This window comes from Ferruginibacter sp. SUN106 (assembly GCF_050611765.1).
Classification (GTDB): Bacteria; Bacteroidota; Bacteroidia; order Chitinophagales; family Chitinophagaceae; genus Ferruginibacter.
This window is the reverse complement of the sequence record NZ_JBODJC010000007.1, coordinates 1-172,261: the sequence shown is the minus strand read 5'-3', so window position 1 is coordinate 172,261 and position 172,261 is coordinate 1. Positions and strand designations below refer to the sequence as shown.

The window sequence follows — 172,261 nt, the reverse complement described above, 5'->3', positions numbered from 1 at the left end:
GTAAAAGACCTCACCTGGCATTAAAAATGAAAACGCCAGATGAGATTTATCAAACAAAAACCCCGGCTACTTGAGGCAACCGGGATAATTTTAAAATCTGTCAACTTATTTAAGGACTATTCAGGATATTAAGATGCCGAAATGGATGGGTATCAAGCAACCGAGTTTCTCCATTACAATTATCCCCAGGTAAAAGTGCTTGCACTAAGTACAATGGATGCAGATGCTGCTATTATTAGGATGATCAAATGTGGTGCAAAGGGTTATTTACTTAAAGATGCAGACACTGAAGAACTTCGGTTGAGCTTTGATGAGGTATTAAGTAAGGGCTATTTTTATAATGAAACGATTACCAGGAAAGTAATGCAGTCTGTTTCCCAGCTTGCTGATTCAAAAAGTAATGCTGCTGTATTTGTAAACCTTACTGAACGGGAAACCGAATTTCTGAGATGGTGCTGCACCGAGCTGGCCTATAAAGAAATCGCAGATAAGATGTCGATCAGTGTGAGAACAGTAGAAGGCTACCGCGATGCGCTATGCGAAAAACTAGAATTAAAAACAAGGATCGGCCTTGCGCTGTATGCGATAAAGAACGGACTGGTCACTTTGTGATCTTTTCACTTGCTAATTTTTTATCGATAACCTTTCTATCCGATAGGGTCATTACAAATACTTCTTTTAGAACTAATTTTACTTCTTTTCGCATAACACTCTAATGATATAACCGAAAAGGCAACTATTACAGTATTGATATTTGAACACTAAAAGCGAGGAAAGCAAATTTATGCGTGTGTAAACGAATGGGGTATAACAAAATTTTTTGCAGAATTCCACAAGTCAAGGTCAACATAATATGCCGTTGCCTTATTAACCTACAAATTAGACAACTATTTTGTTCAGTGATCGCTTATGAAGCATGTGCATCCAATTATAAGAATTACAACCCCAAACATTATGCTATAGAACATCTTGCTGTTTTCATCAGTAATATTTTTCAAAATAACATCCTGTTTTTCCGCAATCTCCTGAAGCTGGTTTACAATTAATTGATTTTGACAACAGGTGCCATTATCAGGCACCATTTTCATATCTTGTTTTGGCGACAGGTCCGTAACGTTATCTTTGTCTCCTTCTACACCTACCTGGGCAATTATCAGTCTTAAGTAATCTGACATTATCATCCCTGCCTTTTTAGCCCTTTCATCCAAATCAGCCCTGGCCTCGGTCGTAATTTTTGCACTGATGGTTTTGAGCTTGTCCTTTTTAAAATTACTATCCATAATGACTCATTTTTTAAATTAAAATATCTCTTTGTGCTTGCAATAAACTGCCTTAGCTATTTTATTTATTTCTGTAATTTCTACCCCATTCCAAAAGCACCGTTTTTTCAAATCTGTATCCTTTAACTGATTTGCCAAATACTGGAATCTCTCCTTTTTTAGCCCTATTCCGTAACGTCTGAACGGACATAGATAATTCTACAGCAGCCTGTTTGATATTTAGAATATTATTTGTTGGTTGTACAATATCAGCGCTCATTTCATTGTCCACCAAATGCTTAGTGAGCACTAATAAATTGGGAAGTGTAAAATTGAATTTGAGTTCAAATAACGCATCAGCTATAGATATAGAAATATCTTTAATTGCCCTTTTTCCATGATCAACATAATTTGAAATTGAGATTTGATACTCAGTGCAGAAACTAATTACTGCTGCTAAGTTTTCAGCAGAATTTTTTAGCGCAAAGTTTTGGAAAAGTGATTCACCGTGCGTTACGCTTTTCAAAACGGTGACTTCGCCAACATTAGATTTTTTATGCGCCTTTTGCAGTTGACAGTTAATCATTGCCATTAAGTCTCTATTGTTTACTGGACAAATCATACACTCTTTGTTTAAAATATTTATAAATATGAAAATTCAGAATTATTGCAACCCTGGTAGATACTTTACCAACTCCATATTTTTTATCAACCAACGGACAATTGCTTCTTGGGTAGTACAATTGACCACATCTCGTCGCCTTCAACACGCTTACCTCTCGCTGGCATAATCATTACGCTATGAAACTGTAAGCAAGCTTTCATTATCTTTCTAATAAAGTAATAACCATGGTGTGAAAAACAACTGCTATTAGGTAGTAGGACCGAAAGCTCTTACTAAGTGTAAAATTGCAAGCATAAAATGGGGAATCCAACGTAAAAAGGAGGAAAAAAAGGAGGAAAATGACGCCTATTTTTTAAAGGTCTAATTCAGAAATTATATCTAATATCTTCGAATGTTTTTTAGTCATGTATGCCGGATCTTTCACATTCTCAAAAAACTTACGGTAGTTTTCCTTTACATATTTAACTAACAATTTGGAACCCTCCACTACAAAAAGTTTGAAGGCTATTTCATCAATTGTTTCGCTATAATAAAATTGCTCCTTTTTATAAATGAGATATAGCAAAGCAAACAACGATCTTTGGTCTTTCTTCCAAATGATTTTTAACTTAGGGTCTACATCATATTTTGAAAATGATTGCAAAAAGGTAGTAGTTTCTGCCACCATTTGTTGCTGCAGAAGCAAATTATACAGCTGATGTAACTTCTCTACAGGATAATTCCAGTAATAATATTCGTTAGGATTATAAGAATCGGACTTAGACATCAACCTTCTTTCGTATTGGATATAGCTTAATATTTCCTTTGCCTTATTTTGCGGTACAATAATCGGATTTAAGAATGTCAGATCAGTTATTTTTTGTTCAATTTCAGTCAAAAGCAATAATTTATTTTCTTTTAAACTGCCAAGTGCTTTTATAAACTTGTACAATATAGATCTCTCAATTATCGTCAATCTATCGAATACACTTTCATCAGCAAAAAAACTCGGGCATTTTTTATTTATCTCTTCAAATTTTGGGGTTAGGTATTCGTTTAACTTACTTGCCTGGGAAGGATCGGCTAAAAGAAATAGGTATTCAACAGTAAATAAATCTTCCTTTAAAATTTTGATAATGTCATTTTGATTTGCAGGCATCAAATCCTCTACAGTTTCATATACTATTTCTGTGAGTAATTTTTCTAAAGGAGGTTCGGTCATTTCAATGATTAAGGGCAAAATTTTTGAATTATTAAATGTACAATCTTCAAAAATAAACTGGCTTAAAAAATCGTAAAATAACTGGAATGTTATGTTTTGAAATATAGGAGTGTCCTACCCTTATTTGCGGGAATTTTGAAAAACTGTACCTTTTCTGTACCTTTGAAAAAATAAACCCCTTATTAATCAAGGGTTTAGTAGGTGTAGTGTGGCCTCGCCAGGAATCGAACCTGGATCTGGAGCTTCGGAAACTCTTATACTATCCATTGTACTACGAGGCCAATTTAGTTTATTGGTTAATTGGTTTACTTGTTTATCAGTAAGTCCTTCATTAACTAAAACCTTTTGCATTTATACAAATAAACCAATTAACTGATTAACGAGTTAACTTTTTACCTTCCAAACTTTACAATATTAGTTCCAAATATTTTAACGGCAATAGCAATTAATATTACACCGAAAAATTTTCTTATCACTACCATCCCATTAGGACCTAAAAATTTCTCTATCCACTTCAGCGATTTTAATACAATGTATATGATGACACAGTTAATTAAAATGCCCAGTAAAATATTGATGTCGTCATAGTTCGCTTTCAAACTCATTATGGTCGTAAGCGTTCCGCTTCCTGCAATCAGGGGAAAAGCAATTGGCACCACGCTACTGCTTTTAGCATTACCGGTATCAGGCTTAAAAAATTCCATACCCAAAACCATTTCTAACCCTAATATAAAAATTACAATACTACCAGCTACAGCAAAGCTCTTTACATCCAGCCCCAATATATTCAGAAACTGATTACCTACAAATAAAAACAAGATCATTAACCCTCCGCTTACCAATGTGGCCTGGGTGGATTTTATTTGTCCGCCCATTTTTGCCCTTAATGAAGCCAGTACAGGTACAGAACCTACCACATCTATTATAGCAAATAATGTAAATGTAACAGAAAGCAATTGCTTAAAACTGTATTCGCCCCATTGCATAATGAAGGTTTTTTGCAAAGATAAAGTTCTGCGGTGAGTGTTTAAAACATTTGTGCTGCCGTATTTACCGGTGGTTTTTTGCCTGAGAGATGAACCGGTGCTTAGAATTTATAAAGTCATTTTTCATCTGCAGTAAACATTCCCTGCAAATACAATCGCTGAATGCAGTGCTGATATATGCTCTTTCTTCGTCAGATAAAGACAGGCCATAGCATTGGCACTGGGTAATATTGCCCACTTTGCACTCAAAAACCTTGTTGCAACGTGGGCAATATTTATCTTCATGAACACTCATGGGTAATTTTTAAGAACCGCAACTCACACAACCATCTTCCATACTGCAGGTAGGCCCGTCAACCTGGGTTGCTTCTACAGTATCAACAATTGCTGCTGTATTATTTACAATTTCAGCGTTAGGCATTACGGGCACAATTTCTTCGCTGCCTTGTTTTTCCACTGTAAACTGAACCGCTTGCGTAGCTGCCTGTGAGCGCAGGTAATACATACCTGTTTTCAATCCTTTTTTCCAGGCGTAAAAATGCATGGAAGTTAACTTAGATGCAGAAGGGCTATCCACAAATAAATTCAGTGATTGCGACTGGCAGATGTAAGCACCTCTGTCGGCAGCCATATCAATGATATTACGTTGCTTTATTTCCCAAACTGTTTTGTACAACTCTTTTATATCAGCTGGTATTTCATTTATATTTTGAATAGAACCATTAGCAGCAATGATTTTATTTTTCATGCTGTTTGTCCACAAACCTAACTGCACTAAGTCTTTTAATAAATGTTTATTAACGATGATGAATTCCCCACTCAATACTCTTCTTGTATAAATATTAGAAGTGTATGGTTCAAAACATTCGTTGTTGCCAAATATTTGTGAAGTAGATGCTGTAGGCATTGGTGCTACCAATAATGAATTTCTTACACCATGTTCTTTCACTTCTGCTTTTAAAGCAGCCCAGTCCCAACGGTTGCTTGGTGTTACACCCCACATATCAAATTGAAAAATACCTTTTGAAACCGGGGAGCCTTCATATGTCTGGTAAGTACCTTCTTTTTTTGCAAGGTCTTTGCTCGCTGTCATAGCAGCAAAGTAGATGGTTTCAAAAATATTTTTGTTCAGAATTTTTGCCAGCTCACTTTCAAATGGCAAACGCAACATGATAAATACATCTGCCAAACCTTGCACACCCAATCCAACGGGGCGGTGTTTCATGTTAGAAGTTTTAGCTTCCGGTACCGGGTAATAATTATTATCAATAACTGCATTCAGGTTTTTTGTTACCTGGTAGGTTACTTCATATAATTTTTCATGATCAAACTTACCATCAATTACAAAGCGGGGCAATGCCAATGATGCCAGGTTACACACCGCCACTTCTTCAGGGCTGGTGTATTCCATAATTTCGGTACATAGGTTGCTGCTTTTTATAGTACCTAAATTCTGCTGATTACTTTTTCCGTTAGCAGCATCTTTATACAATAAATAAGGTGTGCCTGTTTCTATCTGTGATTCTAAAATTTTAAACCAAAGCTCCTGTGCCTTCACCGTTCTTCTTGCTTTGCCTGCAGCTTCGTAACCGGTATACAGTTTTTCAAATTCAGCGCCCCAGCATTCGCTTAAGCCTGGTGCTTCATTGGGACAAAATAAGCTCCACTCTTCATTGGCCTCTACTCTTTTCATAAACAGGTCACTCATCCACAAAGCAAAAAATAAATCTCTTGCTCTCATTTCTTCTTTACCATGATTTTTTCTCAGGTCTAAAAATTCAAACACATCAGCATGCCATGGTTCTAAATAAATTGCAAAAGCACCTTTGCGTTTTCCACCGCCCTGGTCTACATATCTTGCGGTGTCATTAAATACTCTTAACATCGGGATGATGCCATTGCTGGTACCATTAGTGCCGCCAATATAGCTACCGGTTGCTCTTATATTATGTATGGCCAAACCAATACCACCGGCACTTTGGGAAATTTTTGCTGTTTGTTTCAACGTATCATATATACCATCAATGCTGTCATCCTTCATGGTTAACAAAAAGCAAGAACTCATTTGTGGTTTTGGTGTACCTGCATTAAACAAAGTTGGCGTAGCATGTGTCATCCAGCGCTCACTCATTAAGTGATAGGTTTTAACCACATTCTCTATATCATTTTTATGAATACCCACAGCAACTCTCATGTACATATGTTGCGGACGCTCTACAATTTTACCATCAACTTTCAGCAGGTAAGATTTTTCTAAAGTTTTAAATCCAAAATAATCAAATGCAAAATCACGGTCGTAAATAATGGTGCTGTCCAGCAGGTCTGCATTGGCTTCAATAATTTCCATCACATCATCAGCTATCAGTGGTAATGCTTTGCCTGATTTTGAATCTATATAGTCATACAGTTTCCGCATGGTTACTGAAAAACTCTTCACTGTATTTTTATGTAAATTACTCACCGCAATCCTCGACGCTAATATTGCATAATCAGGATGTGTGATGGTTAAAGATGCTGCAGTTTCTGCTGCTAAATTATCCAGTTCTGTAGTGGGTACACCTTCGTAAATACCACCGATAGTTTTTTTAGCTACATCAATTGCATTTACCATCGGGCTAAGGCCGTACGATAATTTTTCTATTCTTGCGGTTACTTTATCAAATTTTACTGATTCTGTTTTGCCATTTCTCTTAATTACATGCATGTTAATGTCTCTATTTTTTTAATTAGTTAGTACTCGCTGTTATTTCGTGAGGCGTGAGTGGTGAATCGTGAGTGTAGAGTTTTATAGTAGTAATACTCTTCCTGTTCATCAGTGACCATTCACGTCTCACCATTGACGATTGACGTTTTAAAAATCTTCTTCTAAGGAAAACGACTGTGTTTCTTTAGTTCCCATCACCCCTGCCTTTTGATAATCGCCTACTCTTTTTTCAAAGAAATTGGTTTTGCCTTGTAAAGAGATCATCTCCATAAAATCAAATGGATTGGTGGTATTGAATACAGTGGCATACCCCAATTCACTCAACCACCTGTCGGCAACAAACTCAATATATTGTTGCATCAGTTCGGCGTTCATTCCTATTAATCCCACCGGCAATGCTTCGGTAATAAATTCTTTTTCTATAATTACCGCATCGGTAATTATTTTTTGTACTTGCTGTTCTGTCAACTGATTTTTCAGCATTTTATATAACAAACAGGCAAACTCACAATGCAAACCTTCATCACGGCTGATGAGTTCATTACTGAAAGTGAGACCCGGCATCAAGCCTCTTTTCTTTAACCAGAAAATGGAACAGAAGCTTCCGCTGAAAAATATACCTTCCACTGCAGCAAATGCAACCAATCTTTCTGCAAAAGTGCCGTTATCGATCCAGCGCAAAGCCCATTCAGCTTTTTTCTTCACGGCTGGTATAGTGTCAATAGCGTGAAATAATTTATGTTTTTCCTCTGCATTTTTAATGTAAGTATCAATCAGCAAAGCATAGGTTTCGCTGTGGATATTCTCCATCATGATCTGGAAACCATAAAAACACCTTGCTTCCGGCAACTGCACTTCACTCATAAAATTTACGGCAAGGTTTTCATTTACTATCCCGTCGCTGGCTGCAAAAAATGCCAGCACATGACTGATAAAATGACGTTCACCATCATTCAGGTTTTCCCAGTCTTTCATATCGCCACTCAAATCAATTTCTTCAGCTGTCCAAAAGCTGGCTTCGTGCCTTTTGTACTGCTCCCATATTTTGGGATAATTGATAGGCAGGATAACAAAGCGGTCTTTATTTTCTTTTAAAAGAATTTCGTCGGAATGCTGCATGATAAAAATTTGATATTCACTGCGTGAATGTTTGTTTGCCACGAATTGCACTAATTATCACTAATAAGAAATGTCAATCCGCAGGTTTTTGTTGCTGCTTATCCTAAAAACTCACTTTAGATGAAGGGTATAGTGCTGAAAGTATGACACCGGCAATAAAGCGGCTAAAAACTTGCAGTACCATTGCTTTTCACCCGAAAGCGGTTACTAGGTGCAGATTTCTGGCAGGTCTTCTGACTTACTCCGTTGTTTATTGCCTTCCCGTCAAATGTAACAGTGGCTTGAAGTTTAAACAATTTTAAGGAGCTTACAGCTACGGGGATAGTTCCTGTTTTTCACAGGATTCCCTTTTAATTCCATTTCAATTGTTATTAAAGCGAAAACCAAAAATCTGGTTGCAAAGTAAAGTAGAAAATTATTTTTGTGTTAATTTGTTATACACCTAATGTTAGAAACATTTTGGGAAAGTTGGAGAAGATTTTTTAAAGTTAAAAACCCCGGATGAAACACCTTGAAAAGGATGCCCATCCGGGGTTTTAAAACAGTCATTCAAAGGGAATTATCTTTAAGAGCTGAATCTTCCGCTGGTAGCGGCTTAATCCGGTATAACTATAAATTAAACGTTACCCCGCCATTAATTAAAAAAGGCATGGCATTATACCCCCTGATGTCGAAGAATTTTTTGTTGGTAATATTCTGCCCGTTGGCAAAGAATTTTACATTGCTGCTGTATTTATATTCTGCGTAAGCACTCAATATAAAATAACTATCCAGCAAGATGTCTTCTTTTCTGTATCCACCCACATCGTAACGGCTGCTTACCGATTTGCCGGTAATGCTGGCATAAATGGCTTTAGTAAACTGGTAGCCTATATTACAATTGAAATTATTTTTTGGGCGGCGTAGCAAATAACTGTAGGTGGTATCATGTGTATTTTTCCTGCTCTGTGTTTGTTCGTCGCCGGTAATTAAAGTGTAGTTAGCTGATACACTTAAATTTTTTACAGGTTCAACCGTAAGTTCTATTTCCACACCATCCACAATTTGTTTTACATAGTTGAAATACCTGGAATGATAATTATCATAATCAATACCATTATTTATATCTCTGTGAAAATATACTACACGGCTGTTGATCTTTTCGTTGGATTGCTGTACGCCAAATTCGTAGTTGGTGGATTTTTCAGGAGCCAGCTCCGGATTGCCACTAAACTTATCTAATAACTGGAAAATAGATGGCGCTTTAAATCCTGATGCAATACTTCCAAATACACGCCAGTTTTTATTGATAGAATATGAAGGATTGAAAGTATAGGTATTATTGGTTCCGTAGCGGGAGTGTTTATTGGTTCTTCCACCAACTTCTATATGTAATTTTTTATCAAGTGCAGTAAATAATAAAGAAGAATAGAAAGAGGTTTGATGCAATGCGCTATCAGCAAAATTGCTGCTGTAAGGGCCAAAACTACTCAGCGAATAATATTGCTGGTTCATATTGCCCCACCTGTAATCAACACCTGTAATAACAGTTAACCATTTTGTTGCAGTAACATTACCAAATAATTCTCCGTATTGTGTACGGCCTCCATAGCGGTTGCTTTCAAATTTTGTTCCAAAAGGGCGAACAAATAAACTGTCATTGCGATAAGTTCTTTTCAGCTCACCATACTGGTAGTTACCTGTAATATTTACGATCCCTTTTTTAAAATTTACACCAACGCCAGAGCTGAGGTTACTGTTCTTTATAGTGTAATCTTTTTCATCGGCAAAAACACCTGCATCAATATCTGCTTTATACTGGCTGTGCATGATAAATGTTTTTACCAGTAAAGACGGCACCACCTGGTACTGCACCGCAGCACTGATCACATTACCATCATAACCATCATTGTCAAAATTGTTTGCGCCTGTGCTATCGTATGCAGAAGAAAAACCATTGGTCTTTAATTTTGCAAAACGTGTGGTGTAAGTAAGTTTTCCTTCTTTACCATACAACTGCAGGTTATTCCGGGTGGTATTTTTATTGCCGAAGCCGGTAGTGGCTTTAATGTTGAAAGGTTTATTGATATCTTTTTTTACCGTGATGATATTCACCACGCCTGCAACGGCATCGCTGCCATATAAAGTAGACTGGGCGCCTTTGCACACTTCAATTCTTTCCACATCATTGATAGAAAAAAGATTCAGGTCAAATTCATTATTGATCATGGATGGATCGCTTACCGGAATGCCATCCAGTAAGATCAATGTTCTGCCCGATGAAGCACCTCTTAAAAAAATGGTTTGTACACTGCCCGGTGCATTGTAAGCGCCGTTAACAGTAATACCGGCTTGTTCATTTAAAATTTGTGCAACTGTTTTACCACTGCTTTTTTCAATTTGTTCTTTGGTAATTACGGTTACCACTTTACCTGTCTGCGATTGTTTTACAGGTGTTTTGGTAGCTGTTTCCACTACCACTTCATTTAAAAGTTTTGTACTGTCTTGAGCCTGTGCCGTACTGCTGATAATAACAGCAGCCGCAATAAAAAATTTTCTTTTCATTTTTTTGAAAAATTTTTTTGTTGTAACTGCTTCCGGAAAATTTGTGTTTGGTGCTGACACCAACCACGGGAAAGAAATATAAATGCCTTACAGCTTTTACACTCCATGCCTTTCACCCGAAAGCTTTGAATGATTGTTGACAGACGTGGCAGGTCTTCTGGCTTACTCCCTGTTTGTTGCCTTCCCGTCATTTAAACAGTGGCTTGAAGAACAAACAGTATACAGAGCTTACAGCTACGGGGATAGCTCCCGATTTTAACGGGATTCCCTTTTAATACCGATTTGACATCGGCAACCAAATCTGCCGCAAATGTAAGGCCTTTAATTTTTAGTTACCGTATAATTTTCTACCTGGTGTGGAGAAATAAAAAAAGCCAATCACTAAGGATTGACTGTAAAATATTAAGTGTACCAAACAACCGGCAAACCCTGTTGTTAACAGGTAACTGTAACCCGTAAAAAAGTAGCGGGAATTACAGTGCTGTTTGCAGCTGTGCTTTGGTTGCGGCTGTTAAATAATGTTTGCAGCTCCTGCTCCAGTTGCAAAGCATTGCCATTTTTTTCTGCAGCTTCAAAAGCATTCATGGTGGGTCCGTAATAGTTTTTAAAATTGTGCAGGAATTCCTGGGGCGCATACGATGCATTGAAAGTAAAAGTATCCCTTTCAAATAAAATATTTTCTTTGGGTATTCCAGCATTTACAAAACGCTCTGTTACATGCTCCTCTACTCCCCACAGCATCGGGCTGATAAAACCTTCCGGTGGCGGTGGTGTGTATGCAGAACTGATCTTTAATATTTGTGCTACTAGCGTTGGGTCGCCAGGTATCCAGTTACCCATCACAATGCGTCCACCCTTACGGGTTACACGAACCATTTCTTTAGCCACATCAAATGGTTTAGGTGCAAACATTGCACCAAAGATGCTCACTACCAGGTCGAAACTTTCGTCTTTCAGTTCATTCAGATCAGTGGCATCGCCTTCCTTAAAAATGCAATTAGCCAGGCCTTCTTTTTTAGAGCGGATGTTACCTGCTTCTACCAGGTTCCTGGCAATGTCAACTCCTAAAACATTGGCACCCAACTTTGCTTCAGGTATTGCAGTGGTGCCGTCGCCGCATCCAAGGTCCAGCACATCCATATCTTTTGTAATTCCCAGTTTAGATACCAGCAGGGTACCACTTTCCCTCATAGTTTCAGCAATACGGGTAAAATCACCCTTTTCCCACAATGTTTTGTTTGGATTCATTTGATTTAATTTAAAGGTTTACAATTCGATCCTGTTTAATAACAACATGATCAAGTACACCTCAAAACTATTTTTTTAACCGGATCCCTTTATTGCTGCAGCGTTCATTCTTTTTGCTGAAAAGTTCATATGGCCGGCTGCTGTTTAAACGCCAGGGGAGATATATTGAAACGCATTTTAAATGCACGACTGAAATGAGATAGATTTTCAAAGCCACTTTCAAATGCGGCTTCGCTGATCTGTTTATTTTTGTTACTTAACAGAAATTTTGCGTGCAGTAATCTTTTTTCCATCAGCCATTTACCGGGTGTGGTACAAAATATTTTTTGAAAGTCTCTCTTAAATGCTGAAAGGCTGCGATTGCTCAACAATGCATATTGTTCCAGCTTAAGGTTAAAACAATAATTATCATTCATCACTCTTTCCAACGACAAGGATTGCGGCTCATTAACTAATGAACAGAAATAAGAAAGTGCCTCTACATTAGCCGAATCACCTGCAATATTCAGGATAAGTTCCCTGAATTTCAATTCTAACAATGAGCTGTCAAGGTCTGTTGTACTGGAAAAATAAGCATACATAGAAGTGAAGAAGGACCGGAGCGTTTCACTTGCATTTAACCTGATGACCGGACTGTAAGCTTTATCTGTCTTCTTTACGAGTGGTATTGATTTGTTTTTAAGTGTATCACAAATAAATTCATCGGGTATAAAAAACAAGACAAGGCAAAAACCGATATCAAAAAACTGTTCCAGTATCCAGGCTCCTTTTCTAACCAGCACACAATCTCCGGCACTGATTTCGTAGGATCCCTGTGCAGTGTGCCATACTTTTTTACCTTCCAGTACATAAAAAATATAATTTTCATGGCTCCACAGATCAGCAAACTTATTTTGCATCAGCCTGGCTTCTGCAGGGCAGTTGAAAATAGTAATCAGTGATTCGCTACAGGTTAATTGCCTGCAATATTGCGGATAGGTTAATACTTTTTCCTGGAAATTAATCATAACCTTTTGTTAGCCTTGTAAAAGTAATACTTACAGGGAAGATTGGAAAATTGAAAACTTTGCTACCAGCATAAAATTTGTATACCTGGATAAGTTCATCAACCTACCCTGCATTGCGGTTATATAGTGACCGATATAGAACTTTTTAATTTCGTTACAACTCCCTTTTTAAATTCATTTGTTTAAATAAAACAATTTGTCAAGTCGCTACCTTTGCCAAACAAATAAAACAGTTTATGAAAGCATTTTTAGGAATGGGGCTTTTGGGTTCCAATTTTGTTAAAGCAATGCTCCGCAAAGGAGATAAGGTACAAGTTTGGAACAGGACAACATCAAAAGCAAAAGCACTTGAAGTAGATGGTGCAAAAGCATTTGATAATATTATTGATGCAGTGAAAGGAGTTGATGTTATTCACCTCACCCTTAAAGATGATGATACGGTAAATGAAATATTAGAAGCTGCAAGTACAGGGTTTAAACCCGGAGTAATGATCATTGACCATACAACCACATCAGCAAAAGGCGCTGTGGAAAGAACTGCAACCTGGAAAGCCAAAGGATTTACTTACCTGCATGCACCGGTTTTTATGGGACCATCAAATGCGCTGGAAAGTAGTGGATATATGTTGGTATCGGGCAACCAGGAAGTGATTGGCAGTGTAACGCCGGAATTATCAAAAATGACAGGTAAGCTACTGAATTTTGGCCCTGAGGAAGGTAAAGCATCGGGTATTAAACTGATAGGCAATCTTTTTCTTTTATCACTTACTGCCGGCTTATCTGATACACTTGCATTAGCCAAGGCACTGGATATTTCACCTGCTGATGTGGCTACACTGTTTGAGTCATGGAACCCGGGAGCAGGCATGCCTGCAAGATTCAATAAAATAATAGCTGGTGATTTCAGCAAGCCATCGTGGGAACTGAACATGGCTCGTAAAGATGCAGGCTTAATGATGAGCGCCGCAAATGAAGAAGGCATGACACTAACCTTAATACCAGCTATAGCTGCAGCAATGGATAGCTGGATAGCGAAAGGGCATGGCACCGATGACTGGAGCGTAATAGCAAAAGATAATTTATAACTGTGTGGGGCAAATGATTGCTTTGCTACTTTAATCGTAGCAGCAGGCCATGCTGATTGAAGAGGCTTGCAAATTTGTTGATCGATAAAAAAAGGTTCAGTTGGGCTACGCAAGAATGCAAAAAAATTTCTTGCTTCCTGGTATTCCCTGGCCAATTATTTTTTACCCCACCGCTTAAAACAAAGACCACTTTCCACCTGCAGCTATTTTCTTTGCGCCTGCAGGCCTTAGGTTATAAGTGAAAGTGGACAAAAAATATTGGGCCAGTACATCCCCCTTAGAAAAGAATGCTGTATTTTGATTGGGCGACATGTACACTTGTTTTCCCTGGTTCAAAATATCATTTGCACTTATCCGCAATACGGCTCTTTCATCTTTAAAGAAAGTGAAATTTACTGCAGCATTCCATAGGTATATCTTTTTCAATGCCGGATCTTCAAACATATCGTTCATGATTAAACGCAATCTTGTATCGAATATTACATGTTTTATATAACGGGCTATTACTTCTGTACCGATCGTTTGGCTAAATGTTTTGATATCTTCAAAACCAGCATTGCTATTCTTTACAAAGCGGTAACTAAAGGAGTACTCCTGGTTAAGCTCCAACTTATCATCCCAATTAAATCCAATGCCGCTCCAGAAATTACAATTCAACCTGTTTTGCAAACTTCGAACGCCATTAAAGTAAAAATAGTTTTGAACATATTCGGTCCAGGTACCAAAATTCCATGGGATCATAAAATTTGTTGCATTCCTTTTATTCTGGTTCAAACCAAAATTAGCAGCAACACGTTTATACCCATTTGCATTTACCGGATATACCGTTTGTATACCACCCTGATCTAAAGTAATGCTGTCTACTATCACATTTTTCGATTGCGAGGCTTCAAACCATGACCATACACCCAAAGTACTTTTAGGACTGTAAGCGTTCAATGTAATGCGTACCCTGTCTTGTAATGCCGGTTTAAGATCAGGATTGCCCAACCTTGTCATATAAGGGTTGCTATTGTTCAACACCGGTACCAGGTTAGTGTAATAAGGTAACACTACATCCCGGTTATACGAAAGCGATAATTTTTTATACACAAAATCAAACTGTGGCAGTACATTGCGCTGCTCCTGTTTAATTGACTGATTTAATGCGTATATATTGTTGTCAAATTTTTGCGATTGATAACGTATGCCTGGCCGGAAAGTAAAGTTTTTGTACCTGTATTCAATTCCCCCGGAAACGCTATACTTATTGCTTTCCCTGCTAAACCTGCTGCTGAGACCTTTGATAGGGTCAATTGTGTTATTTGCAAATGTGCCCACCCTGTCATCCAGTTTTTCATAATCGTAGCGTGCACCTAACCTGAAGAAAAAGTTTTTGATCAGGGGCTCGCTATAGTTGCCGGACAGGTTAGCCGTCCACGTTGGTACCCATTCATTACGCAATTGCTGGTAAGAGGTATCTTTGATAACGGGCTGCTGGTATGCAATATCAGCAGTAGTATAATCATCTCTGTCTCTTTCGCTATATCCCATGTAATGCGTAATATTCAATCGTCGCCCTTTTTTACTTTTAGATAGTTTGGTGAACATTATATTGTGACTATACATGTTAGTTTTCAGATCACCTGTACTATTTACAAAACCGTTGTTTAAGTGTCCCAGAAAATTATTGACGCCACTTCTGTCATCATTTCTTTCTGATGTGGTTCCGGATATTACATAGTTTAAGCCAATGATGAGGTTTACTGTAGAGTCGGGCTTTAAATTTGCGCCAGCTCCAAACACATGCGAATTACCGATCTCGGTATAGTGTTGTTTTGAAAAATTATTGATTACGGTATCTTCTTTATAGATATCAGTTCTGTTCTCAGTTTGTACATCCGTATGAACACGTCCATAAAAATATTGACCGTAGATAGATCGTTTTTTGTTGGGCGAGTGGTTGATGTTGATGCCAACACCATCACTTTTTGTGATACCGCCGTTACGTGATTCTCCTCCAAAATTGATATCATTGATACTGAATGAGGAACCGAAATTACTGGTATTGTTGTTATTGTTAGAGTTACCTCCCATCGTTTCTATCGAGCGGCTGATACCCATTGTTTGCCGCATATCTGTTACGGTAAAGCCGGGGCGGTTAAGGTTATTGGAATAGCCCATCACACTTACCTGCAGTGTATCCCTGAAAATATTTGCTATAGCCCCCATTTCATACCGGCCACCCTGCGGCCCGCCACCGCCACCAGCATAGGCTTTGCCGAACATGCTTTTCTTTATCCCTTTTTTTAATGTCAGATTGATCACCTTGCCTACGTTGTTCGCATTATCATCTCCATTACGCAACATCTCTTCTTTATCATCCGTTACCTGCACTTTATCAATCACCTGCGACGGTAAATTACGGGTAGCCATTTTGGGGTCATCACCAAAAAATGTTTTGCCATCAACCAATATCCTGTTTACAGGTTTGCCATTAACCATGATGTTTCCATCTTTATCTACCAGTACGCCAGGTAATTTTTTCAACAAATCTTCTACCAATGCATTGGGTAATGTTTTAAAAGCAGATGCATTAAATTCAACGGTATCCTTTTTAATTACAACGGGTGGCCGTTCCGAATATATAACCACTTCCTGCATTGCTACGGAAGCGGGCGATAGGTAAACATTGCCAAGATCTAAAACAGACTGATCGCTTTTAATGGTAAATTCTTTTCTGTACCCACTATAACCACTATACGAAACTACCACCCTGCAATTCACATCAAATGGTAACCCCGGAATTTTAAAATCACCGTCAGGGTTACTTAACCTGTAAGTAATGATGGCTGTATCAGCTGCTTTAAAAACAGTTACGGTAGCTAAACCCAGCGGTGTTTTTGCTGTACTGTCTATCAATTTTCCCTTGAGTGTTGCCTGCGGAAAGGCTGTTGTGCATATGGCTACGCACATAAAAAGCAATAAAATGTTTTTCATTTTTTAATTCACTTGTTTAATGGCTATATTAAAATTGCTATACTTTTTTCCTACATTTATTTCGACCGCCTTAAGCTGTCAGATTTCTACATACTGTATCTTTTAGCACTGCGGCAAAACTGCAAATGACGAACACAATTATAGAGACAAGACGATATGATATATGTTGCATAGTAATTCAGATAATTTATAAAACGGGTGGTAAGTGTGTTTTTTGTAAGCACTATCCCAGAATTGAAAAACAACTGCAAATCTGAAAATACAGGTGGAATTTTTAAAAGGTCATTCCATATTGTTTATAGATTAGAGAAGCAGGTAACATTTGTGAAGTACTGCAGCAGCTATAAAACTGCTTTTAAAAGTAATGGCTGATGGTTTCATATTGATTTTAAAGGGTTCGATTCCTGCTTAGTCGCCTTAACCGGATTTTTTGCAAGAAAATTTGATGCCCATTATAAATTTACAGCCAATCAATGATTTGCAAATTGGATGTGGTTCCATTGACGTTTTTAGAGCGAAAGTAAATTGGCAACAATATCAAAAACCATGTTGAAGAAGCTAAAAATGCTATTTAATCAAACTAAGTACAGACAATAGTTTCAGCAAAAAAAAGAAAAGGAAAGCTTTATCAACTTTCCTTTTTTGGGTTAGCGAGCTGGACGTTTTTCGAACCATTTTATAGATGATTTGAAAAGGCTTGCAAATTTTCTAAGTGAATAAAAATATTAAATCATAATCCTGATTAATTCGTGCCAGTTTTATATATTTCAAATACATAGCAAAGCCACGGAATCTTAACTTGGTATATTCCTTTAAAGTACCAGGGCCTGAGGCTGGGGGTAAAATACATATCTATACCGGGATATCTTTTAGAAATATACCGGTCCTTACTATCAAAAGTGACCAAATGATCTTTATCAACAGATTGAAATCCCAGTGCTTTAAATTCATCCAGCAAGCTATCGCACATTTGTTTTGTGTGTACGGTATGGGCTATACGCCATGTGGCCTGCGGATCTGCATACATGTACAACGTAGCTGCAGGAATGGTTAGTTCATTGCCCGATGTATCTTTTACACTGATGTGCATTGACGCATTAAACTCGCCTTTATATGCCTGCACAAAATCGGTAGTATGGTTTTTCATAAACAATTGCACGCATGGCAAATCAATGCAGTCTGCAAGTTTCACCAGTTCAGCAGCGCTCAGCATATCTTTCGTAGGGGCAAGCTGCTCCAAGGTTGATTTATCCTGCGCCTGGATGCTGTCGAGTTCATCGATACTTATCGCCCGTTTGTTCGCCGGGTTGGAGCAGGCCACCAATATAACAAGGGGTAAATAAAACATTCGATACATAGTTATTGTTTTACACGATAAAAAAGCATAGCAGCGGTAGTATCTGTTTTCAGGCTCAATACATCCACGTCTCTTTTTGTAGCATGGGTGGTTTCAATAAAATGATTGATGATAGTATCGCCTTTATCGCTCACAGCCACCAGGCGTACATAGTCCCAGCCATCCTTACCCGAAGCAGGTAGCAGCAGGTATTTTCCTGCATATCGGACAGTATCTTTCGAGGTACCCTCATCTACCTCATAATTAAAATTGCCATCACGCTTTAAACGAAAAGTTACCAATACATTGCCATTTTTCTGCGCCCATGTTCCAAGGTGCGAATCACCTTCATACATATCCGCACGCACAATATCTATATCCTGTATTTTTTCCCGTTTCCGGTCGAGCCAGTGCCTGAGCATAAGAAATGCAGCTACCGTAAGGAGTGAAAAAAGAAAATATTTAATGTTTCTTGTCATGATCTTATGTTAACTGCTGCTTTTAGCGACAAGATCAAAAAACGGGCAGTTAAATACTTCTTGGTAAGTATCGGTTTTACGGCTGCATGGTATACAAACAATTTACAGTCTTTTCTATTTTTTTAAATTAAAACCCTGCCGGCAAAAATTTTATTTATTGGATTGCCTGAACCCGATCTGGCTTCTTTGCTGAGTTGCTTCCCGGCGTTCAATATCACTACTATCAAATTCTTTTACATCGCTTAGAATTACTGTACTCAACATTTCGGGTGTACGGTCTTCTTTGCGCATTACTGCAAGCCGTAAGTTTTGATTCTTTACACATTCGGCTACTATCTGCCTTACTGTTCGTGCATTGCCAAAATTTGTGTCCCGGTTTTCGAACAAACACGTTAAATAATTTTTCAGATGTGCCGAGGCTTCCTCATCAGGCGATACACTTTCCTCTGTAAACAATGATGTGGCAATAGCCCACATTTCTTCCGGGGTGTAATCCATAAATTGAAAATACTTATCAAAACGGCTGTGCAATCCGGGGTTGCTGTCTATAAAATCCTTCATATTGTGTGGATAGCCAGCCACTATCACTCCTATCCTGCCACGATTATCTTCCATATATTTTAAAATGGTAGCAATGGCTTCGTTACCGAAATCATTTTCCGAAAGGCCTTTACCTGCAAGCGAATAGGCTTCGTCAATAAACAAAATACCTCCGAGTGCTTTGTCTAGTTTTTCTTTTGTTTTGGTTGCTGTTTGCCCTATGTAGCCTGCTACCAATGTTTCCCGATCCACTTCAACCAGGTGCCCCTTCTCCAAAATACCCATCCCAGTGTAAATGCGTGAAAGCAACCTTGCTACGGTAGTTTTACCCGTGCCGGGGTTACCAGTGAAAACTGAATGCAGGGAAAATTTATGGAGAAAATCTTTGCCGGTTTCCTGGTAAAATTTTACCAGCGTTACCATTTCGTTTACCTCATTTTTAATATTGGCAAGCCCCGTCATGGCATTGAGTTCTGCAAGGCTTTCGTTCAAAATGGCTTCAGGAGTTGGGGATGCGGTATCGTTCGGTACTGCAGGTGTAGATCTTGTTGCACCGGTATCCGGTTTGCATTTCAGCATTGTACCATTGCCTTCTTCCCATTTATCCCCCATCTGAAATGCCTGGCTGGCTACTAAAGTTTCCATGAAATAAACTTCCACGCTGTAATAATTATTTGCCCATAATCCGGGAGTTGCGCTACCCCATCCGCTGCTGGTAACATAAGTACGGTCTTGCGTATTTGGTTGCACATAAAGTAATTCTGTCGATTGGCCTTTGAACAACCCGGTGTTATCTAAATAATGAAAGAAAAATTCGGCATAAAAACCTTTTTCGGTTTTGCTTTTAAATTTTACTTCTGCACATACATAGCGGGTTTCGTCCCTTTTAAATATGCTATAGTTTTTTCTTTCTGCCTCTGCTTTTATTGTTGGCTCACTTTCAAATAATTTCATGGATTCAACGGCAATGTATCCGTTGCCTGCAAAAGCATCCGGCCCAAGGTCCTCCACATGAAAAACTGTTTCCGCTACCACCACATTGTCTATTACTACATTCCATGTAAAATCGCCTGTCCTCCAGTAATCTCCGGCTAAAGGAGTACCCCAGCTTTCCCGTATATAAACAATGTTTTCGGATTTACTTACCTGGCGGGCTTGTGGCCGGCTACACAACTTGGTGGGGTTAGAGCTTTTAGTAAAACATTCTAACGTGAGGTTAAGCTCCCAGTCTTCTTCATCAAACAGTTTATTAATAAAAGAAAATTCTACATAGAGATAAGTGAGTTCATAACGATCAAATACAGTCCGGTATTTTTTAGTACCATCGGCCATCCACTCGTTGCTGCCGTATACCTTTAAATCTTTTACAACAAATTTTGATTGCATTGCATTTTCCATAATAAAGCAGCTTATATTTTTTAAAATTTTTGCGCCATTGGATATATCAACAAAATACTCATCTCTCCTGTTATGGGTACAAATATATTGCGGTTAAATGACCGGATATCATCTTGCCTGTTTTTTGTTGCGCCATTTCCTGCAGTTTCAATATTCCCTGCTGTTGTTTATAGTTTTTTTGTACAAACCTATCCTTTAATAAATTTCGTTAATGAATCAACTCTTCTCTCAGTAGTCTTCATGCGATCCGGAACAACACCTCCGAGACGAACACTGTCAACAGGCCTGGGAATATTCTGACTTCCGGTAGCCGGTTTCATTTTAGCTGCACTCCTGGCACTATCAAGCTGTTTCGGAACAACCTGCGTTTCATTTTTAACCTGCTGCTGTTGTTTTTTCAACTCCGGACTATTCCCCTCCCTATGCTCAATTACATCAGTATTTTTGGTCTTTGCCTGCTGTGCTTTTATCCCTCCAAGAAGGAAAAGAAAATTTATCAATAAAAATGTTTTTTTCATATTGTCTTTTTTTTATGATTTTTAATCTGCCCCATGGAATTTCACATAAAAATTTTCATCGTAGCAGGAATGGAGACTCTCAAAAAACATTTATACTCCATTTCGGAACCGATAATTTCTAATTCATTATTAAAAAATTATTTTTATAAATTCCTGTTTAAATATTGACTCCTGAATTCAATAGTTTCATTAGCTGTTTTTGATATTACCGTGTCTTTATCTACGGATAGTTTGCCCAGCAACAATGTCACTTCTTTATTGTCGATCAGCCTCATTGCAAAAACAGCCGCTTTTCGTATTTCAACCGAAGCCAATGGATCAGAGATATAAGAAGAAATAATCGGTAGCAGCCGGTAAGCTCCCGTATTGCCATACACGAGTAATTGCTGCATCGTATCCGTGCTGTTCCGCATATGCTCAACAATAACATCCGTTAATTCATCTGCCTTTTGCTTATCTATGCTCCTTAAATTTTTCACCATTCCGCCCAAAGTAAGTTGCGCTGTGGTTATAATAAAGGGATTGCGTGTTTGGGAAAAAGCCAGTTCCTTAATGATGTCTGCTGCTTTACTGGTAGGTGTAGACGTAGTAGCCAGCACAGGCAGTAATTCAGTCATCACAGCTTCATCATTTGCCCGCTCTGCCACTACAGCCGCCAATTGGTCGATGGAAAAAGAAGTTTCAACTGCAGCCAGAGCATGACTTATAACCCTGAATACCTCCGAGCCCACTGCAGCATTCCTGAGCACTACTGTCATTTTAATGCAATCCTTTTCAGAAAGCCAGGCCAATGCCCTGAATTTTTTAACCAGGTCATTTTCATATTCCTTATCATGAAACTTCATTACTCCCAACTTTGCCATCAAGGTTGCAAAGTTGTCACCGTCAAGCGTATTTTTATAAGCCAGCCTGTTTATCTCTTCGTCTGAGACAGGGTCGCTTAATGCAACCGGTGCCTGGTATTTCCCGGAATGTTCAAGTTGTGCAAAAGCTGATATAATTCTTTGGCCAACGGTGCTTACTGATAAAAGTTTATACTCCATAGTGCTGCCGGAAGCAACTATGGTGTCCGCACCGAACAAAGTAACAAGTGATTCTGAAGTATGTATTCTCCGAACTGTGCCGGATGCGTCAGCAACGATAGTTGTTTTACTGTCGGGCAGTAACTTTTGCCCCTTTTTTGCTGATTTTATTTTTTCATACCCAATATTTTTTTTCGTGTATTCCACACTGTCTTTCCCCTGATGAACGACCTCATAATTTGCTTTAAATAAACCAACGGTATTCTCTTCCGTTACCTGCCAGCTTTTATTTTCTCCATGTAACAGTATAGCCTGCGTATTACTGAGTATATTTTTTACAATTCCTGCTGTTAAATAAGAAACGGCCGTATCTGTTTTAACGGACAATATATTACCTGCCATGGTCATATCCGCAAAAACAGGTATTGTCATTTCTTTCAGCATCATATCTGCATCAACCGGCAAAGCCCCGTTTTCAATTTTTACTTTAGGCAGTATTATTTCAAAACACACCTGCATCCCGTCACCCGCAGACCTGAGGATCGTTTTTTTTATATTACACTGAATATCCACTCTTATCGTTTGTACAGAGGGCCTGAAAAAAAAGGGTTGTGCCTTAACGGCAGAGTCGGTATTATAAAGCATTTGTATATCGCTGTACCCTGTTCCTTCACTGCTGTATGAATAGATGAATTGCTGACCGGGTTTGCCAGTATTGCTATACCCGGGCTTGCTTTTATAAAAGCTACCAATGCATACGGAAACTGACAAAAAAGAAACAACCATTATCCTGATGAAAACAGCATAAAACATAAACACCCTGGTTTACAGATTAGCCAATACATAATTACTGCCTCCATCCACAAAGGTGCCGGATGATTTAAATCCACCCCATGTAAAAAAATTAACCTGCCCTATACGATGGCAGGCATCCACTACCGGTACACAAACATCAGCATAACCATACAAGCGGCCGCTTAATACATTCAGGTCGTATCCCATATAATAATTATAGCCAACAACAACCTGGCTGGAGGTTTGGGACCAGATACCTACATAACTACTAAGCGGTACATTTCCTTTTATAAAAGTGAGTTCGCCTCCCACACCAAGTTTGGCAACTCCACCGATTGACACACCCGCCTCAATATACCCTTTCAGGTCTATTACCGGCCCGGCTTCCAGCGTTGCAACAGTGCGGTACACGCCGCCATTATAATTAATGCCCACTTCTCCTTTTATACCTATTTTACCGCTGAAGCCAATGCCGCAACAGATAGGCACATTTATCGGGAAAGATTTGTCAACTGACCGTGCATTGGATTTGCTGTATGTTTTCGACTGTGTAGCGGTTTCATTCATACTAAGGATAGTAATACCTGCTACAAGTATCTGTGCTTTAGCAGACATCTGTTTGGTGGAATCCGAAGGAGCATAAAATTCTACTCCTCCCGATAAAAGATCGAGCGAATTGCCAAAGAGGCCGCCATATACTTTAGCATTGGCACTCACTTTAAATTCTGACAAGCTTTTGCCGGGGCTTTCCGGGTTGAACGGACAAATTTTTGCATATCGCACAAGGCTTACTTCCACACCCGCTTTAAAAGTTGACATGATACCAAACGACCAGTCTTTTGTAGATGTTTCGTTGATCACTTTTAAAGCTGTTGCTGATGACGTATTATTACCAGTAGTTAAAGTTGTGTTTCTGTTGGGGTTGGTAACACCTGTAACAGCAAATCGTTTTGCTGTTTTAAGACCATTTGCATTGCCAGACGCCGATGCAGATAAAACCCCTGACCCATTAACCTCAAATTTTGTTCCTTCCAGTCTTTCTCTCTCTGCACTGTTATATTGCCCAAAAGGGTTTAATGTAAGGTTGCTTACCTGTTTGCTGGTAGCAGAAAGTGTTTTCAATTCACTTTCTGACTTTAAAGGACTGATGCTTTTCGACATTTCCGGAACTCTTCCATCCAGTTCGGAGGCTGGTGTAATTATATCTATTATTAACGCCGACTCCTTATTCCTGATGGAATAACCTTTGGCATTTTGTTCTTTCTCGATTTCATTCAATTTTTCAAAAACCACTTTAGCCTTTTCATTTTTATCGTTAACGGCAATAGTTTCTTCCGGGTCTATTTTTGTCCCTTTCTTATCAACCATTTCAAATGATCTGAAAGCAACAGGGGCTTTTTTTTCTACTTTACGCCTGGGGTCAGATTCCGGAATGACCACCTCCCTCAGATTCTCCCTGAGTACAGGATTTTGCCCTGCGGTTTGCTTTAGCCGGGAGTATGGGTCCTGTGCTGCTGCCTGGCGAATACTGATAAAACACACAAGCGGCAGAAACAATAAGAATATCTTTTTCATGATTTTTTATTTTATTTGATGACGAATAACATGTGGTAAGTTTACAGCACGCCATTAATGATCTTGCCGGCGTTAGTAATTTATTTTAATCCATCAACCGCTCAGTTCTGACCCGGGGGTTTGATTGCGACTGTGTCGGTTAGCGGCGGCACTTTGCTCCGGGCCGTATCACTGGCGGCATTATTTTTTTTATCCTTCCTCTTAAAAAAAGATTGCAATTTTTTTCCGGCTTTGTTTAATACCGTATCAGTAACATTGTCTGCCGGACTATTGATGGTTTTATCTACTACCTTGCTGGTGGAGCGGTCAACTGAATTGTCAACAGCTGTCTTTGCTTTTGTTTTGAGTATCTTCAATACCTGCGCCTGCACCATACTCACCGCTCCAACGGAGAAAAGGAGGATGAAAATTATTCTTTTCATAATTATAAAAATTTCTATTTAAAAAAATGAACCGTTTTTTATTTATATTCTCCATCGCATCAAACCGGCGTACTTGATCCGGTACTTTACCGGTATTCAATATGCTGTCCCCGGATCTTAATTTCAAAACAGGTATCCCTAACTATTTATCGCATTTACCAGTTTATCTATGCTCATCACGCCATAATTAAATTCATGCCCTGATCCATCCGAAAGGGTTATTATAACTTTTTTTGCCAGGAGGCTTTTTTTGGTATCAACACGAGCTATATCAGCTTTATTAATGGAAAAAACAATATCCTTATCTTCCTTGTCAAACGCAACATGATAAGAAGCAGGATTATATGCTGCATCATACAAAGTGCGGTACATTAATCGTTTGTTGGTAACAGCGAGTTTGCCGTTAAACTTCTTACCTGCCGATGGCGAATAAAAGATGGCCCAGGTATCGATTGCGGTTTCGCCCGGTTGTAACTCTATTTTGCTCATAAAATATTTTTGTAGTTATTTTATTGCACTGCAATCAATGCCCGTTCCGTAGCCGCTGGTGGCAACATTTACATTACGCACATAAGGGGCGCCGTATTTGCCTCCGCCAAGGTAATCTTTAGCAATACTTACATCACCAATAAAGCATTTTCCATCCCGCTTATAAATGGTATAAATATTCTCTGCCAGTAATTGATAAGTAGGAATATCCAAGTCGTTTTTTTGGATGATCCAACCTGCATTAGGGCTGTTGTTGGCTACAGCAAACTTTACCAGTACATCTCCTGAAGAATTTAGTTCTGCCTTTATCATAGCTTCCAATGCTGCAGGGTTAAGCGCTGCATCGGGTAATTTCCTGGAAGTTTTAGGCCAGTAGTCGGGCATAGCGTGCAACATGAATGCCGTTGTTTTTATAGCCTGGTGTACAGCCGTAAAATTCTTTTGTATAACAGCTACATCTCCAGAATTGAAATTGAAATGAAATGCGCCTTCAACACCAGGCCAATCACTTGAGTTAGGTAATCCTTTTCCCCAGCCATCTACCGGACGAAAATAAAATTGTAACTGAATGGTATAATCACCATCATTGGGAAATTTATTCTGGTCAATGATCTGGTACATTGGCCCGCCCGAAACGTGTAATGCATCAAAACCATATTCGTAATTCATACCGATACCTGTGCTGGCATTGGCAGGATCGGGTAACACGTCAAAATTAAAAGCTGTTTTTTTTATGTCTTCCGCTTTTAGCATTACCGAATTATGATTGACTTGAGCATATGTACCCTCAGTTCCATTTACAACCCCAAATGAAAGAATCAGGTAATAGTTTTTACCCATTGGCGTCAGCTTAAACGCTTCTTCTATAGTCTGGTTCTTCAACTCTAAACGGCCATAGATAAACCCACTTGATTTAAAATTTGTTTTTGCCCCCTCGTGGCTGTTACCAAAAGGTTTGTCAGAAAAATAAAAGCTGGCACCGGGAATAAGTTTTACATCTTCGTAAAGAAAATACTTTGAATTCACAGCGATGTTGTTGTCGTTTGCCATGGTTTTTGCATTTATAGTATTGTTTTCCTTGTTGTCTACAGCTGTAGTTGTTGTATCGGTCGCTTTACCGGTTTGGGTGTCTTTACCGGCAACTGTTTCTGTTTTTTCAGATTTACTTTTTACCTTATTTACTACTGTGTTCTTTACTTTATTGGATAAATTTCCGAACTGGGCATAACCGGCACTGGAAAACAGGAATAAAGCAATGGTTAATGAGCATAATTTGATTAGTTTCATTACTAATTATTTAAGGATGATTATTAAATAGTAAGAATAATTTTTGAACAAGGTGTTCATGTGTTTATAAGCTGTTCCATTAGTATGAGTTTTAGAAAGAGAAATAATCAATGTTAAAATAATAGCAGAATTTTGTCTTTCTAAAATCTAATCGCTTAAACGAAATATTTCCGGATATAAAGCTGTAAATGACAACAAATGGTTTTAAAAGGTCAAAAATGTTGTTTGTCGGAAAAAAGGGTAATTGGTCGTTTTATTGTTTATTAATGACTAACGATTATTTAACTTTGAGTTGAAGGTGTGATTTATTTTTAAAAGTTTTGATAGAGCAAAAAAACTAAAATTGATTAGCAGATGAACAGGCTGTTGCAATCCATTAATATCTTCCTTTATAACGATTTTGTTTTTTCTCCCCGCTACAAAGTGTTGCGCCATGTTGCATACTGGATTGTACACACGTTACTTTGGGCAGCTTTTTGGAAGGCACTTGGCGCCCCCGGCTCGTTTGGGAAGGAGGTCATCAATATGTTTATGTGGATACCAATTTTCATTTTATATGGCTACCCGATGGCTTACTGGGCAGTTCCGCACTTTTTGCTAAAAGGGAAAATACTCGAATTTTTGTTGTTAATACTTCTTTGGGGAATAGCCGGCCTATACCTGGACGTGTGGTACAAAGATTATATTGTAATACCGATACAGGAAATAATAGACCCGGAATATGTTTTGCCAAAGGGGCCACTGACCTGGTGCTATTTATGTATCACTACTTCAGCAGCAATCCCTATGGGCATAAAATTTTTTAAATACTGGGATTTTAAGCAAAAGGACTGGCTTAATGCACAGCAGGAGAAAGTTACTGCAGAGCTGCAATTATTAAAAGCTCAGGTGCACCCACACTTTTTATTTAACACCTTAAACAATATATATTCTTTTTCCTTAGAAAGCTCACCCAAAACCCCGGGATTGATTTTAAAATTGTCGAACCTTTTAAGTTACATGCTGTATGATTGCCGGGCAGCAGAAGTACGGCTTGCAAAAGAACTGGATATAATGAAAAATTATATCGAATTAGAACGGGAGCGATACGGTGATAAAATTGATATTTCCTGGAATGTAGACGGAGAGATACAGGACATTTTCATTGCTCCTTTATTGATGATCCCTTTTATAGAAAATGCGTTTAAACATGGCACTTCCGAACAAATAGAAAAATCCTGGTTAACAGTGGATATATCTCTAAGAGAAAATAAATTGAAGGCTAAGATCGCTAACAGTAAAAATGAGTTTGCTCCGCTCAGGAAAAATGGTATTGGTATTGAAAATGTAAAAAAACGGCTTGAGTTTATTTATCCTGGCCATCATGAACTTAAAATTAATGAGGATAGTAATTTTTATGTGGTCTCTCTTACCATACAATTAAGTACTAACCCGGCTGCCATTTATCAGCTGGAACAACCGGTAATTTCACAATCCCTGAAATATGAAGATTCGCTGCCTGCTTATAGATGATGAGCCACCTGCTTTAAAGATATTAGCAAGATATATCAACGATATAGCAGCTTTGGAAATCGTAGGACAATGTAATAATGCTATTGAAGCTATTGAAGTGTTGCGGCAGAAAAAAGTAGACGTTATTTTTCTTGATATAAAAATGCCCAGGGTCATTGGTACCGAATTCTTCAGAAACCTGTCGCATCCGCCCAAAGTAATTTTTGTAACCGCTTACAGAGAATATGCGGTAGATGGCTTTGAACTGGATGCGGTAGATTATTTAGTAAAACCTGTTTCTTTTGAACGATTTTTAAAAGCTGTAACTAAACTAAACCGCATCCTTGGTAGTGAAGTGACTACAACATCCATTGAACCCGTTCTTCCTGCAGAAGCTTTTGTTTACATGAAGATGGATAACGGCATGAATAAAATTTTTGTCAACGAAATAAAATATATTGAAAGTTGTAAGGACTTTGTAAAGATATTCCTGAATGATGGCAAAAAGCTTTTGGTAAAACAATCTATTTCAGCATTAGAAAATTTATTATCGGAGCATAAATTTTTGAGGGTTCACCGGTCCTACATTATTTCTTTAGATAAGGTTTCCGGTTATAGTAGTCTATCCATTAAGCTGAAAGATTCAGAGGTTCCGATAGGCCGCTTGTACAAACAAGTTGTGATGGGCAGATTGAATGAATAGTAAAGCAACCCTTTGCATTATCAACTATTCAGGTACAACCTTTAGCTAAGCAAACATTTTAAGTGATATGCTCTCATTACTTCAAGTAGTAATAAAATTTCTGCGTTTATCGGTGTTTCAACAATTTTTGTTGAGTTTTTTAATTCCTTGTTGCGGTATTATTTTCTTTCAATGGTTACCCGGTGCTATCCTGCTTTATTTTATGCTGGAGATGGTTAATTACTGGTTGTGCAACCTGGTATTACTTTTAGTGTTTGCAAAAGCACCTTCAAAAAAAGAACGCTGGCAAAATGCCGGCATCTTCAGCTTTTGGTTTTGGGTTTCCTTAATCGGCTTTTATTTATATGTAGCTTTTATGTCTGATCCCAAAAGCGCTTCCATGGCAACCAATATTACTTATGTACAAATGATAGGTGTTACCCTGATTTATTGGATTCAATTCGTTATTTTTTTAGCCACTGCCAAGCCCAAAAATAAAACAACACAGGATGTTATTATAAAAGAAGTATACTACCGGTTAATAGCTATTTATTTGACCCTCTTCTGTATTATAGGATATGTTTTTGTGTTTTGGTCGCAGACAGCCGTGGTGAATTACGCAATGGCCTTTGTACTCGTTTTTGCTAAGAGTTTGGCAGACCTGGTGCTGATTTTGATCCGCATGAGTAAAGAAGATCGAAAAATAAAATAGTTTTTGGCAAGAATAACATTAGCATTATCTGAAAGGATGTTTGATTTTTAAATGACGTTGCTGTGTAACGAGCAGCGGTACTTCAGGAAATTTTTATTGTGATAAGGCAGGTAGCCGGCTATATGCCGAAAAAGAAAAAGGAAAGTTTTATCAACTTTCCTTTTGTTTTGGTTACCCGACCTGGATTCGAACCAAGACAGGCAGAATCAGAATCTGCAGTACTACCATTATACTATCGGGCAATAAATGAATAACCTTATTTGAACTTGAGCAAAGTTACCTACTTTTTACCTTACTTATCAAAGGATACCCTGAAAATTTTATAGAAATTTTCAGGGTATCAAATACTTTAATACCAGATCAGTTTCGATGATTGATACTAAAATTCTTCTGCAATCATTTTTTTATTTACTGCTATACCCGCCGTGGTACCCATTGCTACTGCATTTGCAAGCGTTCGCATACGTGTTGCATTATCACCACAGGCAAAAACTCCGTTTACCGTGGTTTCCTGAAAGGCATCAGTTTTAATATAACCTTCGTCTGTTAATTCGCAGCCCATCGATTCAGGAATCGGGCAATGTTGCTCAAAAGGCTGCGGTGCATATATAGCTTTTACAGGAGTTTTTGTACCATCTTTAAAAAGGATATGTTGCAGGTATCCATTGCTATGCTCCAATCTTTCAATTTCTTTTGCTTCTGTTTTTATATGATGCTTTTCAAGTTTATCCTTTTGTTCAATTGTTAATACTGATGGCCCGTTTGTGTACAACGTTAAATCCTTTGTCCAGTTTGAAATCAATTTTATTAATTCATAACCATATTCTCCATTGCCCATGATACCGGTTTTTTCATTCCGTACTTCGTAGCCATGGCAGTAAGGACAATGTAATACCGAGATACCCCAACATGCTGCAAAGCCATCAATGCCGGGCAATATATCCCTGATGCCGGTTGCAAAAATTAACTTGCCGGCATAAAATCTTTCTCCTGATGCAACATGAATTTCAAAACCGTTTTCATTTTTTATTCCTTGTGTTGCCACTCCCTTAAAAAATTGTACGGTATCATATTTTTTCACTTGTTGTTTTGCAAGCGCTGCAATTGCGGCCGGGCTATTTCCATCCTGCGTGAGAAAGTTATGTGAGTAAGGTGTGGGTGCATTACAAGGTTTACCACTATCAATAATTAAAACCTGCCTTAATGCCCTGCCCAAAGCCATGGCTGCCGCAAGCCCGGCATAACTTCCTCCAACGATGATCACATCAAAATTTTTCTGTGCTGTCATTTTTTTAATTTATTATTTAGACCTGTTGATTTTAGTTGCAATCATTTTCATCACTGCATCAACAAACGGAACGCCTGCAAAAACTATCCAGGGTACTAATGAAATAGTAAGCAAAAAAGTTCTCTGGTACAATGGCAATACAGCTAATGGTTTGCCCAGCAGGTAAAAAAACAGCGTGACAGATGGATAGATCACGATCCATATTTTAAATGCGGCCATCAATTTCATTTTTGTTTTCATGTTCATCGCTTTGGTGAAGTAGTAATTTTTATCAGCACAAAAGTAATGTCAAGCATCATTTAGGTGATAGGATAATCATGTAGTTATACAGGACTAATGATAAATTATGTTGAGATGCCAGGAAGGGTTAGGTTGTATTCTTGTTGAAACCAGGCCGCCCGGTTTGCCAATACCCTGCTGTTTTGCAGATAAATACAGCCTGTTTGCATATCAGTTTCATAAAAGCCGAAATAATAAGAGACCTTCATGTTGTATTGTCAGATACTTTAAAGCATGAAAAAATCAGTTATTATTCTATTGCATGTAGGTTTTTGGACTTGTTACTTCATTTTAATAGCAATCATGTTGGCTGTTTACTATAGAAGCAGTCTCCATGTAATTAACCAAGGAGCCAGAATTCTGAATGCTTTAAAAAGCCTTTTACTTTTTGCCTTTATTCCATCACTTATTTCTTACTGGGCATATTATTTTATTTTGTTTCCCAGGTATCTTTTGCATAAAAGAGTCTTTCTTTCCATTATTCATGGTATTGCCATTTCTGCAGCAGCAGCTGTAACCGGGTATATCCTTATCAGGTATTCAATAGAATCGGGTTACATGACAGATATGGATGATGCCGGCAAACATGGCCGCTCCACTGCTGTTACTGTAATAGTTGCTATGACGCTTATTGGCCTGGTTACCGGCACAGTAGCATTGGTGATAAAAGGTTTTATTAACTGGTTCAATGAAAAAAAATTGAAAGAGGCTTTAAAAGAAAAGAATCATGAAATGGAAATGGCATTGGTAAAATCTAAAATTGATCCGCACCTTTTATTTAATACCATCAATAATATCGATGCATTGATTATAAAGGACGCCGTTGAAGCGTCTGACTATTTGAATAAGTTATCAGACATTATGCGGTTTATGTTATATGAAACAATGGCTGAAAAAATCCTGCTTTCGCAGGAAATTGAGTACATAGAAAAATATATCGCACTGCAAAAAATAAGAACAGCTAATGTAAACTATATACATTTTACTGTATCGGGAGATGTGGGCGATAAAACTATTGCCCCAATGATCTTTATACCATTTATTGAAAATGCTTTTAAGCATACCACCAATAAGAAACTTGAAAATGCTATCACTGTTAATATCCTTATCACTGATAAGAAAATAAAAATGGTATGTGAAAATAAATTTGATGCAAAGCCAAAGGTTCAGACCATGAACAGCGGTTTAGGTAATGAACTGATTGAAAAAAGACTGCAGCTTATTTATGCAGACAAACACCTTTTAGAAATAAACAAAAACAATGAACTGTACAGCGTTCACTTAACAATTAACAATGGATAAATATACCTGCATTATTATAGAAGACGAGCCCCTGGCGCTTGAAAAAACGAAAGACTTTGTAAACAAGGTTCCGTTTTTACATCTGAGTGCAACTTTTGATAACGCACTGAATGGGTTGACCTATTTAAACAACAACAAAGTAGATGTTCTTTTTTTGGATATCAATATGGATGAATTATCAGGCATTGAACTATTGGAAAGTTCTAAGATAACCAGCCAGGTGATTATTACAACGGCTTACCAGGAATATGCTTTAAAAGGTTACGAATTGCATATCACTGATTACCTGTTAAAGCCTTTTACTTTTAATCGCTTTTTGCAAGCTGTTAATAAAGCGCAGGAAAATTTAAATCAGCGAATTACTGAAAAGCAACTGGATTTTATTTTTGTAAAAACTGAAAACCGCCTTGAAAAAATCATGATCAGTGATATCCTGTACATAGAGGGTATGAGAGATTATCTACGCATTCATACTTCCAATAAAAAGATCATGACCTTACAAAGTTTTAATGAACTTGAACAACTGATTCCGGCTCACCTGGTATGCCGTGTACATAAGTCGTACATGGTTGCAGTTAACAAAATAGAATCGATAGAAAGGAGCAGGATAAAAATTGCTGATCAGATAATTCCCGTTTCAGAAACATACAAAGAAGCATTCCTTCAACTCATTAACAGCCGGGCATAATCTTCCTGAAATTTGGAAGATTAAAAACACCTGTTGGCAGACATACTCCCTCGCTTTGCATAGCTGAATTGCAGGCCCACACTCAGTCATATACTTTTGCTTTAATTAATCAAAACGAAAAAATTAAAACAAGAATTATGAAAAAAGTAGTACAAGCCGGGGTTATCACATGTATGATTTTCCTGTCGGCAACAGCAATCGGTCAAACTCAAACGGCAGCATTAAAAAAATCAGGTGACAGTAAAAAAACTGCAAAAACTTACCTGGACCTGATGATTAATGTAGTGAGCACAAATTTCAACTATGGTGATGCAAACAACAGCCTTGCAGATTATAAAAAATCGAATAATGGTATACAGGCCGGCGCATCCTTCCAGGCTGGTATTACACCGGGGTTTTCAATTGTGCCTGAACTATATTTTATAAGAAAGGGTGGTAAGTTAAAAGCTAACAATCCTTCAACCACCAGTGAGTCGGGCATTCGAATAAACACAATAGAATTACCAGTGCTGGCCCGTTTTCATTTTGGCAAATTCTATATGAATGCAGGGCCATCCATTGCTTACAATATTAGTGGAAGCAGGAAACTGGAAGATGTATCAACAAAACTTTCATTTACAAATTCAACCGATGGCTTTAAACGATTTGATGCCGGAGTGCAAATGGGTGGAGGTGTTGAGTTTCCGCTTAAACAAAGAATGATTGCATTAGACATCAGATACAATTATGGTGTAACCAATATTGCTTACAAAAGGGAAATCTACAACAGGGCTGTAATGGTTAGTGTACATTTTTCTAAACCCTGGAAGACAAATCCATTGGCAAGAAATAAAAACTAATAAGCATTTTAAAAATAAATCATGGCAGAATATAATCAACTTAAAAAAGAAAAGATCATTTACAGGATTGGTATCGTTCTGCTGTCAGTATGGTTTGGTGCCAGCGGATACCTGGAGATCACTAAAAACCCATTGGTTTGGGAAAGAACACTTCAGATGGGATACCCGGCTTATTTCATTACCAGTTTAGGTATTGCAAAAATTGCAGGGGTAATTGTTTTATTAATTCCCAATAAACCGGGCTGGTTAAAAGAATGGGTATTTGCTGCATTTTTCTTCGATGTGATCTTTGCTTTTATATCCGGTTATTCCTTTGCAGGTATTGCTGAATTGGTAAAGCCTGTTATCGCTTTCATTTTAATTCTCATCACTTATACTATGTTTCGCAAAATTAATCCTGCACTAAGGGTATCATTTAAATAGAAGTATTTATTTCCAAAATTATTGATGCTTATTTAAAAGAAAGAATTAAAACATAAAATCATTCCTTAAAAATTTTAAAATGAATACAAACAGCAATGCTGCAATCGCTATCAGCGTCTCAACAGAACGAGCGCTGATGCATTCATTACGCAAGACAGCACTGGTTGCAGGCGTATTATACCTGCTCACTTTTGTCTCCATTCCTACGCTGGCACTCTACCGTTCAATACATTCAGCCAACTATATTACCAGCTCCGGCCCCGACAGTGCAGCCATTATTGGTGGCCTGCTGGAGATCATTGTGGCACTTGCTGGTATCGGCACTGCAATCGCATTGTACCCGGTACTAAGGAAGCAGAGTGAAGGCCTTGCGCTGGGGCTTGTTGCCTCCCGAATCCTGGAAGCAGGTACCATGTTTGTTGGTGTAGCCTTTATTCTGTCAGTAGTAACCTTGAAGCAGTCAGGTGCCGGTACTGGCGCATTAACAACCAGCCATGCGCTTGTTACTTTGTATGACCGCATCTTCCTGCTTGGACAAAGTTTTATACCCGCCTTCAACGATTTGTTGTTGGGCGTATTACTTTACCAGTCACGCCTGGTGCCGAGGAGCCTTGCATTAATTGGAATGTTAGGAGCGGCGCCGCTAATCGTTGGTTACTTCGCAGTGTTGTATGGCGTCATCGGGCAACATGATCCGTTAGCCGGGCTGGCTGCATTGCTGGTAGCGTTATTTGAATTTTCGCTGGGCATCTATCTTGTCGTTAAAGGTTTCAGGCCTTCTGCAATCACTGCCGGTGTATGATACAAATGGAAGCGAATGATTGCCTGTATTTGACATCGGGCTATGCTTTGAGGAGCAGAAAGCCTGGGTACTTTTGTACCATACATTAATAATCAAAAAATCTGAAAAATCAACAATTGAAAGTCATCATTGCAGGTTTGAATCATTTTGATAAAACTGCAGCGTAATCCAATTGAACTGCCTGATTGTCCTGTCACTTGTATTCGCCTTTAAATAATTTTGTGGATCATTAAAAATTAAAATAAACTCAACATGAAAAAAGAAACGACCTTAAATTTTGCCAAAATAAGTAAAGAACAATTAAATGAATTAACAACAACAGTCAACGAAACTGTAGCGACAGATTTTGTTCCTGCAAAAATCTTTACTGTAGTTGATTTGTGGAATATTCAGCGCAAAAGTAAACCGAGAATAAACGGTAGGTATTTAGTTTAATTCTTATTACTTAGGCTGTACAAGTGAAAAGAAAAGAATTATTAAAAAAATAAACCGGGCATATAATGATAAAATCAAACTTCAAAAATTCTATGACAACATTTTTTTATTCTCTCGCTTTATTATTTTTTTCTTTTAGTGCCCAAGCACAGGAAAACAATCCTTTTACCGTTGGATTTGAAAAAAGTTCGCCATCAAAGATATTAGGTCAACAACGAAAAGTATGGATTCATATTCCTAACAGCAATGGAGGAAATACAAATACCGGTAAGGGGCATTATCCTGTAATTTATTTATTAGATGGAGATGCAAATTTCAATGATATCGTTAGTATGACTGAATTCATGAGTAACGCAGGGCTTTGTCCACCAATGATCGTAGTGGGAATTTTACATCCTGCCCGGATGACGGACCTGACTTTTGGTACAGATAAGGAGACGCCTGGCATTATTGGCAATGGCGAAAAATTTATGCTCTATGTAGAAAAGGAATTGATGCCATACATCGAATTAAATTACCCAACAGCTTCTTATAAGATCTTCATCGGCCATTCTGTTGGTGGCCTTACAGTTGTGAATACTTTAGTACATCAGCCCAATTTATTTAATGCCTATGTTTCGCTTGATGGCGCTTTGTGGTGGAACGATCAGCAAATTGTTAGGGAGGCAAAAATGACTTTAGCGAATACAAATTATAAAGGGAAAACTTTATTTATGGCATTGGCAAACCGAATGGAAAAGGGAGTGGACACAGTGGAAGTTCAAAAAGATACTACTGAGAGTACTGAGCTTATCCGCAGCAATCTGCAATTCATTAAAGCCATTTCCAAAAACAAAACAAATCAATTGCGTTTCAAACACGCCTTTTATGAAAATGACGATCACAGTTCCGTTCGGTTGATCGGTGAGTATGATGCCCTGCGCTTTATTTTTGATTATTATAAACTCAAAATTTATAATAGTGAATTAGAAGACCCCAATTTTAAGTTGGACTCGTTATTAACAACACACTATGATAATGTTTCTGATCAAATTGGTTATCTTATTAAACCAGGCGAAAGCCAGGTCAATAATCTTGCATACCATATGTTGAACCAAAAACAATTTATTAAAGCGGAAGCATTGTTTAAACTAAATATTACCAACTATCCCGAAACAGCTAATTGTCATGATGGATTAGGAGATTTGTACCTTGCAAAAGGTGATAAAGAAAAAGCTATAGCGTGTTTCAAAAAAACTTTGTCGTTACAGATTATTCCCGAGACAAAACAAAAACTTGAAACATTATTAAAGGAAAAGAAATAAGTATTGCTATAAATTGCCAATTCTAAAACATATTTATAAATCTGTTATTGTATGGTAAGCATAGCACAATGGGGACTTCTGATTTTACTCTCACTGTTTTTAATATTGCATTTCATCATTCTGCTAAAATTAATTCCTTACCATCTAGTTTGGGGTGGCAGATTAAAATCAGATAAAGAAATGTATAGATTTGAAATTTTCTCAATCCTCATAAACTCACTGTTCGTTATTGTAGTTTTAGTGCAAGCAGGCTTTTTGTCAATTGATATACCAGGGAAAATAATAACTTATGCCTTATGGCTCATGACGGGACTATTTTTATTGAACACATCAGGGAATGCAATTTCAAAAAATAAACTTGAAAAAAGGCTTTTTACTCCAGTTACAATATTGTTGGCTATATTTTCATTAACCATAGCATTGGCAACCTGATTTGAAAAGGCACTCCGCCAACATGAACTGTAAAAGACCGCAGCCATTTAATAACTCAATTTAATTTTCGTCAATTTTTGACATTCATTAATTTTAGCGAGAGGAAAACATGAAAAAAGAGAATAAAGAAAACTACAGGCAACTTTTAATCGACAAAATAGAAGGATTAGTTGAACAAAGAGAAGTAACTATTGGAACAATTAAAACCACCTACTTATTATGTGGAAATGGTAAACCAGTAATTTTCCTGCATGGAGCTGGTGCAGGTGCTGTTACCTGGTATCCATCAATTAATACTATCTCTGGAAATTTTCAGGTAATAGCACCAGATATAGTTGGATATGGAGAATCTGATAAACCAGATGCACCTTATAACAGACCATATTTTTCGAAGTGGCTCAAAGATTTCATGAAAGAATTAAAAATATCAAAGGCTGATATTGTCGGATTGTCTCAAGGTGGTGCCATTGCATTGCAGTTTGCCATAGACAATGCTGAAATGGTTAATAAACTTGTTTTAGTTGACTCTGCAGGTTTAGGTGCAAAAGTTTCTTTTTGGCCTTTAATTGGAACAATATGGATGAATAGTTTTCCATCATCAATGGCAAATCGTTTTAATTCGCATTATATACTTCATAAACCTATAAACAGAGACCCGAACCATAGTAGCTACTCAATAGCCGTTCTCAAATCTAAAGGAGGAAAAAATGCATTTAAGCAGGGGCGTGGAACCGCAGTATCTAAAATATCAGAAGAATTATTAAAGCAAATAAAAAATGAAACACTTATCATTTGGGGGAAAGATGATAAATTATTTTCTGTTGAATATGGTGAAGCAGCAGCTAAAATTATCCCAAATGCAAAGCTTCATTTAATTCAAGATGCCGGGCATTTACCATTAATGGATCAACCCGAAATTTTTAATAAAATTCTTGATGATTTTTTAAAAAGTGAATAAAAAAAAGAAATCTGTGGTGGTTTTAATTAATAAACAAATAAAACAATAAAAGTATGAACGATAAATATTTAATGCCGACGCAAGATGCAGGACGGGCTTTTGTGATGCGGCAAATTCAGGGAAGCATTATCATGCTGAATTTACTTCGCTTTCGTGAAGTAGCTGACTATTCAGCTACTCCTGAACTTATGCCTGAAGAACCGGTAAGCGGGGAAAGAGCTTATCAGATTTATATTGAACATACTTTACCTTTTTTGATTAAATCAGGTGGAGAAATTTTATTTATGGGTGAAGGCGGAGCCTTTTTAATTGGGCCGCCAAATGAGCGTTGGGATGCAGTTCTGCTAATCAGGCAAAGTAGTGTAAATAGCTTTCTTGCCTTTGAATCAAACCAGGAGTACATGAAAGGTATTGGGCATAGAACTGCCGCATTGGAAGATTCCCGTTTGTTACCATTGGTTGAAAGTAAAATGTAAAAAGAAATAGAATAGCGTTAAAGGAAGCAGATCATTATTGCAGGTAATAATGATCTGCAGGCACTATTATTTTTGCAGCTATTAATATGGTTTTATAACCTGCCCGGTATTGGCTCCGAAAACAGCTTTACGAAAACCATACTCCAATTGTTGCATGGTAACAGGAATATCTCCTGGGAAAAATGGAAAATACTGTGGTGAATTTTCAATAACTGTTGGGCTTACTGCATTGATACGAATGCCATTCTCTAATTCAATTGCAGCAGCCCGTACAAATGCTTCTACTGCCCCGTTTGCTGCCGATGCATTGGCAAAATTCAATTGTGGCTCATGTGTTAAAGCGCCGCTGATCAACGAAAAAGAACCTTTTGGATTAATGTAATGTTGACCGGTAAGTACCAGGTTGATCTGTCCCATTAATTTGCCTTCAATACCTTTCCTGAATTCTTTGTCTGTCATTTTTTTCCACGGACCTACAAAGGTTGGCCCTGCTGTGCAAATGAGTGCATCAAAAGCGCCTGCTTGTTTGTACATGTTCTCTATGGATGCTGCAGAAGTAATATCTACCTGTATATCTCCATCTTTAGAAGCCGCTTTTATTACTTCATGTTCTTTTTCAAAGGCATTGGCCAGGTGCTTTCCCATGGTGCCTGTTGCACCAACGATGATAATTTTCATTTGTATAAATTTTAAAAGTTTATTTATACAAAAGTAATTTCAACAGCAGGTTGCAGGATAGGACGAAAACTTAGTTATGCTGCATTTATACGTACTTATTCCTGAATGCTTCAGGTGAATAGCCGGTATGCTTTTTAAAGAACCTGATAAAATAAGAAACATCTTCATAGCCCAGTTGATCAGCTATATCTTTAATTTGATTAGGTGTTGCCAACAAGTATCTTTTTGCTTCCAGGATGATATGTTCATTTATTAATGCTGAAGATGTTTTGCCGATTGTTGCTTTGGTGATCTCATTAAGTTGGTATGGCGAAAGATTCATCAACTGAGTGTATTGAGCTACTTGTTTATGCGTAGTGATATGCAATTCTAAAAGCGCTGAAAACTCTTCCAGTCGTTCCTGTGCATAAGAATTAACCGTATTGGATATTATTTTGGGATGTTTACTTTGCCTTACCAGTTCGATAAAGAAAATATCCAGGTTTGCTTTGATGGCGTCCTGGTATCCTTCCTTTTTTTCCTTGTACTCCTCAAAAACATAGGCTAAAACGGAAAGTAATTTTTTAAATCTGCTCCTATCAGTTTTGCAAAAATTTTTGTTGCCGGCTTTTCTAAAACGATGAATAGCAGGTTGGGTAACCGGCTGATAAAATGCTGCACTAAATTCCAGTAAGTAGCCTGTACAATCTTTCCTCAGCATAAGCTGGTGCACCTGCCCCGGCCTTATGAAGAAGACTGCATTATCTGAAACAGCATGGTTTATAAAATCTATCTCATGAGTTCCTTTTCCCTTTTGTAAAACGAGCATGAAAAAAAAATCATGCCGGTGCAGTTCATGAAACAGGTCTTTTCCGCCCAGCAGCTCTTTAACATCACGTATGTTGAATTTTTCAACAGCAGCCTGTTCCTTTTCAGCAATATGTCTTACAGGAATTTTTTTCATTCGGATCTTATGAATGCGTGGTATTGCAGCGTAAAGAAACTGGTTAAAAAAATCACTGTAAATGTAGGATGTAAAATTCATTATTACCTACATCAAGCCAGAATTGTCATGTCAATTACAAAGTGATATTTTACATCCCCTTTTTCTAATTTTTCAAATGCTACATGAACTATTGCTGGTTGGTTATTTCACTTTCAGCATACTATTTCGTTTTTAATACTTCAAAAATTGCCTTCCTTCTTTAAAGAGAGAATAGGATTTACTTCTGAAAGTTCGAGAGATTTCACCATATCTTTTGTTGCTGATTTGTATTTTTTGAAATGAGGTGTTTCCCTGTGTGACAGGTAAGCGTTGCTATCGGCATAAACCTCTACAATCGTCAGTTTGTATGGAGCTGCCTTATCTTCATAAACAGTATAACTCAACACACCAACCTCAATCCGCACCGCAGCTTCCATTTGTTCTTGCAATAATTTCCGGTAATCTTTTATTACTGATGAATCGATGGTGATTCTTGCAATACGGATAATTTTATTATCCTGTGCAGCAACGTTATAATGGATTGCAGATAAGAGTGCCATAAAAATTAATTTTTTCATACTAACATGATTTATTATTACCGGTTAAATTTCACGAAAATATATTAATGCCATTAAAGGCATAGCAACCGTTATAAAATAATTGCTGATTATAATTACTTGTTATATTCCTCGTCCGTTACCGGCTCCATCCAATGCACCAGGCCTTTATCTGTGTTTATATTAATGGCCACATGAACCATTGGTGCGTCAGGCGATGCGCCGTGCCAGTGCTTAATTCCGGGAAGAACGTTTATTACTCCACCAGCAGCAATTTTTTGTATTGGCCCATCTTTTTGCTGGTAGTAACAAGTACCTTCTTTTACCATCAATATCTGATTAGACGGGTGTGTATGCCAATTGTTACGGCAACCTGCTTCAAAAGCAACATCGCTGATATTACAGTTAGTAACTGCATCTGCAGCAACCAGGTTTTTTACAAATGCTTTGCCAGTAAAATATTCCGAAGGTGCCTCTTTAAAGCCTTCATTTTTCAGATCTTTCATTTTATTTTTTAATTGGGTTTACTAATTCCTAAATTTTCATTTTTATGTAACGTTGGATTTTCTATAAGCGTTGCAATAAAAGCAGCAATACTTTTTCTCGAAACAGCACTTCCTGTTTCTGCTTCGCCTTTGTGTGTAATGGCATAGTCCACTTCATTGGCACTTGTAAACCAATCAGGCCTTAAGATAGTATAATCCAATTCTGAATTTTCTATTACGTCTGCCAATTTTCTATAAGGAATTAAAATTGATTTTAAAGGTATTTCATAAATACCAATTGAACTGATAGCGATGATTCTTTTTACGCCGCCTTCCTGCATGGCTTTCACAATATTCTTCGACATTGCTTCTAAATTACCTGCAAGGTTTACATACACAATGTGCTGCTCTGTTACAGCATTTTTTACATCGCTGAAATTCATTGCATCACCTTCAACAACAATACAATTTTCGGCTATACTTTTGTGAAGCCTGCTTTTATTTCTTACAAATAATGTAAGCTCTATATTTTTCAATCCTTTTATTGATTCAATCACATATTGGGCCAGACTGCCTGCAGCACCGATGATGATCACTTTTTTCATCTTGAGTTCATCTTGTTTTTCGAAAAAATTTATTTGGTTTGCGGAGCTAGATCGCCATACCAATAAGCGGATGTAACACCTCCGTCCATTAAAAAATCACTTCCCGTAATAAAGGCTCCATCTGCTCCCATCAATAAAGCTCCAACAGTTCCCACTTCATCGGGAGTACCTGCTCTGCCGGCAACAGATTTATTGATCATGTTTCGATATCCTTCTCCCCGTGGCCCATTCAATTCATCATTAGCAAGCGGAGTCATAATAATACCAGGGCTGATGGTATTGATTCTTGCACCACGCTTGCCCCAACGTACTGCTTCTGCCTTCACCCGTAATGAATTTCCTCTTTTTGATAATTGATAAGCGAACAATGAATTATCTACTGTATCAGATTGCAAAAAAGGAAGCAACAAAAGTTCTTCAGTGGGAGTAGTAGCAAGTGCTTTATCCTGTTCGGGTGTTAATGAGGGTAAACGATGTCCTGATTGTGAAGCGATCACAACCCCCGAACCTCCGCTTTCAATTACATTTCCAAATTCTTCCAATACCAATGCCGTGCCATACAGATCCACTTTAAATATCGTAGCCGGAGATGCTTGTGAAGGAGAAACCCCGGCAGCATGGATAAGCCCGGTTATTGCGCCAATTGCTACAGCAGTTTCAACAAGAGCGTGTACAGATTCACGTAATGAAACATCAACAATGGCTGTGCTTACTTCAAAACCTGCATCACTGAGTACTTTTGCGGCGGCATTGCTGTTTTCGTGGCGAAGGTCTGCCAGCAGAATATGCTTTCCCACTCCAACCCTTCGGGCAATGGCCTGGCCAATGGAGCCGGCACCAATAACTACAACAACTGATTGCTCTTTCATGATTATTTTTTATTTACCTACTATTTTTTGCAAATGTGCAGGATAACGGTGTCCCTGGATATTCGTTAATGCAAATGCATCGTCTATTGCTTTAACATCGCTTACTGATAAATCAATAGATGCCCCTCCGGTATTTTCTGTTAACCGGTTTAATTTTGTAGTACCGGGAATAGGAACGATCCATGGCTTTTGTGCCAGTAACCAACCCAGTGCAATTTGTGCCGGCGTTGCTTCTTTTTCTAAAGCGATGACACTTAATAAATCCACCAGCTTTTGATTGGCCTTCCTGTTTTCTTCAGTAAAACGGGGAACGATGTTTCTGAAATCGGTAGCATCAAACTTTGTATTTTCATTAATTGCCCCGGTTAAAAAACCTTTTCCCAATGGGCTGAAAGGCACAAAGCCAATTCCCAATTCCTCCAGCGTGGGTATAATTTCTTTTTCGGGTTCACGCCACCAGATGGAGTATTCACTTTGCAAAGCAGTTACAGGTTGTACAGCATGTGCTTTTCTAATAGATGTAACACCTGCTTCCGATAAACCAAAGTGTTTTACTTTTCCTTCTGCAATTAAATCTTTTACAGTTCCTGCCACATCTTCCATCGGCACATCCGGATCTACCCTGTGCTGATAGAACAAATCAATTACATCCGTTTTTAAACGTCGTAATGATTCTTCTGCTACGGCCCTGATACGTTCCGGACGACTGTCCTGCCCTTGCTTAGAATCACCATCTTTAAATCCGAATTTGGTGGCTATAACTATCTCCCTTCTAAAAGGAGCTACAGCCTCCCCTACCAATTCTTCATTTGCTGCGCCATAAGCTTCGGCTGTATCAAAAAAAGTAACGCCTTGTTCGTATGCCGCCCTGATTAATTTTATGGCTGCTTCTTTATCTGTTGCAGGGCCATAACCAAAGTTTAGTCCCATACAACCAAGCCCTAATGCAGATACTTCTAATCCGCTGTTTCCTAATATTCTCTTTTTCATTGTCAGTATTTTTAATTTTATGGATGCGATGTTGTCATCCTTTATTTTCTATTGCAAAGTTGAGCACAATAAATATAGATGATGTTATACAGATTACTGCTTTACTTACCATTATTACTGATGTGGCGCCGGTTATTTAAAAACTGCTGTTGGAATGTTTACTTTTGTTCTGTAAAAAATGCGTTATGGATGAAATAATAAAACTGGAAACGGTTGCAGCATACAATCAAATGCGTGGAGTAAAAACATTACATCCGCTGGTTACAATAATAGATTTGTCGAAGGCAGAACCGATGCCTGCTAAAACATTCAACTTTGGTTTGTATGAAGTGTATTTAAAAGAATTCAAATGTGGTGAGTTGAAATACGGACGCCATCATTACGATTACCAGGAAGGCACATTGGTATTTATTGCACCCGGACAAGTAATAGGTGTGGAGCCCGGGGTAAAAACATTTGAGCCGAAAGGTTGGGCATTGCTGTTTCATCCCGACCTTATAAAAGGCACTTTGTTAGGAAAGCACATCCAGGATTATTCTTTCTTTTCGTATGATGTAAACGAAGCATTACATCTTTCAGAAAAAGAAAGGCAGATTGTATTGGATTGTTTTGGTAAAATCCAATATGAATTGGAACAGTCTATTGATAAGCATAGCAAAACACTGATTGCATCAAACATCGAATTGTTTTTAAATTATTGTACCCGTTTTTACGACCGCCAGTTTATTACCAGGGATACTACGCACAAAGGAATTTTAGAAAAATTTGAAGAGCTGTTGAATGGTTATTATTCGTCTGATAAACCACAAAATTCCGGTTTGCCATCCGTTGCATATTGTGCAGACGAACTGCATTTGTCACCCAATTATTTTGGTGATCTGATAAAAAAAGAAACCGGGAGATCGGCCCAGGAATATATTCAAAACAAAGTGATGGCTATTGCCAAAGAAAGGATCTTTGATATCAATAAATCCATTAGCGAAGTGGCTTATGAATTAGGTTTTAAATATCCGCAACATTTTACACGGCTGTTTAAACAAAAAGTTGGTGTATCGCCAAATGAGTACAGAGCACTGAATTAAAAACTCCGGCTTTCAAAAAAAAATCTAAAACCATCTAATAAGTATCCGGGTTAATTTATCTGAATTTATTTATTCTTACTTCCTTAGTATTCGCTGATAAGGTTGCCGGATATTTTTTACGTGTATTCATTATTGTTGCATCGCTGATCTTTTTTCCGGCATAAAAAAGCAGCTACGTGTTAACGTAACTGCCTGATAATTAAGTGACCCCTCAGGGGCTCGAACCCTGGACCTACTGATTAAGAGTCAGTAGCTCTAACCAGCTGAGCTAAGGAGTCATCCTGTTAAGGACGTGCAATTTACAATCTTTTATTGTAAATTATTTCGCTTTAAGTAAAGCTTCTGCATTTTTTAAAAAATCTTCCTTGCATTCTGCCGAACAAAAGCCGTATAATTTTCCTTTATAGGTGGCAGTATCTGATACGCCTGCAGAGATGGGCATACCGCAAGACAGATCTTTTGGCGAAGCAAAAGCCAGTTTAACTAAATCATTTTTAGTAGTGTCTTTAACAGCCATTGGTTCCATTTTCTTTTCAGGAACTGTTGAGCTAGGTTGATTGCAACTATAGGCTGCTGCAATGATTAAGATGCCAATATATTTCTTCATTGTATTTTTTTTAATCCGGTGCAAAAATACAGGTTTATACTTTTGCTTGTAAAAGTATAAACCTGGCTATTAATATTGTATAGCTGATCAGAAAGAAAAACTGATATGCGCCATACCTTTTATTTTCATGTCGGTTTGCCCCGCAGAAAAATCCTGGTTCACGGGTAGTTGTACATTACCACCTACGGTAAAGTTTTTAAAACTCAGTTCCAGCCCGGCAGCAGCAGCCAATAAATGGCCTCCTGTTTGTGCTATACTTTGCTTATCTAAAGTATTGGCAGCGGTGGTTTCAAATAATACACCTGCATTGGGTATTACTGTAGTGCTGCCCTTATTAATTGAATAAGATAAAAACGAGTTAGCAGAAAATTTATTACCAAACACATATTTATCACTGTTGCCGGTGTTGATCTTATACGAAGCGCCGGTATTGATACCAATCCTGCTGATCTTTACATTGTATATTGCATTCAGCATAAAATCGGTACTGGCACTACCAGTTTGTGTATTGGCAATAGCAACAATTGCGGGATCGGTAGCATCAATATTAAATTTTCCGGTAGGCAATTTAATGCCGGCTCCAAACCACACCTGTTGAGCCACTGCACTGCCATTTGCTGAAGTGCCGTTTTTTTCAAACAGTTTATAATTAGCCATCACAGCAATATCACCAATGCCATTGTTGTTTACAACACCATCATCAGACACCTGGTGAATATAATTGTAAGGCAGTATAGCAAGCAGCTGCCATTTCTTTCCAATATTCCACCCGGCCCACAGCTCGGCAGTTTTATAATAATCTTTACTGAATTGGGAAGGAGCATCGGCCATTACGGTTTTAAAACTCCGGTACTGGTAACGCAGCCCTATAAACTTATGATTGAATTGAGGTAGTAAGCCGATATAATAATTACCTAATCCGCAGCCGCATATTTCGCAGGCTTTTGCAGTATTAAAAGAAAAAGAGAGTATGACTATCGCTAAAATTATTTTTTTCATTTTTTTTATTTGACAGATATATAAAATTGTGTTGCCATTACTGCAACTGCAGCAATAGTTATTGCAAGGAGCAATTGCACCATTAGCCTTACCTTTTTAAAACGCTTATCGTTTCCGGGTTTTTGCAAATAGCTGCTATCCTCCATGCGTTGTTTATTTTGTTGCATGGTAAATGAGTTGATGTGTAAATCAAAAAAGGTAATAAAACTATAGAAGATAATTAAGCCTGTGGCGGATGAAAGAAGGAATAAGCAATATCTTTAATGGGGTAATCCTTTTCTACAGGTACTGCCTTAAATGCTATTACCGAAAATATTGTTGTGGTACTATAGAAAAAAGATTTGGATGACAATACTTCAATCTTGTTGTCTGATTTTCTTTCCGGGTTTTGCTGATCCTGTTTTTCTTCCTGTTGCAGCTTTTTCATCATCTGGCACTTGCCATTACAATGCATTTTAGGCCGGGCTTTATTTTCGCAGTTTTTTGCAAAGGCGGCAGTATTGCTGTAATAATTAAGCATTACAAAACCGCCACTGAAAGTTTGGGCTGTAAATGCAATGATTAAAAATATGGCAGCTATTTGCTTAAACATGGGTACAAAGATAAATGATTTAGAAACTTAGTTTATGATGCTACTCATAAAGGCAGGTAGTTTTTTTACGACAGGTACGCATTTATTAGTTGCTTTCTGTATCTTCAAAGCATGACAGCAAAAACCAATAAGCTTAACCTTTTTGATTTTACCATGATTGTGGTAAGCCTTGTTATTGGCATGGGTATTTTTCGTACTCCTGCCAATGTAGCTAAGGCTTCGCCTGACACCTTTTTATTTTTTGCCGCATGGATTGCCGGTGGCGTGGTGGCATTGTGCGGAGCATTAACCTATGCCGAAATTGGCAGCCGGTTACCAGTGACCGGCGGCTATTATAAAGTTTTCTCTTATGCTTATCATCCGTCCGTTGCATTTGCTATAAACTGTGTAATATTAGTAAGCAATGCAGCTTCGCTTGCTGCAGTAGCATTAGTGGGTGGAGAATATATTACCGGTATTTTTATTCCGCTATCAAAAGATGCGGAATGGATAAAAGTTGCTGCTAATGCCAATTATATTCAAACCATTCACATTGTAATTGCTATTGCTGCTATCATAATTTTTTATGGCGTTAATTTAGCCGGGCTTAAAATGAGCGCTAAAACTCAAAATGTTTTAACAGTAATCAAGATCATTTTAATTCTGTTATTGATCACGCCATTATTTTTTGCAGATAACAGTGCTGTGCTGAACCAGGTTAAAGCAGCCACTATTTCCCCTACATTCAGGGAATATATTAAAGCATTCGGTATTGGGTTGGTGGCAGTAAGTTTTACGTACGGTGGTTACCAGCAAACCATAAATTTTGGTGCAGAAGTTGATAAGGCTGCAAAAAATGTTCCCCGGGGTATTTTCTTTGGCATCGCCATTATTGTAACCTTATACCTTACTATTAACTACGCTTATATTAAAGTAATTGGTTTTGATACTTTACATCAACCCGAAACAAAAAATATTGCAGCTATAATGGCATCAAAAATATTTGGCGTAAATGCTGAAAGGGTTTTATCAGGCTTTTTATTTTTAAGTGTGCTGGCCTATGTAAATGTATTATTGATGAGTAACCCCAGGGTGATGTATGCTATGAGTGAAGATAATATACTACCGCCAGTTTTTAAAAAACGTAATCCTAAAACAGATGTGCTTACTGTTTCACTTTCGGTATTTGCGGCTATTTGTATCATCATTATTTTTTGGGCAAAAGAGTTTGATAAGATATTAAGCTTCACTATTTTTTTAGATTGTTTTGGCATGATACTTTCCGCTGCCACTATTTTTATCTTAAGAAAGAAAACAAAGCATTTAGATGATACAGGTATTTACAAAATGAAATTATTCCCTGTACTTCCATTGATATTTATTGCAGCCTATGTTTTCGTTGCTATCAGTATAGCGCTGGAGCCCACCAAACCCGGCGAAACAAATGCTGCAGTTACAGGACTTATCGTGATGGCAGTATTTACCGGCTTGTATTTTTTACTGGCGCAATTGAAGAAAAATAAAAACTAACCTTGTCTTAAAAAATTTTCCATGGATATTTCCTACATCATCAACGAGCTGGCCGAAGACAGAGAAAATTATTTTAATGCTGTTTCTCCCCCAATAATACAAAGCAGCAATTTTGTTTTTAAAACAGTAGGTGAAATGCGCAGCGCTTTTGCAGATGAGTACAGCACGTATCTGTACAGCAGGGGCAGAAATCCGACAGTAGACATACTAAGAAAAAAACTAGCGGCATTGGATGGTGCTGAAGATTGCCTTGTTTTCAATAACGGTGCAGCAGCAACTTTTGCAGCAGTACTGGCCAATGTAAAAAGTGGCGATCATATTGTTTGTGTAGATAAGCCTTATACCTGGACGCAGAAACTCTGCAATGATATCCTGCCACGTTTTAACGTAAGTACTACTTACATTGATGGCACTGCTATTGAAAATTTTGAACGTGCCATTTTGCCTAATACAACATTAATTTATTTAGAAAGTCCTAACAGCTGGGATTATAAACTACAAGACCTGAAAGCCATTGCAGAATTGGCCAAAGCAGAAGGTATTGTAACCATCATTGATAACAGTTACTGTACGCCTATTTATCAACGGCCTATTGAATATGGTATTGATCTTGCCATGCAAACAGCCACTAAATATATTGGTGGCCACAGTGATACATTGGGTGGTGTACTCAGTGGTAAAAAAGAAATGATTGAAAGAATATTCAACAGTGAGTACATGAATATCGGCAGCGGTATACAACCTTTTAACGCCTGGTTATTAATAAGAGGATTGAGAACTTTACCGGCAAGGCTCGACCGCATTACTGCCTCCACAAATAAAGTTGTGGCTTATTTAAAAGCTCATCCTAAAGTAGAGAGTGTTATTTTTCCTTTTGATGAAAACTTTCCGCAGTACGAATTAGCCAAACAACAAATGAGTGGCGCCTGCGGCCTTATGACTTTTATTATTAAAGCCGATACGATCAACCAGATAGAAAAATTTTGCGAAGACCTTAAACATTTTTTTATGGCAGTAAGCTGGGGTGGCCACGAAAGCCTGATCATACCAAAATGTTCAGGTATTCAGCCGGCAGTTTTTGATACCAGCAACAGGGAACATCGTATGCTGCGTTTATATGTTGGCCTGGAGGATGCAGATTATTTAATTAAAGATCTTGACCAGGCTTTTGAGAAAATGTAAATTCAGTAAGCAAGCTGCTACAAATAAAAAGGGAGCTTTAATAGCTCCCTTTATTATATCCACTTAAATCAATAATTTATTGTTGTGTAAACAATTCATCCATTATCCTGTCGTTACCGCCACCGGCTGCAGCATTGTTGTAATGCGTGTAAATGTGGAAACTGGCTTTTTGTGTAGCAGTTGGCTTCACATAGTTGGTGATAAAAGTTTCTCTTGAAGAGCTGGCATCTAGCAAAGCCTGGCTATAACTTACTGTAATATTAGAGAAAGCAGCGTCAATGCCTGTTACCTGGTAATAATATCCCAAAGAACTCAATGCCGCAAACTCAAGACTTACTGTTTGTCCATCAACAGGTACTGCAAGTTTTGTAGTAGGTATAGCACTTGGCGTACCCCCCGCAGGCAATGCTGCCGGCGGGCCAGACCATGAAACTGAACCGGTGTAATTATAGCGTGTACCCACCACAGTGTATAAACCTGCAAGTGGGTTACCAATCAAATGAAAGTATGCAGTACCGGTTCCTGAAGCTGCTTTAGCATCTCCGGGTGCACCCACTGCGGTTACTATTGTTATTGGTAACATATAGTTTTTAGTAACGTCTATCACACTTGGGTTAAAGGTAATAGTAAATGGTTCTGATACGGTTTGCCTTGCCGGTATCTTTGCTGTTGCTGTAGTTAAAGTATAAGCATTAGCAGGAAGCAGCAAGTACTGAGGGCCGGTAGGATTGGCTGTATTATATTTAGCAACCGCCGCTGCATCCACACCTACAGTAATAGCTATATCCTTTTCTCCAACTACAGGCGTGGAATAATCGATCTGAAATTCTATCGGTTCGGCGGTAGAGGTAGGATCAGGGAAAATAAGTGCGCTGTTTGAATAATTAGCACCTGTTCCTCCGTAATCAATAATGCTGAATATTTTTTGCCCTCCCGTACCAATAGGTTCAGGTGTATCTACTTTTTCGCAGGCGCTGAAAAAAATTACGCATGCCAATAAAGCGAAGGCTGTTTTTTTTGATCTGATATAATTCATAATAAATGGTTGTGTGTAATCGAATAATTTTTAATTGTATCGTTTTAAAGAAGATTTACATTAAGGCTTATCCCACCAAACCCTGCTGTCCTGGTCATCTTTGCCCGAGTAAGGCATCTTGCTTACTGCATCATTAACCGAATTAGGATTATAAGCTCTTTCATTTACAGGATACACATATCTTCTTGGTATACCCTTACCCAGCGCTTCGGTAGTAGGTTGCAATTGAGGAATACCGGTTCTTTTCCATTCTGCCCATGATTGGCCTCCATCAGGATACAAAGCGATATAACGTTGCAATGCAATGCGATCAATCTTAGTTGCTGTTACTGCTTTGGATGTTGCAGGAATGGTATTGGCAGCATTTTGACCAACAGAAGTGGTAACACCTGAACCCAGATCATAATCGACTGTAGTAGAAGACATGTAACCTGCAGGTACGGTTAAGCCCCATTGTGCATATGACGCTGTAATAGCTGCTTCATAATTAGCACGTCCGCTTCCGCTGATCCAGCCTCTTTCAATAGCTTCTGCTTTTGCCAATAAAACTATAGAGGCAGGAATAATAACTATAGGTGAAGTTGCTGTTCTGAATGAAGCAGCGAGGTTTTTTGAATAACCGGGATTAGCTGTTCCAAAAGTACGGGCTGCATCATCAGTCATACCATAAGGAAATGCGGTTGAAGATGTACCGAAAGCTGCTTGCCTTGTATCTCCTAAACCAACGAGTATATCATAAAATGTTTTGCATTCGCCAAAATCCGACCTTCCGTCATACAAAGCAAAGTAGGGATTCTTTAAATTACCTCCTGCATAAGTAAGTTGAAAATTATCTGCATTATCTGTAATTCCTCCAGCTGTATTAGCACTTGCAAATTCTGTTGCTGCCACATCACCAGCATTAGGATATACTTTACTTAAGCGCAAAGCCATCAGCATACGTAATGAGTTGGCCGTTTTTTTCCATTTATCAATATCGCCACCAAAGATGATATCACCTTTTATTGCTGCACCATTTACATCAAACGAACTCACTGCACTTTTAAGATCAGTGAACATCTGCGTATAAATGTCTTTTTGTGCATCATATTTAGGCGTTACATTGCCGGTAACGTTAGCAATCAATGCTTCCGAATAAGGTACATCACCCCATCGGTCGGTAATCGTCCAGATAATATAAGACTTTAAAATTTTTGCAATAGCGATCTGATTTACATTAGAACCGGATTGCCCTGCAAATGCTGCCGTTGCCGGATCGGTATTTTTGTTAATGATAGTTTGGCAATCTGCCATCGGGCCGGAGTATAATCCAATGGTTGCACCGGTACCACTTTCATTGTATGCGGTCATGCTATATTCCACTTGTGGTATACCATATCTTCCCTTATCGCCATACTGTGTTTGAGTAGAGTACTGGCTATACAATGCACCAAAGTTGAAAAAATTATCTATTGCATTGATATGGCCTATCTGCGATTCTACAGTAGTTAAAAGTGCACCTGTTATAGGTTGCGTGGCACCGTTAGGATTGATGTTGGTGTTACCAAACTGATCAACCTTGTTGCAACTGGTAGCAATCATTGCGGTTGATAAACCAATCAGGGCAATGTTACGAAGCCGTTGTACATTTTTCATGTGTTTATATTTAATGTTTTAAGTCACATGGAATTCGCCGGTTAACATCTCAGTTATTATTAACTTTCCTGTTAAGGCTCATTTCATAATTATATTTTTATTTACTGATCGTTTTTAACTAAAACCCAACTTTTAAATTCACACCTAGTGATCTTGTACCAGGATACTGGCCATTTTCTCCGTAAGTATTACTGATCTCTGACGGATCGAATCCTTTTTGTTTAGCATAGATCAGCCAGGTATTATTAGAAACAATAGAGAAAGTAGCGTTCTTGATATATTTGCCCAATCCCATTTTTTCTACAGGTATTTTATACCCTATACTCACTTCTCTTAGTTTTACAAATGTGAGGTCGTAAATGCTGGCTTCATTGATCTGGTTGTTTACAAACTGATGATAGTAAGTAAAGGCATCTACATATTTATCCATTGGCTTTCCTGTTGCATCCACACCAAACACATGTACACCGCCGCCATTTTCAACAGCATCTCTTACAGAATTTCCTTTGTCGTTAAGTGTAGCTGTTTTTGCCATTAAACCTGATTGTGTACCCCAGAAGTCAGATAGTGAAAAGAATTTTCCTCCGTGAGAATAATCAATATTAAAGTTGATGAGGAAGTTATTAAATACAGTAAATGTATTCTGAACACCACCGGTGTAGTCAGGTAAAGCGCTGCCAAAATCAACATCAGCTTGTCTCAGGTATAATCCATTAGCATCAAGTTGAGGAACACCATTTATTTTTTTGATGCCTGTTCCAAACATTTCGCCCCATGGTTTGCCAGGTTCGTTAACAAGGTAAGCCGCATAGCTACCGGCGTAAGATCCTGTAGCAGCTGTAAGCCTTGGAATACCAGGATAAATAGATACCACTTCATTTTTGATCAGCCTGCCCCATGTTGCATTGATATCCCATTGAAAGTTTTTAGTCATTACAGGTTTAACATTAAAAGTAAGTTCAACACCTTTCTTTGCTATTTCGCCTGCATTCGTTACAAAACTGGTGTAACCACCGGTTTGTGAAGTGCTCACTGTTACAGGGAAGTTTTTGTTGGTCCTGTCCCAGTAGGTAGCACTGAAGCCGATCCTGTTTTTAAGGAATCTCAGATCTATACCAATTTCTTTTTCTGTATTTACCGCACCGGTTAATGATGGAGATACAATTGAGTTAGGTTCGCTCATTAAAATATTACCCAACCATTGTGTACCTAAAGTATAGTAAGTACCTAACCTGTAAATAGCAAGGTCTTCCACCACTTCACCCCATGAAGCTCTTAATTTTCCAAAACTCAGTATCTTTTTACTTTTGATCAGGTCGCTGAAAACAAAGGATGCACCAAATGATTTTGAATCGATATAAGGATTAGATGCCGGTTGTGTAGACAAATAATCTCTTCTGTAAGATCCTTCAAGGAATGCAAAGTTGCGGTAGCCAACATCTGCTCTTACAAACATGCCTCTTTGTGTGGATTGTTCTTTATAATCCTTGGCACCATCCCCACGTAATGCATTAGTGATCGGGTTTACAGAATTTTCTAAAGAATACAGATCAGGATAACTTAAGCCACCCATTGTATTGGCCTGAAATTGTTTCAGCTGTGTTTTAAGAATATCAACACCTGCATTAGCATTTAATGCAAATGCTTTTAACTTTTTAGTATATGTAGCCAGTAATTCATAGTTCTGGCGGTTGCTGAAACTGCTTGTAGTTCCATAAGCCGCTTTATTACTATTTAATTCGTATGGTGTTACTGATGTTTGTACACCACTGTTCTGCAATACATCTTTGTAAATACTTTCGCCAAAAGTGGTCAATTGGTTTTTGCGATAAGTAGCTTTTATCTTAAGGTCATTATTGAACTTGTAAGTAAGCCCTATATCACCAGACAACCTGTCTTTACGGAACGTGTTAGAGATATTATCTTCAAAAGAATAAAAATTATACCAGTAATTGGCCTTGTAAGTAGCATTAGGATCTGATGCATCATAAGAAGCCGGGTTATGCAAATTCCATGATGCCAGTACAGAGCCATCCGGTGAACGGAGGTTTCTTAACTCTTTCAATATCCCCATATCCAGGTCTCTGTGAAACCATGAGTTAAAGCTACCGGTGGTTTGGTTACCATAACCATCATCATCTTCTGAATTAGAAAGTTCAGCCAGGTAATTCACATTGGCACTCAACATCCACTTGCTGCTTAAATCAACAGATGTATTTAAGTTTAAAGAATTTCTTTTTAAATAACTGTTAGGTACCACACCTCTTATATCAAGATTGGTGTAAGAAGCACGGAGATTATAATTATCGGCAGCTTTTGAAAAACTGAAATTATTGGTTTTGGTAACACCTGTCTCGTAAAAATCTTTAGCGTTATTAGGCTGTGCTACCAGGCTGGCTGTTTTAAAAGCACGTTCATGCCCACCATACCATGCATACCATGGAATGTATTCCTGTCCGTTCATACGTGGCCCCCAACTTGCATCATCTTCATAGTCGGGATAATATTTCCCATCTAATGCCTTCCATCCTTCAGGATCACCTGGTTTGTATGTATACCTGTTTAATACAGAAGTTCCTCCACCTGCATAAGAGTTTTGATAATCAGGTAATATATATACGTTATCGAATTTTACGCCGCTGTTGATCTCAATACCAACACCATTATTTTTTTTGCCTTTTTTAGTGGTTACTACAATAGCACCATTTTTGCCCTGCGGACCAAATAATGCAGAAGCAGCCGGGCCTTGCAACACTGAAATATCTTCCACATCATCCGGAATGATATCTGTTGAAGCAGGCATAATAGTACCATCTACCACGTACAATGCGCCGGCACCCGGCAACAATCCATTTTCGCCACGCAACCTTACTACAGGCGCTTTACCCAAAGCTGCACCTGATTGGCTACGCACCTGTACGCCAGCCACTTTACCGGCAAGCGCATTATTTACGTTGGTTACACGGGCAACATTCAATTGATCTGAACTAACGGTTTGTACTCCCGAAGCTGTACTACGTGCAGTACGCTTGGTATTAAACGCACCGGTTACCACCACTTCTTTTAGGTAGGTACCCGTTTTTTCCAATACAGTGGTAATACTTGTTTGATTACCAACATTCACAGAAACATCTTTAAATCCGGTAGCAGAAATAAGAAGTATAGCACCATCTTTTACCCTGATACTATAAGCACCATTCACATCGGCATTGATACCGGTCTTTGTCCCGCTTACAAGAATTGAAGCCGAGGGAACCGCAGCGCCATCATTATCAATAACCTTACCCGACACAACATGTGTTTGTGCCAATGCACCTGCAAGGTTAAAGAACAACAACAGCATCACTAGTTTAATTTTTCGCATAGTCATTGATTATATAGTTATTGTTTAAAATCATTTAAAATATACTCAGGCATATTTTAAACATTGATTAGGGCATGCTAATTAATCAATAAGATGCTTCGGAAAAATCAATAAAAAACCGATAAAATAAAATAGGTTGTTAAACAGTTAATAAAAATCACTGAAAGCAAAAGCAAGCATTTTTTGACAAGTGGAATTTTTAAATTTGATGAAAGCTGCTTTTTAAAAGGAAATTTTTTCTCTTCATTGAATAAAAAATAAAAAACAGTGTTGAAATTAAAATTTGATTAAAATTTAAAAAAAGAAAGAAAAAGTTATGCAATTGTTATTCTGAAAAACATCATGTTAAATTACTTAAGCGGTAAAGATTGTGCGATGGATTTTTTTAATTTTACACCAGCCAGAAAAACATACTGATATCATATGCCTGAAAACTTAACCACTGTTTTGAGATTCTCTATTATTGGCAGTAATGCAAAAAATATAGAAGCCATAAAAACTGCATTTAGCGAAATTCCTTTGCGGATAATATTAACTCAAACTTATTATTCTGCAAAATCTTTCATTGCTTCCTCTATTGATATGGATGCGATTGATTTTATTGTTACCGACCAGGTTTCTTTTATTGAAATGGAGGAGCAGGAAAGTAAAATTACGGTACCGTTAATTATTTTTATTGACGACGCCTTTGACCTGCAGCCCTTACACAACGTGGTTTTCGACACAATGCGTTTACCATTTAATTTAAAGAAAATTGAAAAGACGGTAAAAAAAATAGAGATCATTAAAAAACATTTTGAAGCAAAAATATCAAACCATAACCACGACAATACGGTAACGGGTAATGGCTCAAAAACCTTCCTGATAAAAAAAGGCAAGGAGTTTCAGCTGATCAATACAGATGATATCACTTTGTTTTACACAGATAATAAATTAACCTTTGCGTATAACAGTAATGGCAGCAAGTTTATTATTCAGTCTACGCTTATTGAATTAGAAAGCCAGTTAAGTTCTAAAAGTTTTTTTCGTGCCAACAGGCAATCACTGATCAACAGAAAATATATCAATAAGATAAAGCAATTAGATGAAGGTAGGTTTGAAATAATTATTGATGCAGTAGATTCATTACACATTGATATTAACCAGCAAAAATTTTCAAGATTAAAAGAATGGATTGAAAACAATTGAAATGGCATGTCTAATCATGCCAAAACAAACTACCATTAATTCGCATTTAAGTTTCATCACTTATTTTATCAGGTTTAGTAAAATCAAATATTGCAACGTTCAACTAAAGCATAATTTTATCAGACTTTCAATAAGAATACATTTACTACATATAAATAAGAGCTTCTCATGTGAACTATAAGTTTACATACCCCGGTGGGTTGTTTTTACTACCCGCCCTATTTTTATTGGGGCAATAAATAAGATGGAGGAATTTTCAGCCGCAAAAAATAACTACTCAGTGATGGCTAACTGTAATTTTTTTGCTTTATAATCAGATGGAGAAGCGCCGTATAATTTCTTAAACGCTTTACTGAAGGAGAAGAGGTCGGCAAAACCACATTGCAATGCAATTGAAGTAAATGATTCGCCGGTACGGATCAGTATTTTAGCATGTTCCAACCGCTTGTTAATTATATATTGATAAGGTGAACATCCAAAAGCCTGTTTAAAACTTCTGAAAAAATGAAAGGAAGACATATTGCAATGCTTCACAATTTCTGCAATACCCGGGGTTTTAAGAAAATTATCATCGATATAGTCTTTGCCCAGTAGCAGGCGCTTTAATAATTCCTGCTTTGTAGAAGAGCGAACAGATTTAAGGTTAGCCAGGCTTTTATAATTCCCTCTTTCATGTTCCACTACTTTTTCTGCCAGCGACAAAAAAGTTTCTTCGCCCAAGGCAATAGTATTATTAGTAAGATTATATACCAGCTGCTTTAATGCCTTATCTAAAGCGTTATTTTTTAAACTATACATATTTTCGAAGAAAAAGGGCGAGAAAAAATAACCTGCCTGCAGGTTATCAAAATCGCAATCATCTCCTGCCATCAAAACATTGCAGGCTTCGTTAATAGTTTCCTGTTGTATATCTATAAACACACCACGTACTAAACTTGGAGAGTCTACCACTACAGTGCCCTGCTGGCGGTTGCTAAGCAAAAATTTATTTGAGCTCAGCTGGTATTCCTGGTGTTGCGTTTTATAATGAATAGTGCCTTGTAATGCCAGCTTGATGCTGAAATTTCTAAAAGCTTCGGTGCTGAAAAATTCATTTACCTCACCGTAATAGATACGGTTTTTACCATCATTAACAGGCTTTACGCCTTCGGTAATATACTGAAAGTAGTCTTCCTTGATTATCATAAACTTATGGCTATACAGTTACAAGGACAACGAGATTACAAAAAGGTTGCATTTAAAAAAGTTAAATATGAGTTAATTGGGCTGATACCAGTCATAAAAAGGTTCCTTAAGTTCTCAAACAGATGGATTATTTTTGTAGCATGAGCCATAAACTTTATACCCTGCTGCTAGTTATAGTAATTGGTTTTCAGGCAAATGCCCAGCAAAAATGGGATTTGCGTAAATGTGTTGATTATGCAATGGCAAATAATCTTACTATTAAGCAAACTGCATTACAAGAGAAATTCAGTGACCTGACGCTTAAGCAAAGTAAATTATCACAATACCCAACGGCCAACTTTAATAATAACTTAAGCTATAACTATGGCTTTGTGCAGGATGCAGCATTTAACAAAGTAAACGGCGGCTCGTTGTCTTATAGCCCAAGCCTGCAAAGCAGCGTTGAAATTTTTAACTGGTTCAGTAAAAAAAATACCATTGCTGCAAATGAGTGGGAAGCGCAGGCTGCCAAAGCCAACACCGATAAATTAAAAAATGATATTGCTTTAACTGTTGCTAATTTTTATTTGCAGGTATTGTTATCTAAAGAACAAGTGCATATTGCAGAAGTACAATTACAACAAAGCCAGGCACAATACAGCAATACCCGTAAACTGGTGGATGCAGGATCTCTGCCCGAATTGAATGCGGCTGAACTGGAAGCACAAATTGCAAAAGACAGTGCTACTGTAATTACAGCCAAAGGCAATGTAACTACTAACATACTTTCGTTAAAGGCTTACATGAGCATTGACGCTGCAGAACCTTTTGAAATAGAGACACCACCTGTGGACAAAATACCCGTAGAAAAAATTGCCGACCTGCAACCGGAAGCAGTGTATACATCTGCCCTTGCTAATTTGCCACAACAACGTTACAATGAATTAAAACTTAAAGCCGCTCAAAAAAACAGGGACGCTGCCAAAGGAAGTTTATATCCCACCTTATCGGGCTTTGGTAGTTTAAACTCCGGCTTTAATGATAAAACCTACGAGTTTCGTGGTGCTGATACATCAATAATACCTGTGCCACTCCCGCCAAAAATTGGCTCTGTTGTTGTTGGTGGAACAACTTACGATGTGCGTTCACTAAATACCTATACCAGCGTTAAAGCAGTTGTGGGCAAAAGAAGTTTTTTTCCTCAACTGGATGATAATTTCAGAAAATCAATTGGTGTTAGTTTGAGCGTACCCATTTTTAATGGTGGTAGTACACGTACTGCTTTGGAAAGAAGCAAGCTTACCATTATGAATCTTGAATTACAGAAACAAGTAGATAATCAAAAAACCAAACAGGATATTTATACCGCTTACAATAATGCCCTTGTAGCATTAGAAAAATATAACGCCAGTAAAAAAAGTGTGGAAACTGCAGAGCGCAGTTTTTCTTTTGCGCAAAAAAGAGCTGATGTAGGTATGCTATCTACCTTTGAATTAATTACCAATCAAAATAATTTATTTACACAACGCTTGCAAAATGTACTCAACCAGTTTGATTACGTTTTTAAAATGAAAGTACTGGAGTTTTATAAAGGGCAGGGATTGAAATTGTAACCCCTCCTCTCCCTGAAGGGGACTAAGCCCAAAATTCTTTAACCCGCTTTTACAAAATTGAAAGTTGGTAATGAATCAGATAAAAGGAAATTGTACAAGAGTTCGCAGTCAATAAAACCTGAAAAAATACATTGGCCCGGCTCACAAAAAATAAACAATGAGTAAAACGCTTAAATGGATCTTAATTAGTACAGGGATATTATTAGTAGCCATGGCAGGGCTATCCAAAGCAGGTGTGTTTGGTAAAAACGAAGGCATAAAAGTCACTTCGGAAAAAGTGCAACAAAGAACCATTACTGAAATAGTAAATGCCAGTGGAAAAATTTACCCGGAAATAGAAGTAAAAGTAAGCCCGGATATTAGTGGCGAGATCACAGAACTGAATGTTCAGGAAGGCGATACTGTAAAAAAAGGTCAGGTGCTGGCTCGCATTTATGCAGATATATATGATATACAACGTAACCAGGCTGCAAGTGGCGTGGCGCAAAGCCAGGCGCAGGTAAGTAATTCAACTGCTGCATTAGATGCGTTGAAAGCACAGATGGAGCAGGCAGAAAAAACTTATACTATGCAAAAGCAATTGTTTGATGATAAAGTGATCAGCCGCAATGAATTTAATATTGCCGAAGCAAATTACAAAAGTTCAAAAGCAAATTACAACGCTGCTGTGCAGGGCATACGTGGTGGGCAGGCGAGTGTGCAAAGTGCGCAGGCTAGTTTACAAAAAGCTAATAAAGACCTTGGCCGTACAGTGATCACCGCTCCTACTGATGGTGTGATCTCCTTATTAAATGTAAAGAAAGGTGAGAAAGTTGCAGGTAATAGTTTTAATGTGGGTACCGAAATGATGCGTATTGCAGACATGCAAAAAATAGAAGTAAGAGTTGATGTAGGCGAAAATGATATTCCAAAAGTAAAGCTGGGTGATAGCGCAGTAATAACTGTGGATGCTTACAGCGACAGGAAATTTAAAGGACTGGTAACACAAATAGCCAGCAGTAATAATGGTGCTGCCACACAAAGTGCATTAAGCAGTACCAGCACCGATGTTACACAATATAAAGTATACGTTCGCCTGTTGCCCGAAAGCTATATGGATCTTATTGGCAAAGGCAGTTTTCCTTTCAGGCCGGGTATGAGTGCCAGCGCAGATATACAAACAAAGACACATCAGAATGTACTAAGCATTCCTATTAACGCTGTTACCACACGTGATAAAAATGACAGCACCAGGGCAAACAAAACAAAACCTGCAGATGCCAATGCCAATACAACTGCAAGCGTTACTGCAAATTCTTACGATGACCTTGAAGTTGTGGTTTTTGTTTTAGATAAAGAAGGTAAAATAAAAAAAGTAAAAGTAAAAACAGACATACAGGATATTAATAACATTGAAATCACGAGCGGCCTTAAGGCAGGCGATGAAGTAATTACCGGCCCTTATGATGTGGTGAGTAAAACTTTAAAGGAAGGTGATAAAGTAAAGGTGGTAGACAAGAAAGAGTTGTTTGAGAAAAAATAGAGTCCATAGCCTCCGTCCTTAAAGGAAACCTGAAGTAAGAAATTATTTACCTTTTTTATAAAATTGAAAAGCAAAAGAATATTGCTTTTCAATTTTTTGTTTACAACATACTTATTTAAAATATTTTAAAGCAAGCCTGATATTGAAAACGAAAATTTTTGCAGCATTGCTGATATCGTTCTGCATTCAGTATACTAACGCACAAATAAAGACCACTACCATTAAAATTTTTGCACAGGTTGCAAAAAATGATTCTATAAACAATGCTACTGTGCAATTGTATCTTTTGCCGGATACCACTTTAGTTACATCGCAGGTATATAATAAAACTGGTAACAGCTTTGTTGTAAATCAATTGTCTAAATACATAATCACCGTTTCCTGTATTGGTTTTGAAACAGCTAATAAAACAATCAATGTTATTGATAAACCTCTTGTAACAACGCTTATATTGAAAAGAAATACAAGCAGCCTGCAAGGAGTAACAGTTGTTTCCAAAAAACCTCTAATAAAGCAGGATGATGATAAAACCGTAGTGGATGCTACTGTATTAGCCAACAGCAGTACCAATGCTTATGAAGTATTGGAAAAAACACCCGGCGCCATTGTGGACCAGGATGGTAATGTGTACCTGAGCAGCATGAGCCCTGCTACTGTTTTTATTAATGGAAGAGAAATGAAACTGAGCAGTGCCGACTTAGCATCTTTATTAAAAAGCTTACCTGCCGGCAGTGTAAGTAAAATAGAAATACTACGCAGCCCTTCTGCCAAGTATGACGCCGCAAGCAGTGGTGGTATTGTAAACATTGTTTTAAAGAAAGGCGTAAAGCTCGGTAGCAGCGGAAGTGCCAATGTTGGTTACTTCCAGGGTGTATACGCAACACTTACTGCCGGTGCAAATATTAATAAGAGTATTGGAAAAGCTAATACTTATTTTAGTTACCAATATACCAACAGAAAAAACTATGAGCAATTAAACTCCGATCGTTTTGCCAGAACAGATTCTCTGCTGGCGCAAAATTCCTATACTACTTATCCTTCTGTAAATAATTATTTTGGCGGCGGAGTTGATATGGCATTTACCAAAAAATTTAATGTAGCCTACGATTTCAGGTTGAGTAATACCAATAGCAAAAGTGATGCACTCAACAATATTGATATCCTTAAAAATTCAACACAGGCATTACTGGGCAATAACCGATCGGATATTTTAAATGCCACGGATGCTTTTTTTCTCAGCAACACCCTTACTTCAAAATATAAAATAGATTCTATTGGCAGCGAATGGACAACTGAATTTGATTACAATTATTTTAATAATCATAATACACAGGATTATACCAATACCTACACTTTGCCAGTAAAGCCCACTGTTGTGGGAGATGGCATCAACAGGAATGATAAAAATATTTTTGTAGCACAAACTGACCTGGTGCTTAAGCTGCCTAAAAAGTTCACTGTAGAAACAGGGTTTAAAGCAACTATCAGTAATAGTAATAACAGTGCTGTTTATTTTTATGATAGTGCCAGTACCGGCAGAAGGCCTGATCTTTATCAAACCAATACTTTTAAATACAAAGAAACGATAACCGCAGCCTACCTGCAGGCATCAAAAACTTTTTATGGCTTTACCTTAAAACCCGGCCTGCGTTTGGAAACCACCAATATCAACGGCCGTCAAACTATTCCCAAAGACACTACCCTATCAATAAAACGCACTGATCTTTTCCCTTATGTTTTTCTGCGCCACAAATTATTTACCTTATTTAAAACTGATCTGATGGCGAGTGCCATTTATCGACGCAGCATCAGGCGCCCTTATTATGAAATACTGAATCCTTATCCCAAATATATCGACCAGTATTTGTTTGATGTGGGTAATCCTGATTTACGTCCGCAGTTTACTACTAACTATGAGTTCAATGTCATGTTCCAGGATTTTCCTGTATTTGCGATAGGTGTAAATCAAACAAAAGATATTTTCAGCAATGTTACTTACCAGGATAACAGTACTAAAATTGTATACCGTACTTATGATAATTTAGGTAAAAACAAAGAAGTGTATTTCCGTATTATTGCCGGCATACCACCGGGCGGAAAATATTTTTTCTACATGGGCACCCAATATAATTACAATGCTTATGATGGCATTTATCAAAACCTTCCTTTTAATTACAAACGTGGCAGCTGGTTATTTTTTATGTACCAGGAATTTAAAGCCACGCCTTCTGTTATTGTGAGTGCACAGGGTTTTATGCGTACCAAAGCCGTACAGAATTTTTATGAGCTGAATACTTTTGGCGGACTATTTCTTTCTGTAAATAAAACTGTGTTGAAGAAAAAAGCTAACATCATCCTTTCTTTAAATGATGCTTTACAAACCAATCATGTAGACTTTACTTTAAAACAAGGCAATGTTAACAGTACCGGTTCAAGAGTAAATGATACCCGAAGATTGGGACTTACTTTACGTTATAATTTTGGATTGAGTAAGCCAAAGGAGAATGCAGCATTTGGTGCTGCGCCAGCGGAGAGTAATTAGGGTGGGTCACCTCATAAAAGGTGGCTCACCCCGGGAAATGGTAGAGTGGACTCCCTTCAAAAAGGCGGCCACTCTTAAAAGTGACCGGGTGAGCCACCCTTATTGGGGTGACCCACCCTAAGGAAATAATTTCTCTGCAACAGCAACACTTTCCGGCTTACCTACATCTACTAAATCATCACCGCTATGATCATAACCAAGTATAACATGCTCTGCAGCTAAATCAAGGTAAGTATCCATGATAGAAAACTTGCCTTGCTGTCTTATCAAAGAAAAAATTTGCGGTTCGTAAATCACCACACAACTATACGCTTTTTCAATAAGCCCGGGTTTATCAATAGAGGTTTTTGTTTCACCTGTTTGCACATTTTTCCAACCGCACAAACGGTTATCACTATCAAATAATAAAACCCTTGATGACTTTCTGTTAGTTACACCGAATGTAACCAATGGTTTATGTTGCTGATGAAAAGCCATCAGCTTATTCAAATCTAAATTGGTAAGGATATCTACGTTTAATGAAAAAAACGGTTGGCCGTTCACCAGTAAATCTTTTGCTTTCATTAAGCCACCACCGGTTTCCAACACTTTATCACTTTCATCACTGATTATAATATTACTTCCCCAACCATTATTTTGATTTATGGCATCAATAATCTGCTGAGGAAAATGATGAATGTTTACCACTACATCTGTAATACCGTATTGCTGTAAATATTCAATATTGCGTTGCAATAAAGATTTACCATTTACAATCGCTAATGCTTTAGGATGAGTATCAGTCCAGGGTTTAAAGCGGGTGCCAAGGCCTGCCGAAAATATTATTGCACGAAGCTCCTGCCCCCCCGCCCCTAAAGGGGAGCTTTGGTCTCTGATACTTTGTAACGCTGTTATATTTTTGCTGATGGTTTCCACTACTTTTTCAATACTATTTTTTACTTGTGAATTTGTGAAACGGATTACTGTTATACCAAGTGCCTCAATTTCTTTTTGTCGTATTACATCATTTATTTTTACATCTTCTTTATTGTGAACAGCTCCATCAATTTCTATTACCAGCTTTATTTGATGACAATAAAAATCGGCTACATAAAATAACATTGGATGCTGTCTTCTGAATTTTACTCCCAATTTATTTCCTGACAGATAAGCCCAGACAATTTCTTCTTCCCATGTACAAAATTTCCTTAACTGCTCTGCTCTCTGAAATAATAATTTAGAAGCCCCGTAATGCATATTACTATTTCCAGTCTTCATCTATAACTAACTTTCTATTTTAATTCCTGTAGCAAATTTAAGGCAAAGCTCCCCTTTAGGGGCGGGGGGGCTGCATTTTCCAATTGTCTTTGTTTGTGTGATTCAATACAATTTTTACTTTAAACTTATTTCTTAAATGCCTTGCAATCGCTTCCGCAGCATATACACTACGGTGTTGCCCGCCGGTACAACCAAAATTGATCGTCAAATGTTCAAACCCTCTTTTAATATAATCTGCCACCGAAATATCAATAATGCTGTATACACTATTCAAAAATTCAGGCATTTTGGTTTGTTGTTCTAAAAAATCTTTTACCGGTTTATCAAGACCGGATAAATGTTTATAGTCATCAAATCTTCCGGGATTCAGAATCCCTCTCATATCAAAAACAAAACCACCGCCATTGGCAGTATCATCTTTGGGATAACCGGTTTTAATAAAAGAAAAACTATTAATGGTAACTACCAGCGGTGTATCATCGTTTGCTTGTACCGGAGTAAATTCTTCAATCACTTCATCACTGATACAAAGCTCCAGTACTTTTTTAAATTCTGTCACTGAAATACCAATACTCTGATTGGTGATAAACGATTTTAAATTCTGCAATGCCAACGGAATACTCGTTAAAAAATGTGCTTTACGTTCAAACAAACCACGAAAACCATAAGCACCCAGTACTTGCAACAAACGTATCAACACATAACCATTATACTGACTCCGGAACACATCTCTGTCTACCGTTTCTCCTACAATAGTTTCAAAAGAATTAATGTAGTCTTCTAATAAATTATGTTTCCAGTCTTCAGGTAAATTTGCTTTTGCCTGTGAAAGTAATGAAGCCACATCATATTGCGGTGCACCTTTCATGCCACCCTGGTAGTCTATAAAGTGAACCGCTGCATCTTCTGTCACCATTATGTTCCTGCTTTGAAAATCTCGGAACATAAAAAACTTATACTCTGTATGCGATAAATAATTGCTTAGTGCTTCAAAATCTTTGATGAGTTTTTGTTTATCATAAGGCCTGCGCAAAGCATCTAAAAAATAATATTTAAAATACAAGAGATCCGCCATGATGGCTTCTTTACCAAAAGAACTATTGGTAAGGCATTTTTTATAATCTAACCCTTCGTGGCCTTTTACCTGCAGCAATGCTAATTGGTGCAGACTTTCTTTATACAATGCATACACCGTTTCTGTATAGCCATATTCTTCCAGTTTATTCAGTAATGATACATCACCAAAATCCTGCTGTAAATAAATGTCTTTTTCTTTGTTGATGGCCAGTATCTGCGCTGTGGCAAGCCCCTTCTTTTTAAAATGCTCCGAAAAATAAATAAAGGCATCATTCTCTTTTATATTGGCACCATAAGTAGCAATATAATTTTTGTCTGCGGTATGAATACGGAAATAATGCCTTTCACTTCCCGCCTGCGGCAGTTTATCAATTGAACTAATGGCATCTTTTGAATACGTTGTAAAGAGTTCTTTTATTCTGTCTGTTGTAGTAAGCATTGATTTGTTTTACGCTGGTAAAAATAGTTTAAAATAAAACAGCCCCCAAACGATTTAAACGCAGTGTTTTTCCCAGCACAATAAGTTCCTCGTTTTTTACAACACCGATTCCGGGTTTTTCCAAAGAAATACCAGTTTAGGGTATTGCAGCAATTATACAGGCACAATACTTTTACCACACATATTTTTAAACTAATTCATTATGGCAAAACAAATTTTCAAAGTGCAATTGGATGGCGTTGAACTTTCAAAGGCACAAGCTGATGGCTTGCAAAAAGCAATTACTGCTACCGCTACTTCTTACATTGCTAAAAATGCCCGGGCTTTCCCAAAAGAAAATATCTGGGGGATGAAAAATCCTGAATGGCTGGGCATCTGGCTGAAAAATTTTAAAGATCTGCCTTCACTTAAAGCAGGCGGATTTAAGAAATTTTAAACGTTAGTAGTATGAAAAAGAATCAAAACAAAACCTGTCCCAGTTCATTGGGGCAGGTTGGTTCAAATTTATTAGGTGTGGTAAACCCCTCCGGAACCGTAGGTTTTTTTGGAACACCTATTGAGGTAACACCTGAGTTTTTAGAAGATGCAGGAGATAATGAATCGCTGGAACGCCGCTTCAGGTTTAGTAATAAATGCATACAAAGCGGTTGCAGGCAATGGACAGGAAAGGAATGTGGCGTGATAAAAGCAGTACTGGCTTTAGAAACCATCCCTGCCAACAACGACCTGCCGGCTTGTTCCATCAGGAAGACCTGCCGCTGGTTTTCGCAGGAAGGTGCTGCAGCTTGTAATGGTTGCCGTTATGTAGTGACTAATGTAAGTGAAGTTACAATGGAACAACAGGAGTCTTCCGTATCATGACCTTTACAAAAAAGTAACAGGTTATTCACCTGTCACTTCCTCTTTTCTCTTCCTGAATTTTTTAGGATCACTACCGTCCATTTGCACAATTGCAGGATAAAATTTACCCAGCACATCTACCAATGTGGTCTGGCTTTGCATTACTTCATTAATATCTTTGTAAGCAAAAGGCGCTTCATCCAGGCCGCCACCAATTAATTTTACACCATGATCTTTCAGTTCTTTTTTCAATGCTTCATGCGTAATATTGGCCAGCGCTTTGCTTCTGCTCATTTTTCTTCCGGCACCATGAGAAGCAGAATTTAATGCCGCCGTTTCACCTTTACCTTTTACAATAAAACCTGGTGCAGTCATAGAGCCTGGAATAATTCCCAGTACATCTTTACCAGCAGGAGTGGCTCCTTTACGATGAACGATCACTTCATTGCCCTCATACATTTCTTTCCATGCAAAGTTGTGGTGGTTCTCCACTCTTGCCAATGGTTTTTCGGCAATGGCTTTTGCAATTTTTGCATGTATGGTATGGTGACAAGCACTTGCATAATCACCTGCCAGGTTCATCGCTAACCAATATTCCATTCCTTCTTCAGTATTCATATCCAACCACGCCAGGTGTTTCGCTTCTTTTGGCAACACAGTTTTTTGCATGGCAATTTGTGTGTAGTGATTAGCAATGTTGGCACCCAATCCACGGCTTCCGCTATGGGTTAACAAACCAACATAATTGCCAATTGGTAAATTCATCGGGTTGTTGACATCAGTGATCTCTACTTTACCAAATTCTACAAAATGATTACCGCTACCGGAAGAGCCCAATTGCTTTAATGCTTTATGTTGCAATGGTTGCAAGAAAGCAATATCAGTGAATTCATTTCTGTCCAATACTTCATGCTCTGTTCTTTCAGTAAATTCTCTTCCTGCGCCAAACAAAGTATTGGCTACTAATTCTCTTTGAAAATTAGCTTCTCTTTTTTTCAATTCATCCGGATCAATAGCGAAAATGCTAAGGCACATTCTGCAACCAATATCCACACCTACTGCATAAGGAATGATGGCATTGTTGGTTGCCAGCACACCGCCGATGGGTAAACCATAGCCCTGGTGTGCATCGGGCATTAACGCACCGGCAACTGCTACAGGTAATTTAGCCGCCACCTGCATTTGTGCTAAAGCGCCTTCTTCAATATGTTTTGCACCAAAGACATTATATGTTACTCCTTTTTCATGCAGCGGAATTTCTGTTGCTACTTCCTCTTCTACAACAATTAATTTTTCTGCAATTTTAGATAATACTTCATCTGCCAGGTAATTTTCTGGAGCAGCTAATACATCTTTCAATATTGCTAAAGCTTCTTCTTCAGTTGAATGTTTGAAGTGGGTACACATGGTATGCATGGCCACACTTACCACCGGCCCTTCTTCGTAGCCAATAGCACGGATCTGTTTTCCAGTTAATTTTAATTTGCTCATTTTTTATTTTTTGAACCACAAAGACTCGAAGGCACAAAGAAACACTAAGTCTTTGTGTTTCTTCCTGTTCGTTGTGGCTTTGTGGTTTATATCTTCAATCCCATTGCTTTCATCGCCAGCAAAGCCTCGGCATTTCCTAGTGCATCATTTACAGGGTTATGATCATGTGTTGTTTTACGAAATAATTTTTTCCATTCTGCATTTAAGCCGGTATCCATCTTCATGCCGCAATACAGATCACCAATGCGCCTTGCTGAAAAACCGAAAGGGTTTTTGCCCAGGTAGGTATGAAAATACCAGTTGATCCATTGCCAATCGAAAGCGGGATTATCGCTGATAAAAATGGGACGATTTTTTGAATTCTCCGATAACCATTTTGCAAAATTCTCCATTACTTTCTCCGGCTCTTCAAATTGTTCATGTTCCTGCCTGCTGATACCACTTACTGCCAATGCTTCGGGAATCCATTGTTCCGAAATCGGTTTTGTTTTACCGTAAAATGTTTTGCTTAATGTTGGTTCCAGCACTACGGCTCCAAAACATACCATCGAATATTGATGTGGTATAGGGCCGTCTGACTCAACATCTACTATAATGTAACTCATTGTTTTGTTTTTAAAATTTTAAATAATACGCTGCTCTCATTTTCACCAGCAATTCATTAATGGCTTCCACATCAGGCTCATTCATTAAATTTGATCGCTGATACAACAACGGCAATTCATTTTTTAACGCTTCTGCCTTTTGTACCAACTCATCATACTCAAATTTGCCTTCTTTTATTGCCAGCAGAAAATCTCTGTCATGCCTGAAAACATTTATTTTTCCTTCAACAGCAATTTCCTTTGCCATCAGCAACAACCTGAACACATGCATCATATTTTTTGAGTCGTACTTTTTGCCATGCAGCATTGTAGTGTCGTAGCGTTGCTCATTGCGCTTTGCCACCCAATCCCAATATTCTTTGTATTGCTTGCAATAGATAGAATACGCATCTTTATTAAAGTACAACATCGCTACAGGCTTTTCGCCTTTGGGAATGCTGCTTAAACTTACATCATTAGCATTGTCTTTTTTTACCACTCCGGAATAATTCAATTCGCCGGAATAATACAAATTGTAACAATCCCGTAAATGCGCTATAACTGCCAGGCCTATTTTATTTGGGTCTAGCCTTTTTTCTTCCAGGTATTTTTTTAATGGCACTGCTGCATCCTCATATACAAAACAAAAATCCAATACCGATTTTCTTTCTTCTTCAACAGGGTTGACAATTTTCTTTTCCAATCCGTATGCTTTTTTTATTTGTGTAAAAGCATAATTGGCAAAGCTCTGTTCACATTGTTTGGATATAAACATTTCCGGTTGCAACATGTTCATGATGGGATGTTTTTGCAATACACATTTATCGGGCACATTCAGCATCTCCAATATGTTGGGATTGCTTTTAGAGAGCAATTCCATGAAACGTTTCAATTCGTAATACACAATATCATTGCTGTCGTTGTTTACCTGTGCTGTATATTCCAAACCATAGAACATGTTTTTCGGCAGCACAAACACTCCCTTAATATCGGTATCCGATGATGGCGTATCCAATCCATAAGACCTGCTGCCGGTTATTACTTCAAAAACCAGCAATCCGTTATCCTTTATCCAATCAATGGTCAGCTTTTGCATACAACATTTTTAAAAAGAAATCATTTAGTAACCCCATGCCGGCATTATTTACAGCCAGGTTTTCTTTTCCGGCTTCTATGTATTCAAACAAGCTCAATATCCATTCATTTAGCTTTTCATCTTTTTTATGCAAATACTTTTCGCCAACAGTTGATTTTAATACTATTAATGTTCTCAATCTTTCTTTGTATTCTTCATCTACATATTTCATCAGGCCTTCTATGTGCATGGGCAAAACGGTATTATCTCTTACTATCCAGTTGCAGGAAAGTAAAGACCTTATTAAATAGAAATAACTTTTCAGTTTCAGCTCTTTGTTATCTTTCAATTCTTCCCAAAAGTTTTTTGCCAGGGAATGGTGATGAAAGAAAACTGCGATGGGTGAATAATAACCTGCTATCAGCTCCTTAAATTCATCTCTAAAGCCTGGTATTGAAAAATATTCTATCGGCGAATTAAATCTTTCTATCAATGCTGCATTGGATTTTTTAAGCAGGGTTAAAGATTTTTTCAGATCCCATCCTGTTATATCCAGGTCACCGTCCATTATCTCTACCGTATCTTTTTTTACACTCAACGATAAATACCAGTCTCTTTCATGCATGTACATGAAGCGGATATCAAAATCGCTATCCGGCGAAGGGAAACCCCATGCCCTGCTGCCTGTTTCGCAGGCATAGAGTATTTTGATGTTTTTCTTTCGCTCTATTTCGGTTAGTATGTGTTTTATGTTTTGCATTGCTTTATACTTTTCTTGTCTTTAAATGCACTTAAATTAATCAATACATATCTAAAAAAGCCAAATCTCTTTTACCAAGAACGAACTTAGCAGTATTAAGAGAAAAGTCATTAATTAGATTTACAAAGTTCAAAAAATAATCCCCATCCTTCGGTTCTAAAACATTATACCCATTTTTATCTTCTTGTAAATTAAAGAAATCTTCAAAGGTCTTCTTAGACACTGATTTAATTAGATTGAAAGCATCTTTGTCAATAATCCCACCTTGATGAACTATAATGTGTCGTAAAATAGAAATGAATTCAAAAAACTGTATCCAGTTTGTATCCGATGACAGCCTTGTTTCTTGACGTGAAAACTCTTCAAATAAGATAGATTTTCGTTTCAAAAATTCTACGAGATGTCTATTGTTCCTACTATCTACAGCCACTAAAAATCGCTTTACTTGATTACTAACCTTATCTCCATTTTTTTTACTTTCTAAAGGATTACCCAATGATGGATAATATTCAAGCTGAATTGTCCGTAATAGAAGCAATTCACAAGAATTGTAGATTTTGACTACAGCTAAATTCATAATCCACGAAAAAAATCTTTTTTTGTACCCATCTAGATTTTGATTAGAAATCTCAAATACTTCTTTGTAAGTTTTTAAAAGCCCGTCGGGAGAATTATGAGACAAATCATAAACAGAAAATATCGACTCAAAGTGTTTTCTCTTGGTATCTTCTTTGTAAGATTTTTCAATTGTACTATCTAAAAAAACTTTCCAAAAGTGAAGATCGTTTGAAATTGAAAAAACTGAAGAACGATAAAAGTCGAATATATTTTTAACATCAGTTTCTAATAAATCTTGCATATAATTTTATTTATTATTTAACCCATAAAAAGAAAAAATACCTCCTCTGCTTCTATAAAAGCTCAATAAAGGTATGCCGTACAAGTGAGTGACACAACGATGATGAGCAGCATTCCAAAAGCTTGTTCCAAAGAAAAACATGGATGGCTAAAGCCATTTATGTTTTTAAATTATCCCTGGTCTGAAGACCAGGGCAATACAAAATGCCCACACAAATCAAAATACTAAGACAATGCAAAATATTGATGCAATTGCTTAGTAAAAATAAAAAACATCAGGGTAACTATTCAAATAGCGTACAAGCTGTTCTAACCGCTGAACTATCCCCAACAAGTTGAGGAGTGGGATTCGAACCCACGACCGGCCGAGTAATAATCGAAGTAACGCTACTTTACGACACCTGGTATTTACCGGGGCAAAAAACGATAAAAGCAAACGGCTCTACCACTGAGCTATCCCTAAATAAGGGAGCAGGAGTCGAACCTGCGACCTGTCGATTAATAGTCGAAGTAACTTTTATCTACGGCACCCGATTAAGTTGTACAGGGTAAAAAATCAAAAAGAGTCTATTCATTTGCTCTACCAATTGAGCTACTGCATACATGTAAAATTGTTGTTGGTATGCAGACCGGACTTGAACCGGCAACCTAATGATCACACGAAGTATCTCTTTTTTACGACACCTGTAATGATATATAAAATCAGTGGTAACAACCGCTTAGTGGCTTTGTTTTCCTTTAAAGAAGTAACACTATGCTACGACACACTGAATAAGCTTTTAAAATAATTGAGGGTTATAAATCGAACAGCGACTGTTTTCCCTGAGCTATAATTCAATTTGCATTGAAAAAGCAGGAGTTGAACCTGCGGCCTCTGCATTTTACTGCAACGCTCTTGCCGAAGTAACGCTGTGCTACGACACCTCAAAAAAATTGAAAGAGTAACTGATCGAAAAGAAAAAAGCTTTTCAGCCGTTTACCTAGCCACTCGGCAATATGTACATTACTGTACACAGCAGGATTCGAACCTGCGTACAACGAAGTATTTCTTCTCTACGACACCTTTCAAAATAATTTCAGGAGTAACAAACGAAATGAGTATGGCCGCTGTCAAGCTGAGGAGTTGCACCTCTTCCTCCCGATATTATCGTGAAGACCCTTGGCCCTTTATTGGAGACGAAGTAACCCATCTCTAACGACATCCTTACTTTCTTTTGAGAATGTGATTAAGATAAGCTGCCTGCGGCAGTGCTTACCGTAATCATATTCCATTTAAGAGAATCAAATTATTTTTTAATCAAAGAACTTTTTTAAAAGTATCCCGGGGTTACCGGGATACTGATTTGTTTTTACAGGGTTATGTTATTTATCATCTTCACTGCATCACTTCCATCTTCAATAGCTTTCAGCACATTGAAGATTTTATCGCTCCATCCTGCTATCAGGTACACATCATCACGCTGCACATTTAATGGAACATTGCCATGGCCTGCCAGATCGAACAGGTACAGTTTTGCCTGTGGTGCTATTTTTTTATACTGCTTCCACAATGCTGCAATATTTTCGCCGCTGTTGTTGCTGTTCCACAACTGGCCATCGGTAAACAACATCACTTTATCCACTGCCTTGTTACGCTTCATCAGGTCTTTTATTACTAAGTAACCATTAGTAGCATAACCCACTTCACCTTCACGGCTGTAAAACTCCTGCACATTGGCCAGTATGTTTTTCTTAGCCAGGCTGATGGTTTTCCAGGTGTCGCCAAACATACCGGTGATCACATTATCGCAACGGCTTTGCAACAGCATTGCCAGCATTAAACCGATATCAAAATTCAACACTTTACTTTTTGCACTGATAGGGCTTTGCATACTTCCGCTTACATCAGCTGCTATCAACACTTTGGTATCGGCATCATAACCTGCAATGTTTGCAGCGCTGTTCAATACCGCAGTTTCCAAAGCATCCAGCACTTTACCTACACGGCCATTGTCCAGCATTTTCAATTCACGGTAGGCAGCCAAAAAACGGAAAGGCAATTGCTTACTGTTGGCTACAGCTTTTTCATCGGCGATGTAGGCACATACTTTATTCAATGCTTCCTTACTAACTTCAGCTTCCAGTATGTTACGCAGGTTACGCATAGTAGCCATATAACCCAACTTGTTGCTAAAGATCAGTTCTTCCCATTTTGCTTTTATTGCTGCTTTCTTCAATTCCACAGTGTCAAACTTTTGCTGACCAACAGCACTCAATTCTACCTCCCAGGTAAATGGAGTTTGCAATTCATCATTTACTATTTTATTAAACAGTATTTGCTGTGCTTCGTCCTTTGCTTTTGGGTGTACCAGGAACAAGGCGTCTTTCAGTTTTACCTGTGCATCCCTGTTGTATTTTGCAAACTGGTACTCATCAAATTTATTGAAAGCATCTGCCAGGCCTTTTTGCAATTGCTTGCTCAGTTTGTTCAGCTGTTTTACGTTTTTACGTTCGTTAGCCAAAGCGTAGTACGCCAGCAACTCTGCAATTTCATCGGCACGCTGTACCACACGGTTGGTCATTTTGCTCAGCATTGCATCACCGCTGTGTTGTTTAGCCAATTCTACTGCCAATACCAATGGAATGCTACGCAGGTACATTTGTTCTCTTGCATAGATAGCCAGTTTTGCAACAAAGGCAGCATCATTTTTTGCAATCAGCTCCCTGATACGTACCAGCTTATCAGCAGCTTTTTCATAAAACTGGTCGCTCAATGCGGCTGTGGCTACGGCAGTGTACAATTCCAGTTGTGGTGTTAATACAAATGCTTTTTCGCCTTCGTAATTCACAGTTTCTTTTGCTTTGCCTTTTAATTTTAAATTGAACATCATTGTAAACCTCCTTTGTTTTTGTTTGATAACACAAATCTCAAACCTATGTGTGCAATCTATTTGCACAGTAAAAATTATTTTTTATTTTTTTGTCATCCTTGTGAGATTCGAACTCACACTTTGCTTTCGCAACAGGCCGGCTGTAAATACGCTTCCCTACTAATTGGCTAATTTTCGGTGCACTGTAAACTCTATTCATTCAAACGAGCAGTCTGAACGCCATCTTCCGGCCACTCCACGGATACGTTTAATTTTTCCGCAGCACTTCCTTTTATGCTAAAGAATGTTTGTAAAGAACTATGTCATTTGCTTTGACAATACAAACCTCCAACGCATCTGTGCAATCTATTTGCACAGTAAAAAATATTTTCGTTATTTTTAAAAAAAGTTTCATCATGCCTGTAAACCGTAATGCCCTCATCCGTTACCGCACCATTGACAAATGCCTGCAAAACCGCCGCCGCAAATGGACCATCGAGGATTTGATTGATGCCTGCAATGAAGCCTTGTATGAGTATGAAGGCGTGTACACTAATATCAGCATGCGTACTATACGCTTAGATCTGAATGCCATGCGAAGTGATTCTTTGGGATACAATGCACCCATCATAGTAAAAGACAAAAAGTTTTATACTTATGAAGACGCAGAGTATTCCATTGCTAACAGTCCGCTTACTCCGCAAGACCTGGGCATATTACAGGAGGTATCGCATCTGCTCCGACAGTTTAAAGGTTTCAGCCACTTTAATGAAGTGAGCGAAATGGTAAACAAGCTGGAAGACAAAATTTACAGCGAACAAAACCAACAAGCCTCAGTAATTGATTTTGAAAAAAACGATCTGCTCACTGGTATTGAATGGCTGGATATTTTATACAAAGCCATAGTAAATAAAACAACCTTGCTGCTGACCTACCAATCTTTTAAAGCCAGGCAGGCAAGTGACATTATTTTTTATCCTTACCTGCTTAAAGAATTCCGCAACCGCTGGTTTATCCTCGGCATGAAAAAACAAGGCAAAGAAATTATCACTTTTGCTTTGGACCGTATTCAAAATATTACACCACAAGACAAAGAACTTTTTGTGCAGCACAAAAAATTTGAACCACACACTTATTTTGATAACATCATTGGTGTTACCCGTAACTATGCCGAAAAACCCACTACTATTTTATTTTGGGCCAGTACCTATCATGCGCCCTACATCAAAACCAAACCTATTCATGCTTCACAAAAAATTGTGGAGGAAGTGCAGGGTGGTACACATTTCAGTATTGAAGTAATCCCCAATTTTGAAATGGAACGTGAGCTCATTGGTTTTGGCGAAGGGCTTAAAGTTTTATCACCCAACAATATTGTAAGGCAGATGAAAAGAAAAGTGCGTTTGATGGCAGCGCTGTATGAAGCAGGCCAGGAGTAAAATACTTCCGGCCTGCATACATCACCACACTTTATTCATACTTCAATAAAAATTCAGGATTAATTGCTTTGAAAGAAACCCTTCCTATAGTATCTGTTTTTTCTACCAACGGCCTTATTACAATTCCTTCCCTGTCCACATTATACAAAACAGATTTTCCTATCGCTTTATTTACCAATGCTTCAATTGAAACAGACAAGGAATAGTTAGTTTCTAAAACCGGTACCGTATTAAACCCTAACTCCTCAATCAGTAACACAAAATCATTATGATCTAAAAACTCGTAAGCATCAATATTAAAAACTGAAAAGAAAAAAATCTGTTGTCCTTTCAATTTGTATTTATTACCCTGGATACCCTCTCCAATCACTTCACCCTGTAAAGCATAATTGGCTTTTACTGCACGCAATTTTTCTTCTACCTGCATTTCCCGTGCTAATTTCCACAAAGTATTATCTGCAGTTTCTACCAGTTCCAGGTTTCTGCTGCATACACCAAATACACCGTCTTTAATAAAATAAGTAACTGATGTGCCGTCGAGCTTTTCGGTAATATAACATGGTTCGTCTTTAAACTTATCCAATAACTCTTGCAGTACCTGTACTCTTGTCTCGTCTGTTTTAGGAATGAAAGAAGGAAAATCAGCTTTCATAATACCAGATAAATTTGCCGGTATCGGCGGTTCATATTTTTCAATTGCCAAAACCTCAGTTACATCCAATCCTTCTTCAATAGAAAAATTTTGCGGAAGTATAGAAAGCGGGAAACAAATACCTTGAGAAACCTGGCCTCTCAATCTTACTGTCCTTACCCTCATACCCCTTGGTTTCATAAATTCAAACTCGGTTTTATCAGGCAGTAAAGCATCTATTTCTACATACACACAAAAATCACCCTCATTAAATTCACCTTTTTTTACAACCAGTTGCCAGCCCAATACTGTTGCCTTAACGATAGCATCAGCACCAGGTATTGATTCAATTCTTTTAATTTTTTGTATAGAGGCTAATTGTCTCATTGGTTTATTTTTAAATTTTTAATTCATCACGGCTTCCCTTCTAAAACCCATTACCTGCATTGCCGGTTTTTCTACTTCCATATCATCAGGATTGGTTATTTCAGCAATCGTCATGCATTTATGAATTTTATTTTTAAATCCTAAATGATCACTTAACCTTTGCGCTTTACTGGCATTCAATTTATCAAATTCATACTTCGCTATCAATCTACCTTTTCGCAGCAATGCACTATCTACCATACTTAATGCGCTGTTGAAAGTGCAAATGATCTGCACATTCAGGCAATCACTCAATAAGCCATCACTAATGTTCAGCAAATTGCTTACACTACTATTGCTGCTGAATTTTCTATCCATGATGATATTCTCTGCATCTTCAATGATCAGTACCGCATTGGGATTGTCGATCAAAAGGTCAATAAACTCAGGGTTCATTAAATTACCTGCCACACCCGGTGAAACAAACAATACTTTTTTCTTCATACTACCTATCAAATGACGCAGGTAAGTTGTTTTACCGGTGCCAGGCAAACCATGCAGTAATATGATTCCCTTATCATTTTCTTTTTCCAATCGTTGTTTGATAATTGCATCTATCGGTTTAAAATCATCATTGTAATAAAGGTCAATATCCAGTACTGTTGGTTTTATTTCCAACTGTTTCAAGTCAAGACCTGTACTCGTTTGTGTGATAATATTTATTTCAAACGGATCTTCTTTTTCCGGTACTTTAAAAGCAGCAAAAGCGGTTATCAATGCGTTTGCATACTCATAGTTGCTGTTACCAAACAAAACTTCTGCATATTCATCGCTCAACTTTACCAGCACTTTATTTTCTAATTTAAATACCGTAGTACCAAAGTTTTGCCGGCTATCCTGCCAGCTGTAATAATTGCGCTGATAAATTGCCATTATTTTTCCTGCAAGTCCGCTATTGATATACTCGTATGCTTTTGTTGCATCAATGTTACTAATGGCACTTATACAAGGTGTTGCTTTAAATTCTTTTATGTAAAAAGCTTTTACTTCTATGTAATAAGATTCAAAGATGGACGCATTTTTATTGCGGATAAATTTTTGCTTTATTTGTCTCCATATGTTTTGTAAACTGTCTTTCGCATCCGGAATCATCCAGATCAACAACAGCATTCCCAAAACTAAAATTATCGGTCCCATTTTTTTACTTTTAATTCTTTATAAATTTTTTCTTCATTTTTTTATTGACGCACTAATGCACAATTTTATTAGCACAACTGGAGCTTGCAAAAGCATCTGGCTTGGCTTTAAAAGCAAAACCCATTCCCAGGATATAACCCATTGCCTCTTTTAAAGCATCGTTGCTTTTAAAATTTGGATTGGTATTGATATCCACGTGCACTTCCATATCCACACTGTACCTGCTGAAAACATTGCACAATGGGTAAGCCACTTCAATACTCTTAGCTACTTCTGTCAGCATTCTTTGTTTAATACTCATTTTTTGCAAAGTGGTTTCGTTACAGATGTACATAAATCCTCCTTTACCTTTACGAATGAAAACTATCACGGTAGCAAATTCAGTTTCTTTTCCTTTCACCTGGCTATCGGTACCAATACACACTTTTAATTCGTGGCCCATTGCTCTTTCTCTTTCAATAGTGTTCCTCACTTCATCCTCAATAGGAATGCGAATTTTTTCGCCATTCAATTTTCTCCATTGCTGCTGATCTGTTTCCATTGTTTTATTTTTTTAAGAGCATTTGCTCATCAATTGATCTTTATTATTTCAAGTATTTGTAATAACGATTTGTTTTTATAGGGATCAACCTCATCATATTGCTCCAATTTTACCCAGTGTTTATACTTATAATATCCTCTAAGCAATTTGCACTGCCTTTTTCTGTAATCATTTCTATCCAGGTAATTATCAATGATGCTCATTTTTGATTCCAGTTCTGCGTCTTTTATTCTTACCTTATCAATCATATTGGGTTTTACCTTCAATACAAATCGCCATGCCTCTGTAAACTCGTAACGCTTTACAGGTTGTTTTCTCCAATCCAACTCCCATACTTCACGAAAAAATGTTTTTTCAATTTCGCTGAACTCCATTTTCACAAACTCGTATTCATAAGGTTTTAAAAGATATTGTGGTTTTACCTCGTATCTTTTTCTGCCCCTTCTCCTTTTTTTCTTTTTAAAATCTTTTCGCCAGCTGTAGTCATAACTGTTTATTTTATTTAGAATTCCTTCAAAGAAAGTTGCATACCTACTCCTTGCCACATCTTCCCGTAATACAAAAAACCTTACCCAGCCTTTTTGTACAGGCGGGTGCAAAGGCTCCCACCCCAGATTTCTTTGTTGTCTATACAATAAGGTTTCTTCCTTATCTAATTGTATAAGTTGTTTATCAAAGTCTTCGTACTGCATGCGTTTCTTTTGCCGTGCAGTACGTAAACGGTAAGAGAGAATATCTGCTCCATACTGTTGAATAAGTTTTGTGTCCATAATGTTTTATTTAGTTTCGATCGAAAACTCCGGTGCCATTGCACCAGTTGCGTATTCTGCTTCATTATGAACTGTGAACTTTTTTTCATTACTTCTTTTTTGAATTTTATAAAATATTTTTTGCATCAATACAAGGACTCGAACCCTGACAGATAGTGTTGGAAACTATCATGCTGCCATTACATCATACTGATAATTTTTATTGCGGATGAAACAGGATTCGAACCTGTACTGTTGCGGCTTCAACGCAATGCTCTGCCATTGGAGCTATTCATCCATAATTGTTTGCAACAGATTTGTTGATTGATCCATATTTCCTCATCTTCGAATTCACCTGTTATCAAACAATTTTTTTATTGAGTCCTGCGAAAGATTCGAACTTTCTTCTCCCGATTTGCAGTCGAGCGCATACAGCCATGTCTGCCAGTAGGACGCTTGCGGAGAGTGTAAGAATCGAACTTACCTGAGTGTTACCTCAACCTTGGCTTAGCGGGCCAGCACATTACCTCTCTGTCAACTCTCCAAAAAATTTCGGAGAGAAAGGGACTCGAACCCCTCCGAAGGAGTTCTTTGAACCGAACCTGTTACAGTCAACTGTTTTCAAGACAGCTCCCCAGACCAACCGGACTCTCTCCATCGTGTGTGAGTGAGTGGATTCGAACCACCTAAGTCTTTTGAACAACAGATTTACAGTCTGCTACGAATCACCTTCTTCGTCGCACTCACATTTTATTAACCGCCAACAGGGTTTGTCCCGATCTATCGGCACTGCGGGGTTTTGAGGATGAAGAAAGATTCGAACTTTCAACATGATGCCTAACAAACATCTGCTCTACCATTGAGCTATTCATCCATTATTTGTTTGACCAGGAATTTTTAAAGATCGATGGGACCAAAAAAATTATAGCATCCATAATTATTTTAATCATTTTCATCCGCCCAAATCCCGTTCAAACAAACTGTAGTTCCGATGAGACTCGAACTCACAACCCCCGAATTAAAAGTTCGGTGCATCTAACCATTGAGCTACGAAACTATTTTGTTGCGGTTAATAGATTCGAACCAATAACCTTTACCGTATCAGGGTAACGCTCTACCATTGAGCTAAACCGCAATTTTATTTTCTGTTGACCTGAACAGACTCGAACTGTTAACCTCGAACGTATAAGGTTCTTGCTCTAACCATTGAACTACAGGTCAATGTTGTTGCGCCTACAAGATTCGAACTTGTATGTGAAGCTTATGAGACTTCTGAGTTAACCATTACTCCAAAGCGCATTATTTTTCGTTGGCTTAACAAGAGTCGAACTTGTATCTCTACGTTCGTAGCGTAGCATTCTTATCCATTGAACTATAAACCATTTTTCGTTAGCTGGATGAGATTCGAACTCATACTACATAGTTTTTAAAGCTATTGCCTCTTCCGTTGGGCTACCAGCCATTGTTGTGCGGCTTCCGGATTTGAACCGGATACAATACACTTATGTTTACCTCCTTGAAAAGAGGAAGTGTATTATGTTACCATTACACTCAACCGCATTGGTTGACTCCGGGGCTCGAACCCTGTTCTTCCGTTGCACAGACGGATGCTTTACCAGATAAGCTAGGGCCAACATTTACTAAGTGCAGTATGAGTGATTCGAACACTCTCCTCCGATTTGGAAGACCGGCACGCCGCCATCAACGCATATACTGCTTTTCATTTTGTTATTGAGGATAGATTCGAACTATCGCCTTCAGATTCAAATGCTGAAATGCTACCGTTACACTACTCAATAATTTTTGCGGTTCGTATGAGAATCGAACTCATAGCTTCTGATAGACAATCAGAAATGTTAGCCATTACACTAACGAACCATTATAGTGGAGTACCGGCTGAAACAGTACTGCACACTACGTTTCAAGGGTTGGTAGTCTATACCGGATTCGAACCGGTATTTTCAAGGCGAAAGCTTGATGTCCTGAACCATTAGACCAATAGACCCTTTTCACATGGTCAGACGGGACGTCAGACCATGTAGCTTGTATAGTAGGCAAGATTCGAACTTGCAGCCTCTCCGGTCCAGGCGGAGTATCCAACCAATTGGAATGCTACTATATTTTTTTATCAACATTTAAAAGAGCGTAAGAAGTTTAAAAAGCTTCCCCGTTGCATCTCCCGGGGAAAGCTTTATTCCTCCTTCTGCATCTAATACTTTATACTGCTTTGTTTTCCTTCTCGTTTATTTTGGTTATCCAGTCATCCACCGTTGTGATCACTATTTTGATAAACCATACCACTATTAAAAATTTCATACCCTTTTTTTTAATTTAATACTTACGCTTTCCTTTTCCGGCTTTACCAGCTCGTGCCACAAACAGGTGAACGATTGCCAGTAAAATTTTAAAAAAGTGCAACATGTGCATAGTGTTGTTATTTTCCATCTCACCCTCCTTTGCGGACAAAAAAAAGCCCGGTCGTTTTAATTACGACCGGGCTTCTGCTTAACAAGTTTTTACTTACTCATTCGCTTTACACAGTCGTGTTATGTTATAATCATTTCTACCTTCACAAATCGGCATACTATTACCTATAGGCATAAACGTAGTTTCTCCTTTTACCAATAGCTGGCGTTTTGTTATTTGTATGATACTTTGTTTAAAGTGCATCAGCATGATTTAATTTAAAATAATTTTTCTTTGCCACGTAACCGCTGCCGGGTTGTAACCACTTGTGGGGCTACGTTACCTTAAGCAACAACTAACAAAAAACCCCGCTGATTCAGGCGGGGCTTAAGTTATAGCGAATTAGTTTTGTACTATTCAACAGTGTAACATGCCCCGCAACTGGTATCATAGCCTTTCGGACTAAACCAATTTGTTGACTCCATATGTAGTTGTATGCGTAACATGTTTTGTTGTTTTTAAATTTTGTTTTGCAATGCAAAGATGAATTTATTTTTTTGATACTGCCAAATTTTTTTCAAAAAAAATAAAAATATTTTTTTTCTTCTTGTGAAAATAAAAAAATGCAGCAGTTAAAAATAAAAACCAAGAGGCCCGATTTGTATTGAAAAAATTATATTTTGGGTAGATAAAGATGTTCCCGGATAGCATAAATGATAATACCTGCAGTATTTTTAACGTCCATCTTTTCAATGATTTTTAAGCGCAGGCCTTCAACGGTTCTTACACTTAAAAATATTTTTTCGCCAATTTCTTTATTGGTCAATCCTTCGCAGATGTATTGAATAATTTCTTTTTCCCTTTCATTAAATTCGGGCTTATCTTTTTTCAGGTGCAGTTGAAACCTGCTTTTAGCAACCATGCTGGCCAGCTTTTGCGAAGTAAGGCGACAGTAATGAGGTTCGTTATTGGCAACTGTATGCACCGCTTCAATAATTTCTGTTTTATCGGCATTTTTTAAAAGATACCCTTTGGCACCAGCTTCCAGCATATCCACAATCAGGTCCTCCTCATCAAACATGGTTAATGCAATAATACCAATAGAAGGATAATGTTCAGTAAGGTGTTTGGTTGCTGTAACACCATCCAGGGTGGGCATTTTTACGTCGGTGATCACTACATCAGGTAAAATTTCCTTTACCAGTGCAATCAGTTCTTTGCCATCGCCTGCTTCTCCGGCTACTTCAATATCGGGTTGCTTTTGCAACATCAGCTTTAAGCCATCCCTGAATATCTCATGATCGTCGGCAATTATAACTTTAATAATACGTGTATTCATTGTAGTTACTATACAGGAATATCAAAAATATAAGTAACTCCTTTTCCTGGTTGGGAATTACAGATCATTTCGCCGCCCATTACTTCGGCACGGCTCTGCAAGTTACGCAACCCCAGGCCTTTAAGTTCTTTTGCAGTTGAAAAAAAGTCAAACCCCTTTCCATTATCGGCTGTTGCAAGCAATATACGGTTGTCATCTTTTCGCAAGCTGATCAGCAGTAAATTGGCACCGGAATGTTTAATGGTATTGTGCAATACTTCCTGTACAATTCTGTAGATATTTATTTCTTTATTCTGATCGAGCCTCACCTCCTGTTCGCAAGTGAATTTAATTTCCAGCTTACTGGCTTTCTTATAAGTTTCAGCTAATTCGTCTATTGCATTTTTTAACCCTTTACGCAATAGCGTATTGGGCATTAGGTTGTTAGATATCTCCCTTAATTTTTGAATGATACTATCAATATGCTGGCTTGATTTTACTACCAGTTGCTGATCTTCGGCACCAACAGTTTCTATATTATTGATCTGCAATTTTACAGCCGATAATAATGGCCCCAGTTCATCGTGCAGGTCGGATGCAATTCTTCTTCTTTCATTTTCCAGTGTATCAATTTCTGCCTGAATTTTATCTTTATGCATACGGATGCTTTTTCTATGGTAGCCAATAGCCGTTATAATAAAATATAACAGTATGATGCCTACTACAGAAGCAACAATTAAAATAGCGTGGTAAAATTCTTCTTCCTGGGTATGCATAAGGCGCCTATTGCAAACATCAAATTAACAATTAGATTTGAATAACCAATAACTTCCTGTAACCCTCTTCTCAATTGCTTACTGGTATCAATACCAAACAATGACAGACTGGCGGTGCGGCTTAAAAGATAAAAAGAAAAGAAAATAATGACACCCAGCAGTATCCAGAATTTAGGATTTTTTACTAAATAAGCACGGTCCTGTATAACCAATTTATTAAAAGCCGTAACTGCAAAAAATAAAAGCGTAGTGCCATAAATAACCCTGAAGTACATATTCGGGCTTGTAAAACCTGCCGGGTAAAAACTAAATACCAGCCATATCACAACTGCCGATGCCATTATGTAAATAAAATATCGTTGCTTAAAATTAAATAACCCCCATAAATGAAAGAGCCAGGTGTAAAAGAAAAATTCTATCAGGCAAAAGATATTGATCATTACCAATTTTACTGTGAAGAGCTCTTTTTCAATAAGGATATAACTGATAATTTCTACCAGTAAAGAAATTGTTGCCAGGTAAAAAAAGGGATAATAAGACTTGTCGATCGTTTTAAATTTTATTATCCCAATTATTACGGCAGGGCCTATACTAAGGCTTAAAATAAATTGTACTACTTCGTTGTTCATATATCAGGTACGAAGTTGATAAGGTTTAAGGTTTAATAGCTTGTACAAGGAGGATCGCATTGGCCCTGCTCCACACCTCCGGTACTGTCACCAGGCATACGGCTATCTGATTTTGCAGCACGTGCAGCCGGAGCAGCGGTATCTTTTTTAGTACCAGCATCATCGGTTACCTTATGCGATTTACCATCTTCATGTAAATATAAATTGTTACCCTTGCTATCCACCCCTACCAGCATCAAACGCATGCTGCTGCTATCGCCATCTTTCTTCAAGCCATACAGTACTTTTATACCTACGCAATCCGGAATCTGCAAAATCTCAATCAGTGCTTTTTTATTAAAAGCTTCACTGAAAGGAATAGAAAAACCGGGGCGGCACTTTTGCAAAGAATCCCTGTCCATGGCAAAAGCAGCCTGGTAGTCTTTTATTTGCTGCCGTGAAATAAAGTGATCGATCTTTGCCAATGCCGACGTGTCTTTAGGCACAGGAACAAAAACCCCTTCCCCTTTTTCTTCGGTACAGGATGCCATAAAAACTAATGCTATTAGCAGTAACATTAAAGGCCGTTGTATTACGGCAGATACTAGTTTTTTAAATTGTTGCATGGTATGAATTTTTAACTTAAGATTAAAAGTAGAAATATACCTGCTTAAACCCATGCGTAGAACTACGTTTTTTTAATGTATCAACTACCTGATATTATCAGTAGCTGTACCCTTGTTTTTCAATAGTGCCTGATGCAACTTTACAGCAGCATCTCCCTAATAACCTTTTATTGCCAGCTATTTTAAATTATTACTTAAAGCAAAAGTTATGAAACAGACTATGGGTACTAAAAAAAGAGCTACCGCATTACAACTCGCCGCCGACACTGATTTTAACTGGGATTCATTTGAAACCAGGGCTGCGTTTTATACCGAAGAAATTAAAAAGATCAACGAATCGCTGAACCGGCTTTCTATAATGGATGATGCCCGGCAGATAATTACCTTATGTAGTAAACTAAAACTGATGAAGGATAAATTACGGAGGAGATGGTAAAGAATGTTGAATGTGAAATTTAAGAATATCGAATGTTTTTTGGAATGAAAGAGCATTCGATATTCCCCGATGACATTTTTATTTTAGTTTATTTCAGGTGATAGTACCATTATATCATACTTCTTAATTATTTCGTATCCGTTTTCATCTATTGAGCCATCGGTTCTTGTTATAAAAGCCCTCATTGGCCTGAGGTCGATCACTATCCATTTGTTGGCATTGTATTGCTTTAAAAAATAAGGCGAGTAAGGTGTATTAGGGTCTGACAGTTCATCAACTATTTTATCGTTATTGTCTTTACTCATCCTGGGTACAAATTCTATATTAGTAAAATTTACGCCTTCCATTTTCGATAACTCGTAAATCATATTGCCTATATCATACTGTTGCTTTTCCATATTTATTCCTTTAGCCAAATGATTATCTCCCATTTTTAAAAATACTTTTGGGCTTTTTTTGTACTTAGCCTGGAATGCCTTTAAATAAGTATAATAGTGTTGCTTCATCAAATCTGTTCTGCAGCTCAACGATTGATAAATTGTTTTTCTTCTTTCGTGCTTGGTATAAATATCTATTGCTTTTTTTACTTCGTTCAAATCGGCAATATCTTTTTTACTTTTACTCAAACCAATTATTGCATCTATATCTTCAGGCTGAGGCATGTACCAGTATTTTATAGCAGAATCGTAGGCTGCTTTACATTTCACCTGGTTGGCTTTGGTTAAATTATTATACGCCTGGTTTATATACAAGTGAAAACTAAGTTGAAACTCATGATCTAAACCCCAGAGTTTTATATTGTTTTTTACAGCAGCCAATAACATTAAAGAATCGGGTGCAGTGTAAAAAAATGGTGTTAGTGTAAATGCTTTAAAATTTTTGCCCTGGAAAACCTCGTTTGCTTTTCTATATTTTTGATACGCTGATTTATCTATTGCATAAGTTTCTAAAGCTGCTGCCGCCATCGGGCTTATCTCTACTGCCCATGCATTGTAATTATTCTTTGCCGCTTCTCCCAATGCTTCTTTAGTAAGTAAAGAAATTAAAGGAGAATTGTGGTACTCTCCCCAACCCACATAATTATTTTCGGCATATTGCTTCATTAAAAAATTCCATCCATCGCCTACAGGCTTATCATTTACTATTTCGAAACTTAATCTGGAAGTGTTTATAATAGAGTCTAAAATTTTAATATTTTGTGATTTTGCAATTACCGGGCTTAATAAAAAACTTAAAACAAGGATTCTTCTTAATAGCATAATTTTTTTCCTAAATATAGTATTTTATACTTTTCATTTATTTTTTTAAGCTTTTCTGTTCGCCCAATTTGCTGCGGTATCCCAAGCTGTCATAGTGGGGTATCAGGGTTATATTAGTACGACAGTTTAATATAATCTCAAACAATTTCATTTCGCCAGATTTACTTGATCTTCTAATACGGCATCGTCAACGCATCCCCCACTACCACATTCTTAAAATTGGTTGCTAAAAAAGACATATCGGTTTCTGTCCATTTTGGATTAGTGGCCCAGGCAATACTTTTTCTTGCAAAATCTTTTTCCCAATCCTGGCTGATGATGATGGTTTGCACCGTTAAATTGCCCATTAAAAAATCTTTCAGCTCAATGGTAAAGTATGGAATGGTGGCAATAAAATCGATAAGCTCTTCTTCAGTAGCTGCTGTAATTTCTTTTGCAAAATAATTATCCGCTATTTTCCTGCGGTAATGAATAGTGATCTTTATGCAGTCGTTGATCACATACAATAAATATTCTCTTGTAATGCCTTTCATAATCGATGTTTTTCTTTTCAAAATAATTTTCCCTGCCCGCCCGGCACCCTGAATTGACTTCTGTCTAAACTCCATTCTTCTGCATTCATGTTATAGAGCTTGCCATATTTTTTATAGGTCTGCGCTACCATATCGGCAATGCCCCCTTCGCCACGCATGCGTACGCCCCACCGGGTGTCGTTCACTTTACCATCGTGGCTTTGTTCTATCAAATGCCATACCTTATCTGCATGATTAGGAAAATTTTTATACAACCAGTCGTGAAATAAAAATTTAATAGCGCCATTTAAACGAATGAAAGTATAAGCGGTGAATGTGGCACCGTTATCTGCTGCCGCTTTCATAATGCGTTGCATTTCGTGTTCATTCAGTCCTGGTATCATTGGCCCCATCATTATGCCCATGCGTACGCCGGCACTGCTGAGTTCGTTGATCACTTTTAATTTTTGTTTGGCGGTAACGGTTCTTGGTTCCATCATCCGCCGCAGGTCTTCATTAAAGGAAGTAATAGACACCATGGCTGATACGATACCTTTCTTCCCCATCTCCTGCAGTATATCTTTGTCTTTGAGTATCCATGCATTTTTTGTAAGAATACCTACCGGCTGATTAAACTCATTGCAAACTTCGAGTAACCCCCTGGTTAAGCGATACTTTTGTTCGGCAGGTTGATAGCAATCGGTATTGCCACTGAGCATGATGGGTGTAGCGTCCCACTTAGGGTGCATTAAAAATTTACGCAACAGCTGCGGTGCATTTTTTTTGATAATGATCTTCTGTTCAAAATCCAACCCGGCGCTGTAACCCCAGTATTCATGCACATTACGGGCATAACAGTAAATGCAGCCGTGTTCGCAACCTGCATAAGGGTTCATACTATAGCCCATGCCCACATCCTTACTTTCTACTTTGTTTACAATGGTTTTGCTTTGTTGTTCGATGTATTGTGTGGGCAAATTGGTAGCTTCCCAATCATCAATACCTTCAATATGTTCCTGGGTTTTTTCATCTTTGAGAAAACGGTTTTTAGTATTGAATTGTGCGCCACGGCCGGCGAGGTATTGCACGGATTCTTCCTGTGGTTTAGCGGATACTTTATGGTGATCTTGTTGAAGTTTATTATTTTCCATTGAAGTTTTTTATTGATTACATGAATTGAGATGAATCTGCTTGTTGGCAGGCAGATTGCACGAATTATTTTTTGCACGGATCAATTTGCCCGCAGAAATCGCAGAGATTCGCAGAAAAGAAAACAATGTATTTAATCTGCAAGTTCTGCGGGGCATTTTTGCATTTACATAAACAGCTCTCCTTGTTTTGTATTTACCGGTAAATTCTCAAACTCAAAACGCTTTGCTATTTCATATTTTAATTCTCCCACGGGGCGTTTTAATAAGAGCATCGCATCAGCAATAAACCTGCCGGTAAAATGCCGGTGACTATACTCCAGCCAGCCTTTTTCATATTGCCAGGGTAATAATTTCCTGGCAATGGTCAGGTGTGGTTCTATAATAAAATGTGGTTTATTGTCATCGTTCAATTTCATCAGGCGTTGTGTTTCGGTACGTATTTGTTTTACCAAACGCTGCACCGGCACTTTACTGGTGATATTGATGTAAATGGTATGGCTGGGGAAACTGCCATAATCCTTCAACTCAATTTTTACCGGTTGAAAACCCATCGCAATAGTTTTTAAATGGTTGACAATCCTGTCTTCCATCATTTCGTACTGTACAAAATTTACCAGGGTTATGTGCGGCTTGCCCCAACGGGCCGTTTCAGCCTGGTACTTTTCGTAAAACTCCTTTTTAACTGCCATAATCTTATTCCGTAATTCTTCATGTGGATTTAATACGAGCAGGTACTCGTACACCCGGTAGCCGGGAATGGTATTGGTTAAATCTTTCATGTTATTAAATATTTTGGTTACTAAATTTGTTAGCTAATTATTTTAGCATAAATTTACTAAATAATTTAGACAATCAAAATATATTTTATCTCACCCCTTCCCCTCTCCTGCCCTTCGACAAGCGCAGGACTACGGCAAGGATTAAAAATAATTATTTATGGAAGTAGAGAAATTTTTTGGCAGCAGCTACAACGGTTCTAAACGTTTTACCCAGCACAATGTAGCTACAGCAAATGCCACCGGCTTTGGCGCTGCGGCAGACGATTATATGGAACGTGGCATCGACCTGAATGAACAACTGATCCGCAATAAACCGGCTACCTTTTTTATGAAAGTGAGTGGTAACAGTATGATCAACGCCGGCATTTTTGATGGTGATATTGTAATTGTAGACCGGAGTATTAAACCCGTTAATGGCAAAATTGTAATTGCCGTTATTGATGGCGATATGCTGATACGGCGTTATGAAAAAAATATCAACAGCCTACGCCTGATTCCTGAAACACCAAAACTATCACCGATTGATGTGAGTGAGTTTATGGATTTTAAAATTTGGGGTGTGGTGGTTTGTGTTATTCGTACCCTGGGCTGAAGTCCAGGGTAAGTCATGAAGGGCAGGACAAGTGATAAAGGACAGGCAAGTGATGAAACCTCCTGATAAATTGAATATCTCTACTAATCAAACTGTAACATAACTTGCCCTAGGCTTTAGCCCGGGATAATAAAACAAAACATCAACGGGCTTTAGCCCTTCACACATGAAAGCCATTGTAGATTGTAACAGTTTTTATTGCAGTTGCGAAAGATTATTCCGGCCACACCTGGATAATAAACCCGTTGTTGTACTCAGCAACAACGATGGCTGTATTATTTCCCGGAGCGATGAAGCCAAACAATTAGGTGTGGAAATGGCTGGACCTTATTTTAAAGCCAAACCATTGATAGAAAAATATGGAGTAACAACATTTTCCTCTAATTATAATTTGTATGGCGATTTAAGCTGGCGGGTAATGGAAACCCTACGCATTATGTTAGGCAAAGAAAATGTGGAAGTATATTCTGTTGATGAAGCTTTTTTAAATTTAGAGGAGTTTAATGAAAAAGACCTGCAACAGGTGGCGATGAACATCCGGGAAACTGTAGAACAATGGACCGGCATAAAAGTTTCTGTTGGTGTGGCACCTACCAAAGTGTTATCTAAAGTGGCCAATCATTTAGCTAAAAAAAATAAAATAGCAACAGACTGTGTGGTAGTACTGGATACCAAAGAAAAAATTGACAAAGCATTGCAGGATACTCCCATTGGCGAAGTATGGGGCGTGGGCCGTCAATATGCAGAAAAATTAATGGACATGAATGCTGTATTCACCGCATTCGATCTTACAAAAAAAACAGAAGAGTGGGCACATAAAAATTTAGGTGGTGTGGTTGGTATTCGTTTAATAAAAGAATTAAAAGGTGAACCTGCCAATGAAATGAAAGATGAATTAGTGGTAAAGAAAATGATTGCTACCACAAGAATGTTTGGCAGCCCGGTTAGAAATATCGGTGATATTAAAGAAGCCGTTGCAACGTATACTTCCAAAGCTGCCGAAAAATTACGCCGGCAGCAAAGCGCTGCCAATACCATCAGTGTATTTGTAGTGGCAAAAGAACAAAACCATAATGCCACTTTCAATCGTGGTGCTACTATTAGTTCCTACACAACATTGCCTGTGGCTACTTCTGCTACCAATGAATTGATAAAACCTGCAGTAAAATTAGTTGACCAACTATACGAACAGGGAAGAATTTATAAAAAAGCAGGTGTAATGCTCAGCGGACTTGTTCCGGATGAAACCATACAAGGCAATTTATTTTTACCGGAAACAAAAAACGCCAATCGTTTATTGATGAGTATGGTGGATAATGTAAACTTTGCTATGAGAGATGACATGCTCAAATTTGCTGCATCAGGCACTACAAGAGACTGGAAGATGCGCCAGGAATTAAGAAGTCCACGATATACATCAAGATGGGAAGAATTGTTTGTGGTTCACTAAAATAAAACACCTTGCGGATCATCACCATCTAAAAAGCCTGGCTTATTCAAATTCAACCCCATTGCCGCATTCATCTTATCTACCAAATAAACCGTCAGCTCCGGCGATGTGGCTTCATCATGCATATGCATGAAAAAATACACTTCTTCCATACCCTTATCCACCCAGTATTTCATTCTTTCAATCCATGCATCACATCGTGTATAATCAGATGGATGCAAACTGTTACCTACATAACGAATGAATACTTTAGGAATGGTTACATGCATGTGTGCACAATCTCTTCTGCCCGCAGTATCTGTGATCACTGCACCCATGTTCATTTCTTTCAACCTGGTAAACATCTCTTCACGAATATCATCTTTTTTAAACCAGTCAGGATGACGTACTTCTAAAAAAAATTGCAGATCGGTTGGTAAGGTTTTTAAATAATCAAACAGTTCATCTTTTCTTTTAGGAGAAAAAGTGTCACTTACCTGAATAAAGATGGGGCCGAGAAATTCTTCGAAAGCTACAATGCCACGGAAAAATTCATTCGTAATAAATTGCTTGCCATTTAAACTGCCACGATGTGTTATGCCCTGGTACATTTTAGGACAAAATTTGAAATCCCTGCCCTTCGCTTTCTCCGTCCATTTACGAATGCCGGCATCACCATACACTTTATAATGTGTAGCATTTAATTCAATGCTGTTGTAATGTTGTACATAATGTTGCAGAAAATCTTTCTCTTTTGTCTTAGGCGGATAAATTTTTCCGATCCATTCTTCCCTGCCCCATTTGGCGCAGCCCAGGTACACTTTCGGGGCTTTAACTCTTTTGCCATTTAATATGGTTTTATTAAACGCAGGTTCTTTAGGTAAAGAAAAATCAATGCTCTCCAGCTCCTGCTCGGGCACCCTTCCAAATTCCATAAAAATATCTTTTTGTAAATCTACAACAATGGTTGCCACGGATTACACAGATTTACACGGATTATTTTAGGGGATGTGTTTTTCTGTGTTAATCTGTGTCCTGATGCATTTGGATGGCAATAGTTTTTTGCCGCAGGCAAAACTTGTATTCATCTGTGTTAATCTGTGCAATCTGTGGCAAACCAAAAATTCACGTAGTGAATTAGATAGTCTCTTAACATTAAAGTAACTTCATAACAATTATAGTATTTTTAAATTGAGTAAAATAATAAGCATGCAAAAAGCACAATTTGGAATGATAGGTTTGGGAACGATGGGCCGCAACCTCGTACTCAACATGGCCGACCATGGTATTGCAGTTTGTGGGTACGACCGCAACACCGATCAACAAAAACGTTTATTAGAAGAAGGGAAAGATAAGCCGGTACAGACTGCTGCAACTATGCAGGCATTTGTAGAAAGCCTGGAAACACCACGCCGCATTATGATGCTGGTGCCTGCAGGAAAAATTGTAGATGCAGTAATTGATGAGATAAAACCGTTTTTACAAGCTGGTGATATTTTAATTGACGGCGGTAATTCTCATTTCACCGATACCGATGCAAGGATTGCACGGCTGCAGGATACCGGCATCCACTTTACCGGCATGGGTGTAAGCGGTGGCGAAGATGGCGCAAGGCTTGGCCCGAGCATGATGCCGGGTGGTAACAAAGATGGTTATGCAGAATTAAAAAATATTTTAGAAAAGATAGCGGCGCAAACAGATGAAGGCCCTTGTGTAACTTTTGTAGGCAATGGCAGCGCAGGCCATTACACAAAAATGGTGCATAATGGTATTGAATATGCCATCATGCAACTGATAAGTGAGGTGTATGCCATTTTAAAAAATGTTGGTGGCTGCGATAATGATCAGCTGCACCAGGTATTTACCAACTGGAATGATGGTGCCTTACAATCTTTTTTAGTAGAGATTACTGCCAAAGTATTTTTACAACCCGATGATGTAGATGCTACTAAAAGATTAGTGGATGTAATTTTAGACAGGGCTGCACAAAAAGGAACCGGTATGTGGACCAGTGAAAGTGCATTGGAATTGCATATACCAACACCTGCTATTGATGAAGCGGTTGCCGCAAGAGACCTGTCTGCCTATAAAAAAGAAAGAGAAATAATTGATGGCTTTACTCCGACAACAGTAATTACTGCTATAGATAAAGAACAACTCATACAGGTTTTGCATGATGCATTATATTTTGGCATGGCGGTAAGTTATATACAGGGATTGCATTTGTTACAAACGGCTTCTGATACTTATAAATATGAGATTAACATGGCTGAAGTAGCACGTATATGGAAAGGTGGTTGCATCATCCGGTCTGTTATGCTGAATGATATCCGTAAAGCTTATGTGAATAATGCAACTCTAAAAAACCTCTTACTCAACAAAACATTTTATGCTCTTTTGGAAGAAAAAAGAAATGCATTAGTAACCGCATTAAAAACAGGGATGGATAATAAAATTGGCATGCCGGTACTAAGCAGCAGCCTTAATTATTTTGATATGTTCAGCACCGGAAGATCAGGTTCTAATTTGATACAGGCACAAAGAGATTTTTTTGGTGCACATACTTACGAGCGGATTGACAAAGAAGGAAATTTTCATACTAACTGGAATTAATTTTTAAAACATTTATTATACAATGGCAAAACACAATAGCATTAAACACCCTGCAGCAATAGTTATCTTTGGTGGCACCGGCGATTTAACCAAGCGAAAACTTATCCCTGCATTCTACAATCTTTTTTTAAGTAAACATCTGCCTGAAAAATTTACCATTTTACTACTGGGCCGTAATGAAGATAAGAACGAGCAATTTAAAAAAGACCTTTTTGATGGCATTGCTGCATTTTCCCGTAATGGAACGCCTGATGATAATAACTGGAAAATTTTCAGCAGTAATATTTTTTACCAACAGGGCAATTTTTTAGACAACAGCACTTTTGTTACATTGAAAGAACATTTAGACGCTTTCGATAAAAAAAATAAACAGCGGTGCCTGCGCACTTTTTATTTAGCTATTGCGCCACAGTTTATTGAACCTTCTGCCGAAGGTTTGTATAAAAATAAGATCTGCAACCAGGTTAAGCTGGACAGGATCGTTGTTGAAAAACCTTTTGGTACTGACCTTGCTACAGCACAAAAATTAAATACTTTTTTACAAAAACGTTTTTCGGAAAAACAGATCTTCCGCATTGATCATTATTTAGGAAAAGAAACGGTGCAAAACATCATGGCTTTCCGTTTTGCCAACACCATATTCTCTCCTGTCTGGAATAATAAATATATTGACCATGTGGAGATATCACTTTCTGAACAGGTTAGTATAGGTAAACGTGGCGGTTATTATGATGGCAGTGGTGCTTTAAGAGATATGATACAAAATCATTTGCTGCAATTGCTTTGTGTAGTGGCAATGGAATGCCCCGGTAAATATGATGAAGCCAGTATCCGCAATGCAAAAGCAGCCGTACTGAAAAAAATAAAACCTTATACCGAAGCCGAAGTATTTAAAAATATTGTACGGGCACAATACACCAGCGGAACTATTAATGAACAACCCCAACAAGGTTATTTACAGGAAGAAAATATTACCCCAAGTTCCACTACCGAAACTTTTATCGCCGGTAAATTTTTTATCAATAATGAAAGATGGAAAGGCGTTCCGTTTTTTTTAGCCACAGGAAAGTGTTTACCTAAGCAGGCATCTGTAATTATGATCCAGTTTAAAGATTCTCCCTATAAAATTTTTAAAGATGATACGGTACCTAATCGTCTTTTAATCAGCATCCAGCCAGAGCAGGAAATCAGCTTATTATTTGAAAGTAAAGTGCCCGGTGTACAAATGAAACTGAAACCGGTGGAAATGGATTTTACTTATAAAGAGTCTTACACTGAAGCAACGCCTGAAGCTTATGAAACTTTATTACTGGATGTATTAGATGGTGATGCTACTTTATTTATGCGTAGCGACCAGGTTGAAGCAGCATGGAAAGTAGTAATGCCGATCATCAATGCCTGGAAAAAGAATCCTAAAAAACAATTGTTGAAATATGCAGCCGGAACATGGGGGCCAACTGCAGCCACCAGCTTACTAAAACCTTACGCAAAAAACTGGGTAGTGTTACCAGCAACAAAAAAAAGTTGATAAATTTAATACAATGCCAATAGCAACAACTATAAAAACAGTGTGGCCCGATGCAGTAGCATTGAGTCATGCTGTTGCAAATCTTATTGTAACAGAAAGTAATAAAGCCATACAACAAAAAGGGTATTTCACCATTGCGCTATCCGGTGGCGGTACACCAAAATTATTATTTGAGTTGCTGGCACAAGCGCCTTATAAAAATAATATACCCTGGAAAAAAGTAATTATTGCATTTGGTGACGAACGTTTTGTTGCGCCAACGAGTGATGAGAGCAATTATAAAATGGCTAATGAAGCTTTACTAAAACACGTAGGAATTCCTAAAAAAAATATTCTGATTGTACCAACCGTAAAAGTTACTCCTGCACAATCTGCTTCACAATACGAGACGGCCCTAAAAAAATACATCAGCAACAAACATCCTTTCGACCTGGTGCTTTTAGGCATTGGGGAAGAAGGCCATACTGCTTCAATATTTCCTGGTAGCCCTTTACTTACGGATAAAAAAAATTGGATAAAAAATATCTGGGTGGTGGAGAAAAACATGGACCGTATCAGTTTTACTATGCCGTTCATTAACCATGCAAAAAACATTGCCTTCTTGGTAAGTGGTGCAAGTAAAGCAGCTATTCTAAAAAAAATATTTTCTAAACCCGGCGCTACATTACCGGCTGCAATGGTTAAAGCAAAAGAGAATACATTTTGGTTTTTAGATGAAGCGGCAAAGATTGGCCACTAATTGCATAAATTAACAGTAATGAAATACAATTTTATCCGGACAGTTCGTGTTTCAGTCTTTACTCTTTAGATTTTCATAGATAACGATCGTCATCAGTATCAATAGCATGCCATAAAAAGTATCTTCAAAAGGGATAGTATAGATCCTTAACCCTAGATTTTCTGCATTATTATACAGCACAACAGGAATGGCTGTTAAAAATCCATTGACAATTAAAAACGGAATTAACATTACGCAGTAAGAAACTAGGAATAAGGCTGCATCAAATGTTTTAAAATATTTTTTGAATGCATAAATGATAGCAATAAATGCAGCGTTAAAAATAAATGTCCAGCTGGTGTAGTATTTATGGTAACAGATAATACCAGTTACCCATAAAATTAACGCCAGTACCATCAGAATTACATCTGCCGTTGCCTTATCTTTTATTTTAGGAAAATAGGTTCGGATGCATTCATAAATAAACACACAGCAATAGGGTACAATAAAAAAGAACAGTACTTCTTCTATTGGAAGATTATAAATTTTTATTCCTATGATATAATTTTCGTTGAAATGCCAAACGCCTTTGCCGGTAAAATAAAAATCCCAGACTATATACAATGATGCCGGTAACAACATCGCCGGAAAAAGATATTTCCAGTTTTTATAAAAAGCTACTTTTTTATCAAAGCTCAGCAGCAACGGCCCTGCAAGAGATGCTGTTAAAATTAAAAAATATGTATAGTGGGGATTCAATTAATGTATTGTCGTTGCTTTAATAAAACAAAGTAACGCTTTAAAAGTTTATAATGGCGGCTGAGTTTTTTTTCTAAAGGTATCATTTACCAGGTATACGCCGGTAATTGTAACGGCTCCGCCAACAGCAATGTACATATTCAATTTTTCATGAAAAATTAATGCGCCTAATAAAACAGCAACCATAGGATTAATGTAGGCGTACAAAGAAGCCAGCGAAGTGGGCAACCGCTGCAGGCTATAAATGTAAGCTATAAATGTAAGCACAGAGCCGATAACCACTAAATACAATATTGCCCACCATGCATTAGCAGGAATTGCAGCAACACTAACCGTATTACCGGTTGTATAAGACACACTGAACAATGCGATGCTGGAAATCAGCATCTGTAATCCTAAACTAAAATAGGGGTTAAAATTTGCCGCATGTTTTTTGGTATATAAAGAACCAAATGCCCATGATATCGTTGCTATCACAGACAGAATAATCCCTTTAGTAAAATCTGCATTTAAAAAATCTTTCAGGTGATCGTAAAAAATGATACATACGCCTCCAAAACCCAGTACCATTCCCAGTATAGCTTTTTGTGGTAACCTGTCGCCTCCAAACAATGCAATCAACACTAACCATAATGGAAAAATAGCACCAATGATAGCACCCAGGCCACTGGAAATATATTGCACACCCCATGTGCTAAGCCCGTTGCTCAGCATAAAATTTAAAACACTCAATATTAAAATGGTACCCCATTGTTTGCCCTTAGGCCACGGATGTTTAGTAAGAATAAAATAAATCAGGTAAACGGAACCGCCCAATAATTGCCGTATAGCACACAATTGAATTGCCGGCATATGCTGTACACCCTCTTTGGAAGCCAGCCATGTAGTGCCCCAGAAAAAACATACCCACGCTAAAGCAAGCAGTGCTTTTTGCCGTGATGTTTTAGATGATAGCATTCGTTTTCTCCTACTACTGGAGTTAGAAGGAATTAATGTTTAAAATGTCTCAAGCCCGTTATCACCATAGCTAAATGATGTTGCTTGCAAAATTCTATAGAATCATTATCACGTATAGAACCTCCTGGTTGAATAAAAGAAGTGATACCAGCTGCATGTGCAATCTTTACACAATCATCAAATGGAAAAAAAGCATCGCTTGCCAACACAGCACCGTTCAGGTCAAAATTAAATTGCTTTGCTTTTTCTATGGATTGACGCAATGAATCAATACGTGATGTTTGTCCGCAACCTTTACCTATTAATTGTTTGCCTTTTACCAAAGCAATGGAGTTGCTTTTTAAATGTTTACAAATAATGTTAGCAAAGATGAGGTCTTCTTTTTCAGCAGCAGTAGTTTCCACACCACCTACTTCTTTCCATTCGGTATAATTACCCACATCATTTTGTTGAGTTAATAAACCATTCAATACTGATTTATACTGGTGCGTTGCGTCCAACCCTTTTTTCTGTATTAAAAGAATACGATTCTTTTTAGTTTTTAAAATATCCAATGCTTCGCCTTCAAATGAAGGTGCTATTAATACTTCAAAAAATATTTCATTGATGGCTACAGCAGTAGCTTTATCAATTTCTGCATTACAAACCAATACCCCACCAAAAGCACTTTCAGGATCACCAGCCAAAGCCACGTCCCATGCATCTTTCACGGTTGGCCTTTGTGCCACGCCGCACACATTGGTGTGTTTAATAATAGCAAAAGTAGTATCCGTAAATTCGGAAATAATTTGCACCGCAGCATCCACATCTACCAGGTTATTATACGATAATTCCTTGCCGTGCAGCTTGTCAAATATTTCTTCCTGGTTGCCGTAGAAAATACCCTGCTGATGAGGGTTTTCTCCGTAACGCAACACCGTTTTTGTTTTATTAAATGGATTGATAAAATCTGTATGATTAAAATAATTAGAGATAGCAAGATCATAACCTGTACAAACATCAAATGCCTTGATGGCAAACATGCGGCGTTGCTCTAAAGTAGTTTCGCCTTTTTGTTCTTTTAATATCTGTTCCAACAAATGATAATCTTTTTTTGCAGCAACTACCACCACATCTTTATGGTTTTTGGCTGCACCACGAATCATACTCGGGCCGCCGATATCAATCTTCTCTATAATTAAAGTTTCATCTGTTGTTGAAGCTACTGTTTCTTCAAAAGGGTACAGATCCACGATCACTAAATCGATCTCAGGAATATTGTATTGTTTCATTTCCGAAACATGTTGAGCATCATCACGCTTTCCTAAAATACCGCCAAAAACAGATGGATGCAATGTTTTAACACGGCCGCCTAAAATGGAAGGATAGCTGGTTAATGACTCAACAGGTACACAAGGCACTTTTAAATCTTCGATAAATTTTTGGGTACCTCCGGTGCTGTAAATAGTCACTCCCAGATTATGGAGTTCAGTAACAATATTTTCTAATCCATCTTTATAAAAAACGGAGATTAACGCAGCGCTGATTTTTTTTTGCATGTTGAAATCTGATTACAAGTCTACAATAAAAGCTCCTTTTTCGGGAACTGAATGGAGGTGCAAATGTAGTTGTTCGCAATCTTTTTTCCATTTGCCAATTTTCCACAAACTGTTAGAAGCGTCGGCCACGTACTGCTTACAGTTGAAAACCGCCGCCAATTTCGGAATATAGAGTTTCGGGCTTTTAGAAATGATGATGATGTCAACATTTATTTTTTGTGGGATAGGCTCAAAAACCATAGGCTTATCTATTATTAAAACCCTTTTATTGCCGAATTCGTAAAATGGAGGATTGCTGAAAAGGGTTTGGATAGTATCTGTTCTGTGATTCAGTTGCAAAGCAATGCGTCCTGGTTTAAGGTGAAAATTTTGCAACATCCCATCTTCCAGTAAAGCACTGTCTCCGGTGAAAGTATAATCATTTGCCTGTACCCAATCAATTGCCTGGTGCTGCGGCACATTGTACACAATCAGCTTCTCCTGATTTTTGATCTGCCATTTGCCATAAGCATGCACCATTACAAAAAACAGGAGTGCCGATAATGAAAATTTAAATACCGTTTTATTTTTTTTCATCAGCCATGCACCCAGTCCGATTACAACGGCATACAATAACCAGGTAGAAAGAATGGTTGCCGGAATTTTATCCCATACGGCAAATGAAATATCATTAACTGTAAGGATAATTTTATTCATCAGCCAAACCAGCCAGCCCGTTATTTTACCAGCATATACTCCAATAAATGGTAGCCATGAAAAAGCTACTAAAAATATTTCTGCATAAAGAATAATACTGGACAATGGTACCGCAATAATATTAGTGATCAGAAATAAATTAGGAAACTGGTGAAAATAATAAATGCAGATTGGGAAGGTAAGTATTTGTGCCGCCAGTGAAATAGCCATCAGCTTCCATATAGTATCAATCCATTTATTTTTTATGTACAACAAATTATAAATGGTTTTTTGAAAAACAATAATGCCCACCACTGCTAAATACGACAACTGAAAACCGACATCCCACAAAAAATACGGATTGTAACAAAGCATCACAAAAGCCGATGCCGCCAATGAATTATAAATAGAAGATTTTTTTGCCAGGTTATTGCCAATAGTAATAAAAGTAAACATTACTGCTGAGCGTAACACAGAAGCTGAAGCTCCGGTGAGCAAGGAAAATAACCACAGGCAACTTAATATTAAAATTACCTGCACCAGTTTTGATCTTTTTACCAAAGGAATTCTTGCAAACAACCATACCAGCATTACATAGATCAATCCCAGATGCATACCGGATATGGCAATGATATGCACCACGCCGGTGTTACTGTAAGCCTGTACCAAATCTTTATCCAAATCGTTTGTATAACCAATCAGCAGGGCTTCTGCAATACCCAGTTCATCTTTACCGGTATTAATATTTTTACGGAGATTATTTAAAATATTTTCTCTTGCAGAAAAGATAAATTGTTTAAAGCCATTTATTTTTTTCTCCGGTAACAACACCCAATCTTTCTCTTTTAAAAATACATTGTGAAAGGTTTGCTGAAATGCAGCATAACGTTCATAATTGAAGGCCCCGGGGTTACCGGAATTTTTTATGGCTTGTAAATTTTTATTGAGCAGTATCCTATCACCATAATGCAGTTGTTGCGTTGCACTGTCTTTAGCAAAATACAATAACAGTTTTCCTTTACAGTTTACGGCAGTATCATTATTCATTACTGTTTCTACAAAAGCATCAGCTTTATAAGACTTTGCTTTTTCAATAAGCGGCTCTGCAATTTGTACAATAATATAATTGGAATCTTTATAATAATTGCCATACCAGTTATTACTATGGCGGATATCTTTTTGCCAGGTAACTACTAATCCAAAACTGAGTAGTAATAAATTGATCAGCACACCTTGTACTGCCTGCAACTTAAATCTTACTGCTAATGGCAAAAAATAAAACAACTTAGTAGCAATACCAAAACCAATGATCGCTGTTACAATTATGGGAAAATCAATTTGAATATACCACTGTAAAATAATGCCTGCAATAAATGGGAGTAGCAGGCGGATGAATGGAGCGGTTTTATAAACGGGTATGCTGAAGGGTTGGGGCATACCCTAAGATAGAAAAATAAAGGAAGTAAGCAAAAAAATTAATTACTTAAAATTTTCACTCTGGCATTAATAGTACTTACTTTGTGTAATATCTTTTTTATAAGCATAAATACTCAACAACACCATATAATTATTTTCAATTGTAAAAAACAAGACATTCTTTTTATCCAGCTTAATTATTTGAATGTTGGGCTGTGAAGTAAACTTTGGGGTATAGGGCATTGCAGCAATTCGCTCTAATTTTTTCATTATTCTTACAGCAAATTTTTCCGCCGAATAATCAGACCAATGCTTTTTTAAATAATGGATTATAGAATGAAAATCATTGTCAGCTTCGGCAGTCCAGATTATTTGGTAAGCCATTGCTGCACTTTTTGTTTCATTTGGTCATGTGTGATATAGTTACCACTTTTATAATCATCAAGCGCTTTATTTATTTTTTGCTGTAGCTCGCCTGGAAGTTCTTGCATATTGATATTTTCAAGTGTGGCTTCCGGATGCAGAATATCATATACTTCATCAATCAAAGTGCTATCATTAGTCTGGCTGAGTAATTCCAGTACTTCTGTTTTTTTATCATGGGTATTCATACTCAAATATTTTCATTAAAGTTAATAAAAATAACGGAATACTGAAAAACGTGGCCTGGTGAGATATCAAACTTGAACTGTCGACAAATTGACGACGATTATTGGGGAGTAAACTTATTACTCAAATACAACTTTCGGCAACCCATTTACAATATCAACAGTTTGCACACTCACGTTTATGATGCTCAATAATAAATCCAGAATATATTTTGGATTACCCACTTCATCTGCCCAATCATTGGGATTGTTGGTAATACCACTTTCTTTATGTGTAGTAATCTGGTAACGTTCCATTATCCATTCAATAGCACTCTTTCCATTTACCACATATTCGTATGCTTTTGCAGGAATGTTTTCGATGGTTATTTTGCTGTTGTACAAAATGGTTTCCTTTTGATCTTTTTTTGGGAAGCGCATTTTTTCTACTTTATAAAAACCGCTATCAGCACCTGTTACATTCACGCCATCAAAAGGCGCAATAGTTTCATAATTGATGTGCAGGTCTGCTAATACCCTGCCTGCTTTGCTGAATTTCCAAAAGTCTTTTACATCTTCCACTAAAGGTAAACGGGGTAACATTTTCTTCAGATCATTGGCAAATTTTTCCCTGTACTCCGGGCTGTGTAAAAAACCGTATACATAATAGAAAATATCTTCTTTACCTACAGTTTTGCCATACATGGCTTTCGCTCTTTCTAAAATAAAATCACTTACGCCATCTCTGCGAATGTATTCGCTATCGCCTGCCGCATCAAATAAGCCAGGGCTTTGTTTTTGGCGTTCTTCGTAATAATAGAGCGGAAAGCATTGCGACTTGCCAACTAATTCTAAGTCAGGAATAGAATTCGAAACTAATGTGGTAAATTCTTTTGTTACGCCAATACCTGATACACAAATAACAAAATTACTTAGAGATTGAGTAGGAAAGAAGGAATCCATTCTAGAAACAACATTGTTTAATTCTCTACTGAAATAGAGATACTGTTTCGCAAATGGTCTATAAGAAGAAATGAAAATATTTTTATTTTCAAATTTTTTTGATCGGCTTTGAGAAATATCAGTTATAAAAGCTCTTGACCAACTAATCTGAGTATCATCATAACTTATTTTTTCTTTTAATAATTCAATTGTTTTTCTTTCTGATAATGATAGATTTAGTAATTGGTCATTATAGAAATCAATTGTTTTATTAATATTTTTCGAAAGTTCTTTTATATTGAAATTATAAACCCAAGCATCTCTCGCAGTTTCTAAACCACGACAATATAGTCCGGATTTAAAAAAACTATTTGAATACTCTTTTTCTCCTAAGGAAATAAATTGACCAAATGCGTTAGTGCGGAGACTAATCCAATCTCCATGTTCATTTGGGTGTAATATTTTCCAGTTCATTATCTCATTTAAAACCGAAGTATTTTTTTTTGTAATGGTTAGCTTTTCTTCTCTAGTAAGGTAGTCGCCAATATCTTTATAATGGATAATTGCTCTTTCTTTTTTTGCTAAAGGATTTTTAACTAACAGAGTAATTGCTATAGGAGTTCTTGAACCTGATCCAAATATTTTACCCCCTTCTTTCCTACTCAACTCACCACTGGTACGTTGATTTCCGCGTAAGTTGAAAACATATATAGAACTAAATTCGGTTTCTAAGCATTTCCGAAAGCCATCTGCGCTATTTCCATCTATCCATGCACCATTGGAAACAAAGCATACAATTCCACCATTTTTATCTAACCTGTCAGTGCTCCACCTAAATGCTTTGATGTAAGAATCGTATAAAGAGTTCTTATTTGTGGCATCTGTTAAAGCTGCATAAGTATTAGCAATGCGTCCATCCAACTGTTCATATTTTTGATTTTGTGCATTATCATTTGCAGATTTTTGGCCGACTGAATAAGGTGGATTTCCCATAATAACTCGAAGAGGGGCTTTCTTTTGCTTCGCTACCCTTGCAGAGTTTTGCGAGAACATTTCAGCAAACATTTTTTCACTATTATCGCTTTCACCCAATTGAAAAGTATCTGTTAAACAAATACCTTCAAAGGGCACATAGTCAGTCTTACCCATTGCATCGTGATAAGCATTTTCAATATTTACCGCAGCAATATAATATGCCAGCAAAACAATTTCATTTGCATGAATCTCATTTTGGTATTTACGCTGCAGGTCTTTTTTATCTATTAATCCGCTTTGTAACAATCGTGTTATAAAAGTCCCCGTTCCCGTAAAAGGGTCCAGTATCTGTACATTCTCATCGCCAAAACTGCGGTCAAATTCTTTTTTCAAAACATCACTTACCGAATGAATAATAAAATCCACCACTTCCACGGGTGTGTACACAATACCAAGTCGCTCCACCATTTTTGGGAAAGCAGTTTTAAAAAACTTGTCGTACAATTCAATAATGATACGTTGTTTGCCCTCAGCATTATCAATACCACTGGCACGCATTTTTACTGATTCGTAAAATTTTTGCAGCGTTTCTGCATCTTTATCAAATGCCTGGTCTTCCAGTAAGTCCAGCATATTTTGCATGGAAACTGAAATAGGGTTATTTTTTACGAATGAATAACCGTCGAACAAAGCTTCAAAAACAGGTTTAGTAATAATATGCTGGCTCAACATTTCTACCGCTTCCTGCTGTGTAATACTGGGGTTAATATTTTTTTGCAGCCCACCTAAAAAATTTGCAAATGCCTGTTGGTGTACTATATCATTTTTTATCAGGCGGCTGATACGTTCCATCTGCCGTTCTGCAATTTCTGCAACATTGTTTGCCCATTGTTCCCAATACCTTCGGTCGCCAACTTTTTGCACCATACGAGCAAACACTACATTTTGTAATTGCTCAAACTGTAATGCTATTTGCTGGCTGATATTTTTGCTGTTACCATAAGGTGCTTCGTCTTCATTGGCAACAGTCGGCATACCGTCTCCATCAAAAGAATATTCAGGTCTACCAACTAAAATCTGCTGAGGTCTGCTTTTATTCAGTTCTATTTTATTTACGATGGCGTTAAAGCGATCATCATGTGCACGCAGGGCATTCAATACTGTCCACACCACTTTGTAACGTTCGTTGTCATCCAATGCACTTGCAGCATCTACGTCCGAAGGAACTACAACCGGAATAATAATGTAACCATATTTTTTACCCGGCGATTTACGCATTACTCGCCCTACGGATTGTACTACATCCACCTGTGAGTTACGGGCAGACAAAAACATCACTGCATCTAATGAAGGCACATCAACGCCTTCACTTAAACAACGCACATTCGTAAGCACACGGCATTCATTGTTTTCAGTATCTTCTTTTAGCCAGCCCAGCAAGTCGTCACGGTCAGGGGCACTCATTGTTCCATCAATATGTTTTGATGATACTGAAACCATTTGGCCTTTTTTATCAAAAGGGAGAGAGCTGATATAAGCTTCTGTAGCAGTATTGTAGGTTGCCGTTATTTTTTTAGATACGGCTATGCTTGAACAGAAAGCCACGGCCCTCCTCATAGGTTCCGGATCACTAGCTTTTAAAATTCCTTCATCACCTAAGATTTGTTTGGATAAAGCGTTGATACAGCCAATTAATTTAGAAGCATCGTCAGTATTGATTTCGCTTTCTTTATCTGCAATCATTTTTTGTACCGCCAACGGTACATCTTTATCACTAAGCGTTAATATCAACACCTTGTAATCTGTTAATAAATCTTTTTCTACAGCCTCGCCAAAACCAATACGATAAATTTCTTCCCCATACAATTTAGTGTCATCCATCGAACATAAAACAGCATCAGCTTGCGCCGCCTTACTTTTACTATCATCGCTGTACAACCTTGGCGTGGCAGTCATGTACAAACGTTTCTTTGCTGTTATAAAATCATTGTCATGCACTTTAGTAAAAGTCGACTCATCTTCGCCTGCTAATGACACACCGGTGGTACGATGTGCCTCATCACAAATGATCAGGTCGAATTGGCCAAAGCCATGTTTAATAATTTCCTTTTGAGCACGGGCAATTACTTCTATAGATTGATAAGTAGAAAACACTACTGTCATTCCACTATTACCATTATTTTTAAATTGGTTGAATTGATGAATGATATCATCGGTATTGGTAGATGCCGGTGCTGCAAGATCTACAGTACTGAAATTATCACTATCATCATTCTTTGTTTTCTTTTTTGATACTTCCGGATCGGAACAAATACAAATAGCATTAATTGTTTCATCTGCCTGCGCCGACCATTCTCTTAATGTTTGACCGAGTAAAGCAATAGAAGGCACTAAGAAAAGTATCAGCCCTTTATTATCTGTTTCTTTCTCTGCAATTTTTAATGCAGTAATTGTTTTACCTGTACCGCAAGCCATTATCAGTTTACCTCTGTCTGCGGTTTTAAAATAAGTATTGGTTGTATCTCTTACAGTTAAAACATGAGGGAATATTTTCTTCTTACCTGTTTTTGCTGCATCGCCATGAACACCTTTTTCTAATTTCTCCCAATCAACGGGTGCTTCCTGTAAATCATAAAGGTTTAACCTGGATACCGGTGGATTTTGATTTTTAATTGCCTCTGTTGCATTTGGCCCCCATTTATTGGTTGTAGAAATCCAAAGCCTTTGTGAAAAACTAACTGTTTGTAAATGCTCATTTTTAAATTCCCTGCTTGATGTGGAGAGAAAAGAATCTACCGCAGGCTTATCAATTACAGCACCTTCCTGGAAGCATTTACATTGAATAGCCCAGTAATCACCATCAGGAGTTAATGCTACCAGATCAATGCCGGTATCGTTTCCACCTAAATCGTTCCTTCCGGGAAATTCATTCCACAACCAAACCTTTTTAAACCGGTAAGCATATTTAGGATCGGTTTGCAAGTATGCTTGCATCAGTCGTTCAAAGCGATCTCCTTTGTCACGTTCAGAAAAAGATATTTTGCGGTATTTGGCTAGTATTTTATTAAAAGACATGAGTAAGGTTAAAAGCTGAATTTATATCGTTAAAGGAGATAATTATACTTAAAAGACAAATTAAGTATTTAAAAGCCGTATAACAATCTTTTAGGTAAAATATTTATGCAGCATGGATTGGAAATTTGTTATGTGAAAAATAACATAGCATACCGCATCAGAAAATTGAGAGAAAGCAAAGATTACAGCCAGGAAAATATGGCCGGCGAATTAGGTATTTCAACAAGTGCATATTCTAAAATAGAAAGAGGTATAACTGACCCATCAGTGGGAAGGATTGGAGAGATCGCTAAAATACTGGAAGTAGATATTATTTTCTTTTTTCAGGAATCAACTACATTGATCACCAAAACCGAAGATGACCCTAAACCTTACGGCTTTGCCACCAAAAACGAAGTAGAAGAATTAACCCAAATCGTCAACAAATTAAAACAGGAAATTGCCAGCTTAAAAACAATTCTACAAAAGCCGGAGGTAAAGAAGAAAAAGAAGTAATCATTGTATTATTGCCGGCTGGTGCTATTACATACAAATTACCACATCATTTATTGTACTATTCCGGTGGGTGAGACACCGACCAGGGAGAGATAATTAAATATGCCGTCGCAAATTGTGATGACATAAAATTCAAAAATATTTTCAGCCTAAAATGTTTGATATCACAGATTGTGACATCAAACATTCTTTTACCTGGGTGAGCCACCCTTAAAGGGGTGATTCACCCGATTTATTACTTAAACCCAATCCTATCCCTGTCCTCCCATTTTCGCTGAGCAGCTTTTTCATCTAATAAATTTTCCATCGCATCATAGATTTGATTCAACTGCACATCATGTTCTCCAATGCGTTCTTTAATTTCTTTCAGCTGTTCTTTAATGTCGTTTTGCTTCAATAGAACCTGGCGCACCGCTACAAAAGCTCTCATAATGGCAATATTCATATTGATAGCTTTATCGGAGTTGATAACGCCGCTTAGCATGGCAACACCTTGTTCGGTAAAGGCGTAGGGTAAATATTTCAGGTGCTGACCCCGGCCATTCTTTATGGTCACAATTTGTGACCTTAAAGAATCATGATTGTCTGAGGTTTCAATTTGTAACCTCAAATCTTCAAATTCCTCCCTGGTAAGTTGAAACATAAAATCTTCTGGGAATCGCTTGATATTACGTTTTACTGCCTGGTTTAAAACTTTGGTTTCCACTTCGTATAGAAATGCCAGGTCTCTATCCAGCATAACTCTTTCGCCTCTTATTTCATAAATCCTGTTTTGGATGCTTTGTATTATTTGCATATTGGGGGAAGGGTTTAAGAAAGAGACTTTGATGAGATGTAAAAGGTTGGCAACAAATACAAAATAGTGCAGCAATACAATTTATAAAAACATTCAGGTCGCAGAGACACCTGCCAGGAGAAGCCATCAAATGTTCAAGGTCACAATTTGTGACCTTGAACATTTGATCCTGGTAATTACAGCACAAAAAATGAGGTCACAAATTGTGACCTCAAAGTATTTTTATTAGGTGAGCCTCTCTACAGTAGGATTCAGGCCGCTTGAAGCGTCCCGACTCTATTTACTCAGGTGCATGCTTCTTTCCTTATACAACTGTCGGAAATAAGGGTCACGCAAATCTTTTATAAAACGTATCGCTTCGCCTGTACTTTTCATTTCTGGCCCCAGCTCTTTATTTACACCAGGAAATTTATTGAAAGAGAATACCGGTTCTTTAATGGCAAAACCCGTCATCTTTTTCTCAAAGGTGAAATCTTTCAAGCTGTTTACACCCATCATTATTTTAGTAGCAATATTTAAATAAGGTATTTGATATGCTTTGGCAATAAACGGTGTGGTACGGCTGGCACGTGGGTTAGCTTCTATCACAAATACATTACCATCTTTAATGGCAAACTGAATATTGATCAACCCTTTTATTTCCAGTGTACGTGCAATTTTTTCTGCATACTCTTCCATGGTGTGCACCACTAATGGCGTTAGGTTAAATTGTGGCAACACCGCATTGCTATCACCACTATGGATACCCGCTGGTTCAATATGTTCCATTACTCCCATCACATGAAAATCGGTGCCGTCAAAAATAGCATCAATTTCTGCTTCCTGGCAGCGATCTAAAAAGTGATCGATCAGAATTTTGTTACCGGGCAAATGTTTGATCAGGCTTAAGATACCTTTTTCCAGTTCTTCGTCATTCAATACAATACGCATACGCTGCCCGCCAATTACATAACTGGGGCGTATGAGTACAGGATAGCCCACTTCTTTCGCTACTTCAATAGCTTCATCAGTATTATAAGCGGTACCATATTTAGGATAAGGAATACCTAACTCTTTTAAGGTGTCGCTAAATCTTCCTCTATCCTCAGCAATATCCATGCTGTTGAAAGATGTGCCGACTATTTTAATGCCCTTCTCATGTAATTTTTTTGCCAGCTTTAAAGCAGTTTGTCCGCCCAGCTGCACAATTACTCCATAGGGTTGTTCATGTTCAATAATTTCCCACAAATGTTCCCAGAAAACAGGTTCAAAATATAATTTATCGGCAATATCAAAATCTGTAGAAACCGTTTCAGGATTACAATTCACCATAATCGCTTCAAAGCCGGCTTCTTTTACTGCCAGTAACCCGTGTACGCAGCAATAATCAAATTCAATGCCCTGTCCAATTCGGTTAGGTCCGCTACCCAGTACAATTATTTTTTTCTTTGCAGATAATTTGCTTTCGTTACTGATCAAAGTAGTTTCACCTGCAGGCTTATTTTCAAAAGTAGAATAGAAGTAAGGTGTTTTTGCTTCAAACTCTGCTGCACAGGTATCCACCATTTTAAACACACGGGTTAAACCCATTGTTTTTCTTCTTTCGTAGATCAGTTCTGCATTTTCTTCTTTCATAATGCGGATGATCTGTTCGTCACTAAAGCCTAAAAATTTAGCTTCGGTCAGCAGTTCATCCGGTAATGTTTTCAGGTCGTATTTTGCAATTTCCTTTTCGCAGTCGCATATCTTTTGTATCTGGTAAATAAACCAGCGGTCAATTTTAGTGCTTTCGCAAATACGCTTGATACTGGCTCCTGCCATTAGCGCATCTTTAATGCGGAATATCCTGTCCCACTTTGGTATCTTAATATATTCCAATAGTTCGTCGGCATGCATTAAACTTTTGCCATAATATCCTAAACCCACTGATTCATTCTCTAAACTCTGACAAGCTTTTTGCACTGCTTCGGCAAAGCTTCTGCCAATGCCCATCACTTCTCCCACCGATTTCATCTGGAAACCTAAAGTATCATCGGCACCTTTAAATTTATCAAAATTCCAGCGGGGTATTTTAACGATCACATAATCCTGCACGGGTTCAAAATATGCAGAGGTAGATTGGGTGATCTGGTTTTTTAATTCATCTAAATTATATCCCACCGCAAGCTTTGCTGCAATTTTAGCAATGGGGTAACCGGTAGCTTTACTGGCCAATGCAGAAGAACGGCTTACCCTGGGGTTAATTTCCACCACAATAATTTCTTCAGTTTGCGGATTAAGTGCAAACTGGACATTACAACCGCCGGCAAAATTCCCTAAAGCCCTCATCATGCGTATAGCAGTGTTACGCATCAGCTGAAATGCAGTGTCACTGAGCGTCATAGCGGGTGCCACAGTAATGGAGTCGCCGGTGTGCACACCCATGGGGTCAAAATTTTCCACCGTACAAATGATGGCCACATTATCGGCAGCATCTCTTAATAATTCCAGTTCAAATTCTTTCCACCCCAATACTGCCTGTTCCACCAGTACTTCATGCATAGGGCTTGCGGTCAGTGCCCTGTTCAGTGCTTCGTCCAGTTCTTCTTTCTTAAATACAATACCGCCGCCGGTTCCACCCAATGTGAAGGAAGGACGCAGTACTAGTGGAAAACCAATTTCCTGTGCAAATTCTTTTCCTTCTAAAAAGGAGTTGGCAATTTTAGCAGGACAAACAGGTATGCCCATTTCAATCATCCAAAGGCGAAATTTCTCCCTGTCCTCGGCTTTATCAATGGCTTTTATGTCCACACCCACTAATCTTACATTATGTTTTTCCCAGATGCCCAGTTCATCCACTTCTTTACAAAGATTTAATGCTGTTTGTCCGCCCATGGTTGGTAAAACAGCATCAATATCATTTTCTTCTAAGATCTGTTCAATACTTTCTACAGTCAGCGGCAGTAAATACACTTTATCTGCCATCATGGGATCCGTCATAATTGTTGCCGGATTACTGTTGATCAGGATCACTTTGATTCCTTCTTCTCTCAGGCTTCGGGCAGCCTGGGTACCGCTATAATCAAATTCGCAGGCCTGGCCAATAATGATGGGGCCGCTGCCGATAATTAGTACTGATGTAATGGAATTGTCTTTTGGCATATGTAGTTTGCCTTTGTAAAGGCGTGCAAAAGTAATTGTAAATAGGGGAAATAAAAAAACTGTGCATAATATGCACAGTTTTTTTATGGGAACGTTTGCATGAACCTACCTACGAAGGATTCGATGCAGTACCGTCTTTCTTCCCAAACAGGTCACTCATTAATTTTTCTGCATCCCCTAAATGTTCTTTAAATGCCGCTGCGCCTTTGGTTTTCAGCTCTTCAAAATAATCCTTTGCTTTGTCGGCAAAGCCTTCAGCTTCGGTTTTAAGCTTATTGGCCTTGTCTTTCAGGTCGCCGGCAAGTTTTTCTTTTTCTTCCGGTGTCATGCTCATATATTTTGCCGCTGCCAATGCCGCAGCTGCGCCGAGCAAAAAAGTAGCCATATGTTTTGAATTGACACTCATGATAAATGTTTTTTAATATTGATTTAAAATTAGATTTGCACTATAATTGAAGATATGAATTTATACAGATCAGTTGCATTGGTATTATTATGTGTGGTATCCGTTTTTGTGCAGGCACAATCTTTTCCCGCTAAAAATTATCCGCAGCAATATTTTGGATGGCCGGTGGTGATTGCTACAAAAGGTATTGTGGCCAATTTTGGCGAACTAAGGCCCAATCATTACCACATGGGATTGGATTGCAGAACAGACCAGAAACAAAACCTGCAGGTAGTAGCCGCAGCTGATGGTTATATTGCTAAAGTTAAAATTGAACCCTTTGGTTTTGGCCGTGCTATTTATATCAATCACCCCAATGGCCTCACAACACTCTATGCTCATTTAAATAATTTTAATCCCGAGCTGGAAAAATATGTGACGGAGCAACAATACCAGTTAAAAAGCTGGAAAGTTTTTTTAGATATCCCGGCTGATTTATTTCCGGTAAAAAAAGGAAGCTTCATTGCTTATAGCGGCAGCACCGGCGGATCGCAGGGGCCACATGTGCATTTTGAAATACGGGACACTAAAACTGACAAAGTATTAAACCCTTCTTTATTTGGCTTTCCGTTACCGGATAATGTAGCGCCGGATATTGTACGTTTAGCGGTATACGATAGATGTGTAAGTACTTACGAGCAGACAGCAAAAATGTATGCTGTTAAAAAAGTAAAAGGTGTTTATACTGTATCGCCTGCTTTAATGGTCACCAATACCGATAAAATAAGTTTTGGCATTGGTGCTTTTGACAGGTACAATGCTTCCGCTAACCGTAATGGCATTTATGAAGCGATGGTATATGATAATGAAAGGCCGGTAAGTGGTTTCCAGATAGACAATATCAGTTATGATGAAACCAGGTACCTGAATGCTCATATTGATTACAAGCTGAGAAGCAGTGGTGGCCCATTTATAGAACACTTATCAAGATTGCCCGGCTATAATAACAGCATCTACAAAACCTTTAACGGTGATGGCCTGGTCTCATTGGAAGATGATAGTACGCATAATATCAGGATCGTGGTTAAAGATGCTTTTGGCAATACTTCTACCTTACAATTCCAGGTAAGGCGTGGCGCCAATTTTGTACCTAAGACAAATGAAAGCAACATTCCTTTTGCAAAAAAATTCATCCCATCATTTATTAATCTTTTTGAAAACAGCAGCATCAGTTTTTATTTGCCGGAAAATGCCTTGTATGACACTATTCATTTTCAATATAAAGAAATGCCAACAGCCGGTGGGTACACTATTTACCAACTGCATAATACCAGCGTGCCGGTACACAGTTACTTTCCGGTAAAAATAAAAGCAACATCTCCTTTACCTGATAAAATGGTAATGCACCGCTTTGTGAATAGCAAACATGACTATGTAAAGGCGGTGTATGAAAATGGCTGGTACAAAGCCAGCTTCAGGGAGTTTGGTAACTTTCAACTGATGATAGATACTATACCACCCACAATAGCTCCTGTTGGTTTTAAAGATGGGATGAATTGCAGTAAACTATCTGCTTTAAAATTTGTTGTATTGGATAATACCGAAGAAATTGAAAATTTTACAGCAACATTAGACGGCAACTGGTTGCGTTTCAGCAACGATAAAGGCAGAACCTTTGTTTATCTTTTTGATGATAAATGCCAACCGGGCGAACATGAATTAAAAATTGTTGCAACAGACCAGGTGGGAAATGTAACGGAAAAAATATATCATTTTATACGTTAGTTAATTGGTTGACCAGTATAAAATACCTTGCCCAATTAACCAGCTAACTAATAAACCAATTAACAACAACAGAGATGACAGCATTAAAAGAGGGTCAAAAAGCACCGGCATTTAAAGGCAAAGACCAGGATGGCAAAACAATTTCCCTGGCAGATTACAAAGGCAAAAAAGTAGTCTTGTATTTTTATCCCGAAGATGATACCCCAACCTGCACAGTACAAGCCTGCAACCTGAGAGATAATTTTGGACTGCTGAAAAAGAAAGGGATCGTGGTGCTAGGTGTTAGTCCTGATGAAGAAAAAAAACATAAAAAGTTTGAAGCCAAGTATGATTTGCCCTTTACTTTAATTGCAGATGCAGATCATACTATCATTGATAAATACGGTGTATGGGGAGAAAAGCAAATGTATGGCAGAACATATATGGGTTTACACCGCACTACTTTTTTAATTGACGAAAAAGGGGTTATAAAAAAAATATTTTTGAAGCCCAAAAGCAAACAGCATACCGAAGAAATTTTAAATGCCTGGCAACTACTGGAACAATAATTGCGATTGATAAAGTGTAACAGCTTTAAAATTCAATTATGAAAAAGACAATATTGATTTCCATACTCATTATTAGCGGTATATGCATATTTACAGCATGCAGTAAAAGCAGCACCACAGCAAATGGTGGGGGAACCGGGGGTGGTGGCATAACATTTAGCTGCAATAATATTTCACCAAAATTTGCTGCCGATGTACAACCTATACTCAATACGGTTTGTTCTTTTAATAGTACCTGTCATGCAAGTGGCAGTGTAAATTCCGGCGGGCCGCTTACTACATTTGCAGAAGTGAGTGCAAAGAAATCAAATATCCGTGCACAAATACTTGCAGGCGTAATGCCGCAAAGTGGCACTATCACGCAGGCACAGATCAATGCATTTATTTGCTGGATTGATGCTGGTGCTGCTAATAATTAATATTTTGACTTGAACGATATTAACTTTAAAATAAAAGAAAATTCCTGGCTGGCATATATAGCCGCAAAAAAATTAGGCGCCGATAGTGTAGCTTTTGTACTGGGCAAAACCATTCATTTACACAATACTACCAAAGAAGATTTTTTGAACAATCCCACATGGGTAAAGCACGAGTTGTGCCATGTGCAACAATTTAAGCAACACGGCTTTTTTATGTTTGTAATAAAATACCTTTATGAAAGTATAAAAGTGGGTTACTACAATAATAAGTACGAAGTGGAGGCTAGGCAAGCTGAAAACAAGTAATCGCTTTTTGTAAATTTCAATTACTTATGTTGCAAAAAGGTATTGCAAAAAAAATATTGGTATTTTCAATTGGCATACTGCTGTTGAATAATTTATTTGCACAACAACAAACTGCTGAAACTTCCGCATACCGTTCGTTTGTTGCACCAGGCGATAACAATAGTAACAGTACCTATTTTCTTCTGTATTCCTCTTCAAAAGTATTGGTATCATTTTTACAAAAAGGCCAGTTATTGATTGCAAGGCAATTAAACGATACGGCTTTTATAGTACAGGTAAATGATAAAAGTATTTTGCCTTCTTTTAAACAAATGTATGCTGCCAATAATAACTGGAAACTTTCTCCTGCATTATCAACTACAGAAAAATATTACTGGCCATTGGCAGCATTAATTACTGTTACCGATGAAGTTAAATTCACTAATTGGGCAGCGGCAAATAAAATTGCACTTACTTTAACCAGCGTAAAAAATAATTTTATAATTGATGTAAAAAATCAAGCTGTTTTTACAGCTTTGTTGCAACAGGATGCAATAAATTTTATATCAGCATACAACAGGTATCCTAAAGAAGAATTGCAGATCAATAATCTTGATCTGAGCACCAATAAAATAAATGTACTGCACAGTAAAATGCCATTGCTGAATGGTAATGGTTTTGTAGTTTCTATAAAAGAAAACAGGCCGGATACCAATGATATTGATCTTACGGGAAGATATATTTCAAATTCATTGGCAGCTACTGCAGTTAATGCTCATGCTACCATTATGGCTACCATGGCTGCCGGTGCCGGCAACAGTTATTATTTAGGGCAAGGTGTGGCGTGGGCAGCTGCAATTACTTCTTCCAGCTTCAGTAATTTATTACCTGATGCTGATTTAAATTATACGCAAAATAATATCACCGTTCAAAATCATTCCTATGGTGTAGGCGTAGAAAATTTTTATGGTGCTGATGCTGCTGCTTATGATGCCAGTGCATTAACGAATGACAAATTACTATTCGTTTTTTCTGCAGGCAATTCCGGTGCCCTCACTCCTGCAACAGGTAATTACGCTGGCATTGCAGGTGTAGCTAATCTTACAGGAAGTTTTAAAATGGCAAAAAATATTATTACTGTTGGGGCGGTGGATTCTTTTAATACCGTTGCCGGCCCCAGCTCTAAAGGCCCGGCTTATGATGGCAGAATAAAACCGGAGATGGTGGCTTATGGAGAAGATGGCAGTTCTGGCGCAGCAGCGTTGGTATCAGGCACAGCTATTGTTTTGCAGCAGGCGTATAAAAATAACAATGGAACGCTACCCTCATCAGCATTAGTAAAAGCCGTTTTATTAAACAGTTGTGATGATGTTGCCAATAATGGAATTGATTTTACTTCGGGCTTTGGTAGTTTAAATGCTTACAAAGCAGCAGCAGGAATGTTGGCGCAAAAATATTTTACCGGCACGGTTGCCAATAATGCTACACAAACATTTGGGGTAACTATTCCCTCCAATTTAAGCAGGGCAAAGTTCACCCTGGTCTGGAATGATATTGCAGCACCTGCTAATGCATTTAAAGCAATAAAAAATGATCTCGATCTGCAAGTTCAATCAGTGGCTACTTCGCAAACATGGTTGCCCTGGGTACTCAATAGTTTTCCGCACAAAGATTCATTGCAATTGCTGCCTGTAAGAAAACGTGACAGCCTGAATACTGTTGAGCAAATCACCATTGATAATCCAACCGCCGGCAATTACAATATTACCGTAAAAGGTTTTGATGTAAGCAATACCACACAGCCATTTGCTATTGCTTACCAGTTTGATACTGCCAATGTTTTTAACTGGGTTTTTCCCACCGCAACAGATAACATTTTTCCTGCTGCTACAAATCTTCTCCGCTGGAGTGCCTCCTTTGGTGCAGGCAGTGCAAGTATGGAGTACAGTATAAATAATGGTGCAAGCTGGCAATTGATTCCCGGAACTATCAATTTAAACAATAATCATTTCCGTTGGACAGCACCGGATACCAATGTTATTGCGTTGCTGAGAATGACCGTAGGCAGCCAGCAATTTGTAAGTGATCCTTTTACTATAAGTGCCAAGCCCGATTTAAGTATTGGTTTTAATTGCAGTGATTCTGCTTTGTTGTACTGGAATAAAAGCAAAGGCATTACAGATTACCAACTGTATGGCATGGGCGCAAAATATTTACAACCACTTTCTGTAATTAAAGACACGCAATTTGTTTTTAATAAAGCTGCTTTGCCCTACCTGAATTTTGCAGTAGCGCCAATTATAAAAAATCAAACCATTGGAATAAAAAGTTATGCTACCAATTACAGCACACAAGGTGTTGATTGTTATATCAAAAATTTACTTGCAGATCTGGTTAGCAACGATGCTGTTATTAAACTCGATATCGGCTCCACTTACCTGGTTAATAAAATTGTTTTCGAAAAATTAAATGGAGTGAGCTATAACAGCATTTTTGAAACCTCCGGCATTAACGGATTAAATTATACTGCTACCGATACACATTTACAAAAAGGTATAAATACTTACAGGGTAGTTATCTATTTAAGCAATGGAAAAATCATTTACAGTGACCTGGTAAATGTTGTATATTTTGCGGATGCTGATGTGTTGATCTATCCCAATCCGGCGCTTCAAAATAATACTATTACCATACAACTTAAATTGCTGAACAACCAAACGATAACCATCCTGGATTTATCAGGCAGAAAAGTTTTTCAACAGAAATTAACTACTACAGATCTTTCTTTTAAAGCAGGTTTTGCCAAAGGGCTTTATATCATCTCCATTACTGATCCGGAAAATAATACAAAGCAATTTTCTAAAATCATCATTCAGTAATCACTGCTGGCAGGCTATTTTCTTATAAAATTATTTTGTTTATTAAATAGTTTATAAAGGCTTAGTAATGATTATACAAAACAGTCAACATTAAATAATTTGCAACTTTGTAGCAATAATAGTTTTAACATTTTCATAACCCTTTCGTAAATTTTGATGAAATTATTTTTTTACACTAAAAACTAAAACGATGATTAAAAAAATCCTTGTATTCTCATTGATCACAGCTTCGCTGTACTCCTGTAAAAAGACAGCTAATACAGAAACAACGGTTGACCCTGTTTCTGCCGAGGTAAAGGCAAAAATTACTAATCTCGGATTTTCTTCTGCCAATGTTCAAAAAACAGATGATGGTTATTTGGTAGAAGGTGATATTGAATTAACCGATGAATTATTGAACAGCACTCCGGCGCAAACGCTTTTGCGTATTGCAGGCGATGAGCAATACCGCACCACCAATTTAGTAACCGGTTTGCCCCGTGTTATTAAAGTTAAAGTGACTGGTTTAGGAACTGCTTTTATTTCCGGTACCGATCTTGCAATTTCACGTTACAATGCACTAGGTTTAAAAATTACTTTTCAGCGTATCACTTCAGGTACAGCCAACATTACCATACAAGGTTTTAACCAGGGACCAAGTGGTGGCTTTATTACTTTAGGTTCTTCCGGTTTTCCTACCAACAACGGTAACCCTTATGGTACTATAAAAATGAATACTAATGCACAAGCATACGGCAGCAATCCTGATGTAAATTATGTGGGCAGTGTTATTCAGCATGAAATTGGCCATTGTATTGGTATGCGCCACACCGATTATTATAACAGGGCTTATAGCTGCGGTGGTAGTGCAGTTAATGAAGGTGCTTCAAATATTGGCGCTATCTTAATTCCCGGTACGCCATCAACTGCTAATGCAGGGTCATGGATGCTGGCTTGCTCTAATGGCGGCGACCGCACATTTAACAGCAATGATATTATCGGCCTGAATTATTTATACAAATAAGCCGGGTAACTTTTTTATAAAAATGCCTCCAGCAAGTTGGGGGCATTTTTACATCTATAACTTTTGTTGCTAAATCACCCATTCCACTTCTCCAAAATCAAAATGCCTTTCCATTGTATCAGCAGTAATTAACTGTCCTTGTTCTGTAACTCCCTTAATAGTTGTTTTAAATACTGCACTGGCTTTTTTTAGCTTTACAATTGTATCCATTTTATACAAATGCCTGGTATACTCTTTCTTTACTTTATCTGCAGCTGTTACAGCAATCATCTCTATACGTTTCATTACTGCGGTATGCAATTCTTCTGCCAACACAATTACATCGTATTCTTTACCGGTAATTTGTTGCAAAGAAACCGGGTTGGGCAACGATTTATGAAACCGGTTTTGATTAACATTAATACCAATACCTACCACTGCCCATTTCCAACCTGTACCTTTAAAAACGGTCTCAATTAAAATACCCCCTGCCTTTCTGTCACGCCAATACAGGTCGTTGGGCCACTTAATAGTCGTTTCCTTTCCGGCATATTTTTTTAAAAAATCATTAGCGGCCAGTGCAATAAGCATATTCAGGTAAAACTGCTGGTCGGTTCTTAGCTTGTCGGTCTTTAAAATTATACTCATAGCTATGCTTTGGCCCGGCCGCATTTGCCAGCTTTTTCCTCTTTGCCCCTTGCCTGCTGTTTGCTCTTTTGCAACAATAGCCATTCCGTGTTTTGCCATTCCTTCACGTACCATTGCCATGGCATAATTGTTGGTACTATCCACACTGTCAAGAATTTTAAAAAAACTGGCGCTTTGTATAGTCATATCAAATGGTAAAGAAGTGTTACTTTTGTCATTAATTGCAAGCTACATGCTACTTGGTAAATAACAAAAGTTTAATATTGGCGTTATTTCAGTAAAAATGCAGCGATAAATCAAAAAATATAATTTCAATTTGAACAATCTTAACGTTTTAAATACCCGGAAAAAAAGCAGCGTAACCAGGCTTACCCGTAACAGCAAAATTTTCAAAACCATTATTAAGGCCATACAGGATAAAAAAGGTGAAAACATCATCAGCCTCGATCTTCGTAAAATACCAGAGGCGGTTGCTGATTTTTTTATCATTTGCCAGGCCAACAGCAATACACAAATAAAAGCTATTGCCGATTTTGTGGAAGAAGAAGTAAAGGATAAATGTGGTGAATTAGCTTATAAGCATGAAGGCAGGCAGGCACAGCAATGGATCCTGATTGACTATGTTGATATTGTAGTGCACATAATGCTGCCCGAACCCAGGAAATTTTACCAGCTGGAAGAAATGTGGAGTGATGCTGCAGGAATGGAGCATAATGATTAATACAAAGAAAATATTTTTTAGCTTTAGTTAAAATAATAAGCAACCTCATTCGTCTTTAGCTTAAGTAAACAAACTATAAGTTTTAAGCACTCAATAAATAATGGCAATCAATATGAATCAGCAAAATAGTAATAAAAAAACCACTCCAGATAATATTCCACCTACCGGTGAGGACCCAAAAAAGAAAAATCGTTTTAATATCTATTGGATATACGGCATTATTTTTATAGGCATTGTAGCGTATAATATGGTTCGTGGTGTTGGCTCTGCCGGTGTGGAAACTGATCAGCAGAAGTTTTACGAAATGGCAAAACAAGGTGATGTAGAAAAAATTAAAACCATACGCAACACTAAATCAGTAAGGATATTTATTTACAAAGACAGTTTAATTAAAAAAGCTGCTTTCTATAAAAGTCTTTTAAACGATAAAGAAAATCCTAAAAAATACGAGGATGCTGCAAAATCCAATGCGCCACAGTTGTATTTTAGTATTAAAGACATCCCATCTTTTTCATATGAGTTACGGGACTTTTATGCCAAGAACCCCCAGTTAAAAGAAGTTGCTGATGTACCGGGTGACGAAGGTGAATTATTCGGCCAGATCATCACCACATTGTTGCCTATCTTATTGATCGGTTTATTATTTGTACTAATGATGCGTAAAGTAGGCGGACCAGGCGGTGGCGGCGGACCAGGCGGCATTTTTAATATCGGAAAATCTAAAGCCACTTTATTTGAAAAAGGCACCAGGGTTAATATCAATTTTAATGATGTAGCCGGTTTGGATGAAGCCAAAGTAGAAGTGATGGAAATTGTTGACTTCTTAAAAAATCCTAAAAAATATACTGCCCTTGGAGGTAAAATACCTAAAGGTGCTTTATTAGTAGGCCCTCCGGGTACTGGTAAAACATTATTGGCAAAAGCTGTTGCCGGTGAAGCACAGGTGCCTTTCTTTAGCCTTAGTGGTAGTGATTTTGTGGAAATGTTTGTAGGTGTGGGTGCAAGCCGTGTAAGAGACCTGTTTAAACAAGCAAGAGAAAAAGCACCATGTATCATTTTTATTGATGAGATTGATGCCATAGGCCGTGCAAGAGGAAAGAATGTGATGATGAGCAATGATGAAAGAGAAAATACTCTGAACCAGTTGCTGGTGGAAATGGATGGCTTTGGTACCGACTTAGGTATTATCATTTTGGCCGCTACCAACAGGCCTGATGTATTGGATACAGCGCTATTGCGCCCGGGCAGGTTCGACAGGCAGATCACTATTGACAGGCCCGATCTTGTAGGAAGAGAAGCGATTTTTAAAGTGCATTTACAGCCAATAAAAATTTCTCAAACTTTAGATATTCATAAGCTGGCGGAACAAACACCGGGTTTTGCCGGCGCTGATATTGCTAATGTTTGTAACGAAGCTGCTTTAATTGCAGCCCGTAATAATAAAGAAGCGGTAGATATGCAGGATTTCCAGGATGCTATTGACAGGGTAATTGGCGGATTAGAAAAGAGAAATAAAATCATTTCTCCTGAAGAAAAAGAAATTATCGCTTATCACGAAGCTGGTCACGCTATTTGCGGCTGGTACCTGGAGCATGCTTATCCTTTATTAAAAGTAACGGTAGTGCCAAGGGGCAGTGCAGCTTTAGGCTATGCCCAGTACACACCAAAAGAACAATACCTGTATAATACCGATCAATTGATGGACCAGATTTGTATGACATTGGGTGGCAGGGCAAGTGAAGATATTTTCTTTGGCAAAATAAGTACCGGTGCAAGTAACGATCTGCAACAGATAACAAAAATTGCTTACAGCATGATCACTGTATATGGTATGAATGAAAAAGTAGGCAATATCAGTTATTACGACCCCAGCCAGGAAAATATGTTTACAAAACCTTTTAGTGAAGAAACGGGTAAGATGATTGATGAAGAGGTTCGTAAACTTATAGAAAATGCTTACCAGATCACCAAAAAATTACTGATTGAGAAAAAAGGAGATGTAGAGAAACTGGCAAAAGAATTATTAAAAAAAGAAGTGCTGTTTAAAAGTGATGTAGAGGCATTGATTGGTAAAAGGCCTTATGAAGAAAAGAAAGCTTTGGATGTGGAAGTAAAAAAAGAAGAAGGAGCCATTACAGAAGATCCGCAAGCGCCGTTTTCTGAAGAACTTAAAAATCCGCCGCAAATTTAAAAACAATGGGAGTAACTCCGGCAAAGGAAAATATTTTAAAACGCATAAGGCAGGCGCTGAGTAATCCGGCGCCTTTGCCGTTTCCTCAAAGTGAAGGCAATGCCTCTATTTTTCATCCTGCCCCCGATGACCTGGAAGTAGTGTTTGCAGAAGAATTTGTAAACCTGCAGGGTAAGTTTGCTTTTTGTACCGATGAAAAAGATATGGTACAGCAAATACAAAAACTGGTGGCAGAAAAACAATGGACAAAAATTTATTGTAACGAAGATAAATGGAACGACAACTTCAGTAATACCATTAACCTGCCTACCTGCGACGTGTCAGTTACCGGTTGCGAATTTTTAGTAGCCCGTACCGGAACCATTGTAATGAGTGCCGCACAACAAAGCGGCCGCACAGTAAGTGTGTATGCACCTGTTCATATCTGTATTGCATACACCAATCAGCTGGTGTACGACATTAAAGATGCTTTGCAGCTGATGAAGGAAAAATACGCCGGTAATATTCCTTCACTCATCACTTTTGCAAGTGGCCCCAGCCGCACCGCCGATATTGAAAAGACCTTAGTTACAGGTGTACACGGGCCTAAAGAAGTGTACTGCTTTTTGGTGGAAGCATAATTCCTTTTTTACATTTACCTTTACAACAAGATGAATAACGAAACTTATCAATTGTTTGTATATGGCTCTCTCCGCAGCGGATTTCAGCATGCAGCCTATCAATATATTGCCAGGTATTTTCATTTAATTGGCGATGCCAAAGTGAATGGCAAATTATATGATAAGGGAGACTATCCTGTAGCAGTACCTGCAACAGAAGAAAAATTTATTGTTGGAGAATTATATGGTATAACGAATCCTTCAGAATTTTCATACGCAATCGGCCAGCTAGATGATTACGAAGGCCTATATGTGGAAGCGGGTGAGACACCACTGTTCAAAAGAGAAACTGTAATGGTACATTGCAACAATCAGCAGTATACCGCATGGATATATTGGTTTAATGGCAGCGTTGACGGGCTTCCTGAAATTGCAACCGGCGATGTTTTATTATACTTACAACAGCAAAATAAATTGTAAGCGTAATGGATATTCCTTCTTACAAAAAAGTTTACTTTCTCTCCGATTTTCACCTCGGTGCACCCAATGCTGAAGCAAGTTTGGTGAGAGAAAAAAAGATCATCCGGTTTTTAGATGAGATAAAAAAAGATGCGGCGGTAATTTTTATTGTTGGCGACCTTTTCGATTTCTGGTACGAATACAAATCTGTTGTTCCCAAAGGTTACGTAAGAATTTTAGGCAAGCTGGCCGAAATTACCGACAGTGGTATTCCCATGCATTTTTTTGTAGGCAATCACGATATGTGGATGAGAGATTATTTTCAGAAAGAACTGAACATACCCGTATATTACGAACCTGTATCTTTTGAATTTAATGGCAAGCAATTTTTAGTAGGCCATGGTGATGGCCTTGGCCCTGGCGACCATGGTTATAAATTCATGAAAAAAATATTCCGCAATAAAATTTGCCAGTGGCTGTTTGGCATTTTACCACCAGCTGTTGGTATAGGTGTTGCTAATTATTTCAGTCGTAAAAGCAGGGCACAAACCGGGCAGACCGATGAAATATTTTTAGGAGAAGATAAAGAATGGCTGATCATTTATTGCAAAGAAATATTGCAAAAACAGCATTACGATTATTTTATTTTTGGCCACCGTCATTTGCCTATTAACTTTAACTTACCTGCAGGCAGCCTTTATATTAACCTGGGCGACTGGATAAAGTATGATAGTTATGCTGTGTTTGATGGCACGGATCTTGACCTGAAGTATTACAACAAATGAAAAAAGTAAAATCAATATTGCTTCTTCTATGCTTTTGTGCGGTTACCTCAACACATGCTCAAAGCGATACTGCTTTTACATTTTTAAAAACTATTAAAGGCGATTTTGCTGATTTTAATGTTGACAATCTCGACAATATCTACCTCATCACTTCCACCAATCAATTAAAAAAGATCAACGGCAATGGCGACTCTGCCGGAGTTTTTAACGATGTGAAACGCTATGGCAATGTTTCCTCTATTGATGTTACCAATCCTTTAAAAATATTACTGTACTATAAAAACTATACAACAGTGGTAGTGTTAGACCGGTTTCTGAATATCCGCAACACCATCAACTTCCGCAAAAAAAATATTTTCTCTGTACAAAGTATCACTACTTCTTACGATAATAATATCTGGTTTTTTGATGACCAGGATTTTAAACTGAAAAAAATTGATGAAGAAGGTAAACCATTACAGGAAACCACCGACTTCAGGATGCTTTTTGATTCGGTGCCTTCGCCAATACAAATAACCGACAAAGAAAATTTTGTGTACCTCTACGATCCCGAAAAAGGATTTTATATTTTTGACTATTACGGTTCTTTTAAAAACAGGTTGCCCTTTTTAAACTGGACCAGCGTGGCTGTTTCTGAAAAAAATATGTACGGCTTTAGTAATAACAAATTGTTCAGCTACGAATTAAATTCTCTTACTTTAAAAGAATACAAGCTCCCTGCCATCTTTGGAGAATACAATGCCATAAAAGCGATCAATGGAAAAGTGTATTTGCTGAAAGATGATGGCATTTATATTTACCAGGTAAAGTCGTGAGTGGAGAGCCGTCTGTTGTGAGTGAGTGCAACTGGGAACTATCTTACGCTTACTCACGCCTGAAGATTCACGTCTCACGTCTTTGTCGTAATTTTATTCCATGGATTTTTTAGACCAGGTCATTTTAGATAATACCATCAAAAGTTACTGCATTGTAAGCGGCACTATTTTGCTCACGCTTTTTTTAAAGAGATATTTCTCCCGTTATATCGCAGCAGTATTGTTCCGGTTATTCCACCGCATCTGGAAGAATGTTGCCAAACAGAATTTTATTGACCTGGTAGTGGAACCATTGGAATGGTTTCTCCTGATCATCATTGCGGTATTTGCTATTGATAAATTAAATTTTCCTGTTGCCTGGCAATATAAAATTTACGGGCATGCAATAGATGATATTTTAACCCGGCTGGGCATTGGTATCATCATCGTTTCTTTTACCTGGTTTATGCTGCGTGTGATTGATTTTATTGCACTGGTGCTGGAACACAATGCCGCCATCACTGCCGATAAAACTGATGACCAGCTGGTGATTTTTTTCAGGGATTTTTTAAAAGTGGTTATTGGTATCATTGGTTTACTGATGTTGATAAAAGCCTGCTTTAATCAACCTATTGGTAACCTTTTAACCAGCCTTAGTATTGTTGGTGCTGCAGTGGCGTTGGCGGCAAAAGAAAGCCTGGAAAATTTAATCGCTTCCTTTATCATCTTCTTTGATAAACCTTTTACCGCTGGCGATACTTTAAAAGCCAACAATGTAACCGGTACGGTAGAAAAAATTGGTTTACGCAGTACCCGTATCCGCACAGGAGATAAAACATTAGTTACTGTTCCCAACAAATTAATGGTAGATAGTGTGGTAGATAACTGGAGTATGCGTACGCATCGCCGTGCAGAAATAAAACTGGAACTTGCTTCAGATACATCTTCTGCTTTATTGCAAACTGTAATAAAAACTATTAAAGAAAAATTTACTTCGGACACAAAATATATTACCAGCTACTCTGTTCATCTTACTGATGTAAACAAAACCGGTAATATTATAAAGGCAGAATATTTTACGCATCCTGTTACGATGGATGATTTTACTGTACTTAAAGAGGAGTATTATTTTTTTATTAAGAATATGCTGGAAGAAAATAAGATTGTAATGAGCAACAGCAGCAATATTGATGATCTTTTAACAAGGGCTGCTACAGCATCGGAATAATTACACAATACCCTGCCATTTATCCAACTCTTCTTTTTCGGCCAGTTCCTTTTGCTTTAGTTGTTGTTGAATATCTCCGGTAAAAAGTAATATTACAATTACCGCCAGGTACAATAAAAATATCAACACCACCAAAGAAAAAGTGAGCGACAATATCATAAATACTTCCAACGCATAAATTAATATAGCGCCTGTAAGCAGAAGCGGTAAAGCTGTTACAGACTTCATCATCAGGTAAATAAACCCTGTGATGCATACCACGTATACCCCAATAGCAGCAAAAGTTACCCAATGAGGGATCATAAAATACAGGTGCTGAATTAAACAAGCCACTGAGATCAATACACCAAATAAACCTGCGTTTTCACAAAAGCTTTCATGCTGTTTTTTAAGATGATCCATAATGCGTCATTATTTGTTGAGGATATCAGCTAATTCTTTATCCCATTTTCCGGTACTGCCATACTCTACCACACGGCCAATTTCTTTACCATCTTTCATCACTATAATAGTAGGCACATTAATTACATTAAAGGCGTCTGCAATACTGGCTAAAGATTTTTTCTCCCTGTTAACACCAAAAAAAGTGATCTTATTATCTGCCACACCACTCATTTCCTGCAACTTAAAAAATTTCGGCAAAATAAATTGTGTATCCTCACACCAGGTACCACCAAATAAAACAAACTGTACTTTGCTTTTTGCTTTTTCAAATGCCGAAAGCGTTGCAGTATCTGGCCTGTAACTGGCAGCGCTGCTATTGTACCAATTGTAAGTACTGTCGTTTTGAACAAGGTATTTATTAATGATGCCCCGCAGAATATGCTGCTCCGGATGTTTCTCATCTTTTAAAATTTCGTATTGCGCCTGGCTGAAAGCGTTTACACTAAGGGTACTGCAAAATAAAAATGCGGTTAAAAATTTCATTCCTTTAAAGTTAATTGGTGGAAATATGCTGTGGGCTAAAGTTCTGTATAAAATCACTTTTTTAGAAACCGGATTTTGTTAATAATGGGTTACAGATTCGCTTTCAATTCATTTAAAAAGCTTTTTAATTTTTTCAGCGATTCTATCATGGCAAATTTTTCATCTGCCTTTTTATTATTTTTTAAAAAATCTTTAGCGCCTTCAATGGTATATTTTCTTTCTCTTAATAAATGATAGATCAGTTTTAAATTCTTCACATCTTCCGGCCTGAACAACCTGTCGCCCTTACCATTTTTTTTAGGTTTCAAAATATCAAATTCATTTTCCCAAAAACGCACCAGGCTCTGGTTTACTTTAAACATATCTGCTACCGTACCTATTGAATAATACATTTTTTCGAACAACACTTCATCTTCGGGCACTTCAATCAGGTCCACCCCTGCATCCATATCTTTCAAACTCATGCGGCCACGGGTTTGCTTTTTATTATTTTTTTTGGGTGGCTTTGCAGCTACAGTAGGTATTTCTGTAAGGTCAATGATCTCTGGGTCCTCCTCTGCAACTACATTTTCAGCAGCAACTTTTATTTCATTTGTAGTGATTGTATCCACAACAGGTTTAACCTCCGGCTCTTTGGCCGGCGGAATACTATCAAAATCAAAAGCTATTTGTTGTAAACCCATATTTAAAATTAATCAAAACTTTTGGCACTTCCCGTAGCCGCAATTTTTAACAACCTGTCGTATTGCTCTGCATTAAGATCATTAAAGAAAAAGTAAACAGGGTCAACAGGTGATCCATTGATGTGCACTTCATAATGACAATGCGGCCCGGTACTGGCACCGGTGCTGCCTACCCAACCAATTACTTCACCACGTTTTACATGTTGCCCTTCTCTTGCCTTTACCCGTACCATGTGCATGTACACAGTCTCGTATCCGTATCCATGATTAATGATCACATGATTTCCCGTACCTGTTCCCATACCTGCGGTGGTTACAGTTCCATCACCAGTGGCATAAATAGGTGTGCCCTGTGGCGCAGTAAAATCGAGGCCATTATGCATTTTGGCTATACCATAAATAGGATGAATACGCATACCAAAACCGCTGGCGATCCTGGTTAATTCTTTATTGCTTACCGGTTGTATTGCAGGAATGCTTGATAATTTCTCTCCCTGGTTCTTGATCAGCTTATCAATTACCCCATAGCTTTGAAACTGGTAAGTAATCCTGGCTTCTAGATTATTCAGTGTGTTGGCAATATCTGTTCCAAGCTGGTCTTCATTTTTCAAGCTCACTTTTTCCAGTTCTTTTTTATGTTCAATCAGCTTGGTACGGGCACTGTCTGTTACCGGGGTAGCTTCAAAAATAGAACGGTACACCTCGTTATCTCTTTTTTCCAGCTCGGCCATTTGCTGCTGCATGGTTTTTACCTTGCCATCCAGTAAGCTATAATTATCTTTTAAATTATCGTATTTCAACTGCACCTCACGGTCAGTTGCTTTGGGAAAGAATTTAGTGTATAAACTGATGATGATCAAACAGCTTACGGCAAGTGCCGAAAGAAACCCAAATATCCGCAACAGTTTCACTCTCAATGGAGTGACCAGCTTCTCGTAACGAAGTGTATTGGTATTATAGAAATATTTTATTTTCTTCATGCTTGTCCTGAAAAGGGAAACGTTCCAGGTAATTTTTTGTTGCTTTCCGTAAGCTTCAGTAACATGGTTTAGCTTATGGCTTGCGGCTTGAAGCTGTTTTATTACCTTTGCAGCCGTTACATAAAAGTGTACAAATATAGCCCGTTACACAACAAAAATCAACCCAAATAAATAGATTGGTATATGATGACAAGTGCAGCCATACGACAACAATTCCTTGATTTCTTTAAATCCAAGGGCCATATTATAGTGCCATCGGCCCCGGTGGTGATTAAAAACGACCCTACATTGTTGTTTACCAATGCCGGCATGAACCAGTTTAAAGATTATTTTTTAGGCAATAAACCTGCCCCCAACCCAAGAGTGGCCGATACCCAAAAATGTTTACGGGTAAGTGGTAAACACAACGACCTGGAAGAAGTGGGCGTAGATACCTATCACCATACTTTATTTGAAATGCTGGGCAACTGGAGTTTTGGCGATTATTTTAAAAAAGAAGCCATTGCCTGGAGTTGGGAATTATTGACTGATGTATACAAATTAGATAAGGACCGTTTATATGTAACCATTTTTGAAGGCGATGCTAAAGAAGGCTTGCCTAAAGATGAAGAAGCGTATAATGAATGGAAAAAAGTAATTGCCGAAGACCGGATTTTACTGGGCAATAAAAAAGATAATTTTTGGGAAATGGGTGATACCGGCCCCTGCGGCCCCTGCACCGAAATACATGTGGATTGCAGAACAGATGAAGAAAGAAAAACAGTTGATGGAAAAACATTGGTGAATAACGATCATCCGCAGGTGATTGAGATATGGAATAATGTATTCATGGAATTTAATAGAATCTGGAGTACAGGAAAGGGTGGCGCAAGTGAATTGAAAAAGTGGGAAGAAACTAATGCTGAATTAGTTTTAAGCACTGAAAAAGAAAAACAGGATGAATATAAAAAAGGCAGAGCTGATAAGCATAGAGAATTAACATCATTATCACCACTTCCAAACAAACATGTTGATACAGGAATGGGATTTGAGCGTTTAGTGAGAGTAATTCAGAAAAAAACATCCAATTATGATACGGACGTTTTCACTGAAACAATTGCAGCAACAGAGAAGATAACAGGTAAGACGTATGACTTTAGTGATAGCAAGCAAGCTGTTTCTTTTAGGGTAATTGCAGACCACATCCGTGCTATTTCTTTTACTATTACTGATGGGCAATTACCATCAAATACTGGTGCAGGTTATGTAATTCGTCGAATACTTCGCCGTGCAGTACGCTATTATTATTCTTATTTGGATTTTAAGCAGCCTCTGCTACATCAATTACTTCCTGTGATTGCAAAACAGTTTGAAAATGTTTTTCCTGAGTTGAATCAGCAACTGGATTTTGTAAGTAAAGTAATTAAGGAAGAGGAAGAAGCCTTTTTAAGAACACTTTCCAATGGTTTAAAAACTATCGATGAAGTGATGAAGCAATCTCAGCAAACAAAAACGATCAGTGGTACTGCTGCGTTTGAATTGCTGGACACGTTTGGCTTTCCTATTGATTTAACAAGATTAATTGCATCAGAGAATAATTTAGCAGTTGATGAAGTTGGCTTTAATGCAGAAATGAACCAGCAAAAAAACCGTAGCCGTGCAGCCACTGCCTTAGAAACACAAGACTGGGTTACAGTAAATGATATTCCAAATTCAAAGTTTGTAGGTTACGATAGTTTGGAAACCAAAAGCAAAGTAATCAAGTACAGAAAAGTAAGTGGCAAGGGAAAAGAATTGTACCAAATAGTTTTAGATACCACACCATTCTACGCCGAAAGCGGTGGACAGGTTGGAGACGCTGGCACACTCACCATCCTGAGCGGCGCCGAAGGGCATGACTCACCACTCACGATCATCGATACCAAAAAAGAAAACGACCTCATCATCCATTTTGCAGAAACCATTCCTGCTGATTTAAATGGTGAAGTAATTGCAAAAGTTGATGCCACAAGAAGAAAGAATATCACCGTTCATCACAGCGTTACGCACCTGATGCATGCGGCCTTACGCAATGTATTAGGCACACATGTGGCACAAAAAGGTAGTTTGGTAAACGAAGAACATTTACGTTTCGATTTTAGTCATTTTGCAAAAATGACTGATGAGGAAATAAGTGCAGTAGAAAAACTGGTGAATGAAAAAATAAGACAAAACATTCCTGTTGTAATTAAGGAAATGAAAAAAGACGAAGCAGTTGCCTTAGGTGCGATGGCTTTGTTTGGAGAAAAATATGGCGATGTGGTACGTGTGGTAATTATGGACCCTGCATATTCCATCGAGTTATGCGGGGGTACACATGTGGGCAGCACCGGCGAACTGGGTTTGTTTAAAATTAAAAGCGAAGGCGCTGTAGCCGCAGGTGTAAGAAGAATTGAAGCTGTATGTGGTAAAGCTGCAGAAGATCTTATCAACAGCACATTTTTGGAAATTGGTGTTATCAGTGGCTTATTAAAAAATCCGAAAGACATCAGTAAGTCGATAGAGAATTTACAAACTGAAAACGTTTCCTTAAAAAAACATATCGAGGCTTTGGAAGCAAGGCAACTGGTGATCATCCGCAATGAATTATTACAAAAGGATGAGATCATTAATAATGTAACTTTTATTGGTGCTATAGTTGAAGTAAGCAGTGCCGATGCGTTAAAAAAATTATGTTTCGACCTGAAGAATAAATTGCACGATCATGTGGCGGTGTTGTGTGCTAATATTGATGGCAAACCATTTGTTGCGGTGGGCATCAGCGATACGGTTGTAGCAGCAAAAAGTTTAGACGCCGGCAAAATCATTAAAGAGCATATTGCTCCTTTAATAAAAGGCGGCGGTGGCGGACAAAAGAATTTAGCTACGGCGGGCGGACAGGATATTAGCAATCTGAAAGCAGTGATTGAGAAAGTGAAATCTTTATTGTAACCGGAAGCTCCGGCTTAAGGGCTTAAAAATGCTGGAAGCTGTAGCTTCCCGCCATATAAAACATAAAGTATGAAATACATTCTCCTCGTGTTTCTTTCTGTAATCAACTGTACATCGTATGCATGTTTAAACGAAGAACATGTAACAAAATCCGGCAAAAAAACTATTGATGCCATTACATTGCGTGGGTTAACGTTTTACAAAGGACAGAATACCAGTGAAATTCAGGACAAACTAAAAGTATTGGAATCCTTACTATCAAAAACGTCCAACACTACAGATGATATCCGTACTATTAAAAATGATATTGCAGTACAATATATTAAACTGGGCAGATTAGAAGAAGCTGAAAAAATGCTGCTGGAGCTTCAGAAAGAATATCCCGGCAATTACAGCATCAATGTTAACCTTGGCACTTTATACGAATTACAGGGAAAGAATGAAGAAGCACTGCGGCTGATAAAAAAATCGGTTGACATTAATCCGGATTCGCATGAAGGAAGTGAATGGTTTCACATCAAAATTTTAGAGTACAAACTAAAAAACATTCCGGAAGATAAAGTAGCAGCACAAAACATTTTGAATCTTGCTGAAATTAAAAGGCCTGCATCTACGGTTGCAGATGAATTAAGTTATCAGCTGGTAGAAAGAATTCCATTTACGCCTGCCCCCAACATCATGATGGCAAAAGTATTGCAGGAATTTGCTGATTTTCTTTCGGATAGTGTTTCCATTAAAGCAGCTTATCTGATCTACGAAATTGGAATGGATTATGACAGAAACAACATTTTACAACTTGCTCAAAAACGGGATGCACTTGTGCCGTATTTTAAAAAATACCACGAAGTAATTCCGGTTTTAAATAACTACTACCTCGATCCTGTTGCACAAATTATAAAAGATGATCCTGCTAAGATTGCATCAACAGTGCTTGAAAAAGGATTTAATTATTTTAAGGACCAGGAAGAAAGAAGAGCGGCAAAAGAGCGGCAAAAAAATATTTTTATTGTTCTTGGCATCAGTATTGCCGTATTATCAGGCTTATTTATTTACAAAAGAAAAAAGCAAACAGTATAACCTTAGTACCTGGAAGCTCCAGCTTCCAGCTTTAAAATAAACTACCCGAAGCTGGAGCTTCCAGGTACAATATGCACATGGTATTTGAAACCCCACGCCTCATTCTCCGACGCTTTACCGAAGCAGATACCGGATTATTACTGCAACTCAACAGCGATCCTGAAGTATTAAAATATTTACACGAACCTTTATTGGAAACTGAAGAACAGGCCATGCATGTTTTACAAAACATCATCTTACCACAATACAAAAATAACCTCGGCCGCTGGGCCATACATTTAAAAACCTCCAACGAGTTTATTGGCTGGTGTGGTTTAAAATACCGGCCGGAATTAGATGAAATAGATTTAGGCTACAGGTTGATGCAACAATACTGGGGCAAAGGTTATGCATTTGAAGCTGCAAAGCATACGGTAGACTATGGCTTTAACCAACTGCATTTAAAAACTATTACCGGCCGTGCCCATATCGAAAACACCGCCTCTTTAAGGATACTGGGAAAAGTCGGGTTGCAATTCATAAAAGAAGAAGTGGTGGATGATTGCCCGGTAAAAACATTTATGCTCTCCAAATAAAGCTTCAAGCCTGCGGCTTGGTTTTCTCTGCCAGATTATCCAAATTCCACAGAAAAATATAAGATCAAAAATGCGTTAAAGAAAGCTATTAAAGTTTGCATAAAATAATTTGTGTAATCTGTGCAATCTGTGGCCAAAGCTTTTTTGCCGCAGGTAAAAACCAAAAAAATGTTAAAGCCAAAAAATTATCTGCGAAGAATTTCGTAATTCAGGAATTTGAGCTACATTTGACCTACTAAACATTTCGTACATTAAATAAATCAAGTCATGAAGAAGTTATTACTGATTGCTGCTGTTATGGGTTTTACTACACTTACTTACACCGCAACTGCACAGGATGAAAAGGTTGAACAAAAAGAAAAAGCGGAAGCAAAAGAACAAAAAGAAAAGGCAGAAAAAAAAGAAAGGAAAGAAACCCAGGAAATCGTTATCCGTAAAAAAGGAGATAAAGACACTAAAATTACCGTAGAAATTAAAGGTGATAAAGTAACCATTAATGGAAAACCGCTGAGCGAATTTAAAGATGGCGATATCACTATCAATAAAAGAGGCATTAAAATCTGGGATGGTTATAACAGTTTTTCGTTTCCTGAAGATTTGGATATAGCAGTACAGGGCCATCCTGCAGATCCTTTCTTCTTTGGCAAAAAAGGTGCTTTTTTAGGTGTAACTACCGAGACTGCTAATGAAGGTAATGATGATAAAAAATCTGAAGGTGCTATTATAACCAATATTACTAAAGAAAGCGCTGCCGAAAAAGCAGGCTTAAAAGAAGGCGATATCATTACAAAAATTAACGATAAAAAAGTAGAAGGCCCTGAATCTTTAGCAGACGTGGTAACTTCTTTTAAACCAAAAGATGAAGTAACAGTTTACTATAAAAGAGAAGGGAAAGAAAAATCTGCCAAAGCAGTATTGGGAGAAAATAATTCATCTACGGCAATGGCTTATTCTTTTAGTGGACCGGGAGGCCAGACACGTTCTTTTACTATGCCACGTGTGCAAGGTGTTCCTTATGTTCAGAGTATACCAAAATGGGGTAATGGTGATGATATAACAGGGTTGGGTGATATGAAGGTGAATGGATTTAGCATGTTTCCACGCCAGCAAAAATTAGGTTTAAAGATACAGGATACCGAAGAAGGTGATGGTGTAAAAGTTTTAGACATCGATAAAGAATCTCCTGCTGAAAAAGCCGGGCTGAAGAAAGATGATGTGGTAACAGAGATTGGTGGCAAAAAAGTTACTAATACAGATGATGCCAGGGAACAGCTGATGGAAAATGCTGAGAAATCAACTTATACCATTAAAGCCAAACGCAATGGCAGCGAAATGAGTTTCGATATAAAAATTCCAAAGAAATTAAAGACTGCCAACTTATAAGCCATAGTAAAACAAGTGTAAAAGGGCGTCATGACGGTTTGAATCCGTCTGACGCCTTTTTACTTACCTTTGCCCCGTGAAAAATGATGATAAATACGAAGTTGTAATTGGCCTTGAGGTGCATGCCCAGTTACTTACTAAAAGCAAATTATTTTGTGGCGACAGTGCGGCTTTTGGTGGCGAGGCTAATACGCATATCAGCCCGATAACATTGGCGCATCCGGGCACATTGCCCAGGATGAACCGCAAAGCCATTGAATATGCCATTAAGCTTGGCCTTGCATTGCATTGCGATATTGAACAGCACAATTATTTTGCCCGTAAAAATTATTTTTACCCTGATCTGCCAAAAGGTTACCAGGTTAGCCAGCACACTACGCCTATTTGTAAAAATGGTTATGTGCCCATTAAAACTACCGAAGGCGAAAGAAATATTGTATTGAACAGGATTCATATTGAAGAAGATGCCGGCAAAAGTTTACATGATGTGGATGAAAATTTTACCTCTATCGATTTAAACCGTGCCGGTGTTTGTTTATTGGAAATTGTTAGCGAACCCGATCTGCATAGCAGTGAAGAAGCTTTTGCCTATATCACCGAATTAAGAAAATTAGTACGCTGGCTGGATATCTGTGATGGTAATATGGAAGAAGGCAGCATGCGTTGCGACGCCAATATTTCTATTCGTTTAAAAGGCGAAACCAAATTAGGTACAAGGGTGGAAGTGAAAAATTTAAACAGTATACGCAACGTAAAAAAAGCCATTGAAATTGAAGTGGCGAGGCTTATAGAAATTACAGAAAGCGGCAATAAAATCATACAGGAAACAAGAAGTTTTGATGCAGACAATAACACTACTTTTTCATTACGTAGTAAAGAAGAAGCGGATGATTACCGTTATTTTCCTGAGCCGGACCTTACGCCATTTTTTATTGCTGATGATTTTTTACAACAAATAAAAAACAGCATACCGGCTTTACCCGAAACGCTGGAAAAGAAATACCAGGAAGTATTACACCTGCCTGCATATGATGCCGGCGTAATTTGCAGCGATAAAGAAACCGTTGCTTATTTTGAAGCTATAATAAAACATACCACTAATTATAAAGCAGCAGCAAATTTTTTATTAGGACCGGTAAAGAGTTATTTAAACGATCATACAACCGACATTAAAGATTTTATTGTACCTGCCGAAAAAATTGCAGCCTTGATACAATTGGTGGACGAAAGCAAAGTGAATTTCAGTAATGCTTCCACAAAAATATTTAATGCCCTTGTTATTGATCCTAAAAAAGAAGCTTTAGAAATTGCGACCACATTAAATCTTTTACAGGAAAGTGATAGCGGTTCAGTGGAAGCATGGGTAGATGAAACCATTGCTAAGATGCCCGATAAAGTAAAGGAATACAAAAGTGGCAAAAAAGGTTTGATCGGCTTATTTGCTGGTGAAGTAAAAAAGCTGAGTAAAGGAAAAGCAGACATGCAGGTGGTAAATAAATTATTAAGTGAAAAACTTGGGTAAGCACCAAGTGGGTCATTCTTATAATAAAGTATTTTACGGGTGGGTCACCCCAAAAAGGGTGGCTCACCCGTAAAATATCGCTGCAGTAACAAAAAAATTTGAAAAAAATAACATGAAAAAAATACTATCCTTATTATCCTTATCTGTCCTTTTATTTTCCTGCGCCAATGAAGGTGATAAAGGAAAATTTACTGTAAACGGGCAGGTAAAAAATGCGCCGGATCAAAAAATATATTTGGAAGAACTATATAGCCAGAAAGATCCGGAGGTGATTGATACTGCCGATGTTAAAGACGGAAAGTTTACACTCAATGGTATTGCTGCCGAAGAAGGCATTTACCGCATCAGGTTTGAGAAATTAAATAAAGGTTTCTTGTTTATTAATGATAAGAGCAACATTAATTTTACCGCCGATCTTAACAATATTACTTTGCAAGGACCTGCTTTTGCAACCCCGGCCAATAGCTCATTAAAAAACTTTCTCAGCATCAATGATAGCCTGGGGAAAAAATTACAGGAAACATCTGCTACATTAAATCAACTTAAACAAAATGGTGTTAAACCAGAAGACAGTTTGTGTGTAGCTGCAGAAACCAGTTTCAATATGACGAAGGAAGCTATGGCAAAATTTTGTTTTCAATATGCTGATACAGTAAAAAGCCCTGCACTGGCATTATTCACCACCACGGCTGCCCCGGTTGAGATAGAAAAATTTCAAGTGCCCTTGCAAAAACTGGCACAACGTTTTTCTACCCATAACGGCATCATTACTGTTACTAATCTTGCAAAGCAACAATTACTGATACAACAGCAGCAGCAATTAAAGTCTCAGCAAGCGGGTGCCCTGGTAGGAAGTATGGCACCTGATATTACTATGAATGATGTGAATGACAAACCATTTTCATTAAGCCAGCTAAGAGGGAAATATGTGCTGGTTGATTTTTGGGCCAGCTGGTGTGGCCCCTGCCGCCACGAAAATCCAAATGTAGTTGTGGCATACAACCAGTTTAAGGATAAAAACTTTACCGTGCTGGGTGTATCGTTGGATAAGGATAAGGCCGCATGGTTAAAAGCTATACAGGATGATGGCCTAACCTGGCAACATATCAGCGATTTAAAATACTGGAGCAGCGCAGCTGTAGATTTATATGGCATTGACGGTATTCCCTTTAATGTTTTGATTGATCCGCAAGGCAAAGTTATTGCCAGCCGTTTAACAGGAGAAAACCTGATAAATAAGCTGAGGGAAGTGTTGAAGTAAAATAATACTTATACAAATTATTTCTAAGAATAAAGAACCGCCTCATTATAAAATGAGGCGGTTCTTTATTGTACCTATTTACATCTTAAATAATGATACAGAAAGCCATAATAAAAAAAGAGGCTGCATCATCTATTGATGCAGCCTCTTTTTATTTATTGTAGTTTGTTCTTATTAGTAACCAGGGTTCTGCACTACTATAGGATTAGAAACCACTTCAGAAGCCGGGATCGGCCACAGGAAGCGGTAATCGCTATAAGGTATTGCTGTTTGTCCAGGTGTATATCCTGCACCGCAAACAAAAGTAGCTAAACCAACAGTTCCGTTTAATGCTTTAGCAGGAATACCGCCGGTTGTAAAATTAGCATCAACAGCTAAACGGCTGATATCACCCCAACGTCTTCCTTCAGCTAAAAGTTCAATCCTTCTTTCTAATAAAATAGCTTTAATTAAATCAACTGAAGTTGCAAAACTTGCAACGGTATATTGCTGTGTTGCAGGTGTTGTTAAAGATCTGTTTCTAACCACATTCAATAGATCAACTGCACGGGAAGAAACAACAGCAGGAGTATTTCTTGCTTCAGCTTCTGCTAATGTCAATAATACTTCAGCATAACGTATCTGCGGAGCATAGTCGCCATAAGTTGCATAGTCCCTGTACTTTGTGGTAAATATACTTTGCGTACCTGCACTGTTTGTACCAGCTACAGTTAAAAGGCTTCTGCGTTTATCATCGCATAACCAACCAGCATTATTGTAAATGATCGGAGATATTGAAACCAATCCCCTGCCGTTCAAGCTTGCTGCCCCTAATAACCTGGATAAACCACCATTAGTACTTGGTGCATCTACCGGATCATTTTTGATAGAGAAGATATTTTCAAGAGAATTATTATTTATGAAAGGAGTTTCAGGTGAAGCCATCAAAGCATAAGATCCAATTGGAGATACTGTACCAGCTGGGTTAGCTGGAGTAACAACAGTGGGAACAATCTTTGCTCCTTCTGTAATAACTCCTGCCCAATCACCTTTATGCAATTTTACTCTCATCTTTAATGCTATGGCAGCAGCTTTGGTTGCCCTGAAGCTGATTGGACCAGTGAAACCAGTAACAGCAATAGATGCAGGTAAGTTAGCTTCTGCAAAATCAAGATCAGCCAAAATGTTTGTGTAAACTCCTGCAACACTCATACGGGGGCTGGTAAGAATAGAGGTTACAGCAGAGGTGGTATTGATAGGAAAATCTCTCCATGGAATACCTAAAGCTGAACCAGCACCATCCGCATAAGGTTTTGCAAACAATAATAAACCTTCGTGGTGTGCCATTGCTCTTAAAAAACGACATTCTGCCTCATATTGTAATGCAGTTGTAGGACTGATTACACCACCGGCGCCAGCTGTTCTGAAACCAGCAATTGAAACGTTGGCTTTATTGATCAATTCGTACAAACCTTTCCACATAGCCACACAGTTGGCAGAAGTGGAATTGTAAGTACCCTGGTAAGTGATTTGTAAAAATGCCTGGATATTTACCAGGTCTTCGCCACGGGCATCAGACTGATAAATATTGGCTGCGCCAAATGGATAACCCCTGTTTTCAGTTGTTCCCGTTACATAATAATCTCCCTGTGCCGCATCATAAACACCGTTTAATGCAAGGGCACATTTTGATGCAGTGGTAAAAACACTGGCATCTGTTAATGAGCTGTAGGGGGCTGTATCTAATACTTTTTTACAACTAAAAAGTAAAGGAAGAAACAGTATTAATCCCATTTTTATTTTATTCATAACTGTATTCGTTTAATATGATTATTGAGTTTATAGTATACATTAAAAACCTAAAGAAACACCCATAGAAAGATTACGTACCTGCGGAGATACCGCTGCATCTATACCAAGTGTGCTGATATTGTCTGGATCGGCACCTTTGTATTTTGACCAAACTGCAAGGTTCTGACCTTGTACAAAGAATCTTGCTGATTTTACATAACCATTGGTAACTCTTTCTAAGCTGCCATTTTTAAATGTATAACTGATAGACAAATTCTGTAACCTGATATAATCACCTTTTTCAACAAATCTTGAAGTGGCACTTGCTGTTTGGTTGATGTTAGCCGCCTGTCCATAATACAATTTAGGAACTTCAGTTTCCTGGCCTGGTGTAGTCCACCTGGTTAAGATCTCCTTACCATTGTTCTGGAAACTCTGGTTAAAGATCACTTCCTGTCTTGTATAGTTCATGATTTTATTACCACCAGAATAACGGAACATCACTTCCAGTTCCAATCCTTTGTAATTAAAAGTATTGGTAAATGCACCATAATAAGTTGGTGTAGAGGTACCCAATTTTACTTTATCGGCAGCTGTTAATGTTGCAGCGGTACCTAAAGCACCATTGTTTTTGTCTGTTGCAGTATAAAAACTACCCACAGTAAAACCAGTTATTCTCGAAAGGTTAAGCTGGATCAATGAACCATCCGCTTTAAGGAACAATGGATTTCCGTTAGCAGTATTAACGCCGGCAGAACGGTAACCCCAAAGTATATTGATTGGATCACCTACCTGGATAACATTATAGTTACCGTTAGGGATCTGTGTTACAGGAACACCACCAACATTGTATAAAGATTTGATCTCATTTTGAACGTTAGAATAATTCACGTTTAAGTCCCATGAAAAATCTTTGGTTCTGATAATACCAAAATTCAAACCTAATTCAATACCCTTATTCTGTAACTTTCCTATGTTCTGAGAAATGGTACCACCATTTAAGTCAATAGAACCCGGGATACCAGCACTTAAAGGCTGCGGTACATCAAGGATCAGGTTGTCAACATCATTTAAGAAATAATCTGCTGTAAAAGTAATTCTGTCTTTAAGTAATCCCAGGTCAAAACCTACATCATACTTAGCACTTGTTTCCCAAGATACATCGGGGTTTCCCACACCTGTTGGGCCAAGGCCACCAAGGTTACCATAGTTACGTGCTCCAAAATTAGTCAGGTAAGGATATCCACCTACCTGGTTACCTACTTTTGCATAAGAAGCCTTGATCTTTAATTCATTTACGAAACGTTTATTCCAGAATTTTTCTTCAGATGGTCTCCAACCCACAGAAAACCCAGGGAAAGAACCATATTTATGGCCTGGTGCTAATGAACTCTGTCCATCTCTTCTGATACTTGCCTGTAAAAAATATTTGTTTTTAAAATCGTAATTGATCCTGCCGAAATAAGACAAGAAACCGTTTCTTACATCATAAGTACCATTGATAGTATTGTTGGTACCAGAGTTAGTAATATAATTTTCTGCAATAAAGAAAGGATCGGTTAATGATCCGCCGTTTGCAGATAATGATTTAGCTGTTTCTGTTTGTATTTCGTTACCAGCTGTTAAATAAACACTGTGTCCTTTATAGGTTTTGTTATAATTCAAAACGTTTGACCATACTAGCCTCAGGATATTAAAATCTGAGTTACTTGATGTACCTACACTATAGCCGTCACCATGGAAAACATTTTGACCGGTATAACTGTAATCGTTAAACATATCCATACCTACCTGGCTACGGAATTTTACACCTTTTAATGGCGAAATTTCAATATAAGCGTTGTCAATGATCCTGTATTTATCTGAATACAGTTTATTCTTCTTCATTGTGTACAATACGTTGAAGAAGTTATCATCCACACTTTGTGAGTTAGGACCAACAAACATAGAGTTGGTACTTGTACCTGTGGGGCTATAAGTAATATTATAGCCATCCCAACCTGTAGATAAGAATGGAGAAACGTTAGGTAATAAACGTAAAGATGAAGCAATGGCACCGCCTAATGCGTTAGAACCATTATTCTGGTCACCATCCTGCTGGCGGCTTACAGATAAGTTATTGCCTAATTTTACAAACTTATTTAATTCATGATCCACATTTAAACGGATCCTGTATGCTTTATTATAATTGCTGATTACAATACCTTTCTGGTCGTTGTAGTTAGCTGAAAAATAGAAAGTGGTTTTATCGCTACCTGATTGTAAAGCGATAGTGTGGCTTTGATTAGAAGCATTTTTATTCATCACCAGGTCCTGCCAATCTGTATTGTAAGATTGCGCTGTAGTGTTAACGCCGGCCCTTGCAGCTAAACCTGCATTGGTCAGCTTTTCATTGGCTATAGTTACAAATTCAGATGCATTCAATAAATCGAATTTTTTAAGTGGATTACTGTAACCGGCAATTCCATCATAAGTAACTTTTGATTTACCTTTTGTACCCTTTTTAGTGGTAATAAGAATTACACCGGCAGCGGCTCTTGAACCATAAATGGCTGTAGCAGATCCGTCTTTCAATACATCGATTGACTCGATATCAGAAGGATTAATATCACCTAAGGCATTGGAGTTAGTAGCACCTGCTAAATTACCTGTTATAATAGGTGTACCATCCAAAACAATTAATGGGCCGTTATTACCTGTAATTGACTGGATACCCCTGATCCTGATTACAGCAGGTGTATTAGCCAAACCACCTGAAGTAGTTACCTGAACACCTGGCGCCCTACCAGCAAGCTGCCTGTCAATTGATGGGGTTAAAAGAGTAGCAAACTCTTTTGCATCAATTTTTGAAGCAGAGCCTGTAAAGGCTTTCTTTTGTTGCGTACCATAACCTACTACCACCACTTCTTCAAGCTTGGTGTCGGTTAAACTCATGCTTACATTCATTACTGTTTTTACACTGCGTGTAACAGTCTGGTAATTGATAACAGAAAAAACCAGCGTTTTTACCGTAGCCGGTAAAGACAGGCTGAATTTACCATCTTTATCTGTTTGTGAACCAAATTTACCGTCCGGGGAAACGACGGTCACTCCTTCCAAAGGAGCATTTTTTTCATTGGTAACCGTTCCGCTTACCGGACGGTTCTGTGCGGAGGCATTCATCCAAAGAAGTAATGCTCCCGACAGGGTTAAGATCAATTTTCTCATTTGCTTATTAGTTTAATGTTATAACAAAGATAATTCACAATTATTGTAATATTCATATGCAAGGACAAGTTTGTTACCCTTTTAGCTGCTTTTCTACCTTATTAGTTACTATTTTAAAGTGTTTTTTAGAATTTCAAAACTTTAGTCCTTATATGATTTTTTTTTAGATCCTACAAGCAGTAGTAACACCGGCAATAAAATAAGGTTGGTTAAGGTGGCAACAAATAATGTAACAGAAGTAAGCCAGCCTAATGCCTTGGTACCTCCAAAGCCACTGAAACAAAAAATAACAAAGCCGGCTATTAACACCAGGGAAGTATATACAATGCTTAACCCGGTATTTTTTATGGTAGCACTAACGGTAGCATTAATGTCGTTATTATATACTGGCAATTCCTGTTTATAATTTACTAAAAATCTTATGGTTATATCAATAGCAATTCCCAGTGCCACGCTAAAAACCAGCACTGTAGAGGGTTTCAACGGCACCCCGGCCCAGCCCATTACGCCTGCGGTTATTACCAAAGGAATAAGGTTGGGTATTAATGAACATAATAAAATACGTGCCGATTTAAAAAGGTATAGCATGCAAAAAGAGATGAGAATAAATGCCCAGAAAACACTTTCCTTTAAACCATTTACAATAAAACGGCTGCCTTCTAAAAAAGTTGAACTGGTACCGGTTACTGTAACATTGTAAGTTGTGTTTGCTGTATCTTTTACATCCACACTATCAATACCGTTTAATATCCTGTTGGCATTGCGCTTTATAGAATCAACAACAGATGGCAATGCAGCCGTACCGATATCTTCCATGTTCATACTGATGCGTAAGTACTGTTCTGTAGAATCAATAAAAGAACCAATGAGTTTTAAGGTAGCCGAATCTGCTGCAGTCATTGCGGCATTTTCCTTACGCACATTTACCTGCCTTAACTTATCATGCAGATCTTTTAAAGGATTACCAAATGCAGGTAGTGTATAAGTTGAATCGCCCTGGCCTTCACTTATTGCCTGGTAAGTAAATTTTATACCATCAATTACGGAAAGTGGTTTGGCAATATTATTTTGCTTTGCTAAAAATGAATCCTGGAAAAAAGCAATTTTATTAATATCAACAGTTGATTTTAAAATTCCCTTTGGCTTTTTGGTATCCAGCACAATTTCCAGGGGCATTACACCTTTAAAATTGGTTTCAAAAAATTTAAGGTCGGTATAAATTTTATCAGTTTTGGGTAAATCATCAACAATATAGGCTACGCTTTTAATTTTTAAAATACCAATCACTGAAAAAATGAGTACAACGATAGTTATACCGTAAACAAATTTTTTGTGGTGCATCACCCATGTTTCTATGCGTAATAGAAAAGACGTGAGCCAGCGGTTATTTAGATACCTGGTTTGCGCTTCCTTAGGTGCCGGCAAATAACTTAATACCGATGGCAATAAAATAAAGGATACAAAAAATATTACCATGATACTGATGCCGGCAACCACACCAAATTCATTTAAAATAGCGCTTTTAGTAAGTGCAAAAACGGCAAAGCCAATGGCGGCGGTAATATTACAGAATAAGGTAACCACGCCCATTTTACTTACCATATCAACCAGCGCACCATTTTTATTGTTACTTTTTAAATAAGAAGTGTGGTATTTATTAATAAAGTATATGCAGTTGGGTATACCAATAACCACCACCAATGGTGGAATTAACGCAGTAAGCAGACTGATTTTGTATTTGCATAATTCCAAAATCCCTAAACTCCACACCACACCAAACAACACCACCAGTAAAGAAAGTAATGTAGTACTGATAGAACGGAAAAATATCAGCAAGATCAATGCACTTAAAACCAATGAGCCAATCAGGAAAAAGCTCATTTCTTTTTTTATCCTGTCTCCTACTACTGTTCTTATCAGTGGTAATCCGCTTAAATGAGTTTCAATTTTTGTTTCTGTCTCAAATGCTTTAACCGCAGTGGTTATGTCTTCTACAATTTTTGTTCTTTTGGCAGAGTTGAGCGCTACTTTATTTATCCTTACTGCCATTAAATAAGCATGCTCATCGGGATTGTACAATTTGTATTTATAAAAAGACAAATTGAGGAAAGCATTTTTTGCTGAATCCAGCAAGCCTTTTTCAATTACGGAGTCAGAAAATATTTTGGCAGGTACTAATTTATCAGTAAGTGTATCTTTTACCAGGCCAATTGCTGCAGGAATGCTTAGTATTTCTTCTACATATTCTACTTTTCTTAATTGTTTATGTAATTTGTAATAGGCTGCAAAAACATCAGGCTTAAAAAAATTATCTGTTTTAACCCCCATCACCAGCACATTACCATCATCTCCAAATCTTTGCTGAAAATCCTTATAGTCCCTGTATTTGGGATTATCTACCGGGATAGCTCTTGCAAACTCATAACTCAGTTTTACCTGGCTTGCAAAAAAGCCCATCACGCCAGTAGCTGCAAATAATATGATTAATAGCACTAACCTGTTCTTAATTACAAAACTTCCTAAACGTTGCCACATTTCGATTTTGGATTTATGATTTTAAATTTATGATTGTGCAAAGAAAACCAATTTATACCTAATTGTAAGCCGCTATTCCCTTTCAATGATTTTTTTTTGCGATTTTAAAAACTCATTTTTGCCTTAATTATATACAAGCTGTCGCAAGTTCTCTTTTTTTCTTATCTGTGAAAATCTGTGCAATCTGTGGCAAAACACCATGACACACAAAACAAAAGGCATCGTATTACGCACCATAAAATATGGTGAAACCAGTTTGGTGGTTACCATATTTACCGAATTGTTTGGTGTGCAAACCTATATGGTAAATGGTGTACGCACAGCAAAAAAAGCTTCTGCAAAAGCCAATTATTTTCAGCCCGCTGCAATTTTAGACCTTATCGTTTACCACAGCGAAAACAAACCCATGCATCGCATTAAGGAATTTGGTTGGGCTGTTTTATTTGATTCGGTACTTACAGATGTGATTAAAAACAGTATTGCCTCTTATATGATGGAGTTGCTGCAGAAATGCCTTAAACAGCCTGAAGCCAATGCTGATCTCTTTAATTTTTGTGAAGCTGCTTTATTGCAATTAGATGGCTGCAGCAAAAAAGTAGCCGCCAACTTTCCTTTGTTTTTTGCATTGCACCTTACGCATTTTTTTGGCTTTAGAATGGCAGATGATTTTGATAGCGGGAATTGTTTTTTAGATCTGCAGGAAGGCATGTTTATTGATCATCAACCGGTGCATCCGCATTTTATTGAGGGTGAAAAGGCAGCACTCACTTCGCAGTTATTAAAAGTAATGCAACCTTACGAGCTGGAAGAGTTTAGCCTGAACCATATTATACGGCGCCAGTTATTATTGCATTTTCATGATTATTATGCTTTGCATATCCCTGAGTTTGGGCAAATGAAAACGCTGATGGTTTTGCATGAAGTACTCTAGGAATTTTCCTGCAGCAATCGCAGAAAGCCGCTGAAGAGAATACAGTGCAGTTTTTCTGCGAATTTCTGCACTTTCTGCGGGCCAATTATAAAATCCTTTTCGAAATTGAATTTTTATCAAGTTGCTGATTTTCTACTCCTTCAATCAACACCACGCCCGGTTTTTTACCTTTTTCAAAACTGCCGAGCCTGCTATCCATTTGCAAAGCTGTAGCGCCATTAATGGTAGCCCATTGCAGCATGGTTTCCAGTTTCAATTGCGGAAAATTGCTTTGTAATGTTTTTATCTCTTCCAGTATATTCAATTGATGATTGGATGCAAGACTATCGGTACCCAAAACAATATTGCATTGTTCTTGTATCAGCATGTTTACATCAGGTAATGAGTTGGTGATGTAAAGATTGGCGTTGGGGCAAAGACAAAACCAATTTTTGATTTCAGATTTTAGATTTTGGATTTTAGTGAATGAAATATCTGCAGTTGAAGTGGTTACATTATGTACCAGTATTGTCGATTGATTTTTATTGAGCCCTGGATACCAGCTTTGCAAACTGCTCTTACCTGTGGGTGTAAAGAATGAAATATCGCTACCCATCTTTTCGTACAGCTTTAAAAAATCACCGGTTTTATTCTTTATAAATTCTTCTTCTGCTGCCGTTTCCTGGTTGTGTATTGTTACCAGTTTATTTTCAGTTGCATTATTAATCAATTCAAATAATTGCGGTGAAACAGAGTACGGTGCATGTGGGCTTAAAGTTGAACATTGATCATTGAATATTGAATATTGATCATTTTCCTTTGCCGCTGACCGATATTGCTCTAAAATAGTTACTGATCTGTCAAATCTGTCTTGCGCAAAAGCCGGTACAAAGCCACTCACTTCAATAAAATTATGATAGTACAGCCTTTCTTTTTTCTTTTGAGGAATGGTTAATGCATTATTACAAATATCCCCCACGGCTACAATGCCGTTCTGCAACATTTCATCTTCGGCAGTGGCAATGGCTGCTACAATTTCATCTTCTGCAAAATGCCTTTCAGTAATTATTTTAAAAACAAATTCCACCAGCCCGGTTTTTTCAGGTATCCGCCCTTTTAAATGCGATAATTCCAGGTGGCAATGCGCATTTACAAAGCCTGGGCTGATAATCCCGTTGAATGTTTCAATATTATCGCCTGCATCTGCTGCAGCAACAATGCCATCTACTACCCCGTTTTCATTAGTAATTAATACGTTGCCTTCGGGCAGTATTTGTTGCCCGGTAAAAATATTATTGCCTGTAAATTTTCTATACAAAATGATTGGTTGATAAATTGTAAATTTGCCGCCAGCGAAAAGTTGATCACAAAAAATAAATTTCCCTTTTAGCGGGACAAAAGTATGTTAGATAAATTAGATGCCATAAAAGGAAGGTTCGATAATTTGGGCGTTTCGCTTACCAATCCGGAAATTGTAAGCGACAATAAAAAATTTGCTGCCATCAGTAAAGAGTACCGCAGCCTGGAGAAAATTGTAAATGGCCGGAACGAGTATGTTCGGCTATTGGATGATATTGAATTTAATAAAGAGGTTTTAAAGAGTGATGATGCCGAAATGCGTGAACTGGCCAAACTTGAATTGCCTGCGCTGGAAGAAAAGAAAACGCAGCTGGAAGCTACTTTACGCCAGATGCTGATACCTAAGGACCCCTTTGATGAAAAAAATGCCATTTTAGAAATACGTGCCGGTACAGGTGGCGACGAAGCATCGCTTTTTGCAGGTGACCTGTTAAGAATGTATTTAAAATATTTTGAGAAGAAGGGCTGGAAGACAGCGCTATTGAGTGAAAGTGAAGGTACCGTAGGTGGCTATAAAGAAGTACAGATTGAAGTGGTGGGTGATGATGTATATGGCACTTTAAAATTTGAAAGTGGCGTGCACAGGGTACAACGGGTACCTAATACAGAAAGCCAGGGCCGTGTACATACCAGTGCAGTAACCGTAGCTATAATGCCTGAAGCAGAAGAGGTGGATTTTGAGTTGAAGGAAAGTGACGTAAAAATGGAAACTGCCCGAAGTGGTGGCGCCGGCGGACAAAATGTAAACAAAGTGGAAACCAAGGTTTTTCTTACTCATAAACCTACGGGCATAGTGGTAATGTGCCAGACGGACCGGTCGCAGTTGGGTAACAAACTAAAAGCTATGGAAATGCTGCGTACAAAACTGTACGATGAGGAAGTAAGAAAAGCGGAAGAAGCAATTTCTCATTTACGCAAAAGCCTTGTAAGCACCGGTGACAGAAGTGCTAAAATACGCACCTACAATTTTCCGCAAGGCAGGGTTACTGATCATAGAATTGGCCTTACTGTATATAACCTGGATAACGTTTTAAACGGCGAGATACAGGAGTTTTTAGATGCCCTGCAATTTGCCGAAAATGCGGAAAAACTGGCCACACAAAATTAATATTCAGGGTTGCAACTATTTTGCAATTTCTGCTATCTTCATTGCGGAAATTTTCCATCAACAATTAAAAACTTAAACTATGTTAGAAGAATTATTCAACCTGGTAAAAGGGAGCGCCGACGAAACCGTAATCAACAACCCTGCTGTACCCAACGATCAAAACAACGAAGTAATTGCAGAAGCTACCAATACAGTAGCATCGGGTCTGCGTAATATGGTTGCTGGTGGTGGCTTACAAAATATATTGTCTTTATTTGGCGGTAATAATGGTCAGCAAGATAGTAAGAGCCTTATGAGCAACCCTATCGTAAATATGATGATAGGGCATTTTGCCAGCAAATTAATGAGCAAATTCAACCTTGGTGGTAACCAGGCTAACAGTGTTGCCAGCAGCTTAATACCAAGTGTTATCAGCAACCTGGTAAGCAATACCAATGATCCAAATAACAGCGGCTTTAGCATAGATAAATTATTACACTCTATCACTGGTGGCCAAAGTACTCAAGTGGCAGAGCAACAGCAGGCAGCGGGAAATACCGGCTTTAATTTCCAGGATTTGATCAGCCAGTTTACCGGCGGCGGCCAGCAAGGCGGCGGCACTAGCGGAGGCGGCGGATTAATGGATATTGTATCGCAATTAGCTGGTGGTGCACAAAGCCAGCAACAGCAAAATGGCGGTAGTGGCTTAATGGATCTTATAAAAGGCTTTATTAAGTAGTAAAGATTAAGATATTGTTAAAGCGTCCTGTAAACAGGGCGCTTTTTTATTTTGATTAAACCAAATAAATAACTTTGTGTCTGATATTACAAGAAGCGGTTTTAGAATAAAAGTTTTAAAGCTCGTTTCTTAAGAAATAAACAGTTCTTTTTTTCGTTATCAGGATAAGTAAAACAAAGTTGTTTGGGTATTAAGAAACTCTTAACACAAACATTAAAACCTTTGGCACCTGATTTGCGTACTTATAAATAGAACACACAACAACAAAATATTCAAAAATTTCTCATAAGCAGTTAGTTTTGGTAAACGGCCCCTGTTTCTACAGGGGCTTCTCTTTTGTACCAATGCCAAAAAAAGGCAACTGCCTTTGCCAATGTTTAACGGTGCACTATCTTTAATTAAGATATTTTTGCAGTATTATGAGTATGCAATCGCAGATATTTCAAACTAATAGCCCTTCCCGCTGGAAAAAAGTAAAATGGACCACCCGGATCATTTTAATGGTCTTTCTTTTTTTAATGGCCGTAGTTATTATTGCTTTAGTAAGAGCAGCCATCCCTTCTCAATTAAATTACGATCAGCAATCAAAAGAATATGCTAATACTTTAGATCCTTCTAAGCCATTAACTTTTGCCCACAGCCAAAATAAAAAATATAAAGGCTTTAAAGATTTTTTAGAAAAGAAAACAATTGAAGATTCTTTAAAAAATGCTCATCGTTTTTATGCAGATACGGCTAATAAAAACCCTTACATAAGAGCTGCATTTTACACTCCATGGAACCAAACTGCATCATTACCCAGTCTTGAAGAATACGGTGATAATTTAAATACTATTTTCCCGGAATGGTTCTTTATAGATACGATTACTTATAAATTGCAAACAAGAATTGACAGTGCCGGACTTGCTGTAATGAAGAAGAAGCAATTGCAGATTATGCCCATCTTCAATAACTTTCATACCGGAAAAGATTTTGACGGCTCACTTTTACATGAAATTCTCAACGACAGTATCAAAAGAAAAAATATCATCAGGCAATTAGTGGATACGCTAAGTTTTTATAAACTCCAGGGCATCAATATAGATTTTGAAGAGTTAATTGAAAAGACAAATGAACCACTTACCCGGTTTCAGAAAGAATTATATGAAGCCTTACATCCTTTGGGGATGACTGTTACTATGGATGTAGCAGTTAAAAATGACGACTATGATTATGAAAAACTTTCTGACTATAATGATTATATCATCTTAATGGCTTATGATCAGTTTAGCAACACAACAATGCCGGGCCCTTTAAGTGCACAAAAATGGATTGAAGAAGCTATAGATTGGACCGCAGCAAAAATAGAAAGTGAAAAAATTATTTTAGGTATTGCAGGTTATGGGTACGATTGGAGACTAGATGAAGAAGGTAAAGTAGATGAAGTAAATGACGTTACATATTCTGAAGCCATTAATAATGCAAAAAACGTAAATGCTGTTGTTGACTATGATAATGACAGTTATAACCTGCATTATAGTTATACCGAAGAAGTTAAAAATAAAGATGGCACAAGCGAAAAATTTAAACACGAAGTTTGGTTTACTGACGCAGCCACCACTTTTAATATCCTTCGTTTTAGCGACGAGTATGCTACTGCAGGCACAGCTTTATGGCGTATAGGTAGTGAGGACACCCGTATGTGGAAATATTACAACAAGGATCTAAGCAATGATGCCTTACAATTAAATCCTTTTAACTTTAACCTCCTTTCTACAGTTGATTATAATAACAACGGTAAACCTACTGCAGTTAATAATGGCGGTGGCGAGCTACTCGATTTTTTATTTTCTCCGCAGGAAGGAAAGATTGATTTACAAATTGACAGCACCGAACAATTAATTGCTGAGCAGAATTATGTTCAGCTTCCCTCTGGTTATGTTTATAAAAAATTTGCAGAAGATACTTCGGCAATTGGCCCTGGGCATAAACTCATTCTTACTTTTGATGACGGGCCCGACCCAACCTGGACACCGAAGATTTTAGACATCCTGGAAAGCAGAAAAATTCCTGCTACATTTTTTATTGTGGGTTTGCAGGGAGAAAAAAATATTCCTCTTTTACAGCGCATTAATAAAGATGGTTTTGAAATTGGCAACCACACTTTTACTCATGGTAATATTGCAAAGATGAGCCCCGAACGGGCAGAAGTTGAATTAAGGTTAACCCGTTTACTAATTGAAACCATTACCGGAAGATCAACCATTTTATTCAGGGCGCCTTATAACGCTGATAGTGAACCGCAAACCTTTGAAGAAATTGAACCACTGGCAAGAAGCAAAAAGGATAATTACATCACTGTTGGCGAAAGTATTGACCCGGAAGATTGGGAAGTTGGTATAAAAGCTGATAGCATTGTAGCCCGAACTATAAAGCAGGCAGAAGAAAGAAATGCAAATATCATTTTATTACATGATGCCGGAGGAGAAACAAGGGCAGAAACAGTAAAAGCATTACCAAGAATCATTGATTACTTCGAAAAGAAAGGCTGCAAGTTTACTACCGTAGCAGATTTAATGGGTAAGACCAAAGATGATGTAATGCCAAAAGTTCCTTCGTCATTTGCCAATAAACTGAATTTTATAATTGCAGAAGGAACTTACTGGGGTAGTAATATTTTATTTTCTTTATTTATTGTGGGTATTGTGTTATCTATTTTCCGCATGGTGGCAATGGCGGTATTGGCATCTTTACAAAGAAAAAAAGAAAACAAGGCTAATGCTGCAATTATACCTGTAATTAGTCAACCCAATTTTCCAAAAGTGTCCATTATTGTACCGGCTTATAACGAAGAGATAAATGCTGTAAGAACTGTAAGCAATCTGTTACAACAAACTTATCCTGATCTGCAAATTATTTTTGTAGATGATGGCAGTAAAGACAGCACTTATAAAATTGTCAGCGAAAATTTTGCAGGTGTACCTAATGTACAGGTACACACCAAACCCAATGGGGGCAAAGCATCTGCATTAAATTATGGTATTAACCTTGCCGACACAGAATATGTTGTTTGTATAGACGCTGATACACAATTAAAAGCGGATGCTGTTGCACAGTTAATGAAAAAATTCACCAACCCGCAAGAGAAAGGCGAAGTTGGTGCCGTTGCCGGTAACGTAAAAGTAGGCAACGAAATAAACATGATCACCCGCTGGCAAAGTATAGAATATATCACCTCCCAAAATTTTGACAGGCGTGCGTTTGATCTGTTGAATTGTATTACTGTGGTACCGGGTGCTATTGGTGCTTTTAAAAAAGAAGCTATCATTAAAGCCGGTGGTTTTACTACCGATACCTTAGCCGAAGATTGCGACCTTACCATGCGCCTGCACCGCAATAATTACCTGGTAAGAAATTGCAATGAGGCTATCTCCTACACCGAAGCCCCGGAAACCATGAAGCAGTTTATGAAACAACGTTTTCGCTGGAGCTTTGGCGTTATACAATGTTTCTGGAAACACCGTGATGCTGTATTCAATTCTAAATACAAGAATTTTGGTATGGTGGCTTTACCCAATATTCTTGTATTTCAAATGATACTGCCTTTTTTAGCCCCATTGGCAGACCTTATTTTAGTATTGAGTTTAATAGCGGCCGGCTTTGGTATTGTACCTGCAAGTTTAAGCCACATCATTTTTTACTACCTCATTTTTTCTGTGGTAGATATTGCAGGCGCTGCACTGGCTTTTGCGTTTGAAAAAGAAGATTATAAAAAATTACTCTGGATGATACCACAACGGTTGGTCTATCGTCAGCTGATGTATTATATTTTAATCAAATCATTTAACAAGGCAATTAAAGGAGAATTACAGGGTTGGGGCGTTTTAAAACGCACCGGAAACGTAAAACAGGTACCTGCTGCTTAAATTACAGCTTAGTGCTTTACCTTTGCCATCCCCGTTCAAAAAGGATTTCATCAGGGCGGACAAATTTTTATACCATTGGCTACAGAAAACTCAGACAGGAAGAATTTTTTTAAGCGGCTCCGTAACGGGGGGCCTGCTGCTGATTCGGAACAAACAGAGATGACCTTTATGGATCACCTGGAAGCATTGCGCTGGCATATCATGCGTTCGGTAATTGTTTGGTTGACCGCAGCCATTGCTATTTTTATTTTCAGAAACTGGGTGTACGACAATATTATCATTGCTCCTTCCAGCGATACATTTATTACTTATGGTGCCTTATGCAGGTTTGGCCACTGGCTTGGGTTAGGAGACGGTTTATGCATGCCCCCGGTAAAAATTAATTTTCAGATCATGGAAGTTAATGGCACATTTTCTTCTGCTTTAAATATTGCCATGGTAGGAGGTGTTATTATTGCTTTTCCTTACATTTTCTGGGAGTTGTGGCGTTTTGTAAAACCAGCCCTTTCTACCAAAGAAAAAAAATACGCCAGGGGCAGTATTTTGTGGGTGTCACTTTGCTTTTTTGCAGGTGCTGCTTTTGGATATTATTTACTGGCGCCTTTTACTTTTAATTTTTTAGCCACTTTTGATTTAGGTACCGGCGGCAATATCAGGTATGCCCCTACGCTTAACGATTATATTGATAGCCTTACCAATTTAATACTCGGTTGTGGTATTGCTTTCGAATTACCCATTTTAGCTTTTGTGCTGGCCAAAATTGGATTAATATCTGCCAGCTTTTTAAAAAAATATTCCAAGTACGCCTTTGTAATTATTTTGCTGGTGGCAGCTATTATTACACCTTCGCCTGATATGACCAGCCAGATCATTGTGGCACTTCCATTATTACTGCTTTACTGGATCAGTATTTTATTGGTATCCAGGGTTGATCGCCAGAAAGCCAAAGAAGAAAAAGAATGGAGCTAGGGTTTAATGGATAATTTTTTAATTAATAATGAATAATAGAGTGCACTATTCCTAAAATGTTTTTTATTATCACAACTAATATAAATGTTAATTTCGTTGAGGAATTATCAATTATTCATTATTTCATTATCCATTATTTATGTCTCCCTTTAATTTAAAACTACCCGTTGCTATAGGATGCGATCATGCAGGGTTTGATTGCAAAGAAGACCTGATCTCATTTTTAGAGGGAGAAGGTATTGTGTTTAAAGATTTTGGCACTTACAATAAAGACTCAGTTGATTATCCCGACTTTGCACATCCCGTTGCAAGCGCTGTTGAAAAAGGCGAAGCTGCCTTTGGTATTTTACTTTGCGGCAGTGCCAATGGCGTTGCTATCACTGCTAACAAACACCAGGGCATAAGAGCCGCTATTTGCTGGGGAGAAGAACTGGCCGAACTGGCACGCAAACATAACGACGCTAATATCATTTGTATTCCTGCACGTTTTGTACGTGATGGCGATGCGGAAAAAATGCTGGACACTTTTATGAACACTGCATTTGAAGGTGGCAGGCATGCTAACAGGGTTGATAAGATAGCTTGCTAAATCAGGTATATGCTTTATAATTTCCAAAGCCTGCAGCCGCATAATTTTGTTAGTATTTTAAAAAGAAAAGTATATCGATTGCTTTGGCCAATTACTTTAGTAGTTGCACTCCAGTTATTTTTGCCCCAGTCTAAATTAGTTAAAGATAATTTTCATTTCTATTTTCTTTTGGTAACTGAAGTATTGCAGTTATTTTCCATTTCCCGTGATTCTATCAATGAAATAGTTATTGACACCGTTAAAAAAACATTGCAGATAAGTTATTACAACTTTCACCAGGGGCAAATGAAAGAGAAGTATGCTTTTTCAGAAATTAAATTAGATATTTCAGAGTCCCGTAAAAGTGAAGTACGTGAGATTAATTTTTACATCAAAAGAAAAGCTGATTTTACATTGGAAAAAGATAAAGATAATTTCAGTCAACAGGACCTGGAAAGCCTTAAAGAACTGCTTTACAGCATTACTTCTCCTAAAAGCATTTAACCATTTATCATTTTTTATTTTTCTGCGTATCTGGTTATCGTATTTTTAAAACTTAAACTTTTAACATGAGAAAATTGATCTTTTTATGTACTGTGCTGATAAGCCTACAGGTAACAGCTCAAATGAATGATGCTGAAAAATATGCATCGGTTATTACAGGCACTAATCTTCAAAAGCACCTTACCATTATTGCAAGCGACAATTTTGAAGGCAGGGAAACCGGTACCGAGGGGCAACGCAAAGCTGCTGCTTATATCGAATCGCAGTTTAAAAACATGGGGTTAAAATCTGTACCTGCATTAAATGGTTATCAGCAGTATTATCCGCTTTTCCAGGACAGCCTTGTAACTGCCGAATTTAAATTGAATGGTAAAGATGCTGTATTTGGTAAAGATTTTATTGCACCACTTAACACCAACGAAACCGGAAAATTTAAAGGTAAAAAAATAGTTTTTGTGGGTTATGGTATTGATGATGAAAAATACAGCGATTACAAAGACATTAAAGTAAAAGGCAAAGTAGTAGTTTTCTTTTTGGGCGAGCCCAAAGCTGATGGTAAATTTATCATTAGCGGTTCTGCAACACGTGCCAGCGAATGGAGCTTTCCGGGCCTCACCAAAAAATTAGCTGCTGCTGCTGCTAAAGGCGCCATTGGTGCATTGGTGATCAATCCCAACCAGGAAGTTTTTAATCAACGTACAGTAGACAATGGTAAAAAAACCGGCGTGTATTTCCCAAGAGCTGCTGCAACAACAGGCAAAACTATTAACTACGCATTATTGTCTCATGCATTTGCTAAATCAATTGTAGGTGATTTTTTCAATTTTGATTCCTATCTCAAATCAGCTAAAGCCAGCGAACTTTTACAGATCCATTCAGTTGAAACTGGTATAAAAACAAGCTTTGTGTTTAATAAATACCGCACTACTATTAACGCCAGCAATGTAGTTGGTGTTATTGAAGGCACTGATAAAAAAGATGAGTACGTGTTTTTAACCGGCCACTACGATCATCTTGGCATAGGTAAACAAGATGGTAAAATTTATTACGGTGCCGATGATGATGGCAGTGGTACCTGCGCTGTGATACAAATGGCTGAAGCGTTTTCTAAAGCGGCAGCCGAAGGACACAGGCCAAGAAGAACCATTGTTTTTATGACTGTGAGTGGCGAAGAAAAAGGCTTGTGGGGAAGTGAATACTACAGCGATCATCCGTTTTTTCCTTTAGATAAAACAAGTGTTGATTTAAACACTGATATGGTAGGCCGTATTGATACAGAAAGAAAAACCGGCGACACTATGAACTATGTATACGTAATCGGCCACGATAAAATAAGCAGCGACCTGCCTAAAATAAATGAAGCTGCCAATAACAATTATACCAGGCTTACATTAGATTATAAATTCGACGACCCTAACGATCCTAACCGTATTTATTTCCGCAGCGACCATTACAATTTTGCCCGTAAAGGTGTTCCGATTTTATTCTTTTATGATGGTATGTTAAAAGCAGATTATCATAAACCAACTGATACTGTAGATAAAATAACCTGGGATCTGTATGAAAAAAGAGTACGCATGATCTTTCATACAGCCTGGCTGATGGCTAACAGAGATGAGATGCTGAAACGAGACACTCCTTTAAATATGGGGACCAGATAAAAACTTTAACCACCTTTTTACAAGGTGGTTTTTTTATTCGGCAGGGTTCATTACTTTAGTGTATTAATAAAATATGTACAATGGAAATAAATCAAAATAATCCACCGGAAGAAATTAAACACGACCAGATTGCAGCGTATCATGATGATATACGCCAGATAGAACTGGAAGGATACGAACTTGGCGTAAAAAAAGCACGTAATGCTTTATTCTGGACGGCCGGGCTGCTATTAATATGGCAAATAATAGCTGCAGTAAGGGCTGAAGGTGAATTTGTATTAGAACCATTTTTATTTTTAGCTCCCTTTATTATTGGATTTGTTATACTTGGTATATGGACTAAACGTAAGCCACATACTGCTATTATTATTGGTTTATGTCTTTTTATTGCACATTGGGTTTTAGTAATAGTTACCAATTTTATGTATGTCGATGACATTAGTATAGCGCAAGCCTTTTTAGGTGGTATTGTAGTACGTATAATTATACTGATAAATCTTATACGTCCTTTAAAAGATGCCAAACAGTTACAAATTGCAAAAGAAGAAAAGCGGCTTTGACCAGTAGTATATGTTTATAAAAAGAGGAAGAAAATAATTTCTTCCTCTTTTTATATAATGAACTTGTTTTATTGTGTTTTACATTTATTTTACTTCGTAAATGTTATCCGCTTTATTTACATCAGGCACATAAGTACTACCCAGCTTTACTGTTTTTATTTTTTTAGCAGATGAAACATTTACTGATACACTTGTATTTCCTTTTTCCCAAACAGCAATTGTACGATGAATTTTTTCTGTGCTGCCGTCGCTAAAAGTTACTGTAACATCCACCGGTACAGGTTTTGTTCCTTTTGATTGAATGGTGATTTGTTTACCAGCAACTTTTGTAATAGCAAGGTCCGGTACGCCATTATCAAAGAACCAACGTTTCCAGAACCAGTTGATATTTTTACCACTGCCTTCATTCATGCTATTAAAAAAATCATACGGTATAGGGTGCTTACCATTCCAGTTGCGAAAATAATTGTGTAGCCCTTTATAAAACAAATCATCACCCAGCATATCTTTTACAAATAAATAGCCCATTGCAGGTTTAGGATAACTGTTAATGAACATAGATGTGCCATACTCCTGTGTGGTAAGTGTTACAATAGGCATATCAACTTCTGTACCTGCACTTCTTTCTACGGCAGTTATTCCATATTCATCTACAATACTGGTATCTATCATTGGGGATATCAGCCACTCTCCTATTGTTGCCCAGCCTTCATCCATCCATCCGTACTTGGTTTCGTTAATGCCCATGTAAAAAGGAAACATGGTATGAAAAATTTCATGATCGGTCAGCTCAATACTTTCTGCCCTGTCTTCCACAGGATTATCATTTACCATCATCGGGTATTCCATCTGGTCTAATCCATCAAAAACAGTTTCGTGACTGTAAGGATAAGGCCATTTAGGAAAACTATAACTCATTGCTTCCACTGTTTTATGTGCATCTGCGGCAACATTAAAATAATCTTTGTGCTTAGGATTAAACACCGCATCTACTCTTGTTCTTCTTCCTGTTGCTTTATCAACAACAAGGCTTGAGCTCTGCCAGATATAATGATTGCTTAACGCAAACACTGCATCAGTTACATGCTTAGCTTCAAATATCCAGGTATTAGTGGTGTCTGATTTTGTTATCTGTTCATTCTTAATATCTGTACTGTCAATTATGGTGATATAGCTATCATTGGTTTCTGCCTGTTTAATTCTTTGCTGAAATTTATCAGTAAAGATCGCATTGCTGTTGGTAAGGTCTCCGGTTGCCCACACTACATAATTGGCAGGTACCGTTACTCTTGTTGTAAAATCGCAGAAGTCGTTATAAAATTCCTGTGTGCCTAAATAAGGATTGCGGTTCCATCCGTCAATATCATCATATACCGCAATTCTTGGAAAAAAATATGCAATGAAATAAGCACCATCTTCTACCTGGCCGGTACGTATATGCGACTTTTTATTGAGCAGGTAAGAATAACTGATTTTAAATTTACCGGATTGTTTTGGTAAAAAAGGTTTTACACGAACGCTCATATTAGTACCGTCTATCCGGCGATTTTTTTCGGCAAGTGTTTCTTCATTAAGAACAATTTTTTCAATGCTTACACCATCAGTTGCATCTTCGTCTTCTATTTTCATCAACCTTGGCGAACCTTTTTTATAAATATTGGGATAGAGTTTAAATACAATTTCCTTTAGCGTATCCGGGCTGTTATTAATATAGTTGATTTCAACCGTGCCTTTTACAATTCTTGTAGTGGGGTCAAAATTCACATCAATATTATATACCGCATGATTTTGCCAGTAATTTTTTCCTGGCTTGCCATCATTGCTCCGGGTATTTTTATCAAATGCTTTTTTAAGATTTACAGGTATAGGTAAATTTATTTGCGCCTGTACTTCCTCAATAAAAAAGAGTACACAAATAGAAAAAATTAAGTTCTTCATCACTTGTTTTTATTTTAAAGTTAAAGCAAAATGCCCACCAGTTTGGCAGGCATTTTACATATTCTTTTTAGTAACTAACTTTCTATTTTCCTGGTCATTGTATTAAGGGTAACCCAAAGCCGAAAAATATTTTCAGCCTACCAACCCAGTATCCATGCAAAAATTAATGGCGCTACAATAGTAGCATCACTTTCTACAATAAACTTAGGTGTATGAATATCCAGTTTACCCCAGGTAATTTTTTCATTAGGTACTGCCCCTGAATAAGATCCGTAAGAAGTAGTGGAATCACTGATCTGGCAGAAATAACTCCAGAATGGCACATCATGCCATTCCAGGTCCTGGTACATCATTGGTACCACACAAATAGGAAAATCACCTGCAATACCTCCACCGATCTGGAAAAAACCAACGCCTTTGCCTGCAGAATTATTCCTGTACCAATCTGCCAGCCACACCATATATTCGATACCACTTTTCATTGTAGTGGCTTTCATTTCATTCTTAATAATGTAAGAAGCAAAAATATTTCCCATGGTGCTGTCTTCCCAACCTGGCACCACAATAGGAATATTTTTTTGAGCCGCTGCCAGCATCCAGCTGTTCTTAGGATCAATCTCGTAGTATTGCTCCAACACACCGCTCAACAACATTTTGTACATGTACTCATGAGGAAAATAACGTTCTCCTTTATCATCAGCCTCTTTCCATAATTTATGAATATGCTGCTGCAATCTTCTGAACGCTTCTTCTTCCGGTATGCAGGTATCAGTTACACGGTTGTAATGATTTTCCAGCAGGTCCCATTCTTCCTGCGGAGAAAGATCCCTGTAATTAGGTACTCTCTTATAATGGCTGTGCGCCACCAGGTTCATAATATCTTCTTCCAGGTTAGCACCTGTACAACTGATGATGGAAATTTTATCCTGGCGAATCATTTCTGCCAAACTCAATCCTAATTCTGCTGTACTCATAGCACCAGCCAATGTTACCATCATTTTACCACCTTCATCCAAATGTGTTACATAGCCTTTGGCAGCATCCATTAAAGCGGCTGCATTAAAATGGCGGTAATGGTGTTCAATAAAATTTGAAACGGGTCCTTTGCTCATAATTTTTACTGCCCTGAGTTTAACGAAGGGCAAGGCTGCAAAAGTAATTTTTTTATGAAGATTATGCTTTATTTTCTGCCCTTTTTAAAATTATGTTTTACTGCTGCTGAATATAAAACCACCAATACCAGCAAGTTCTGCAATCATACTTTCTGTAAACTTTGTATATTTAATTATTATTTAATTACAGGCCAGCAGTAGTTAAATACCCAAAGAAATTTATACTGATGGAAAATAGCATTTACTGGCATGCTGTATACACAAAACCCCGCTGGGAGAAAAAGGTGGCGGCATTGCTTGAAGCAAAAGGAATTGAATACTATTGTCCTTTAAACAAAGTGACAAAGCAATGGAGCGACAGAAAAAAAACTGTACTGGAACCTCTTTTTAAATCCTACGTTTTTGTGCAGATTGCTGAAAATAAGAAATGGGATTTACTGAATATTCCCGGCATACTTAATTATGTAACCTGGCTGGGTAAGCCTGCAAAAATTAAAGACAGCGAGATAGCCACCATTCGTAAATTTTTGAAAGAATTTGAATCAGTAGAAGTGGTGGAAGGCTTATTGGAGATAAATTCCAAAGTAAAAATAAAACAAGGTGTGCTAATGAATTATCATGGCATACTGCTGCAAATTTCGGGCAACCGTGCCAGCGTTAAAATAGAAAGTATGGGTTTGCAACTGATCACTTCTATTGATAAGAAAAACCTTGAAAAAGTTGAAGCAGACAGAACATGAAGTAAATGCAGGCCTGGTTTACAAAATAAATTTATTACTCTTCAAAAATTAACGGCAATACTAAATTTAGATTGCTACTTTTGATTCAATATTGCCATTATAATCATGTTCAATTTTTTTAAGAAAAAAGAAACAGCCGTACCTGACAACTTACCTTTCACTACAGACATTCATTCTCATATTTTACCGGGTATTGATGATGGGGCACAGGATACAGCAACATCATTAGCTTTGATACAAGGATTGTATAATTTAGGCATCCGTAAATCTATTGCTACCCCACATATTATTGGTGATATGTACCGGAATACACCCGAAACAATTGCAGCAGCGTTGGAGAAAGCGCAGGATGCCTGCTACGAGGCAGGATTGGACATTGAATTATCTGCCGCTGCAGAATATATGCTGGATGATTATTTTTTAGAACTACTAAAAAAGAAAGACCGCTTGCTTACACTGCATGAAAATATTATACTTACAGAAATATCCTACACCTCTACGCCTGAAAATCTTGGAGAAATTACAGCGGGTATTATAGCAGAAGGATACAGGCCTGTATTAGCACATCCGGAAAGGTATCATTACTACCAACAAAATTTTGACGAGTATTATCATTTAAAGGAAATGGGCTTTGTTTTACAGGTAAATATTTTATCGTTAGCCGGGTATTATGGTAAGCGTGCTGAAAAAGCTGCAAAGTTTATCCTGGAAAAAAAATTAGCTATGATGGTAGGTACCGACCTGCATCATCAGAAACATTTAGATGCACTGAATCATCCGGCTAATAAAGTAATTTTTCAAAATCTTTTAGGCACAGATATTTATAACGACCTTGACCTTATACATAAGATCAAATAAGCTAAGCCTGCTTAAAATTGCGTTTTAGTTTTTCCAACTATATGCTTTTACACCGCAGCAGATTTCAGCATTTTCAGGAAACCGTTATCTTCGTTTACCAGAATATATCACCACCCGGGTAACTATAAGCCAAAAGCCTTTCAAATGAAATTACTTTCTACCGTACTGCTGCTTATCATCTTTCACTGCAGTTTTGCCAACACTTATTATATCAGTTCAAAAGGCAGCGACCAAAATGGTAGTGGCACTTTAGGTAGCCCCTGGCATTCTTTATATAAAGCAACTGCGTCTGTTACAACACCAGGCGACATCATTCATGTAATGGCAGGCACTTATAACGAAGCGGTAAGGTGTAACCTTGCTGTTGGTGTAAGCATTGAAGGAGATGGGCCATTATCGGTAATTCAATCTACTTTAAGCATTGAATTTGCAGCCATTATTGTGGCTACCTCAAAAGAAGGCACAGATGGCAACCAGCACATCAGTAATATAAAAATAGATGGAACCAACAGAACCGGGTCCTGGGCTATTGAAATAAGGGGAAGAAAAAATGTAAGTATTCATGATTGTATTATTGCTGACTTTGATGACCGCGGCGTAGTATGGGCAGGCAGAGAAGATAATGAAGAAGGTGCTCCTGAAATATATGCAACCGGCAACAGTTTTTATAACAATACCCTTACCAACTGTGCCAAATATGATGGTTATGGCAGAGGCTGTTTTAATATTGGCGGGCAAGAGGGAATGCTGATCTATAATAACACCATTACTCAAAAAGGCAGATTAATAGGCACCAATGGCTGGCCAATAAAATATTACAACGGTGGCTTTTTAAAGGCTTGCAAAATATATAACAACATAATTACTAAAGAAGCTTATGATGGTATTAGTTGGGATTTTGCAATAGAGCTGTTTAATGTATTCGGACTGGAAATTTATAACAATACAATAATTGGTGCAATTGATATCAATCACCAGACAAAAGACAGTTATGCTTACAGCGTTTATATCCATGATAATATAATTGGCCCGCCAAGTTTACAATCCCGGTTAGAAACTGGCATTACCCTGGAATATGAAACAGATGGTGCTATTATAGAGAACAATCATTTGAGAAATTTAGGAATGCCGGTTTATTTTACACCACGTGAAGGCAGTATTGTAAGTAACGTAACTATAAAGAATAACCTATGCGATAATATCGGTGTTACCGATGAGAGTCATCATGGCTATGCCATCAATTTTATAAGCAGTGGCAAGAGCTATTTTATTTCTAATTTCTTTGTTTATGGTAATAAATTTATTGCCAATGCCAACGCCGCACCTTATTATGGCATAGGAATAGCAGGTGCGGCTTATGCCACCAATATCAAAATACACGATAACACTATTAAGGGATTTACTGTAGCCGGTATATTAGCAAACCCTGCGTTTGTAATTGATACCATGCTTATCGAAAACAATTTATTATCGGGGAATGGAAATGGTAATAACCCGTTTTACATAAGGGGTGTGCCTAATAATTATGTGTTTAAAAATAATACTAAAAGTAAATCAGATGGCGGCGTAAGCCCGGGATTTAATTTTACCCAACGCATAGTAAGACCATTTTACTACGAGCTTAAAAATACCGGCATGCTGGAAATTATTGCCGTACTTTCCGGCCTTCTGGCTTTGCTGTTTGCCAGTAAAGAGAACGTATATGCATACCCTGCATTTTTAGTTAACCGAACTGTATTTTTATTCTTAGGCTTTGATGAAGAATTGGTGGGGGAAATTTGTGTTGACCTGCTTTTTATTGCGTTGTGCATTTATGGCTGGAAAATATGGTTAAAAAGAGACCGGAAAAAGCATCGCATTGTCCGGGTTACCAGTTCTGATAAAAAAGATTGGCTGCTGCAACTGGTATTTTTTATGATATCATTAGTTGGCATTTCCCTGTCTTTTATATATTTCAAAAAAGAGTTTACAACAGGCGCATCTGCATGGATAGATGCATTTGCAGTTGCTACTGCATTAACCGCAATGTTGTTAATTGCCAGAAAAAAAACAGAAGCATGGTATTGGTGGATTGCCACCAATATTGTTTTAATGATTTTATTTTTTACCAGGAATTATTTCCTGATGACTATATATCATTTTGCTTTACTGGCCATGTGTGTATGGGGGTTGCGTAAATGGAACAAAAGAAAAAATGCTAAAAGAAGGTCTTCAAACAAAGTTATTGCAAACAAACAAAATTGATTTAAAGAATACCAGGATATTCTTTAAGCTTGCTTAGCAGAACTTTTAACCTGGTCTTTTATATAATCGGAAAGACGAAGACTTATCGCAACCACTGTAAGTGTGGGGTTTACCGCACCCCCTGTTGCAAAACAAGAAGAGCCTGCAACAAATAAATTGCTTATACCGTGCACTTTACAGTTGGCATCCACTACGCCTTTCTTCGGATCTTCACTCATACGTGTAGTGCCTAAATGATGCCAGCCGCCACTCACCAGTGATGAAGGAACTGATTCATCTTTTGTATCCAGCATAAAATCCGGAATTCTTACACGGCCCACACCTGATATACCAATCTGCTGAGCAAATACTTCAATTATTTTGGTCACTGTTATTTTATCAGGCGGAGACATCTGCCAGTTTAAATTGGCACGGGGTACACCTAAGGCATCTTTTTCTGTACTCAATTCAACACGGGATGCCGGATTAGGCACCTGTTCCATCCTGGTGAGCAGTCCATAAGCTTTGTATAATTTTGATGGCATAAAATGCCGCTCGAAAAAGTTCCTTCTATCTAAACTATTATATTTCTTAAACGAGTCAAGACTGTTCCTGGGATCATCGGCAGACCACATTTTAATATTTGATATCCTGTTTTTAGATAATTCCAACGGAGTTAAAGAAATAGTGCCATTCATTATCTTAAGCTCCTCCTGTTTTTTTGCAGTAATAGCCATCTCCACTCTTTCAGTAATACCTTTCCCCATTTGATACAGGTCAAGGGTATCTGAATTGGCAAGCCATAATTCGCCTGATTCAATATGCGGATGTTCCATGAAGTACCGGCCCACAACATCATTATCATTGCCAAGCCCTTTTGGTGCCTGCTTGTTAGATGCCAATAATACCCTTGAATTTTGTATAGAGCAGCAAGCCATAATAAAAAACTTAGCCCTTACCGTATGTTGCCTGTCCGCATAGTTTTTTATAACTACTTCTTTAATTTCAGAAACATTTTCTGTAGCAGTAATATCAACTACATTGGCATACGTATACAGGTGAATATTCTTTGCACCTACAATTGTCTCTTTATATTTTGAACCAAATCTTGTAGGGGGGCTAAACTGCCACATTTTACTCCAGATCACATTTTGATCTAATGGCAACTCTTTTAAAGAAGGATTTTTTTTAAGCCAGTATTTTACGTCCCATTCGTATGGTCCAAGGTCTAAAATAGGATGCGCCCTCGGATAGAAAGGTTCTATATCTTTTAATTTAATCGGCCAACCGCTATTTTCCACCCATTCTCTTTTTTCAAAATCCAGTTCATCAAAAGTAGAGCACATACCTCCCCAATGACCGGTACTACCACCAAAATAATGTAACCGGCTGGCTTTCATAGGAAAATACGGCTGCCCTGTTAGTTTGCCATTATATAATTCCTGTACCTTATCATCATAATCAAACCCGCCGCCTTCCAGCAGAATTACTTTATATGGTGTATTCATCCATTCAAGAGCAATACTGATACCAGCAGCCCCTGCGCCTATAATACAAATATCCCCTTCTATTACGGATTGATTGTCAATTTGCCTGGCATCAATATGCATACTATGCTTGGTTTTGGTGTAATGATAAAAGTGCACATTGCCGTGCTTCTGTTATTGAGATAAACCATCCTTTTATAATAATCGTTTTTGCGGCTACAAATTCATCATGAATTTTTTTATTGATAAATTCAGTCATCCGTAGCTTGTCACTGGTTTTTAGTTGCTGACTCTTATCATCTGTAAGAATCAGATCAGTTAGTTTTTGCCTTTCATTTTCAATGGGTACAAGTTCTCTGTACCTGGCACCAATTTCTCTTAATTCACTCTCTTTACAGAATTTGCCTAGCAAATCAGGAGTAATAAGGGGATCAGGTTGCCACCACTGCTTTTTAAGGTAATACGCAACGGGCAAACCAACAGCCACTACCGATGCAGAAATAATAAAGTTTCTTCTTTTCATATCAGAGTTTCTGGTACAAATGAAATAATAATTTTATTTAAACAGGATTAAATTGGTTTCAAACCAGTCTTTGTTACAAAAATCGCCACTTATCCATCAAAACAGGAAACATTTTCGCTAAAAACGGATTTAAAGAAATGCCCTACTGTTTAATATTTTTTTAACAAAATGCTTTTTGGCACGTGTAAAACCGGCTATTAGAACTATTTTTTGCCAATTTTATTGTTTTACACACTGTAAATACCTGTGTAACAACTCTTATTGAACTAGCGGATTATATCACGAAAAAATATAAGATTAATTTTTTCCAGAATATTTAAATTTCTACACAAAATAGTTGATTTTTTGCTATTAAAATCCCAACATCTTATAAACATCATGTTGAAAAATAAAAATTAGCATAGTATTTGATAAATGCTCATGTGAAATCTAATATTCTTAATTTGGGCAACCATCATTCCCCGAAGATTTGTATGAGCAATAAAAGTAAAGCCTTATTCGTTACTAAAACGATTCAAGCATCCATTATATCCACTAATATCTTATTAAAACTCCTATGAAACTAATTCTATTTTTTTTAGGTATCCTCCTATCAACAATCACCAATGCAACTACCTACTACGTTAGTACTACAGGTAACGATGCAAGCGGTACCGGAACAATTACCAATCCTTGGAAGACATTGTACAAAGCCACTAATGCTGTAGCAGCTGTGGGCGACATTATTCATGTAAATGCAGGTACTTATCTTGAAACATTACAGTGCGTTTTAAAACCAGGCGTAAGTATTGAAGGCGATGGCGCTACTTCTATTTTAAAAACCACACTTACTGCAGACTGGACAGAATTATTATCATTGCGCTCTCCGGAAGGCACTAACGGTAACCAGCATATTTCTAATTTAATGTTCGATGGACAAAATCTATCTACTTTCTGGGGTATTTATGTAGGTGGCAGAAGCAATGTAAGTATTCACGATATTACCATGGTGGATTTTAAAGACCGTGGTGTTTTATTCGGCGGACGTAATGATGGCGCTGGTGCACCTCCAACTATTTATGCTACCGGTAATACTTTTTACAATAATACCATTACCAATTGCGCCGCTTATAATTTACCTACCGGTTCTTATGGCCGTGGTTGTTTAAATATCGGCGGTCAGGATGGTATGTTGATCTACAACAACACCATCTCTCAAACCAGCAGGCCCGAAGGTTATAATGGCTGGCCTATTAAAGGCTGGAATGAAGGCTATGTAAGAGGTTGTAAGATCTACAACAATACCCTCAACAAAATACCCATGGGTAACTCCACCGGTAATACCGGCTGGAACTTTGCCATTGAATTATTTAATGAATCAGGCCTTGAAATTTATGGCAATACCATCACTGGTGGTTCTATCGATTTAAACTTTCAGACTAAAAACGGTTATGCCTATAGTGTATGGATACACGATAATATAATTAAACAAACCGCTTTAAACACCTGGATAGAAAGCGGCATAGTACTGGAATATGGTACTGATGGTGCTATCATTGAAAATAATACCATTGATAAAAAAGCACATGGTATTGAATTCAACCCCCGGTCGGGTGATATTGTTAAAAATGTTACTATACAAAGAAACCTTATCACGAATGTAACTATTGCACAGAACACCGGTGGCTTGATCGGTATTTTCAGCAATGCAGGCGATTACAGCATTGACAATTTTAATGTATTGAACAACACAATGGTAGCCACAGCAGGTTCTGCACCATGGTGGGGAATAAACTTAGGTGGCCTCAACACAGGTTATGCCAGGAACGTAAATATCAAAAATAACATTATCACGAATATAGTAAGTGGCTGGCTGGTACAGGGTGGTGCTGTGGGTATTGACTCGCTGTCAATTCAAAATAATAATACTTTCAATAATGGCAGCAGCAACAATCCGATCTTCAACGGGGTGCAGCCAACTCATTATACCAATACCAATAATATTCACATTCTTCCGTTATTTATTTCGCTTACTAATTTTCTCCTGCAGCCTTTATCTCCGTGTATTGATGCAGGTACTTATGTAGGCTTAACCTATTCAGGCAGTGCTCCGGACATAGGATATGCTGAATATGGTGGTGTGACTAATAATCCACCAACAGCCAATGCAGGACCTGATCAATCCATTACTTTACCTACCAACTCGGTTACACTTACAGGTTCAGGTACTGATACTGATGGAACGATCACTGCTTATTTGTGGACCAAAATTTCTGGCCCCACTGCCGGCACAATTGCTAACTCAGCTTCGGCCACCACTACAGTTACGGCTTTAGTGCAGGGTACTTACAAGTTTGAATTAAAAGTTACTGATAATAATGGTGCCGTAGGAAGGGATACCATGCAGGTAATTGTAAATCCTGACCCAAACGTGCCCCCAACCGCTAATGCCGGGCCTGATCAAAGCATTACTTTACCTACCAACTCGGTTACACTTACAGGTTCAGGTACTGATACTGATGGAACGATCACTGCTTATTTGTGGACGAAAATTTCTGGCCCCACTGCCGGCACAATCACTAACTCTGCATCAGCTGCTACTACAGTTACAGCTTTAGTGCAGGGCACTTACAAGTTTGAATTAAAAGTTACCGATAATAACGGTGCCGTAGGGAGAGATACCATGCAGGTGATAGTTAACCCTGCGCCTAATGTTCCTCCTACTGCTAATGCCGGCCCTGATCAAAATATAACTTTGCCTGCCAACACTATTAGTCTTAGCGGTTCTGGTACTGACCCCGATGGAACGATTACCGCTTACCTGTGGACGAAGATTGCTGGCCCTGCTGCAGGTACAATTACTAACTCAGCATCAGCTGCTACTACAGTTACAGCTTTAGTGCAAGGCACTTATCAGTTTGAATTAAAAGTTACTGATAACAGTGGTGCTACCGCAAAAGATACTATGGTAGTGGTTGTTAATCCCGATCCTAATATTGCACCTACTGCCAATGCAGGAACCGACCAGGCCATTACTTTACCTACTAACTCGGTTAGTTTAAGCGGTTCTGGCAATGATCCTGACGGAACGATCACTGCTTATTTGTGGACTAAAATTTCTGGCCCCACTGCCGGCACAATCACTAACTCTGCATCAGCTGCTACTACAGTTACAGCTTTAGTGCAGGGCACTTACAAGTTTGAATTAAAAGTTACCGATAATAACGGTGCCGTAGGGAGAGATACCATGCAGGTGATAGTTAACCCTGCACCTAATGTTCCTCCTACTGCTAATGCCGGCCCTGATCAAAATATAACTTTGCCTGCCAACACTATTAGTCTTAGCGGTTCTGGTAATGACCCCGATGGAACTATTACTGCTTACCTGTGGACGAAGATTGCTGGACCTGCTGCAGGTGCAATTACTAACTCAGCAGCTGCTGCTACCACAGTTACAGCTTTGGTGCAAGGCACTTATCAGTTTGAATTAAAAGTTACTGATAACAGTGGTGCTACCGCAAAAGATACTATGGTAGTGGTTGTTAATCCTGCGCCTAATGTGGCACCTACTGCCAATGCAGGACCTGATCAAAATATAACTTTGCCTGCCAACGCTGTTAATCTCAGCGGATCGGGTATTGATCCTGACGGAACGATTACCGCTTACCTGTGGACGAAAATTTCCGGACCTGTTGCAGGAACAATTACAAACACCGCTTCAGCAGCTACCACTGTTACAGGATTAGTGCAAGGCACTTATCAATTTGAATTAAAAGTTACTGATAACAGTGGTGCCACTGATACAGACACCATGCAAGTAATCGTTAATGCTGCTAATATACCTCCTGTTGCTAATGCAGGAGCCGATCAAAATATTACCTTACCAACCAATTTCGTAAACTTAAGTGGTTCAGGTACTGATCCTGATGGAACAATCAGCGCTTACCTGTGGACGAAAATTTCCGGACCTGTTGCAGGAACAATTACTAACACTGCTTCAGCAGCTACATCCGTTACAGGATTAGTGCAGGGTACTTACAGATTTGAATTGAGAGTTACCGATAATAGCGGAGCTACAGCAAGAGATACCATGCAGGTTACAGTTAATGCAGCACCGAATATTCCTCCTACAGCAAATGCAGGCGTTGATCAATCAATCACTTTACCCACCAACTCTGTTAACCTCAGCGGATCGGGTATTGATCCTGATGGAACGATCACTGCTTATTTGTGGACAAAAGTATCCGGACCAACCGGAGCCGGAACAATTACCAATCCAAATGCAGCAGCCACATCTGTAACTGCATTAGTAGCGGGTATTTATAAGTTTGAATTAAAGGTTACAGATAACAGCGGTGCTACCGATACAGATACCATGCAGGTAATTGTATTTGCTCCAAACATTCCACCGGTTGCTGATGCAGGATTGAACCAGTCAATAACACTGCCTACCAATACAGCAAACCTTACCGGCAGTGGAACTGATGTGGATGGAACTATTGTTGCCTACAAATGGACCAAACTTTCAGGGCCGGCCGGAGGGACAATAGCAAACTCTGCTGCTGCCGCAACTACAGTTACAGGGTTAACAGCGGGTATATATGTGTTTGAATTAAAAGTTACCGATAATAATGGCGCTACTGCAACCGATAATATGCAGGTAACGGTTAATCCTGCAAATATTCCCCCGGTTGCTAATGCAGGGCCTGATCAATCAGTTGTACTCCCTGCTAATAATGTGTTGCTTACTGGTAGCGGAACAGACGTTGACGGAACAATTATAGCCTATGGCTGGAGACAAATATCCGGCCCTCCGGACAAGCTTATTTCTATTAATACCGCCTCTACCTTTTTACAAAACCTGGTAGATGGTTCCTATAAATTTGAACTTACGGTTACAGACAACAGGGGTGCTACCGATAAAGATACAGTGAGTGTTCATGTTGCTACTCCGGTAATACCTGACAATAATGGTATCAAAGTGTATCCTAATCCGGTAGTTGATTTTACAACTTTAGATATTAATTCCACCATACCGAATACAACATTGCTGGTAGTTATTACCGACATGCAGGGTAAAATGGTTTACAGAAAACAACTGGTAACCGGCACTTACAATACTAAAGAAAGAATAAATATGAGTACTTTGTCAAAAGGGACCTATCTAATGACGGTTTATTTTGATAGCATTAATAAACAAAGTATAAAGGTTATTAAGCCTTAAATAATTCAGTTATAAAATAAAAGGAGGAAACCGGTGAACGGTTTCCTCCTTTTATTTTATATAGTGCCTCGTCCTAAAATAAGTTGACACAAACCCAGTGTCACCATTATGAATAAAGGACAATTTCGAGTTAGTAAACGTACTCAAAAAGATTACAGTTTATCATTCAGATTACAGGTTGTAGATG

Annotated in this window: 144 protein-coding genes, 20 tRNA genes and 2 riboswitches; of the genes, 64 read left to right on the top strand and 100 right to left on the bottom strand. The window is 37.9% G+C overall.

Annotation, left to right across the window (positions count from 1 at the left end; genetic code table 11):
* Window positions 1-141 precede the first annotated feature (141 nt).
* Entirely contained in the window at window positions 142-612 is a 471-nt protein-coding gene (locus tag ACQ334_RS24545) for a response regulator transcription factor (protein ID WP_430990923.1), read from the top strand.
* 284 nt (window positions 613-896) lie between these two features.
* Here ACQ334_RS24545 and ACQ334_RS24540 read toward each other — a convergent pair whose 3' ends face one another.
* The 11 genes from ACQ334_RS24540 to ACQ334_RS24490 all read right to left on the bottom strand — a co-directional run bounded on the left by ACQ334_RS24540 (window position 897) and on the right by ACQ334_RS24490 (window position 12,693).
* Window positions 897-1,280: a hypothetical protein gene (locus tag ACQ334_RS24540; protein WP_430990922.1), complete on the bottom strand. Its 384-nt coding sequence runs from the start codon at window positions 1,278-1,280 to the stop codon at window positions 897-899.
* Window positions 1,281-1,341: 61 nt separating this feature from the next.
* Window positions 1,342-1,881 carry a helix-turn-helix domain-containing protein gene (locus tag ACQ334_RS24535; protein WP_430990921.1) on the bottom strand — a complete coding sequence of 180 codons (540 nt, stop codon included), beginning with the start codon at window positions 1,879-1,881 and terminating at the stop codon, window positions 1,342-1,344.
* Between the two features lie 355 nt (window positions 1,882-2,236).
* Window positions 2,237-3,085, bottom strand: a complete 849-nt coding sequence (locus ACQ334_RS24530; RefSeq protein WP_430990920.1) for a hypothetical protein — start codon at window positions 3,083-3,085, stop codon at window positions 2,237-2,239.
* 209 nt (window positions 3,086-3,294) lie between these two features.
* Window positions 3,295-3,366 (bottom strand) — tRNA-Arg (locus tag ACQ334_RS24525).
* 111 nt (window positions 3,367-3,477) lie between these two features.
* On the bottom strand, window positions 3,478-4,071 hold the full coding sequence (locus ACQ334_RS24520; RefSeq protein ID WP_430990919.1) for a MarC family protein: 594 nt from the start codon (window positions 4,069-4,071) through the stop codon (window positions 3,478-3,480).
* Between the two features lie 64 nt (window positions 4,072-4,135).
* Window positions 4,136-4,366: a cysteine-rich CWC family protein gene (locus tag ACQ334_RS24515; RefSeq protein ID WP_430990918.1), complete on the bottom strand. Its 231-nt coding sequence runs from the start codon at window positions 4,364-4,366 to the stop codon at window positions 4,136-4,138.
* A 9-nt stretch (window positions 4,367-4,375) separates the two neighbouring features.
* On the bottom strand, window positions 4,376-6,775 hold the full coding sequence (locus tag ACQ334_RS24510; RefSeq protein ID WP_430990917.1) for a ribonucleoside-diphosphate reductase subunit alpha: 2,400 nt from the start codon (window positions 6,773-6,775) through the stop codon (window positions 4,376-4,378).
* Window positions 6,776-6,922: 147 nt separating this feature from the next.
* Window positions 6,923-7,894 carry a ribonucleoside-diphosphate reductase small subunit gene (locus ACQ334_RS24505; RefSeq protein ID WP_430990916.1) on the bottom strand — a complete coding sequence of 324 codons (972 nt, stop codon included), beginning with the start codon at window positions 7,892-7,894 and terminating at the stop codon, window positions 6,923-6,925.
* A gap of 206 nt (window positions 7,895-8,100) precedes the next feature.
* Window positions 8,101-8,297: riboswitch (cobalamin riboswitch) on the bottom strand.
* Between the two features lie 206 nt (window positions 8,298-8,503).
* Window positions 8,504-10,438 (bottom strand): TonB-dependent receptor plug domain-containing protein, encoded by a 1,935-nt coding sequence (locus ACQ334_RS24500; RefSeq protein ID WP_430990915.1) that lies wholly within the window; start codon window positions 10,436-10,438, stop codon window positions 8,504-8,506.
* A gap of 130 nt (window positions 10,439-10,568) precedes the next feature.
* Window positions 10,569-10,753: riboswitch (cobalamin riboswitch) on the bottom strand.
* A 120-nt stretch (window positions 10,754-10,873) separates the two neighbouring features.
* On the bottom strand, window positions 10,874-11,686 hold the full coding sequence (locus ACQ334_RS24495) for a class I SAM-dependent methyltransferase (protein ID WP_430990914.1): 813 nt from the start codon (window positions 11,684-11,686) through the stop codon (window positions 10,874-10,876).
* Window positions 11,687-11,811: 125 nt separating this feature from the next.
* The gene (locus tag ACQ334_RS24490; protein ID WP_430990913.1) at window positions 11,812-12,693 is read right to left on the bottom strand and encodes a helix-turn-helix domain-containing protein; all 882 of its coding nucleotides are present in this window, start codon (window positions 12,691-12,693) and stop codon (window positions 11,812-11,814) included.
* Window positions 12,694-12,929: 236 nt separating this feature from the next.
* Here ACQ334_RS24490 and ACQ334_RS24485 point away from each other — a divergent pair, with 236 nt between their 5' ends.
* Window positions 12,930-13,778 carry an NAD(P)-dependent oxidoreductase gene (locus tag ACQ334_RS24485; RefSeq protein WP_430990912.1) on the top strand — a complete coding sequence of 283 codons (849 nt, stop codon included), beginning with the start codon at window positions 12,930-12,932 and terminating at the stop codon, window positions 13,776-13,778.
* Between the two features lie 174 nt (window positions 13,779-13,952).
* Here the strand turns inward: ACQ334_RS24485 and ACQ334_RS24480 are convergent, their stop codons facing one another.
* The 10 genes from ACQ334_RS24480 to ACQ334_RS24435 form a co-directional block, all read right to left on the bottom strand.
* Complete coding sequence (locus ACQ334_RS24480; RefSeq protein WP_430990911.1) at window positions 13,953-16,757, bottom strand: outer membrane beta-barrel protein; 2,805 nt, start codon at window positions 16,755-16,757, stop codon at window positions 13,953-13,955.
* A 742-nt stretch (window positions 16,758-17,499) separates the two neighbouring features.
* Window positions 17,500-18,105: a hypothetical protein gene (locus tag ACQ334_RS24475; protein ID WP_430990910.1), complete on the bottom strand. Its 606-nt coding sequence runs from the start codon at window positions 18,103-18,105 to the stop codon at window positions 17,500-17,502.
* A gap of 11 nt (window positions 18,106-18,116) precedes the next feature.
* Window positions 18,117-18,572: a hypothetical protein gene (locus tag ACQ334_RS24470; protein ID WP_430990909.1), complete on the bottom strand. Its 456-nt coding sequence runs from the start codon at window positions 18,570-18,572 to the stop codon at window positions 18,117-18,119.
* Window positions 18,573-18,722: 150 nt separating this feature from the next.
* Entirely contained in the window at window positions 18,723-20,510 is a 1,788-nt protein-coding gene (locus ACQ334_RS24465) for an AAA family ATPase (RefSeq protein WP_430990908.1), read from the bottom strand.
* Window positions 20,511-20,698: 188 nt separating this feature from the next.
* Window positions 20,699-21,028 carry a hypothetical protein gene (locus ACQ334_RS24460; protein WP_430990907.1) on the bottom strand — a complete coding sequence of 110 codons (330 nt, stop codon included), beginning with the start codon at window positions 21,026-21,028 and terminating at the stop codon, window positions 20,699-20,701.
* A gap of 143 nt (window positions 21,029-21,171) precedes the next feature.
* Window positions 21,172-22,863, bottom strand: coding sequence for a hypothetical protein (locus ACQ334_RS24455; protein ID WP_430990906.1), 1,692 nt, complete (start codon window positions 22,861-22,863; stop codon window positions 21,172-21,174).
* 12 nt (window positions 22,864-22,875) lie between these two features.
* Window positions 22,876-24,420 carry a hypothetical protein gene (locus ACQ334_RS24450; protein WP_430990905.1) on the bottom strand — a complete coding sequence of 515 codons (1,545 nt, stop codon included), beginning with the start codon at window positions 24,418-24,420 and terminating at the stop codon, window positions 22,876-22,878.
* Window positions 24,421-24,521: 101 nt separating this feature from the next.
* Window positions 24,522-24,842, bottom strand: coding sequence for a hypothetical protein (locus tag ACQ334_RS24445; protein ID WP_430990904.1), 321 nt, complete (start codon window positions 24,840-24,842; stop codon window positions 24,522-24,524).
* Between the two features lie 138 nt (window positions 24,843-24,980).
* Window positions 24,981-25,331, bottom strand: coding sequence for a hypothetical protein (locus tag ACQ334_RS24440; protein ID WP_430990903.1), 351 nt, complete (start codon window positions 25,329-25,331; stop codon window positions 24,981-24,983).
* 15 nt (window positions 25,332-25,346) lie between these two features.
* Complete coding sequence (locus ACQ334_RS24435; RefSeq protein ID WP_430990902.1) at window positions 25,347-26,618, bottom strand: hypothetical protein; 1,272 nt, start codon at window positions 26,616-26,618, stop codon at window positions 25,347-25,349.
* A 354-nt stretch (window positions 26,619-26,972) separates the two neighbouring features.
* On the opposite strand from ACQ334_RS24435, the gene ACQ334_RS24430 reads away from it, so the two are divergent.
* The 3 genes from ACQ334_RS24430 to ACQ334_RS24420 all read left to right on the top strand — a co-directional run bounded on the left by ACQ334_RS24430 (window position 26,973) and on the right by ACQ334_RS24420 (window position 29,503).
* Window positions 26,973-28,130 carry a sensor histidine kinase gene (locus ACQ334_RS24430; RefSeq protein ID WP_430990901.1) on the top strand — a complete coding sequence of 386 codons (1,158 nt, stop codon included), beginning with the start codon at window positions 26,973-26,975 and terminating at the stop codon, window positions 28,128-28,130.
* Complete coding sequence (locus ACQ334_RS24425; RefSeq protein ID WP_430990900.1) at window positions 28,102-28,812, top strand: LytR/AlgR family response regulator transcription factor; 711 nt, start codon at window positions 28,102-28,104, stop codon at window positions 28,810-28,812. Before ACQ334_RS24430 ends, ACQ334_RS24425 begins: the two co-directional genes overlap by 29 nt.
* A 130-nt stretch (window positions 28,813-28,942) precedes the next feature.
* Entirely contained in the window at window positions 28,943-29,503 is a 561-nt protein-coding gene (locus tag ACQ334_RS24420; RefSeq protein ID WP_430990899.1) for a DUF6498-containing protein, read from the top strand.
* A 168-nt stretch (window positions 29,504-29,671) separates the two neighbouring features.
* On the opposite strand, the gene ACQ334_RS24415 is transcribed toward ACQ334_RS24420, so the two are convergent.
* The 3 genes from ACQ334_RS24415 to ACQ334_RS24405 all read right to left on the bottom strand — a co-directional run bounded on the left by ACQ334_RS24415 (window position 29,672) and on the right by ACQ334_RS24405 (window position 31,031).
* Window positions 29,672-29,745, bottom strand: a tRNA-Gln gene (locus ACQ334_RS24415).
* A gap of 137 nt (window positions 29,746-29,882) precedes the next feature.
* The gene (locus ACQ334_RS24410) at window positions 29,883-30,791 is read right to left on the bottom strand and encodes an NAD(P)/FAD-dependent oxidoreductase (RefSeq protein ID WP_430990898.1); all 909 of its coding nucleotides are present in this window, start codon (window positions 30,789-30,791) and stop codon (window positions 29,883-29,885) included.
* A gap of 12 nt (window positions 30,792-30,803) precedes the next feature.
* Window positions 30,804-31,031 carry a hypothetical protein gene (locus ACQ334_RS24405; protein ID WP_430990897.1) on the bottom strand — a complete coding sequence of 76 codons (228 nt, stop codon included), beginning with the start codon at window positions 31,029-31,031 and terminating at the stop codon, window positions 30,804-30,806.
* Window positions 31,032-31,523: 492 nt separating this feature from the next.
* On the opposite strand from ACQ334_RS24405, the gene ACQ334_RS24400 reads away from it, so the two are divergent.
* The 10 genes from ACQ334_RS24400 to ACQ334_RS24355 all read left to right on the top strand — a co-directional run bounded on the left by ACQ334_RS24400 (window position 31,524) and on the right by ACQ334_RS24355 (window position 38,729).
* Window positions 31,524-32,372, top strand: a complete 849-nt coding sequence (locus ACQ334_RS24400; RefSeq protein WP_430990896.1) for a sensor histidine kinase — start codon at window positions 31,524-31,526, stop codon at window positions 32,370-32,372.
* Window positions 32,365-33,060, top strand: coding sequence for a LytR/AlgR family response regulator transcription factor (locus tag ACQ334_RS24395; RefSeq protein ID WP_430990895.1), 696 nt, complete (start codon window positions 32,365-32,367; stop codon window positions 33,058-33,060). Before ACQ334_RS24400 ends, ACQ334_RS24395 begins: the two co-directional genes overlap by 8 nt.
* 137 nt (window positions 33,061-33,197) lie before the next feature.
* On the top strand, window positions 33,198-33,899 hold the full coding sequence (locus tag ACQ334_RS24390; protein ID WP_430990894.1) for a porin family protein: 702 nt from the start codon (window positions 33,198-33,200) through the stop codon (window positions 33,897-33,899).
* Window positions 33,900-33,920: 21 nt separating this feature from the next.
* Complete coding sequence (locus tag ACQ334_RS24385) at window positions 33,921-34,322, top strand: DoxX family protein (protein ID WP_430990893.1); 402 nt, start codon at window positions 33,921-33,923, stop codon at window positions 34,320-34,322.
* A 136-nt stretch (window positions 34,323-34,458) separates the two neighbouring features.
* On the top strand, window positions 34,459-35,124 hold the full coding sequence (locus ACQ334_RS24380; protein WP_430990892.1) for a DUF4386 domain-containing protein: 666 nt from the start codon (window positions 34,459-34,461) through the stop codon (window positions 35,122-35,124).
* A 252-nt stretch (window positions 35,125-35,376) separates the two neighbouring features.
* A complete protein-coding gene (locus ACQ334_RS24375) occupies window positions 35,377-35,559 on the top strand; it encodes a hypothetical protein (protein ID WP_430990891.1) in 183 nt (60 codons plus the stop codon).
* A gap of 65 nt (window positions 35,560-35,624) precedes the next feature.
* Entirely contained in the window at window positions 35,625-36,863 is a 1,239-nt protein-coding gene (locus tag ACQ334_RS24370; RefSeq protein WP_430990890.1) for an alpha/beta hydrolase-fold protein, read from the top strand.
* Window positions 36,864-36,914: 51 nt separating this feature from the next.
* Window positions 36,915-37,295 carry a hypothetical protein gene (locus ACQ334_RS24365; RefSeq protein ID WP_430990889.1) on the top strand — a complete coding sequence of 127 codons (381 nt, stop codon included), beginning with the start codon at window positions 36,915-36,917 and terminating at the stop codon, window positions 37,293-37,295.
* A gap of 109 nt (window positions 37,296-37,404) precedes the next feature.
* Entirely contained in the window at window positions 37,405-38,253 is an 849-nt protein-coding gene (locus ACQ334_RS24360) for an alpha/beta fold hydrolase (protein WP_430990888.1), read from the top strand.
* A 53-nt stretch (window positions 38,254-38,306) separates the two neighbouring features.
* Entirely contained in the window at window positions 38,307-38,729 is a 423-nt protein-coding gene (locus tag ACQ334_RS24355) for a hypothetical protein (RefSeq protein ID WP_430990887.1), read from the top strand.
* A gap of 81 nt (window positions 38,730-38,810) precedes the next feature.
* On the opposite strand, the gene ACQ334_RS24350 is transcribed toward ACQ334_RS24355, so the two are convergent.
* The 7 genes from ACQ334_RS24350 to ACQ334_RS24320 all read right to left on the bottom strand — a co-directional run bounded on the left by ACQ334_RS24350 (window position 38,811) and on the right by ACQ334_RS24320 (window position 43,877).
* The gene (locus ACQ334_RS24350; protein WP_430990886.1) at window positions 38,811-39,407 is read right to left on the bottom strand and encodes a short chain dehydrogenase; all 597 of its coding nucleotides are present in this window, start codon (window positions 39,405-39,407) and stop codon (window positions 38,811-38,813) included.
* Between the two features lie 85 nt (window positions 39,408-39,492).
* Window positions 39,493-40,350: an AraC family transcriptional regulator gene (locus tag ACQ334_RS24345; protein ID WP_430990885.1), complete on the bottom strand. Its 858-nt coding sequence runs from the start codon at window positions 40,348-40,350 to the stop codon at window positions 39,493-39,495.
* 221 nt (window positions 40,351-40,571) lie between these two features.
* A complete protein-coding gene (locus ACQ334_RS24340) occupies window positions 40,572-40,949 on the bottom strand; it encodes a putative quinol monooxygenase (RefSeq protein WP_430990884.1) in 378 nt (125 codons plus the stop codon).
* 95 nt (window positions 40,950-41,044) lie between these two features.
* Entirely contained in the window at window positions 41,045-41,434 is a 390-nt protein-coding gene (locus ACQ334_RS24335; protein WP_430990883.1) for a cupin domain-containing protein, read from the bottom strand.
* 8 nt (window positions 41,435-41,442) lie between these two features.
* Complete coding sequence (locus ACQ334_RS24330; protein WP_430990882.1) at window positions 41,443-42,018, bottom strand: NAD(P)H-binding protein; 576 nt, start codon at window positions 42,016-42,018, stop codon at window positions 41,443-41,445.
* 29 nt (window positions 42,019-42,047) lie between these two features.
* Window positions 42,048-42,887: an SDR family oxidoreductase gene (locus ACQ334_RS24325; protein WP_430990881.1), complete on the bottom strand. Its 840-nt coding sequence runs from the start codon at window positions 42,885-42,887 to the stop codon at window positions 42,048-42,050.
* Between the two features lie 9 nt (window positions 42,888-42,896).
* Window positions 42,897-43,877, bottom strand: coding sequence for an aldo/keto reductase (locus ACQ334_RS24320; RefSeq protein ID WP_430990880.1), 981 nt, complete (start codon window positions 43,875-43,877; stop codon window positions 42,897-42,899).
* A 185-nt stretch (window positions 43,878-44,062) separates the two neighbouring features.
* Between ACQ334_RS24320 and ACQ334_RS24315 the strand changes: the two genes are divergently transcribed.
* Window positions 44,063-44,959: a helix-turn-helix domain-containing protein gene (locus ACQ334_RS24315; protein ID WP_430990879.1), complete on the top strand. Its 897-nt coding sequence runs from the start codon at window positions 44,063-44,065 to the stop codon at window positions 44,957-44,959.
* Window positions 44,960-45,163: 204 nt separating this feature from the next.
* Here the strand turns inward: ACQ334_RS24315 and ACQ334_RS24310 are convergent.
* The 4 genes from ACQ334_RS24310 to ACQ334_RS24295 all read right to left on the bottom strand — a co-directional run bounded on the left by ACQ334_RS24310 (window position 45,164) and on the right by ACQ334_RS24295 (window position 47,157).
* Window positions 45,164-45,237, bottom strand: a tRNA-Lys gene (locus ACQ334_RS24310).
* 41 nt (window positions 45,238-45,278) lie between these two features.
* Entirely contained in the window at window positions 45,279-45,566 is a 288-nt protein-coding gene (locus ACQ334_RS24305; RefSeq protein WP_430990878.1) for a YHS domain-containing protein, read from the bottom strand.
* A gap of 87 nt (window positions 45,567-45,653) precedes the next feature.
* Window positions 45,654-46,565 (bottom strand): hypothetical protein, encoded by a 912-nt coding sequence (locus ACQ334_RS24300; protein WP_430990877.1) that lies wholly within the window; start codon window positions 46,563-46,565, stop codon window positions 45,654-45,656.
* A gap of 220 nt (window positions 46,566-46,785) precedes the next feature.
* Entirely contained in the window at window positions 46,786-47,157 is a 372-nt protein-coding gene (locus tag ACQ334_RS24295; protein WP_430990876.1) for a hypothetical protein, read from the bottom strand.
* A 111-nt stretch (window positions 47,158-47,268) separates the two neighbouring features.
* Between ACQ334_RS24295 and ACQ334_RS24290 the strand changes: the two genes are divergently transcribed.
* Both ACQ334_RS24290 and ACQ334_RS24285 read left to right on the top strand, forming a co-directional pair.
* Window positions 47,269-48,666, top strand: a complete 1,398-nt coding sequence (locus tag ACQ334_RS24290) for an APC family permease (RefSeq protein ID WP_430990875.1) — start codon at window positions 47,269-47,271, stop codon at window positions 48,664-48,666.
* A 21-nt stretch (window positions 48,667-48,687) separates the two neighbouring features.
* Window positions 48,688-49,848: a trans-sulfuration enzyme family protein gene (locus ACQ334_RS24285; RefSeq protein ID WP_430990874.1), complete on the top strand. Its 1,161-nt coding sequence runs from the start codon at window positions 48,688-48,690 to the stop codon at window positions 49,846-49,848.
* A 76-nt stretch (window positions 49,849-49,924) separates the two neighbouring features.
* On the opposite strand, the gene ACQ334_RS24280 is transcribed toward ACQ334_RS24285, so the two are convergent.
* The 3 genes from ACQ334_RS24280 to ACQ334_RS24270 all read right to left on the bottom strand — a co-directional run bounded on the left by ACQ334_RS24280 (window position 49,925) and on the right by ACQ334_RS24270 (window position 55,883).
* Complete coding sequence (locus tag ACQ334_RS24280; protein WP_430990873.1) at window positions 49,925-50,884, bottom strand: DUF1735 domain-containing protein; 960 nt, start codon at window positions 50,882-50,884, stop codon at window positions 49,925-49,927.
* Between the two features lie 60 nt (window positions 50,885-50,944).
* Window positions 50,945-52,519 (bottom strand): SusD/RagB family nutrient-binding outer membrane lipoprotein, encoded by a 1,575-nt coding sequence (locus ACQ334_RS24275; protein WP_430990872.1) that lies wholly within the window; start codon window positions 52,517-52,519, stop codon window positions 50,945-50,947.
* Between the two features lie 118 nt (window positions 52,520-52,637).
* A complete protein-coding gene (locus ACQ334_RS24270; RefSeq protein ID WP_430990871.1) occupies window positions 52,638-55,883 on the bottom strand; it encodes a SusC/RagA family TonB-linked outer membrane protein in 3,246 nt (1,081 codons plus the stop codon).
* A 423-nt stretch (window positions 55,884-56,306) separates the two neighbouring features.
* On the opposite strand from ACQ334_RS24270, the gene ACQ334_RS24265 reads away from it, so the two are divergent.
* Complete coding sequence (locus tag ACQ334_RS24265) at window positions 56,307-57,071, top strand: LytR/AlgR family response regulator transcription factor (RefSeq protein ID WP_430990870.1); 765 nt, start codon at window positions 56,307-56,309, stop codon at window positions 57,069-57,071.
* A 273-nt stretch (window positions 57,072-57,344) separates the two neighbouring features.
* Here the strand turns inward: ACQ334_RS24265 and ACQ334_RS24260 are convergent, their stop codons facing one another.
* Entirely contained in the window at window positions 57,345-58,256 is a 912-nt protein-coding gene (locus ACQ334_RS24260) for a helix-turn-helix domain-containing protein (protein ID WP_430990869.1), read from the bottom strand.
* Window positions 58,257-58,396: 140 nt separating this feature from the next.
* Here ACQ334_RS24260 and ACQ334_RS24255 point away from each other — a divergent pair, with 140 nt between their 5' ends.
* From ACQ334_RS24255 to ACQ334_RS24245, 3 genes are all read left to right on the top strand, one after another.
* Window positions 58,397-59,848, top strand: coding sequence for a TolC family protein (locus tag ACQ334_RS24255; protein ID WP_430990868.1), 1,452 nt, complete (start codon window positions 58,397-58,399; stop codon window positions 59,846-59,848).
* A 157-nt stretch (window positions 59,849-60,005) separates the two neighbouring features.
* Window positions 60,006-61,370 carry an efflux RND transporter periplasmic adaptor subunit gene (locus ACQ334_RS24250; RefSeq protein ID WP_430990867.1) on the top strand — a complete coding sequence of 455 codons (1,365 nt, stop codon included), beginning with the start codon at window positions 60,006-60,008 and terminating at the stop codon, window positions 61,368-61,370.
* A gap of 142 nt (window positions 61,371-61,512) precedes the next feature.
* Complete coding sequence (locus ACQ334_RS24245) at window positions 61,513-63,912, top strand: outer membrane beta-barrel protein (RefSeq protein ID WP_430990866.1); 2,400 nt, start codon at window positions 61,513-61,515, stop codon at window positions 63,910-63,912.
* A gap of 117 nt (window positions 63,913-64,029) precedes the next feature.
* On the opposite strand, the gene ACQ334_RS24240 is transcribed toward ACQ334_RS24245, so the two are convergent.
* Both ACQ334_RS24240 and ACQ334_RS24235 read right to left on the bottom strand, forming a co-directional pair.
* A complete protein-coding gene (locus ACQ334_RS24240; RefSeq protein WP_430990865.1) occupies window positions 64,030-65,169 on the bottom strand; it encodes a DUF559 domain-containing protein in 1,140 nt (379 codons plus the stop codon).
* A gap of 55 nt (window positions 65,170-65,224) precedes the next feature.
* A complete protein-coding gene (locus ACQ334_RS24235) occupies window positions 65,225-66,685 on the bottom strand; it encodes a RapZ C-terminal domain-containing protein (RefSeq protein ID WP_430990864.1) in 1,461 nt (486 codons plus the stop codon).
* 202 nt (window positions 66,686-66,887) lie between these two features.
* Here ACQ334_RS24235 and ACQ334_RS24230 point away from each other — a divergent pair, with 202 nt between their 5' ends.
* Together ACQ334_RS24230 and ACQ334_RS24225 are read left to right on the top strand one after the other, a co-directional pair.
* The gene (locus ACQ334_RS24230; protein WP_430990863.1) at window positions 66,888-67,121 is read left to right on the top strand and encodes a hypothetical protein; all 234 of its coding nucleotides are present in this window, start codon (window positions 66,888-66,890) and stop codon (window positions 67,119-67,121) included.
* Between the two features lie 11 nt (window positions 67,122-67,132).
* Complete coding sequence (locus ACQ334_RS24225; RefSeq protein WP_430990862.1) at window positions 67,133-67,546, top strand: hypothetical protein; 414 nt, start codon at window positions 67,133-67,135, stop codon at window positions 67,544-67,546.
* A gap of 21 nt (window positions 67,547-67,567) precedes the next feature.
* On the opposite strand, the gene ACQ334_RS24220 is transcribed toward ACQ334_RS24225, so the two are convergent.
* The 7 genes from ACQ334_RS24220 to ACQ334_RS24190 all read right to left on the bottom strand — a co-directional run bounded on the left by ACQ334_RS24220 (window position 67,568) and on the right by ACQ334_RS24190 (window position 75,163).
* Window positions 67,568-69,016, bottom strand: a complete 1,449-nt coding sequence (locus ACQ334_RS24220; protein WP_430990861.1) for an RtcB family protein — start codon at window positions 69,014-69,016, stop codon at window positions 67,568-67,570.
* 86 nt (window positions 69,017-69,102) lie between these two features.
* A complete protein-coding gene (locus ACQ334_RS24215; RefSeq protein ID WP_430990860.1) occupies window positions 69,103-69,621 on the bottom strand; it encodes a 3'-5' exoribonuclease domain-containing protein in 519 nt (172 codons plus the stop codon).
* A gap of 10 nt (window positions 69,622-69,631) precedes the next feature.
* Window positions 69,632-70,696, bottom strand: coding sequence for a DNA polymerase beta superfamily protein (locus ACQ334_RS24210; RefSeq protein ID WP_430990859.1), 1,065 nt, complete (start codon window positions 70,694-70,696; stop codon window positions 69,632-69,634).
* Entirely contained in the window at window positions 70,677-71,435 is a 759-nt protein-coding gene (locus ACQ334_RS24205) for a nucleotidyltransferase domain-containing protein (RefSeq protein ID WP_430990858.1), read from the bottom strand. Before ACQ334_RS24205 ends, ACQ334_RS24210 begins: the two co-directional genes overlap by 20 nt.
* A gap of 40 nt (window positions 71,436-71,475) precedes the next feature.
* Window positions 71,476-72,294: a hypothetical protein gene (locus ACQ334_RS24200; RefSeq protein ID WP_430990857.1), complete on the bottom strand. Its 819-nt coding sequence runs from the start codon at window positions 72,292-72,294 to the stop codon at window positions 71,476-71,478.
* A 334-nt stretch (window positions 72,295-72,628) separates the two neighbouring features.
* Window positions 72,629-72,756: transfer RNA gene (locus ACQ334_RS24195), tRNA-OTHER, on the bottom strand.
* Between the two features lie 886 nt (window positions 72,757-73,642).
* Complete coding sequence (locus ACQ334_RS24190; protein ID WP_430990856.1) at window positions 73,643-75,163, bottom strand: TROVE domain-containing protein; 1,521 nt, start codon at window positions 75,161-75,163, stop codon at window positions 73,643-73,645.
* 395 nt (window positions 75,164-75,558) lie between these two features.
* Between ACQ334_RS24190 and ACQ334_RS24185 the strand changes: the two genes are divergently transcribed.
* Complete coding sequence (locus ACQ334_RS24185) at window positions 75,559-76,581, top strand: helix-turn-helix transcriptional regulator (RefSeq protein WP_430990855.1); 1,023 nt, start codon at window positions 75,559-75,561, stop codon at window positions 76,579-76,581.
* Between the two features lie 31 nt (window positions 76,582-76,612).
* Here the strand turns inward: ACQ334_RS24185 and ACQ334_RS24180 are convergent, their stop codons facing one another.
* The 24 genes from ACQ334_RS24180 to ACQ334_RS24065 form a co-directional block, all read right to left on the bottom strand.
* Window positions 76,613-77,599, bottom strand: a complete 987-nt coding sequence (locus ACQ334_RS24180; protein WP_430990854.1) for an RNA ligase (ATP) — start codon at window positions 77,597-77,599, stop codon at window positions 76,613-76,615.
* Window positions 77,600-77,617: 18 nt separating this feature from the next.
* Window positions 77,618-78,775 carry an AAA family ATPase gene (locus ACQ334_RS24175; protein WP_430990853.1) on the bottom strand — a complete coding sequence of 386 codons (1,158 nt, stop codon included), beginning with the start codon at window positions 78,773-78,775 and terminating at the stop codon, window positions 77,618-77,620.
* A 52-nt stretch (window positions 78,776-78,827) separates the two neighbouring features.
* Window positions 78,828-79,316, bottom strand: coding sequence for a ribonuclease H-like YkuK family protein (locus ACQ334_RS24170; RefSeq protein WP_430990852.1), 489 nt, complete (start codon window positions 79,314-79,316; stop codon window positions 78,828-78,830).
* A 29-nt stretch (window positions 79,317-79,345) separates the two neighbouring features.
* Window positions 79,346-80,086, bottom strand: coding sequence for a hypothetical protein (locus ACQ334_RS24165; RefSeq protein WP_430990851.1), 741 nt, complete (start codon window positions 80,084-80,086; stop codon window positions 79,346-79,348).
* Between the two features lie 205 nt (window positions 80,087-80,291).
* Window positions 80,292-80,363, bottom strand: a tRNA-Phe gene (locus ACQ334_RS24160).
* 161 nt (window positions 80,364-80,524) lie between these two features.
* Window positions 80,525-80,609: transfer RNA gene (locus tag ACQ334_RS24155), tRNA-Ser, on the bottom strand.
* Between the two features lie 9 nt (window positions 80,610-80,618).
* A tRNA-Ser gene (locus ACQ334_RS24150) sits at window positions 80,619-80,721 on the bottom strand.
* A gap of 146 nt (window positions 80,722-80,867) precedes the next feature.
* Window positions 80,868-80,939: transfer RNA gene (locus tag ACQ334_RS24145), tRNA-Asn, on the bottom strand.
* A 109-nt stretch (window positions 80,940-81,048) separates the two neighbouring features.
* Window positions 81,049-81,122, bottom strand: a tRNA-Lys gene (locus ACQ334_RS24140).
* 6 nt (window positions 81,123-81,128) lie between these two features.
* A tRNA-Ile gene (locus ACQ334_RS24135) sits at window positions 81,129-81,200 on the bottom strand.
* Between the two features lie 13 nt (window positions 81,201-81,213).
* Window positions 81,214-81,286 (bottom strand) — tRNA-Ile (locus tag ACQ334_RS24130).
* A gap of 6 nt (window positions 81,287-81,292) precedes the next feature.
* Window positions 81,293-81,364: transfer RNA gene (locus ACQ334_RS24125), tRNA-Met, on the bottom strand.
* Between the two features lie 10 nt (window positions 81,365-81,374).
* A tRNA-Arg gene (locus ACQ334_RS24120) sits at window positions 81,375-81,447 on the bottom strand.
* 7 nt (window positions 81,448-81,454) lie between these two features.
* Window positions 81,455-81,527: transfer RNA gene (locus ACQ334_RS24115), tRNA-Leu, on the bottom strand.
* Between the two features lie 99 nt (window positions 81,528-81,626).
* Window positions 81,627-81,698: transfer RNA gene (locus ACQ334_RS24110), tRNA-His, on the bottom strand.
* Window positions 81,699-81,710: 12 nt separating this feature from the next.
* Window positions 81,711-81,782 (bottom strand) — tRNA-Gly (locus ACQ334_RS24105).
* An 11-nt stretch (window positions 81,783-81,793) separates the two neighbouring features.
* Window positions 81,794-81,864: transfer RNA gene (locus ACQ334_RS24100), tRNA-Gln, on the bottom strand.
* A 7-nt stretch (window positions 81,865-81,871) separates the two neighbouring features.
* Window positions 81,872-81,943: transfer RNA gene (locus ACQ334_RS24095), tRNA-Asp, on the bottom strand.
* A 51-nt stretch (window positions 81,944-81,994) separates the two neighbouring features.
* Window positions 81,995-82,070 (bottom strand) — tRNA-Glu (locus tag ACQ334_RS24090).
* A 41-nt stretch (window positions 82,071-82,111) separates the two neighbouring features.
* Window positions 82,112-82,184: transfer RNA gene (locus ACQ334_RS24085), tRNA-Pro, on the bottom strand.
* Between the two features lie 960 nt (window positions 82,185-83,144).
* Window positions 83,145-83,810, bottom strand: coding sequence for a response regulator transcription factor (locus ACQ334_RS24080; protein WP_430990850.1), 666 nt, complete (start codon window positions 83,808-83,810; stop codon window positions 83,145-83,147).
* A gap of 8 nt (window positions 83,811-83,818) precedes the next feature.
* The gene (locus ACQ334_RS24075) at window positions 83,819-84,565 is read right to left on the bottom strand and encodes a sensor histidine kinase (RefSeq protein ID WP_430990849.1); all 747 of its coding nucleotides are present in this window, start codon (window positions 84,563-84,565) and stop codon (window positions 83,819-83,821) included.
* Window positions 84,526-85,194: a hypothetical protein gene (locus tag ACQ334_RS24070; RefSeq protein ID WP_430990848.1), complete on the bottom strand. Its 669-nt coding sequence runs from the start codon at window positions 85,192-85,194 to the stop codon at window positions 84,526-84,528. The genes ACQ334_RS24075 and ACQ334_RS24070 overlap by 40 nt, the downstream gene beginning before the upstream one ends.
* Before the next feature lie 32 nt (window positions 85,195-85,226).
* A complete protein-coding gene (locus tag ACQ334_RS24065; protein WP_430990847.1) occupies window positions 85,227-85,799 on the bottom strand; it encodes a hypothetical protein in 573 nt (190 codons plus the stop codon).
* 208 nt (window positions 85,800-86,007) lie between these two features.
* Between ACQ334_RS24065 and ACQ334_RS24060 the strand changes: the two genes are divergently transcribed.
* Window positions 86,008-86,235 carry a hypothetical protein gene (locus tag ACQ334_RS24060; RefSeq protein WP_430990846.1) on the top strand — a complete coding sequence of 76 codons (228 nt, stop codon included), beginning with the start codon at window positions 86,008-86,010 and terminating at the stop codon, window positions 86,233-86,235.
* 83 nt (window positions 86,236-86,318) lie between these two features.
* Here the strand turns inward: ACQ334_RS24060 and ACQ334_RS24055 are convergent, their stop codons facing one another.
* From ACQ334_RS24055 to ACQ334_RS24040, 4 genes are all read right to left on the bottom strand, one after another.
* Window positions 86,319-87,494: a hypothetical protein gene (locus tag ACQ334_RS24055; RefSeq protein WP_430990845.1), complete on the bottom strand. Its 1,176-nt coding sequence runs from the start codon at window positions 87,492-87,494 to the stop codon at window positions 86,319-86,321.
* A gap of 173 nt (window positions 87,495-87,667) precedes the next feature.
* The gene (locus ACQ334_RS24050; protein WP_430990844.1) at window positions 87,668-88,027 is read right to left on the bottom strand and encodes a hypothetical protein; all 360 of its coding nucleotides are present in this window, start codon (window positions 88,025-88,027) and stop codon (window positions 87,668-87,670) included.
* Window positions 88,028-88,044: 17 nt separating this feature from the next.
* Window positions 88,045-89,157, bottom strand: coding sequence for a PA0069 family radical SAM protein (locus ACQ334_RS24045; RefSeq protein WP_430990843.1), 1,113 nt, complete (start codon window positions 89,155-89,157; stop codon window positions 88,045-88,047).
* Between the two features lie 164 nt (window positions 89,158-89,321).
* Complete coding sequence (locus ACQ334_RS24040; RefSeq protein WP_430990842.1) at window positions 89,322-89,936, bottom strand: 2'-5' RNA ligase family protein; 615 nt, start codon at window positions 89,934-89,936, stop codon at window positions 89,322-89,324.
* Between the two features lie 157 nt (window positions 89,937-90,093).
* On the opposite strand from ACQ334_RS24040, the gene ACQ334_RS24035 reads away from it, so the two are divergent.
* On the top strand, window positions 90,094-90,528 hold the full coding sequence (locus ACQ334_RS24035; RefSeq protein ID WP_430990841.1) for a LexA family protein: 435 nt from the start codon (window positions 90,094-90,096) through the stop codon (window positions 90,526-90,528).
* Between the two features lie 166 nt (window positions 90,529-90,694).
* Window positions 90,695-91,978, top strand: coding sequence for a Y-family DNA polymerase (locus ACQ334_RS24030; RefSeq protein ID WP_430990840.1), 1,284 nt, complete (start codon window positions 90,695-90,697; stop codon window positions 91,976-91,978).
* Here the strand turns inward: ACQ334_RS24030 and ACQ334_RS24025 are convergent.
* Window positions 91,975-92,931, bottom strand: coding sequence for a DUF72 domain-containing protein (locus ACQ334_RS24025; RefSeq protein WP_430990839.1), 957 nt, complete (start codon window positions 92,929-92,931; stop codon window positions 91,975-91,977). The two genes, ACQ334_RS24030 and ACQ334_RS24025, sit on opposite strands and share 4 nt — an antisense overlap.
* Before the next feature lie 235 nt (window positions 92,932-93,166).
* Here ACQ334_RS24025 and gndA point away from each other — a divergent pair, with 235 nt between their 5' ends.
* Genes gndA through pgl form a run of 3 tightly spaced genes read left to right on the top strand, consistent with a single transcriptional unit; the run spans window position 93,167 to window position 96,837 of the window.
* The gene (gndA, locus tag ACQ334_RS24020) at window positions 93,167-94,570 is read left to right on the top strand and encodes an NADP-dependent phosphogluconate dehydrogenase (protein ID WP_430990838.1); all 1,404 of its coding nucleotides are present in this window, start codon (window positions 93,167-93,169) and stop codon (window positions 94,568-94,570) included.
* A 22-nt stretch (window positions 94,571-94,592) separates the two neighbouring features.
* On the top strand, window positions 94,593-96,098 hold the full coding sequence (zwf, locus tag ACQ334_RS24015) for a glucose-6-phosphate dehydrogenase (protein ID WP_430990837.1): 1,506 nt from the start codon (window positions 94,593-94,595) through the stop codon (window positions 96,096-96,098).
* A gap of 13 nt (window positions 96,099-96,111) precedes the next feature.
* On the top strand, window positions 96,112-96,837 hold the full coding sequence (pgl, locus tag ACQ334_RS24010) for a 6-phosphogluconolactonase (protein WP_430990836.1): 726 nt from the start codon (window positions 96,112-96,114) through the stop codon (window positions 96,835-96,837).
* Window positions 96,838-96,888: 51 nt separating this feature from the next.
* Here the strand turns inward: pgl and ACQ334_RS24005 are convergent, their stop codons facing one another.
* The 7 genes from ACQ334_RS24005 to ACQ334_RS23975 all read right to left on the bottom strand — a co-directional run bounded on the left by ACQ334_RS24005 (window position 96,889) and on the right by ACQ334_RS23975 (window position 107,740).
* Complete coding sequence (locus tag ACQ334_RS24005; protein ID WP_430990835.1) at window positions 96,889-97,575, bottom strand: lycopene cyclase domain-containing protein; 687 nt, start codon at window positions 97,573-97,575, stop codon at window positions 96,889-96,891.
* A gap of 48 nt (window positions 97,576-97,623) precedes the next feature.
* The gene (locus tag ACQ334_RS24000) at window positions 97,624-98,532 is read right to left on the bottom strand and encodes a DMT family transporter (protein WP_430990834.1); all 909 of its coding nucleotides are present in this window, start codon (window positions 98,530-98,532) and stop codon (window positions 97,624-97,626) included.
* A 32-nt stretch (window positions 98,533-98,564) separates the two neighbouring features.
* Window positions 98,565-100,070 carry a bifunctional phosphoribosylaminoimidazolecarboxamide formyltransferase/IMP cyclohydrolase gene (gene purH, locus ACQ334_RS23995; RefSeq protein WP_430990833.1) on the bottom strand — a complete coding sequence of 502 codons (1,506 nt, stop codon included), beginning with the start codon at window positions 100,068-100,070 and terminating at the stop codon, window positions 98,565-98,567.
* A 12-nt stretch (window positions 100,071-100,082) separates the two neighbouring features.
* Window positions 100,083-102,182 carry a ComEC/Rec2 family competence protein gene (locus tag ACQ334_RS23990; protein ID WP_430990832.1) on the bottom strand — a complete coding sequence of 700 codons (2,100 nt, stop codon included), beginning with the start codon at window positions 102,180-102,182 and terminating at the stop codon, window positions 100,083-100,085.
* 66 nt (window positions 102,183-102,248) lie between these two features.
* Window positions 102,249-102,545: a type II toxin-antitoxin system RelE/ParE family toxin gene (locus tag ACQ334_RS23985; RefSeq protein ID WP_430990831.1), complete on the bottom strand. Its 297-nt coding sequence runs from the start codon at window positions 102,543-102,545 to the stop codon at window positions 102,249-102,251.
* A complete protein-coding gene (locus ACQ334_RS23980) occupies window positions 102,530-102,772 on the bottom strand; it encodes a hypothetical protein (RefSeq protein WP_430990830.1) in 243 nt (80 codons plus the stop codon). Before ACQ334_RS23980 ends, ACQ334_RS23985 begins: the two co-directional genes overlap by 16 nt.
* 117 nt (window positions 102,773-102,889) lie before the next feature.
* Window positions 102,890-107,740, bottom strand: coding sequence for a DEAD/DEAH box helicase (locus ACQ334_RS23975; protein ID WP_430990829.1), 4,851 nt, complete (start codon window positions 107,738-107,740; stop codon window positions 102,890-102,892).
* Between the two features lie 132 nt (window positions 107,741-107,872).
* On the opposite strand from ACQ334_RS23975, the gene ACQ334_RS23970 reads away from it, so the two are divergent.
* Window positions 107,873-108,235, top strand: coding sequence for a helix-turn-helix domain-containing protein (locus ACQ334_RS23970; RefSeq protein ID WP_430990828.1), 363 nt, complete (start codon window positions 107,873-107,875; stop codon window positions 108,233-108,235).
* 235 nt (window positions 108,236-108,470) lie between these two features.
* Here ACQ334_RS23970 and ACQ334_RS23965 read toward each other — a convergent pair whose 3' ends face one another.
* The 3 genes from ACQ334_RS23965 to ACQ334_RS23955 form a co-directional block, all read right to left on the bottom strand.
* Entirely contained in the window at window positions 108,471-109,031 is a 561-nt protein-coding gene (locus ACQ334_RS23965) for an ORF6N domain-containing protein (RefSeq protein ID WP_430990827.1), read from the bottom strand.
* A 276-nt stretch (window positions 109,032-109,307) separates the two neighbouring features.
* The gene (carB, locus tag ACQ334_RS23960; protein ID WP_430990826.1) at window positions 109,308-112,151 is read right to left on the bottom strand and encodes a carbamoyl-phosphate synthase large subunit; all 2,844 of its coding nucleotides are present in this window, start codon (window positions 112,149-112,151) and stop codon (window positions 109,308-109,310) included.
* Window positions 112,152-112,260: 109 nt separating this feature from the next.
* The gene (locus tag ACQ334_RS23955) at window positions 112,261-112,557 is read right to left on the bottom strand and encodes a hypothetical protein (RefSeq protein WP_430990825.1); all 297 of its coding nucleotides are present in this window, start codon (window positions 112,555-112,557) and stop codon (window positions 112,261-112,263) included.
* 54 nt (window positions 112,558-112,611) lie between these two features.
* Here ACQ334_RS23955 and ACQ334_RS23950 point away from each other — a divergent pair, with 54 nt between their 5' ends.
* From ACQ334_RS23950 to ACQ334_RS23925, 6 genes are all read left to right on the top strand, one after another.
* Entirely contained in the window at window positions 112,612-114,321 is a 1,710-nt protein-coding gene (locus tag ACQ334_RS23950; protein ID WP_430990824.1) for a M23 family metallopeptidase, read from the top strand.
* Window positions 114,322-114,395: 74 nt separating this feature from the next.
* A complete protein-coding gene (gene bcp, locus ACQ334_RS23945; RefSeq protein ID WP_430990823.1) occupies window positions 114,396-114,869 on the top strand; it encodes a thioredoxin-dependent thiol peroxidase in 474 nt (157 codons plus the stop codon).
* Window positions 114,870-114,907: 38 nt separating this feature from the next.
* Window positions 114,908-115,288 carry a hypothetical protein gene (locus ACQ334_RS23940; protein WP_430990822.1) on the top strand — a complete coding sequence of 127 codons (381 nt, stop codon included), beginning with the start codon at window positions 114,908-114,910 and terminating at the stop codon, window positions 115,286-115,288.
* A gap of 9 nt (window positions 115,289-115,297) precedes the next feature.
* The gene (locus ACQ334_RS23935; RefSeq protein ID WP_430990821.1) at window positions 115,298-115,594 is read left to right on the top strand and encodes a DUF4157 domain-containing protein; all 297 of its coding nucleotides are present in this window, start codon (window positions 115,298-115,300) and stop codon (window positions 115,592-115,594) included.
* A gap of 26 nt (window positions 115,595-115,620) precedes the next feature.
* On the top strand, window positions 115,621-118,452 hold the full coding sequence (locus tag ACQ334_RS23930) for a S8 family peptidase (protein ID WP_430990820.1): 2,832 nt from the start codon (window positions 115,621-115,623) through the stop codon (window positions 118,450-118,452).
* 190 nt (window positions 118,453-118,642) lie between these two features.
* Window positions 118,643-119,455, top strand: coding sequence for a M57 family metalloprotease (locus ACQ334_RS23925; RefSeq protein ID WP_430990819.1), 813 nt, complete (start codon window positions 118,643-118,645; stop codon window positions 119,453-119,455).
* Window positions 119,456-119,524: 69 nt separating this feature from the next.
* Here ACQ334_RS23925 and ACQ334_RS23920 read toward each other — a convergent pair whose 3' ends face one another.
* Window positions 119,525-120,268, bottom strand: a complete 744-nt coding sequence (locus ACQ334_RS23920) for a biotin--[acetyl-CoA-carboxylase] ligase (RefSeq protein WP_430990818.1) — start codon at window positions 120,266-120,268, stop codon at window positions 119,525-119,527.
* A 130-nt stretch (window positions 120,269-120,398) separates the two neighbouring features.
* Here ACQ334_RS23920 and rsfS point away from each other — a divergent pair, with 130 nt between their 5' ends.
* From rsfS to ACQ334_RS23885, 7 genes are all read left to right on the top strand, one after another.
* A complete protein-coding gene (rsfS, locus tag ACQ334_RS23915; protein WP_430990817.1) occupies window positions 120,399-120,803 on the top strand; it encodes a ribosome silencing factor in 405 nt (134 codons plus the stop codon).
* 100 nt (window positions 120,804-120,903) lie between these two features.
* Entirely contained in the window at window positions 120,904-122,994 is a 2,091-nt protein-coding gene (gene ftsH, locus ACQ334_RS23910; protein ID WP_430990816.1) for an ATP-dependent zinc metalloprotease FtsH, read from the top strand.
* Window positions 122,995-122,999: 5 nt separating this feature from the next.
* Window positions 123,000-123,614 (top strand): LutC/YkgG family protein, encoded by a 615-nt coding sequence (locus tag ACQ334_RS23905; protein ID WP_430990815.1) that lies wholly within the window; start codon window positions 123,000-123,002, stop codon window positions 123,612-123,614.
* A 30-nt stretch (window positions 123,615-123,644) separates the two neighbouring features.
* Window positions 123,645-124,073, top strand: coding sequence for a gamma-glutamylcyclotransferase family protein (locus ACQ334_RS23900; RefSeq protein WP_430990814.1), 429 nt, complete (start codon window positions 123,645-123,647; stop codon window positions 124,071-124,073).
* 5 nt (window positions 124,074-124,078) lie between these two features.
* Window positions 124,079-124,837: a UDP-2,3-diacylglucosamine diphosphatase gene (locus ACQ334_RS23895; protein WP_430990813.1), complete on the top strand. Its 759-nt coding sequence runs from the start codon at window positions 124,079-124,081 to the stop codon at window positions 124,835-124,837.
* Window positions 124,834-125,652, top strand: coding sequence for a hypothetical protein (locus ACQ334_RS23890; RefSeq protein ID WP_430990812.1), 819 nt, complete (start codon window positions 124,834-124,836; stop codon window positions 125,650-125,652). The genes ACQ334_RS23895 and ACQ334_RS23890 overlap by 4 nt, the downstream gene beginning before the upstream one ends.
* 100 nt (window positions 125,653-125,752) lie before the next feature.
* Window positions 125,753-126,859, top strand: coding sequence for a mechanosensitive ion channel family protein (locus tag ACQ334_RS23885; RefSeq protein ID WP_430990811.1), 1,107 nt, complete (start codon window positions 125,753-125,755; stop codon window positions 126,857-126,859).
* Here ACQ334_RS23885 and ACQ334_RS23880 read toward each other — a convergent pair whose 3' ends face one another.
* From ACQ334_RS23880 to ACQ334_RS23865, 4 genes are all read right to left on the bottom strand, one after another.
* Window positions 126,860-127,261, bottom strand: a complete 402-nt coding sequence (locus ACQ334_RS23880) for a hypothetical protein (protein ID WP_430990810.1) — start codon at window positions 127,259-127,261, stop codon at window positions 126,860-126,862.
* Between the two features lie 9 nt (window positions 127,262-127,270).
* Window positions 127,271-127,786: a thioredoxin family protein gene (locus tag ACQ334_RS23875; protein WP_430990809.1), complete on the bottom strand. Its 516-nt coding sequence runs from the start codon at window positions 127,784-127,786 to the stop codon at window positions 127,271-127,273.
* Window positions 127,787-127,875: 89 nt separating this feature from the next.
* The gene (locus ACQ334_RS23870) at window positions 127,876-128,469 is read right to left on the bottom strand and encodes a MerR family transcriptional regulator (protein WP_430990808.1); all 594 of its coding nucleotides are present in this window, start codon (window positions 128,467-128,469) and stop codon (window positions 127,876-127,878) included.
* Between the two features lie 8 nt (window positions 128,470-128,477).
* Complete coding sequence (locus ACQ334_RS23865; RefSeq protein WP_430990807.1) at window positions 128,478-129,449, bottom strand: M23 family metallopeptidase; 972 nt, start codon at window positions 129,447-129,449, stop codon at window positions 128,478-128,480.
* Between the two features lie 183 nt (window positions 129,450-129,632).
* Between ACQ334_RS23865 and alaS the strand changes: the two genes are divergently transcribed.
* The 6 genes from alaS to ACQ334_RS23835 all read left to right on the top strand — a co-directional run bounded on the left by alaS (window position 129,633) and on the right by ACQ334_RS23835 (window position 138,216).
* Complete coding sequence (alaS, locus tag ACQ334_RS23860) at window positions 129,633-132,398, top strand: alanine--tRNA ligase (RefSeq protein ID WP_430990806.1); 2,766 nt, start codon at window positions 129,633-129,635, stop codon at window positions 132,396-132,398.
* A 69-nt stretch (window positions 132,399-132,467) separates the two neighbouring features.
* Window positions 132,468-133,475 carry a tetratricopeptide repeat protein gene (locus tag ACQ334_RS23855; protein WP_430990805.1) on the top strand — a complete coding sequence of 336 codons (1,008 nt, stop codon included), beginning with the start codon at window positions 132,468-132,470 and terminating at the stop codon, window positions 133,473-133,475.
* A gap of 77 nt (window positions 133,476-133,552) precedes the next feature.
* Window positions 133,553-134,050, top strand: a complete 498-nt coding sequence (locus ACQ334_RS23850) for a GNAT family N-acetyltransferase (RefSeq protein ID WP_430990804.1) — start codon at window positions 133,553-133,555, stop codon at window positions 134,048-134,050.
* Between the two features lie 267 nt (window positions 134,051-134,317).
* A complete protein-coding gene (locus ACQ334_RS23845) occupies window positions 134,318-135,433 on the top strand; it encodes a PDZ domain-containing protein (RefSeq protein ID WP_430990803.1) in 1,116 nt (371 codons plus the stop codon).
* 76 nt (window positions 135,434-135,509) lie between these two features.
* Window positions 135,510-136,955, top strand: coding sequence for an Asp-tRNA(Asn)/Glu-tRNA(Gln) amidotransferase subunit GatB (gene gatB / locus ACQ334_RS23840; RefSeq protein ID WP_430990802.1), 1,446 nt, complete (start codon window positions 135,510-135,512; stop codon window positions 136,953-136,955).
* Window positions 136,956-137,067: 112 nt separating this feature from the next.
* Window positions 137,068-138,216 (top strand): redoxin domain-containing protein, encoded by a 1,149-nt coding sequence (locus ACQ334_RS23835; protein ID WP_430990801.1) that lies wholly within the window; start codon window positions 137,068-137,070, stop codon window positions 138,214-138,216.
* A gap of 174 nt (window positions 138,217-138,390) precedes the next feature.
* On the opposite strand, the gene ACQ334_RS23830 is transcribed toward ACQ334_RS23835, so the two are convergent.
* From ACQ334_RS23830 to ACQ334_RS23820, 3 genes are all read right to left on the bottom strand, one after another.
* On the bottom strand, window positions 138,391-140,004 hold the full coding sequence (locus tag ACQ334_RS23830) for a RagB/SusD family nutrient uptake outer membrane protein (RefSeq protein ID WP_430990800.1): 1,614 nt from the start codon (window positions 140,002-140,004) through the stop codon (window positions 138,391-138,393).
* A gap of 42 nt (window positions 140,005-140,046) precedes the next feature.
* Complete coding sequence (locus ACQ334_RS23825; protein WP_430990799.1) at window positions 140,047-143,193, bottom strand: SusC/RagA family TonB-linked outer membrane protein; 3,147 nt, start codon at window positions 143,191-143,193, stop codon at window positions 140,047-140,049.
* A gap of 141 nt (window positions 143,194-143,334) precedes the next feature.
* The gene (locus tag ACQ334_RS23820) at window positions 143,335-145,728 is read right to left on the bottom strand and encodes an efflux RND transporter permease subunit (protein WP_430990798.1); all 2,394 of its coding nucleotides are present in this window, start codon (window positions 145,726-145,728) and stop codon (window positions 143,335-143,337) included.
* Between the two features lie 199 nt (window positions 145,729-145,927).
* Here ACQ334_RS23820 and recO point away from each other — a divergent pair, with 199 nt between their 5' ends.
* Window positions 145,928-146,659 carry a DNA repair protein RecO gene (gene recO, locus ACQ334_RS23815; protein WP_430990797.1) on the top strand — a complete coding sequence of 244 codons (732 nt, stop codon included), beginning with the start codon at window positions 145,928-145,930 and terminating at the stop codon, window positions 146,657-146,659.
* Window positions 146,660-146,744: 85 nt separating this feature from the next.
* Here recO and ACQ334_RS23810 read toward each other — a convergent pair whose 3' ends face one another.
* Window positions 146,745-147,956, bottom strand: a complete 1,212-nt coding sequence (locus ACQ334_RS23810; protein ID WP_430990796.1) for an amidohydrolase family protein — start codon at window positions 147,954-147,956, stop codon at window positions 146,745-146,747.
* A gap of 84 nt (window positions 147,957-148,040) precedes the next feature.
* Between ACQ334_RS23810 and prfA the strand changes: the two genes are divergently transcribed.
* The 8 genes from prfA to ACQ334_RS23770 all read left to right on the top strand — a co-directional run bounded on the left by prfA (window position 148,041) and on the right by ACQ334_RS23770 (window position 157,990).
* Window positions 148,041-149,105 (top strand): peptide chain release factor 1, encoded by a 1,065-nt coding sequence (gene prfA, locus ACQ334_RS23805; RefSeq protein WP_430990795.1) that lies wholly within the window; start codon window positions 148,041-148,043, stop codon window positions 149,103-149,105.
* A 79-nt stretch (window positions 149,106-149,184) separates the two neighbouring features.
* Window positions 149,185-149,823, top strand: a complete 639-nt coding sequence (locus tag ACQ334_RS23800) for a hypothetical protein (protein ID WP_430990794.1) — start codon at window positions 149,185-149,187, stop codon at window positions 149,821-149,823.
* 419 nt (window positions 149,824-150,242) lie between these two features.
* A complete protein-coding gene (locus ACQ334_RS23795; protein ID WP_430990793.1) occupies window positions 150,243-153,728 on the top strand; it encodes a glycosyltransferase in 3,486 nt (1,161 codons plus the stop codon).
* 75 nt (window positions 153,729-153,803) lie between these two features.
* Window positions 153,804-154,697: a twin-arginine translocase subunit TatC gene (tatC, locus tag ACQ334_RS23790; protein ID WP_430990792.1), complete on the top strand. Its 894-nt coding sequence runs from the start codon at window positions 153,804-153,806 to the stop codon at window positions 154,695-154,697.
* 139 nt (window positions 154,698-154,836) lie between these two features.
* Window positions 154,837-155,286, top strand: coding sequence for a ribose 5-phosphate isomerase B (gene rpiB / locus ACQ334_RS23785; RefSeq protein WP_430990791.1), 450 nt, complete (start codon window positions 154,837-154,839; stop codon window positions 155,284-155,286).
* A gap of 9 nt (window positions 155,287-155,295) precedes the next feature.
* Window positions 155,296-155,769: a hypothetical protein gene (locus tag ACQ334_RS23780; protein ID WP_430990790.1), complete on the top strand. Its 474-nt coding sequence runs from the start codon at window positions 155,296-155,298 to the stop codon at window positions 155,767-155,769.
* 65 nt (window positions 155,770-155,834) lie between these two features.
* Complete coding sequence (locus ACQ334_RS23775) at window positions 155,835-157,430, top strand: M28 family peptidase (RefSeq protein WP_430990789.1); 1,596 nt, start codon at window positions 155,835-155,837, stop codon at window positions 157,428-157,430.
* Window positions 157,431-157,510: 80 nt separating this feature from the next.
* Window positions 157,511-157,990, top strand: coding sequence for a hypothetical protein (locus ACQ334_RS23770; protein WP_430990788.1), 480 nt, complete (start codon window positions 157,511-157,513; stop codon window positions 157,988-157,990).
* A gap of 84 nt (window positions 157,991-158,074) precedes the next feature.
* Here ACQ334_RS23770 and ACQ334_RS23765 read toward each other — a convergent pair whose 3' ends face one another.
* Both ACQ334_RS23765 and ACQ334_RS23760 read right to left on the bottom strand, forming a co-directional pair.
* Window positions 158,075-159,928: a M1 family metallopeptidase gene (locus ACQ334_RS23765; protein ID WP_430990787.1), complete on the bottom strand. Its 1,854-nt coding sequence runs from the start codon at window positions 159,926-159,928 to the stop codon at window positions 158,075-158,077.
* A 137-nt stretch (window positions 159,929-160,065) separates the two neighbouring features.
* Entirely contained in the window at window positions 160,066-161,040 is a 975-nt protein-coding gene (locus ACQ334_RS23760) for a deoxyhypusine synthase family protein (protein WP_430990786.1), read from the bottom strand.
* Between the two features lie 227 nt (window positions 161,041-161,267).
* Here ACQ334_RS23760 and ACQ334_RS23755 point away from each other — a divergent pair, with 227 nt between their 5' ends.
* The 3 genes from ACQ334_RS23755 to pnuC all read left to right on the top strand — a co-directional run bounded on the left by ACQ334_RS23755 (window position 161,268) and on the right by pnuC (window position 164,882).
* Entirely contained in the window at window positions 161,268-161,780 is a 513-nt protein-coding gene (locus ACQ334_RS23755; protein WP_430990785.1) for a UpxY family transcription antiterminator, read from the top strand.
* Window positions 161,781-161,885: 105 nt separating this feature from the next.
* Window positions 161,886-162,638, top strand: a complete 753-nt coding sequence (locus ACQ334_RS23750) for a tyrosine-protein phosphatase (protein ID WP_430990784.1) — start codon at window positions 161,886-161,888, stop codon at window positions 162,636-162,638.
* Window positions 162,639-162,782: 144 nt separating this feature from the next.
* Window positions 162,783-164,882 carry a nicotinamide riboside transporter PnuC gene (gene pnuC, locus ACQ334_RS23745; protein WP_430990783.1) on the top strand — a complete coding sequence of 700 codons (2,100 nt, stop codon included), beginning with the start codon at window positions 162,783-162,785 and terminating at the stop codon, window positions 164,880-164,882.
* Between the two features lie 23 nt (window positions 164,883-164,905).
* On the opposite strand, the gene ACQ334_RS23740 is transcribed toward pnuC, so the two are convergent.
* Both ACQ334_RS23740 and ACQ334_RS23735 read right to left on the bottom strand, forming a co-directional pair.
* On the bottom strand, window positions 164,906-166,471 hold the full coding sequence (locus tag ACQ334_RS23740) for a GMC oxidoreductase (protein WP_430990782.1): 1,566 nt from the start codon (window positions 166,469-166,471) through the stop codon (window positions 164,906-164,908).
* A 1-nt stretch (window position 166,472) separates the two neighbouring features.
* The gene (locus ACQ334_RS23735) at window positions 166,473-166,871 is read right to left on the bottom strand and encodes a hypothetical protein (protein ID WP_430990781.1); all 399 of its coding nucleotides are present in this window, start codon (window positions 166,869-166,871) and stop codon (window positions 166,473-166,475) included.
* A 556-nt stretch (window positions 166,872-167,427) separates the two neighbouring features.
* Between ACQ334_RS23735 and ACQ334_RS23730 the strand changes: the two genes are divergently transcribed.
* Window positions 167,428-172,074 (top strand): PKD domain-containing protein, encoded by a 4,647-nt coding sequence (locus ACQ334_RS23730; protein WP_430990780.1) that lies wholly within the window; start codon window positions 167,428-167,430, stop codon window positions 172,072-172,074.
* Window positions 172,075-172,261: the final 187 nt, after the last annotated feature.

Coding starts and splice junctions, on each gene's coding strand:
- ACQ334_RS24545 (WP_430990923.1), top strand. CDS start 142: ATGGATGGGTATCAAGCAACCGAGTTTCTCCATTACAATTATCCCCAG.
- ACQ334_RS24540 (WP_430990922.1), bottom strand. CDS start 1,280: ATGGATAGTAATTTTAAAAAGGACAAGCTCAAAACCATCAGTGCAAAA.
- ACQ334_RS24535 (WP_430990921.1), bottom strand. CDS start 1,881: ATGATTTGTCCAGTAAACAATAGAGACTTAATGGCAATGATTAACTGT.
- ACQ334_RS24530 (WP_430990920.1), bottom strand. CDS start 3,085: ATGACCGAACCTCCTTTAGAAAAATTACTCACAGAAATAGTATATGAA.
- ACQ334_RS24520 (WP_430990919.1), bottom strand. CDS start 4,071: ATGCAATGGGGCGAATACAGTTTTAAGCAATTGCTTTCTGTTACATTT.
- ACQ334_RS24515 (WP_430990918.1), bottom strand. CDS start 4,366: ATGAGTGTTCATGAAGATAAATATTGCCCACGTTGCAACAAGGTTTTT.
- ACQ334_RS24510 (WP_430990917.1), bottom strand. CDS start 6,775: ATGCATGTAATTAAGAGAAATGGCAAAACAGAATCAGTAAAATTTGAT.
- ACQ334_RS24505 (WP_430990916.1), bottom strand. CDS start 7,894: ATGCAGCATTCCGACGAAATTCTTTTAAAAGAAAATAAAGACCGCTTT.
- ACQ334_RS24500 (WP_430990915.1), bottom strand. CDS start 10,438: ATGAAAAGAAAATTTTTTATTGCGGCTGCTGTTATTATCAGCAGTACG.
- ACQ334_RS24495 (WP_430990914.1), bottom strand. CDS start 11,686: ATGAATCCAAACAAAACATTGTGGGAAAAGGGTGATTTTACCCGTATT.
- ACQ334_RS24490 (WP_430990913.1), bottom strand. CDS start 12,693: ATGATTAATTTCCAGGAAAAAGTATTAACCTATCCGCAATATTGCAGG.
- ACQ334_RS24485 (WP_430990912.1), top strand. CDS start 12,930: ATGAAAGCATTTTTAGGAATGGGGCTTTTGGGTTCCAATTTTGTTAAA.
- ACQ334_RS24480 (WP_430990911.1), bottom strand. CDS start 16,757: ATGAAAAACATTTTATTGCTTTTTATGTGCGTAGCCATATGCACAACA.
- ACQ334_RS24475 (WP_430990910.1), bottom strand. CDS start 18,105: ATGTTTTATTTACCCCTTGTTATATTGGTGGCCTGCTCCAACCCGGCG.
- ACQ334_RS24470 (WP_430990909.1), bottom strand. CDS start 18,572: ATGACAAGAAACATTAAATATTTTCTTTTTTCACTCCTTACGGTAGCT.
- ACQ334_RS24465 (WP_430990908.1), bottom strand. CDS start 20,510: ATGGAAAATGCAATGCAATCAAAATTTGTTGTAAAAGATTTAAAGGTA.
- ACQ334_RS24460 (WP_430990907.1), bottom strand. CDS start 21,028: ATGAAAAAAACATTTTTATTGATAAATTTTCTTTTCCTTCTTGGAGGG.
- ACQ334_RS24455 (WP_430990906.1), bottom strand. CDS start 22,863: ATGTTTTATGCTGTTTTCATCAGGATAATGGTTGTTTCTTTTTTGTCA.
- ACQ334_RS24450 (WP_430990905.1), bottom strand. CDS start 24,420: ATGAAAAAGATATTCTTATTGTTTCTGCCGCTTGTGTGTTTTATCAGT.
- ACQ334_RS24445 (WP_430990904.1), bottom strand. CDS start 24,842: ATGAAAAGAATAATTTTCATCCTCCTTTTCTCCGTTGGAGCGGTGAGT.
- ACQ334_RS24440 (WP_430990903.1), bottom strand. CDS start 25,331: ATGAGCAAAATAGAGTTACAACCGGGCGAAACCGCAATCGATACCTGG.
- ACQ334_RS24435 (WP_430990902.1), bottom strand. CDS start 26,618: ATGAAACTAATCAAATTATGCTCATTAACCATTGCTTTATTCCTGTTT.
- ACQ334_RS24430 (WP_430990901.1), top strand. CDS start 26,973: ATGAACAGGCTGTTGCAATCCATTAATATCTTCCTTTATAACGATTTT.
- ACQ334_RS24425 (WP_430990900.1), top strand. CDS start 28,102: ATGAAGATTCGCTGCCTGCTTATAGATGATGAGCCACCTGCTTTAAAG.
- ACQ334_RS24410 (WP_430990898.1), bottom strand. CDS start 30,791: ATGACAGCACAGAAAAATTTTGATGTGATCATCGTTGGAGGAAGTTAT.
- ACQ334_RS24405 (WP_430990897.1), bottom strand. CDS start 31,031: ATGAAAACAAAAATGAAATTGATGGCCGCATTTAAAATATGGATCGTG.
- ACQ334_RS24395 (WP_430990895.1), top strand. CDS start 32,365: ATGGATAAATATACCTGCATTATTATAGAAGACGAGCCCCTGGCGCTT.
- ACQ334_RS24390 (WP_430990894.1), top strand. CDS start 33,198: ATGAAAAAAGTAGTACAAGCCGGGGTTATCACATGTATGATTTTCCTG.
- ACQ334_RS24385 (WP_430990893.1), top strand. CDS start 33,921: ATGGCAGAATATAATCAACTTAAAAAAGAAAAGATCATTTACAGGATT.
- ACQ334_RS24380 (WP_430990892.1), top strand. CDS start 34,459: ATGCATTCATTACGCAAGACAGCACTGGTTGCAGGCGTATTATACCTG.
- ACQ334_RS24375 (WP_430990891.1), top strand. CDS start 35,377: ATGAAAAAAGAAACGACCTTAAATTTTGCCAAAATAAGTAAAGAACAA.
- ACQ334_RS24370 (WP_430990890.1), top strand. CDS start 35,625: ATGATAAAATCAAACTTCAAAAATTCTATGACAACATTTTTTTATTCT.
- ACQ334_RS24365 (WP_430990889.1), top strand. CDS start 36,915: ATGGTAAGCATAGCACAATGGGGACTTCTGATTTTACTCTCACTGTTT.
- ACQ334_RS24360 (WP_430990888.1), top strand. CDS start 37,405: ATGAAAAAAGAGAATAAAGAAAACTACAGGCAACTTTTAATCGACAAA.
- ACQ334_RS24355 (WP_430990887.1), top strand. CDS start 38,307: ATGAACGATAAATATTTAATGCCGACGCAAGATGCAGGACGGGCTTTT.
- ACQ334_RS24350 (WP_430990886.1), bottom strand. CDS start 39,407: ATGAAAATTATCATCGTTGGTGCAACAGGCACCATGGGAAAGCACCTG.
- ACQ334_RS24345 (WP_430990885.1), bottom strand. CDS start 40,350: ATGAAAAAAATTCCTGTAAGACATATTGCTGAAAAGGAACAGGCTGCT.
- ACQ334_RS24340 (WP_430990884.1), bottom strand. CDS start 40,949: ATGAAAAAATTAATTTTTATGGCACTCTTATCTGCAATCCATTATAAC.
- ACQ334_RS24335 (WP_430990883.1), bottom strand. CDS start 41,434: ATGAAAGATCTGAAAAATGAAGGCTTTAAAGAGGCACCTTCGGAATAT.
- ACQ334_RS24330 (WP_430990882.1), bottom strand. CDS start 42,018: ATGAAAAAAGTGATCATCATCGGTGCTGCAGGCAGTCTGGCCCAATAT.
- ACQ334_RS24325 (WP_430990881.1), bottom strand. CDS start 42,887: ATGAAAGAGCAATCAGTTGTTGTAGTTATTGGTGCCGGCTCCATTGGC.
- ACQ334_RS24320 (WP_430990880.1), bottom strand. CDS start 43,877: ATGAAAAAGAGAATATTAGGAAACAGCGGATTAGAAGTATCTGCATTA.
- ACQ334_RS24315 (WP_430990879.1), top strand. CDS start 44,063: ATGGATGAAATAATAAAACTGGAAACGGTTGCAGCATACAATCAAATG.
- ACQ334_RS24305 (WP_430990878.1), bottom strand. CDS start 45,566: ATGAAGAAATATATTGGCATCTTAATCATTGCAGCAGCCTATAGTTGC.
- ACQ334_RS24300 (WP_430990877.1), bottom strand. CDS start 46,565: ATGAAAAAAATAATTTTAGCGATAGTCATACTCTCTTTTTCTTTTAAT.
- ACQ334_RS24295 (WP_430990876.1), bottom strand. CDS start 47,157: ATGTTTAAGCAAATAGCTGCCATATTTTTAATCATTGCATTTACAGCC.
- ACQ334_RS24290 (WP_430990875.1), top strand. CDS start 47,269: ATGACAGCAAAAACCAATAAGCTTAACCTTTTTGATTTTACCATGATT.
- ACQ334_RS24285 (WP_430990874.1), top strand. CDS start 48,688: ATGGATATTTCCTACATCATCAACGAGCTGGCCGAAGACAGAGAAAAT.
- ACQ334_RS24280 (WP_430990873.1), bottom strand. CDS start 50,884: ATGAATTATATCAGATCAAAAAAAACAGCCTTCGCTTTATTGGCATGC.
- ACQ334_RS24275 (WP_430990872.1), bottom strand. CDS start 52,519: ATGAAAAATGTACAACGGCTTCGTAACATTGCCCTGATTGGTTTATCA.
- ACQ334_RS24270 (WP_430990871.1), bottom strand. CDS start 55,883: ATGCGAAAAATTAAACTAGTGATGCTGTTGTTGTTCTTTAACCTTGCA.
- ACQ334_RS24265 (WP_430990870.1), top strand. CDS start 56,307: ATGCCTGAAAACTTAACCACTGTTTTGAGATTCTCTATTATTGGCAGT.
- ACQ334_RS24260 (WP_430990869.1), bottom strand. CDS start 58,256: ATGATAATCAAGGAAGACTACTTTCAGTATATTACCGAAGGCGTAAAG.
- ACQ334_RS24255 (WP_430990868.1), top strand. CDS start 58,397: ATGAGCCATAAACTTTATACCCTGCTGCTAGTTATAGTAATTGGTTTT.
- ACQ334_RS24250 (WP_430990867.1), top strand. CDS start 60,006: ATGAGTAAAACGCTTAAATGGATCTTAATTAGTACAGGGATATTATTA.
- ACQ334_RS24240 (WP_430990865.1), bottom strand. CDS start 65,169: ATGAAGACTGGAAATAGTAATATGCATTACGGGGCTTCTAAATTATTA.
- ACQ334_RS24235 (WP_430990864.1), bottom strand. CDS start 66,685: ATGCTTACTACAACAGACAGAATAAAAGAACTCTTTACAACGTATTCA.
- ACQ334_RS24230 (WP_430990863.1), top strand. CDS start 66,888: ATGGCAAAACAAATTTTCAAAGTGCAATTGGATGGCGTTGAACTTTCA.
- ACQ334_RS24225 (WP_430990862.1), top strand. CDS start 67,133: ATGAAAAAGAATCAAAACAAAACCTGTCCCAGTTCATTGGGGCAGGTT.
- ACQ334_RS24220 (WP_430990861.1), bottom strand. CDS start 69,016: ATGAGCAAATTAAAATTAACTGGAAAACAGATCCGTGCTATTGGCTAC.
- ACQ334_RS24215 (WP_430990860.1), bottom strand. CDS start 69,621: ATGAGTTACATTATAGTAGATGTTGAGTCAGACGGCCCTATACCACAT.
- ACQ334_RS24210 (WP_430990859.1), bottom strand. CDS start 70,696: ATGCAAAAGCTGACCATTGATTGGATAAAGGATAACGGATTGCTGGTT.
- ACQ334_RS24205 (WP_430990858.1), bottom strand. CDS start 71,435: ATGCAAAACATAAAACACATACTAACCGAAATAGAGCGAAAGAAAAAC.
- ACQ334_RS24200 (WP_430990857.1), bottom strand. CDS start 72,294: ATGCAAGATTTATTAGAAACTGATGTTAAAAATATATTCGACTTTTAT.
- ACQ334_RS24190 (WP_430990856.1), bottom strand. CDS start 75,163: ATGATGTTCAATTTAAAATTAAAAGGCAAAGCAAAAGAAACTGTGAAT.
- ACQ334_RS24185 (WP_430990855.1), top strand. CDS start 75,559: ATGCCTGTAAACCGTAATGCCCTCATCCGTTACCGCACCATTGACAAA.
- ACQ334_RS24180 (WP_430990854.1), bottom strand. CDS start 77,599: ATGAGACAATTAGCCTCTATACAAAAAATTAAAAGAATTGAATCAATA.
- ACQ334_RS24175 (WP_430990853.1), bottom strand. CDS start 78,775: ATGGGACCGATAATTTTAGTTTTGGGAATGCTGTTGTTGATCTGGATG.
- ACQ334_RS24170 (WP_430990852.1), bottom strand. CDS start 79,316: ATGGAAACAGATCAGCAGCAATGGAGAAAATTGAATGGCGAAAAAATT.
- ACQ334_RS24165 (WP_430990851.1), bottom strand. CDS start 80,086: ATGGACACAAAACTTATTCAACAGTATGGAGCAGATATTCTCTCTTAC.
- ACQ334_RS24080 (WP_430990850.1), bottom strand. CDS start 83,810: ATGAATACACGTATTATTAAAGTTATAATTGCCGACGATCATGAGATA.
- ACQ334_RS24075 (WP_430990849.1), bottom strand. CDS start 84,565: ATGCATACCCAGGAAGAAGAATTTTACCACGCTATTTTAATTGTTGCT.
- ACQ334_RS24070 (WP_430990848.1), bottom strand. CDS start 85,194: ATGAACAACGAAGTAGTACAATTTATTTTAAGCCTTAGTATAGGCCCT.
- ACQ334_RS24065 (WP_430990847.1), bottom strand. CDS start 85,799: ATGCAACAATTTAAAAAACTAGTATCTGCCGTAATACAACGGCCTTTA.
- ACQ334_RS24060 (WP_430990846.1), top strand. CDS start 86,008: ATGAAACAGACTATGGGTACTAAAAAAAGAGCTACCGCATTACAACTC.
- ACQ334_RS24055 (WP_430990845.1), bottom strand. CDS start 87,494: ATGCTATTAAGAAGAATCCTTGTTTTAAGTTTTTTATTAAGCCCGGTA.
- ACQ334_RS24050 (WP_430990844.1), bottom strand. CDS start 88,027: ATGAAAGGCATTACAAGAGAATATTTATTGTATGTGATCAACGACTGC.
- ACQ334_RS24045 (WP_430990843.1), bottom strand. CDS start 89,157: ATGGAAAATAATAAACTTCAACAAGATCACCATAAAGTATCCGCTAAA.
- ACQ334_RS24040 (WP_430990842.1), bottom strand. CDS start 89,936: ATGAAAGATTTAACCAATACCATTCCCGGCTACCGGGTGTACGAGTAC.
- ACQ334_RS24035 (WP_430990841.1), top strand. CDS start 90,094: ATGGAAGTAGAGAAATTTTTTGGCAGCAGCTACAACGGTTCTAAACGT.
- ACQ334_RS24030 (WP_430990840.1), top strand. CDS start 90,695: ATGAAAGCCATTGTAGATTGTAACAGTTTTTATTGCAGTTGCGAAAGA.
- gndA (WP_430990838.1), top strand. CDS start 93,167: ATGCAAAAAGCACAATTTGGAATGATAGGTTTGGGAACGATGGGCCGC.
- zwf (WP_430990837.1), top strand. CDS start 94,593: ATGGCAAAACACAATAGCATTAAACACCCTGCAGCAATAGTTATCTTT.
- pgl (WP_430990836.1), top strand. CDS start 96,112: ATGCCAATAGCAACAACTATAAAAACAGTGTGGCCCGATGCAGTAGCA.
- ACQ334_RS24000 (WP_430990834.1), bottom strand. CDS start 98,532: ATGCTATCATCTAAAACATCACGGCAAAAAGCACTGCTTGCTTTAGCG.
- purH (WP_430990833.1), bottom strand. CDS start 100,070: ATGCAAAAAAAAATCAGCGCTGCGTTAATCTCCGTTTTTTATAAAGAT.
- ACQ334_RS23990 (WP_430990832.1), bottom strand. CDS start 102,182: ATGCCCCAACCCTTCAGCATACCCGTTTATAAAACCGCTCCATTCATC.
- ACQ334_RS23985 (WP_430990831.1), bottom strand. CDS start 102,545: ATGGCTTACCAAATAATCTGGACTGCCGAAGCTGACAATGATTTTCAT.
- ACQ334_RS23980 (WP_430990830.1), bottom strand. CDS start 102,772: ATGAATACCCATGATAAAAAAACAGAAGTACTGGAATTACTCAGCCAG.
- ACQ334_RS23975 (WP_430990829.1), bottom strand. CDS start 107,740: ATGTCTTTTAATAAAATACTAGCCAAATACCGCAAAATATCTTTTTCT.
- ACQ334_RS23965 (WP_430990827.1), bottom strand. CDS start 109,031: ATGCAAATAATACAAAGCATCCAAAACAGGATTTATGAAATAAGAGGC.
- carB (WP_430990826.1), bottom strand. CDS start 112,151: ATGCCAAAAGACAATTCCATTACATCAGTACTAATTATCGGCAGCGGC.
- ACQ334_RS23955 (WP_430990825.1), bottom strand. CDS start 112,557: ATGAGTGTCAATTCAAAACATATGGCTACTTTTTTGCTCGGCGCAGCT.
- ACQ334_RS23950 (WP_430990824.1), top strand. CDS start 112,612: ATGAATTTATACAGATCAGTTGCATTGGTATTATTATGTGTGGTATCC.
- bcp (WP_430990823.1), top strand. CDS start 114,396: ATGACAGCATTAAAAGAGGGTCAAAAAGCACCGGCATTTAAAGGCAAA.
- ACQ334_RS23940 (WP_430990822.1), top strand. CDS start 114,908: ATGAAAAAGACAATATTGATTTCCATACTCATTATTAGCGGTATATGC.
- ACQ334_RS23930 (WP_430990820.1), top strand. CDS start 115,621: ATGTTGCAAAAAGGTATTGCAAAAAAAATATTGGTATTTTCAATTGGC.
- ACQ334_RS23925 (WP_430990819.1), top strand. CDS start 118,643: ATGATTAAAAAAATCCTTGTATTCTCATTGATCACAGCTTCGCTGTAC.
- ACQ334_RS23920 (WP_430990818.1), bottom strand. CDS start 120,268: ATGACTATACAAAGCGCCAGTTTTTTTAAAATTCTTGACAGTGTGGAT.
- ftsH (WP_430990816.1), top strand. CDS start 120,904: ATGGCAATCAATATGAATCAGCAAAATAGTAATAAAAAAACCACTCCA.
- ACQ334_RS23905 (WP_430990815.1), top strand. CDS start 123,000: ATGGGAGTAACTCCGGCAAAGGAAAATATTTTAAAACGCATAAGGCAG.
- ACQ334_RS23900 (WP_430990814.1), top strand. CDS start 123,645: ATGAATAACGAAACTTATCAATTGTTTGTATATGGCTCTCTCCGCAGC.
- ACQ334_RS23895 (WP_430990813.1), top strand. CDS start 124,079: ATGGATATTCCTTCTTACAAAAAAGTTTACTTTCTCTCCGATTTTCAC.
- ACQ334_RS23890 (WP_430990812.1), top strand. CDS start 124,834: ATGAAAAAAGTAAAATCAATATTGCTTCTTCTATGCTTTTGTGCGGTT.
- ACQ334_RS23885 (WP_430990811.1), top strand. CDS start 125,753: ATGGATTTTTTAGACCAGGTCATTTTAGATAATACCATCAAAAGTTAC.
- ACQ334_RS23880 (WP_430990810.1), bottom strand. CDS start 127,261: ATGGATCATCTTAAAAAACAGCATGAAAGCTTTTGTGAAAACGCAGGT.
- ACQ334_RS23875 (WP_430990809.1), bottom strand. CDS start 127,786: ATGAAATTTTTAACCGCATTTTTATTTTGCAGTACCCTTAGTGTAAAC.
- ACQ334_RS23870 (WP_430990808.1), bottom strand. CDS start 128,469: ATGGGTTTACAACAAATAGCTTTTGATTTTGATAGTATTCCGCCGGCC.
- ACQ334_RS23865 (WP_430990807.1), bottom strand. CDS start 129,449: ATGAAGAAAATAAAATATTTCTATAATACCAATACACTTCGTTACGAG.
- alaS (WP_430990806.1), top strand. CDS start 129,633: ATGATGACAAGTGCAGCCATACGACAACAATTCCTTGATTTCTTTAAA.
- ACQ334_RS23855 (WP_430990805.1), top strand. CDS start 132,468: ATGAAATACATTCTCCTCGTGTTTCTTTCTGTAATCAACTGTACATCG.
- ACQ334_RS23850 (WP_430990804.1), top strand. CDS start 133,553: ATGGTATTTGAAACCCCACGCCTCATTCTCCGACGCTTTACCGAAGCA.
- ACQ334_RS23845 (WP_430990803.1), top strand. CDS start 134,318: ATGAAGAAGTTATTACTGATTGCTGCTGTTATGGGTTTTACTACACTT.
- ACQ334_RS23835 (WP_430990801.1), top strand. CDS start 137,068: ATGAAAAAAATACTATCCTTATTATCCTTATCTGTCCTTTTATTTTCC.
- ACQ334_RS23830 (WP_430990800.1), bottom strand. CDS start 140,004: ATGAATAAAATAAAAATGGGATTAATACTGTTTCTTCCTTTACTTTTT.
- ACQ334_RS23825 (WP_430990799.1), bottom strand. CDS start 143,193: ATGAGAAAATTGATCTTAACCCTGTCGGGAGCATTACTTCTTTGGATG.
- ACQ334_RS23820 (WP_430990798.1), bottom strand. CDS start 145,728: ATGTGGCAACGTTTAGGAAGTTTTGTAATTAAGAACAGGTTAGTGCTA.
- recO (WP_430990797.1), top strand. CDS start 145,928: ATGACACACAAAACAAAAGGCATCGTATTACGCACCATAAAATATGGT.
- prfA (WP_430990795.1), top strand. CDS start 148,041: ATGTTAGATAAATTAGATGCCATAAAAGGAAGGTTCGATAATTTGGGC.
- ACQ334_RS23800 (WP_430990794.1), top strand. CDS start 149,185: ATGTTAGAAGAATTATTCAACCTGGTAAAAGGGAGCGCCGACGAAACC.
- ACQ334_RS23795 (WP_430990793.1), top strand. CDS start 150,243: ATGAGTATGCAATCGCAGATATTTCAAACTAATAGCCCTTCCCGCTGG.
- rpiB (WP_430990791.1), top strand. CDS start 154,837: ATGTCTCCCTTTAATTTAAAACTACCCGTTGCTATAGGATGCGATCAT.
- ACQ334_RS23780 (WP_430990790.1), top strand. CDS start 155,296: ATGCTTTATAATTTCCAAAGCCTGCAGCCGCATAATTTTGTTAGTATT.
- ACQ334_RS23775 (WP_430990789.1), top strand. CDS start 155,835: ATGAGAAAATTGATCTTTTTATGTACTGTGCTGATAAGCCTACAGGTA.
- ACQ334_RS23770 (WP_430990788.1), top strand. CDS start 157,511: ATGGAAATAAATCAAAATAATCCACCGGAAGAAATTAAACACGACCAG.
- ACQ334_RS23765 (WP_430990787.1), bottom strand. CDS start 159,928: ATGAAGAACTTAATTTTTTCTATTTGTGTACTCTTTTTTATTGAGGAA.
- ACQ334_RS23760 (WP_430990786.1), bottom strand. CDS start 161,040: ATGAGCAAAGGACCCGTTTCAAATTTTATTGAACACCATTACCGCCAT.
- ACQ334_RS23755 (WP_430990785.1), top strand. CDS start 161,268: ATGGAAAATAGCATTTACTGGCATGCTGTATACACAAAACCCCGCTGG.
- ACQ334_RS23750 (WP_430990784.1), top strand. CDS start 161,886: ATGTTCAATTTTTTTAAGAAAAAAGAAACAGCCGTACCTGACAACTTA.
- pnuC (WP_430990783.1), top strand. CDS start 162,783: ATGAAATTACTTTCTACCGTACTGCTGCTTATCATCTTTCACTGCAGT.
- ACQ334_RS23740 (WP_430990782.1), bottom strand. CDS start 166,471: ATGCATATTGATGCCAGGCAAATTGACAATCAATCCGTAATAGAAGGG.
- ACQ334_RS23735 (WP_430990781.1), bottom strand. CDS start 166,871: ATGAAAAGAAGAAACTTTATTATTTCTGCATCGGTAGTGGCTGTTGGT.
- ACQ334_RS23730 (WP_430990780.1), top strand. CDS start 167,428: ATGAAACTAATTCTATTTTTTTTAGGTATCCTCCTATCAACAATCACC.